Below are 227,945 nucleotides of genomic sequence, written 5' to 3' on the forward strand. Positions count from 1 at the left end.
GCGATCCGCGCCGTGTTCTGAAAACTCTGCAGCGGAAGACCGACCTGGATCATCTTGGCGAGCTTTAAAGGCATGCCGACTTCCAGCGTGATGGCCTTCGCAAAATCGTCCTGACGCTCTTCAAGCATCGCCCCAACCTTGGCAAGGACAGCCGCGCGCTCGGCGACTGACGTCGCCATCCAGCCGGCCAAAGCGGCCTTTGCCGCGGCAACGGCCGCATTGACTTCGGTGGTCGTGCCTGCAGAGATTGTTGCGACCGTTGATCGGTCGGCGGGGTTTTCGACGGATGTACCACCCATGGCGCCGGTCCAGACACCATTGATGAAATGGCCTTTATCGTTCCAGATGTTCATAATTGCCTCTTCCGCTTTTCTGCATTCGAAGCTTCATAGCGGATACACGCTTTCGCGTGAGCACGCGGCAGTCTCTGATCACATATGAGCTTTGAGCGGGGGCCGAACCGATTTACCAATGACTTCGGCGCCGGCGGCGGCAAGAAATGAGATGCATTATCATCTCGAGGCAAGACATGACATTTCAGACGTTCCGGCCGGATCCCCGGCTCGACAAGCTCCTCAATCCGCGTTCCGTCGCCGTCGTTGGTGCATCCGATGATCCGGTGCGGATTTCCGGCCGGCCGCTTGCCTATCTGAAGAAACATGGTTTTGCCGGGGCGATCTATCCGATCAATCCGAACCGCGAGACCGTTCAGGGCGTCAAGGCCTATCCGTCCCTGATGGACCTGCCGGAAGCGCCGGATGTGGCCATCATTGCGATCCCGTCGCAACATGTTCTCGCGGCCGTCGCCGACGCGGGCCGAAAAGGCGTGGCGTCCGCCATCATCATGTCCTCCGGATTTGCGGAAGCAGGCGGCGACGGTACCGCCGCGCAGCAGGAGCTGGCTCGGCTCGGTCGGGAAGGCGGCGTCCGGCTACTTGGACCGAACTGTGTCGGCCTGTTCAATGCCACAAGCCGCTTCTATGGAACGTTCACCCAGTCGCTCGATGGCGGTGTGCCGCCTGCGGGTGGCGTTGCGGTCGTCTCGCAAAGCGGTGCCTATGGCGGCTATATTGCCTATCTCGCCCGTGAACGCGGCCTTGGGGTCAACTACTGGATCACCACGGGCAACGAGGTGGACGTCGATGCAGCCGATGCGATCGGCTGGCTGGCCCTGCGCGACGACGTGAAGGTCATTGCGGTCTATCTGGAGGGTGTCCGCAACGGGCCAGCCTTCATTCAGGCATTGGCAACCGCACGCGCCGCGAAAAAGCCGGTTGTCGTGATGAAGGTCGGCCGGTCCGAGGCCGGCGCCATTGCCGCATCGTCCCACACAGCCTCCTTGGCGGGCACCGATGCGGTATATGATGCCGTGTTCCGCGAATATGGCGCATTCCGTGCCCGCACGACGGAAGAGCAACTGGATATTGCCGAGGCCTGCCTTGCCGGCAAGTTCCCGGCTGGCAACCGGCTGGGCATTGTCACGCTCTCCGGTGGCGTTGGCGTGCAGATGTGCGATGCGGCGGAAACCTACGGGCTCGATGTCGCGCCGATGCCCAAACCGGCGCAGGAGAAACTTCGCGCGCTGCTGCCTTATGCAGCGGTTGCCAATCCCATCGACACGACGGCGCAGGTCATGAATGACATGTCGCTCGTGTCGAAGAACCTGGAGATCGTGCTGCGGGATGGGGGCTACGATTCACTGATCAGCTTCCTCACCACGGTGCCGGCGGCACAGGCCTATGGAACCAAGCTTCGCGACGCGATCCTGGCGGGCGTGGCAGCCGGCGGTGGCGACAGGCTGGCCGTCTTGTGCATGGCTGCGCCCCAGAATGTGGTGAAGTCCTATCAGGAGGCCGGCTTCCTCGTTTATCAGGATGCCGACCGTGCGGTTCAGGTCGCAGGTGCACTGACCCATTTCGGCCGGTCTTTTGAGGTCGAGCAGAAGCACATCGATGTCGCGGCGGCGCCGCGCTTCCAAACGGAAGCCGATGCGCTGTCGGAACATGAGGCCAAGGCGGTGCTTGCCAAGGCTGGAATTCCCTTCCTGCCGGAGCGGCTTGCGGCAACGCGCGATGCCGCGGTTGCGGCTGCCCGCGAGGTGGGGTTTCCGCTCGCGATGAAGATCGTGTCCGGCGACATTCAGCACAAGTCGGATATCGGGGGTGTCGTTCTGAACATCGCCGATCCCGAAGCTGCAGCGGTTGCCTTCGAGACGATCATGGCCAATGCGCGCAGGCATATGCCGGACGCTCAAATCGACGGCGTGCTTGTCGCGCCCATGGCGCCGCAGGGAATAGAAACGATCATCGGGGTGATGCGCGATCCGGTCTTCGGTCCGGTTGTCATGTTCGGACTTGGCGGGGTGCTGGTCGAGGTCCTCAAGGACGTGACCTTCAGTGTCGCGCCCTTCGATGAGGTTGAAGCCCTGGCCATGATCCGCCGGATCAAGAGCTATCCGTTGCTGGAAGGCGTGCGAGGCGCCGGTCGCTCCGACATCGAGGCGCTGGCAAAGGTTCTTTCGGCAGTTTCGCATTTCGCGGCCAGAAATAGCGACACGATCGAAAGTCTCGATCTGAACCCCCTGCGGGTCTTGCCCGGCACGCAAGGGACCGTCGCGCTTGACGCGGTCATCGTGCCGAGGAAGTCGGTATAGAGAGCAAGTTAAAGCGAAGGCGACGCCTGGAATGCGTCGCCTTCGCCAAAAGAGAGTTTGCCTCTTCAGGGTTTCGGCTGCTTGCGCCGTTGCTTTGCAATGAACTCGGAGGCGATGGCGTGATGTTCCTCGCTGAGCGTGGCGGCCAGCTGGCGTCCGAGTGTTGCGTCCAGCATCTCGGCGGCGTTTCGGTGCAGATAGAGGTTCATCAGCTTCTTCGTCTCGCGCAGCGCATTGGCCGGCTGAGCCAGCATCTTGTCTGCGAGAGCCCGCGCCTCTTCCATCAGGAGCTCCGGCTTCACCACCCGGTTGGCCAGGCCGAACTCGACGGCCTGTTGCGGCGTGATCCGATCCCCCGTGAAGATCAGCTCCTTCGCTTTCAGGAGACTCGTATAGAGCGGCCAGGAGATGGAGATCCCGTCGCCGACTACCAGTCCGATATTGATATGCGGTTCCGCCATGAACGCGTTTTCAGACATGAGGACGATATCGCTGAGTGTTGCCAGCGTCGCGCCCCAGCCGACAGCCGGCCCGTTGACCGCTGCGATGATCGGGATGGGCACGTCGATAAAGCTATGGATCGTCCGGCGGGCGTTTTCCTGGACACGGCGTGCAAAGCCTTCGTCTTCCAGCGTCTTGACGAAATGCCCCATGTCCCCGCCGGCGCTGAAGGCCCGGCCGGCTCCGGTCATGATGGCGACGCGGGCGTCCGTGTCTTCCGCCAGGGTTTGAAACAGCCTGGGAAAGGCAAACAGCATCTCCGTCGTGGATGCGTTCATATCGGCCGGACGATCGAGCGTGATCAGGCGCAACGGCCCTTCAATCTCCACTTTGAGCCCGTCCGGCAGGTCATAGGCGTTTTCCATTCTTCCTCTCCATCAAACCAAAACCGCGGCCGCATTTTCACGAGCAGTTCGATCAGCCGGAAAGGGATGATTGCAGCAGCATCCGGTAGTCTTCGGCAGACGGTCTGATGGGGTTGGTCAGCGTCGAGACGTCGTCCACGGCATAAGCCACCATCTCTTCGACATCGTCGGCGGAGACGCCCATGGCGCCCAGATTTGCGGGAATCCCCAGCCGTTGGTTCAGCGCGACAATCGCATCGGCGATGTCGGCGCCGGATTTCAATCCCATCGCCGAAGCGAGCACGTCCAGCTTAGCCGTCACATGCGGTGCGTTGAACCGGAGGACCGGCGGCAGGAGCACGGCATTCAACGTGCCGTGATGAAGCTTTAGCCGCTCGATACGGCCGGCGGCGTGGCTCATGGAATGGACGGCGCCAAGGCCCTTGGTAAAGGCCAGCGCACCCTCGATCGCGGCCATCATCATGTCGCCACGCGCTGCCAGGTCGCTGCCGTCGGCAACCGCTCGCTCCAATGCGCCATCGCCGATGGCCCGCTTGAGGCCGTCGAGACCGATCGCATCGGCGATCGGGTTGAAGAGCGGGGAGAGGTAGGCCTCGATGCAGTGGGTGACGGCATCCATCCCTGTCGCGGCGGTCAAGGACCGGGGCAGTTTGAGTGTCAGCTCGGGGTCGCAGATCGCCACATCGGGGATAAGGTAGGGACTGGCAATCGTGGATTTCCGACCGTCCGCTGTCACGATGACCGTGCCGACGCTGACTTCCGTTCCCGTCCCTGCCGTCGTCGGGATCGCGATCAGCGGTCCAACCTTGCCGATCTTGCCCTGACCCTTGCGTGCCGTTTCGTACTGGGCGAGTGGTTCGGGATGGCTCGCCAGAAGATTGACGGCCTTGCCGAGATCGATCGGCGACCCGCCGCCGATGGCAACAATGCCGTCGCAGCTCTCCGCGCGATAGGTCTCCAGCGCCGCCTTCACAGCGGCTTCGGTCGGGTTGGGCGGCGTGCCGTCATAGACGATCCAGGCCAGGCCCTCCGGCCAATGCGCCTTAACCTGATCGAGAATCCCCGCGGCGGCAATGCCCTGATCCGTGCAGATCAGCGGACGCTTCACGCCCAGTTTCTGCAGTTCTGCGCCTATTCTTTTGATGGCGCCGGCCTCGTACCACACTCGATTGACGAACTGGAGCAGCGGCATGGTGATCCTCGCATGTAGATTGATTGGGGGGCATCGACTTGGCCCGTAGCCCAAATTAAGGGGCCGATCAGCGTTCTGGATAGAAAAGAGTGCGCCTGCCTTTGCGGCAACGCATATATGCTTTCGGCAGCGACCGGACTCCCCAGGGAGACCGCTTTCAGACATTGAAAAGCGAGAGCAATCAGAACCGTGGACGTCATGGACCAGATCAGACCAGAACGCGACTACGAAGCCTTCCTCGCCGAGGGGCGCTTCATGATCCAACGCAGCCGCTCGAGCGGTGCCTATGTGTTTTATCCGCGGGTAGCCGAGCCGCGCACGGGTGCCAGAGACCTGGAATGGGTCGAAGCCAGTGGCGACGGCATCGTCTATTCCGTGACCGTCGTGCGCAAACGCCCCCCGGAGCAGGATTACAATGTCGTCCTCATCGATCTTGCCGAAGGGCCGCGCATGATGTCGCGCGTGGTTGATATCGAGCCTTCCGCCGTCAAGATCGGCATGAAGGTGAAGGCGAAAATAGCCTCGGAAGACGGCAAGCCGCTCGTCGTCTTCGCACCCGTGGGAGATCAGGCATGAGCAGTGGTGCATTTCCGCGCGGTGGTACCGCGTTCGTCGCCGGTGCGACCTATGGCATGGGCGAAGCCCCCGGCTATGATTCGCTGGACCTTGCCGTTCATGCCAGCCTGAAGGCGCTGGACATGGCGGGCATGACGCCTGCCGATGTTGACGGTCTTTTCGTTGCACTTCCATCCGACATGATGTCCCAGCTGTCGATGGCGCAATATCTCGGCATCCAGCCCCGGGTCATGAGCAACAATCGGGTCGGCGGATCGTCATTCCAGACCTACGCGCATATGGCCGCTCTGGCGCTTGAGGCCGGTGAGTGTGACGTCGCGCTGATCGCCTATGGCAGCAACCAGCGCACGGCTTCCGGCAAGCTGGTTGCCAGCACAAGGCCCTCCATCTATCAGGGCCCCTACAAACCGCTGTTGCCGATCTCGGCCTATGCGCTTGCCGCCTCCCGGCACATGCACGAATACGGCACGACGCGGGAGCAACTGGCGGAAGTCGCTGTTGCCGCACGCAAATGGGCCAATCTCAATCCGGATGCCTTCATGCATGGTGATCTGACGATCGAGGATTGCCTGAATGCCCGCATGGTCTCGGATCCTTTCACCAAGAATGATTGCTGCCTTGTCACCGATGGTGCCGCGGCCGTCGTGATGACGCGCGCTGATCGCGCCAAGGATCACGCGGCCCGCCCGGCCTATCTGCTGGGCGCGGCATCGGCGACGACGCATATGGAGATTGCGTCCATGCCGGATCTGACCGTCACGGCTGCCGTCGAATCCGGCCGTCGTGCCTATGCCCATGCAGGCGTCGGGCCGAAGGATATCGATGTGGCGGAGGTCTACGACGCGTTTACGATCAATACGATCCTGTTTCTCGAAGACCTCGGTTTCTGCCCGAAGGGCGAGGGGGGACGGTTCGTTGAAGGTGGTGCGATTGCGCCGGGCGGAAAGCTTGCCGTCAACACCAATGGCGGTGGTCTGTCCTGTGTCCATCCCGGCATGTATGGCCTCTTCACCATGGTCGAGGCGATGGAACAGGTCATGGGGATTGCCGGCGATCGTCAGGTCAAGGATGTCAACCTTGCCTTGTCGCATGGCAATGGTGGAACATTGTCGAGCCAGGCCACGCTTATTCTCGGATCGGAGGCAACATTGTGAGTGAAGATACCGACGCGCCCGTCAGGATAGAGTTCAAAGGTCCCATCGCGATCGTGACGATGGACAATGCAAAGACGAAGAATGCACTGTCTCCGGAAATGATCCGCGATCTTGGCGATCGGTTCGAGCAGTTGATGGGCGACTGGAACTGCCGCGCCATCGTGCTCACCGGCGCCAATGGAGCCTTTTGCTCAGGCGGCGACGTCTCGCGCATGCAGCGGGACCGGCAGGTTCTCGACACGCGCACCTATATCGGCGGCGCGCATCGCATCTTGCGCGCCATGGTCAATGGGGCCAAGCCTGTGATTGCGGCCGTTGAAGGCGCGGCCATCGGGGCGGGCATGTCCTTGGTGGCAGCCTGCGATTATGCGGTAGCGTCACAGAGATCGAAGTTCTGCGCGGCCTTTGCCAAGGTAGGCCTTGCCCCCGATTCAGGGCTTTACTGGACATTGCCGCAGAGGGTCGGCCTCGGTCGCGCCAAGAAGCTGATCATGCTGGCAAACACCTTTGCCGCAGCAGAGGCGGAGCGCATTGGCCTGGTTGACGAAGCGGTCGACGACGGAACGGCGCTGACGCGCGCCATCGTAGTGGCGGAAGAATTTGCCGCTGCCGCGCCGTTGTCGATTGCCGTGACCAAGGCCGTTTACGCCGATGGCGTGCTGACGCTGGATGACGCGTTCCGTGCCGAGCGGGATCATCACCCCATGCTGGTGCGCAGTGCCGACCACCTGAACGCAATCGACGCATTCCGTGAAAAGCGCCAGCCGAAATTTGAAGGAAAATAGCCGGGCGACAGACCTCCCAAGACTTGACCGGCAGACCCCGGCGCCTCAGCTGCGCCGGGGTTTTTCATGTCTTAGCCGATCGCGCCCTTGGCAGCCCAATCCGTCGCCTGGCCGGCGATGGCCCAGCCGGAGAGCGCCTCGTCGATCGGGGTCGCAGTCGCAGCTTTCGCCGCAAACGGGTTTTCAGGGATGGTGCGACTGAAGCGCGGGGCGGGCGCTGGCTGCACGACGCCATCGATCTCGACATAGACGCCACGCGCTTTCATGTGCGGGTGCTCGGGCGCCTCGTCCATCGTCAGGACCGGTGCAAAGCAGACATCGGTTCCTTCCAGGAGGTCCGTCCATTCGTCTGCTGTCTTCTGCTTGAACCGTTCGGCGAAGCGTTCTCTCATGGCCGGCCACTGGCTGCGATCATTCTGAGGCGGCAGGTCCGCGAGCGAAAGCCCGATCTTTTCAACGAGCAGTTCGAAGAATTTCTCCTCGATCGGTGCGATCGAAATGTAGCGCCCATCGGCGCATTCGTAGACGTCGTAAAAGGGGGCGCCGGAATCCGAATAGTTGGTTCCGCGCTCGAGCGACATCAGTCCTGCCGCGCGCATGCCGTGGAAATTGGTCATGAGGTGCGCGGTGCCATCGGAAATAGCCGCATCGACGACCTGGCCCTTGCCGGAGCTGCGCGCTTCGATCATCGCGGCCAGCATCCCGAATGCCAGGTAGAGCGCGCCGCCGCCGAGGTCGCCGACAAGGCTCAAGGGCGGGGTCGGTGGCTGGTCCTTGCGGCCGATGGCAGCCAGCGCGCCGGTGATGGCGATATAGTTGAGATCGTGGGCAGCCGCCTGGGCCAGAGGTCCTGTCTGTCCCCAGCCTGTCATGCGGCCATAGACGAGGCGCGGGTTGCGGGCGAGGCATTCGTCAGGCCCCAGTCCCAGGCGCTCGGTGACGCCCGGGCGGAACCCCTCGATCAGGCCGTCGGCTTCCTCGATCAGCGAGAGCACGAAATCAACGCCCGCCTTGCTCTTCAGATCCACGGCGATCTGCTTGCGTCCGCGAAGCAGGAGATTGTACTTCAGCGGTCGGGCAATGCCGAGCCCGGACTCCACCTTCCGCTCCACGCGCAGGACGGTCGCGCCGAGATCGGCGAGCAGCATCGCACACATCGGACCCGGGCCGATGCCCGCGAGTTCAACGATTTTCACACCAGCAAGTGGCCCCATGACATTTCCTCAGCTCAGGATCATTGACGACCATGGTTTCCTGCCAAAATGAAATGGCCGCCGCCATCGGCGCCGGCCATACAACATGGTTCTGTGCTTTTCGGAAAATCAGGCCGTGTGCTCTTCTTTCCAGATCGAGGTATAGGCCCGCTTTTCCGCCGTCGTCTGCGATGACGTCACCGGCTTGAGGCCGCCGAACGCATTGCGATTGGCAGCTTTCGGCTCTTTCGGGTCATGCATGTATTCGCCGAAGAACCGCTTCATCTCCTCACGCATGATCTGAACCAGTTCTTCCTCGCGGGCGAGGATCGTCGAGGTCGGAGCGCCGATGCCGATGGCAAGCGGGCGGTCGGTGCATTCGGACGGCATCAGCATCGCGATGAGGCCGGAACCACTCACCACCTGGTCGATCGACACGAAATAGCCCTTGCGGCGGACTTCGCCGAGAGAGGCCAGCAGCTCCGGAATCCTGATCGCCTCTTCGCCCTCTTCGCGATAGGCGTTGATCCGGTGAAAGATCCGCTTGACCTCATTGTCGTCATGGGCGCTCAAGAGCGCCTTGCCGACGCCGGAGGTTGCCAGCGGGCGCTTTGTTCCGAGACGAATATGGTGATCGACCGCATGATTGGGGTCCATGACCTGGATGTATTGCGCGTGGTCACCGTTGCGGGCGCCCAGAAGCACCAGCTGACCGCTGCGCTCGACGATGGCGCGAAGCAGCCGCAAAAGCGAAGCCTCGGCAAAAAGGGTCGGATTGAGCCAGCTCCCGAGCAGGGGAACCCGGTCGGTCGGCATGTAGGTCCGCTGGGCGCGGTCGAATTTAAGATAACCCATGGCGACCATGCTGCGCAGAAGCGCGGATGTGCTTGATTGCGGATAACCAAGTGCCACGGATACCGAGATCACGTTTTGCGGCTGGCGGACTTCATCGAAGAATTCCAGAATTTCCAGCGTGCGTGCCACAGACTTTACAATATGCGCATCGTCTCCCGCCGACGCGCTCTTCTCTACAGAAGTCATGCAATCCTCCCGATCACATTCGCATATTTATTGAATAGCGTTCGGTATTCTGAACAGAGGGAACATTCGCTGTCAATCAAATTATGACGGCCTTACGATCCCGAAAAAGCAGATACGTGTGAAATCCGATGCGGCCGCAGGAGGTGTTTTGGAAACACGGCTGCTCGCGGTTACGAGCATTGCAGATCGTTTCGAAGGAGTGCAGCAATGCGAGGATTGAAGGACAGGCGCGTTATCATCACCGGCGGGGCGAGCGGCATCGGGCGGGCGACCGCGTTGCGGCTTGCTGAGGAAGGGTGTGTCGTCGGGATATTTGATCTCAACGGCAAGGCCGCTCAGGAATTGGCGGCGGAGGCAAAGTCAGCAGGCCGGACCGTATTCGGATATGCCGTCGACATTACCGACCGGGATGCGATCGAGCGTGCCGTCGATGCGTTCGAGGCTGAAGCGGGGCCGGTTGAACTTCTGGCAAACGTTGCCGGCTGGGACCTTCCCGTCCCGTTTCTCGATACGGACCGGGCCTTCTGGGACAAGGTCATCCAGATCAATCTCTATGGGCCGCTCAACATGCACCACGTCGTTGTGAAGCGCATGGCCGAGCGTCGTTTCGGCAGGGTGGTCAACATCGCGTCGGACGCCGGCCGTGTCGGCTCCTCGGGCGAGGCGGTCTATTCTGCCTGCAAGGGCGGCATCATCGCCTTCACCAAGACGGTGGCGCGTGAACTCGCACGCAGCGGCGTTGTCCTGAACGTCGTGGCACCCGGGCCGACCGACACGCCGCTCTTTGATGGTTTCAAGGCTGCCTCGCCAACGGGGGGCAAGATTGCCGAAGGTCTTGCCCGCGCCATTCCGCTCGGGCGGCTGGGTGACCCAAGTGACTATCCGGGCATGATCGCGTTTCTTCTCAGCGACGACGCCGCCTTCATCACCGGCCAGACCATCAGTGTCTCCGGTGGCCTGACAATGCACGGCTGAAAGAGGAGCAAGCAATGGGAATGGTTGAAGGAAAGGTCGCGATCGTGACCGGAGCAGGGCGCGGCATCGGCCGATCGGTCGCGCTGCAGCTTGCCGCCGAGGGCGCGCATGTCGTGGTCAACGATATCGGGGTCGCCCTTGATGGCTCCGGCGCGGACACGGGGCTTGCCGCCACGGTGGTGAAGGAAATCGAGGCTGCCGGCGGGAGTGCCGTTGCCAGTACGCTGTCGATCTCGGAACCGCAGAACGCGCAAGGGATCATCGACACGGCGCTGGACGCTTTCGGGCGCGTCGACATCGTCGTCAACAATGCCGGGATCATCCGGGACGCAATCTTCCACAAGATGTCATGGTCCGACTGGATGGATGTGATTCAAGTCCATCTTCACGGCAGCTTCGGCCTGAGCCGTGCGGCGGCCACCTGCTTCCGCGAGCAGAACAGCGGCAGTTTCGTTCACATGACATCCACCTCCGGCCTGATCGGGCAGGTGGGGCAGGCCAATTACATGGCGGCCAAGATGGCAATTGTCGGCCTGTCGCGCGGCATCGCACTCGACATGCGGCGCTATAACGTCCGCTCGAACTGCGTCGCGCCTTTCGCTTGGAGCCGCATGACCAGTTCCGTTCCGAGCGAGACCGAGGTGGAGAAGGCGCGTGTTGCGCGCTTTCAGCAAATGGATCCGGACAAGGTTGCGCCGCTCGTCGCCTTCCTGGGGTCGGATGAGGCAAAGGATATTTCCGGGCAGATTTTCTGCGTCCGGAAGAACGAGGTCATGCTGTTCAGCCAGCCGCGGCCGTTGCGCACCATTCACACGGCGGAAGGCTGGACGCCCTCGTCGCTCGGGCAGATGATCAATTCCGCCTTCAAAGGCTCTCTCGTTCCGCTCGAAGTCTCGGGCGATGTCATCATGTGGGATCCGGTCTGATCATGGCTATCATCTACGAAAAACTGATGAATCTCGAAATCCCGACCATCGAGCAGACCTATACCCAAAAGGACACGATGCTCTATGCGCTGGGCGTGGGTCTCGGGCAGGATCCGACGGATCGCGAGCAGCTGCGTTTCGTCTACGAGCAGAACCTGAAGGCGCTGCCGACCCAGGCCGTCGTGCTTGCCCATCCGGGTCTCTGGGTTCGCGATCTGGATACTGGCATTGACTATGTGAAGGTGGTTCACGGCGAGCAGGGCCTTGTCCTGCACAAGCCGCTTCCGCCTTCAGGCACCGTCCTTGGCATCTCCCGGGTGACGGGCGTGTTCGACAAGGGAGAAGGGAAGGGAGCTCTCGTTCTCTCCGAACGCAAGATCGTCGACAAATCGACCGGCGATCTGCTGGCGACCATCACCCAGAACACATTTTGCCGTGGCGACGGTGGCTTTGGCGGCCCGAGCGGACCGACGCCTGCCCCGCATGTCCTGCCTGAGCGTGAAGCGGATATGGTCTGCGATCTGGCGACAGTGCCGCAGGCGGCCCTGATCTACCGTCTGAACGCCGATATGAATCCGCTGCATGCCGATCCGGATATTGCGGCAAAGGCCGGCTTTGCGCAGCCCATTCTCCATGGGCTGGCGACATATGGCGTCTCCGGCCACGCGGTGCTGAAATCCGTCTGCGGCTATGATCCGGCGCGGTTGAAGTCGCTGAATTGCCGTTTCACCGCACCGGTCTATCCGGGCGAAACGTTCCGTACGGAAATCTGGATCGACGGCACGATCGTCAGCTTCAGAACACGGTCTCTGGAGCGTGATATCGTTGCAATATCAAACGGTCGGGCTGAAATCGCGGGCTGAGCCAAGACCGGAATACCCGAACCCAGGGGTGTGGATTTGCGCAAGCATCCACGCCCTTTTTCTTGGATGAAATATCGAACTCCCCGTCATTCGAAGGGGCTCAAACAGCGTTGGAAATCGCCTTTTCAACATATGCATGTTGAGGTTGGCCCTGGAGCCTCCCGGATCGGCCTCCGGAATTGACCCTCTCGCGCATTCGGCAATACGACTGAAGTCAAGAAGCGCGGCGCGGATGCCGCGCGTGTGAGGCAGATGGGGTTTGATCTTGGCGCTCGAACTGAACGAAGACCAATTGCAAATTCAGGATCTCGTGCGGCGCGTGGCGCGCGAGAAGGTGGCAGCGCGTGCGCAGGAAATCGACCTGACGGCAGAATACCCCCACGACATGTTCGAGCTGGTCAAGGAACTCGGATTGTTCACGCTGCCGTTTCCGCCGGAATATGGCGGTACGGGCAGCATGCTTTCGGCCTGTGTCGCGGTCGAGGAACTGGGGCGCGTCTGCTACAACACGGCCTATCTGCTTGTCGTGCAGTGGGTGCCGATCGGCGCAATCCTGGCCGGTGGCAGTCCCGAGCAGAAGCAGAAATATCTCCCCGGCCTTGCATCCGGCGACCTGCGCGGCGCGCTGTCGCTGACTGAGCCGCAAAGCGGCTCCGATGTGGCGGGCATCAAGACGCGTGCGCGGCGCGACGGCAACGGCTTCCGGCTCAACGGCTCGAAGATCTGGTGCACGAATGCCGGCATGGCGGACTTCGTTCTCGTCGCCGCCAAGACGGGCGAGGACGACGAACGCGGCAAGATCAACCTGTTCATCGTCGACAAGGGAACCCCCGGCTTCGTTGTCGGCCGCAAGGAAGACAAGATCGGCGCGCGGGGCGTACCGTCCCATTCGCTCTTCTTCGACAACGCCTATGTGCCTGCCGAAAATATGCTCGGTGACGAGCAGACCGGGTTCCGCGTTGCCATGGCGGCCCTCAACGATTCGCGCCCGATCATTGGCGCGCGCGGTGTCGGGCTTGCGCAAGGCGCGCTCGATCACGCCATCGAATTCATCAAGAGCCGGCGGGCCTTCGGCCAGGCGGTTTCGGATTTCCAGGGCGTGCGCTGGATGGTCGCCGACATGGCGATCCAGATCGAGGCGTCCCGCAGGCTGGTCTACCAGGCGGCTGCGGCCGTCGATGCGGGCATCAAGGGCAAGGAGCTGGCGCAGCTGGCAGCGATCGCCAAATGCCATGCGACCGATACCGCCATGTCCGTCGCCACGGACGCTGTGCAGCTTTTCGGGGCAGCCGGCATTTCCAATGAATACCCCATCAACCGCTATTTCCGCGACGCGAAGGTGCTCCAGATCATCGAGGGCACCAACCAGATCCAGCGGAACATCATCTCACGCAATCTTCTCGACTGATACCGGCATTGGAGGAAATGACTATGGACGTACTGGGACTTGGCCTTTTTTACGAAGATTTGCCGGTTGGCCGCTCCTTCAAGACGATTGGGCGCACCATCACCGAGACAGACATCATCAACTTCACGACCTGTACCGGCATGACCGAGGTCCTGTTCACCAATCATGAATTTCAGGATAGCGAGTCCGATATCCAGGGGCGGGTGTCGCCGGGCGCGCTGGTCTTCACCTTCTCGGAAGGTCTGCTTGTCCATGCCAGCATGCAGCATACCGGCTTTGCATTCCTCAGCATGGACCTCGAAATCAAGGGACCGACGGTGGCCGGCGATACGATCCATGTCGAGGTGGAAGTCATCGAATCGCGGCGCTCCGCCAGCCGGCCGACCCGCGGCCTTGTCCGCACGCGCAACAAGGTCGTGAACCAGAAGGGCGAAACGATCATGGTCTACACCCCGCTTCGCATGGTGAAGGCCCGCACCGACGGAAAGGCCGCCTGATGACCGAGCGTGCGCCACAGCCCGGAAATGCCGGGCCGCTGTCCGGATTTCGCATCATTGATCTGACGACCAATGTGCTCGGGCCCGTGGCCACGCAGATCCTCGGCGACATGGGCGCCGATGTGGTCAAGATAGAAGCGCCTGAGGGCGATCATACCCGCCATGTCGGTCCTTCGCGCAGCGAGGCCATGGGCGTCTTCTTTCTGAACATCAACCGGAACAAGCGCAGCGTTGTCCTCGATCTGAAGAAGCCCAAGGCGCGCGAGGCTCTTTCCCGGCTGATTGAAACGGCGGATGTCTTCGTCCACAGCATGCGCCCGGATGCGGCCAAGCGTCTCGGCATCGACTATCAAACGCTCACGCGGCTCAATCCGAAGCTCGTCTATGCCTCGGCGAGCGGTTATCGACCGGCGAGTTCGCGCCGGAACTGGCCGGCCTTTGACGACGTGATCCAGGGCTTGAGCGGTATCGCTTCCATGAACGGCCGCAACATCGGTGAGCCGCGCTACTTTCCGACGGTGATTGCCGACAAGCATTGTGGCTATGTGCTGTCTTCGGCCATTTCCATGGCGCTCCTCTGGCGCGAGCGCACGGGCGAGGGGCAGGAGGTTCATGTGCCGATGATGGAAAGCATGGTGACGTTCAACATGCTTGAGCATCTGTGGGGCGGGGTGCTGGACGAACCGGAGCTGGGTCTTGGCTACAGCCGCATGTTCACACCCCATCGCCGGCCTTACCGGACCATCGACGGATATATCTGCCTGCTCGCCAATACCGATGAACAATGGCACCGGCTTTTCAACGTCATCGGTTGCCCGGAGATGGGAAAAGACCCGCGCTATGCCAAGGTGAATGCGCGGTCCAGGAACATCGATGCTGTCTATGCGATCCTGGCCGACCGGATGGCGCAGGAAACGACGGACGAATGGCGCCGGCGGCTCGATGAGGCCGACATTCCGAACGGCCCCGTTCAGGATTTCGACGATCTCCTCAACGACCCCTATCTTGAGGAGACGCACTTCTTCCAGAAGGTGAGCCATCCGACGGAGGGACGGTACATGACGACCGCCATTCCTGTCGAATTTTCCAAATCCGGCGGGACGATCCGCCGGCTCGCCCCCAGGCTCGGCGAACACACGCAGGAAGTTCTGCGCGGTTGCGGCCTTTCAGACACGGAAATTGATGCTCTGACGCAAACGAGGTCGGCAGAGAAGGTCCTGGTGAACACGTGACAAACAACAATGACAATGCAGAGCGGCGAGCGCAGCAGCAACTCATTACCGATGCTGTAACCGCCTTCGCACGACGCGAGCTTTCTCCCGCCGCGATGCGACCCGGCACGATCAGTCGCAAGCGATGGCAGGGGCTGGCGGAACTGGGATTGATGGCGATGCTTCTCCCGGACGAGGCGGGTGGATTGGGCCTCAAGATCGGTGATCTTGTTCCCGCTCTCGAAGCGCTCGGCAAGCCCTTGCTCAGAGAGCCGCTGGTCGCATCTTCGGTGCTCGCCGGTTCGCTTCTCGTGGGTGTCGCGCGCAATGCCAAGGCGGCAGACCTGCTCGAGCAACTGGCCGCAGGCGCGCTCTTGGCCGGCGTTGCCTGGCAGGAGACCTATCGTCTGGAGGGTGACCATATCAAGACGACACTGGCGAGCGATGCTCACGGCCATGTCCTGAGCGGGCGCAAGGTTCTGGTGGTTCCGGGCTCCGAGGCAGACGGGCTGCTGGTGTCGGCCAATGCCGATGGCAAGACGGCACTTGTCTGGGTTTCTGTCGATGCGGAAGGGGTGCGGGCCGAAAACGGCAGGACTGCCGATGGCGGCGCTGTCGCGACCTTCCATTTCGACAATGTCAAAATCGACGCCGCAGACATTCTGTCGACCGATGCTGCCGATGTTCTCGCGCAAAGCCTGCAGGTTGCGACGATTGCTGCGAGTGCGGAGCTTCTCGGCCTTATTCGCGGTGCGATGGATATCACCATGGACTATCTGCGCACCCGCAAGCAGTTCAACAAGACCATTGGATCATTCCAGTCGCTCCAGCATCGCGCCGCCGACCTGTTCATCCAGCAGGAACTGTCGGCCGTCGCCATCAGCCGGGCGGCCGCCGATTTCGAAGCGGCAGCCACTGCGCAAGAGCGCGCGACGGCTGCGAGCCGGGCAAAGGCGCGGCTGTCGTCGGCCGCTCTGATCGTCACCAAGGAAGCGATCCAGATGCATGGCGGCATCGGCTATACCGATGAGCATGATATCGGACTTTATCTCAAGCGTACGCTGACCCTGTCCGCCTGGCTTGGCAATGCGGCGGAGCATCGTGCTCGGTTCGCCGAACTGACGATGGACGAAGCAGCATGACCGTCGAACACCAGAACTGGAACGCCATGTCGGACGACGCGTTTCGTGCGCTCGTTCGCAACTTCTTCGCCACGCATTATCCGGAGCACCTGCGCTATTCGCCGAGCCGGCGCCGTCTTTCGGAAATGCGCGGCTGGTACGACACGCTGTCGGAACATGGCTGGATCGCACCGGCATGGCCCGCGGAATATGGCGGCATGGGGCTTGATCCGGGCAAGCTGGTCATCTTCATCGAGGAACAGGAGGCCCACGGCGTGGCGCGTGTTCCCGACCACGGCATCATCATGGTGGGACCGCTGCTGATCCAGCAGGGCTCGCCGGAGCAGAAGAAGCGCTACCTGCCGAAGATATTGACCGGTGAGGAAATCTGGTGCCAGGGCTATTCCGAGCCCAACGCAGGCTCCGATCTCGCCAGCCTGCGCACGGAGGCCGTGCTCGATGGCGATCATTTCGTGGTCAACGGGCAGAAGACCTGGTCGACGCTGGCGCAGGACGGAACCCATATGTTCATGCTGGTGCGCACCAACAAGGAAGCGCGCAAGCAGGAGGGCATCAGCTTTCTCCTGGTCGACATGAAGACGCCGGGCATTACGGTGCGGCCGATGCGGACACTGTCGGGCCACGAGGAATTCTGCGAGGTCTTCTTCGATGATGTCCGCGTGCCGAAGGAGAATATCGTCGGCGAGATCGACAAGGGCTGGGGCGTTGCAAAGGCGCTTTTGAGCTTCGAACGGCTTTTTCTCGGCAGTCCGAAGCTTGCGCAAAGCGCGCTGGCGCGTCTGGCGACGCTCTCCGTGCTGACGGGTCGTGATCGCGATCCGATTTTCCGCGACCGCTTCGCCGCGCTGCAGATGGATGTCGATGATCTGAACGGTCTTTACCGGCGCTTCACCGCACAGGTGCGTGACGGCGAGCGACTGGGGCCGGATGTTTCGATCCTGAAAATCTGGGGCACCGAGACGTTTTCGCGGATCGGCGACCTGATCGTCGAGATCGCCGGCGGTGCTGGGATGATGGACGGGCCATCGGCCTTCGATGGCGGCAATTTCGACACTCTCTCGACCTTCTACAATGCACGCCCTTCGACCATTTACGGTGGCACGAACGAGATCCAGCGAAACATCATCTCGGGTAACGTTCTGAACCTGCCGTCTGCCTGACATGGAGTTTCCAATGGCCAACAGACCACTTTCCAATATCCGCGTGCTTGACCTGTCACGCATCCTGGCCGGGCCATGGGCGGCGCAATATCTCGCCGATCTCGGCGCCGAAGTCATCAAGGTCGAGCGGCCGGGCGTCGGTGACGACGCGCGGCATTACGGTGCACCCTATGTCAAGGATGCGGCCGGCAATCCGACCAGCGAGAATTTCTTCCATCTCTCCTGCAACCGCGGAAAGATGTCGATCACGGTCGATATGGCCAAGCCCGAAGGGCAGGAGATCATTCGCAAGATCGCCAGCGAAAGCGACGTGCTGGTCGAGAATTTCAAGGTCGGCGATCTGGCGCGCTACGGACTGGACTACGAGTCGCTGCGCAAGATCAATCCGAAGCTCATCTATTGCTCGATCACGGGCTTCGGCCAGACCGGCCCATACCGGAAGCGGCCGGGCTATGACGCCGTTTTCCAGGGCATGAGCGGTCTCATGAGCGTGACGGGTTATCCGGATAGCATTCCCGGTGGCGGACCGATGAAGGTCGGTCCCTCGATCGTGGACATCATCACAGGTCTCAACGCTGTCGTGGGTATCGTCTCGGCGCTTTACAACCGGGACCATAACGGAGGCCAGGGGCAGCATGTCGAACTGGCGCTGTTCGACTCGGCCGTCGCGGCGCTCTCTCATTACGTTCAGATCTACCTGTCGTCCGGCACGCCTCCGGGACGGCGCGGCACGCAGGGCAATGGTGGCGTTCCGTCCCAGATGTTCCTCTGCCGGGAAGGCGGCCTGATGCTGACGGCCGGCAATGACAAGCAGTTCCGCTGCCTTTGCGAAGCCATCGGACACCCGGAAATGATCACCGATCCGCGCTTCAAGGACGGCCCGACCCGCATCCAGCATCGCGATGCGCTTTCGGCCGAGCTGCAGGAGATCTTTCTTCAAAAACTGCCGGAGGAATGGCTGCCGGCGCTGGAGGCGGCGGGCGTTCCCTCAGGCCCGATCTACAATTTCGAACAGGTCTTCAACGATCCGCAGATCAAGGAACGCGGCATGAAGGTCACGGTGAAGCATCCGCATAACGATGCCGTCGATCTGGTCGGCAATCCGCTCAAGTTCTCGGAGACCCCGATCACCGACTATGTGGCGCCGCCGCTGCTGGGCGAGCACACGGAAGACATTCTTGCCCGCTTCGGGTTCGATGCGCAAAAGCAGGCGGAGCTCAGATCCAAGGGCGTTATCTGAGGTTGCAAAGGCGATAGCCCGAGGCGCGATGCCCGGGCTATCGCGTGCGTGCTCAGCCGAAGTTCGGCTGACGCTTTTCCTCGAAGGCCGCGATGCCTTCGCCGACCGGGCCGGAGCGCAGCGGCGCATTGACCTCTTCAATCTCGAATTTCAAGGCGTCATCCATCGTCTTGTCCAGCCCTTCGATGGCGAGCTTTTTCATGAGGGCGAGACCTTCCTGGCTGCGGGTCGCGAGCTTGCCGCAATAGGCGAGCGCTTCGGCTCGGAGCTCACTATCCGGCACGACATAATTGACGAGACCCCATTGTTCGGCTTTGGCGGCTTCGATCCAGCGGACGCTGAGGAACATGTCCATTGCCCGGCGCAGGCCGATTGCGCGCGGCAGGCGCTGTGAGGAGCCCCATCCTGGCACGAGTCCGAACTGGGCATGCTGGTCGCCGAACTTGGCGCCTTCGGCGGCAAAAACCACGTCGCAGGCGAGCATCAGTTCAAGGCCGCCGGCAAGGCACAGACCCTGGACAGCGCAAATCACGGGAAGACGGCTGGTTTCAAGCGCCCGCAACGTGTCGTGTCCACAGCGGAGAAATGCGTCGATACCGGCTTCGGTCTGACGTTTCGTCTTGACCTCACCCAATTCGGCACCGGTGCAGAAATGCTTGCCTTCGCCGCAGATCAGCACGGAGCGAATGGACGGATCGCTTTCGAAGTCCCGCAAGGCGCGAAGGATGCTTGCATGAACCTCCATCGACAGGCAATTGAAAACGGCGGGTCGCGCCAGTTCCAACACACCTGTGGGGCCGTCTTTCCACACGTTCAACAATTCCTTGATATCAGCCATGGTCCATTTCCTGCCCTCATTCGTTGCACTATGGTTTTTTGTGCGTTTGGTGTAGGACAAGATCAATGAAGGAGCCTTCGGCATCCCGCGATGAACACGGACGCGATTTCTTCGCTACAAAAAGTTGACCCGTCGGACGAGGTTTCGTCTCCCCGCTGGATGAACAGGCTGTTGGGGCTTTTCGAGGCTGTCGCGCATGAGCCCGACGGCATTTCCCTCGCTCGGCTCGCGGTGGTTCTGGCATCGCCGAAGAGCAGTCTCCTGACGCTGCTGCGGCCGCTCGTGGCGCAAGGGTATCTCACCCACAAGGCAGGCAAATACAGCCTCGGTTCGGAAACCTACAGGTTTGCAACCACGATCCTGATGACGCGCAAGTTCAGCAGCCTGATGCGACCCATCATGGAAGATCTGATGAAGGCCTCCGGGGAGACGGTCATTCTGGCCACCCTCGACAGGTCGGCCGGGGTCATCATTTATCAGGACGTCATCGAAAGTGTTCAATCCATTCGCTACGTGGTTCCCGCCGGAGAAGCGCGGGCGCTCTATGCGTCAGCCGGCGGACGCCTGATGCTGGCCTACCAGGATGAAGCCTGGCGAGAGGCCTATCTCACGCGAACCGAACTCGTGCCCCTGACCGATCGCACGCTCACGGACGTGGACGAATTGCGAAAGCTCGTCCTGGATATTCGAAAGACAGGGTACTCGTTCAGTGCCGGTCACGCGGTCTCGGGTGCCGCAGGGGTCGCCGCACCCATCTTTGACGCCGATGGAACGATTATTGCCGCGCTGTTGCTGGGCGCCCCGGAAGCCCGCGGTCAGGATAACAAGGACGAACTGATCAGGCTGACGACACTTGCGGCAGCGAGGGCGTCCCGATCGATGGGCTATTCCGAGGAGTTGACGGCGAAATAGCTGCACATGTGTAGCCGATGCCTTGCCTTCCGGCATGGCATCGGCGGTTCTCGATGATCAGATCGGCGACTGCGTCGGGAACTGAGGCCTGCGCTTCTCATTGAACGACGCCACGCCTTCACGAACTTCCGGTCCCGTGAATCCGAGGAATTCGAGCGCCAGGGACGCGTCGAAGATCGGGCCGGCCTGACGGAGCCAGTTGTTCAGCGAATACTTCGTCCAGCGGATCGCGCTGGGCGCCATGTTGGCAAGCTTGGTTGCCGTCTTCAGCGCCGTCTCGTCCAGCACTTCGTCGTCGACAGCAAGCGAGATCAGACCGATCCGTTCGGCCTCTTCGCCCGACAGCGGGTCGCACAAAAGCAGATAGTATTTTGCCTTGGCAAGGCCGCAAAGCAGCGGCCAGACGATCGCCGCGTGGTCGCCTGCGGCAACGCCGAGCTTGGTGTGCCCATCGATGATGCGGGCGGTCTTCGCCGCGATCGAGATATCCGCCAGCATGCCGCAGACGAGACCTGCGCCGACCGCCGGCCCGCGGATCGCGCTCACGACCGGCTTGGAGCAGTTGATGATATTGTAGACGATGTCGCGCGCTTCTTTCCAGTTCTGCGCCCGCACCTGAAAATCATTCATGATGCCGTCGATCATGCTCATTTCACCGCCTGCCGAAAATGCGTCGCCGGCACCGGTGATGATGACGGCGGACACATTGGGGTCGGTGTCCACATCGCGCCAGATTTCGCCCAGTTCGGCATGCATGAACTGATCGGCGGCATTGAGCTTGCCGGGATTGTTCATGCGGATGCGCAGCACTCTTTCAGCCGGCATGTCGAAAGTGAGCCTCTTGTAGCGGGAATAGCGTTCGTCGATCATTCCAATCCTCCGGTTCCGACGTGCAAGTTCATTCTGCAAACATTCTTTATCGCAAGCGGGCAGAACGCCCGTGCCCGTGCGACCCGAAACCGCATATGTGATGCTTGGCAAAACATTGCCTGCCGTTACTTTGCCAGAATGCGCCGCGGCGATATTGGCTGATAAGCGCAGAGACAGGGACGGAGCACCGATGGATCTTTCCTACACACCAGCCGAACTTGAATTCCGGGAGGAAGTCCGGGCGTTTATTCGCGACAACCTGCCCGAATCCATCCGCGCCAAGGCGGGCCTTTCGGCCAATTACCATGGGCAGGACGTGCGGACCTGGCACAGGATCTTGAACGACAGGGGATGGGCAGCCTCGCATTGGCCGGTCGAATATGGCGGACCGGGCTGGAGCGCCGTTCAGCGCTATATTTTCATGGAGGAGCTTCTTCAGGCTCCGGCGCCCGAGCCGCTGTCCTTCAACATCAACATGGTTGGCCCGGTGATCTACACATTCGGCTCCGCCGAGCAGAAGGCGCATTTCCTGCCGAAGATCCGCAGCCTCGACTACTGGTTCTGCCAGGGCTTTTCGGAGCCGGGCGCGGGGTCGGATCTCGCATCGCTCAGGACCGCCGCAGTGCGCGACGGCGACGACTATGTGATCAACGGCCAGAAGATCTGGACCTCGACGGCCCATGAGGCCGACTGGATGTTCTGCCTGGCACGTACCGACGCGACGGCGAAGAAGCAGGAAGGGATTTCCTTCATCCTCATCGACATGGCGACCCCCGGCATCACCGTGCGCCCGATCATCACCATTGATGGCGAGCATCATACGAACGAGGTGTTCTTCGACAACGTCCGCGTCCCCGTGACAAACCGCGTGGGCGAGGAAAACAAGGGCTGGGACTATGCCAAGTTTCTGCTCGGCAACGAGCGGACGGGGATTGCCCGCGTGGGGCTTTCCAAGGGACGCCTGCAGCGTGCGCGCCGGCTGGCCGAACTCTCCGAGGCTCTGGACGGCAAATTGTCCGACGATCCTTTTTTCCGTCGGCGCTGCATCGAACTGGAGATCGAACTGAAGGCCCTGGAGATCACGGCCCTACGGATCATCGACCGTCAGCGCAAGCGCAATGACGGCAAGCCTGATCCCGCGTCCTCCATCCTCAAGCTGCGCGGCGCTGAAACACAACAGTTCTCGGCGGAACTGGTTGCCGAAGTGGCCGGCCCGCTGGGGCTTGCCCAGACACACGGGGGACATGTCCCCTGGCAGGAATTTGACGAAGCGGATTTGACTGCCGTGCTCGGCGCGGTTCCGAACTATTTCTACTCGCGCGCGGCGACCATCTATGGCGGTGCCAGCGAGATCCAGAAAAACATCATCTCCAAAGCGATCCTCGGTCTCTGATATGGATTTTGAACTCTCATCCGAACAGTCGATGCTGAAGGACGGCGTCGATCGATTTATGGCCCAGCGCTACAGCCAGGACGCGCGGGGGCGGTTCATGGCCGAGCCGGAAGGCTGGAGCCGGGACAATTGGCGGCAATTTGCCGACATGGGGCTGCTCGGCGTCGGCTTCGACGAGGCGCTTGGCGGTTTCGGCGGCTCCATGGTCGACACGATGATCGTCACCGAAGCCTTCGGCCAAGGCCTCGTCGTCGAGCCCTATATCGGCAGTGCGGTTCTGGCCGGTGGCATTCTTCGCCATTCCGAGTTCGCCGGCCGCGAAGACATCGTGGCAGACTTCGTGCAAGGCGCGCGCATTCTGGCGCTGGCGCACGAGGAAGAGGGCGCGCGCTACCTGCTGTCGCATGTCTCGACGACGGCGCGTCAGGTCGGCGACCGCTATGTGCTGGACGGCCGCAAGGTGAACGTGATTGCCGGCGACAGCGCCGATATCCTGTTCGTGACGGCCCGCGTCTCCGGCAGTGTCCGCGACGAGAAGGGCATCTCGATCTTCGCCGTGCCGAAAGATCATCCGGGCGTGACGATCGAGCCCTATCTCGGTATCGACGGGTCTCGCCATGCGGCAATCACGTTTGCTGCAGCGGAGATCCCGGCAACAGCGGTGATTGGCCAGCCCGGTCACGGTTTCGCGATTGTCGAGCGGGCTATTGGCGATGGCATTGCCGCAGTCTGCGGCGAGGCCGTTGGTCTCATGGATGCCATGCTCAAGACAGTTGTCGAATATCTGAAGACCCGCAACCAGTTTGGCGGGCCGCTCGGACGGTTCCAGGCCTTGCAGCACAGGGCAGCGGACATGTATGTGGCGACAGAACAGGCGCGCAGCATGGCGATCTATGCGGCGATGATGACCTCGGATGCGAACGATCTCGAACGGCGCCGGGCCATGTCCTTCGCAAAGGTGCAGATCGGCAAATCGCTGCATTTCGTCGGCCAGCAGGCCGTCCAGCTCTCCGGTGGCATCGGCGTGACGGACGAATATATCGTCGGTCAACAATTCAAGCGATCGACCGCTCTTGAGCGGCAATTCGGCGATGTCGATCACCATCTCTCACTGATCGATCATCTCGATCGCCGCCGCTAAGCGCAGGAAATGAGGCATTCCATGTTTGATCCCAGCCTTCTCAAGGGCAAGAAAATTCTGATCACCGGCGGCGGTTCCGGGCTTGGCAAGAGCTTCGGCGGGCGCATGGCGGAGCTTGGTGCCGAAATTGCGATCTGCGGTCGACGCGCCGAGGTGCTGGAAGCAACGGCGGATGAGTTTCGCAAGGCGCATGGCGCGACGGTGACAACGCATATTTGCGACGTCAGGGATGCGGCAGCGGTTGACGCCATGTTCGATGCCATCTGGAAGGACGGGCCGCTGGATGGCCTGATCAACAATGCCGCCGGTAATTTTATCGCCCGGACGGAAACGCTTTCGCCACGGGCGATCGACTCCGTTCTGAACATCGTTCTGCACGGGACGTTCTACTGCACGGTTGCCGCCGGCAAGCGTTGGATCGCCGATAAGCGGCCGGGTACGGTTCTCAGCATCGTTTCGGCTGCGGCAAACGCGGGCCGGGCCTTCACCGTTCCGTCTGCCAGCGCCAAGGCCGGCGTTCTGGCCATGATGAAGAGCCTTGCGGTGGAATGGGGTCCGCACGGCATCCGCACGGTTGCCGTTTCGCCGGGGCTGTTCCCAACCAAGGGCGCCTGGGAAAACCTCTATCCCGAGGGCTCCAAGGCTGCGCCCGAGGAAATGGAAGTTCCTCTGCGTCGCGTCGGCGACCACATCGAAATCTCCAATCTTGTCTCCTACCTCATGTCGGACATGGGCGCTTATATCAACGGTGAATGCATCACCATCGATGGCGGCCGCGACCTGCAGAACGGCGGCGGGGCCGGCGTGATCGGTCTCTTCGACTGGACGCCAGAGCGTTGGGCCGAGTTCAAGTCGGGCAAGAAAAGCTAACATAGACAATCAGGATGCATGCCATGAAAATCCTCGTCCCCGTCAAACGTGTCGTCGATTACAACGTCAAGATTCGCGTCAAGGCCGATGGCAGCGGCGTTGAACTTGCCAATGTGAAGATGTCGATGAACCCGTTCGACGAAATTTCCGTTGAAGAGGCGCTTCGTCTGAAGGAAGCCGGCAAGGCCGATGAGGTGGTTGTCGTGTCGATCGGGCCGGCCAAGGCGGAGGAGACGCTGAGAACCGCGCTTGCCATGGGAGCTGACCGCGCGATCCTCGTCGAAACCGATGAAATTGTCGAGCCGCTGGCGGTCGCCAAAATCCTGAGAGCGATCGCCGCCGAGGAACAGCCGGGCCTCATCATTGTCGGCAAGCAGGCCATTGACGACGACAGCAACCAGACAGGCCAGATGCTGGCCGCTTTGCTCGGATCTGCCCAGGCGACGTTCGCTTCAAAGATCGAGCTGGACGGGACGTCTGCCAAGGTTACGCGCGAAGTTGATGGCGGTTTGCAGACGATCGAGATCAAGCTTCCGGCGGTGATTACCTCGGACCTGCGCCTCAACGAGCCGCGTTATGCCTCCCTGCCGAACATCATGAAGGCCAAGAAGAAGCCCCTCGACCGGAAGACCCCGGCGGATCTGGGTGTCGATACAGCCGGCCGCCTGAAGGTTCTGAAAACCGAAGAGCCCGGCGGACGCAAGGCCGGCATCAAGGTCAAGAGCGTTGAAGAACTGGTCGGCGCGCTGAAAAGCGCCGGCGTGCTTTGATTTTCAAGAGACAGGACGTTTCAAGATATGGCTATTCTTCTTCTCGCCGAACATGACAAGTCGGGCCTCAACGACCAGACAGCCAAGGCGTTGAGCGCCGCCAGCCAGATCGGCGGCGATGTTCATGTTCTCGTCGCGGGCTCGGGCGTCAAGGCTGCAGCGGATTCGGCGGCCAAACTCGCTGGCGTTTCCAAGGTTCTGGTCGCTGACGACGCATCGCTTGGCGCCAATCTCGCGGAACCTCTCGCGGCTCTCATCGTCTCGCTGGCTAGTGCCTATGATGTTGTCATTGCGCCTGCGACCGTTTCTGCCAAGAACGTGATGCCGCGCGTTGCGGCACTGCTCGATGTCGCGCAGATTTCGGAAATCATCGAAGTCCTGTCTGCAGATACGTTCAAACGGCCGATCTATGCCGGCAATGCCATCCAGACGGTCCAGTCGACGGATGCGAAGAAAGTGATCACCGTGCGCACCGCCTCGTTTGCCGCAGCGGGGCAGGGCGGTGTAGCGCATCTCGAAGACGTCTCGCCGGCAGCCGACCCGTTGCTCTCGTCTTTCGTTTCCGAGGCCCTTGCAGTGTCGGAACGCCCCGAACTCGCGTCTGCCAAGATCATCGTTTCCGGCGGGCGGGCTCTGGGCTCCTCGGAGAAGTTCAAGGAATTCATTCTCCCCGTGGCCGACAAGCTCGGTGCGGCCGTTGGCGCTTCGCGCGCGGCGGTCGATGCAGGCTATGCACCCAATGACTGGCAGGTCGGCCAGACGGGCAAGGTGGTGGCTCCGCAGCTTTATGTGGCCGTGGGCATCTCCGGTGCCATCCAGCATCTGGCGGGCATGAAGGACTCCAAGATCATCGTTGCCATCAACAAGGACGAGGAAGCGCCGATCTTCCAGGTTGCCGATTTCGGGCTTGTGGGAGACCTGTTTGACATCCTGCCGCAGCTGGAAAAGGCGCTTTAGGCCGGTTCGATGCAGAGCCCCGACCCACGCATCGCCGAGATAGACGCTCTCGCCCGCCACGCGGTTACGGAGACCGGTTCCGGACCCATGGTTTGGCGGATCTGGGGGAAGGGGCCTGCGGTCGTGCTGCTGCATGGCGGCCATGGATCCTGGATGCACTGGATCCGCAACATCCCGGAGCTTTCGAAACACCACACCGTCTATATTCCCAATCTCCCCGGCATGGGGGGATCGGTGGCCGTTGGCAGGACGATGGAGCAGATTGCCGCCGCCGTCATCGCGGGTGTCGAGCAATTGCGCATTCCCGCACCCTATGCGCTGGGCGGTTTTTCCTTCGGCTCGGTCGTGGCTGCCTATATGCTGGATGCGCATCGCGATCGCATCAATCATCTGGTTCTCGTCGGTACAGCCGGGCTTGGCAAAGTCGACCTGGTGACGAGTTCGCTGAAGCACTGGCGGGAGATATCCGACCCCGTGGAGCGGCGCGCGATCCACGCCTTCAATCTTTCAAAGCTGATGCTTTTCAAACCTGAAAGCATCGATGCGCTGGCGGTCGATATCCAGACGGACAATGCGGAGCAGACGATCGTCAACAACCGCAAGGCCGCGATGGAGGCGAATACCGCCGCCGTTCTCGACCGTCACCCGGCTCTGCCGATCACCGCGATCTGGGGACAGGAGGACGCGCTTGTGCGCCGTCATCTCGAAGAGAGAATTACCTTTCTCTCCGCCCGCCATCCGCCCGGTCAGACCCATGTCATCCCGGGCGTTGGCCATTGGGTCCAGTTCGAGGCGGCAGGCGCGGTCAATGCGATCCTGATCGACGCGTTGCGGCAGACAAGTGGTGCTCCGCACCCGACCGTCTAGGACTTCACGGATGTGGACGCGGAAAGCGACATCCCACCGCTCTTCTTGAACTGGCGCGATGTCTCTCTCCTGCGATCAATGGCGTTCAGCGCCCTTTGAAGGCAGGCTTTCGCTTCTCGGCAAAGGCTTTCAGGGCCTCCACATGGTCCTCGCTCGTCGCCAGACGGATCTGATGGAAGGCTTCGAGGTCGAGGACCTCATCCAGCGTGCCGGTTTCGGCGGCACGGAAATTGCGCTTGATATAGCCATGCGCCAGCAAGGCGCCATCTGCGAAGGTGCGCGCAAAAGCCAAGGTTTCGGCGCCAAGATCATCGTCTTCCACGATCTTCGAGACGAGGCCGAGGTCGTGCGCCCGTTCGGCGGTCAGCTTTTCGGAAGTCAGGTAGAGTTCCTTGGCCTTTGACGGTCCCAGAAGACGGGTGAGGAAATAGGTTCCGCCAAAGTCTCCCGCGAAGCCGACCGTCACGAAACTGGTCAGAAATTTGGAGGATCGGCCGGCGATGCGGAAGTCGCAGGCGAGCGCCAGCGCGAAACCGGCACCCGCTGCGGCGCCATTCACCATGGCAATGGTGATCTTGGGGAACTCGTAAAGTGTTTTGACAAGCTCGTGCCGCCGCCGCAGCAGCTCGACGCGCTCTTCATATCCGAGTTCGCTCTTGTTGCCCTTCATCCCCTTCACGTCGCCGCCGGAGCAGAACGCGCGGCCAGCACCTGTGATGATGACGGCCCCGACTTCCGGATCGGTCGCGATTCTCTTCAGATCGTCCGTCAGTCCGAAGATCATGTCGTCGCTCAGCGCGTTCAGGCTTTCGGGACGGTTCAGCGTGATGGTGGCGATGCCGTCCTTCTTCGCGACGGTGTAGTGGTCGGTCATGGTGTTCCTCCTGTTCGAGCCGCATTCTAGCGAAGTCGAAACATTGGCTCGAAGCCTCCCGCGGGAGCCAACATGTATGCGTCGTTGATCCGCCGGTGGATGGACAAGACGATAGCTGCGCGCCAGAAAAGCAGCAACGTTCCAGGCGGATTGTGCCGGGAATCAAAATTCGAGGAGAGCAGACATGACTATTCGCTTTGACGGCCGCGTTGCCATTGTGACAGGTGCCGGCGCAGGTCTGGGCCGTGCCCACGCTTTGCTTCTTGCGGCGCAGGGCGCGAAGGTCGTGGTCAACGATCCGGGCGGCAGCGTGGACGGGAAGGGCGGCAATGGTGCTGCAGCCGATACGGTCGTCTCCGAGATCAAGGCGGCAGGCGGCATTGCGGTGGCCAACTATGCCAGCGTTGCCGATCGCGAGGGCGCAGCCTCGATCGTGCAGACGGCCGTCGACAATTTCGGCAGGATCGACATCGTCGTCAACAATGCCGGCATCCTGCGTGACAAGAGCTTCGCCAAGATGACGCTCGAGGAGTTCGAGATCGTTCTCAACGTTCATCTGCTGGGCACCGTCTACGTCACCAAGGCTGCATGGCCGTACCTGCTGGAGCAGAAATACGGGCGCGTCGTCTTCACCAGCTCCGGGTCCGGCCTTGTCGGTTCCTACGGCCAGTCGAACTACGGTGCGGCCAAGACCGGCATGATGGGCCTGATGAACAATCTCAAGTTCGAGGGCGAGAAGTTCAACATCAAGGTCAACATGATTTCGCCGGTAGCCGGCACGCGCATGACCGAAGGCATTATCGAACAGAAGCTCTTCGATCTCTCCAAGCCGGAACAGGTTTCGCCGGCGGTTGCCTGGCTTTCCAGCGAGGAATGCGACGTCAACGGCGAGATTGTCGCGGCTGGAGCCGGTTATTTCACGGTGCTCAAGCTCATGAAGGGTGTCGGACATGTCGTCGATCCCTCGCATGTCGCGACGCTCGAGGACTTCGTCAACAATAAGGACAAGATCTTCGACCTGTCGGGCGCAAAGCCCTATACGAGCACGCTGGACACAGACACGAAGAAAAAGCTCGGATTGATTTGAGATGGAGCCGCCAATCACAAGTGGCCGCGCCATCGTCACCGGTGGCGCCACCGGCATCGGGCTCGGGATTGCCAAGCGATTGAGCGCCGACGGTTTTGCGGTGACGCTCGTCTCGCGTGACAGGGAAAGGCTCCAATCTGCGTGTTCAGAGGTGGGCGGCGGCGCTGATTTCATCGTTTGCGATGTCGGCAACCGGAACAGTGTCCAAGCCCTTGCTTCCGAAGTTCGCAGTCGCCATGGCGAAATTGCCGTGCTGGTGAACAACGCGGGCATCATGAAGACGACGCTGTTAAGCACGCCTGCCGATGAGATGGACCGGATCTGGGACGAGACCCTTGCCGTCAATCTCAAGGGGGCTATGATGGTTTCCCAGGAACTGGCACCCATCCTTCGGTCTCCCGGCGGACGGATCATCAACCTGTCTTCCACCGTCGCCTACAATGGCGGCAGCGTTCCCGGCCTCATCGCCTATAGCGCGTCGAAGGCCGGCATCACCGGGCTGACCATGGCGCTGGCGCGTGAACTTGCCGAACGGGACATCACCGTCAACGCGGTCGCGCCCGGTATGATCGAAGACACGGGGTTGACCGGCACCTTTGATGCGTCGCGCAAGGCACGTATCCAGCAAATTCTCCCCCTGAAACGCCCCGGCCAGCCGCACGAAGTCGCAGCCGCCGTCTCCTATCTGGCATCCCCGGACGCGGGCTATGTCACCGGAACCGTCATGTCCGTCAATGGCGGCTGGATATTCCGGTGACGTCATGTGGAATAGCCGCTTGGCTCGGAAAACCTAGCGTGACAACTCCCCTGCGGGAGATTGCGACCCGGTTCTGTGGCAATTCGAAGCCTGATGCCGGCGACGGCCAGGTCGGATCAGGAGGCCGGTCCGCGGGGCTTGCTGCAACGTGGGGTTCAACGCGCAGGCACTCCCTTGGTATTCGTGAGCTATCGCAATTGCGCCGGTCATGGCATTCCGCTCAGGCGACTTGGCTTGCGTCCCGTTCCAGAAACAGAACCTCGAAGCCGAGGGTCTTCGCCAGAGGCTTGCTGCGTACCTCACCGAGCACCATGAAGGCAGTCGCCCAGGCATCGGCCGCCATGCAGTTCGGTGCCAGAACCGTCACGGATGCGGGGCCTTCCAGCAGTGGGGCACCCCGGCGCGGGTCCATGGTGTGCGATAGCCGCCTGCCATTCACATCCACCCAGTGGCGATAGTCGCCGGATGTCGCAACGGCGGTATTTCGCAGTTCGAGGATGGAATGCGGGCTGCGAACACCATAGTCGGGCTTTTCGACTGCGACGGCCCAGTCTCCGCCATCGGGTCTCTGTCCGAGCGCGACCAGTTCGCCGTCTATGGCAAAGAGGCCGTGGTTCAAGCCAGCCTGTTGGGCGACCCGGGCCAGACGGTCGACGCCATAACCCTTGGCGATGCCGGAGAGGTCGATCTGCAGCGGACCGGATTTTCGTGCAAGGCCTCTGGCGCGGTCGATTTCCAGGACCGCATGAGCCGGCTGGCGATGCGTCTGGATCAGAGACTTGATCCTGGCGGTATCCGCATCCTGCGCGCCAAAACCCCATGCGGAGACCGCGTCGCCAAGGCCAATGTCGAAAGCGCCGCCGGACTGGCGGCCCACGTCGAGGCCATAGTCCAGAACCTCCAACAGCGGATCGGGCAGGGGAAGCCAGATATCCGCCGGCGCGGCATTGAAGCGCATGAGCGCGCTTTCCGGGTTCCATGTCGACATCAGGCCATCCACCTCATCGACCGCGGACTGCAAGGCATCGCGAAGAGCGGCAACCGCGCAGGTCGCTTCAGTGAAGACGATCGCAGACCAGCGCGTGCCCATCGTGGGACCGTTCAGCGCGTGACGGACAAGGTCAGTAGACGTCTTCGGCATAACGGCCCTCGGCTTTCAGCTTGGCGGTTGTCAGGTTCATGGGGGCAAGAATATCGCCAAGCGCTGCCTTGACGCCGGCTGCCATATCCGCCCCGCCGCAGACCATGATCTGCGCGCCGGAGGCAATCAGGCCGGCAAGGCGCTGCCCATCCCGACGCACGGCATCCTGAACGTAGCTGCGCGCTGCGGTGCGGGAGAAGGCGGTTTCGATCGAGGTCAATTTGCCTTCGTTGAGCCAGCGATCGATCTCCGGCGCATAGAACACGTCGCTGGACGGGTGGCGCGCGCCGAAGAACAGGTGCATCGGGCGCTTAGTGTCGTTGGCGCGGACAAATCCAGCCAGTGGGCCGATGCCGGTACCTGCGCCGATCAGCACGACCGGCTTCCGGTTTTTCGCCGGGCGGAAATCCGGGTTCGGTCGGAAGAAGACATGGATTTTGTCGCCCGGCATCAGATCGACCAGCCTGCTCGAGCAGAGGCCGCCCGGATGCTTGCGGACACAGATTTCCACGAAGCCATCACGCGAGGACGAGGCCAGCGAATAGAAACGCGGGGTGTTCGATCCATGCGGGACGATGCCGATGAGATCACCGGCGGAGAAGCGGGGTGCGTCGCCGGTCAGTCTCTGCCACAACGTCGTGCGCGGCAGGGCAAAGCGGAGAATGGCTGCCGGCGCCTGGACTGCCGCGCCAAAGTCACGACGCGATATCAAGGTCAGCCCGGTCAGTTGCGGCACGACGGTTGCGTGATGCAGATCGAGCGGAATGCCGATCTTTTCGCCCAAAGCCCGGCCCCAGCGGGCGAAGTCCTGCGGGGATTGCCGGTCAACGGTCTCAAGAGGAAGCAGTTTCGCCCATCCGGCCTTTTCCAGTTCGGCATCGACGTCTTGAGCAAAGCCACAGAAGTGGGGAAAGCTGCGGTCGCCAAAGCCAAGCACGCTGACGGGAATAGTGCGCAGGGGCCTGTTTGTTGCCAGTCGGCTGAGAAAATTCCGTGCCGAGGCGGGCGCGTCGCCGTCTCCGTAGGTGGCGGCCATGACGATAATGCGCTTTGCGGCGCTGTATCGCTGCGGCTCGAAGGCCGACATCGGCGCGACATGGACATGTTCGCCGGTTTTGGCGACGGCGGCGTGAAGCGTGGCCGCAAAGCCCCAGGTCGCGCCGCCTTCGCTGCCAACGAGGATGACAGTGCCTGCGCGGCCAGCACTTGCATTCCCGCGAATCCGTGGGCGTGCCTTCAGCGAGGCCCACCATTGTATTGCGCCCGTCACCGCCAAAGCAGGCACGGCCAGCGACATGAGACCGAGGATCAATCCCAGGAGAGCCGCGCCCCGGCCCGTGTGAAGCATCATCACAGTGTCGCCGATACTATCCCAGATGCTCGCGTCGCTCCAGGCGAGGAGCTTGCCATTGCCCTGATCGATATAGCCGGTCCCTTGTGTTGTCTTGAGCGTATAGACATCATTCACGTCGCCCTGCGCGGGAAAGGTCAGGTCGCGCAGCGCATCAATCGGCAGCTTGCTCAATGTGGGCATCTGGTCCAGTCCATAGCCTGTGCGGCCACTTGTGACGGCGGGCATGGCAGGACCATCAGCGCTTTCGGGAAGGATGCCGAAGGTCGAGGCGGTCATCCAGAGCGCCGTCAGCGATGACAGCAACAGGCCGGCAACGCTGACGCGGGCGAGTTCCACATGAACCCGTGCGCTTGACGCGCCTCTCAGAGGCGAGAAGAAGCGCTTCCATCCACCGGTACGCCGTGCCACCAGAAACAGCCCGGAGACGGAGAGGACCAGCATCAGAAGCGCACCAACCGCTGTGACAATCCGGCCATTCTCTCCCAGGAAGAGCGAACGATGCAGGTTCTTCAGCCAGCGTTCGGCCGCAGGCGTCTCTGCATTCGCAACGGCTTTTCCTGTTGCCGGGTCGATGACCGAGGCCTGAGACTGGTTGTTGGTATCGAACCAGAAGGCCGTGACGCGACCCGCCGGCGAGACCCGGATCTCCGAGACCGCCGGTTGGGCAGCCTGAATTCTGGCCGCGACCGTGCCCACGTCGAGAGTGCTATCCGTCTGTGCCGGCGTCGAGAGGCTTTCAAGCGCCGGGAAAACCGAAAGGGCAGCGCCGCTCAGCGACATGCAAATGACGAGAATGGCAGCCACAAGACCGGGCCAGCGGTGGACAAAGCGCAGCATGTCGAAGTCCGATCACATCTTGTATTGGAAATTGGCGATATAGCGCTGGCCGCGAACCGGCTTGCCGGCGCCTGCTGCCGTGAGCGGCACGGTGATTTCCGACGGGCTTTCGCGCATGTCTTCAACGGCGGAATCGATATGAAGCTGATAGCCGGCGTCAAACAGCGTATCGGCCAGATCGACCGTCACCTTCAGCTCGCGCCCGGAGCCGACACTGGCACCCGTGATGCCGGAGATTTCGGCCGTGTTGCCACCGGTTGCCCGATACCAGTCGCTCAGATGCCGGTAATATTTGGCGCGTCCACCCGCCATCCAGAGCGTCTTGGCATATTTGCCCTGGGCATTGGTGAGATAGACGACGACGAATGCGTTGTTGCCGCCGTAATTCGCCATGTTCGCCGTCAACGTGACCTGGCGGGCCATTGCGAGACCGGGAACAGTCAAGGCCGTCGTCATGGCGAGGGCGGTCAGCAATCTTTTCATTTCAAGCTCCTGCGTTTCCAAACATGAGCGGATTGTTGCATAGCCAAGCTGAGTTTTAGCTGACACGAGACGGGCGAGGCTCAAGCCAGGGATCGCCGCCAGGCGCGTGTCTATGAGTCTGATGCCAACTGAACCGGGGGCGTCGACAGCACCACGATTTGGTCTGGGTCGATCTACTGCCTGCTCTCGCGCTGACAACCGATATTCAGACGCAGCAGCTCGGCAAGCCTATCGTTTCCGTCGATCAGGTCCGACAGGAGAACCTTGTCGAGGGATCTGTAAAAGGCATCGACCGCGTTGCTGATGGCATCGCGGAGCCAGCAGACTTCGACCAGCGGACAGGTGTTGGAGGCACTGAAACATTCGGCGAAGGGCAGGTCGGCTTCAAAGATCCGGAAGACCGATCCGATATTGATGCCGGCCGCCGGCCGCATCAGCTGCAGACCGCCATTCCGCCCGCGCGTCGCATCGATAAAGCCATGATGGCCGAGCATGCGGATGACCTGGGCCAGATGGTGCTCCGAGGCATTACACGCAGCGGCGATATCGCTTTTGCGGACTGTAAGATGCGGGTTTACCGCGCAAAACATCAGCGTTCTGATCGCCAGATTGGTTCGCATCGTAATGCGCATTGTTGCCCGTCCCCCCGGATGGCCATCACTATGTGCCCTGAATACATAAGATTTCGGAGCAGCGATTGATCTATGTCAGGCGGGCGCGCTCCAGCCGCAGAAACTTGATCCATGTCATTTCCTGGAGGCGCATATGGAGTAAAGACGCATCAGAGATGCATGATTGTTTGAGATGTCTGTGGTGCGTGCCAAAACAAAATCCGAAGATCCCGGCGCGGCTCGGCTGACGGCCATCGAGACGGGCGCCATGAAGGGTCTGCGGCGCGCAGGCCTTCTGACGGTTGTCTCGGCTCTCATGGTCCTGCCGCAAAGCCTGCTCATCGGCGACAGTTTCGGCGCGCTCGTGACCGGGAAGACACCCATCCTGACACCTCTTTACGCAGCCCTGGCCTATCTGTGCCTCGGGGTCCTGCGGCACGGGCTGGATGCGTGGGGCGGACATATCGCTTTCCGCTCTGCGCAGGCAGTTGTCGCGAACGAACGGTCGGCGCTGGCGACGGTTCAAAGCCGCATTTCGCCCTTTTCCGAAGGGGCCGTTTCATCCGGCGAAGGCGCGGCGCTGATCGGCGAGAAGCTGGACATTCTTCTCGTCTATCTGACGCGCTACCACACCGCCGCGTTCAAAACGCGGGTTCTGCCCCTTGCGATCCTTTTCGCAACCGCCTCAATCTCCTGGGCAGCTGCCTTGATCCTTCTCGTTTCCGGCCCGCTGATCCCGGTCTTCATGGCGCTGATCGGCTTTGCGGCCCGCGATGCGAGCGCCCGGCATCTGAAGGAGACAGGCTCGCTCAACGCGCTTCTTCTGGAGCGGCTGAATGCGCTCGTCGATATCAAGGTGCTGGACGGGCGCGAAACCATGGTGCGGCAGTTCTTTGCCAGTGCCGACACGTTGAAAGAGCGCACGATGGCGGTGCTGCGCGTTGCCTTCCTCTCCTCGACCGTGCTCGAGCTGTTCTCTGCGCTGGGTGTCGCCATGGTCGCCGTCTATGTCGGCTTCAGCCTGCTCGGCACGTTCAGCTTCGGTACCTATGGCGCGGAACTGACGCTGGCGCATGGTATCGTGCTTCTGCTTCTGGCCCCGGAATTCTTTGCGCCGCTGCGCGAACTGGCCGGCGCGTGGCATGACCGCGCAGCCGCTCTGGCCGTTTCCGGCGAGCTGGCCGAGATCGACGCTCGCACGCCCATGACGATCCTCGGCGAAGGACGAACCGTGCCGGCACTGGCCGGACCGGTGCGCATTTCGACGCGCGGCTTGCACTTTGCGGCTGGCCCGGCGGTTTCCATTGCCTATCCGGATATCGATATTCGTGCCGGCGAAACGGTTGCCATCACGGGTCCGAGCGGCGTGGGAAAGAGCACGCTGCTGGCCCTGATCGCCGGACTTGCTCGTCCTCAGCAGGGCGGGGTCCATATCTGCGGCGTCAATCTCGATGATGCCTCGGCCGATGCCTGGCGGATGCGGCTTTCGTGGGTGTCGCAGGTGCCGCATTTCGCCAATGCCAGCCTTGTCTCCAATATCGCCGGACCTGACGGACGGCGCGAGGATTGCCGTGTGGCGGCGGCCATCAGCGCCGCCTCGCTTGATCCGGTCGTCGCTGCCCTGCCGCATGGCCTGCTGACCCGGCTTGGCGAAACCGGCAGCGGACTTTCCGGCGGAGAAGCGCGGCGCGTCATGCTGGCCAGCGCCTTCTACGCCCCGGCGGACATCGTGCTTGCCGACGAACCGACGGCGGATCTGGATCTGGCCAATGCGCAGTTCGTGACGGAAAGCCTGCTGGCGCTTGCCCGGCAGGGGAAAACGCTGATCGTCGCGACCCACGATCGCCGGCTCGCCGAGCGGCTGGGTCGAGAAATCCGGCTGGGAGATGCGGCATGAGGCGGCTTGCGCGCATTTTCGTCCGGGTCTGGCGGCCCCATGCGGGCAAGCTTGCCCTGGGCAGCCTGTTTTCCATTCTCGTCGTCTTTGCCGGAACGGCTTTGCTCGCCGTGTCGGGCTGGTTCATCACGGCGACCGGCATTGCGGGCCTCGCTGGGGCCGGCATCGCCTTCGATGTGTTCCGGCCCAGTGCGGCGATCCGGTTCCTGGCTCTCGGCCGGGCCGGCGCCCGCTATGGCGAGCGGCTGCTGACCCACGATGCGACGCTCGCGGGGCTGGCGGAGCTGCGTGGACAATTGCTGGCGGGCATGGCGCGCGCGCCGCTGCGCAAGCTCGCATCGCTCAACGGTTCGGAACGGTTGAACCATCTGACACTTGATGTGGATGCGCTGGACGGTCTGGCGCTGCGGCTGGTCATCCCGCTTCTTTCTGCCGTGGTGGTTCTTGCCGGCTTTCTTCTGGTCCTCTGGCAGATCGAGAGCGGCGCGGTTGCCGCATGGCAGGGCGCGAGCCTTGTCCTCGGCTTCCTCCTCTCCGCGGCGCTGATGCTGAAAATGGCGCAGCGGCCCTCCCGCCTTGCCCACAAGGCGCTGCAGGCGGTGCGGCTCAGGTTCATCGACCTGATGCGCGCAAGGCCGGAACTGACGGTCGCCGGGCGGCTGGCAGCACAGACATCGGCGGTCATGGACGCGCAGCGACGCTTGCAGCAGGAGCAGGTTCGCCTCGATCTTGCGGAGCGGTTCTCCGGTCTGCTGCTCGGCATCACAAGCACGCTTGCTGCCGCCGGCAGCCTCTATCTCGGCATCCGGCTGGCCGAAGCGAAGGCGATCGATCCGGCGCTCGCCGCGATGGGCTTTTTCGGCGCGCTCGGTGCCGCCGAAATCATGGCGCCGCTGCATCGCGGCCTTTCCGAACTCGGCCGCATTCTCGATGCCGCGCGCCGGGTCGATGCGCAGATGAGCGCCGATCACGATGTGCCGCGTCATTCCGGCATTGCGGATCACCAAGTCGCCGGAGAGCCGGTTCTTCGGATGGACGGTTTACGCTTCACGCAGACGGGTAGGACGATCCTGAGCGGCTTCGACCTCTCTGTCCGTGCTGGCGAAACGGTGGCGCTGACCGGGCCGAGCGGGATCGGCAAGTCGACCCTGCTGCTTCTGGCGATGGGCCAGCTTCAGCCGGACCAGGGGACGATAAAGATCGATGGCCGCGACATTCGCGCGCTGGATGAGCGCGCCCTGTTCCGTCTTGCCACCATTCTGCCACAGCGAAGCGCGTTGATGAGCGGATCGATCCTGGATGCACTCAGGCTGGCGCGGCCGGATGTCGATGCGGACGAGGCATGGCATGTGCTGAAAGCCGTCACGCTCGATGCGGTCATTGCCGCCAGAGGCGGGTTGGACTTTGCGCTCGGTGAAAGCGGAGCTGGTCTCTCCGGCGGGGAGCGGCGTCGTCTGGCGCTGGCGCGCGTCCTGCTTCGGAGGCCTCGCCTGCTGCTGCTAGACGAGCCGACAGAGGGATTGGACGAGGCAACCGCGAATGCGGTTCTGGCCGGCATCCGCGACTATCTGCCGGAGGCCGCGATCCTGATGGCCTCGCATCGGCGGGCTGAAACGGCCTTTGCCGATCGGGTCCTGCCCCTCGGGTGAGCTGCCCTCCGCATGCACTGCGACCAAACAGCGCAAATGTGTATTCCGAATACACCTTATTGACCTCGATCAAGTCGAGACCCTGCCGCGCGCGTTAGGCATGAGGGCATCACTCTATTTCGATAGGCGAGACCATCATGGATATCGACATTGTCGAGCTGTCACGACTGCAATTTGCAATGACAGCGCTCTATCACTTCCTCTTCGTTCCCCTCACGCTAGGTTTGTCGGTCATCGTTGCCATCATGGAGACGGTCTATGTCATGACCGATCGGCCGATCTGGCGGCAGATGACCAAGTTCTGGGGCACGCTGTTCGGCATCAACTTCGTTCTGGGGGTTGCCACCGGCATCACCATGGAATTCCAGTTCGGCATGAACTGGAGCTATTACAGCCACTATGTCGGCGATATCTTCGGTGCGCCGCTGGCCATCGAGGGCCTGATGGCCTTCTTCCTGGAAGCGACCTTTGTCGGCCTCTTCTTCTTCGGCTGGGACAGGCTCTCCAAGCGCGCGCATCTGATCGTCGCCTGGCTCGTCGCCATCGGCTCGAATTTCTCGGCGCTCTGGATCCTGATCGCCAATGGCTGGATGCAAAACCCGGTGGGCGCCTCGTTCAATCCGCTGACCATGCGCATGGAAATGAGCTCCTTCTTCGACGTCATGTTCAATGAGGTGGCGCAGGCGAAGTTCGTGCACACCGTCTCGGCCGGCTATGTCACGGCGTCCGTCTTCGTGCTCGGCGTCTCGGCCTGGTATCTGCTGAAGGGTCGCCACATCGATCTGGCACGCCGGTCGATCGCCATTGCTGCCTCGTTTGGTCTCGCTTCGGCCCTTTCGGTCGTCGTGCTCGGCGACGAGTCTGGCTATTCGGTCACGCTGTCGCAGAAGATGAAGCTCGCCGCCATTGAAGGCATGTGGGAAACGCAGCCGGCACCGGCCTCGTTCACGCTTCTCGGCTTCCCCGACCAGCAGGCGCGTGAGACGCATTATGCGATCCACATTCCCTATGCGATGGGCCTGATCGGCACGCGCTCGCTCACCCGCGAAATTCCCGGCATTGCCGATCTCGTCAAGCAGGCCGAAACCCGCGTCCGCTCCGGCATCGTCGCCTATAACGCGCTGATGGATTACCGCGCCAACAAGGGCAAGGTATCACCGGAGGTTGCCACGACTTTCGAAGAGCACAGCAAGGATCTGGGCTTTGCCCTGCTTCTGAAGCGCTATGTCGATGATCCGCGTCAGGCGACCGATGCGCAGATCGCGCAGGCTGCCAATGACACGGTCCCGACCGTCTGGCCGCTCTTCTGGGCCTTCCGCCTCATGGTGGCGCTCGGCTTCTCGTTCATCGCGCTCATGGTCTGGTTCTTCTGGATGTCTTCCTTCCGCAACATGCGCTTCCCGCGCGTGGCGCTGCGGCTCGCCGTCATCCTGATCCCGGCTCCGTGGATTGCCGCAGAACTTGGCTGGTTCGTCGCCGAATTCGGTCGCCAGCCCTGGACGGTGGACGGTGTCCTGCCAACGGCACTCTCGGCCTCCACCCTTTCGGTGACAGATCTGGCCATCACGCTTGCGGGCTTTGTTCTCTTCTACAGCGTGCTCTTCGTCATCGAGATGGGGCTGATGGTCAAATACATTCGCAAGGGCCCGTATATCGATGTTCCCGAGACCGATCGCTGGCAGTCCGACCATCGTGACAGGCTGACGGCCCCGTCGCCCTTTGCCCAGCAACCTGCGGAGTAACGATCATGATCCTCTTTGAACTTGTTCCCTTCGAAATCCTGCGGGTGGTCTGGTGGGTTCTGCTCGGCGTGCTCCTGACCGGATTTGCACTGACCGACGGCTTTGACCTCGGCGTCGGCACGCTGCTTCCCTTCGTCGGCAGGACCGATACCGAGCGACGCATCGCCATCAACACGATCGGCCCGGTCTGGGAAGGCAATCAGGTCTGGTTCATCCTGGGTGGCGGCGCCATCTTCGCCGCCTGGCCGCCGCTCTATGCCGTCAGCTTCTCGGGCTTCTATCTGGCGATGTTTGCGGTTCTTGCCGCCCTCATCCTGCGCCCGGTCGGCTTCAAGTATCGTTCGAAGCGCGAAAGTGCCGCCTGGCGCAATGGCTGGGACTGGGCGCTTTTCGTCGGCGGTGCGGTTCCCGCGCTGATCTTCGGTGTTGCCATGGGCAATGTGCTGCAAGGCGTGCCCTTCCGCTTCGACGACGACCTGAGGGTTTTTTACGACGGAACCTTCTTTGGCCTGCTCAACCCCTTTGCACTGCTGACGGGCGTCGTCTCGGTTGCCATGCTGGTCACGCATGGTGCGGCCTGGTTGCAGCTCAAGGCGGAAGGCCCGGTTCGGGATCGTGCCCGCGCCATCGGGTCGGTTGCCGCTCTCGTGACGGTCGTCAGCTATGTGCTGGCCGGCCTCTGGCTTGCCAAGGGCATTGGCGGCTATGCGCTGGTGGGTGATGTTGTCTCCAATGGCCCTTCAAACCCGCTGTTCAGCGAAACAACACGCTCGCCCAGCTGGTTCGGCGCCTTTGCCGAGCGGCCGTGGATTGCGGTTTCGCCGGTGCTGGGGCTCCTCGGCTCGCTGCTCGCCTTCTATGGCCTGCGCGCCGGCAAGGACCTGATGACCATGCTCTATTCGAAGCTCGCGATCATCGGCATCATCTCGTCGGTGGGCCTGACGATGTTCCCCTACATTCTGCCCTCGTCGATTGATGCCAGATCGTCGCTGACTGTCTGGAACGCCTCGTCGTCGCACCAGACGCTCTTCGTCATGCTGGTGGCAGCCGTGATCTTCGTGCCGATCATCCTTGCCTACACAGCCTGGGTCTATCACGTTCTGTGGGGCAAGGTGACGGAGGCAGAGATCAACGACAACCACGAAACCGTCTATTAAGAGGAGACCTCGAACATGTGGTATTTCGCCTGGCTTCTCGGCCTTCCGCTCGCCGCAATCTTTGCTGTCGTCAACGCCATGTGGCTGGAAATGCAGCAGGATCGGCAGATGATCAACGGTGCGGGAAAGGGGAACTCGCCCAAGCCTGTGTCCGTCAGCAAGACTTGAAAAACGGATCGCGCGCCATCTACCCAGTGGATCGGCGCGCGATCGATTCCGTTTCGGTGCTCAGATGACGCCGGGCGCGTGCTTTTGTGGCACGGGTTCAGGGTCTTGGCAGCGACCAAAGGAAATAGCGGTCCATGAGCGGGATCAGTGCCGCTCCCAGGATGGCGGGGTCACCGGCGATTTCGCTGACAAGGCGCGTCGGGAAGGGGGCTTCCACCCCGTAGCGCGTCAGCGATTTCGAGGGCGGCAACGCCAGCAGGCGTTCGCCGAGCGCGCGGGGAAGTTCGCCGCCGAAAACGATGGCCTCGGGATCGATCACGGCGCGCAGCATGTCGATTGCGCGGTTGAGCGCCGGCGCAATTTCCGCGATCCAGTCTTCGACACCCGGCCAGACGGGATCGAAACGCTGGCGCAACTCGCGGATATTGGAAATCTCAACGCCACGAGCGTTCAGCCGCTTGAGCAATTCACCCAGTGCCGGCCGCGATGGCCCTTCATCATGCGTGAAGACGCGGCTGATTTCGCCGGCATTCCCGAATGCCCCGAACAGCGGCCTGCCATCGAGCACGATCCCACCGCCGAAACCGTAGTTGAAGGAGAGATAGCCGAATGTCGGAAAGCGACGACCCGCGCCGACGGCAGACTCTCCGATGGCGCCCGTCGTGCCGTTGTTCTCGACCCAGATCGGCAGGTCGAACAGTGTTTCGAGCTCCGTCCTGATGTCGACCAGCGACCAGTCGCGCAGCGGTTCCGGCGCATTGAACCTGCGCGCGCGGTCGACAAAGAAACCCGCCATGGAAAACCCGACGCCGATCAGGCGGGAAGGGTCGATGGCGCGGCTTGCCAGAACGTCGCGGACCCGCTGCTTGAGCCGGAACAGGGTCTCACGCCGCTGATCGGGCCTGTCTTCCAGCATTTCTTCATAGATAACCTTGCAGGCGAAGTCGCAGATGCCGAAGGAGACGCAGTCGGTGTTGACGGAGATGCCGATCGTGTAGCCGGCCTCTCCGTTCAGCAGCAGCGCCGGGCTTGGCTTGCCGCGTCCATGCACGACGGTTTCGCCAAGCTTCAGGAGGCCAGCGTCGAGCAGCGTGTCGACGATGCGGTGAACGGAGGGCTGCGTCAGGTTGGTCTGCGGGGCGAGGGCTGAGCGCATGATGCCGCCGGGTGCGCGGCGCACGATTTCGAGAACCATGCGCTCGTTGCCCGACAAATCGGCCGCCTGTCTTTTCATTGCCGGCTCCCACCGTGCCCGTTCGCTCGGGCGTATCAAGCCGCTTCCCAGGCCATTTCATTCGATCGATTGTAAAATCATACATAATGTTTCAAATAATTGCGAGCAAGTGCAATTCACGGTGGAACCTGACGGTTTATCCTTAGATATCCAGATTTTTTGCGAAATTCTCTCGTCATAAATATTATACACAAAGAATGATAAAAGCCTTTCACGGGACGCAGAAACGCGAATGACCCGGAGAAAGGTTCATCAAATGGCCACTGAAGCCCCCGCCTTGACGGTTGCCGAAGCAAGCCTGCGCTACGACAGGTTCCAGGCTCTCAATGCTGTCAGTTTCAGCGCCCGCCGCGGCGAACTGGTGACGCTGCTGGGGCCATCCGGATGTGGAAAGACGACGCTTCTGCGTGCGATTGCCGGCTTCATCCCTCTGGATAGCGGGCGCATCGAGATTGATGGCCGCGACATGGCCGGCCTTTCGCCGGAACGGCGCGACACGGCCATGTGCTTCCAGTCCTATGCGCTTTTTCCGCATTTGACGGTCGCTGACAATATCGGTTTCGGCTTGCGTCAAAAGCGGCTCTCGTCTGCCGAGATCGCGGATCGTGTTTCCGCAGTGGCCGCTCAGGTGCGGCTTTCGGCCCAGCTTGAGCGGCTGCCGGCGCAGCTTTCCGGCGGCCAGCAGCAGCGCGTGGCGCTTGCCCGCGCGATGGCCGTTCGTCCCGGCGTCATGCTTTTCGATGAACCGCTGTCCAATCTCGACGCCAAGCTGCGCGACCAGGTGCGCGCGGAAATCCGCGCGCTTCAACGGGCGCAGGGGTTCACCGCCGTCTACGTGACCCACGATCAGGCCGAAGCACTGGCCATGTCCGATCTTGTCGTGGTGATGCGCGCCGGCGTGGTCGAGCAGATGGGGACGCCGGAGGATATCTACCGCCGTCCCGCAAATCGCTTCGTCGCCGATTTCATCGGCACGGCCAATATCCTGGCCGGCCGGGTGATGGATACGGACAAGGCCAACGGGCTCTACAGGGTGGAAACGCCGATGGGCATGGCGACGGTCCGCGCGGAAGCGCCGCCTGTTGCATCGCATGTCTATCTCTGCTGGCGGCCGGAAGATGCCCGCATCCTGTCATCGACTGAGGGCGAGGTTGCGGCGGAGAATGTCTATCGCCTGCAGGTCCGATCGCGCACCTATCTCGGCAATCTGGTCGATCTGGAAGTTGGCCGCATCGACGGCGAAGGCGAGACGTGGCGCATTCAGACCCACGGCACAAGCGCCGTCATGCAGGGTGAGACGGTGGCGATCGAAATCGCGCCGGAGCGGTTCCGTTTCCTGAGCGAGGCGGTGACATGAACGCCCGCCGGACCCTCACGCCCTATCTCCTGCTGATCCCCGGTCTGGCGCCCATTCTCGTGCTGATGACCCTTGTCATCGGCATGGCGCTGACGCGCTCGGTGACCTGGACGGATGTCTCGGGCAATGTCTCGCTGTCGCTGGAAGCCTGGCGCACCATTCTCGGGCAGGACCAGTTCTGGCGCGCCTTCTTCTATTCCGCGCGCATCGGCACGCTTGGCGCGCTGATCTCGGTGGTGCTCGCTTATCCGGTGGCGCTGTGGCTGCGCCGGCCGTTCCCGGGTTCCGGTCTCGTCAGTTCGCTGATCAAGGCGCCGATCCTCGTTCACGGGCTGGTCGCCGCCTTCCTCTATGTCAATTTCGTCTCCTTCCAGGGTTTTCTCAATGTCGCGCTGGTCGGGCTCGGCTTTGCGGCCCGGCCGATCCGCATGCAGAACGACCCGTATGCGATCGGCGTGGTGATCCTTCAGGTCTGGAAGAACATGCCGCTCGCCTACCTGATCCTCAGCGGCTCGGTGAGCGCGGTCAGCGACGATTTGCTCAATGCGGCGCGCGATCTTGGGGTGGGCACGCTCGGGAGGCTGCGGAGGGTGGTCCTGCCACTGACGCTCCGCTCGCTACAGGCAGCCCTCATTCTCATCTTCATCGGCGCGGCTGGCGACTACACGTTCCAGGCGGTTGCGGGTCCGACCAACATCAATTCCATGGCGCAGTTCATGGTGCGCATGGAAGTCGACAACGGTCTTCAGGGCTGGAGCCTTTCGGCAGTCGTTGCCGTCATGCTCATGGGGCTTTCGCTCTTCGGCGCGATTGCGCTCGCCGGTCTCGTCCAGGTTCTTGTCAAGCGGGTGGGGAGATAGATCATGGCAAGCCCGTTCCCGCGCGCCGAACGCTGGCGCAACCGCCTGCTGATCCTGCTGGCGCTTGTCGTTTTCTTCCTTGCTCTTGGCCTGCCGTTCGCCATGGCGGTGCTGTGGTCGCTGGTCGATCCTTCGCATCCCTGGGCCTACCCGAACGTCTTGCCGCCAGTTCTCTCGTTTCGCCGTTGGGTGGAAATCTGGACAACGAGCGGCCTGCAGCAGGCGCTGGTCAACAGCTACATGGTGGCGACGACGGTCGCCGTCTCGGCCATCCTTCTGGCGCTGCCGACGGCCTATGCCTTTGGGCGGCTGGAGTTTCGCGGCAAGGCGGTGGCGCAGATGCTCACGCTGCTGCCGCTTGCCATGCCGCTCTTCGTGCTGGCGATGTTCTATGTCGCGGTTCTGTCGAGGCTTGGCATCTATTCGCGCTTTCTCGGCATCGCGATCGGCCACACCTTCTATTTCCTGCCCTATGCGATCCGGCTGCTGACGGTGTCCTTCTCGGGCGTCCGGCAGGACCTCATCGATGCGGCGCGCGATCTCGGCGCCAGCCGACTGACCGTGTTCCGCCACGCCTACCTCCCGGTGCTGAAGCCGGGGTTGCTGGCTGCCCTCATCATCGTCTTCATCCTCTCGATCGAGGAATTCGCGATCTCCTATCTCGTCGGCGCGCCGGATTTCACCACCGTGCCGACAATCCTCTTCTCCTATCTGGGATACAATTTCATCCGGCCCAGCGCTGCGGCCGTTTCCCTGATCCTCGTCGTTCCCAATGTTCTCCTGATGCTGATTGCCGAGCGCCTGCTGAAAAGCACCGGTGCGTCCGCAGGGTCCGGGAAGGGATGACGACGGTGCTTCCGCCTTACCAAAAACCGCTTCCCCACCACCAAAGGATTTCAACCATGCTGAAGAAAGTCGCGCTTTTCGCCATTGCCGCAGCCCTGCCGCTGGCAATCGCCCAGGGACCCGTCGAAGCCAAGGAGCTCTCGCAGATGAGCTGGGACGAGATCGTCGCCCAGGCCAAGAAGGAGGGCGATATCACCTGGTTCCAGTGGTACTATCAGGACCGCTTCCGCGAAGACATCAAGGCCTTCGAGGCCGAGTATGGCATCAAGGTCACCATTTCGAACGGGGATTACAAGGCCAACCAGGACAAGCTGCTGGCTGAAAAGTCGCGCCCCGAGGGCGATATCGACGTCATGTCGCTCGGCGGCTCGGCGCTGAATACGTTCAAGCCGGAAGAGGTCTTCTTTGGCCCTCTGAAGCCGCTGCTGCCGGAAGGGAGCAAGCTGCGCTATTCGATCGAAGGCGTCGACAACAAGGGCTATGCGCCTGCCTTCTGGGGCAACCAGACGGGTATCGCCTATAACTCGGCACGCATTTCCGAGGCCGAGCTTCCCCACACGCTCGACGATTTTGTCGCCTTCATGAAGAAGAACCCCGGCGAATTCGGCTTCAATACCGAGAATGGCGGTTCCGGTCCTGCCTTCATCGAGTCCGTCGCGCGCAACGTCGCCAAGGACGTCAACTATGACGACGGCAAGACCACGCCGGAAAAACTCTCGAAGCTTGCCCCCGTCTGGGACTGGTTCAAGGCCAATCAGGCCAGCTATGTCATCACCGCATCCAACGCCGACAGCGTGACGCGCATCAACAGCGGCGAGTTCAAGCTGGTGGCATCCTGGGAAGACCTCATTGCCAGCCTGCAGCGCAAGGGTGAAGTTTCCAAGGACATCAAGCTCTATGTTCCGGATTTCGGCATGCCGGGCGGCGGCAATGTTCTCGCCATTCCTGCCAATTCCAAGCACAAGGCCGGAGCTCTCGTGCTCATCAACTGGCTGACCAGCGCCAAGATACAGACGCAGTTCGCGAAGACCTACGGGATTGCGCCGCAAAATCCGGATGCCGACTCCTCCGTTGGCCTTGTTCCGGCATCGCAGCGCAAGTTCTCGACCGTCTGGGCTGCCAAGCCCTTCGGCGACGACATCAAGAAGACCTTCATCAGCAAGGTTACGCTCAACTGATCACCTCCTGAGCTGAACAACTGTTGCCGTGGCGCCGGGTGCGCCACGGTTCTTGCCCCTTTATTCCCCCATCGAAAGACCGCATCCATGCCCTTCGCAGATCCGAGACCCCTGTCCACCCGGGAACGCCGCAACGCCGTCGTTCCCGATGCACTGATCGCGCATCGCGGCGCGCCGCTTCTGGCGCCCGAAAACACCTTGCCCGCCATGCGCGCCGCTGCCGAAAAGGGCGCGCGCTGGGTTGAGGTCGATGTCAAGCTGACGCGCGACATGAAGCCCGTGATCATCCACGACGACCGCCTCGACCGCACGACGAACGGCACGGGCTTTGTCGGCAACACGCTGTTCGAAGACATCCGGGCGCTCGACGCAGGCGCAAAATTCCACCCCGACTTTTCTGGCACGCGCGTGCCGACGCTGGAAGAACTGGTGGAAACCGTTCTCGAACTCGACCTCGGCCTGCAGCTTGAGCTGAAGCCGACCGCCGGCGACGATGTCGAAACGGCGGAAATCGCGCTGGCGGCAATGAAGACGCTCTGGCCTGCCAATCGCGGCAAGCTCTTCTTCACCAGCTTTTCAATCCGCTCTGTCCATGCCGCCGCGCGCCTGATGCCCGACGTGCCGCGCGCCTATGCCGTGGTTTCGCCGCCGCGCGACCCCAAGGCGTTGCTTGATGAAACGAAATGCCAGGTCCTTCATGTGCAGCACGAGTTCATGCCCGAGGACGCGCTCAAGCGGCTTGCCGATAGCGGCATCGAATATGCCGTTGCCACGATCAATGACCGCGAAACCGCCGAACGCTTCTTCGCGGCGGGCGCGCAGACAGTTCTGTCGGACCTGCCGGACCTGTTGTCGTAAGCTCAACGGCACCGAGGCCAAACCACAGTGCCAGCAGCGTTTGCCGGCACTTGTTCAAACGCGAAAGCGATGATCTTGCGTCGTTCCCCCTGTTCAAACGCGGCGCTGCTCTCAAGTCGCAAACGCTCAGGGCGAGATCGCAATCCAAAATTGGAGCGCGCGAATTTCTGTCGCGCGTGCTTTGCACCGAAGCTTGCTGCCATCCATCCGTGCCGATATCGGGGGCCACAGGAATTTCGGCGCGAAACGATTCCTGTCATCGCAATTATCCGCTAACATATCAGGCGATCCTTGGGTCCGTCGGATTCGGTGATCACGCCTTCCTTTCGTGTTTCAGCCTGTTGCCGCAAATTTGACGATCATTTTCTGCACGGCAGGCTTTGAAAAACACGGCCCGATATCTTGAAGAACAGTCCGGAAAACATGAGCCAGAATCAGTATTTCACCGCCTATGGTGGCCTGCCCCCGCAAACGCAATTGTTGTCCGGCAAGGCGGTTTTCAAAACCGCCTATGCTGTCATCCCCAAGGGGGTGATGAGCGATATCGTCACGAGCCTGCTTCCGCACTGGGAAAAGACCCGCGCGTGGATCATCGCGAGACCGATGACCGGCTTTTCCGAAACCTTCTCGCAATATGTGATGGAGGTCGCAGCCGGTGGTGGGAGCTCAAGACCCGAGCCCGACCCTAGGGCGCAGGGCGCAATCTTTGTGGTTGAAGGGGCTTTTACGATCACGCTCGATGGTGTCGAGCATGCTCTGCGGGCCGGCTCCTTTGCTTTCATTCCTGCCGGTTCGGCCTGGTCCGTTCACAACAACAGCGATGCCCTCGCGCGGTTTCACTGGGTCAGGAAAGCCTTCCAGCCCGTGGAAGGCCTCGAACCGCCACCGGCGATCTTCACCCATGAAGACGAACACGAGATCGCCATGATGCCGGATACCGGCGGGGCATGGGGAACCACGCGCTTCATCGATCCCAACGATATCCGCTATGACTTTCACCTCAACATCGTCACCTTTCAGCCGGGCGGCATCATTCCCTTCATGGAAACCCATGTGATGGAGCATGGGCTCTATGTGCTGGAGGGCAAGGCCGTCTACCGCCTGAACGACGACTGGGTCGAGGTCGAGGCTGGTGACTTCATGTGGCTGCGCGCCTTCTGCCCGCAGGCTTGCTATGCAGGCGGGCCGGGACGCTTCCGCTATCTGCTCTACAAGGATGTCAACCGTCACGCCCGCCTCTGGTAGGTCGGGCTCTGCACGAAAGGCTGAAGAAGAGCGGCCTTTCTTTGCGGTATTGAGTATCAACCTGCCGACGCGACGGGCGATCCCATCTGATGCTTGGGTCGATTGTTGACCGCGAGCCTATGGTGCAGCGCTCTGGGAAAATCTCCTCGCTCAGACGCTGGCCAAGCCACAATAATGGACAGTATCCGTTACACCGTCACGGCCAGTTGAAGTATTCCGCGTTCACGGCGCGCGTCACGCGGCTTTCCGGCCCCGTCGCGCGTCGTCTGTATTCGTGCGGCGATATGCCGGTCACGCGCTTGTAGGCGTGGCTGAAATAGGTCTGGTCGGGAAAGCCGAGCTGCCCGGCAATCTCCTGAATGGAACTCGCCGAGCGCTCCAGCCGAAGGTTCGCCTCCTGCATGATGCGCTGCTGGATCAGTGCCTTGGGGGTCCGCTCCAGGGTGCGGGTGCAGATGGCGTGCAGCCGATCGTGGCTGAGACCGAGCGCTTTGGCATAGAAGCCGATGGAACGGCGCTCGCGGAAATGCAGTTCGACCAGTTGGCGGAAGCGCTGCAGGATGGCGACGTCGAGGCCGTGCCCGGTCGCCGCCGGTTTCTCCCAATCTCCTGTCCGCCACAGCGTCATCATCAATAGCCGGGCATAGCCTGCGATGGCCATATCCGATCCGCGCCCCGGCAGCATCACCTCCTTCAGGAAGCCCCTTGCGAGATGGGTAAGATCGCCGAACGTCTCTGCCGAGGCGGCATCAAGGGTGACGATGGCCGGACGCTCGGCAAAGGTTCTCAACAGCACCGACTCGGCCTTGTTGCCGATGGCGTCGATCAGGAGCTGCGGCGACAGGCCGAGAAGCAGCGCTTCGGCGCCGGGCTCGATCGAGAGCGTCGGCGCGGTTGCGGCCGGAAATGTGAAGGCGGCATGTTCGGACAGTTCATGGCTCTCATCGGCGAAGACCGCCGTCGCGCGTCCATCGATCAGGACGAAGAAATGGAAGAACTGCTCATAAGGTGGCCGGGCCGGTTTGATGATGCGCCTGAACAGCGTCGAGTTGAATGCCTCGCCGCGAAATTGCTCAACGCCGATTCCGCTCTGACCGGTCATAAGCACACCTCCGGGTCATAATTATCCCAGAAAATATCAAATTAATACCAAAAAACAACATTCCTTAAGCTCAAGGCGGCCTCTACAGTCACGGAGCCTTATGGGAGGAGGTTGGTCTGCCTGCAACGCGCGTCAACAAGCGCGGCATGCGGACATGCGTTGTACGCCTTTGCGTACGACCGTCTTCCGGGCTGGGAGACTGGCGATGTTTGATGCGAAGCTGCTGATCAATGCCAAGGACGTCGAGGCGACGGGTTCCGCCGTGTTCGAGCGCCGTAGCCCCATCTCAGACAACGTTGTCACTGTTGCCTCCGCCGCAACCGTTGCAGACGCCCGTCATGCGGCCAATGTCGCCGCATCCGCCTTCCCGGCATGGTCGCAGGCAAGTCCCGCCTATCGCCGCGACATTCTGATGAAGGCCGCGGACATGCTCCTCGAGATGCAGCCGGAATTCCAGGACGCCATGTATGAGGAAATCGGCGCTACCCGCGCATGGATCGATTTCAATGTGGCGGTCGCACAGAACATCCTGATCGAGGCCGCGTCGATGACGACGGCAGTGACGGGCGAGGTGGTGCCGGCCTCGAAGCCGGGTTCGTTTTCCATGGCCTACAGGCAGCCGGCAGGGGTCTGTCTCGGCATCGCGCCGTGGAACGCGCCGCTCATCCTCGGTATCCGCGCGATCGCGATGCCGCTCGCCTGCGGCAATACGGTCCTCCTGAAGGCCTCGGAGCTTTGCCCGCGCACCCATCGGCTGATCGGCGAGGTCCTGCACCGGGCGGGCCTCCCTGCCGGTGTCCTCAACGTTATCCTGAACGCACCGGCCGAAGCGGAGCGGATCGTCCATGCCCTCATAGAGCATCCCGCCGTCCGTCGGATCAACTTCACAGGTTCGACACGCGTTGGCCGCCAGATCGCCGAAAAGGCGGCGCGGCATCTGAAGCGCTGCCTGCTGGAACTCGGCGGCAAGGCGCCGCTGATCGTGCTCGACGACGCCGATATCGACGAGGCGGTGAAGGCCGCCGCGTTCGGTGCCTTCATGAACCAGGGCCAAATCTGCATGTCGACCGAGCGGATCATCCTTCATGAGGCCATCGCGGACAGCTTTGTCGATAAATTCGTCAGGCATGCGCGCCAGATCATTGCTGGTGATACGCGCAGCCAGCAGTTTCGACTGGGTCCTGTCATCAACGAGTTCGCGGCGGCCCGCATCCGGGCTCTGATCAGCGACGCGGTGGGGAAGGGGGCGGATGTGATGTGCGGTGGCGACATGCATGGCAACTTCCTCGATGCGACCGTGCTGGACCGGGTGACACCCGCCATGCGGATTTACGAGGAGGAATCCTTCGGCCCGATCGTCGGCCTCCTGCGTGCCGGCTCGGACGACGAGGCCGTCACCATCGCCAACGCTTCCGAATACGGCCTGTCATCGGCCATTTTCAGCCGCGATGTGGGGCGCGCATTGTCACTTGCCAAGCGTATCGAGAGCGGCATCTGCCACATCAACGGCGCGACCGTCGCCGATGAGCCGCAAATGCCGTTCGGGGGCGTCAAGGCCTCCGGCTATGGCCGGTTCGGCGGCGTCTCCGCGCTGGACGAATTTACCGAACTTCGCTGGATCTCAATCGAAACGGGGCCATCCGCCTATCCGATCTGAGCCAGGCCATCTGCACCAAGCGTCATCAAACTGGGAGGAAACCATGACGACGAACATCCTGAACATCAGCCGGCGCGGCTTCGTGTCGGCATCCATTGCCGGCACTGCGGCGCTGGCACTCGGCGGTCGCGGCCTGGCGGCCGATGCCACCAAGCTCAAGGTCGGCTTCATCAGCCCCCGCACCGGCCCGCTTGCCGGCTTCGGCCAGACCGACGGCTATGTGCTTGAAAAGGTGCGCGAGACGCTTGCCAAGGGCGTGACGCTCGGCGGCAAGGCCTTTGCGGTGGAGATTCTCGACCGCGACACGCAGTCCGATCCGTCGCGCGCCGGTCAGCTCGCCAAGGATCTCATCAACAATGACGGCATCGACATGATGCTGGTCATCTCGACGCCGGAAGTCATCAACCCGGTCTCCGACGCCTGCGAGGCCGCCGGCGTTCCCTGCCTGTCGACGGTCATGCCGTGGGAGGCCTGGTATTTCGGACGCGGCGCCAAGCCCGGCCAGCCTTCGCCCTTCAAGTGGACCTACCACTTCGGCTTCGGCGTCGACGAGTTCTACAAGACCTACGTCTCGCAGTGGTCGCTGATCGAGACCAACAAGAAGGTCGGCGTCATGTATCCGAACGACGCCGACGGCAACGCGATCCGCGCGGCACTGGCGCCGAAGCTTGCCGCAGCCGGCTTCACCATCATCGATCCAGGCCCGTATGAGGACGGCACGACCGACTATTCCTCGCAGATCGCGCTGTTCAAGAAGGAGAAGGTCGAGATCTTCAACACCTTCCCGATCCCGCCGGACTTCGCCGCCTTCTGGCGTCAGGCCGCGCAGCAGGGCCTGCACAAGCAGGTAAAGATCGTCCAGGTCGCCAAGACCGGTCTCTTCCCGTCCGATGTCGAAGCCCTCGGCGCGCTTGGCAACAAGATCGCGGGTGCCTGCTACTGGCATAAGGCCTTCCCCTACAAGTCGCCCCTGACGGGCCTGAGCGGCACCGATCTCGCCGATGGTTACGAAGCCAAGACCGGCAAGGAATGGACGCAGCAGCTCGGCGCCACCATGTCGCTCTTCGATGCCGGCTTTGCGGCGCTGAACAAGGCAAGTGACGCCAAGGACAAGGCCTCCGTCGCCAAGTCGCTGGCTGGCCTCAACACCGAGACGATGATCGGCAAGGTGGATTTCACCAGCGGTCCGTTCCCGAACGTCTCGCCGGGTCCGATCATCGGCGGCCAGTGGGTGAAGTCGCAGAACACGAAGTTCAAGTACGACTTCGTGATCACCGAAAACGCGACCGACAAGAACGTGCCGATCGCAGCCAAGCTGCAGCCGTATAACGGTTAAGGAGCGGGACAGGGCGATGGCAGAGACGACGGGACCCATGCTTCTGGAGGCGAAAGGCGTTGCAAAACGCTTCGGCGCGCTCCAGGTGCTGAGCGGTGTCAATTTCACGATGGGGCAGGGCGAAGCGGTCGGCATTGTCGGTCCCAACGGGGCCGGCAAGACCACCTTCCTCAGCGTGCTGTCCGGCGCGCATGCGGCAAGCGAAGGCCGCATCGTCTTCTTCGGGAAGGACATTACCGCAACACCCGCCATGCAACGCTGCCATATGGGGCTGGTGCGCACGCACCAGATCCCCAGACCCTTCTCGGGCCTGACCGTCTTCGAAAACGTCCATGTCGCGGCCGTCCATAACGGTCGCCGCAACACGGAGGCGGCCTATCAGGCGACGCTGGAAGCGCTCGACCTTTGCGGCATGCTTCCCATCGCCAACCGGCAGGCCGACACGATCGGCCTGCTCGACCGCAAGCGGCTGGAGCTGGCCCGGGCGCTCGCCGCCGACCCGAAGCTTTTGCTGCTCGACGAGATTGGCGGCGGGCTGACCGAAAGCGAGGCGGAAGAGCTTGTCGAGGCCATTGCGAAACTCTCGGCCCGCGGCATCTCGATCATCTGGATCGAGCATATCGTCCATGTGCTTCTGAAGATTGCCCGCCGGCTCATCTGCATGGACGCCGGGCGGATCATTGCCGATGGCGATCCGCAGGCGGTGATGAGCCATCCTGAGGTGGTCAAGGCCTATCTCGGAGGATCGCCGGAATGACGCTTCTGTCTATCGAAAATCTCGACGTCCGCTACGGACAGTTCAAGGCCGTGCGCTCCGTCAGCCTCAAGGTTGGGGCAGGCGAGGTCGTGGCGATCATCGGCGCGAACGGCGCGGGCAAGACGACGCTTCTGCGCACGCTTGCCGGCGCGATCCGGCCGGCCGGCGGTCGCATCCTGTTCAAGGGAGAGGACGTGACGGCGATGTCCGCGTATGAGCGCGTGAAGTCCGGGATGGTTCTGGTTCCGGAAGGTCGTCGGCTCTTTGCCCGCATGACGGTCGAGGAAAACCTTGAGCTCGGCGGTCTCGTCAAGCGCGGCGGCGACTGGTCCGTCGAACGCATTTTCTCCATCTTCCCGAACCTCGTGAAACGCCGGCATGCGAGAACGGGCACGCTGTCGGGTGGTGAACAGCAGGCGACCGCGATCGGCCGCGCGCTGATGACCAATCCGGACGTCGTCTTCTTCGACGAGATTTCGCTTGGGCTTTCGCCGCTGGTGGTCGATCAGGTCTATGCCTCGCTCGCCGAACTTCTCAAATCCGGGGTCACGGTCGTCCTCGTCGAACAGGACCTGAAGCGCGCCATGGCCGTGGCCGGTCGAGCGGTCTGCATGCTGGAGGGACAGGTCGTGCTGGACCGGCCGATGCCGGAGACAACCCGCGACGAAATCACCGAGGCCTATTTCGGTCTCAAACGTGGCCAGAGCCTGGGGGGAGCGCACTGATGCTGAACCAGATCGCCCAAGCCATCGTCCTCGGCGGCTACTATGCGCTGATCGCCTGCGGGCTCTCCTTCATGCTGTCGGTGATGCGCGTCATCAATCTGGCGCATGGCAGCCTGCTCGTGCTCGGCGGCTACTTCCTCTGGTATCTCGGCGAACATTACGAGATATCGCCCTTCGTCGGCCTTCTCGCCCTTGTGCCGCTTCTGGCGCTGGTCGGCTGGGCGCTGCAGCGCTTCCTGCTGGAGCGCAGCGCCCGAGGCGGCGAGCTTCTGCCGATCCTGACCACGTTCGGCCTTTCCATCGTGCTCGACAATCTTCTCTTCGAGCAGTTCGGCGCGGACACCCGCTCGCTTGCTCCCTATATTGGCGATCTCGCCTGGGACAGTTTTGAACTGCCGGGCGACATCTTTGTCGGCAAGATCGGCGTACTGACACTGGTGGCCGCGATCGTCCTTCTCGGCGGGCTGCAGCTCTTCCTCAGCCGCACCGGGACAGGCAAGGCAATCCGGGCCACGGCCGAAGATCCGGATACGGCCGGCATCGTCGGCATTGACGCGCGCAAGGCGAGCGCGATCGCCTCGGCCATTGCCGTCGGTTCCATCGGCATTGCCAGTGCGGCCCTCGGCATGCGCGCCACCTTCGACGCCTATGCCGGCGGCGCCCAGCTGCTCTTCGCCTTCGAAGCGACGATCATCGGCGGCGCGGGTTCGCTCTGGGGCACGCTCATCGGCGGCATCGTACTGGCGCTGGCACAGACGGCGGGAGCGGCCATCCATCCGCAGGGCTTCCTGATCGGCGGGCACCTGGCCTTCATCTTCGTCCTCTTTGCCCGTTTCTTCTTCCTTCCGGGCGACTTCACCTATCGGCTGAGACGCATTGCGGGGCTCGCGAAATGACCACGACCAATCTCACGTCCATCCGCATCGAACGCTGGGCCACGGCCTCCATCGTTGCCGTCAGCCTCTGCGTCGCCGCCATCGTGGTGCTCGCCATCGCGCCGGTGGTGCTGGGGGCAGGGGCGGTGGATCGGCTCACCGCGCTCTTCATCTATGTCGTGCTGGCCGCCATGTGGAATGCGCTGGCCGGCTATGGCGGCCTTGTCTCCATCGGCCAGCAGCTCTTCTTCGGGCTCGGCGCCTATTTCACCATCCGCATCGCCGATCTCGGCGTGGATCCGTTCATTGCCATGGCGCTGGGCGCCGTCGTGACGACCGTGATTGCCTATCCGGTCGGCCGCTTCATGCTCAAGCTGAAGGGTGGCGAGTTCGCCATCGGCATGTGGGTTCTGGCCGAACTCGCGCATCTGCTGGTCAATCTCGACACCCTGATCCAGGGGGAAACCGGCACATCGCTGATTTCGCTGAACGCCTATGACATCGGCCTGCGCCGCAACCTGATTTACTGGCTGGCATTGGCCACGATGGCCGGGCTTCTCTCGGCGCTCTTCTTCCTGCTGCGCAGCCGCACCGGTGCTGCCATCCAGGCGATCCGCGACAGCGAGGAGGCGGCGGCATCGCTCGGGGTCGACGCCATCCGCACCAAGCGGCTGATCTTCGTCATCGCGGCCGGCGGCATTGCGGCGGCGGGCGCGCTGTGGCTGGCTTCCGCCACGTCCTTTCAGCCGAAGACCTATTTCTCGGTGCAGTGGACGGCCTACATGATCTTCATGGTGCTCGTCGGCGGGATCGGAAAGTTCGAGGGGGCGATCCTCGGTGCCATCCTGTTCTTCCTCATCGAGACATGGTTTGCCGCAGCCGGCGTCTGGTACCTCGTCGGGCTCGGTGCCGTTGCTCTCATCTTCTCCCTCGTCCTGCCCAAGGGGCTATGGGGCTATTTCGCGGACCGCACGGGGCTTCGGCTGCTGCCGGTCGGCTATGTCGTGCGCGAGTGATCGCGCAGGCGTCCAACACAAGAAAATCAAGGAGGATTGAAACATGCTTTTCGGCAAGAAGATCGTCATCACCGGCGTCGCCTCGGGGATCGGCAAGCGCACGGCGCAACTCGCCGCACAACTCGGTGCGGACGTCATCGGCATCGATGTGAGAAAGCCCGATGTCACCGTCGGCCATTTCATCGAGGGCGACATCGGCTCGGCGGCGGGAGTTGAGGCGATTGCCGCCGCGCTGCCGCGCGGGGTCGACGCGCTCTGCAACGTCGCCGGCATCTCGGGCAAGGCTGGGATCGTGCCGACCCTGGCGATCAACTTCTATGGCCTGCGCGAGCTTTCCTATGCCGTGGCCGGCAAGATCCGCGAAGGCGGCTCGATCGTGAACGTGGCCTCCATCGCCGGTTACGGCTGGCGGGCAAATCTCGATCGGGCGAAAAAGCTGGTCGCGGTGAAAGGCTTCCCCGACGTCGACGCGGTTCTGCGCGCCGAGGGGCTGCACAACGAATTCGGCTATCCGCTGTCGAAGGAACTGCTGCTGCTCTGGAACATGCAGGCCGCCCACGAGCCTGTCTTCAAGGATCGCGGCATCCGCGTGAACGCCGTCAGCCCGGGCCCGGTCGAAACGCCGATCCTCACCCAGTTCCGCGAAGTGCTCGGCAATCCCCGCGTCGACAGCGACATCGATCGTGTCGGCCGCGCCGGTACGGCCGAAGACATCGCCCCGCCTGTCCTCTTCCTCTGCTCGGATGCGGCGCGCTGGATCAACGGCGCCAACATTCCCTGCGACGGCGGACTTGAAGCATCCATCAACGCCGAAGTTCTCGGCTTCTGACAACCAGTAAACGGAGACCCCCAATGAACATCAATCTTCTCATCGATGGCGAGGCGAAGGCCGCGGCCAGCGGGCGGACCTTTGAACGGTATGATCCGGTGACCGGTGCCGTCGCCTCGACGTCGGCCGCCGCAGGCATCGAGGATGCCAACGCTGCCGTTGCCTCTGCCGCCGCCGCGTTCGAAAGCTGGTCGAAGACCGGCCCCGGCGAGCGTCGGGCGCTCCTGAACAAGGCGGCCGACATCATGGACGCCAAGGTGGGTGATTTTATCGCCGCCATGATCGCCGAGACGGGCGCAACCGGCGGATGGGCTGGCTTCAACGTCATGCTGGCCGCCGGCATCATCCGCGAGGCCGCTGCCATGACAACCCAGATCGGCGGAGAGATCATTCCGTCCAACAAGCCGAACACGCTGGCCATGGGTGTCTACAAGCCCAAGGGCGTCTGCCTCGGCATCGCGCCGTGGAACGCGCCGGTAATCCTGGGTACACGCGCTGTTGCCATGGCGGTTGCCTGCGGCAACACCGTGGTTCTCAAGGCGTCCGAGCTTTGCCCGGCTGTGCACCGCCTCATCGGCGAGTGCTTCAACGAGGCGGGTCTGCCGAAGGGAGTCGTCAACGTCGTCACCAACGCGCCGGAAGATGCTGCTGCCATCGTTGAGGCGCTGATTGCCAACCCAGCCGTGAAGCATGTGAACTTTACCGGCTCGTCGCGCGTCGGTCGCATCATCGGTCGCCTCGCGGGCGAGAACCTGAAGCCGGCGCTGCTGGAACTCGGTGGCAAGGCGCCGCTCATCGTCCTCGATGACGCGGATATCGACGGCGCGGTCAATGCCGCCATCTTCGGTGCCTTTATGAACCAGGGCCAGATCTGCATGTCGACCGAGCGCATCATCGTCGACGAGACGATCGCCGACGAATTCGTCGCCAAGCTCTCGGCCCGCGCGGCCGCGCTTCCGGCGGGCAATCCGCGCGAACATGTGGTGCTCGGCGCGCTCGTGACCCCGCAGGCAGCGGAAAAGATGGACCGGATCATGGCGGACGCGATCGCCAAGGGCGCGACGATCGTGACCGGCGGCAAGCGCAACGGGTCTATCGTCGAAGCGACCGTGGTCGACCATGTGAAGCCCGGCATGACCATCTATGAGGAAGAGTCCTTCGGCCCGGTCAAGCCGGTCATCCGCGTCAAGGGTGAGGAAGAGGCGATCCGCGTGGCCAACGACACGGAATACGGTCTCTCGGCGGCCGTCTTCAGCCGTGACGTCCAGCGCGCCATGCGGGTTGCCGACCGCATCGAGAGCGGCATTTGCCACATCAACGGCCCGACGCTCAACGACGAGCCTCAGATGCCCTTCGGCGGCGTCAAGGCGTCCGGCTATGGCCGTTTTGGCGGCAAGGCGGCCATTGCCGAGTTCACCGATCTGCGCTGGATCACCATCGAGGATTCGCAGCAGCATTATCCGTTCTGAGCTTGCGGAAGATCTGAAAACCAATCTGGCGGAGGAGTTTCACTCTTCCGCCAGAGACGACATCGAAGCAATTTCAGCAGGGGCGTTCGCCGAAAGCTGACCCGGGATCGGAGGCAAATCCTGCGGGTTTGACCTCGGGAAACGGACAACTGATCCCCTCTGCTGGCCCCGATGGTCGAAGGCCATGAAGTCCACGGGCCGCTATCGACGTCAAAAGCCTTTGATCGCGGCTCTATTTCGCCAGAGCTCCTAGCCGTGCCGACGCGGCCCCGAAGCCCTTCATGGATATCGAGAACGGCGTCTCTGCGCCGCCATCGGCAATGGCCTTGATCTTGAGCGCCGAGGCTTTCTCTAGAGCCGTCATATAGGCTGCATCAAAGGTCAAGGGCACCAGGCAACCGGCCGGCAGGCAGGTGCGGAAGCGGTTAGGTTGAGAGATCTGCCCTCCATCGATTTGCAAAGTCACGCCTTTGTCGAGGGACAGCCCGAACGGCAGGTACAGCGCCCCTTCGAAACCGCTGCCGACCTGCCTCAACTCCAGAGAAAGTACACGCTGTCCGCTTTGCTGGCTCACTTGCTGCTGGTTCATAGCGCAGCGCTTGATGGGAGGTTGCCCCTCGGCGCCAGCCTGTTGCGTACAAAGGACGACCCAATCCTGATAGTTTTCCTGAAGCGAGGATGCGCCGCCGGGGAGTGCGGCAGACTGCCGGCTGCCGGTCTGGGCACTCGCCTCGGCGATTTGAAACATGGAGGTCGATGCAGACGCCGACGGTTTGGGTGGCGTCTGGCTGGTTTCTCCGGGTTGTTTCGTGTTCGCTTCACATTGCAGGACGTTGAACATGAAGACAACGGCAGCCGCACCGATGAGGGCGGTGGCTAAAGTTCCGATTGCAATTTTTGCCATGAGATTCATGCCGCTCCCTGTTCGACTGTCTTGTTGATTTCGGCGTTGAGGAAAAGCAGCGCCTCCCAATTGTGCATGGAGGCGAGGTGAAGGTTGATGGCGGCCAGCCAGCCGCGTTGGTGCCAGTTAAGGAGGAGATCGCGATCGGAGATGGCACGGAACTTTTCCGCATCGACGATGCGGAAACCGTTCAGCATGTAGCGACTATTGTCGGAAAACTGCATTTCGGCGTGATGCTCTACGAGCAGGCCCTGGTCCTGCAATGCGGCCCCGAACCCCTGATCGCACAGATGATCCCGATGGAAGGCATGGCAGAAGGCCATGGCCTTGGCCGTCATGGGCGAGGGACCGCCCTGATCATCGAACAGTGGCTCCGCGTCATCGCTCGCACCGAGATCGATAAAGCGATCAGAGGCGGAATCGATTGCCAGAAGCTGTGCACCCTCATCCGCAACATGGGTTGCGATGAAGGGGTAGCGTCGAAGGTAGGCCGGGACATAAGTCCCGGCCCTCCAGAACCCGTCGGTGGCGGTAAACAGGTTCTGTCCCTCCTTCAGTCCGAGCACCGCGAGAGCATTTACATGTGCGGTGTCGTTGAAGACGATGGGGTAGTGTCGTGCCGCGTGGGCAAATTCCGCGGTCAACAGCGGCACGGCGTTGGCAGTCGCCGAGAAGCCGAACCCCACGGCGGGTTTGAGTGCCTTCTTGCGGTGTTCTTCAAAGCGCAGCACGACCGGCCTGCTGTAGAAGAGCGGCAGGTTGCTCTGCATGTCGGGTGCTGTGGTAGCAGACGTCGCCATGGTCAGAACTTCACGTTGAAGTTTGCCCGTACCCCCTGGCTCCGCGTTCCATCACCGAACTGGCCGGTATAGGAGACGCCGAGGGAGAGTGCGGAGTTGAGTTTGGTGGAAAGACCAAGATCAACGAGGGCCGAATCCTTTGCGCCAGGCGTACCGGCAATGCCGAACGGATTGGAACCGGCGAAGTTGAAACTGGTTGTCGGCGTCGTATTCCCGACGGCATGGCGCCATGCGACAGTGCCTGTAGCGGAAACCATCTGCTCCCCGATCGCGAGATCGGTCGAGCCGCGGAGGCCGAGCGTCGTGAAGGTGACGTCCGTATTGCCGCGGGTTGCCGTCAGTGCGGCCAGGCCGCCACGCTCGGAGAAGGCGTCTGTCTGGACACTGACATGTGCAAGGCCGGTGAAGGGCTCGAAGGATACCGAACCGACGTCGATGCGGTAGCCGACTTCTCCGAAGGCCTGGAAGATGCCGGCATTGTAGTGCCCGGACAGGGCATCCGAGAAGCCGGCAAAGCCAACGCCACGGCTGGTATCGACATTGCTCCATGTGTAGGCGGAGCCTAGGCGCAGCCCGAGATTGCCGAATTGGGACCCGCTATAGGCCCCGACCGTGTAGTTGTCCGAGGTTGCGGAGGAGCCGCGATCGATGACGCTGTAGGTGGAACGGGCATACCCGGCCAGCAGACCGAGGCGTGTCGTGTCGAACACGGCCGCATCCGCGCCCGCGACGAATCCACCGCCATGATGCGACATGCCCGCTGCATTCCCGTTGCTGTCGACATTGCTCCAGGCGCCGTAGCCGTTCGACCAGAAGGTTGCCCCGTCCACGCCATAGGTTGCCGTGGGCACCGCTGGTGCGCCGACAGCGTTGAAGGAAGCCCGAAGACGGTCGTTCGCTGCGTTGCGAACAAAGCGGCTGTCCTCGACCATGGCACCCTTGATGGAGGAGTGGATCTCCCCGGACAGACCGTTGAAGGCGGCCTGAGCCTCGGCATCGGTCTGGAGATAGCCGATGGCGCGCCGGAGACCGTTGTCAGACGGCAGGCTCTGCAGACCGCCGGCAACGGCGATCTGGTCCGGAGTGATCGCGGCGTTGGCAAAGGAGCGGGTCTGCTGGGCTTCCAGATAGGCGCGGTTGGGGTCGTAGCTGGCTCCGAGAGAATAGAAAGTCGAGACGGCGGTGTCTCCGACAACGGTGTAGGTGCCCATCACCTCGCCTGTTGCCGTAATCAGCGTATAGCGACTGTCGAGCGTGAAGCTGCCGCTGCCATATTTGGAGATGGAGATGACGGCACCCTTCGCGAGCGTGGCCTGGCCATTGACCACGATGAGGTCCGAGATCGTGCTGCCGGGGACCACCTCCGCCATGTAGATGGAGCCAGCGGCCTGATGGAAGTTGCCCGCGACAGCGAGCGTTCCAGGGCTGTTGCCAGGGGCGAGGATCGCACCGGCCTGTGCCACCACGCCACCGACGGTGCCCGTGCCGGAGAGTGTCCCGCCCGACTGAACGGTGACCACCGAGCCGGAGAGCGAGCCATTCACCTTGAGGCCGCCTGCGGCGACCGTCGTCCCGCCGGTGAAGTTGGACGAGTCTCCCGTCAGGATGGTCGTGCCGCTGCCCATCTGGACGATGCCACCGGCACCGCTGATGTTGGACGAGAGCGTGTATGCGGCGTCGGTGTGATTGAACACCAGCTTGCCGGTGCCGTCTCCGAACACGATCGCCGGCGTGTCGATGACACCGGCCGCAGCGGCCGCTTGCGTGCTTGCCGCTCCGATGGCCAGTTCGCCGTCTCCCATCTCGGCGTAGCCGATACGAACCTCGTTGTCGGCTTTCACCCTGCCTCCGGCAGACGCCACGACCTGCGCCGTGCCGTTGAAACCGACGTAGAAATTGCCCACCGTTGGCACACTGAGGGCGGTGTTCGCCTTGGCCCAGAGCTCTGAACCCGTTCCGGTGACAAGCACGGTGCCCTGTGAATGGGGGTCCATGCCGACCCCGACCGAACCGCCCCATGCCGTGGCGCCGCCGGAGATGGTGAGGCTGCCGCTGCCATTGATCGGGTCGACGTCCCGGCTGCCATTCTGGCCGCCGACATAGATACGCACCTCTGCTGCAAGGCTCGAGCCTGCGCCGTCCACCGTCACCGTCGAGAGCGCGCTGCCGCTAGCGCCGACATAGGTGCCGCTGGTATAGACGCTGGCGCTGTCGGAAATCGTTACCGTGCCGCCGCCGAGGCTCAGCCACGCCGGATCTGTAGGGCTGTTCGGATCTGCGGGATTGCCGATCTCGACCGTCGTGCCGGCTCCTGTGAAGGTGATCTGGGCTCCTTGATCGGTATAGACACCCGTGTTGACGATGTGGGCGGTTGCGCCGCCCGAAACCGTCAGCGATCCCGTGGAGCCTGCCGTACGTGCGATGTCGACGCCGCCGGTGTTCTCCCAGAGTGTCCCGGGGCCTGTGACGACCAGTGTGCCTGAGCCGCCCGTGCCCGGCTCCCAGGACCCGGTGCTGAGGGCAAGCCTTTTAGCGACGAAATGTCCGCCGCTCTCAACAGTGAGAGAACCCGTGCCGGCTCGACCGATCGTCAGTTCGCTCCCGCTGTTCAATTCCGCATTTGAACCGGAAACTGTGGCCGTGCTGGCGCCATCGGCATTGCCGATCACGCCATTGCCGAGAGTGACTGAGCCGCCAGCGACCACTTTCAGGTCGCCGCCTGCAGCCGTCAGTCCACTGTCTTTCGATCCGAGGGAACCCGACACCTGCAGCGTGCCGGCCGAGATCGTTGTGTCACCGAGGTTTGTATTGGTCCCGGTCAGGATGAGCGTGCCGAGGCCGGTCTTGTCGATGCCGCCCTGGCCGGTCAGGTTGCTGCCGATGGTAGCAGCCGTCGCCGCACCGTTCACGCCGTCGTCGACACTGATGCTATTCTTACCGCTTAGCAGCTCTATTGCGCCCCCCGTGATAGCATAACCGTCACTCGCGAACTGGAGGCCCGAGACCTGTACCTGGCCAGCGGTATTGTCGACGGTCACGGTGCCAGACGCGCCCTTGAACACGGCAGTAGTGCCGTTGGTAAAGGAAGCGTTGTTTGTGCCGTCCGCGTTAGTCCAGTTGGCGCCCTGCTGCCCGCTGTTGGCCACCGTCCATGTGCCTGAGCCACCTTCGACCTGGCCATTGTTCTTGGTGCCCGAGCTGCCGTCCCAGAAATCGCCGGCAAAGGCCGGTGTGGTGAGCGCGGTGGTCGATGCGAGCAGGAGTGGAAGCAGCATCGACGATCTTGAGAGTTTGGACGTCGGTCGCGTGATGATGGTCATGATTATCCCCCTAAGGAACTGTGTTTGGTGTCCGCCGAAGGCTTCGTGCGGACGTTAAAGCTGGATAGGCGGTCCCCCGCGCTTCACCTCCCCTGCGGCACGCCGCGCTGTTGACGGATCTCCGGAGCCAAGCTGCGGACACTGGCAAATGAGCTCGCGATGCCGAGCAGGCGCGCTTCGGTCGAAGACGCCGGATCGTGATCGATCGTCCCGAGAGAACGAGGAGGCCGGCGAGCCCGGGTCGCAGCCATCGAAGATGGAGGGACGCGAGGCTTCCGGTTGGTGGCTGTCGTCATGAAGCAGAATTTCAGGCTAAAGCTCTCCCCGGCCTTCCGATCCGTGGTCGAACCGAAGCGGCAGGAGACGTTTGTGATGATGGTGGAGAGGCCGGCCATCGATGATGGCGGTGACCTTGCGGACCTGGTGACCCGGCAGACGAGCAACATCCGTTAGGCGTGCTTCTGCTGGTCCTCCTCCGGCCTTTGGAAGCCGGAGGAGGGGCCTGACTTTGTCAGAATTTCAGGCTCAACCTGCCCTTGATCCCCTGATCCCTGACGCCGTTGCCGAACTGGCCGCTGTAGCTGACGCCAATCGTCGCGTTCTGGCTGATGGCTGCGGAAAGCCCCGCTTCGAACACCGCAACGTCGCGTGCAAGCGGTGCACCCGCGGCGCTAAATGCGGCCCCACCGGCGATGGCGTTGATGCTGGTCGGGGTGACCTGATTGAGGCTATGCCGCCATGCCGCCATGCCGCTTGCCGTCACCGAGACGCCCTCAAGATCGAAGCGGCTTTCAGCTCGCAGACCAATGGTGGTGAATGTGGCGTCGACAGAGTTGCCTCTGCTTGTCAGAGCCGCGAAGCCACCCTTCTCGGTAAAGCCATCGGTATTCAGGTTGACATAGGCGAGACCCGCAAAGGGTTCGAATGAAACGGACCCGAGATCCATGCGATAGCCGACATCACCATAGGCCTGGGTTGTACGCGCATGATAATCGGCCGAGAGGCTGTCGGTGAAACCGGAGAAGGAGAAGGAGCGGCTCGAAGAAAGCTGATGCCACGCTTCGTTAAGGCCCAGGTTGACGGTCAGCTTGTTCCATTCGCCACCGCCGTAGACACCGAGGCTGTAGGTGTCGACGGACACCGAACCGCGGCCGGCACCAGCCTGTATTGCCGAATGTCCGTACCCGCCAACGACACCAAGACGGAACGTGTCGAGCACTTCGCCGTCTGCGCCGATGAAGAAGCCGCCGGCATTGCGATCAAAGCCGGAGGCATTGCCGTCGCCCTTGAAACTTCCCCACGAGCCGTAGCCCTGCGCCCAGACAGAGGGTGTCTTCGCGCCGACAGCGGAGCGCACCTGATTGGCTGTGGCCTGACGCACGAAACGGCTGTCGTCGATCAATGCGGTCTTTGCGGAGGAATAGACCTCACCCGACAGCTGATCGTAAGCTGACCGGGCTTCTCCATCGGTCTGCACCGAAAGAACGGCGGTCCGCAGGGCGTTCGACGCACCGAGGGCATCCAGTCCACCGGCGACGGCCAGCTGATTGGTTGTCAGCGCCTTGTCTGCAAAGGTGCTGGTCTGGACGCTGTTCACGTAGACGTTGTTGTCGTCATAGGCCGCTTCCAGCGTATAGAAGGCGGACACTTTCGTGTCTCCGGTCAGGATGTAGGTGCCGGTCACGCCACCGGCTGCGGTCAACACGGTGTAGTGCGCGTCCAGAGCATAAGGACCGTTGCCATATCTGGAGACGTTCAGGATGGAGCCGTTGTCGATTGTGGCCGTGCCGGTCACGTTGATGAGATCGGAAGTCGAGCTGCCCGGCAGGAGTTCGGCAACATAGGTGGCCCCGGGCCCCTCGATCAGACTGAAGGAAGAGATGCCCGGTATCGAGGGGGGATTGAAGTTGACCGCGTAACCCTGGTTGTAGTTGCCGGCGACGGAGATGGTTCCAATGGAGTTGCCGGGCGCTATGGTTCCCGCATTCAGCAGGTTGCCCCCAATCGTCCAATTGCCACCGAGCGTGGAGGTCGCGTCAATTTCTACATTGCCGGCCACGTTGATATGATTGGCCTGCGACCCGCCCGTGGTGACGGATCCAGAGGCCAGTCGCACATCTCCACCGATCGAAGCGCCGGTTTCGCTGAAGGCAAATGTCGCCCCGGTTCCTTCGACTGAGCCGCTGATCGAAGCCAGCCCCTGAGAGTTTATTGTTGAGCCTGCAAGACCGGTGAGATTGCGGATCCCATTCATTCGGCCCGTATAGGAGGCGTTCTGCCCGATTTCGACATCGGTATGGCCGCCACCGATCCTGTCATCAACGTCGACAATATCGCCAACCGCGACAGCGCCGGTGCCGAGGCTGAGGTTGACCACTCCGTCAGCTGCGTCTTGGGAGCGCTGAACAAGCAAAAGTGTGCCATTGTTTTGATTGACCGTGGATCCGTCCCCGATAACGATGTCCTGCTGCTGCTCGTCTGACGTGAATTTGGCTTTGAACGTCTCCTGTGTTGTGGAGACGGAGGTGTCGGTGAGGCGCAAGGTGGCATTGTCTTGCAGATAGAACCCGGCACCGTTTGTTGCCGTCAAAGTTGACCCATTCGCCGTCAAGAGACTGCCGAAGACGACCGCGCCCAAACTTGAGCCTGCGCCCTCTACCCGGATATCGCTGTCCTCAAGCGTTATGGTGCCTGCGGAGTTGACTGGACCGACCGAGCCGCCTGCGCGCAGGGCGACGCTGTTCACCCCAAGCGTGACTGCAGAGATGCGTTTTGCGTTGATCGTGCCATTCCCGACGGTCGTCATGATACCTGATGGGTCGTAGGGAGCCGCGGGATTCGGGTCTCCGCTTACGGATATCTTTCCGCCATCAAAGTTGACGGTGCCACCGTTGTAGGCCCAGACCGCGTCGCCAACATGCCCGATCGTAGTAATGTCAACGTTCGTGGCGTTCAGGGTTGAGTTAGGCCCGGAGGCATAAACGCCGTAGGCCATGAAGCCTTCTGTCCGGACTGTGCTGTTCTTGATGTCAATTTGCGAGCCACTGGTCGCGTAAGCGCCGTATGCGCGCTGCCCAAGGGTCACGATCGTCACATCGCTGGCGTCGATGAACGAGGTGGCGTCGGCGGCCAACAGCGCATAGGAGCGCGTGCCGTCGCCGTTCTGGATAAATTGGCCAGTTGTGTTGTTGCTGGAGATCGACCCGCCGCTCAACTTGATGATGCCGCCAGATGCTGCAGACGCTCCGACTGATCTCATTCCTGTGGTTGTAATCGTCGCATTCGTCAGGTTCGCTCGACCCAGATTGCTCGCGGAGACAGCCGGGATGTTGTCCTTGGATTGAGAGATGACGGCATCGCTTTGCGAGATGACAGTCGCGTTCGCGTCCAACACAGCTGCGTCGGCGAACGCTGAACTCGCGGAACACGAGAGCGCTAAGACGCTCGCGCATGCAGATGTAAGCAAATGATTTTTAAGGCTATTTTTCATTCATGATCTCCATTCGGCCGCTGGCCAGTGACAAAACTCCGCGCGCCCGATGGCGGCGAACTCAAACTCAGTTCTCGATGTCGTTAGTCCTCCCGGTTCAGTCGGCTGACTGCGGTCGGAAACGCCGCGCCCGAGGGGAAGGGGATTTTCTGCTGGCGATCGGTTGAGGCCCGGCATTTCTCGGGTTCGCGAATTTCCGCAGCTGCTGATCCAGGGTTCGCTGCCGTCGGAGATGGAAAATGCGACCAGTAGGAGCGAAGTTTGGTGCGCAGCGTCCTCAGCGAGATGCCAAGCTGGCGCGCGGCAAAGGTTCGATTGCCATGGCAATGTCGAAGCGTTGCAAGGATCAGCCCGCGCTCAATTTCCGCGATGCTATGCCCTACACATCTGCTGACGATCGACAGGTGAAAACTGGGCTCAGCGGCATCTCGGGTCTTCGCCAGATAGGAGAGCACTGCCCCCATGATCCGGTCGGTGTCCGCTGAAATCAGCGTGCTGCTGCTCTCGCCGGACTCGTCGACGAACACGAACGCGCCGGTGCCATGATCAAGATAGAGCAAGGCCGAGGGCGCGAAGACGATTGTCGGATCGCCATCGTCCTCAAGGACAAACGGCAACGGCGCGATGGGGATGTCCGCATCGCCAAAGACCAGCTGCAGTTCGGAGGCGAATCCACGCAGGCGCTCCCTTTGAAGGGACACCTGATCCGCTGGCGTGTCGCCGCGCTTGCCGAATACAGGCTGGTCAGCTGGCCGGGCCACCGGCGGCGCATCGCCCCTGCGCCCGAAGACGTTCTGACGCGCACGGTCGGAGCCAAAGTGAAGATGATCCCCACGCATCAGCGGTCCTCCCGCGCCATATGGGCGGCGAGCAGCAGGGACGTGATGTTGGGCCCATGATGCCGGTCCCGGACCCCAAGGATCTCGGGATTTTTCCGTGGGATGTGCTGTTTCCGACAAGGCTCGAAGGGGCGTGGTGCGTGGCTCATGGGTTGGCACCCCCGAAAAGGGCTTCGATGGCAGCCGAGTAGGTTGACCACCATTGGCGGATAGCGCTGCCATGCCGCGATGCGATGGAAGCCACAGCAGCGTGATCGTCCCGCCGAACCGGGCCGAGCTTGCTGTCATCAATGAAGAAGATCAGGTCGTCCGTTGCCGCAATGAGCGCGGCCTCGAACGTGTTCATCAGGCAGCCGATCGCGTCCGCGGAGAGGCCGTATCGGGGATCCTCCATCAGTGCGCGGGCATTCTTGGCGCATGCATGAAGATGTTGCAGGGCGTGATCGGGACGTTCGCTGAGCGGCGTGAGGGACGCGAGCCGATCGAGCAACTGTTCGAAGGAGTGCTGTTCGCTGGAGGTGGCAAGGCTCGCAAGCGTGCGGCCGGAGCGCAACAATACCCCGTCCTGGATCAATCCCCAGCTGTGCCAGGCAGCATTGTGGTCCATCAATGCGGCCTCCCCGGATTCGAGATGACAATCCAGTCGAGAACGTGATGGGGAAGCTGCGGACGCTGGAAGTAAAAGCCCTGGAACCACTTGGCGCCGGTCTCGACGGCAAGTCGCAAATCCTCGGCGCTTTCAATCCCCTCGATGACGACCGTCGAACCGAGATTGCCGACAAGGTTGACAAGATGGTGAAGCAGATATCGACCGTCTGGCCCGGCGATGCGCTGGCGAACGTAGGACCCGTCAATCTTGACAATGTCGACGCGCGCGTTGCGCGCGAATGTTGGCGAGCTGTGCCCTGCGCCGAAGTCATCAAGTGCAACACGTGCGCCGGTCTGGCGAACGGCCGAGACAAATGCGACTGCCTCGTTGACATCAGGCAGTGCTGCGGTCTCGGTGATCTCGATCACCAGGCGCCCCGCGATATCAGGACGCTTTGAGAGCTCTTCGAACGTTGATTTCCACCAGAAGTCACGAACGGCAGACTGACCGGATATATTGCAACCGAGGACGACGTCCGGCCGCAGTCGGAGCTGGCGGATGACTTCACGCACGACATGACGATCGAACGCGCGCACGAGACCGAGGCGCTCCAGCGCTCCGAGATAGGTGCCCGGTACAATGACGGCCCCATCATCGCTCACAAGACGAGCGAGGCATTCAAAGTACAGGGGCTCGGCCTTTTCACCCGCAGCCACGACGGGCTGCTCTGCGAAATGAATCATCCCCGCATCGATCGCGCCGTAGGCGAGTGCTGCCGCACACATATCGAGACGATATTGCGAAGCTTCCACCCTGGCCGAACCGTCTGCCTGGATTGGGTGGCCAAAGTCGGCGCTGAGGCCCATGACGATGCGGTGAGGTCCGATGGCCACGGGGCGCCGCGCGGCAACCGTCACGGCGGCTTCGATGAATTCAATGACGGATGGTGCCGCCAGTCTCTCGTTGCCGCGGAATTCGAGGGCGACGCCCCAGGACTTTTCAGACACATGCCATGTGTCGGCGCCAAGGGTCGACGAAAGCCGCTGCCAGGTTTCGTAGAGGACACGCGCGGCAACGCCTTCCGAATACGCCGCGGCGATCTGCGGGAGATTGTCGATGGTCACGCTGAAGGTGGACGACGGCTTCTTCATCGCGTCGCCCCGTGCTCATCGGTCGGGATCAGGACGAGCGGAACATCCGGGCGCTTTTGCCAGGGAGCATGACCCTTCGATGCCGATCGGGTCGCAAGGCTCTGCCGAAGGGGCACCTTCGCACGCATCCGAGCTGAGTGTGGAGCCGGAGCCGAGGCGGGGGCAGAGCCAGTCAACAGCGAAGGAAACCGGACAAGTGCCGATTTGGCACGGCCCAGGCAAACCGGGCTGCCCGTTCCGCCAACGACCACGCCACTGATCGATCCGACGGGATGCCAACGATAGGTGGAAAGGCTGGGAGGCAAGGCTTTCATCGTGAAAGCCCCCGCGCCATCCAGCCCAGAATCGCGCCGGCAGAGACGGAAACAAATGCGATGCCGGCAAGGCTGAAGGCGCCGGACAGGAAGAAGCCGGCAATGGCGCCAGACACCGCTGCAGCACACGCGCCGAGGATATTCGGTGACGAATTGCGCCCGGAAGCCGATTCCAGGGGCTCCATCGCACAATAGACGCGGACAGTGTCGGTTTCCGTACCAAAAGTACGGTAACCCTTTGTTATCCCTGCCTCATTCCCCTGCATAAAAGGGTCCCTTGAGGTAGACAACACTCAAGGCCCGATCTTAGGGGTCGAAGGCGGAGAATACTGATGTTTTCGACACTATTAAGGCATCGAATCGGAACTGAAAAAAGGGACCCTTTTTTGTCAACATTTAGCTCTTAACTGAGCGAAAGATTGTCCAACGGATGGCGTGAATGCAGCTGAGATAGAATGGGGTTAACGCCATACGAGTGGAGAAAGAAGGCCAGAAATGCGATTAGGATATGCGCGTGTCTCCACAGAAGATCAAAAGCTTGATCTTCAGATGCAAGCGCTGGAGAGGGCGGGATGTGTAAGGATATTCACGGATCATGGGGCTTCAGGTGCTGGATTTGTTCGTCCGGGTCTCGACGAAGCTTTGTCGACACTCAGTCCGGGTGATACGCTCGTCGTGTGGCGTCTGGATAGGCTTGGACGTTCACTGATAAGACTTGTTCAACTTATGGATGAACTTGGGGATCGAGGTGTTGATTTCCATTCACTCACGGAGAACATCGATACCAGCTCATCAGGCGGGCGGCTTGTTTTCCACATGATAGCGGCCCTGTCGGAATTCGAGCGAACCATCATCAGCGAACGAACAAGGGCGGGGATGGCCGCAGCAAAGCAAAATGGCCGAACACTTGGGCGGCCACGACTTCTTTCCAAAGATAAACTGGAAGAGGCTATGGTCGCATTTCGGGTGCGTGGCGAACCAATCGTCGACTTGGCCAAACGATATGACCTTACTCCGAGGACCTTGCAGCGAATGATCTGTCGTGCGGAAGCCGCTAATCCGATGCACTAATCCCATCCACTGTTGAGAAGGTCTAGCGGGACATCCCAGGGGGCGGGAGGTGCAAGGAGGGGGAGAGGGATTCCCGGATCTCGTCGCAGCAGATCGCGACTGGACGCAACTGCTCGGGTTGCTTGGAGCATCCGTTTGATGCTGAAACTATGCCCACGGCCCAGACGTCGCAGGCCGTTGGTTTTTAGAATTTTCTTGGCGGAACGACCCCGCCTGTTTCTGTGGGTTTTGACCTCCGCGCGCAGAACGTCTGCGCCATATCCCAACTCTGCAACAGGCGGCCTCGATTGTTGAGCGCTTTGCAAGCAGCTCCGGAGCGGCATTGTAATTCGATGCGCTCGCTCCAAGTGACGACGGTTCCAATGGGCCGTTGCGACAGTCAAATTGGCGGGGGTATTCGTCGCAGGTCTGCACTGTGTTCGACCAAGGCCTGCAATGAGGTCCATCCTTGGCGTGCGAACACCGACTGATAGTCCCACGACGATCCGCAGTTGAATATCCGCCAGATCGCTGTGAATCAAGACCGTCCCCCGAGAAGGAGGTCTTGAAACACGTCTCTGTCGCTTTGTGTAAGCAACTCGTCCCCAAGATCTTGTACTAGCGCATAGGTGGCAATTGGAATTATACGAAAGATGGGGGTGTTTGTAACTATATAACAGGAGTTGGGTGGATGGGAGGCATTGGATCGTCGGCTCACCCGGCACCGATGTGTAAGGAATCGATAATGAAATTCGGTTACGCACGCGTTTCAACTGAAGAACAGAACCTGGACCTTCAGCTCGCTGCGCTCAATCATGCAGAATGCTCAAGAATTTTCACTGACCATGGACTTTCTGGCAAAAATTTCGAGCGACCTGGCCTTATGGAGGCTCTGGAGACGGTCAAGAATGGTGACAAGCTTGTCGTATGGCGCCTTGATCGCCTTGGTCGCTCGCTTCCCCACCTGATCGCATTTGTTGATGCGCTGGCCCGGAGGAATGCGGAGTTTCAGTCGCTTACCGAAAATATCGACACGAGTTCATCAGGTGGCCGGCTCATCTTCCATATCATGGGAGCATTGGCCGAATTTGAGCGTTCGTTGATCAGCGAACGCACAAGAGCTGGGATGGAGGCGGCACGGCGGCGCGGTAGCCAAATTGGAAGAAGATCGGCGTTAACTCCGACCCAGATCCACCAGGTCATCCACGCCGTTCACGAAGGGACAGAGGTCCAATACCTGGCAAACCAATACGGTGTGTCTCCCCGAACGATCCGCAATTATCTCAAGTTGAATTCGTTCAGTTGAGCCGTGACCGTGTCTTGATCGTATGAATGCTATGTGAGCAGGCTTGAGCCTGCTCACATGAACACTGAGAGTGGGCACTAGTCCCTGAACACCAGGGATTTTTAGCGGTTCCCGGCTTTGTACCCGGACCTTACTCAAAACCGGCCGCCATGCGACCGGCGGGGCTCAAGCAATCCCCGCGCGGTTGGCCTCGTGCGGTGACTTCCAGCGCAGCAGGTGTCTTTCGGCGACGGTCATGAGCGCGTTTGTCAGGTAGCCAAAGACACCCAGGATGAGAATGCCGGCGAACAGGTTTGCGGAGGAGAACTGCCGCGCCGAATAGAGAAGCCATTGTCCGAGCCCGGTATTGCCGCTGAGCATTTCGCAAACGGTTGCCAAAATGAGGGCGATGGTCAGGGACAGCCGCATTGCCGCAAGGATGTCCGGCACGGCGCTCGGCAGGCCGATTTTCGAGATGATCGTGGCCATGTTCATACGCAGGGCCCCGGCGACGTCGTAGAGCAGGGGTTCTACCGATTGCAGTCCGTGGATGGTTGCGAGCAGCATCGGCCAGAGCGCACCGAAGGCGATGACGGAAAGGATCATACCTTCCGAAAGCCCGACGATGGCAATCAGCACGGGAATGAGTGCTGAGGCCGGAATGGGGCGGAAGGCTTCGAGCGTCGGGCCGAGATAGCGCATGAGCACGGGCGAGGTGCCGACCAGCGCGCCGATACCAACGCCAGCCACGCAGGCGAGCAGCCAGCCGAGCAGCATCCGTTGCAATGTCGCCAGCGACGCTTTCAGCAACGGCCCGGACGCGAGGCCCTGGACCAGCGCATCATAGGTTTTCATGGGCGGCGGCAGGAAGACCGGCGGCACGAGCTTGTAGAGCGTGACGAGGTGCCAGAGAAAGATGAAGAGGATGGCAACGGCGAGGCTTGCGATGAAGCCGATGGTCCTAGCGAGCGTCATGGCTGACCTCCGATCCGGTGCCGAAGGCAAAAAGCCGCCGTTGAAGATAGAGCAGGGCGTGGTTGATGCCGTAGCCCAGCAGTCCGATCCAGATCAGGATTGCCAGCGTCAGCTCGGGATGAAAGGTCTGCTGTGCCAGGATCATGGCGGCCCCAAGACCTTGCGGATTGGAGGCGATTTCGACGGTGATGGCCACCACCAGCGCGACGCCGGCGGCAAGCCGCAGGGCGACGAAAACGCGGGGGGCAATCGCCGGCAGCATGATCTTCATGACCTTGTCCGAAAAGCTCATGCGCAATGCCTTCGCCACTTCCAGGAGGCGCGGCTCCAGATCGCGTATGGCCGTGCGCGTGAGGATCATCACCGGCCACATGGCGGTGAAGGCGATGATGGACATTTCCATCCGGTAGCCGAAGCCGTAGATCATCATGGCGAGCGGCACGAGCGCAATGGAGGGAACCGGGCGTATCGCCTCGATGCTCACTTCCAGCAGCATGTCGATAAGAGCGGAGAGGCCAAGGACGAGGCCGAGCACGAGACCGATCGCCACCGCTGCCGCCAATCCGCCCAACGCTGCGCCAAGCGTCTGGGCGGTTGCTGTCAGAAGCGTTCCGTCCGCGACTATTGTGAAGAAGCCGACCAGAACCGCATGCGGGGCGGCCAGCGTCTCGCTGGTCGTGGCCGGACCCAGCACCATGGCCAGCTCCCAGGCCGTGATCAGGGCCAGCGGCACGGCGAGAGGGCGCCAGTCGAATGGCCGTGTCGGGCCAGCGGGTGCGGTCATTGCTCGGCCCCCTTCACAAACTGATAAAGCTCGTGGCGCAGATGCAGGAATTCCGGGCTCTCGCGCGTTGTCAGCTGGTCGCGCGGACGCGGCAGGTTCACGTCGAAGATCCGGCCGACGCGCCCCGGATTGGGCAGCAGGCCGACGACGCGGTCGGACAGATAGACGGCTTCTTCCAGATCGTGGGTGACGAAGTAGATTGTCGCGCCGGTCTTGGTGCTCAGCGTCAGCAACTCGTCCTGAAGGGTCTGGCGGGTCATGGCGTCGAGCGCACCGAAGGGCTCGTCCATCAAGAGTACGGACGGTTCCTGGGCCAGCGCGCGGGCAATCTGCAGGCGCTGCTGCATGCCGCCCGACATCTGGGAGGGAAACTTGTCGGCATGATTGCCAAGCCCGATCAGCTTCAGCAGGGCATGGATGCGATCCGGCCGCTCCGACTTGTCGGTGCCCATGGTTTCAAGTGCCAGCGAAATGTTCTGATAGGCCGTGCGCCAGGGCAGGAGCGCCTTGCCATAGTCCTGGAAAACGATCGCGATGTCGCGCCGTGGCCCGGAAAGCGGCGTGCCTTCATAGACAATCCGCCCGCCGCTGGGGCTGACCAGACCGGCCAGCACGCGCAGCGAAGTGGTTTTGCCGCATCCCGAAGGACCGACGACCGAGACGATCTCGCCTCTGGCGATGTCGAGATTGATATCGCTGAGTACGAGTTTGGCGCCGTAAGAAAGGCTCACCCCTTCCAGGCGCATCTGAGCCGTTTGCCCAATCTGCGTCATTGCTCACTCCCAAGCCGTTACCGGCAAATGTCTTCCGATGTCAAGCGCGCTGGTTATGCCAGCGCGGAGGAGACGGCGCTCAAGGTGAGGCCGAGATGTTCCTTCAGCGCGGCGCAGGCCTCCTCCTCCTTGCCGCTGACAGCGAGATCCGCCAGTTTCTGGTGTTCGGTGATGGCGACCGATGGCACCATCCCCGTTTCGGCCAGCAGGCGCCGATAGCGGAACGCCTGATCATAAAGCGTCGACTGCATGTCGATCAGCCGGTTAAGGCCGCAGCCTGCAATCAGCGCACTGTGAAAGGCCTTGTGGGCCGCCTCATAGGCCGTGATGTTGTCCAGGATCGACCCCTCGAACTGGCGCACGATCCGGGTCAGTCTGTGAATGGCAAGGGCAATGCCGTCCTGCCATTCACCGGTGTTGCTCTGCATGGAGAGCCGCAAGGCGGCAAGCTCGATGATCGCGCGTGTCTCTGTCAGGTCGACAAGATCCTGTCGGCTGACGGCTGCCACGCGAAATCCCTTGTTGCCCTCGACCGTGACGAGCCCCCGGTTCACGAGGCGCGACAGCGCCTCGCGCATGGGGGTGAGACCGATGCCGATCCGTTTTCCCAGTGTCGGCAGGACAAGGCGCTCGCCGGGCGGCAGATGCCCGAAAACGATCTCGTCCTGCAACAGGGTCTCGGCCTGGTCCGTCAAGGTCAGGGATGGGCCTGGTCGCTCGCTCATGTCATGCAATCCGCTAGGTTGTTATTTGGCGATCAGCTGTTTTGTATCGATATCGCCAGAAATAATACCCTGCTTTTTCATGACGCCAGCCCACCAGTCGAGCTGCTTCGCCGTAATGCTGGCATCGGTTGCCGGCAGGGCGATGGTGGTGAGAACTGGTGCAGGCAGCTTCAGATACTTGCCGATGGCTTCCCGTGTCTTCGCCTCGTCCTTCTTGACGAACTCATTCGCCTCGGCGATCGCCGCGCGGAATTCCTTGATGGCGTTCGGGTTCTTGTCAGCCCATTCCTTGGAAACGCCGAAGAACTGGGCCGTCTGCCCGTCGTCCACGCCTTCCAGAAGGTCGCCGATCAGCACGCCGACACCCGTTCCCTCCATGCGCCCGATGAATGGGTCGACGGAGACGACCGCATCGACCGTGCCACCCTTGAGCAGGTCGCCCTGGGTCGGGAAAGTCGTTTCGGTGTAAGAAATGGTGGCGGGGTCGACGCCCTTGTCGATCAGGACGCGGCGCGCCATGATGTCGAGCACGGCACCAATCCCCGGAACGCCGATCTTCTTGCCCTTCAGATCCTCGACCTTGGTGATCTTTCCGCCCTTGGCCGCAACGAGCCCGACACGGGTCGCCTTGTGGGAAGTGACGGTCATGCCGGCAATGGCGCGAAGTTCAATTCCGTTGTTGCTCGCCTGAATGAAGGTCGTGGGCGTGAATGTTGCGATGGTCACGCTGCCCGACATGATCGCTGCCGGCAGAGCGGAATTCAGCGGCACGGCGACAAGCTCGGCGTCGAGGCCATGCTTGGCGAAGATGCCCTGTTCGGCACCGACATAGATGGGCGCGGATTCGGCGTTCGGCGTGTAGGCGATCGTGATCTTGTCGTTGGCATAGGCGGCCTGCGTTGCGAGTGCTGCGCAGGCACCGATCGCGACTTTCAGAAATATGTTCATGGTTTCTCCTCCTCCAAATCTCTCGCAGGCGGCTCTTCCCATTTGCCGGGCCTGCAACAGTGAACTCAATCTACGACAAATTTCACAAAGCGCAATATATGATGTTTAAAATCGTATACGATTACGCTAAGCATATGTGAATTAGTTGACGTGACGGGTCGGAGGAGGAACTCACATGAAGCTCGTAACCTTTGAATTTCAAGGCAAAACTGCAATCGGCGTGCTCAATGCCGAGACGGGTAGCATCGTCAATCTGACCGCTGCCGAGCCGAACAATCCGGCCTTCCGCTCCATGCTGGACCTGATCGAGAGCGGTGCCGCCGGTTCGGTGCGGGCGCGCCAGCTGGATATCGAGACGCCCGTCATCGCGCGCATCGCGCTCGCCGACGTCCGGCTTCTGGCCCCCATTCCGGTGCCGCCGCAGATACGCGACTGCTCGGTCTTCGAAGGTCACATCAAGCGCGCGCCAGCCGGCATGGCGAAGATTGCGATGCGCCGCACGGGCGATCTGGAGGGGCTGGCCAAGGTGAAGCCGCTGGACGACATCCCGCAGGTCTACAAGGATCGCCCGATCTACTATTTCACCAACCGGTTTTCCGTGGCGGGCCCGAACGATGTGGTCGTCTGGCCGGCCTATTCGAGCATCATGGATTTCGAGCTGGAATGCGCGATTGTCATCGGCCGCAAGGGCCGCGATCTGAGCAGCGAGGACGCTCTCAGCCATGTCTTCGGCTACATGATCTATAACGACTTTTCCGCCCGCGACATGCAGAACCTTGAAATGGCGGGCATGCTCGGGCCGACCAAGGGCAAGAGTTTCGACGGCGGCAACGTGATGGGGCCGTGGCTGGTGACGGCCGACGAAGTCGCCGATCCGCAGGCACTGGAAATGTCCGTCGCGGTGAACGGCACGACCTGGGCCACAGGCAGCACGAAGGAAATGGTACACGGCTTTGCCGACATTCTCGCCTATATCACCCAGCACGAAACCATCTATCCCGGCGAGGTCATCGGCTCGGGCACGATGGGCTATGGATGCGGCCTGGAGGTTGACCGTTTCCTCAACGACGGCGATGAAGTGACGTTGAAAGTGGCAGGGCTCGGCGAGCTGACCAATCGTGTGGTGATTGCCAAAAGCTGATAAGACAAGCGCGAATACGGGGAGGAGAACCCATGAGCAGGACATTGATCGATATTTCAGTCGCCATCGACAATCACACGATGGCAGACCCGCCGATGATGAAGCCCGAAATCAACTATATCGGCCACGAGCGTGGAGCCGAAGACATCGTGGCGATGTTTCCGGGACTGAAGGTCGAGGATCTGCCCGACGGGCAGGGCTGGGCCGTCGAGGAGATGAAGATCACCACGCATAATGGCACGCATCTGGACGCGCCCTGGCACTACCATCCCACCATGGACGGTGGCGCGCGCGCGATCACCATCGACGAGGTGCCGCTCGAATGGTGTTACAATCCCGGCGTGAAGCTCGATTTCCGCCACCTGCCGGACGGCTATGTGGCGACCGCGGCCGATGTCGAGGCCGAGCTGAAGCGCATCGGGCACGAACTGCGCCCGCTGGACATCGTGGTCGTCAACACCTCGGCCGGGGCGGCCTACGGCCAACCTTACTTCCTCGGAAAAGGCTGTGGTGTCGGGCGCGAGGCGACGCTTTATCTGCTGGAGCGCGGTGTGCGCGTCACGGGAACGGATGCCTGGAGCTGGGATGCTCCGTTTCCGCATACGGCGAAGAAGTTCGCCGAGACCGGAGACGCCAGCCTGATCTGGGAAGGTCACAAGGCGGGTCGCGAGATCGGCTATTGCCATCTCGAAAAGCTGAGCAATCTGGAGCAATTGCCCGCCACCGGCTTCCTGATCTCCTGTTTCCCGGTCAAGATCAAGGGTGCCTCGGCCGGCTGGACGCGGGCCGTGGCCATCCTTTAGCGCCAGGCAGCTCGCGCAGAACCACCGCTGTGGTCGGGATGAGAGTAGTTCGGATCGAAACCCCAGAGGTGCGGACACGAAAAGACCCCGGTGCGGATGCGCCGGGGTCTTTTCGTGTCGTGGAAAGCGGCTGGCGTTCGGGACCGGTCAGACGGTCGCGTCTTCCGCAATCTTCTTGCCGCCCGCCATCCAGGTCGTCAGCTCGTCGAGTGTCTTTTCGCCGCGGCTGAAGCTCGCCGCGACGCGGCCCTGCAGCAGAACCGTATAGCGATCACCCACGGCGAAGGCATGCGGGGCATTGTGCGTGATGAAGACGAGGGCCACGCCTTGCGCGCGGGCCTTGCGAATGGCGTCGATGACGACGGAGGATTCGCGAACACCCAGCGCTGCGGTCGGCTCATCAAGGATCAGCACCTTGGCGCCGAGATAGAGCGCGCGCGCAATGGCGAGTGCCTGTCGCTCGCCACCCGACATCGTGCCGACCAGCTGGTCGGGATCGGTGACCCGGCTGATGCCCATGGCGCGGATATGCTCGATGGCGATTTCGCCCGCCTTGTCGAAATCAATCCGCTTGAACGGACCCCATCCCTTGGTCGGCTCGACGCCGAGGAAGAAGTTTCGCGCGACGCCCAGCAGCGGAATGGAGCCGACATCCTGATGCACGGTCGCAATTCCATAGGCCATGGCCTCGCGCGGCGAAGCGAGGTTCACGGGCTTGCCGTCGAACAGGATTTGGCCGGTTGACGGCGGCACGACGCCCGACATCATCTTGATCAGCGTCGACTTGCCCGCGCCATTGTCGCCCAGAAGGCAGTGGACCTCGCCCGGATAGACGCTGATATTGATGCCGGACAGCGCGGTGTTGTTGCCGTAGCTCTTGGAGATGTCGCGCAATTCGATAATGGGTGTTATGCCGGTCATTTCCGGTTTGCTCCCTGCGTCAACGCCTTCTGGCGGACCACGTTATTGGTGATGACGGCGATGACGAGAAGCGCGCCGACGAATGTACTGAGCCAGTCGGTCGACCAGCCGGTATAGAAGAGGCCGAGGCTGACGACGCCATAGATCATCGTGCCGAAGACGATGCCGAGCACGGAGCCGAAACCGCCAGTGATCAGCACACCGCCAATGACGGCAGCAATTGCGCCCTGAAAGACATAGCCCTGTCCGGTCGTCGCATTGCCCTGGTTGAACTCGAATGTCGTCATCACGCCGACAAAGGCCGAGCTGACGGCGGTCCAGATGAAGAGGACCAGCTTGACGCGGCCGACCGGAACGCCGGCGCGGCGCGCGCCATCAAGATTGCCGCCCGTGGCGAGAACCCAGTTGCCGAACGGCGTGCGCCTGAGAACCCAGGCGGCCAGCACGGCGGCGAAAATCCACCAGCCGATCGAAATATTGAAATCGCCAAATTTCGTGGCAAAGGCGTCCTTCGCCCAGCCGTCGTCCTTCATGGAAATCGTGCTCGTGCCGGCAAGCAGGCGTGACAGGCCGAGAGCCGTTCCCATCAGCACCATGTTGGAGGCAAGCGTCACGATGAAGGAGGGAAGCTTGGTGCGCTCCACCAGCGTCGCGTTGAATGTGCCCACCAGGATCGCAAGCACCAGCGCGAGGGCAATCGCAGCTTCGGAGGAAATGCCGTAATAGCTCTTGCCGACGGCCACGATGATGGAGGCAGCCCCCACCATGGAGCCGGTCGACAGGTCGAACTCGCCCGACATCATCAGGAGGCCGACGGGGATGGCGATGATGCCGAGTTCGGCGGCAATGTTCAGCCAGCCGGCGGTCCCGCTCGATGTCAGGAAGCCGTTTTCGCCGCCGACGATTGCGAAGAAGGCAAAGATGACGAGCCAGGCGATGGCCGGCCCCAGCCATATCAGGTTGACAATCCTGAGGGTCTTTTTCGGTGCAGCGCTCACTCTGGCTCTCCTGCTGATATTCACGGCCCGGGTCGCGTGGGGCGATCCGGGCCGCTTCCAGTCTTAACTCAGTTTGCGCCGCGGATACCCGGATAGGTCTTGCTGACGGCCAGGATCGCATCGACATTCGAGGCGTCGATCATGAAGGGACCCGTGTTGACTTCCGTCACCGGTGCCACCTTGTACTTGTTGTACTGCGCGGCGATCTGCAGGCCGTAATAGCCCTGCAGGAAGGGCTGCTGGTCGAGTGCGAAGAGCAGCGTGCCGGCCTTGACGGCTTCCAGTGCCGGTGTCGACAGGTCCGTCGTGCCGACGGTGATCTTGCGGCCGGTCTGCTTGACGGCGGCAATGGCGTTCATGGCGACGCTCGGGCCGAGGGTGAAGACACCGTCGATGGTCTTGTCGGAAAGAAGAGCGCCGCCGATGGCCTGCTGGAGCTTCTGGTCGTTGGTCGTGTCCTCATAGGGCACGGTGATCATCTTGGCCTTGCCGCCGGCGGCGGTGACGGCATCGATATAGCCCTTGCAGCGCTGTTCCAGAACCGGATTGGCGGCAACGTGGTCGACGCAGATGCCGTTCTTTACGCCGGCCTTGGCCTGTGCCTCGCCGCCCGCCTTGCCCATCAGCGTCGGATCTTCGCCGACAAAGCCGATGGCGCCGAGTTCCTTCCACTTGGTGCGGCCGGAATTGAAGACGACCGTCGGAATGCCGGCGGCCACGGCCTTCTTGATCAGCGGCTCGACGCTGTCGGGGAAGAAGTCACCGATGACGAGCGCCTGCGGCTTGCGGGCAATGGCCGCCTCGCCAAGACGGGTATAGAGCGCCACGATGTCGTTGAAGTCCGGCGTGGTCGAATACTGATACTTGACGCCGAGTTCCTTGGCGGCCGCATCGGAGCCTGCCTTCATGGCGCCGAAGAAGGGATCGGTGAGCGGGCCGGACAGGAAGATGATGTTGTCATCGGCAGCGGCCGGGGCGACAGCGGCCCCCATCGCGCCGATGGCGAATACGGCAGACATCAGCAGTTTGCTAAGCGTTTTCATGTGTTTCCTCCACTTTGAAAAATTGGTTCTGGCTCAGAGCGCTTCGCGCAGGGCTGCGAGAAGCCGCCACAGGCGTGTATGCGGGCTCGGCTCATGATTGAGGCGATTGCCGACATAGGCAAAGGCGATACCCGATTCCGGATCGGCAAATGCCAGCGAACCGCCACGGCCATTATGGCCGAAGGAGTTCAGCGACAGCATGGGATCACGCGGGCAGGGAAGCATGAAGCCGGCCCCGAAACGGGTCGGCTGTTCGGTCAGAACGAGGTCGTCTCCGAACACGCATTCGCGCCGGAAGTCGTTGACCGTCTCCGCCGAGATCTGCCGCAGTGGCCCATCAATGGCGGTCGAATAAAGGGCCGCGAGGCTTATAGCCGAACCGATGCCATTCGCGCCGGGCAGTTCCATTGCCCAGACGGCCGGGTCGTTGAAAATTTCAGTATCGATCGGCGGATTGGCAAACGCGCCATGTGTCAACGAGCGCGGGTTCATCGCCGCATCTGCCAGCGCGCGGCCCAATGCGGGATTGGCCGGGGCATCGAACAGACGTTGAACCCTGTCATGGAGATGTGGGGGCAGGCCGATGAACAGGTCCAGCCCCATCGGTTGCGCGAACACGTCCTGTAGATAGGTTCCAACCGACTTGCCCGAGATGCGGCGCACCAGTTCACCGGCGAGAAAGCCGAATGTAAGCGCGTGATAGCCATGCGCTGTGCCCGGCGTCCAATAGGGGCGTTGGGCTGCCAGAAGAGACGTGACGCGGTCCCAATTGGAGAGGTCGGCCATGGTGACCGGTTCGGCAATGGAGCAAAGGCCCGCCTGATGCGAGAGCATCTGGCGAACGGTGACGGCATCCTTGCCGGCCTCGCCGAAGTCCGGCCAATAGCGGGTGACCAGCGCGTCAAGCTCGAGCTTGCCCTGCGTGGCAAGATGCATGAGGCAGAAGGTGGTGACCCCCTTTGTCACGGAATAGAAAAGCTGCAGGGCGTCATGCGGGTAGGGCGCGCCCTTCGCAGTCTCGCCGCCGGTCAGATCGACAACGCATCGGCCGTGCTGAAACACGGCGACGGAGGCTCCGAGATCGTCGCCGACCGCCAGATTTGTGGCAAACGCGTCCCGCACACGTGCAAAAACCGGATCCACGGATCCATGGACGTTCGCCACCAAGGCTGCCGGAGCCCGTTCATTCATGCTGATAATCCTCCCGGAACGCCATCGCGATCATGATCGACGATTTTGTTCAATTTCCTCGATTTTGAGGCTATCGAAGCTTTATTTTGTTCGTCAACAAAATTAAATTGCATTCGAGCCGTTCCCGGAATTGGCGGCAATCGCCTTCCAAATGATTGAAGCTGAAAGCCTTTCAGCGAGAGAGCACCATGCAGCCATCCTATCGCAGCAGGAATATCAGGCACGAGATCATCACGCTGCTTCAGCAGTCGGGACCGCTCAGCCGCGCCGATCTGGCGCGCCGGATTGGCATCGCCCGCTCAACGATCACGGGCGCGGTGGGCGCCCTGATCGATGAGGGGCTGGTCGAAGAGATGGAGACGGTTCCTGTCGCCGGGCGCGGCCGGCCGGCCACCACGATCGCGCTGGCGCAAGGGGCCGGGGCTGCCGTCGGCATCGATTTCGGCTTTCGGCATGTGCGCGGGGTCGTCGCCGACCTGCAGCACAATATCCTTGCCATCGAGGAGCGGGAACTCGGGGCCGACTATGAATTCGACGCCGGTATCGAGGCCGCCTTTGACATTATCGACCGTCTCTCTCAGCGCGCCAACATGTCGACGGAGCGCCTGCTGGGTGTCGGCATCGGGCTTCCTTGTCCGACCAGCAATGAGGGCGTGACGACGCGCTCCGCGATGATCCCCAAATGGAGCGGCCGCAATGTGCTGCAACTCTTCTCCGAGCGCCTGCCGATGCCCTTCGTCGTGGAAAACGAGTCGCGACTGGCCGCGCGCGGCGAATCCGTCTGGGGGGCGGCCAAGGGCGTCGAGAATTTCATCTATCTAAAGCTCCACTCGGGCGTCGGCGGTGCGGTGGTCGCGGGCGGTCACTTCATCAGCGGGCAGAATGGCGGGGCGGGTGAACTGGGCCACATCAGTCTCGACCCGCAGGGGCCGATCTGTCGCTGCGGCAATCGCGGTTGCCTGGAAGTCTATGCCGGCATTCCCGCCGTCCTTGCCCAGGCGCGACCCGTGCATGCGGATATCACACTGGCGCGGCTGATGACGCTATATGGCCAGGGCGATCCAGCGGTAACGCGGATCATGGCCGATACGGCGAGACGCGTCGCTCAGGCGTTGAGCATGCTGTGCAACACGCTGAACCCGGAACTGGTGCTGATCGGGGGCAGCCTTGCCGGAGCCGGCGAGCGGTTTATCGGCATCGTCCAGGACGAAATGAAGACGATGGCGCTCGAACTGAACCGCGCGCCCCGGATGGAACGCGGCGCGCTCGGCCGCAACGCTTCCGCGCTGGGCGGGGTTGCGCGGGTATTCGAACTCTTCGCCGGCCGTTCGTGAACGCACCGCCGGTTTTGGTGCTTCCTGCCGTATTTTGATTTGCCGATGACGACCCCACGCGCGATCGTCCTTTGAACGCTTTGCTGATCGGGATGAGCCCCCGCCGCCCACCTGGGCATCATCTGGGATGAGATGATGCCCGTAGCCCGAAGCCCGACACGCTGACGCCCCTGTTGAAAAATCCTCGAAATTCTCGGTTGACATTATTTGGATCGTTCCATATCCATATTGGAACGATCCAAATAATAAGCATTTCGGGAGGAAAGCATGCGGTGGGCGTTGGTGGGCGCGAGTACGATCGCGTCACAGCACATGATCCGGGCCATCCGCGCACAGGCGGGCAGCGCCGTCGCGCGTGTCGTCAGCGGCTCTCCGGATCGCGCCGAGGCCTATGCCCGCGAGCATGGTATCCCGGCCTTCGGCACTGACCTCAACGAGGCGCTGGCCGATCCGGCGATCGATGCGGTCTACATTTCCACCACGAACGAGAAGCATCTCATGCAGGCGGTTGCGGCCATTGCCGCCGGCAAGCATGTGCTCTGCGAAAAGCCGCTGGCCATGACCGTTCATGATGCGGCCGCCATGGTGCGTGCGGCAGATGAGGCGGGCGTCACCTTTGCCACCAACCATCATCTGCGCTGCTCGGGTAGTCACCGCACGGTCAGGGCGCTGATCCGTGACGGGCGTGTGGGTAAGGTTCTGTCGGTGCGCGTCTTCCATGCGGTGCATCTGCCGGAAAGCCTGCAAGGCTGGCGCATCAATTCGGCGGCGGAAGGTGGTGGCGTCATTCCGGATATCACCGTCCATGATGCCGATGTCGTCCGCTTCCTGCTGGACGAAGACCCGGTCTCCGTCGTCGCGCAGGCGACGAGTTCGGGCATGGGGCAGGGCGTTGAGGATTCCGCGATGTCGGTCTGGGCCATGCCCTCCGGCGCGATGGTGATGAGCCATGAAAGCTTCACCCATCCCTTTGCCGGCAGCGGGCTTGAAGTTCACGGCACTGAGGGCTCGATCTTCGCGCGCGGCGTGATGACCCAGAAGCCGGTCGGCGAGATCGAACTGGTCGATGCCGCGGGCCGCCATGCGATCCCCTTCGATGCGCATGATCTCTACGTCACCGGCGTGGCCGAGTTCGAAGCCGCCGTGCGTGGCGAAGGTTCGCCTGCCGCAACCGGCATCGATGGCGTCAAGTCGCTCGCTGTCGCCGCAGCCGTACACGAGGCCGCCGAGACCGGCGCGCGCGTGACAATCAATTATGGAGGCATGAAGTGAGCAAGGTCGTCAGCGCTGCAGAAGCGGTTGCGCGCATTCCCGATGGCGCGGTGGTCACCGTCTCATCCTCCTCCGCACTCGGCTGTCCCGATTGGGTGCTGAAGGCGCTCGGCGAACGCTTCGATGCCGAAGGCCATCCGCGCAATCTCACGACGCTGCATCCGATTGCCGCTGGCGACATGTATGGCGTCAAGGGCATGGATCATATTGCCAAGGACGGTTTGCTTTCCCGTGTGCTCGCCGGCTCCTACCCCTCCGGCCCTTCGAACCTGCCGATGCCGAAGATCTGGAAGATGATCGTCGAGGATCGCGTTGCGGCCTATAATGTGCCGTCCGGCGTGATGTTCGACATGCATCGCGAAGCCGCCGCCCGCCGTCCTGGCGTGCTGACCCGCGTCGGCCTCGAAACCTTTGTCGATCCAATCCGCGAAGGCTGCGCGATGAATGCCAAGGGCGCGGCGCAGCCCATCGTGTCGCGTGTCGAATTTGCAGGCGAAACCTGGCTGCATTTCCCCAATATCATTCCGAATGTCTGCATTCTCCGCGCCACCACGGCGGACGAGCGCGGCAACCTGACCTATGAGCACGAAGGCGCCTATCTCGGCGGGCTGGAACAGGCGATCACCGTGCGCAACCATGGCGGCCTCGTCATCGCGCAGGTCAGCCGGACGACGGCGGCCGGCAGCCTGCGCCCGCATGATGTGCGTGTGCCTGGCCATCTGGTCGATCTCGTCGTTGTCGATCCACACCAGAAACAGACCTGCGAAACGCCCTACGATCCGGCGATTTCCGGGCAGATCATGCAGCCCTGGTCGAGCTTCAAACTCGCCGAACATGGCGTCGAAAAGGTCATTGCGCGGCGTGCCGCCATGGAGCTGAAGGGCGGGATGACGGCCAATCTCGGCTTCGGCATCAGCGCGCAGGTGCCGCGCATCCTGCTTGAGGAAGGCCATCCCGACGCTGTCACATGGGCGATCGAGCAAGGCGCGGTCGGCGGCATGCCGCTCACCGATTTCGCCTTCGGATGCGCCTCTAATGCGGATGCCTATGTGCCGTCGCCGCAACAGTTCATCTACTTCCAGGGCGCCGGCTTCGATGTCTCGTTCCTCTCCTTCCTCGAGGTCGATATCGAGGGCAATGTGAATGTCTCCAAGCTCGGCAAGAAGCCGTACCTCACGGCCGGCTGCGGCGGGTTCGTGGATATCACGGCGCATGCGAAGAAGATCGTCTTCTCCGGCTGGTTCGAGGCGGGTGCGGATATCGCATTGAGCGACAGCGGCATCCGCGTTGCCAAGCCCGGCAAGTTCACCAAGATGGTGGAGCGCGTCGAGCATGTGACCTTCTCCGGCAACCGGGCGCGGGCGCAGGGGCAGGACGTGCTCTACATCACCGAGCGCTGCGTCATGCGGCTGGGTGAGGGCGGGCTGGTCGCAACAGAGATCATGCCGGGCATCGATGCGCAGGCCGATATCATCGGCGCATCGCAGGGCCGGGTTCGGGTTGCCGAAAATGCCACGACCATGCCGGCGAGCCTCTTTGCTGCCCAGCCGATGGGGTGGACGCCATGAGCGACGTTCATCTCGACATCCGTGGCCGCATCGCCGAAATCCGCCTCGACAATCCGACCAAGCTCAACGCCTTCACGGTGGATATGCTGGCGCGCCTTGCCGCCCATCTCGACGTGATCGAGCGGGATACGCAGATTGCCTGCGTTCTCGTCACCGCCGAGGGCGAGAAGGCCTTTTGCTCGGGCGCGGACATCAATGGCTGGGGCGACCTGACGCCGGCGGAATTCGCCCGCCACTGGGTTCGCGGCGGCCACCGCATTTTCGACCGGCTGGCGCGGCTTTCCAAGCCGACGATTGCCGTTCTCAACGGCCACGCCTTCGGCGGCGGGCTGGAACTGGCTTCGGCCTGCGACATTCGCGTAATGACGCCACGGGCGACGATCGCGCTGCCTGAGGCTGCCGTCGGCATCGTGCCGGGCTGGTCTGGCACGCAGCGCCTCGCGCGCCTGCTGCCTGAGCCGGTGCTGAAGGAAATGGCGCTGTTCGGCCGCCGTATCAGCGCCGAGCGGGCGCTGCAATTCGGCTTCGCGGCCGAGGTTGGCGAGGATGTTCGCGCGCTGGCCGAAACGATTGCCGCGCGCGTCACCGAGCTTTCGCCTCGCGCCGTCGAGATCGCCAAATCCATGATCCATGCTGCCCGCGGCGAAGATGCCGGCGCGATGATCGAAGCGCTGGGCAGTGCCGCCATTTCCGCCAGCGCCGACCGCAATGAAGGCGTTTCCGCCTTCAGGGAAAAGCGCAAACCCACATTTTCCGGACAATGACCATGAATGACCTGACCGTGATCACCACCGCCGCTATCGCACTTCCGCAGGCCCCGTTTGAAGGCCGCCATTTCATCGACGGCGTATGGTGCGACAGTGCCAATGCCGAAACCTTCGAGCGCGTCTCCCCCTCGCATGGCGTCGTCGTCAGCCGCTCGGCCAAGGGTGGCCGCGACGATGCGGAACGCGCCATTGCCGCCGCCCGCAAGGCTTTTGACGCCGGCATCTGGAGCCGCATTTCCGGCAAGGAACGCGCCACCGTGCTGCTCAAGGTCGCGGACCTGATCGAGGCCAATGCCGAGCGCATGGCGATCCTCGAAACGCTGGAAAGCGGCAAGCCGATCAGCCAGGCACGCGGCGAGGTCTCAGGTGCTGCCGATCTCTGGCGCTATGCCGCGTCGCTTGCCCGGACGCTCCATGGCGACAGCCACAATTCGCTCGGCGAACAGATGCTTGGCGTTGTGCTGAAGGAGCCGATTGGCGTCGTCTCGATCATCACGCCGTGGAATTTCCCCTTCTGGATCTTGAGCCAGAAGCTGCCCTTCGCGCTGGCCGCCGGCTGCACCTGCGTCGTCAAGCCGTCGGAAATGACGCCCTCGACAACCGTCATGCTGGCCGATCTCCTCACCGAGGCGGGCCTTCCCGCCGGCGTCGTCAACATCGTGCTTGGCTTCGGCCAGCCGGTCGGTCAGGTCATGTCTGAACATGCGGATGTTGACATGGTGACGTTCACCGGCTCGACGGCGGTCGGCAAGGCGATCATGGCGGCGGCCTCCGGCACGCTGAAGAAAGTGGCGCTGGAGCTCGGTGGCAAGAACCCGCAGGTGATTTTCCCGGATGCCGATCTCGATTCCGCCGCCGATGCCGTCACCTTCGGCGTCTATTTCAATGCCGGCGAATGCTGCAATTCCGGCAGCCGCATCATCGTCCATGAGGATATTGCCGAGGCCTTCGTGTCCCGCGTCGTCGCACTTTCGAAGAAGGTCGCCTTTGGCGATCCGCTGAACCCGGAAACGCAGGTCGGGGCGATCATCTCGACGGCGCATCAGGACAAGATCGACGGCTATGTCCGCGCTGCCGTCGCAGCAGGCGCCAAGGTCGAGCTCGGCGGCGCGACGCTGCCGATCGCCGAACTGCCGGGCCGCTTCTACCAGCCGACCGTCGTCACGGGTGTGACGCCCGACATGCCGATTGCGCGTGAGGAGGTCTTCGGCCCGGTTCTCTCCGTGCTCACCTTCCGCACGCTCGATGAGGCCATCGATGTCGTCAACGACGCATCTTACGGCCTCTCGGCCGGCGTCTGGAGCGAGAATGTCCACACATGTCTCGAATTTTCCCGCCGCGTGCAGGCCGGAACCGTCTGGACCAATACCTGGATGGACGGTTTCCCGGAACTCACCTTCGGCGGGTTCAAGCAAAGCGGCCAGGGCCGCGAAATCGGCCCCTATGGCCTCGACGAATTCCTGGAAGTCAAAACCGTCGTCATGCGGGTTGGCCGGACACGGCCGAACTGGGTGAGGAGCTGACGGACGTTCAGGACGCATCAAGTCACGCAAACGCTAAATCTAGGAGGAGTACATGCGTAGCTTTATCAAGACGGCATTGGCCACTGCGGCCGTGCTCGCAGCCACCACCACGCTTTCTCACGCAACCGACGTCGAAGTCCTGCATTGGTGGACGTCCGGCGGCGAGGCGGCAGCGCTCAACGTTCTGAAGGACGACCTCAAGGCCAAGGGCATCGGCTGGGTCGACATGCCGGTTGCCGGCGGCGGCGGCGAGGCCGCCATGACGGCGCTGCGCGCCCGCGTGACGGCCGGCAATCCGCCGACCGCCGTGCAGATGCTCGGTTTCGACATTCTCGACTGGGCCCAGCAGGGCGCACTCGGCAATCTCGATCCCGTTGCCACCAAGGAAGGCTGGGACAAGGTCATTCCGGCAGCACTGCAGAAGTTCTCCAAATATGACGGTCACTGGATTGCAGCCCCCGTCAACGTGCATTCGACCAACTGGATCTGGATCAGCAAGGCAGCTCTCGACAAGACCGGCCTGAAGGCGCCCGAAAACTGGGATCAGCTGATCGCGGTTCTCGACAAGATGAAGGCCGATGGCATCACGCCGCTGGCGCATGGCGGCCAGCCCTGGCAGGAAGCCACGATCTTCGACGGCGTCGTGCTCTCCGAAGGCACGGATTTCTACAAGAAGGCCTTCATCGATCTCGACCCGGCCACGCTCGGCGGCGATAAGATGGCCGATGCCTTCACCCGCCTGATGAAGCTGCGCACCTATGTGGACGACAACTTCTCCGGCCGCGACTGGAACCTCGCCTCAGCCATGGTCATCAACGGCAAGGCCGGCATGCAGATCATGGGCGACTGGGCCAAGGGCGAATTCCTGAAGGCCGGCCAGAAGCCGGGCAAGGACTTTGTCTGCATCCGCTTCCCCGGCACGCAAGGGTCCGTCACCTTCAACTCCGACCAGTTCGCGATGTTCAACGTGAAGGGCGACGACAAGATCAAGGCGCAGACGGAAATGGCGTCCTCCATCGAAAGCCCGAAGTTCCAGTCGGCCTTCAACGTGGTCAAGGGCTCCGTTCCGGCCCGCACCGACGTTCCGGACACCGCCTTTGACGATTGCGGCAAGAAGGGCATCAAGGATCTGGCCGAAGCCAGCGCGAAGGGCACGCTGTTCGGCTCCATGGCGCACGGCCATGCGGCGCCGGCCTCCGTCAAGAGCGCCGTCTATGACGTCGTGACCAAGGCCTTCAACGGTGGCTTCAAGACCGGTGCCGAAGCCGCCAAGGCGCTCGCCGCCGCGGTTGCCGCCGCCAAGTAAGCCCCTGAGCACAGGTGAGGGCGGCACCCTGCCGCCCTCCATCTCCGCCGCTTGCCGCGGAGAATTCCGGCTTTGCCCGGCACAATGACAATCGATGGGAGAAACGACATGGCCAGCTCAGCAGAGGCCGATTTCCGCACGCGCATACAGGACTGGCTGCCCAAGATCGTGCTGGCGCCGTCCTTCGCGGTGACGCTGCTTTTCGTCTACGGCTTCATTCTCTTCACCGTCTTCCTGTCGTTCACCGGCTCCAAGATGCTGCCGAACTATACGCTCGTCGGCTGGGAGAATTACAGCAAGCTCTGGGCGCTGGAAAACTGGCACATCGCCATCGTCAATATCGGCATCTTTGCCAGCCTCTATATCGTCATCTGCACGGTTCTCGGCCTGATGCTGGCGATCTTTCTCGACCAGAAGATACGGGGCGAGGGGGTGTTGCGGCCGATCTATCTCTACCCGATGGCGCTGTCCTTCATCGTGACGGGGACGGCCTGGAAATGGTTCCTCGATCCGGGCATCGGGCTTGAACATGTCATGCATCTGTGGGGCTGGGAGAGCTTTTCCTTCACCTGGATCAAGGACAACAACATGGCGATCTACACGATCGTGCTCGCCGCCGTCTGGCAGACCAGCGGCTTCGTCATGGCCATGTTTCTTGCCGGGCTGCGCGGCATCGACAACGAAATCCTCAAAGCCGCGCAGATCGATGGCGCATCGAGCTTCCAGCTCTATCGCCGCATCGTCATCCCGATGCTGCGTCCGGCATTCCTGTCGTCCTTCGTCATCCTCAGCCACCTCGCCATCAAGTCCTACGACCTCGTGATCGCGCTGACGGGCGGTGGGCCGGGGCGCGCAACCGAAATGCCGGCGACCTTCATGTATTCCTACACATTCACCCGCAACCAGATGGGCATCGGGGCAGCATCCGCCGTGATCATGCTGATGACGATTGCCGCCATCATGGTTCCCTATCTCTATGCAGAGCTGAAGGAGAAGCAATAATGTCCGCCGTCAGCCAGGATACCGCCGTCAATACCGGCCGGATCACCCGCGCCTTCATCTATCTCCTGCTTCTGCTCTTCGCACTGTTCTACCTCCTGCCGCTTTACGTCATGGTGGTGAACTCGCTGAAGCCGCTTTCCGAAGTCACCGGCGGCAACATGATGGCGTTGCCGCAGACCTGGACGCTGGAGGCCTGGAAATCGGCCTGGTCCACCGCCCAGATCGGTGTCTCGCCGACGGGTCTTGAGCCTTACTTCCTCAACTCCATCCTCATGGTCGTCCCGGCCGTGGCGCTCTCGACCGTCATTGGCGCGCTGAATGGCTATGTGCTGACCAAATGGCGCTTCCGCTTCGACACGATAGTCTTCGGGCTGATGCTGTTTTCCTGCTTCATCCCGTTCCAGATCGTGCTGATCCCGATGGCCATGGTTCTCGGCAAGCTCGGGCTTGCCGGCACCGTGCCGGGCCTCGTGCTTGTCCACGTCGTCTACGGCATCGGGTTTACGACGCTCTACTATCGCAACTACTACGCCACGTTCCCGACCGAACTGGTGCGGGCGGCCCAGATCGATGGCGCCGGTTTCTTCCGCATCTTCTGGCGCATTCTGCTGCCGATTTCCGGGCCGATCACCGTCGTCTCCGTCATCTGGCAGTTCACCAATATCTGGAACGACTTCCTGTTCGGCGTCTCCTTCGGCGGCACCAGCCAGCCGATGACGGCGGCGCTCAACAATCTCGTTCAGTCCTCCACGGGCGTGAAGGAATATAATGTCCACTTCGCGGGCGCGATCATCGCCGCCCTTCCCACTCTCTTCGTCTACATCGTCGCCGGGCGCTATTTCGTACGCGGCCTGATGGCGGGCTCTGTCAAAGGATAAGATCATGGGCTTTCTCGACATCGCAAACGTCACCAAGTCCTACGGCAAGCTGGAAGTGCTCCATCGAGTCGACATTTCCATCGAGGAGGGCGAATTCCTCGTTCTGGTCGGCCCGTCCGGCTGCGGGAAATCGACGCTGCTCGGCATGATCGCCGGCCTTGAGGGGATTTCCTCCGGCGACATCTCGATCAAGGGCCGCGTCATCAATGGCGTGCATCCCTCCAAGCGCAACATTGCCATGGTGTTCCAGAGCTATGCGCTCTATCCCAACATGACAGTGGCGCAAAACATCACCTTCGGGCTCGAAATGCATGGCGTGCCGAAGCCGGAGCGGGACAAGTCGCTCGCCGACGTCGCCAAGCTCCTGCAGATCGACCATCTGCTCGACCGCAAGCCCGGCCAGCTTTCCGGCGGCCAGCGCCAGCGCGTCGCCATGGGCCGGGCGCTGGTGCGCGATCCCGACGTCTTCCTCTTCGACGAGCCGCTGTCGAACCTCGATGCGAAGCTGCGCGTCGACATGCGCACCGAGATCAAGAAGCTGCATGAAAAGCTGAAGACGACCATCGTCTATGTGACGCATGACCAGATCGAGGCGATGACGCTCTCGACCCGGATTGCCGTCATGTACAAGGGCTATATCCAGCAGCTCGGCACGCCGAAGGAAATCTACGACACGCCGGCCAATGTCTTCGTCGCCACCTTCATGGGCAGCCCGGCGATGAATGTCATCTCGGCGAAAGTCGTCGTGAAGGACGGCATGCCTTATGCCGAGGTGAAGGATGCCAAGGGCGCGGCGCAGCATCTGCGTTTCAGCCAGCAGAACCTCACCGCCTGGGACGGCCGCGAGATCCTGCTCGGCATCCGCCCCGAGGCGATCACCGATCCCGAAGGGGCGGACCGCAAGTCCAACAATATCGTGCCGCTGACCAACGATGTCATCGTGACCGAGCCGGCGGGCTCCGATACGTTCGTCACAATGTCGCTCTCCGGCAAGGATGTGATCTCGCGCATGCGCGCCGATACCGATGTCCGTGCCGGCCAGCGTTTCGATTTCGCCGTCAACATGGACAAGGCAGTGGCCTTCGATCCCGCATCCGAGGAACGGATCAAGCCGTGAGCGAGCACGACATCATCATTATCGGTTCCGGAATGGGGGGCGCGACGCTGGCCGCAGCGCTTGCCCCTTCCTTGGCTTCCTCCCGGCGCCGCATCCTGATCCTCGAAAAGGGAGAGCGGCTGCAACCCTCTCCCGCCGATCGGGATGCGGCTTCGATTTTCGCCCGCGGCCATTTCCGCCCCAAGGAGGAATGGCTGGACGGCGAGGGCAGGGCCTTCAATCCCGGCAACTACTACAATGTCGGCGGCAATTCGAAATTCTATGGCGCGGTGCTCATCCGCTACCGCAAGGAAGATTTCAGCCCCATGCGCCACATGGGCGGCACGACGCCCGGCTGGCCGCTTTCCTATGACGAGATCGAGCCCTTCTACCAGCAGGCGGAAACGCTTTATCGCGTGCGCGGTGAACTCGGCGATGATCTGACCGAGCCGCGCCATTCCGGCAGCTATCCCTATTCGCCAGTCCGTGACGAAGCCCCGATTGCCGACCTGCGCCAGCGCTTGAAGCGCGTCGGCCTGCATCCGGCTTCGCTTCCGCTCGGCGTCGATATCGACCGCTGGCTGAAGGGCGGCCAGACGACCTGGGATGCCTATCCCAATACCTGCGGCGGCAAGATGGATGCCGAGACGGTGGGGCTTGAAGAGGCCTTGAAACATCCGAACGTGACGCTTCGGACCGGTTGCGAAGTGACGCGGCTGATTGCCGGCGCGGATGGCCGCATCACCGGCGTTGAGGTCACGGAAGCGGGGCAGCGGCAAGTTCTGGAAGCACCCGTGATCGTGCTGGCGGCAGGTGCCGTCCGCTCGGCCTCGATCCTGCTCGCCTCGGCCAATGAGCGTCACCCGAACGGGCTTGCCAACAGCTCCGATCAGGTGGGTCGCAATTTCATGAACCACAATTGCTCGGCCGTTCTGGCGCTGCATCCGTTCCGCAAGAACAATTCGGTCTATCAGAAGACCTTGATGGTCAACGACTTCTACCTGACCGGCGGGCCGAATGGCGAGCCGCTGGGCAATATCCAGTTGCTGGGCAAGATCACCGGCAGGATCCTGAAGGCGAATTCACCGCTGCCGGGGCCGCTCGCCGACTGGATCGCCGCGCGCGCGGTCGATCTCTATGCGATGTCGGAAGACCTGCCGAACCCGCAAAGCCGCGTGACGCTGCGCAGCGGGCAGATCATGCTCGACTGGAAGCGCTCCAACTGGGAGGCGCATCTGCGACTGGTCGAGAAGTTGAAGGCATTGCTGCGCAAGGCGGGCTATCCCGTCGTCCTATCGCGCCCCTTCGATCGCCGCACGCCGTCGCATCAATGCGGCACGGCGCGAATGGGCCGCGACCCGGCATCAAGCGTCGTCAATTCCTTTGGCCGCAGCCATGACCACCGCAATCTCTTCATCGCGGATGCTTCCGTCCTGCCGACCTCGGCGGCGGTCAATCCGGCGCTGACGATTGCAGCACTCTCGCTGCGCATGGCGAAACATATTCTCGAAACGGAGGCGATGCCATGAGCCCGCTTGCTCTCATCACCGGCGGCCAGCAGGGCATCGGCTTCGGCATCGCGCAGGCGCTTGTCGCGGCCGGCTTCCGAGTGGCGCTCGTCGCCGAGATGTCGCCGGAGGCCGATGTCGTCGGCGAGGCGTTGTCCACGCTTGGGCCGGCCGCCCGCTATTTCCAGCATGATCTGCGCGACATTGCGCATGCGGAATCCTGCATTGCCGATGTCGAGCGCGCGCTGGGGCCGATCGACACCTTCGTGTCCAATGCAGGCGTACCGGCGAAAGTGCGCGGCGACATGCTGGATATGCTGCCCGAGAGCTTCGATTTCGTCTTCGACATCAACCTGCGCGGGGCCTTTTTCCTCGCTCAGGCGGCCGCCAGGCGGATGCTCTCAACGACCAGCGAACACTATCGCTCCATGCTCTTCGTCACCTCCGTCAGCGCCGACATGATCTCCATCGAGCGCGCCGAATATTGCATGTCGAAATCGGCGGCCTCGATGATGGCGCAGCTGTTTGCGGTGCGCATGGCACCGCACGGCATCGGCGTCTTCGAGCTTCGCCCCGGCATTATCGAAACCGGCATGACGGCGGGCGTGAAGGACAAATATACCGCCCGGATCGAGGGCGGCCTCGTGCCGGCCGCGCGCTGGGGGCAGCCGGGCGATATCGGCGCGGCGGTCGTGCCACTTGCCACCGGGAAATTCAGTTTTTCGACCGGTGCCGTGATCCCGGTCGATGGTGGCCTCTCGCTGCCGCGCTTGTAGGAGCTAAAGACAAAAATGCAGACGTCTTACGATTTCATCATCTGCGGTGGCGGCTCGGCCGGTTCGGTTCTGGCGGCGCGGCTTTCGGAAAACCCGAAGGCGCGCGTGCTGCTGCTGGAGGCTGGCGGGCGCGACTGGCATCCGTTCTACCACATGCCGGCAGGCTTTGCGAAAATGACCAAGGGCATTGGCAGCTGGGGCTGGCACAGCGTGCCGCAAAAGCACATGAACAACATGGTCATCCGCTACACCCAGGCCAAGGTTCTGGGCGGCGGCTCGACCATCAATGCGCAGATCTACACGCGCGGCAATGCGCTCGACTATGACGACTGGCGGCAGATGGGCTGCGAGGGCTGGTCCTACGAGGACGTCCTGCCCTATTTCCGCAAGGCGGAAGACAACGATACCTATGACAACCGCTATCACGGCAAGGGCGGCCCGCTCGGCGTCAGCAAGCCGGCAGCCCCGCTGCCGATCTGCGAGGCCTATTTCAAGGCTGCCGGCCAGCTCGGCATTCCGACCAACCACGACATGACCGGCGAAAAGCAGGATGGCGTCGGTTATTACCAGCTGACCCAGCGCAACGTGCGCCGCTCGTCTGCCTCCGTCGCCTATCTGAACCCGGCGCGCAACCGGCCGAACCTGACGATCAAGACCGGCGCGCAGATCCTGCGTGTCATCGTCGAGAACGGCAAGGCGGTCGGTGTCGAGGTGGCGGGCGAGGGGATCATCCGCGCGGATGTCGAGGTCATCATGTCGTCGGGCGCCATCGGCAGTCCGCGCCTGTTGATGCTGTCCGGCATCGGACCGGCCGATCATCTGCGCTCCGTTGGCCTGCCGGTTGTCCACGACCAGCCGGGCATTGGCTCGAACTTGCAGGACCATGTCGATCTTTTCGTCATTGCCGAATGCACCGGCCCGCATACCTATGACCGCTATGCCAAGCCGCATCTCTCGGTCCTCGCCGGCCTGCAATATCTCATCCAGAAAAAGGGGCCTGTCGCCTCCAGCCTCTTCGAGACGGGCGGCTTCTGGTATGCCGATCCGGAGGCCCGCTCGCCGGACATCCAGTTCCATCTCGGCCTCGGCTCCGGCATCGAGGCCGGCGTGACCGCGATGGAAAATGGCGGCGTGACGCTGAATTCGGCCTATCTGCGCCCACGCTCGCGCGGCACCGTTCGGCTTGCCTCATCCGATCCGCTGGCCGCACCCCTGATCGATCCGAATTACTGGGCCGACCCCTATGACCGCGAAATGTCGATCAAGGGCCTGAAGCTCGCGCAGGAGATCATGCGGCAGGATGCACTGAAGCCCTATGTGAAGGCCGAGCGGCTACCGGGGCCGGATGTGCGCACCGAAGACGATTACTTCAACTACGCCTGCCGCCACGCCAAGACCGACCACCACCCCGCCGGCACCTGCCGCATGGGGGCCGATCCAGCCGCCGTCGTCGATCCGCAATTGCGCTTCAACGGGATCGAACGCCTCCGCGTCGTCGATGCCTCGATCATGCCGACGCTGGTCTCTTCCAACACGAATGCGCCGACGATCATGATTGCGGAAAAAGCCGCCGACATGATCCGCGCCGCCCATGGCCTCTGAGAGGAATATGCCCATGATGATCCGCCATATCGTTCTCATCCGCTTTCGCGCTGACGTCACCGAGGCTCAGGTCGCGGCCATGTTCGAAGAACTGGAAGCCATCCGCTCGAAAATCTCCGGCGTGCTCTCCATCACCTCGGGCCGCAGCGAAAGCCCCGAAAAGATCGAACGCGGCTACATGCACGGTTTCGTCGTCGATTTCGATGGCTGGGACGCGCTGGACGCCTATCAGACCCATCCCGATCACAAGGCGCTCGGCGCGAAGCTCGTCGCCCATGCTGAAGGCGGGCTCGACGGCATCCTCGTCTTCGATCTGCCGGTTCATGAATAGGAGACCTGCCATGCTGAAACTGCCGAAGGCCGATCACACGCTCGAAGCCTATTCGCTCACCGGAACGCCGCTGATCCCGCGCGCCCCGCGCATACCGCTCACCCGCACCGCCTTCGCGGCAGCTCATGTCGTCTCCGATCCCTTGCGTGAGCGCAGTCCCTGGGACACGCGTCCGGCGGTCGATTGGGACGCGACGCTCGCCTTTCGCCAAGGTCTCTGGGACCAGGGCTTGGGCCTTGCCGAGGCGATGGACACGGCGCAACGCGGCATGGGTGTCGACTGGCTGACGGCGAAGGAACTGATCGAGCGGACCATGATTGCCGCCAAGGCGCATGCGCTGAAGCCGCGCGTGGCCTGCGGGGCGGGGACCGATCATGTCGCGCTTGCCGATCTAAAGGATGCCGACGCGATTCTCGCGGCTTACGAGACTCAGGCCTCGGCCATCGAGGCGGCCGGCGGGCAGCTCATCCTCATGGCCTCGCGCGCCTTCACGGCCATCGGCGCAGGCCGCGACACTTATCGCAAGGTCTATCGCCGGCTGATCGACGGCGCGGCCGAGCCTGTGATCCTGCATTGGCTGGGCGACATGTTCGATCCAGCACTGGCTGGCTATTGGGGCACGAGTGATGTTGCGGAAGCGAGCGATTTCGTGCTGGCACTGATTGCGGAAAATCCGGCAAAGGTCGATGGCATCAAGATCTCGCTGCTCGATCAGGCGCATGAAGAGGCTTTCCGCAGGGGTCTGCCGGCCGGTGTCCGGCTCTATACGGGTGATGACTTCAACTATGCGGAGCTGATTGCCGGCGACGGCGAGCACTATTCGCATGCGCTGCTTGGCATTTTCGCGGCGATTGCGCCGGTAGCCGCCCAAGCGCTGGAAGCGCTGGCTGAGGGCGACATGGCGACCTATCACCGGCTGTTTGCCCCGACCGTGCCGCTCAGCCGCGAGATTTTCCGCGCGCCGACGCGCTTCTACAAGGCGGGCATTGCGTTTCTCGCCTGGGTTAACGGATATCAGACGCATTTCATCATGCCGGCCGGTTTCCAGTCGAGCCGCGACATCACGCATTATTCGGAGGTTTTCCGGCTGGCGGATCAGGCAGGGCTTCTGGCCAAGCCCGATCTTGCCGTCCACAGGATGCGAACCTTGCTTGCGCTCCACGGAATCGAATAGGTTCCGCTGATGGAGCGCAGACCGACCATTGTCGACGTGGCGCGCGAGGCAGGGGTGTCGAAATCCACCGTCAGCCTCGTGTTGCAGCAAAGCCCGCTGGTGCGGGAGGAAAAGCGCGTTCTGGTCCGCGAGGCGATGGACAAGCTCGGCTATGTCTACAATCGCTCGGCGGCCAATCTGCGCTCGGCCAATGTCGGTCTCATCGGTCTCGTCATCAACGACTTAAGAAACCCGTTCTTCACGGAATTCGCAACCTCGGTGCAAATGGCGCTCTCGGCGCGCGGCTATGCGACCGTGGTCGCCAATACTGATGAAGACTCCGCCATTCAGGCGCAGGTCGTCTCGGCGATCATCGAGCATGGCGTTTCGGCGCTCATCATTTCGCCGGCCTATGGCGAGGAGGCGGCGACCTTCGACGCGATTGCGCGCGCGAACATTCCGACCATGCAGGTGCTGCGCAAGGTCGATCCGCGCGTCGAACTCTTTCCCTTCGCAGCACCCGATTATCTCTCTGGCAGCCGGCTTGCAGCGGAACATCTGGTCAAGGGCGGCGCACGGCGCGTTGCCTTTGTCGGCGGCCTTGAGGGACGGGCGGTGGCGCAGGAGCGCATGTCCGGCTATTTCGAGGTGATGGCGGAAGCCGGCATCGAGCCCTTCGTTCTGCCCGGCCGCGCCAGCCGTGCTTTTGGCCACGAGGCGGCGGCGATCCTGACGCGTGACCATCCCGATATCGATGCGGCCATCTGTTTCTCCGACCTTGTGGCGTTGGGCCTCTTGTCCGGCTGCGCCCGCATCGGCCGCAAGGTGGGGGAGGATTTCCGCATCGTCGGCTTCGACGATATCGAGGAATGTGCGCAGGTCTATCCGCCGCTCACCTCGGTGCGCTGCGACATCGCCGGCTTCGGCAAGGACGTCGCCTCGACCGTGCTCAACTGGCTGGAAGACAGCCAGGCACCGATCACCGAACACAGGACACCGGTGGAACTGATCGTCCGGGACTCCAGCAGCGGCTTGCACTCATGACCTCGACCGAAACCTTTCTGCGGGAGCTCTTCGACAAGGCGGTGGAGGTGGCCGACCCCATGCGTTCGCTCGCCCGCTTCCTGCCCGAGCGGCCGGCGGGTCGGGTCATCGTTGTGGGTGCCGGCAAGGCCAGTGCGCGGATGGCTGAGGCCGTCGAGGCCGAATGGGGGCCTTGCGAAGGCCTCGTCATCACGCGCTACGGCTATGGCCGGCCCTGCCGGGGCATCGAGATTGTCGAGGCCGCCCATCCCGTGCCGGATGAAAAAGGCCTAGCGGCAACGGCGCGCATGCTCGACCTGCTGAGGACTGCCGGCGAAGACGATTTCGTTCTGGCGCTGATCTCCGGTGGCGCGTCCGCCCTGCTCGTCGCACCCGCCGAAGGCGTCAGCCTTACCGAGAAGCAGGCGGTCAATGCGGCCCTTCTCGCCTCCGGTGCGCCGATCGACAAGATGAATACGGTACGCAAGCATCTCAGCCGCGTGAAGGGCGCGCAGCTTGCCGCAGCCGCCGATCCGGCGCGCATGCTCTCGCTTCTGATTTCCGATGTGCCGGGCGACGATCCGGCCTTTATCGGCTCGGGACCGACCGTGGGCGATGCCTCGACGCCTGAGGATGCGCTGGCGATCCTGAAGCATTGGAAGATCGAAATTCCGCCAAGTGTGCGGGCGGCACTGTCTCGCCCGACCGGCGTGCTGGCGCCCGGTGACGCGCGCCTTTCGCGCGTCGAGAATGTCATCTATGCCGCACCCAAACAGTCGCTCGCGGCCGCTGCCGAACTGGCGGAGAGGGCGGGCTACGACGCGCGGCTGCTTGGCGATGCGCTGGAGGGGGAGGCGCGAGATGTGGCGAGAGCGCAGGCCGAGCAGGCCTTGAACATCCGCGCATCGCTCGGCCCGGGAGATCGTCCCGTCCTCCTGCTGTCTGGCGGCGAGCTTACCGTCACGCGGCGCGGCAATGGCGTTGGCGGCCCGAATGCGGAATTCTGCCTGGCGCTCGCCCTTGCGCTAAAGGGAGCGCCGGGCATCCATGCGATTGCCTGCGACACCGACGGGGTCGATGGTGCCGCGGAAGTCGCCGGCGCCGTCATCGGACCGGAGACGCTTCAGGCGGCAGCCACTGCCGGCGTCGATCCGCAGGCAGCCCTGGAGACCAATGATGCGCATCGCTTCTTCGGGGCAATCGGCGCCCAGGTCGTGACCGGCCCGACGCTGACCAATGTCAACGACTTCCGCGCCATCGCGATCGGTTGATGCCCCGCGCTTTTGCCAAGACGCATTCGCGCCAGTTGAAAGGTTGCTTGCAGGGCGTGCTGTGCTGGCTCCGGCGATCAAGGCGCAGATTCACGAGTTGCTGTCTTGAGGCAGTGTGATATGCAAAATTTCCAATGGCGCTGTTCCAGCTCAGCGGGATGGCAGGCCGGATATTCAAGACGCTTCCTCAAATTTCGGGATAACAACCTTTGACCAAGACCCCGCGCAGACCTTTGAACGCGATGGACGCCGCCGAGGCTCTGTTCAAGCCCGCAAAGAAAGAAGCCGCTCCGGCGGTGGAACGACCCGCGATTCCGAACAGCAAGGAAACGGTTTCGATCCGGCTCGACAGCGAGGTTCTCGCCTTTTTTCAGGAGGATGGCCCCGGCTGGCAGGATCGGATCAACGATGCGTTGCGGCAGGTCATGACGAGCAGCCGGTCGCTCTAGCGACACCCCTGACATTCGCGACTGTCGGAAGATTTTGGTGATCGCATTCTTCCGAATGCGAGGCCTAGCCGTCGCGCCGGGTCGGTGAAACGCCTGCGGCCTTCAGGGCTCCGGCCAGTTCGACAGCGTTGCGCGCGCCCATCTTTTCAAGCACCCGGGCGCGGTGGACTTCGACGGTGCGCATGGAAATCGACAGGTCGTCGGCGATCTGCTTGTTGAGGCGCCCCTCCAGCATTCGGTTCATGACGTCGATCTCGCGCGCCGAGAGGCCTTTCAGCCGGCCGGAAAGTTCGTCGCGCACGGCTGCCTCGCGCTGTTCGACGCTGCAGCGTTCCAGGCAATCGAGCACGGTGTCGACAAGCTGGTTGTCGTTGAAGGGTTTTTCGACAAAATCGGCCGCTCCCTTCTTCAGGGCCTCGACGGCGACCGGCACGTCGCCGTGGCCTGTCAGGAATATCACCGGCAGCGCAGTTCCGGCCGCCTTCAGGCGGTCGAAGGTTTCGAGGCCGGAGAGGCCGTCCATTCGCATGTCCATGACGATGCAGCCCAGCGGCTGCAGGGGCAGGGCCGCCAGAAGAGCCTCGCCGCTGTCGAACTCTTTCACCGCAAGCCTGCGCGAGCGAAACAGGAAGCCGAGCGAATCGCGGATGGCTTCGTCGTCATCGACCAGATAGACCAGTGCGTTTGGTTGCGCCGCCTCTGTCATGCTGCGCGCTCCGTGGCTGCCTGGCCAATGGGCAGCCGCAGCGAGAAGACCGCACCGCCATCCTCGTGATGCCTGTGCGAGAGGTGACCCTGATGCAGCTCGACGATCGTGCGGCAGATGTTGAGCCCCATGCCCATGCCATCACCTTTGCTGGTGACGAAGGGCTCGAAGATCCGGTACGCGATGTCTTCTTGAATGCCCGGACCGTGATCCTTCACCTCGATGACCTCCCAGCCGTCGCGCCCGGTGACGCTGATATGCAGGGTCTTCTTCTCCGGCGCCACGGACTGCATCGCCTCGATGCCGTTGCGCATCAGGTTGAGCAGGACCTGTTCCAGAAGAATGCGGTCGGCGCGGATCGAGGGTAGGCCGGTCTCGATTTCGGTTTCGATCGTTGCGTGATGGCTGCGCGCATCGGCCGCCAGGAACTGCGTGGTGTCGCGCACCACCGAGGCGAGATCGACAGTTTCGAACTTGGGATCGCGCTTGCGAACGAAATCCTGGATGCGGCGGATGATCTCGCCGGCTCTCGCCGCCTGGACCGCAAGCTTCTCCAGCGCGCCTACGACCATTTCCTTCGGCGCATTGGCATCCTTCAGGATGTTGAGCGAGCCGGCGGCATAGCTTGCGATGGCCGCGAGCGGCTGGTTCAGTTCATGGGCAAGCGAGGAGGCCATTTCGCCGAGAGCCACGAGCCGGCCGGTTCTCTGCAGGCTTTCCTCCTGCAGGCGGGCGTTCTGCGCCGCCTTCTTCTGCTCGGTGATATCGATGATGGAGCCCATCCAGCCCTGATGCTTGCCGGCGGCGTCGATCAGCGGCGCCTCGAAGACCTGGATGTCCAATTCCGTCCCGTCCTTCCGGCAGAAGCGGGTCTCGAAGCTCTGGTTCCTGGGGCCACCGGCATTCAGCGCAGCGTGCCGGCTCAGTGTTTCTTCCACCCGGTCCCTGGGCCAGTAAGGCATTGGCGGCAGGCGGCCGATCAGCTCGTCGGGAGCAAACCCTGTCATCCGGCAAAACGCATTGTTGACATAGAGCACGCGCCCCTCATGGTCGCGGGCCCGCAGGCCCACGGTCAGGCTTTCTTCCATTGATCGCCGAAAGGCCATTTCGGCGCTCAGGCGGGCCTCTGCCAGCCGCCTGCGGCGCGCATGGCGATAGAGGATCAGCAGGGAAAGCATGACGAAGATCGAGAGTGCGAGAATGGCACCGATCAGCAGCCGGTAGGTGAATTCGCTGCCGACCCGGTAGCTCGCGATGGAAAGCCATGTTCCGGCAAGCGGCGGATCGAAGGCCACCTTGTAGACGAGATCCTCATCGACCGGTTCAACCCGGGTCTTTTCAGACAGGACGGTGTTGCCGGCATCGACCAGCTGCACGGCATATTTCTGCGTGATCCACCAGGGGATCTGACGGGCGATCAGCGTCTTGACCGAGATGGTGGCGACGAGCGTGCCGCGCGTTCCGGCATGGATCGACATGTCAGTCAAAAGCTCGCCACTGATGGTGTAGAGGGGGCTGTAGACCGGCTTCAGCGTGCGCGCCGCGATCTTCGGCAGCATGGCCGGCACGCTCTCCGATCCGCTGGGGACGGAAACGACCTGCGAACCGTCCTGGGCAACGAAGGTCATGCGCAGGACTTCCGGGTTGTTCTGCAGGTGGATGCGCATGCGTTGCCGCAGACTTTCGTCGGTCACGTCGGTCTGTTCGGCTTCCAGCGCGAGCCGCTGAACAGCGTCTTCATCGGTAGAAAGCTGGAAGCGCAGCGTCTGCTCCACCCAAAGCGCGTCCGAGATCAACGTCGAACGTGTGCTCTCCGTTGCATTGCGGTTGATGAACCACAGCAGCGCCGTCACCAGGGCGACAAGAATGAACATGGTTATGAGCGGCACGACCTGTAGCAGGTCATAGCCTCCAGCCTCGTTCGAATTGTCAGTTGTCCCAAATCCCCGGTTCAACACTTTTCCCTCGCCCCGCACCAAAAGTGACGTGATCGGGCAGCAAAGGCAAGCCCGGGAGACGGGTCTGGCAAGGCCATGTGGAAATCCACAATGGAAAATCAGAAGGGGGCGCCGTATCAAACCAGCATACCGGAGCAGCGAGGGAGAGGACCTGGATCGCTGCGCCGGACTGATTGAAGGAGGACAAATCAATGATCAATCGCCGCAATCTCATGAAGTCCACGACCATCGCCGCGGGCATTCTTGCTTTTGGCCTTTCGGCCGGCATGGCGCTCGCCGCCGATCCGATCGTCATCAAGTTCAGCCACGTCGTGGCTCCCAACACGCCGAAGGGCAAGGGCGCGGACAAGTTCAAGGAACTGGCCGAAAAATACACGAACGGCGCCGTAAAGGTCGAAATCTACCCGAACTCGCAGCTGCTGAAAGACAAGGAAGAGCTGGAGGCCCTGCAGCTTGGCGCCGTCCAGATGCTCGCGCCGTCGCTCGCCAAGTTCGGCCCGCTCGGCATCAAGGAATTCGAAGTCTTCGATCTTCCCTACATCTTCCCGGACTATGACGCTCTCCACAAGGTGACGAAGGGCGCAGTCGGCAAGGAACTCCTCGACAAGCTCGCCGACAAGGGCATCCAGGGCCTGGCCTATTGGGACAACGGCTTCAAGATCATGAGCGCCAATTCCAAGATCAACAAGCCCGAAGACTTCCTTGGCCTGAAGATGCGCATCCAGTCGTCCAAGGTTCTCGAAGCCGAGATGAATGCGCTCGGTGCCGTTCCGCAGGTCATGGCCTTCTCGGAAGTCTACCAGGCGCTGCAGACCGGCGTTGTCGATGGCACGGAAAACCCGCCGTCGAACATGTATACCCAGAAGATGCATGAAGTGCAGAAGTTCGCCACGAACTCCAACCACGGCTATCTCGGCTATGCGGTGATCGTGAACAAGAAGTTCTGGGACGGACTGCCGCAGGATGTCCGCACCTCGCTCGACAAGGCGATGGACGAGTCGACCGACTATGCCAACGGCATCGCGAAGGAAGAAAACGAAAAGGCGATGACCGCCATGAAGGCCGCCGGCACGACCCAGTTCCACGATCTGACTGAGGACGAGCTGAAACTCTGGCGCACCACGCTTGCCCCGGTTCGCAAGCAGATGGCGGATCGCATCGGCGCAGACCTCGTCAAGCGCACCGAGGCGGCAGCGGGAACGAAGTAACCCGCAAGACCTGACCGGGCCTGTCGGAAACGGCGGGCCCGATTGCCAGTTTCAACGTCAGTTTCCGGGACAACGTATCATGCTGCGCCTATTGGACCGGCTTGAGGAAATCCTCATCGCCTCGTTGATTGCGGCTGCCACCGTGATCATTTTCGCCTCTGTCACGCATCGCTATGCGCTGAGCGGGCTCGCATCGCTCATCACCTACGCACGCGTGCACGACTACACCCTGCTGTTCGGCATCGCCAAGAGCTCCTATTTCGGGCTGAAGGCGGTCAATCTCATCTGGGCGCAGGAACTCTGCATCATCATGTTCGTCTGGATGGCGAAGTTCGGCGCCGCCTATGGCGTGCGCACGGGCATCCATGTCGGCATCGATGTCGTGATCAACCGGCTGAGCCCGGAGCGACGCTTTGCCTTCATCCTCTTCGGCCTTTGTGCAGGTGCCTTCTTCACCGGCACGATCGCGGCGCTGGGCGCCAATTTCGTCTGGCACATGTATAGCGTCTCGTCGATCTCGCCCGATCTCGAACTGCCGATGTGGATTGTCTATCTCGCCATCCCGCTCGGGTCATCGCTGATGTGCTTCCGCTTCCTGCAGGTGGCCTATGGCTATCTGCGCACCGGCGAACTGCCGCATCACGACCACGGCCATGTCGACGGCATGGACGAGATCGAAGATGCCATTGCTCACAGCCCGCTGACACCAAAGGATCGCTGACATGACCGCAGCCATTATTTTCGGCGGTCTGATCGCCCTCATGCTCACCGGCATGCCGATCTCGATCGCACTCGGCCTCACCGTTCTGGCCTTCATGTATCTCATGACCTCCGTGCCGGTGGACACGGTGGCGCTGAAACTCTTCACCGGCATCGAGAAGTTCGAGATCATGGCGATCCCGTTCTTTATTCTCGCCGGCAACTTCCTGACCCATGGCGGGGTCGCAAGGCGCATGATCAACTTCGCCTCGTCCATGGTCGGGCACTGGCATGGCGGTCTGGGCCTTGCCGGCGTCATGGCCTGCGCGCTCTTTGCCGCCGTCTCCGGCTCCTCGCCGGCAACGGTCGTCGCCATCGGTTCGGTCATCCTGCCAGCCATGGTGAAGCAGGGCTTCCCGACACGCTTCGGGGCCGGCGTCATCACCACGTCGGGTGCGCTTGGCATCCTGATCCCGCCGTCCATTGTCATGGTCATGTATTCGGTGGCGACATCGGGCATCACGGCGACCGGGCCGGATGGCAAGGTCGTATCCGCTGCCTCCGTGGGCCAGCTCTTCATCGCGGGTGTCATTCCGGGCCTCATCCTCGCAGGCGTCCTGGCCGCCGTGACGTGGTGGATCGCCTGGCGCAATGACTATCCGCGCCTGCCGAAGGCAAGCTGGACCCAGCGTCTCGGAACGTTCCGCAAGGCGGCCTGGGGGCTGCTGCTGATCGTCATCGTCATCGGTGGCATCTATACCGGCGCCTTCACGCCGACCGAAGCCGCCGCCATGAGCGCCGTCTATGCCTTCGTCATCTCGGTCTTCGTCTACAAGGACCTGAAGCTCTCGGATGTGCCGCGCGTGCTTCTTTCGTCCGCCAACATGTCGGCGATGCTGCTCTACATCATCACCAATGCCGTGCTCTTCTCCTACCTCATGACCAGCGAGAACATCCCGCAGGCGCTGGGCGAATGGATGGTGAATTCCGGCCTGAACTGGTGGATGTTCCTCATCGCCGTCAACCTGCTGCTGCTGGCCGCCGGCAACTTCATGGAACCGTCCTCCATCGTCCTCATCATGGCGCCGATCCTCTTCCCGGTGGCGATCAAGCTCGGCATCGACCCGGTCCATTTCGGCATTATGATCGTGGTCAACATGGAAGTCGGCATGTGCCACCCTCCGGTGGGGCTGAACCTCTACGTTGCCTCCGGCATCACCCGAATGGGGATCACGGAACTGACGGTCGCGGTCATGCCATGGCTACTCGCCATGCTCGTCTTCCTGCTGTTCATCACCTACGTCCCGGCGATCTCGACCTTCCTGCCGCGCATGCTCGGCATGATGTAGCCGGACACGGGTGAACCAAGAAAAATGGACCGGCACCGGGGCTGCCACCCCGGTGCCGGTCCTTGTTTATGCACCATTTGGCGGAGTGGCTACCCTGTCCCGGTAAAGAACCTCTACGTCATCGCCAACGTGACCGGCGAGGGGACTGGCAGAGTGGCCCTGACCTTGGCCGTTCAATAGCCCGCCTTCAGGATCGAGCGTTCGCCGCGCAGGTGCCGTTCGGCGGCGTCCTTCTGGTCCTTTTTCAGGCGGCCATTGGCGATGAACTTGATGAGCCACGGGATGCGCCGCACCTTGAGGCCGGCGCCGGCGGCGAGAACGAAGCTTTCTGCGGATTTCTCAAGGATTTCGATGTTCAGCAGCAACCGTTCCAGCCCCATGCCCAGACAGATCGAAATGTCATCGAGGCAATAGGCGTTCGCGCCGTTCTGCAGGGCCGGAAAGGCGCTGCGGTCGGCGGCCCGCCGGGCAACCCGGCGTCCTTCGACGCCCAGCTGGCGGATCTGCTCGTCGAAGATCGGCGGCAGCGAGAGGTCGAGGCGAGACAGCATGCTCGTCCAGGTGAACTGGCCAGCCGCAATTGCCCCGACATCGGGGCGGGCGCCGTAGATCATGTGGTGCAGATCCATGGGCGTCCCGCCGAGGTCAGACCACACGAAAGCTTCCGGCACGTCCTGACCTGCCGTGACATGGGTCAGGACCACGGCATTCTGTTCCGGGATGCGCTGCGAGAGCGTATCGCCGGGCTTGAGGAGCCCCTTGCCGGCAAGGCGTGCGGCGGCGAGGCCGAGGGTTTCCTCTATGGCGGTGCGGGATGCGTCCATGTCCGTCACACCAGCTTGAAGACGTCTTCGAAACGGTTGAGCGCGTCATCGATCACCTCATCCGTATCGGCCATGCTCGTATAGATGCGGCTGCCGGCAAGCGTCAGGATGCCGCGCGAGAGATAGGCCGCCCCCATTTCCTCCATCAGATGCTTGCGGGCATCCGCCTCGCGCATCAGCTTGATCGGATTGCGCATGCTCATCAGCAGCACGGCCGAGGTCTGGAGATGGACGATGGAGCCCATGTTGTAGACGACGTAAGGAAGGTCGAGGCGGTTCATGATCTCCTTGAGGCCGGCAGTCAGTCGGTCGCCCGCGCGGCCGGCGAGAACCGGTGCACCGGTGCGGGCCATTTCCTCGATCGCGTAGTAGCCGGCCACACAAGAGAGCGGGTTGGCCGAGAGCGTGCCGCCGACAAAGGCGCGCTTGCCGCCCTTGCCGCCGATGCCGCCGGCAAGCGTCATCATGATGTCTTTCGGCCCACCGATGCCGCCGGCCATCGGATAGCCGCCGGTGATCGCCTTGCCGAAGACGGTGATATCGGGCTTGACGTTGAAATAGCCCTGACCGCCGCCCATGCCGACGCGGAAGCCGGTGACGACTTCATCGAAGATCAGCAGCGCGCCGAACTCGTCGCAGAGCTTGCGGACTTCGCGGTTATATTCGGGCGTGACGGGACGCGTGCCGCTTTCCGGGCCAAGCGGCTCGACGATGACGGCAGCGGTGCCGCCCCGGATCTTGTTGAGCATCAGCTTGCGGCGGAGCGAGCCAAGTTCGTTGGGGAAGACTTCCTGCGTGTAGGCGGTAGAGCCCTTCGGGATGCCGACAGCCTCGCGGCGGCCGGTGCCCGGAACGCGCATGCCATAGACCATCTGATCCGACCAGCCATGATAATCGCCGCCGACCTTGATGACCCATTTCTTGCCCGTATGGGCGCGGGCGAGGCGGATTGCGCCCATCACGGCTTCCGTGCCGGAGCCCAGCATGCGGAACATTTCGATGTTCGGCATGTATTTGCGGATGATCTCGGCGAGCTTGATCTCATATTCGTGCAGCAGCCCGGTCACAGGGCCGCAGCTTTCGATGATCTCGTTCACCTTCTCGCGCACCGGCTGATAGTTGGAACCGAGGATGGTCGGACCGCCGGCCTGGAGGAAGTCGATATAGCGGTTGCCGTCCTCATCCCACATATAGGCGCCGTCCACCTTGGCGGCGGCAATGGCGAAGGGATAGTTGAAGGCGAGGTTGTGCTGCACGCCGCCGGGAATGACCTCCTTGGCGCGCTCGGCGAGCGCCTTCGAAGTCTTGCACTTCTGTTCGAAGTAATCGAGTACCTGCGGCATGTTCTGCCGCGCAATGCCGCGCACCGGCTGCTTCAGCAGGGCATTGAGACGGTCCATCAGGTCCGGGTAATCCGGCCAGGCGCTGATCGAATAGGCGTTGGTGGAAATATCTGCGCTCATGTTCATCTCAAGCTCCCATCAGTTCAATTTTGTTCAGCGTCTTCAGGAGGCTCGCCTGAAGCGGTTTGTCGAGGTTGGCGCGTTTCTGGATGCGCTCGCGGAGAAAGGCGGCGGCGGCGGCATCGATCTTGCGGATCACGGCAAGCCCCGCCTGCAGGTCAGGGGCCGAGCAGATCACGCCATGGCTTGCCATCAGGTAGGCGTGGATGTCGGGCCGAAGGTTCTTCCGGAAGGTCTTGGCCAGCATCCCGGTACCGGACGGGCGATAGGGGATGACGGCGATATGGGGCCCGAGCCCGGCGCTGTCGATCCCGGCGGGCCAGGGCAGGACCTCGTGGGCGAGCGCGACGGCACTCGCGACCGGCTGGTGCGTGTGCAGGCTCGCCTTGTGTTGCGGATGCATCTTCAGCATGGCCGCGTGGAGGCTCTTTTCCACGGTCGGCACCTTCTCGCCTTCGACCACTGCCAGCGTGTCGATATCGAGGATGACAACGTCTTCGGCGCGGACGAGATAGTAATCGGTCGCAGACGGCGTCACCGCCATCAGCTTGTCCGTGAGACGAAGGCCGAGATTGCCGCCGGTGCCGGCGAAATAGCCGGCATCCGCCAGTGTCCGGCACATGTCGGCGACGTCCTGTCTCTCCCTGGCGAAGTTGATCATCGCATCATCCTTTCGAGCCGTTGAGGCGGCGGTAAAGCGGCGCGAGGCGCTTGTGCAACTCGGTGAAAATCCCGAAGCGCTCGTCGTAAAGCTGGCGGTTGGCCGCCTGCGGTTCATAGACGCGCTCGATGACGACCGATTTGGTGGATTGTGCCATGTCCATGATGTTCAGCCCGTGAAGCGCAATGAAACTCGCTCCGCGCGCGTTGGCCTTGACCGGGTCGAGCGGCTTGCGGATGCGGACATTGAGGACATCGGCAAAGATCTGGCACCAGGAATTCGACATCGCGCCTCCGCCGATAATGGCCAGTTCTTCGATCTTGCGGCCGAGAAACTTGTTGACGGGACGCATCATCCAGCGCGTGTTGAGTGCAACGCCCTCGAAGACGGCCCTAACCAGCGTCTCGCGGTTATGCTCGATGCTCATGTTGAAGATGCCGGCGCGAAGCGAGGCGTCGTCGACCGGGCTGCGCTCCCCAAAAAGCCATGGCAGATAGACCATGCCTTGTGCGCCGGCGGGGGTTCTCGCCGAGATTTCGTCAAGCACGGCGTAAACATCCGGCGTCGGCTCGCCCTTGTAGAGCCCGTCGTCGTGATAGACGATGCGGTCCTTGAGAAACGCGATGTTCGCGGCACCGCTCGATTGCATTGCCATCATCAGATATTTCGACGGCGCCGGGCAGGGGACGGAGGCGATCTGGTCGAAGACGCTCGTCTTCTTGAAGGGTACATGGGCGCCCACCCAGGAGGACGAGCCCATATAGAGATGCGCCTCGTAATCCTCATAGGCTCCGGCACCGATGGCCGCGGCCGAATTGTCGATCGCACCGGCGACGACGGGGGTCCTGGGAGACAGGCCCAACTGATCGGCGACCTCAGGCCGCAGCGTGCCGATCACATCGGTGCAGCGCACGAGATCGGGGAACTTCGACCTGTCGATCCCGCTTGCCGCGATCAGGCCGTCGTCATAGCGAATGGCGTTGGCATTGCGATTGTCGGTGACCCAGGAGGTCAGGATCGAATCCTGCGTCGCACAGAACCGGCCGGTGAGCCGCAGGTTGAAGAAGTCGAGAACGTTGAGGAACTTGTAGGTCTTCTCGTAGATCTCCGGCTGCTCCTTGCGGATGAACAGCATATGTGCGGCCGGGTCCTTGCCGGACAGCGCCGGCGCGCCGCCACAGAGCCGCAGCCATTTCTGCAGCTTGATGGCGTCATAGCCCGCAACCTTCAGCGCGCCGCGCATGCTGTTCTTCAGATGCCTGGCGCCGCGCATGTCGAGCCAGGTAATGCCGTTGGTGAGGGGTCGTCCGTCCCGGTCCACCGCAATCGTGCCTTCGCCCTGCGTGGACGCGCAGATGCCAACAACCTGGTCGCGGGAGACCGCGCCCTTGGACAGAACCTCGCGGCTCGCCTCAAGAAATGCGTTCCACCAGTCTTCCGGTCGCTGTTCCGCGCCAATGCGATCGACGACCAGCAGTTCGACCGAGCGGAAGGCCCACGCGGCAACGTGACCCGTGCTCGAAACCAGGCCGACCTTGCAGCCGCTGGTCCCCAGATCGATCGCCAGAATATGTGGATCGGACTTTTCCATTGCTCGTTCCCGCGGGTCAGCACTTGGCCGTGCCATTTCACCCATTTGTCATGAAACTAGCGGCAAAGGCCCGGGTCATGAAGCGGCGGATATGTCCGATATGGGGTCTATTTCGGCCAAATCTTGGCGACGTCGGCCCGCATGGCGCCGGGCGTGGCCCCTGTCCAGCGGCGGAAGGCGCGGCGAAAGTTATGGGGGTCGGTGAAGCCGACCGCATGCGCGATCTGTTCGACCGTCATGGCCGGATTGGCCAGAAGCTCCAGAGCGCGGGCCTTGCGGATCCCGTCGAGCAGCTCCTGGAATGACACCGAGCTTTCGGCAAGCCGGCGTCGCAGCGAGCGCTCGCTCATGCCTAGTTCCCTTGCCACATCGGTGATGTGATTGCGCTCACTCAGCTTGTGTCTCAGCACGCGCTCGACGGCCTCGATGATTTCGACCGCGACGCGGCTGCGCTGGCGGCTATAGGCCAGAAACTCCAGCAATTGCCGGTGACTGAACGGGTCGGCGGTTGGAAGCGGCATGCGGTAGAAGCTGCGCTCGCAGACGAAGGCGTTTTCCAGTTGCCCGAAGCGGATCTCGCAGCCGAAGATGCGCCGATAGTCCGCGGCATGGGGCGGCGGCGGATAGGCGAGATCGACCCGCAGGGGCCTGAAGCCCTCGCCGGCAAGCTCGCGGCCGATGCCCATGAAACTCGCGAACGCCTCCTCCACCAGAAAGGCGTAGATCTCCGGATCATGAAAACGGCTTGCGGCTGTGTAGGCCAGGCCGTCGGCCATGTCCTTCGTATCGAATTCGAGCATGCTGCCCGTGTCCTTCTGAAGGTCGAGGCCGATCCGGACCGCATCTTCCACCGTCGCCGCCGTCAGCATCGCATAGCCGACGAGACCGACCGAGGTGATCTTCTCGCGAATTCCCGTCTCCAGCCCGAGTGCGCGGCCCTTCGCCATCGCAAGCGCCCTGACGACGATTTCGCGGCCCTGGCGGAAGGAAATGCGGCAGGCGGGATCGGCCAGATCCTCCATCGTCACCCCGAGACCAACCGTGAGCCGCGACGGGTTGAGGCCGAGGTCTTGGAGCGTGGCGATCAGGCTGCGGATGAGGAAGGCCGGAATATTTGCGGTAACATAGCGCGCATCCACCGATTTCATCTGACCCCTCCGTATCCTGCTTGAGATTCCCCAATCTTAGTTGGTGCGCAGCCGGGCTGCAAACGGGAAGCTTATCAAGATAAATGGCCGAATATGATCCCTCGCTGTCCCCTCCGGTCCCTTGCGAAGATTGTCCATGCTCCTCATCTAAATAAGATAGTCTAGACGCAGTTTTGCTGCAGCATCCGGCGGGACAATCAATCGGGGGGCACGATCTTGGACAATGTCTTGGATGACAGTTTGAAGGCGGCACTTGAGCGCCAGCGTTCCGCGTTCCAGGCCGAGCCATTCCCGTCTGCAGCCATACGGCGCGACCGGATCGATCGGTTGCGGCGCCTCGTCAAGGAACAGGCCGATGCGTTCTGCGATGCGGTGGCCGCAGATTTCGGCAACCGCTCGCGGCATGAGACGACGCTTCTCGAAATTGCACCGCTTCTGGCGGAGCTGCGCCACGCCCGCTCGCACCTCGCCCGCTGGATGCGGCCACGCCGGCGCGGCAGTTCGCTGGAATTCCTGCAGCTTTCCAACTGGGTTCAGTATCAGCCCCTTGGCGTTGTCGGCATCATGGTGCCGTGGAACTATCCGATCCTGCTGGCGCTCGGGCCCTTGGTCGACGTGCTCGCGGCGGGCAACCGCGCGATGATCAAGCCGTCGGAACTGTTGCCGAAGACCTCTGCACTGCTGGCGGAGGTCGTTCCAAACTATTTCAGCCCGGCGGAAGTGACCGTCGTCCAGGGCGGCGTCGAGGTGGCGCAGGCTTTCTCAGGCCTTCCTTTCGACCATCTGATCTTCACCGGCTCGACGGCCGTCGGCAAGCGCGTTATGGCGGCGGCGGCGCAACATCTGACACCGCTGACGCTGGAGCTTGGCGGCAAGTCGCCATGCGTGATTGCGCCGGATTATCCGATCGACGCGGCCGCCCGCGACATCGCCTTCGGCAAGATGATGAATGCCGGCCAGACCTGTATCGCGCCCGATTATGTGCTGGTTCCGCGGGAAAAGGTGCAACAGCTGACCGAGGCGCTGACCGCGCGGATCAGGTCCCTTTATCCGGCGGGCGCGCAGGCCGGCGACTATTCCAGTATCATTGCCGAGCGTTTCCAGGTTCGTCTGGAGAACGCGGTCGAAGAGGCGCGCAGCCGGGGCGCGAAGATCGTGACCTGCGAGATCGATCTTTCCGGCGGTGGCTTCCGGTTCCCGCCGACGCTGGTCATCGATCCGCCGGACGATTGCCTTCTGATGCAGGACGAGATTTTCGGGCCGGTCCTGCCGATCGTTCCCTATGACGACATTGCCCAGGCCGTCGATTTGATCAACCGGAAAGACCGTCCGCTGGCGCTCTACCTCTTCACCCATGACAACACGCTGGAGAAGCGGCTGCTTGCCGGCACGATTTCCGGCAATGTCACGATCAACGGGACGCTTCTGCATATCGTCCAGACCGATCTGCCATTCGGTGGGGTCGGGCCTTCGGGACAGGGCGCCTATCACGGGTTCGACGGCTTTGTCCGCTTTTCGCATGCCCGCGGCATTGCCAAGGTCAGGTTGTTCAACCCGACCATTTTTGCCACGCCGCCCTTTGGCACTATGGCAAAGTGGCTGGCGCGCTTCATGACCCGATAGGTGTGCGGCGCCCGGTCAGGCGTCCGGGATCACGAGCCGGTCGAGGATACCTCCGAAAAGCTGCCCGACCTGTTTGAAAAGCATGTCCTGCGGAATCCGGTCTTCCTCGATGGCCAGTTCGCCGACGATATAGGCGAACTCGACGACGATCCGCACCCGCATCCACAAGGTCTCGGCGGCCACTTCGGGTGCCAGCTGCCTTGCGGCCTCGAACACCTGATCGGCATAGACCCTTTGCCATTTGAGCCTCAGATGCGTGAGATTGGGGAGCGCGCGCAGCGCCCGGATCGTCCAGAGGCCGCTCGGTTCCTGCGCCGAAATCTGCACGGCCGCCTCGAACAGCTTTTCCAGCGCTTCGGCGGAGGGAAGGCGAAGCCCGTTTTCCGAGAATTCGGCAAGCCAGGCTGAGAAGCTCTCGTTCTGCTTGCGCATCAGACGGTCGGCGAGTTCTTCGAGAACTTCGTATTTGTTGTTGAAGTAGTGATAGAAGGCCGGCGGCGTGAGGCCGGCGCGGGCGCAGATCTCGTTCGATGTCAGCTTTTCGAAACCCGTATCGGCCAGCACGTCTGCCGCAGCCTGCAACAGCTTCTCAAAGCTGACGGCCGCGCGCGCATTGGTCGGGCGGCGGGTCTTGGTCGGGCGTTTGGACGTCTTGCCGTCTGTCGTCTTTGCCATGGCAAAAGGTTCCGAGACCCGGGCGGGGCGCCCGCGCAGAGTTGACGAATGAATCACCGGTGCGAGTCGAAATACTCAGATTATTCCTGATACTTATAGTGTCAGGCCTATATGGTCAAAATTTGCCAACGACATGGCCGGTTCCAGATGCGCCAATGACTGCCTTTTCCAGGCCTCACGTTTCGGCGCCTGCACCAATGGCCGTTGAGAAGCCTCAAAATGGAAACTGAACGGTGGAAAGGGTGATCGACTTGGGCTATCTAAAACATGAGTATAATAATCATGAAAAGGCATGGCTTCGATGAATCAACCCCGGCAAACTCCATCTGAAACGATCTCAACCTGGTATATCGACCCCAATGCGGAGGATGCGATGGCGGACGGTCATGCCCCGATCTGGCGGCATCTGATCGATCTGGTGCCGGAGAAGGACCTGTCGCGTTCGGCGGTGCTGGATTTCGGCTGCAATCAGGGTGGCTTCCTGCGCCATCTCCATGCCCTTCGCCCGTTTCACAAGGCGCTGGGGGTCGACATTGCCCGGCAATCCGTCGACAAGGCCAATGCGCTCAAGGGCAATCTGCCGATCCAGTATCAGACGGATACGCAGCTTCCCGGCTGGGACGGCGAATTCGACATCGCCTTCAGCCATGAGGTCATCTATCTCTTGGAAGATATCGCCGGCCATGCGGCCGACATGATGCGCGTGCTGAAGTCCGGTGGCGTCTATTATGCGGTGACGGGTTGCCACACCGACAATCCGCTCTGGCCGGCCTGGCGCAAGCTGGTCGCCGAGAGGACGAACACGGTGGTTCAGGACCGTTCGGTGACAGATTATGCCCGCATCTTTGCCGAGGCAGGCTTCCAGGTTTCTGCCCGCAAGCTCGAATTCGACGGGTTCATTCCCTATCATCCGGGCGGCTGGACGCCGGACTATGCCACCGCGCTCGACTATTACACCCAGACCAAGATCGTTTTCCGACTGGTCAAGGCGTGACAGAATTCCAGCGGAACCGGAGTGCGGTTTCGCCGGATTTGCAGATGACAGGAATTCAGGCGTTCAGGCGGAGAGGGCGACCGGCTCCGCCCAGCGCTTCAAATGCACGTCGAAATGCGGCGGGCCGTCGGGTGAAATCTGCACGAACCGCCCTTCGACGCGAAACACCCGCTCGATCAGGCCGCTGGCAGCGAGATCGGCAGCTGATCCGTCAAAGACCAGGCGGCCTTTCTCCAGAAGCGAAATGCGGTCTGCGATGGACATGGCCTGATTGAGGTCGTGGATTGCCATGACCACGGTGACGCCGCGCTCGCGGCTCAGGCGATGGACGAGATCCAGCACCTCGATCTGGTAGCCGATATCGAGAAACGATGTCGGCTCGTCGAGAAGCAGGATCTTTGCCTCCTGTGCCAGCGCGGCCGAAATCCAGGCGCGCTGGCGTTCGCCGCCGGAAAGCGCGCTGAGGCTACGCTGCGCCAATTCCGCCAGGCCTGTGCTTTCCAGCGCCCAGCCGATCGCATCCTCGTCCTGCTGGCGATAGCGGCGGAAGAGGCCGACATGGGCAAAGCGACCCTGTCGCACCAGCTGCTCCACGGTCATTTCGTCCGGCGCTGTTGGCTGTTGCGGCAGGAAGGAGAGGCGATGGGCGATCTCGCGGCGCGTCATCGCGGCAATCGATGCCCCGTCGATCAGCACCGTTCCCGCCTCCGGTTTGGCAAGGCCTGCCAGGGCCTGCAGCGCGGTGCTCTTGCCGGAGCCGTTCGGGCCGATGAGGGCGCGGATCTCGCCGGCGGCGAGCGCAATCTCGAAGCCGTCTAGCGCCTTGCGCTGCCCGTAGCAGATCGAAAGGTGGGAGGCGGAAAGCATGGCGGACCTCATGGGGTTTTGCGCAGCAGCGCGACGAGAAGCGGCACGCCGCAGATGGCGGTGACGACGCCAATGGGAATTTCTTCCGTGCCGCCAGCCAGCCGGCCGGCAAGGTCGGCAAGCGTCATGGTGATCGCCCCGAGCGCCACGGTCAGCGGCAGGACGATGCGGCTTTGCTGGCCGGCGAGAAACCGAGCCATATGCGGGACAATCAGCCCGACGAAGACGACGGGACCGACGACGCCGACCGCACTTGCGGCGAGCGCACAGGCAATCAGCAGCACGATCGAGAATTGCGCCCGATAGGCGAGCCCGAAGGAGCGGGCGACTGTTGCATCGAAGCGCAGTAGCTCCAGAGGCCGGCGGATGACGGGCAGAACCAGAAGCCCTGCGACCGTAAAGGGCAGGAGGAAAAGCGCATGCTGCCAGCCCCTCGCATAGAGGCTTCCCGAAAACCATTCCAGCAGCACTTCCAGACGTCCCGAGCCCCAGCCGGCCATGAGGCCGATGCCGATGGCATGCAGCACGGCGCCGACCGCAATGCCGCAGAGCGTGATGCGCAAGGGGCCGAGATCGCGGCGGAAGGCGATCAGGTAGATGAAGCCGCCGGCCGCCAGTCCGCCAAGCGTGCCGATCAGCGGGAGCCACTGGACAGGCAGTTCCTGCAAGGTGGTCGAGCCGGTGTCGTGGCTGTAGACGGCAAAGACCAGAAAGCCGCTGACGGCGAGCATCGCCCCCTGCGAGACGCCCATGAGCGAGGGATCGGCGAGCGGATTGCGGGTGATCGACTGCAGAAGCAGGCCCGCCAGCGCAAAATGGATGCCGGCCAGAATGCCGGTCAGGATGCGCGGCAGGCGGATATCGAGGATGATGGCGCGCGCTTCCGGCGAGCCATGGCCGGTGAGGGCTGCAAGTGTGTCAGCGGGGTCTAGATCGACGACGCCAAGCAGGATGGCGAGCGCCAGTGCGGCGAGCGCAAGGACCGCGAGCAGCGGCAGGAGATAGGCATGATGGCGGCGCCGGGCGGCAGGAGCGATGGTGTTCATGGGTCCCCCGCAATGTGCATCGTGCGGCGCTGCACGAGATAGACGAAGATCGGCCCGCCAATCAGGGCCGTGACAATGCCGACCGGGATTTCCTTCGGCAGGGCGATGCTGCGGGCGACAAGATCTGCGCTCACCGTCATCAGCCCGCCCATGGCGACATTCAGCAGGATCGACCAGGCGGGGCCTTCGGGCCGCAGGAGGCGGACGATATGCGGGGTCGCGAGGCCGACAAAGGCGACCGGGCCGGCCACCGGCGCGACGCCCGCCACGGGCAGGGCGGCGATGAGCAGCAGCAGCGGCTTCCAGAGCGCGAGGTTGAGACCCATGCCGGCGGCGGCCTGATCGCTGAGCGACAGGATCTGCAGGATGCGATGGCAGCAAAGTGCCAGCGCCGTGCCGCCGATCACCCAGGGCAGCATCTGGAGGAGTTGCGGCCAGCTGCGGCCCTGAAAGCCGCCGGATAGCCAGAAGAGAAGGGACGGGACCTGCGGGCCGCTCAGCAGCAGAATGTAGGTCGTGATTGCGCCGAGAAACAGCGACACGCTGATGCCGGCCAGCGCAAGATGCAGCGGCCGCGCATTGCCGCCACGGGCAATCCAGAAAGTGACGGCGGCAGCACCCAGTCCGCCAACAAGGCCAATCGGCGGATAGTAGACGGAGGACAGCGCGGGCAGGAAGACGAAACAGGCAACGATGGGTGCAACGGCCCCGGCGCTAACGCCGGTGAGGCCCGGCCCGGCAAGCGGATTGCGCGTCAGCGCCTGCAGGAGATAGCCGGAGACGGCCAGCCCGGCACCGCCGGCAAAGGCGGCGAGGCTGCGCGGCAGCCGCAGCGACCAGACGAGAATGGAATCAAGCTTGCCATCCGGGCGAAACAGCGCGGTGAGCGCCGCCGCCGGCGACAGCGGTTTCGTGCCGACCATGAGGCCGGCTGCGATCACGACGGCCGAAACGGCAAGGAGGACGAGAACCGTCCCTGCCGCGCGGCCGCTGCCGGCCCTGACAGGGCCGACGCTTGCCAGGGCTGTCATTTCTGCAGGCTGGCCGGAATGATCTTCGCCGCCTCGGCCTTGATGTCGACGGCCGGGAACGTGTCGGGATAGAGATAATGCGCGGCCTCGCGCAGCACGAGTTCGCGGGCGATCGGGCCGTTGGTTTCCACCCATTCGTCGCCGACATAGAACACGCGCTTGTTCTTCACCGCCGAGAGCTGGCTCCAGATCGGGTTGTTCTCATGTGGGCGGTCCGGGCCGCTATCCATGACGAAGATGACTTCCGGATCCTTTGTCAGCATGGTCTCGAGGCTGATTTCCTGACCGAACTTGCCGCCGGGCGTCATCGGCCCGGCAATGTTGTCGCCGCCGAGCGCCGCGACGATCGAAGCGGCGGTGTTTTCGGTGTGGAAGGAGAAGGGCGTGTCGCCGCCCCACATGATCTGGAAGCGGGGATGCTTGCCCTTCGGTGCCTTGGCTGCGAACTCCTCAAGATGCATCTTGAAGTCGGCGTTGAGTGCTGCGCCGCGCTCCGGCTTGCCGAGCATGTCGGAAAGCTGCGCGACTTCCGTGTAGCTCTCGCTCAGCAGTTCCATGTTGTAGGCGACATAAGGGGCGATCTTCTGCAGCGCATCGGCATTGCTGGCAGTGTAGCGCTTCATCGCGACGATCAGGTCAGGCTTGGCTTCCGAGAGGAGCTCCAGATTGGGCTTCGCGCGCTGGCCGATCTGCTTCACGTCCTTCGTCAGGCCGAGGAGATAATCCGGATAACGATTGGCGACCATGTAGGTGGTTGCGACCGGCTTGATGCCAAGCGCGAGCGCAACATCGGTGGCAAAAAAGGAAATCGAAGCAATGCGTTCCGGGTGTGCCGGGACCTGGACGGTGACGCCGCGCTCATCGGTAAATGTGCGGTTCTTGGCATCTTCGGCGTGGCCCATCGCTGCGCCTGTGAGGCAAAGCGTGAGGGTTAAACCGAGGGCAAGTTTGGAAAGTCCAGGCATGTGCAACGCTCCGTTGGTGTTCGTTGCGCGATGATTAGACAATAAACTTGAGTCTTTCAATCATGTATTTTTCCGAACGCGCATACGGCTTCGTCCGCCGCTTCCGGGGAAGCCGCGGGCCGCGCCGTTGGCGCTTCCGGTCACACGGTTCTGGTCTGCTGCTTGCCGTCGATCCAGGTTGCGATGTGGTCGAGGTCCGGGGAGAGCGCGACAAAGTCGGCCACGAATCCGGCTTTGATTCGCCCGTGCGAGCCGCTGATGCGGACCGCCTCGGCCGGATAGAGCGAGGCCATGCGCAGCACGTCTTCGATCGGCAGGCCGAGGAGGCGGTGGGCGGTGCGCACGCAGCCCAGCATGTCGATGTCGGCACCCGCGAGCGTTCCGTCCGCGAGCGTCAGCCGGCCGTCGCGGCGGAAGATCTGTCGCCCGTTGAGCATGAAGCCCGTCATGTCCGTCCCCAGCGGCGACATCGCGTCGGTCACGAGGAAGATCCGCCCGGGGGCTTTCTTGGCGCGCAGGGCAATACCCATGGCGATCGGGTCGACATGGTAGCCATCGGCAATCAATCCGGCAAAGACCTGCGGCGCATCAAGTGCTGCACCCACCAGGCCCGGCTCGCGGTGGGTCAGCGGGCTCATGGCGTTGAAGAGATGCGTGACCATGGCAGCGCCGGCGCCGAAATAGGCCTGCGCCGTCTTCGCATCCGTATCCGTATGGCCGAGGCTGATGAGGATGCCGGCGTCCGTGAGCGTGCTCACCTGCTGCAGCGACACGTTTTCCGGTGCGAGCGTCGTCAGCAGCACGCCGACTTCCGAGCGGAAACGCATCAGGCGCTCGACATCGCTCGTCTCCATCGGGCGGATCAGCGCCGGATCATGTGCGCCCTTGCGGGCGATCGACAGGTGCGGACCTTCCAGATGCAGGCCGAGATAGCCGGGAACCCGCGCCGCATGCGCGTCGCGTCCGGCTTCGAGCGCCAGTTCCGTCGTCTGAGGCGTGTCGGTAATCAGCGTCGGCAGCAGTTTTGTCGTGCCGAAGCGGGCATGGGCCGAGGTGATCGTGCGAATGGCCTCCACAGAGGTGGCATCGCCGAACTGGGCGCCACCACCGCCATTGACCTGTAAATCGATGAACCCCGGGACGATCCACTGGCCGTCGTAATCGACGTTTTGCGCCTCGGACGGCACGTCGCTCTCGGCGACGATGCCGGCGAAACGGTCGCCTTCGACAAGGAGCACCTTGCCTTCATGCCACTGGCCGCCATCGAAAATGCGGGCGCCACGGATCGCCGTTGTGGATGTCATTGTGTTTCCGTCACTTTCTTGAGGGCTACGGGCTGGTCCGGATTGAACCCCCGCCGCCGCGACAGTGCTTCCGCAAAGCCGTAGAAGGGAACGATGAGGGCAAGCGCATCGGTCAGCGGATGGCCGGTCTCGATGAAGGGCAGGCGATGGGCGCGCTGCGCCAGCGAGGACGTGACGAACACGCTTGCGCCCTTGGCCGCGAGCGCATCTGCCGCATCGACGACCGAGCGTTCGGCGGCATCGCGCGCGGCCAGAACCAGAACGGGGAAACCGGGGCTGACCAGCGCCACCGGACCATGCATCACTTCGGCCGAGGAATAGGCCTCGGCATGCATGTCGGAGGTCTCCTTGAACTTCAGCGCGGCCTCCGAGGCGATGGCAAGCGAAGGCCCGCGACCCAGCACGTAGAGAGACCCCGCCTGTTCCAGAACCGGCACCATGACATCCCAGTCGAGGGCGAGCGCCTTGCTCAGATGTTCGGGGAGCCCATTGACGGCGGCGAGCAGTGATGCGTCTTCCGCCCAGTGGGCCAGAACCGCAAGCCCCGCCACGGCGGAACTGACATAGGACTTGGTCGCGGCAACGGCGAGTTCCGGACCGGCGGCGATATCGATCTTGATGTCGGCGGCGTTCCAGAGCGGCGAGCCGGCCGCATTTGTCAGCGTGAGCGTCAGCGCACCGCCTTGAGTTGCGCCTTCCAGCATCGAGACGATATCCGGGCTGCGGCCGGACTGCGATACGGCGAAGACTGCCGCATGGTCGAGTCTCAGCCGTTTACCATAGATGGAGGCAAGCGACGGGCCAAGCGAAGCGACGGCGCGGCCGGCGACAAGTTCGGTCGCATATTTGAGAAACAGCGAGGCATGGTCCGAAGAACCGCGCGCAATCGTTGCCACAAAGGCGGGATCGGCCTTCGCAAGCGCCTTGCCGGCCTCAGCCAGAACGGCAGCGGAGCCCTGCAGCAGGCGTGCGATGGCTTCGGGGATTTCGTTGATTTCCTGGCGCATGTGCGTGGTGGTCATGCAGTCGTCCTTCTTGTCTGATTTCACCATCCGCCCATCAACCCAATGTCAGTTCTGCAACGAAGTCATAGGCATCGCCGCGATAAAGCGATCGCGTCAGTTCCACCACCTTGCCCGACGGCAGGTAGGAGATGCGCTGGATGGAAAGTCCGGCCGAGCCTTCCGAAACGCCCAGCAGCTCGGCATCCTGGCTCTTGATGTTGCAGGCCGATATGCGCTGGATGGCGCGCACAGGCCGGGCGCCGTGCTTTTCAAGCGCGGCATAGAGCGACGTCGTCACGGCATTCGGATCCGGCATGTATTCGGCGAGCACGCTCGCGCGTTCGATCGCCAGCGGATTGTCGTCGCCGAGGCGCAGACGCGAGAAGCGGGCGACGAGCGCGCCGGGGCCGAGGCCCAGCATCATCATCTCGTCGGGAGAGGGGGCAAAGAGGCCGCGCTCCAGCCATTCGGAGCGCGTGGAAAGGCCGCGCCGCGCCATGTCTTCCGTAAACGAGGTGAGCCGCGACAGAGGCTGTTCGACCTTGGAGACCGGCTTTGAGACGAATGTTCCAGACCCGTGGCGGCGCACAAGCAAACCGTCCTGAACCAGTTCATCCACGGCCTTGCGCACGGTCACGCGGCTGATGCTGGCGTAATCGGCAATGTCGCGTTCCGCCGGCAAGGCCTCGCCCTGCTGGAGCGCGCCGCTGCGAATCGCCTTCTCCAGCGACTGGCGGAGCTTCACGTAGAGAGGACCCGTGCCATTGCCCTGCAAGCCATCGAGCGGAAGAATTGTCGACAGGACTGCCATCACTGCGCCCCCTTGCTGAAGGACGATATGGCCAGCGACACGGCCCCGCCGAGCGCATCTTTTTGCGGTTCTATCAGTCTTTCTTGATGCCGTTTGGCAATCCAATTCGGATAAAGAGCCGAAAGGCCACCTAGAAGGCAGATTCCACAGTGGCTTTCGCGCGCCGCGGCATCCAGCGCCTCGTCGACCGCGCCGACGGCGCCCTTGACCAGCGCCATTCCCGCAACGTCTCCCTGGCCCGCTGCCTCGAAGATCGAGGGGGCAAAACGGCCGAAATCGCTGGGGCTCGCTTCATGGGCAAAGGTGACAAGACGGATCGGTTCGTTGTCGAAGCTCTTCATCGTCGCCTCGATCAGCGGCGAGTTCCGGCGCACGCCATCGTGAACCAGCAGGCATTCCTGCAGAAGTGCTCGTCCAATGCGGGCGCCGCCACCGAGATCGCCGAGCATGAACCCCCAGCCGCCGGTGTAGGACACCTTGCCCGAATGGCGCGTGATATAGACCGAGCCGGTCCCCAGGATCGCTACCACCCCGTCGTCGTTGCCAAAGGCGCCCTGCAGCGCAATCAGTCCGTCAGTGTCGATCTGCGCGGCCTTGAACGGCAGGCGCGCGGCAAGTTCGTGGACCTGTTCGGCAACATTGGCGCCCGCGAGGCCGAGAAAGGCTGGAATTTCGCCCAGATCGAGGTCGAGGCCGGCTGCGCGCACCGCGTCGCCTGCTGTCGAGGTGATGTTGGCGAGTGCGCCGTCGAGATTGGTGAGAATGTTGGCTGCGCCCCCGCGAGCGCGCCCGAGAATATTGCCGGATGCGTCCGCGATAGCGGCGCGGCAGCTGGTTCCTCCCCCGTCAATTCCGATGAAGTAATCTGGCATCTCGATCTCCTGCCAATACAATACCAAAAAAATACCATTTACCAAGGCCAATTTGTGCGCGGCTTCGAATATTCCGCTAAATGGCTGAGAAAAATGGAATTTTTGGAATGTATGTACCGAATGAGAGACGCGATTGCGGCAAATGGTAAATTTCTTCTGGACAATTGGTATTTTAATGGCATTAATACCTCAAAACAAGGGGAGCACGGCATGCCGGGCGCAACGGAAGCAAGGCACGGACACGCGGAGGGTCTCGACGGTCTGCCGTCGGAGGCGATTCTGGGCGTGATTCAGGATACGCAGCTGAAGGCTGCCGAAGCCGTGCGCGCCGCCATTCCCGCCATTTCCCGCGCTGGAGAGCTGGCTGCCGAACGCCTCAAGGCCGGCGGTCGCCTGATTTATGTCGGAGCGGGCAGTTCGGGCCTGATGGCGCTTGCCGATGGACTGGAGCTTCCTGGAACCTTTGGTCTTTCACGTGCAGATGTGAAAATCCTGCTTGCCGGAGGCGTTGCGAGCCTTTCCGACCTCGCGGGCGGCTACGAGGATGACGAGGCTCTGGCTCTCTCGGATCTCGATGCTGCGGGCGTTGCTGACGGCGATTGCGTTGTCTGCATTACCGCCAGCGGCTCCACGCCCTATACGCTTGCCATCGCTCGTGCGGCGCGTGATCGCGGCGCTGCCGTCATCGGCATCGCCAACAACCGCGACGCGGCGCTTCACGCGCTGAGCGACGTGGCCGTGCTTCTCGAAACGCCTGCGGAGGTCGTCGCGGGCTCCACGCGGATGGGGGCGGGGACCGCGCAGAAAATTGCGCTCAATATGCTTTCCACCCTCATGGCGATCCGGCTTGGCCACGTTCATGATGGCTATATGATCAATTTAAAGGCAGATAATGCCAAATTGCAGCGCAGAGCCTGCGGTATCGTATCCGAAATAGCCGGCGTGGACGTCGACCAGGCGGCCGGCTGCCTTCAGCGCGCCAGCGGTTCGGTGAAGGTCGCGACGCTGCTGGCGTCGGGTGCCGAGACGCCGGAAAGCGCCATCCGCCTGCTGGCAAGCTGCAACCAGAATTTCCGACAGGCGCTTGAGATGGCGCGGGCCGGACTGTGAGACTGCAACAATCCGATGCCGCAGTTGGCATTCGGCAAAGAGGGAGAACGAGAATGAACCGTCTCATCAAATCAAGTCTTCTCGCGGCGACGGTGCTTTCGGGCCTCGCGTCCGTCGTGCATGCCGAAGACGCGACCTTGACCATCGAAAGCTGGCGTAACGACGACCTCGCCATCTGGAAGGACAAGATCATCCCGGCATTCGAGGCCAAGCATCCGGGCATCAAGATCAACTTCACGCCGATGGCGCCGACGGAATACAATGCCGCGCTCAACGCCAAGCTGGCTTCCGGCACGGCAGGCGACCTGATTTCGTGCCGTCCGTTCGATGCCTCGCTGGAACTCTACAACAAGGGCTTCCTGACCGATCTCACGAGCCTCGACGGCATGGGCAATTTCTCGCCCGTCGCCAAGTCCGCCTGGCAGACCGACGATGCCAAGGCCACCTTCTGCGTGCCGATGGCCTCCGTTATCCATGGCTTCATCTACAACAAGGATGCCTTCGACAAGCTCGGCCTGAAGGCGCCGAAGACGCAGGACGAGTTCTACAAGGTTCTCGACGCGATCAAGAAGGACGGCACCTATATCCCGATGGCCATGGGCACGAAGGATCTCTGGGAAGCCGCCACCATGGGCTACCAGAATATCGGCCCGAACTACTGGCATGGCGAAGATGGCCGCAAGGCGCTGATCGCCGGCAAGGAAAAGCTGACCGACGCGCAGTGGGTTGCGCCGTTCAAGGAAATCGCCAAGTGGAAACCCTATCTGGGTGACGGTTTCGAGGCACAGTCCTATCCGGACAGCCAGAACCTCTTCACGCTCGGCCGCGCTGCTATCTATCCGGCCGGTTCGTGGGAAATCTCCGGCTTCAACACGCAGGCGCAGTTCAAGATGGGCGCGTTCCGTCCGCCGGTCGCCAAGGATGGCGATGCCTGCTACATTTCCGACCATACCGATATCGGCATGGGCATGAATGCCAAGACCAAGCATCCGGAAGCCGCCAAGGCCTTCCTGGCCTGGGTTGCCTCGCCGGAATTCGCCTCGATCTACGCCAACGCGCTGCCCGGCTTCTTCAGCCTGAACTCGACTGCGGTCGAGATGAAGGACCCGCTCGCCCAGGAATTCGTCTCCTGGCGCAAGGACTGCAAGTCGACGATCCGCTCGACCTACCAGATCCTGTCGCGTGGCACGCCGAACCTCGAAAACGAGACCTGGACGGAATCGGCCAACGTCATCAACGGGACTGATACGCCTGAAAAGGCAGCCGAAAAGCTGCAGAAGGGCCTCGACGGCTGGTATAAGCCGGCAAAGTGACACAATCGGGCTCCGCTCTCTCCTGAGGGTGGAGCCCTTTTTCTGATCATCTTGATTATCCGGCAAACGAATGGCGCCGGAGTTTGAGCAACCGTTTCGGGCGAGGATGTCATGCAGGTCGAGCAGATGGAGAGTGAGGTCGCGATCCCGCGCCGCCAGCCGATCCGCTGGCATATCGCGGTGTTTCTGGCGCCCGCCGTGCTCGTCTACACGGCCATCATGATCCTGCCGCTCGGCGGCACGCTGTTCCTTTCGTTCTACAAGGAAGTGCAGGGGACGGAGATCTTCGTCGGTTTCGACAATTTCCGCACGCTGTTCGGCAACGAACGCTGGGCTGCCGATTTCTGGAACGCGCTGAAGAATAACGTCATCTTCTTCATCATCCACATGCTGGTGCAGAACCCGATCGGCGTTGCGCTGGCGGCGCTGCTGTCTATCCCGAAGCTTCGTTTTGCCGGCTTCTACCGCACGGCCATCTTCCTGCCGACGCTGCTCTCCTTCGTCATCGTCGGCTTCATCTGGAAGCTGATCCTGTCGCCGATCTGGGGCGTCACGCCTTACCTGCTCAGCCTGGTGGATCTGAAATTCCTGTTCGCGCCCTGGCTCGGCAAGCCCGGCAGCGCGCTGATCGCGGTCTCTCTGATCTCCGTCTGGCAATATGTCGGCATTCCGATGATGCTGATCTATGCAGCACTTCTGAACATTCCCGACGAAGTGCTGGAGGCCGCCGAATGCGACGGCATTACCGGCTGGAGCCAGTTCTGGAAGATCAAGCTGCCGCTCATCCTGCCGTCGATCGGCATCATATCGATCCTGACCTTTGTCGGCAATTTCAACGCCTTCGATCTGGTCTACACCGTTCAGGGCGCGCTTGCCGGGCCCGACGGATCGACGGATATCCTGGGCACGCTGCTCTATCGCACCTTCTTCGGTTTCCAGCTGCAGCTGGGCGACCGGACGATGGGGGCGACGATCGCAACGGTCATGTTCCTGATCATTCTCGCCGGCGTCTCGCTCTATCTCTTTGGCATCCAGCGGCGGATGCGCCGCTATCAGTTCTGAAGGTGTCGCCATGGCCAATGCCCGCATCTCACGGACCCGTCTTGCCTTCGTTCACGTGGCGCTGATCGTTTACACGATCATCGCGCTGTTCCCGGTCGTCCTGACGATCATGAACTCGTTCAAGACGCGCAACGACATTTTCCGCTCGCCGCTGACCCCGCCGCTGCCGTCGACCTTCTCGCTGACCGGCTATTACACCGTGCTCGGGCAGGGCGACTTCTTCGGCTATTTCCAGAACTCGCTGATCGTCACCGTCGCCTCGATCTTCTGCGTACTCCTCTTCGGCGCCATGGCCGCCTTTGCGCTCTCCGAATATCGCTTCCGCGGCAACCTGCTGATGGGGCTCTATCTGGCGCTCGGCATCATGATCCCGATCCGCCTCGGCACGATCGGCATCCTGCAGGAAATGGTGGCGCTGCATCTCGTCAACACGCTGGTTTCGCTGGTCCTCGTCTACACGGCGCAAGGCCTGCCGCTTGCCGTCTTCATCCTCTCGGAATTCATGCGCACGGTGTCGGATGACCTGAAGAGCGCCGGGCGCATCGACGGCCTGTCGGAATACGCGATCTTCTTCCGCCTTGTCCTGCCGCTCGTCCGCCCCGCGATGGCGACGGTTGCCGTCTTCACGATGATCCCGATCTGGAACGATCTCTGGTTCCCGCTGATCCTGGCGCCGGGCGAGAAGACGAAGACGGTGACACTCGGCGCGCAGACCTTCATCGGCCAGTTCGTGACCGACTGGAACGCGGTTCTGTCCGCGCTCTCGCTCGCGATCTTCCCCGTGCTTGTTCTCTATGTCCTCTTCTCGCGCCAGCTGATCAGGGGCATCACCGCAGGAGCCGTGAAATGACCGCCGAACCGATCCGCGTCCTCGTCGCCGGCCTCGGGAACATGGGTCTGTCCCATGCGCTGGCCTATGTCGCCAATCCGGGCTTCGAGATTGCCGGTCTCGTCAATCGTTCTGCGGTGCCGCTGCCGGAGGCGCTTGCCGGCCACGCGATCCTGCCGTCCTTCCCGGACGCGCTGAAAGAGCTGAAGCCGGAGCTTTGCTCGATCAACACCTATTCCGACAGCCACGCGGATTTCGCCGTGATGGCCATGGAGGCGGGCGCGCATGTCTTTGTCGAAAAGCCGCTTGCCACGACGGTGGCGGATGCCGAACGCGTGGTCGCCTGTGCGCGTGCCAACGGCCGCAAGCTCGTCATCGGCTATATCCTCCGCCATCATCCGAGCTGGCAGAAGCTGATCGCCCTGTCGCGCGATCTCGGCGGGCCTTACGTCTTCCGCATGAACCTCAACCAGCAATCCTCCGGCAAGACCTGGGAGACACACAAGGCTCTGATGAACACGACCTCGCCGATCGTCGACTGCGGCGTGCATTATGTCGATGTCATGTGCCAGATCACGGATGCCAAGCCGGTTTCCGTGCGGGGCATGGGCCTGAGGTTGTCGGACGAAATCGCGCCGGACATGTACAATTACGGCCATCTGCAGGTGATGTTCGAGGATGGTTCGGTCGGCTGGTATGAGGCGGGCTGGGGGCCGATGATGTCGGAAACGGCCTTCTTCGTGAAGGACGTCATCTCGCCCAAGGGCTGCGTCTCGATCGTCATGGACCCGAATGCCAAGTCGGACGATATCGACACCCATACGAAGACCTCCGTCATCCGCCTGCACAAGGCGGCGACGGGTGCGAATGGCGCCTTCGCCACGCCGGACGAGCTGCTGCGCATGGATGACGAGCCGGGTCACCAGCAGCTCTGCGATCTGGAGCAGGCCTATGTGCTGAAGGCCATCCGCGAGGATATCGACCTCAATCGCCACATGGACGATGCCGTCCAGTCGCTTCGCATCTGCCTGGCCGCCGACGAAAGCGTGCGGACCGGCAGAATGATCCAACTTTGACGCCCGGAGAACACCGTGGGAAATCTCCAACTGAAATCGATCCGCAAGGCTTACGGCACCCATGAAGTGCTGAAGGGCATCGACCTCGACGTCAAGGACGGCGAGTTCGTAATTTTCGTCGGGCCGTCGGGCTGCGGAAAATCGACGCTGCTGCGCACCATTGCCGGCCTTGAGGACATCACCTCCGGCGCCGTCGTCATCGACGGGCAGGATGTCTCGGTGACGCCGCCGGCCAAGCGCGGCATTGCCATGGTCTTCCAGTCCTATGCGCTTTATCCGCACCTGACGGTGCGCGACAATATGGGCCTTGGACTGAAACAGGCGGGCAACCCAAAGTCGCTGATCGACGAACGCGTCAAGGTCGCCTCCGGCCTGCTTTCCCTCGATCCCTATCTGGAACGTCGCCCGGCCGAGCTTTCCGGTGGTCAGCGCCAGCGTGTTGCGATCGGGCGCGCCATCGTGCGTGAGCCGAAGCTCTTCCTCTTCGACGAGCCGTTGTCGAACCTCGATGCGGCGCTGCGCGTACAGACCCGTCTGGAGATTGCCGCCCTCCATCGCCGTCTCAAGGCGACGATGATCTATGTGACGCATGACCAGGTCGAGGCGATGACATTGGCCGACAAGATCGTCGTGCTGAATGCCGGCCAGATCGAGCAGGTCGGCTCGCCGATGGAGCTCTACAACAAGCCCGCCAACCTCTTCGTTGCCGGCTTCATCGGTTCGCCGCAGATGAACCTGATTGATGCGGACAGACTGGGGCTCTCCGGGGCCAAGACGATTGGCATCCGGCCTGAACATGTGGGCCTGTCACGCACTGAAGGCGAATGGCGCGGTGTCATCACCCATGTCGAACATCTGGGTGCGGACACGATCGTCTATCTCGATACCGAGAAGGCAGGTTTCATCACCGTCCGCCTCTTCGGCGAGCATGACTTCAAGCCGGACGAAGCCGTTTTCGCGACGCCCGACCACGGCCGCGAGCATCGCTTTTCCAGCGACGGAAAGGCTCTGTCAGTGACGCCTTGACCTGAAGCGCTCGCTTGCAGATGGCGACCGCCCAGGCGGTCACTATCACGTCGAAAGGGCAGCGCTTGCGAGCGCTTTGAGATCGTGGTCGGCCGCGAAGCCGAGCGAGAGAGCCTGGCCCGCATCGAGCGGCGGCATGCTGCCGAAGATTTTCCGCAGACCTTCATCGTTACCCCAGCTGATCTGCGCGGGACGACCCGTGACGTCGGCCGTTGCCGCAGCGACTTCCTTCAGGCTCGCATGCAGCACGGGCGGCTGGATGATGGTTGCGTTCGGCTGTTCGAGCGCGGCGGCCGTCAGCAGCGTCTCGACGGCGGCCTGTCGCGACATCCACCAGCAGCTGCTTTCTGCCGGAACCGGGCAGGCATAGGGCGTCCCGGCCGCGATGGCGTGGAAGATCTGGCTCATGAAGGCTGACCCATGCCCGCTTTCGCTCGGCGGACGCGCGACAATGCCGGGGAAGCGCAGACTGATCGCAGAAAGAGCGCCGCGCCGGGTCATGTCGGCCAGCAGCATTTCGGTCATGCGCTTGTGCGCGCCATAGGTAATGTCGGGGTGTGTCGCGGTCTCCGCGGTGACGACGCTGTCGCTCAATGTGCCATAGACGGCGATGGAGGAGGCGAAGACGAAGCGTGCGCCCGGTTGGCGGGCAGCCACCTCGTCGGCCAGCGCAATCGGGGCCAGAAGGTTGACCCGCAGGCCTGCCTCCTGCTGCCGCTCGGCAAGGCCGCCCGGCATGCTCGCGAGGTGGAAGACGAGGTCGAAGCCGGGTTCGAGCAGGTCGGCTCTGAACTCGGCATCAGCGAGGTCGCCCGGCAGGACCTGCGTTCCCGGAGCGGCGAGACCGTCCACCGACCTGTCCGTCAGGACGACGCGTGCATTGGCGGGCGCCCAGGTGGAGAGCCGTGCAACAAGTCCGCGACCGAGAAAACCGTTTGCTCCGGTGACCAGAACGCGCATCAGGCCTTCTCCGCCGCTGCGCTCGTCGACGGATGTGACGGCTCCAGTTTGAGGCTTGCGGCGATTGCCGGATCATAGACGCCCGAAACGAGAATGAAGAGCATGCGGCAGGGCCTGCCCGAACGGTTCGCCCAGGCATGGTTGGTGCCGCGCTGGATGACGACGGAGCCCGGTTTCAGCAGCACTTCGCCATCGTCGACGACCAGCGTCATCTCGCCGTCGATGACGATGCCGTAGTCGACCGATTCCGTGCGGTGCATGAGCGGATGCGGCGAGGTTTCGCGCACGGTGGAGGCGGCGGCGTCGCCGATCTCGGTAAAGGCCTCGTCCATGCGGCTGGCGCCGTCCTTGAGGAAGTCTTCGGTGTCCGGCGGAATATCGACGAAGCGGATGCGTGTGCCGCCGGGCGGCGGCGGCAGGGTGAGCGGCCCGAGCGTCGGATCGACGCCGTTGTCAACCGGAGCCGGGCTCTGCGATGTCGCCCATACCTCGTGAAAGACGGTGCCCGGAATGGCGGCGATATCCACCACGGTCGGAAGCGGGCCGACCTCGGTCAGGATGGCTGTGCCGTCGGGGCGGTGGCCGGTAACAATGCGGGTGATGGGCGGGAATGATGTCATGCGGTTTTTGCCTTGGTAAAGAAGCCGATGGAGACGGCGGCCACGAAGATGGCCGCGATGCCGAGGGCGCCGAAGCCGAAATTCTCGCCCAGTGCACCGCCGACGATCGGGCCGAGTGCTGCGCCGATCATCAGCGTCGCCGGCGTCGCCGCGACCGCGCGCCCCGAAGGATCGAGCCTCGCCAGAAGGCCGAAGGCGAAGGTGTGGGTGAAGATCTGGACGGCGACGAAGATGGCCGCAGCGGGTGCCCAGACGACGAAGGTCGTTGCTCCCGTGACGATCAGCGCGAGCAGGGCCTGCACGGCCGGGCCGATCTGCACCACCACATTTGCCCGCACCCGGTTCTGGAGCAGGGCGGCAAGCGGCGAGGGAAACAGGAAGTTGACGATGCCGAGTGCAATCAGCACGGCGAGCACATGTGAAGGCTCGAACCCGCGCGACTTGCCGATCACCTCGACGAAGGAAAAGACCATGGCCTGGTTGAAGGTCATGATGCTGACGCCGAAAATGGTGAACCATGTCGCCCGGCTGAACGGGGTGACCGTGTCGGGCTCGATCGAGGACGGATTGCGGAAGAGCAGTGCGCATGCCAATGCTGCGAGCGCCATGACGGCACCGAAGACCTGAAACATGGCCGCGCCGCCATGGCTGATCAGCAATTGCGGAATGGCGCCCAGCATGACGATCCCGAACAGGCCGATCGCGATGCCGGCCGTGGCAAAGAGGCGATGCGGATTGGCGGCATGCCCCATGGTTCCGTGCACCATGGAGAGCGCCACGCCCACCGACACGCCGGCCAGAAGATGCAGAGCCGCAAGCGGTGCGAAGGCGGTCTGTGTCGATGCGATCAGAAAGGACAGTGCCGCAACCGCAAACCCGGACGCCGCAATGACGCGCTGGTTGACCCGGTTGAAGCGGTGGGCGGCAAAGGCGCTCGCGACCACGGCGCCCAGCAGGAAGAGCGTGGCAAGTCCGCCCGCCTGTTGCGGGCTGAAGCCGAAACGCTCGACCAGAGCGCCGACCCAGACGGGCAGCGCGATGAGATCGAGCATCCCCGCACAATGGGCAATCACGAGGGCGACGACGGCGCCCTTCCCGAAAGTCTGTCCTGACATGATCTCTCCTCTGCTCTGTCAGCGCGCCCGGATGCGCGCGACCTCCTCAATCGCAGCGCAAGCGCTTTTTATCTTTTTGTTTGTACTTATGTTTTGGTGGAAGGGCCCTAGATGGCCCCTGCCAGTGTCCGCATGGAATCCTGCATGATCGAGGCGTGCTCCTCGCGGCTGCCGCCATGGATTTCGATATCGGCGAGCCGGCCGGAATTTTCGACAACCATCCGACAGCGGTCGTAGCGGCGTTCCTCGAACGCGGCGAGCGCGGCCTTCAGATCGGTCCCGACCGCCAGTTCCTCGGCCAGAACCATCGCGTCCTCGATGCCAATGCAGGCACCGGCTGCGAGATGCGGCGTCGTGGCGTGAACGGCGTCGCCAATCAGCACGACCCGGCCGGAAGACCAGGGGCGCGGCATGAGCATCTGTTCGAGCGGGCGATAAACGATCTGGTGTTCGGATGAGAGTTCGGACGCGACCTTGCGGATGATCGGGGAGGGGAAACTCTCCAGCAGGGCGCGCAGTCTCGGCACAAAGGTCTCGGGCGCGACGAAATCATTGGTGGCGCGGTCTTCGGTCAGGAACAGATAGACCGTATCTTCCGTGACGCGGTTCATGCCGACCTTCAGCTTCGGTCCCATCCACATCGAGACCGTATCGACGCCTTCCGGCTTTGGCAGCACGGCGCGCCAGACGGACTGGCCGATGAAGCGCGGCTTCGGGGCGTCGGGGAAGACCTTCGCCCGGACCGCCGAATAAAGCCCGTCGGCGCCGACGACCGCATCGTAGCGCCCTTCGCTGCCGTTGGAGAAGGTGACGGACACGCCGTCCGCATCCTCCCGGAGGTCGGTAAAGGTCAGGCCGAGGCGGACATTGGTGCTGGAGGCGCGCACGGCTTCTGAGAGGATTTTGGCGAGAGCCGGGCGCATGATCGCGCCGCCGCCCGGCAATTCCGGTCCGGCCACGCGCGGCGTCGGCAGATTGACGATGACGCTGTCGTCCGGTCCGCGCATCTGGACGCCATCGGTCGCATAGCCTTCTTCCAGGAAGCGTTCGATGAGGCCGAGTTGCTTGAGAACCCGAAGCGTCGAGCCGTGCAGGCTGATGCCGGCACCATAGGAGCGCCATTGCGGATCGATCTCGACCAGATCGACGGAAAGGTCATTGCGGGAAAGCTGCAGGGCAGCGGTCATGCCGGCGAAGCCGCCACCGATAACCAGAACCTTCTGAATACCCGAATTCATGCTCGTTTCTCCTCCTGCGCTGCGGTGACGAAGATCTCCCCTTCGTCGCTCATCGTCAGCGCGATGCGTGTCAGTTGTTGTCCCAGGCACGGGCCAAGGACGCATTCGCCCGTTTCCATATCGAACAGCGCGCCATGCGAATGGCAGGCAATGTGGGTCTTCTCGCCATTGAGATAGGCGTCTGTCTTCCAGGCCATCGGTGTGCCGCCGGGATAGTGCGGACAGGCGTCGAGCCAGGCGTGCAGCGTACCGTTGTGGCGCAGGACCACGATCTTGCGCCGGTATCCTTCAAGCGGACCGAAGCCCCGCGCTTCGCCTTCGGCGATCTCGTCGGCGTGGCAAAGCGGCTGTGCGGATGTCATCCTCCCAGCCTCCGCCATGTCAGGGCTTCGCGCCGGGCGGCGGGCCGCCGGGGGCCCATTTCTCACGCATCTCGAAGAGCACGATCTGGGAGGCTTCCGCGCCCATGGGAGCCTCGCGGGCGATCCACTCGTCGTCGTGCTTGTCCATGTCGGCGTCATATTCGAAGTGACAGCCGAGCGGGCTGTTGAAGTACCAGAACCAGTTCGAGCCGAACTTGTGGCGGCCGGGACCCCAGAAGCTCTGGTAGCCCTTCTTGACGAAGCGGGTGCCGGCCACCATCAGTTCCGTCGGGCCGCCCATGTGGAAGGCCAGATGCTCGCAACCCTTCATGTATTCCGGCGTGCGGATGAAGAAGAGCGTGTGGTGATCGTCATTGGCCTTGGGCCGCAGGAAGGGACCTGCACCCTTGAGGACGTCTGTGATGACGAAGCCGAGGCGACCGCAATAGAAATTTGTCGCGATTTCGATATCGGGAACGAAGAGAACGACATGGCTGAGCGAGCGGGGCGCTGCGGGCATTTCTTCCCAGACGCCGATCTCGTTCGGCTTGCGCTGCGCCGGGGCGCCCGGTGCATTGATCTTTTCGGCCGGCATGTTGAGTTCGCGGCGCTTGGACACCTGGAACTTCAGCTCGAAGCCGTGATCGTCCTTGGTTTCTACGGAGCCGTCCGCCAGACGCGTGACGCGGCGGTCCTTCGACAGTTCCGCCTCGATGGCGTCGAGGTCTTCATTGGCGCGCACGCCATAGACCTGCTGGCGCAGCATGTTGGAGGTCGGGAGCGGCGGCGGCAGCGTCGGGTCGGACTTGTGGCGGATGATGATGCCGGTTCCGTCCAGCGCCTCGAAAAGCCCACCCTTGTCCGTCACGTCGACGGGCTTGAGGCCAAAGGCGGTGAGATATTCGATGGAGGCGGCGACATCGTCGACGCCGAAGACGAGATAATCAGGACCGATAATGTTCATGGTCTGCAATCCTTGAAGTCGTCGCCGGATCAACCGGCGTTCAGAACGTGTTCGTTGGCGATGGCGATGGAGAAATTGTCGTGCTCCGCAGGCAGGCGATCCCGAATGGCATCGCGGCAGGCCTGGGCAAAGCCGATGCCCGCCGCCGCGTCGGCGAGAGCGAATATGTCGATGGCCTTCACCGGCGATGGCACGGCCGGCGTGCAGCGGCTGTGGCCGAGTGCTGCATCAGCGGTGACACCCAAGGCCGCGATCAGTGCGGGGATAGCTGGCGCCGTCGCATGCCAGAAGACGAAGACTTTCACGCGGGACGCGCCGGTTTCATCGGGTGCGCGGACAATCTCTTCGTTGACCGGAATGCCGACAACCTGCTCGGGATCGACCATGCGCGGCTCGTCGGGCAGGAGATGCGTCTGATAGAACGGCGTCTCGCGCGAGGCCTTCAGCGATGCAAGGTCGGGAACCCAGATTTCGGTGACGAAATCGACACCGCGAACGAAGGGTTCCGGCTTGCCTTCGCCACCGGGGAAAATCCCGTCGAAGACATGGTTCTGGACGTAGCGGCGCGGGGCGTTGTCTGGCTCCGCGGCGATGTAGTCCAGCACCAGCCTGCCGTGGACATCCTTCATGTGATGGCGATGTTCGGCAAGCGTCTGGCCCCGCCTGCGGCGGCCGGCCATCAGGACCTTGAAGCTCATGCGACACCTTCGGGGGCAGTGTGGCCGCCCAGGTTTTCGGCCACCCAGTCGGCGATGTAGGCGCCGGCATTGGCCGAATTGTCGAAGCTGGAATGCTGGACGCCGCCGGTGCGGGCGTCGAAGATCTTCAGTTCGCGCTTCGGGCTGTTGACGAGCTGCTCATAGGTCGCATGCGCCCACTGCAGCGGGATCTGGCTGTCCTTTTCGCCATGGGTGACGAGGAACGGCACCTTGATGCGGTCGAGCACGCCGTCGAGATGAACATTTTCTGCAATGCGCATGAAATCGTCGATGTCCTTCGCGCCCCAGACCCACATGACATGGCTCCAGTAATGCGGGACGGGGAAATCGCCTTCCTTGGCGAGGCGCTTCTTCTGCACGTCGCGCCAGTCGTGGTTTGCACCCCAGACCACGCCGCAGGCAAAGCGCGGCTCGAAAGCAACGGCGCGCGGGCAGTAGTAGCCGCCGAGCGAGACGCCTTCCATGCCGATGCGCTTGGGGTCGACATCCGGTTGCGTTTCCAGCCAGTCGACGACGCGGCTTGCCCAATGTTCACTGTCGAAACGGGCCTTCAGATCGTGGAGGCGCAGCGCCTCGCCGGTGCCGGGCTGGTCGACGATCAGCGAGGCGATGCCGCGCTTGGCAAGCCAGCGGGGCAGGCCGACGAGGAATTTCATTTCCTTGGTGCTGTCGAGACCGTTCACCTGAACGAGGAGAGGCTGGGGACCGGAAACGCCTTCGGCCGGCACGTAAAGCGCCGAAAGATGCTTGCCTTCATAGGGAATTTCGACGCGGCGGCAGGTCGACCCGGAGAGCTTCAGGCCCTTTTCGAAGGTGGCGAGGACCCGGTTGTAGAGTGCCACGCGGCCATCCGAACCGTGGGCCAGCATGCGTTCTGCTGTCAGCATGTAGTTGGCGGCGCGGATCAGCTTGTCGCCGGCAGACACCAGGCGCCCGCGCGCCGCGTCCTCGTCCGCGAGACTGACCAGCTTGTCGGCCATGTCGATCCAGGTCTGGCGGAAGGCTTGTGTGCCGGCGGCGTCCGGGGCCTTGGCGGCCTCCAGCAACGGCGCGCACATCTCCTCGATTTCACCCATGCGAGCGCCCATCTCGATCGACAGATTGACCGAAAGGTTCCAGACATAGTTGGTGGGAAAATACTTGAACATGGCGTCTCCTCGGGGGTCCCAGCCTTTCGGCTTTGGTCGTCGGGAGATCGCAATGCGACACGACCGCGCTGATCGCGTGCCTCAAACCTCCCGAACGCAGATTTAACGAACATCAAGCTGTTTACAAAATTGCTTCGATGAATGATTTGTATTGATATCGTAAATACCAAGGCGGGCCGCGAACATGCGCTTCAAGAATCTCGATCTCAACCTGCTCGTCGCCCTCGACACGCTGATCCGGGTTCGGAATGTCAGCCGGGCGGCGGACGAAATGTTCATCACGCAATCGGCCATGAGCAATGCGCTGGGGCGGCTCCGCGACTATTTCGACGATCCGCTGCTGATCCAGGTCGGGCGGACGATGGAACTGTCGCCGCTGGCGGCATCGCTGGAGCCGTCGCTGCGCGAGATCATCGTCCGCATCGAGGCTGCGATTGTCTCGACGCCCTCCTTTGTCCCGGAAGAGGCGACACGCACGATCAGCCTGATCGTCTCCGACTACACGCTGCACACCATCATGCCGACGTTCCTCGACATGGTGACGAGGCAGGCGCCACGGCTGCAGATCGACTTCAAGCCGCAGCAGAACCTGCCGCATCTGCTCCTGGAGCGTGGCGAGGCGGATCTTCTGATTGCGCCGACGGTCTTCTCGTCGCCCAATCATCCCTCGGAGGTCCTGTTTCACGACCCGATCTGCTGCGTCGTGGCCGAAAACGCGCCCTTCGCCAGGACGCGTCTGACGGAACAGGAGTTTCTGTCAGCCGGGCACATCGTCATGCAGCCGCCCAATGGCGGCGAGAGTTTCGCCCAGCGGATCTGCGATCAGCTGGGTCTCAATATCCGGGTCGAGGTCTCGACCTATTCCTTCACGTCGCTTGCGCTCTTCGTCCGCAATTCACGTCGCATTGCGCTCGTGCAGCGGAGCCTCGCAAAGAGCATGGTGGATCTCGGTGGCGTCCGCATCGTCCAGCCGCCGGTTGCCATGCCGTCGCTTGTGCAATCCATGCAATGGCACAGCTACCGCACTCGCGACCCCGCGCTGACCTGGATCCGCGAGCAGGTTCGCGCCGCGTCAAATGTCGTTCACCAATTGAGTTCTGGTGCCGAGGAAGCCGGTTCGAGCTGATCGGCGAGAGGGGCGGGGTCTTCAAGAGGGCCGCACCGCGCGTCGGCTCTGTCACAACGGCAAGCCAGCCGGCGGCATCGGCGCGCGCAGGCGGGCGATCAGCCCGTCTTCGGCAAACCGCATCTCGACCTTGCCTTCGATCTGTGAAGACAGGATGCGCTCGATCATCAGGCTGCCAAATCCGCTCTTGTCGGGCGCGGTCACTGGCGGGCCGCCCGTTTCCTGCCAGGTGAGATCCAGAATCGGATGATCGACGGTTTCTTCCAGGTGCCAGGTGATGCGAACCAGACCCGCGTCGGAACCGAGCGCGCCATACTTGACCGCATTGGTGCAAAGTTCGTGCAGCGCCATCCCGAGCGCCAGCGCTGCCCGGGAATTCAGAACCAGATCCGGGCCTTCAATGACAAAGCGCGAAGGCTTCGCAATGTCGAACGGCTTGACGGTCACGGTAACAAGCTCGGTGAGCGAGGCCGATTGCTCGACACCGCGCATGAGCAGGCCGTGTGCCTCTGCAATTGCGGCCAGGCGGCGGTTGAATGTGTCGATCACTGCCGGATCGGTGCCAGTGGAGCGGAAGGTCTGCCGGGCGACCGACTGGACGGTTGCAAGAAGGTTCTTCACCCGATGATCCAGTTCCCCCATCAGCAGTTTCTGCCGCTCCTCGTCGCGGCGGCGTTGCCGCCGCGCGCCGACCAGTTCGTCCATATAGGCATCAATGGCGTGCCCCAGTTGGCCGAATTCGCCGTCCTCCGCCTTCATTCCGGTGCGGGCGCTTTCCTCATTGTCGCGCCAGGCCTGCACGGTTTCCAGCAGGCGGGTGACCGGCAGCTGGATCGAGCGTCGCGCCGTGAGTGCTGCGGCGAGAAACACCGAGAGGCAGGTGAACAGAATGACGGCAACGCCCACATAGGTCGCGCGATTGACCGCACGGAACTCTTCGTCGGTCGAAAGGCCGGCGCTGACATAGAGATCATATGTCTTGTTCCCCGGCGGGAAGAAAGCAAGGATGCGCCGCGTTCCGTCCTGGCTGGTCAGTTCCAGCGTTCCCGGCTGGCTTGCACGGACGAGATATTGATACTCGTCCGGGATGCGGGTGCCGACAAAGCGGGCGGGGTCGGGATATCGGGCGAGGATGACGCCGTTTCGATCGGCGATCGTGAGATTGCCGCCCGGCGCGAAATTGCGATTACTCAGCCTGCCCTGCAGCCAATCCAGATTGAGAGAACCCGCAACGACGCCCTGAACGGCACCCGTGGCACCGATGATCGGGACGGCGATCGGCAGGATCTTTGCATCGCTCAGGCGACCGACGGCGTAGGTGCCGACCGCGCGCCGGCCTGCGAGCGCCTCCCGGATATAGGGACGGTCCCCGAGCGACATGCCTTCCGCCCCCGGCTTCTGCCGGCACCGCACATTTCCCTGGGTGTCGAGAACCGCGATCCCGGCAAATTGCGGCATCTGGCGGCTCAACCGCGAAAGATAATCGCCGCAGAGCGAGAGATTGTCGCTGTCCAATGCAGACGCGGCGGAGATCGCCGCGAGCGTATCCTCAAGGCCGATCATGAGGCGGCTGATCTCAAGGGCGGCAAGCTCGCCGGTGCGAAAGGCCTCCGCATGGATCTGCTTGATCCGCGCCGTCTTCATTGAGATGGGGACGACAACCAGTGCGCCTGCAAGCGGTATGATCGCCACGAGCAAAAGCAGGAACAGGCGAAGTTTCAGAGAAGATCTTGATATGATTCATTCCCCCCGCATCGGGCGGAGATTGAAGCCTAATTCTCTAAAACACAAGGACCTGAAATAACGACGTCCGCGACGCGCGGCGTCTATTGCTTGCGTCTGCCGTCACCGATCGTGATGGTCAGATCCCCGAACCGTCGAGTTCGTCCATGTCGTCGCCTTCCCACGGTGCGGGTGCAAGGCTGCGGTCGAGGCTGGCGGACGGCATGGGCATCCAGCATTTCAGCTCGGTTTCGGAATATTCGATAACTCTGCCGGGGACGGAGTCCGACGCGCGCCAGCCTTCGATCCCGAACCGGTCACCGGGGGACCAGAAGACGACATCGACTTCCGCCGATCCCTGTTCCGAGGGGCGTATGGTCACCAGGATACGGCTGCCATCCTTCGGCGCGCTGTTCATGTGCCGCCACGTGTTCGGGTCCTGCATGACTTCCTCCCTGCCTGGGCCGGCTTTCCCGGCCATCCTCTTTTTCGTGAGCCAAAGGGACTCAAAGATCAGTCCGGGCCAGCCTATCCCAAATCTGCCGTTGCGGCCACGCGTCGGGAGCGCAAGGCGCCCGGCGACTGCCCGAAGACCTTCTTGAAGGTTTTCGCAAAATAGGAGGCGTCGGTGAAGCCAACTTCCACGGCGATCTCCACCAGCGGCGCCTTGGTCTTCAGCACGAGCTGTCTTGCCCGCTCCATGCGGACCTTCTGGTAGACGACAGCCGGCGTGCTTCCGGTGTTTTCGATGAAGATGCGTTCCAGTTGCCGCCGGGAGAGGCCCACGATCTTGGCGATTTCCGGAATGGAGATCTTCTTCTCGACATGGCTTTCCATGAGGATCAGGGCGGCGCGAAGACGATCGTCGCCGCTTTCGATCTCGAGCGGACGGCGGGGCTGGATGTCGAATGCGGTGCGGGCCTTGTCGATCTGCAGAACTTCGAGCGCGTTGCGCTCGGCCGCAGGTCCCACGTGGCGGCGGACGATGGATGCCGCGAGGTCTGCTGCGCTGCTTCCGCCAGCGCAGGAGCCACGTTCGTGATCCAGATTGTAGAGCCGGTCGGCCCGGACGGGATGATCGGGAAAACGTTCCCGAAAGGTCTGGTAATGCAGCCAGCTCACGCAGGTCTCGTGCTGCCGCATGAGCCCCGCTTCGGCGAGAATGAACGTCCCGGTGCAGATACCGATGAGCGGAACGTTGCGCGTTGCGGTCATCTTCAGGAAGGAGAGCGTCTCGTCATCCACGGCGAGATCGTTTCGCAGCAGCCCGCCGACCACCGCAACATAATCGAATTCCGATGGATCGACGAAATCCGATGTTGGCGCGACCTGAACACCGCAACTCGACGTGATCAGATGCCGGGTGCTGCCGAGCACCTTCCAGTCCGCCAGGATTCTGCCCGACTTGTCGGCCTCGTCGCTCGCAAGCCGCAGAGTGTCGACAAACAGGGCAAAGGCGGAGAGCGTGAAGGAACGCGCCAGCACGAAGCCCACCTGCAGGCGCTTGCCCGTAGCCCCTTCGCGTCCCTCTTTGCGCGGCAATTTCAAGATAAAGCCTCCATGCAATGATGCGACAGTCCGGCGCGCGGCCTGCGAAGTCAACTCCAAGCTCTGTCGCAGGATCGGACCGATCGCTGTTTTCAGACCGACCATCTCCGGCGCGAGCCGACGCGTCGTGGTGCGGCTGAAACGGTCACTTGCCTAAATCAAAGGCAAATATTCCACATCTTTCAGGGAACCACGAAAAACCTTCGCCGTTAGTGCAGTAAATTGAAGTCCTGTACGCAGCCCTGCGCGCCCACCCATGCGATAGTTGCTCACATCGGGAAATCACCCCGCAATAACAAGTCTGGATACACTCATGAAACTGATCCGCACCCTTCTTGCCGCCGCCGCCCTTGCCCAGGTCGCCCTTGCCGGCGCTGCCTATGCAGGTTCCAACCTCGACGAGATCAAGAAGGCGAACACGCTGAAAATCGGCACGGAAGGCACCTACGCGCCCTTCACCTTCCACGATGCCTCCGGCAAGCTGGTCGGCTTCGACGTCGAAATCGGCGAGGCGATTGCCAAGAAGATCGGCGTCAAGTCCGAGTTTGTCGAAGGCAAGTGGGATGGCCTGATCGCCGGTCTCGATGCCAAGCGCTACGATACCGTGATCAACCAGGTCGGCATCACCGAGGCGCGCAAGAAGAAGTATGACTTCTCCGAACCCTACATTGCCTCCAAGGCCGTTCTGATCGTCAAGCAGAACAACGATGCGATCAAGACCTTCGCCGACCTCAAGGGCAAGAAGGCCGCGCAGTCGCTGACCAGCAATTTCGGCAAGATCGCCGAAACCAATGGTGCCGAACTGGTGGGCACGGATGGTTTCGACCAGTCGATCCAGCTCGTGCTGACGGGTCGTGCGGATGCGACCATCAATGACAGTCTGTCCTTCCTCGACTTCAAGAAGCACAAGCCGGACGCGCCGGTGAAGGTGGTTGCCACCGAAGCCAATGCCGACTTTTCGGGCATCATCATCCGCAAGGGCGAGCCGGAACTGCTGGCCGCGATCAACAAGGCGCTGGCCGATATCAAGGCTGACGGCACCTATGACGCGATCTCGAAGAAGTATTTCGGCGAAGACGTCTCGAAGTAAGCCGAGCGGTTTCGCCACAGCTGACATGTCGTTATAGTCCGATCCGCTCCGGCCCGCCGGGGCGGATCGTTTTTCAGGGGTATCTGCCTTGCCTTCCTGGCTTCAACTCATGCTGGACTCGCTCCAGCCGCTTCTCTGGGCGGGCCTCATCTTCACGGTGCCGCTGACGCTTCTGTCCTTCGTGCTGGGCCTTTCGCTCGGGCTGGTGACGGCGATTGCCCGGCTGTTCGGTCCGAAGCCGGTGGCCGATATCGCCCGCTTTTACGTCTGGGTGATCCGCGGCACGCCGCTTCTGGTCCAGCTCTTCGTGATCTTTTACGGCCTGCCAAGCGTCGGCATCCTCTTGTCTGCGTTTCCGGCGGCCTTGATCGGTTTCACGCTCAATGTCGGCGCCTACACGTCCGAAATCATCCGCGCTGCGATCTCGTCGGTGCCGCGTGGGCAATGGGAGGCGGGCTATTCGATCGGCATGAGCTGGAGCCAGGCCATGCGCCGCACCATCTTGCCGCAGGCAACGCGTGTCGCCGTGCCGCCGCTTTCCAACACATTCATTTCGCTGGTCAAGGACACGTCGCTTGCCGCGGCCATCACCGTGCCGGAACTGTTCCAGACCGCACAGCGCATAGTCGCAACCACCTATGAGCCGCTGATCCTCTATATCGAGGCGGCGCTGCTCTATCTGGCCCTGAGCTCCGTTCTTTCGCTGCTGCAGACGCGGCTGGAGAAGCGTTTCGCCCGCTATGGCGGCTTCCTGGAGGCGCGCACATGATCGAAGTTTCCCACATCGAGAAGCGCTTCGGCGACAATGTCGTGCTCAAGGATGTCAGCGTCACGATTGCCGAGGGCACGGTGACCGCGCTGGTCGGCCCTTCGGGCGGCGGCAAGAGCACGCTGCTCCGCTGCATCAACCTGCTTGAAATTCCGACCGCCGGCACGATCCGCATCGGCGACAAGTCGCTGCAGTTCCAGCCCGGCAAGAAGGTCGGCTGGGATGCGATCCAGCCGCTGCGCCGGCAGACGGGCATGGTGTTCCAGAACTTCCAGCTGTTTCCGCACCAGACGGCGATCGAGAACGTGATGGAAGGTCTGGTGACCGTGCTGAAGTGGCCGAAGGAGAAGGCGCGTGCGCATGCGCTCGAGCTTCTGCAGAAGGTCGGCATGGAACACAAGGCGGATGCCTGGCCGGCAACGCTATCGGGCGGCCAGCAGCAGCGCGTGGCGATTGCCCGTGCGCTGGCGCCGTCGCCGAGGGTGCTGCTGTGCGACGAGCCGACCTCCGCGCTCGATCCGGAACTGGCCGAGGAAGTGGTCGAAGTGCTCAGCCGTCTGGCACGGGAAGGCACGACGATGATCATGGCAACGCATGATCTCAGGCTCGCCTCCCGCGTTGCCGATCAGGTGCTCTTCCTCGACGGCGGCTATATCGTGGAGCATGGCGCGCCAAGCGCCATTTTCCAGGCGCCGGAGCGCGAGCGGACGAAGAAGTTCATCGCCTCGCTCAATGCGGGCCACAGCTACGACATCTGAGGCCGGAGGTGCTGATCAGGCCCTCGGGGCTATCCGCGTGGAGATTTCGCCGAGGCCCTCGATCGTGACCACACAGGTATCGCCCGGGACGAGCGGCCCGACGCCGGCGGGCGTTCCTGTCATGATCAGGTCGCCGGGGGCGAGTGCAATCGAGTGCGACAGGTAGGAGATGACCTCCGGGATCGACCAGATCAGTTCGACAAGGTCGGCATCCTGCTTGACCACACCGTTGACCGTCAGGCGGATCGAGCCCTTCTCCGGATGACCGACCTCTGCGACCGTATGGACCGGACCGATAACGGCGGAGCGGTCGAAAGCCTTGCCGAAGTCCCAGGGGCGACCGAGATCCTTGGCCAACTGCTGCAGGTCGCGCCGCGTCAGGTCATTGCCCACCGCGTAGCCCCAGACGTGGCCGAGCGCGTCGGCCTCGGTGATGTTGCTGCCGCCCACTCCGATCGCGACAACCAGTTCGGCTTCGTAATGCAGGTTTTCCGTCTGCGGCGGGTAGGGGATCGTCTCTCCTGAATCAACCACGGCATCGGCGGGCTTGCTGAAGAAGAACGGCGGCTCGCGATCCGGATCCTTGCCCATTTCGCGCGCATGGGCGGCATAGTTGCGCCCGACGCAGAAGATGCGGCGGACCGGAAAGCGCGCATCCGTACCATGGACGGCAACGGTCGGCGTCGCCGGAGCGGGGAGAACGAGAGTCATGATTGCATCCTTCTGACGAGGCTTTTCGGCATGGTGCGAGCCCTTTTCTGGAGAACCGGACGTCGCTTGGGATGAAGTGATGGCAGCCTTCCCCTCCGGGTGTCAAGGCGGTCGCGGTGCCGTCAGAAGCCCCGATGGCCTTGTCGTGGTGGATCAGCACGACGGGTGTCCCATGTTTGGACCCGCTGCTGTTCGCCCATTCACGGAAAAGTAGCAGTTGGTGATTAGGAACGGCATGAAGCCCCCTGTCTTTCCGGTTTACCATGGACGTTGCTACAGTTCTCCTTCTGCACAAATCCTCCTTCATCGTCGGGGCGATTTGTTTCTGCTACGTCCGCTGGCGTTCGGGTGAGCCCGGTTTGAACTATCTTGCCGCCGGTTACGCACTCATGGCGGTTGCCTCCACGCTTGCCGGGGTGGGAGAGCAGGGCTATTTCCCGCTTTCTTACTGGAAGCTCGCAAGCTTCGTGATTGGAGTGATGGGCTATGGCCTGCTAGGCATGGGGCTGCTTCAGCTCAGCCGTCGCAAATATGACGTCACCCAATGGGCCTTGCCTGTCGCCGCCCTGGTCCTCTCGGTCGTGGTCATGTGGGCGCGCCTCTACGAAGCCAGCCAGACGCGTGCAGCCATCTTCAATTTCGCCACGGCTGTCGCTCTTCTCGTGCCCGGCATCCAGATTCTCAGAGACTTCTTCAAAGATCGGATATCTGCAAGGTTCGGCCTTCTGGCCTCCCTGGTGTCTGCGGCCACCTTTTCCCTGCTGGTGATCGTCGGGATTGTCTATCCCGGGTTTCTGCTGATCACGCCCGCCTATGCCTTCTTCCTGATGATCATATGCCATTTCTCGATGACGCTGTTCGTGGTTGTGCTGGTTCAGGAGAGGGCCGAGGTGCGCCTGAGGCATTACGCCGACACCGACGCTCTGACCGGCATTCCAAACCGCCAGCATTTCCTCGGCTCGCTGCCCCGCGCGCTGCAGGCGGGCGACACGTGCATCCTGCTCGATGTCGACTACTTCAAGGTGATCAACGACCGTTACGGCCATGAGACAGGCGATGCCGTTCTGGTCGGCATCGCTCAGGCCATCGCCGATGTTGCCGGTGGCGAAGCGTCCTTCGGCCGGATCGGGGGCGAAGAGTTTGCAATCTTCCTGCGGCACCAGACGGTCGAGAGCGCCAGTCAGTTTGCCGAGCGGGTCCGTCAGGCGGTGAAGACCCTCTCGTTCCAGAAGGGCGAGGCGACCATCAAGACCAGCATCAGCGCCGGCATTTCCGAATGGGACGGGATCGCCACGGCGGAGGCGCTGCGCGATCAGGCAGATCAGGCGCTCTATGCCGCCAAGCGAGACGGGCGCGACTGTGTGCGGGTGTATGAGCATGTTGGGAAGGATGCGGCCAACATGGATACGGCCCAGTCCATCAGTTCCGGAAGGCATCCTGCACCGCGCCGCAGACGCGTAAGCATCATCAGGCGCGTGGCGGCAGTCTAGCAATCAGCTCTGAACCTCTGCGGCCTTGGCTTGGAAGCGGCCTGGGCGCAGCTCAGCCAGCCATCCGCACGTCAGAACTTTCGCGCATCACCGGCTTGGTCGTGTAGGGGAGAATGCGCCGCAGCACTTCCAGTCCCAGCGCCTGTGCATTTTCCTGCGCCTTGTCGAGATTGGAAATGCGCTCGGGATCGGCCGTGTAGAGAGTCTCGCCGGACGTGAAGACGTCGCGATAGGCGGCGCGCTCGATGATTGGCGTGGCGAAGACATGGACGCGGCGCTTGGAGAGCAGATCCTTGACCGTCTGGAGCGAGCGCGTCGTCACCATCGGGTTGATGCGCGTCAGCACGACGGAATGGGGGATGCGGATATTGGCGCGGTCGGCGAGATACTGGATGAGTTCGATGACATTCGCGCCGCCCTCGGCATCCATGGCCGAGCCCTGGATCGGGATGATGACATATTGCGACTGGCCGATCGCCTGCGCCAGCAGCGGGCTGCGCGCGCCGGGCAGGTCGAGGAGGACGAAGTCCGCGCTCTCCTTGGCACGCTCGATATGGCCGTTGAGGCTGGCTGCGGTGACATAGGAGACGGCAGACAGCCGCTTTGGCGCGTTTGCGCCCAGCTTCTCGAACCATTTGCTGAACCAGAGCTGCGGATCGGCATCAAGAACCGTCACGGAGAAGCCCATGCGGATCAGCTCACAGGCCACGATGGCGACCGCCGTCGTCTTGCCGGCTCCGCCCTTGGTATTCGCGAACGCGATGATCGACATGATTGCCCCCGATATGCGGCTTTGAAATGCGCCGCCGAAACGATTGAAATCAGCTGCGTCGTGCATGTCCAAGTGTTGCGCAATTTATGGTTAACACAGGGTAAAATCGGCGCGCGAAAGCTGCCCACAAACGGGAATTTTAACAGAATCCGGAAGCAAGCGATCGAGATCGCTGCGGCGCTATTCCACGAAGACGCGAACGCTTGCCGCGCGGCCGGCGGCATCGATGACAGTCAGCGTCGAATAGCCAGCCCCCTCCGGCACCCATTGCATGGTGCGGCGGCGCGACAGCTCGGGAAGCGGCTTGCCGTTTGCGAGCCAATGGAAGGGCGCTCGGCCGCCCTGGAGTTTCAGCGACAGCGCTTCCGGCTGGGTGGCCGCATCGTTGATGCCAAGATCGACGCGCGCGCCTTCCGGCGGAAAGACGATCTGCGGGGCGGGCTCGCGCCCAGACATGGCCAAAAGGCCGGTTGCCGTCATGGAAAAACGCTTCTGGCTCATCGGCAGGTCGGCGGCGGCGATATGGGCGGCACCCTGCGGCGCAGGCGGGAAGGGAGCAATCGCCAGGCCGGATTTCACGAAGGCATCGAAGAGAATGGGGGCGGCGGAGAGATAGCCGGTCAGGCCCGGAACTGCGCCATTGTCCGGCCGCCCGACCCAGACGCCGACGACATGGGCACCGTCAAAGCCGATCGACCAGGCATCGCGATTGCCGTAGCTCGTGCCGGTCTTGTAGGCGATGCCGAGCTGGCGGCTGCCGCGCGGGGCGAGCACGTCTGAGAGAATATCGGTGATGTTCCAGGCGGCCACCGGCTCCATCAGCGGCTCGCCTTCCAGTTTCTCCGGCTGATCGTTGATGCCGTCGCCGATCTGGACAAGCTGGCCGCGGCTGGCAAGCCCGGCGTAAAGCTGCACGAGGTCCTTCAGCGTCAGGCCGATGCCGCCGAGAGCAATCGCAAGCCCAGGCGCTTCATTGGGCGGCAGCACGGGCTTTACGCCGGCGCGGCGGAAGCGAACCAGAAGCCGCGTCGGGCCAACAGCATCAAGCAGCCGCACGGCGGGCACGTTGAGGGAAAGCTGCAAGGCTTCCCGCACGCTGACGTCTCCCTGATAGGACATGTCAAAATTGCGCGGGCGATAGCCGAAGAAGTCCGCCGGGCGGTCCTCGATGATCGTCTGCTGTGCCACATAGCCCTGCTCGAAGGCGAGACCGTAGATGAAGGGCTTGAGCGTCGAGCCGGGCGAGCGGAGCACGCGCGTCATGTCCACCCAGCCGGCGCGGGTGGAATCGAAATAGCCGGCCGAGCCGACCTCGCCGACGATTGCGCCGGTGCGAATATCGGCCATGACGATGGCGACCGAGACCTTGGGGCCGAGGCGCTGCGCGGCACTCGCGGCGGCAGCTTCCAGCCCCGCCTGGACATCGCGCTTCAGCGTCGTCTTGTGCTGCATCACCAGCGGCTGCTTGCGCACTGCGAGTTCGGCAAGATGGGCGGCATAGGCGGGGAGTTGCCGGCGCGTCGTGGGGACGGGGAGAAGGCTCGCGCGCTCGGCCTCGCCTTCGCCGACGACCGCAGCGACGGCGGCACGGTTCAGTACCCGCGCTCGCACCTTGGCGGCAGCCTCCGCATTGCGGTCCGGACGGCGCTTTTCCGGCAATTGCGGCAGTGCGACGAGAAGGGCGGCCTGCGCGACATCGAGACGGGCCGGCTCGCGGCCGAAATAGGCGAGGCTTGCCGCCCGCACGCCTTCGAGATTGCCGCCATAGGGCGCGTGGGTCAGATAGAGGTTCAGGATCTCCGTCTTGCTCAGCCGCCGTTCGATCTGGAAGGCGCGGAACATCTGAAGCAGTTTCGCCGGCACGGAGCGCTCCGCGCGCGGCTCGATCAGGCGCGCAACCTGCATGGTCAGCGTCGAGCCGCCCGAGACGATGCGGCCATGGGTGACGAGCTGGACAAAGGCGCGGCCGAAGGCCAGCGGGTCGATGCCTCTGTGTTCGTAGAACCGCCGGTCCTCATAGGCGATCAGCATGCGGACGAATTGCGGATCGACATCGGCAACGGTCGTCTTCAACCGCCAGCGGCCCTCCGGCGTGGCAAAGGCACGCAGCAATTCGTTGTCCGCATCGCGCACCTCCCGCGAGACGACCTGCGCGCCCTCAAGCGGCGGCGGGAAGGCGCGGTCGGCGGCGAAAAGGCCGAGCACTGCGGCTCCGGCCAGGCTGAGAGCCAGGCCGAACCCGATGCCGATTTTCGCGCGCGTCCTCATGACGGTCTCAGCGCGCCACTTCCATGCGGCCCATCGCCGTGCGGGCCGAGAATTGCGGGCGATACATGTCCTCGACGCTTGCCGCCGGCTGGTCGTAGACGCCAGGCGTCACCGCGCGCACGACATAGGCGAAGGTGAGGTCGCGGTCGCTGCCGCTCGGCAGATCGAAGGCCGAGACGAAGCGGTCGTAGCGGAATTCGACATGGGCCGGCTGGATATCGGTCAGCCAATCGAAATTCGCCAGCTGGGCGCTGCTGACCATGCTCGGATTGTCGATCTCGAAGCCGGCGGGCAGAAGGTCGGTCACGAGAATGCGCTGTGCCCAGTCATTGTTCGCCACGACATGGAGAACGACGACATAGCGCTCATTCTGCTTCGCCTGCGCGACATTCGCCTCCTCACCGGCCAGCGTGTAGTAGTGGCGCTCGATGGTGAAGCCCTCGCCACCGGCGGGCAGCGGCTGGGCGGGGGCGGCAACGGTGGTGACATTGGCGGACAGCGCGTCCTTGCTTGTATTCGTCACCGTGACCGGATGTGCTTCCAGCGCCTCGCCCGTTGTCGTGGCCATATAGGCGCCCTTATGGGCCGCGCCGTTGACATCGAGCGTCAGTCCGTCGTCGCCGTTCTGGAGCGCTCGGGCGGCGAGCAGCATCCAGGCCTGTTCCTGCGTGCTCGTGTAGCGCCGCGTCTGCCAGTCCTTCGAGACGATGGCGGCAAGTTCCGGCACGATGGGCGGCACCGGATTGCTTTCTGCGGCCAGAGCGAGAATGGCGGCGCCATCGCGCAGGCTCGAGCCATAGTCGCTGCGGGCGAAGCTGACAGGCTTGCTGGCCTGCTGCTGGGCGTCCTGCAAGGCGTCAACGAAGGCATTGCGCGAACGCTGGGCATCACCATAGAGCGCGAGCGAGGCGGCGATCTGCGCCTTGGCAAGCGGCGTCGTGAAGGCATCCAGCATCGTGTCGGCATAGTAGCGCAGATCGCTGATCGAGGCCCGCTTGTTGCGCGCCAGAACATAGAGCGTATAGGCGATCTCGCTGCCATTCTCCTTCACGTTGGTATTGGCGCTCAGCGAATTCTGGAGGTTTTCCAGCGCCTGCACCATGGCCTGATCCGGCACGTCGAATTTCATTTCACGCGCCCGGGTCAGGAAGTCTGTGACATAGGCGTCAAGCCACATGTCGCCCGAACCCGGACCCCAGAGGCCGAAACTGCCGGTCGAGGACTGGTAGGAGAGTTCGCGATAGATCGCGTCCTGTACCCGCTTGTGCAGCTCGGCATCATTGGCAACGCCGTTGCTGGCCGCCATTTCGCTGAAATAGAGAAGCGGCAGTGCCCCGGAGGCGGTCTGTTCGGCGCAGCCATACGGATAGCGGCTGAGGCTCATCAGCAGGGCCGGCACATCAAACGCGCTGGAGCGGCTGACATTGATGCTGACGGAGGCACCGGGCAATATGCTGTCGGCGAGCAGAGCGGCATTGACCGTCAGCTTCGCGCCAGCCGCGAGCGGGATCAGACGCCGCTCGGTGACGGGCAGCTGGGCCGGGCGAACCGGGACATCGACGGACTGGTCGAGCGAAAGCCCGCCGGCGCCCGCTAGCCGGATCGCGACTGTGCCGCTGCCGGGCGTGCCGCCAGTCAGCGGCACGGTGATGTTGTATTTGCCACCGGGATCGAGATGCACCGTCTTGTTGGCGGAAGCCTCATCGAGCTTGGCGGATGTGTTTCCGGTGACGGAGAGCGTGTAATCGCCGGCGGGGGCATCCGTGTTGGCAAGATCAAGTCGCAGATCGGCCTTGTCTCCGGGGGCGAGGAATTTCGGCAGGCTCGCCGTCACCACGACCGGATCGCGAATGACCGTATCCTGGGTGGCATGTCCAACGCCCGTCTTTGACCAGGCGACGGCCATGATGCGCGCCGTGCCGTTGAATTGCGGAATGTCGAAGCTGACATGCGCCTTGCCCTCGGCATCGAGCTTCAGCGGGCCGGAGAAGAAGGCGACCAGTTTCTGTGTCGGCGGGCTTGCCTGCAAATGCGCCTCGCCACCATCGCCGCCGGTGCGCAGCGCGCCCATGGCGCCCAGCGATCCATCGATCAGGCGGCCATAGATGTCGCGGATTTCGAGACCCAGCATGCGCTGGCCGTAGTACCAGCCATCCGGCGAGGGCGGCTGGTAGCGGGTGAGGTTGAGAATGCCGACATCGACGGTGGCAATCGTCACATAGGCCTCTTCCTTCGCACCAGCCCCGTCCACCTGCACGGTGATATCGAGCGGCTTGCGCGGCAGGGTCTTCTGCACGGCATCGAACTTGATCGACAGCTTGCGTTCTGCCGGATCGACGGCGGCCCATTTCACGCCGATGGCGCGCATCGGCATATGGCTGTCCTGTGCATCGCCGGGGCGGAAGAGCGTGGCGGTGAGATAGGTGCCCGCACCCCAGTCGGCCGTGACGGGAATGGAGACTTCGCCGCCGCCGGCCGCGATGTCGGCCTCGCTGACGGAGAGCAGGGTTTCGGAACCCGCCATGACCATGACATGGCCGCCATAGCGCGAGGTGAGCTTCAGCTTCGCCGTCTCGCCGACCGTGTAGCTCGGCTTGTCGAGCGCAATGTCCAGCGCGTCTGGCGTCTCGGTCGACTTTGCCGCGACATACCAGCCGGCATTGAATTCGACACTCGATTCCGGCCCGTTCGGGTCAGCGGAGCTGACTTCGAGGCGATAACGGCCAAAGGTGACGGGGGCGGAAATGACGCCGCCCTCCGGCGTCGCATCCAGATTGCCGGCCGCCACCTGCTTGGTGGACATGACAGGCTCGAACTTCCAGGCATTGCCGTCGCGATACCATTGATAGTTCCGCTCGACGCTGAGCAACTTCCAGGTCAGACCCTTCATCGGCTGCTTCTGGCCGTTGGCGTCAATGGCGATGACACGGAAACCGGCCATCGCGTTTTCGCCGACGCTGCCGTCGAAATCGGGCTTGATGCCGATGCGCGGCCCGTCCGACTTGACGGGAAGGGTCAGTGAGCGCTCGACCGCGCGGCCACCGGCTTCCACCATACGCAGCGTGATATTGGCGTTGATGAGCTGGGTGGTCGAGGGCGTCTCGGAAAGCGTCACATCGAAGGCGGACTTGCCCTGATCGTCTAGCGGATCGAGGTTCTCGAGCGTCAGCTTGGCGCTTTCGGCATTGCTATCGCCGGCATTGTCGAGAGCCTCGCCGTCGCTGACCGTGTCTTCCTTGCCATTGCCTTCGTCGGCAAGGCCGAAGAAATAGCCCTTGTAAGCGTCGCTGAGGCGCGTCGGCTTCAGCACGACTTCGCCTTCCAGCGTGAGACCGGCGGCGGGCGCGCCGTAAAGATAGCGGCCATCGACCTCCACATGGGCGGGCGTATCAATGCCAATTTCCTTCGAGGTCGATTTCATGTCGAATTCGATGCGGTCCGGCACGAAATCATCGACGATGAAGGTCTGCGAGCCGATCGATGCGCCCTTGGGATCGACATAGATATTCATCGTCCACGTGCCGCGCATGGCATTTGTGAGGATCGGCAGATCGACCGTATAGCCGCCAAGCTTGCCGCCATCGGTGACGATGCGACGATCCTCGACGCCATCGGGGCGTAGGAAAATGAAGGTGAGGGGCAGGTTGTCGAGGGCCTTGGCCGAGATGTCTCGGGCAAGCGCTGCTGCATGGACGGTCTCGCCGGGGCGGTAGACGCCGCGCTCGGTCCAGGCATAGAGGTCGATGGCGCCCGGCGCGGTGCGGCCCGACACGCCACGATCGGAGAGATCGAAGCCGGCGCGGGTCATGTCGAGGAAGACATAGTCCTTGCCACTCTGCTGGGCAGTCAGAACAGCGGGTGTCATGCCGGCCGTGCCGCGCATCAGGCCGGCACTGAACGTGGCGCGGCCATTGGCGTCGGTTTTCACGGAGCCCAGGATTTCATTGTTCTTGGCAAGAAGTTGCAGATCCACGCCGGCCAGCGGCTTGGCGCTGCCGAGCGCGCGGGCAAAGACGTTGAGGCCGTCCGTGCCGGCATAGGTCGTGAGACCGATATCCGAGACGACGAACCATTGGGTTGCCTGCGGCTCCCATTCCTGGCCACCGCTGTTCGGCACCACGGCTGTCAGCACATAGACGCCGGGCTTGCGTTCGGGAACGACTTCATCGACGGGGAAGCTGGTGATGACATCCTTGTTGAGGGTCTGCTTGATGTCGATCGAGCCCTGCCAGACCTGTTCGCCATTGGTGTCCTTGATCGTGTCGGCGCTATATTTGTCGACCTGGGTCAGGAATTGCGAATTGTTGAGCAGCTGGGCAATGTTGCGGTCGCCGATGCGATAGAGCTTCAGATTGGCTGTCGTCGCGTTGACGGAGACGAGGGGAATGCCGCGCCGCGCCGTGGAGGGCAGGACGAAGTTGTCGCCGGTGAAGTGAACCGAGGCGGTGCGGTCCTTCACATAGACATCGACATTGACCTGCGAAAGCAGGCTTTCGTCGACGGAGGAGGGCAGGCCGGCGCGCAGCGATATGCGGTAATGCTGGCCGAATTCCAGACCCTCGACGCAAATCTGGTTGTCCTTGGCATCCACGCCCTTGGCGGCGGCATTGTTGACGGTGACGAAGGTTGCGTAATCGACGCCGCTCTTCAGCAGCTTTTCGGAAAACTGCACGCAGGCGCGCGGCTGGGCATTGTCATTGTCGAGCCTGTTGCCGGTCACGCGGAAGCCCTTGCGGGCGCGAAGGTCTGCATAGGCGGCCTGCACGGCGGCCGAGGAGACGAGATTGACGCTCGCCTTATAGGCGTCCAGCGCCTGCCGGTAGTTCTCCGCGTTTTCCAGCGCCTTGGCGAACACCGCCAGCGCATCGGCGCGGGCCGACGTGGTGCGGGTCAGCTGGTAGCCGTTGAGCGCGATATAAGCGGCGCGGGTCGCAAGCGACCTGTCATTGGTCACGGTGTTGGCGGCGCGCGCGGCCTCTATCCAGACATCGGCCGCGTCCGGCTCCAGCGAGAGTGCGGCCTCGAAAGCGGCGAGCGCATTGGGAATATTGTTGGAGCTTGCATCGAGCCGCGCCAGTGCCAGAAGGCTTTCCAGCCCCTGATCCTTCATCGTTTCGGGAAGAGCAAGAGCGTTGCGAAGATCGGCCGCGGATTGGACGAACGCGTCGGAGAGGAAGGGAAGCGCCGGCGCCGCACCGATATCGGGTTCCTTGGCAGCCGCCACTTCGACGATCTTGCCGGCAATGGCACCGGCGACGGTGTTGAGATGGTTGAAATCGGATTTCAGGAAGCACCATTTCACCTTGGGATTATAGGTGAAGGCGCGGCAGGACTTGTCGCCGATGCAGGCAGCGCTGCACTGATCCAGCGTCACGTTCTGCACGGTGCGCAGATCGAATCCGTAATAGTCGCTATCCTTGTTGGTCACGACCTGCCGCTTGGCGTCAGCGGCCTGCGCAAGGCCGGTGCTGCCAACCAACGTCATGAAAAGAATAGCGAAAATTCCCAAGAAAGCGCGCTTGTGCATGATTTTCCCCCTCACGCAGCCCGTCTGCGGGGGCACTCTTGAGCGTCGTGCAATGTTTGTCAACACAACGAATTATGGCAGTGCCGGGGGCCGCCCTCAAAGCCCGCAGCGGATAAAGCTGCGGCTTTGAATTTGAGAATAATTTTTCTCTTGCCGAGCTTGCCGCACAATCCGCTTCCTTAAGTCTACCGGAGAAGTGGATTATAAATGGTGCATCGCTTGAGGAAAGATGACGCCATGACGACCGAGACACGAGATACGGCCTATTTCGCCAGAAAGCCTTTCGTTTCGATCACGCTGCCGCAGCGGATTGCTGAACTGGCAGCGATCGCCGCAGCCTTCGGCTTCGTGATTTTCATGCTGGCCGGCGGCCACGTTTCCTAAAGTCGGCAATACACGAAGGGCAGGGTGGTTCGGATGGAAAAGATACTCATCGTCCCCGGCCTGTTCGGTTCCGGCGAGGGGCATTGGCAGCGCAATTGGCTTGACGATGTGGCGGGTAGCCGCCTGGTCGAGCAATCCGACTGGAACAGGCCCTGTTTCGACGAATGGGTGGATCGGCTTGAGGCGGAGCTCTCGGAAGGACCGGCTTTCATCGTCGCCCATAGTCTGGGTTGCCATGTCACGGCGGCGCTGGCGCGCCGTTCGTCTGCCGGTCAGGTTCGTGGCGCGATGCTGGTGGCGCCTTGCGATCTTTCGATTACGCGAAAGCTTCATGCGGAAAACTTCGCCGCCGTTCATGCCCCCGAGACAAGAACACTTCCTTTCCCCTCGGTGGTTGTCGGCAGCCTCAACGATATCTACATGCCGTTTGAAAATCTGACGGAAATAACCGCCGAATGGGGAGCTGATGTTCACATTCTTGGACAGGCGGGTCATATCAATATCGAAAGCGGCTATGGCCGCTGGACCGGTGGTTACGGAATTTTCCGGCAGCTGCAGGCAAAGGTGCAACATCAGGACAAGATCCCCGCGCGGCGCGAGATCGCTGCTCGATCCTATGATGCACTCCGGGACTATACGGCGTTTCGCATCGCCCAAAGCAACGGCGACTGCACTGAAAAGAGGAGTACACCATGAGCCTTCGCATTAACGACATCGCACCCGACTTCACGGCAGAGACGACCCAGGGCACCATTCATTTCCACGACTGGATCGGCGACGGCTGGGCGGTCCTCTTCTCGCATCCCAAGAATTTCACGCCGGTCTGCACGACCGAGCTTGGCGCGATGGCCGGGCTTGAAGGCGAATTCCGTAAGCGCGGCGTCAAGGTGATCGGCATTTCGGTCGATCCGGTCGAAAGCCACGCCAAGTGGAAGAGCGACATTCGCGTCGCCACCGGCTTCGACGTCGACTATCCGCTGATCGGCGACAAGGACCTCAAGGTCGCCAAGCTCTATGACATGCTGCCGGCAGGTGCCGGCGAGAGCTCGGAAGGCCGCACGCCCGCCGACAACGCCACCGTGCGTTCGGTCTTCGTCATCGGTCCGGACAAGAAGATCAAGCTGATCCTCACCTATCCGATGACGACGGGCCGCAATTTCGCGGAAATCCTCCGCGCCATCGATTCCATCCAGCTGACCGCCAAGCATCAGGTCGCAACGCCCGCCAACTGGAACCAGGGCGACGACGTCATCATCACGGCAGCCGTGTCCAACGAGGACGCGCTCGCCCGCTTCGGCTCCTTCGATACCGTCCTGCCCTACCTGCGCAAGACCAAGCAGCCGGCCGCCTGAGTTCAGCGTCTCCAGAATCAAAGCGCCCGCCGGATTTCCAGGCGGGCGTTCTTGTTTGAGGTTCGCGCTCAGCCACGCCTTTTGCAGGACATCGCGCGTTTGAGGGCCTGTTTGACTTTCCCCGCGATGATCGATGGTGGAGCGGTGTTTGCGGCACCGCGCCAGGCGACGCCCTCAGGCGGCGAGCTCCTCGAGCTCGCTGTAAAGCGCCTCCGCAAAGCTGCGGAGCACCGTCAGCTCGAATTCCGTCTCACCGGTTCGTGAAAGATGAACCGAGATATGACCGAAGAGGGTCGTGGCTGTGTGTCCCACAGAGAATGCAGAATCATGCAGATCGACTGCGGTACCTTTTGACAGAAGCTCCGTTGCGCGCGTGCCGGAGAGGCGTATGCGAACGCGTCCATGGCTCTGGTCGGACAGGTAGGTGCCCGGCGGCAGCGCTGTGACAATGGCTTGCAGCGCCTGGGCGTCAAGCGGCGTATCGCCGACAGCATACCACTGGCGATAGCCGGCGGGGCGCAGGGCGCTGCCGGTAAGGCCGGCGGAATCGAGAAGCGCCCGAAGGTCCGCCGAAGTCGTTGCCCCCATCACCTGCAGGACATGGCCTTCCGGCAGGGCTTCCAGCGTGATGCCCTTGCCGTGGCGCGCGGATTTTCCGGCGAGAACCGGCCTTGATGTCGGGAAATCAGGCATGGAGCTTCTCGTTTTCAGGATCGATGAAGACGGGGCTGCAGATGACCCCTTCGGTGAATTCATTGCGCAGGCCATTCCAGATCATGACCTTTTCGCCCAGTCGTTCCGGGCCGTTGTTGATCAGCGCAAGCCCGATCGTGTGACCGAGATTGGGCGAGAAGCAGCTTGAGGTGACATAGCCCTGATCGTTTTCCAGTGTCGCGGCTGCGCCATCGGCCAGAATATGCGAGCCGGTGCGGAAACTGGTCTCAGGATTGATCGGCTTCACGCCGACAAGACGGGGGCGGTCTGCTGCCTGCATGCCTTCGCGCGTGAGCATGGCCTTGCCGATGAAATCGGGCTTTGTTGTCGACACCATCCGGCCGAAACCGAGATCGCCGGGCGTGACCGTGCCGTTGATCTCGGCATGGGTGACATGGCCCTTCTCGATGCGCAGGACGCCGAGCGCTTCCGCACCATAGGCGCAGATATCGTGCTTTGCGCCGGCCTGCATGATCGCGTCGGCGACGGATTCGGCGTAGCCGGCGGGGACGCCCAGTTCATAGGCCAGTTCGCCGGAGAAGGAGATGCGGAAGAGCCGGCCTTCGAGGTTGCCGCCGAAGAGCGAGACGGTCCGCGCGCTCATGAACGGGAAGGCGGCGTCCGAGATATCCTCATCGACAATCTCGGAAAGAATGGCGCGGGACTTCGGTCCGGCAATGGCCATCTGCGCCCACTGGTCGGTGGAGGAGGCGAAATGGACCTCCAGTTCCGGCCAGAGCGTCTGGGCGCAGAATTCCAGATGCGTCAGCACGCCGGCGGCAAGCGCCGTCGTGGTGGTCATGAAGAAATGGTCTTCGCTCAAGCGGCTCGTCGTGCCGTCGTCATAGATCAGGCCGTCTTCTCGCAGCATGATCCCGTAGCGCGCCCTGCCGACAGGCAGCTTGGCGAAGCCGTTGCAATAGACACGGTCGAGGAAGGTGGCGGCGTCCTTGCCGAAGATCTCGATCTTGCCGAGTGTCGAGGCATCGCAGAGGCCGGCATTCTTGCGAATGTTCAGCACTTCGCGGTCGACGCTCTCGCGCCATGTCGTCTCGCCTGCGCGGGGGAACCAGGCGGAGCGATACCAGAGCCCGGTTTCCACGAAGACCGCGCCGTTCTTCTTGGCCCATTCATGCAAGGGTGATTTGCGGGCGGGCTGGAAGTGCTTGGCCCGCGAGGTGCCGGTCAGCGCCCCGAATGAGACCGGCGTGTAGAAGGGGCGGAAGGTCGTGGTGCCGACCTCTGCCGGCGACACGCCTCTGGCTTCGGCCAGAATGCCGATGGCATTGATATTGGAGAGCTTGCCCTGATCGGTCGCCATGCCGTTGGTCGTGTAGCGCTTGGCCAGTTCGACATCGCCATAGCCTTCGCGCACGGCAAGGCCGAGGTCCTTCAGATGCACGTCGTTCTGATAGTCCACGAAGGCCTTGCCCTTGCTGCCCTTGACATACCAGAACGGGGTGGCGGCAGCCTGTGTATCGTCAGCACTCAAGAAGGTCGGCTCGACTCTGGCAAAGCCGATGGCGGCAAGCGCCTCAGCGGCCTTGCGCGCGCCATCGCCGAGGCAGGCACTTGTCGAGGCATGTCCTGAGGCGGCGCCGGCAATGGTCAATCCCTCCTGCCGCTCCGGTGCGAGGAAGGCGGCGTGTCTCTCCGACCATACCGGCTTTGCGCCGCGATGGCAGGCGAGATGAATGATCGGGCTCCAGCCGCCGGACATGGCGAGCGCGTCGGCCTCGATCGTCTGCGTTCCGGAAGCGCCGGCGATATGGACGCTGCGGAGCGCCTTGCCGCCCGCCGCATCGACGATGCAGGAGTTGGCGAGCACCTTGGCCTTGCCCTGCCAGCCGGCATCGCTGCGGGCGCGCGGATCGACAATGGCGGCGACGTCCACGCCTGCGGCTTCCAGATCGGCGGCGGCTCGGTAGCCAGCGTCGTTGGTGGTGAAGACGACGGTGCGCTTGCCGGGCGCGACGGCCTGCCGGTTCAGATAGCTGCGCATGGCGCTGGCCATCATCACGCCCGGAATATCATTGCCGCCGAAGACGAGGGGGCGTTCCTCCGCACCCGTGGCGAGGATCGCCTGCTTGGCGATGATACGCCAGAAGCGTTCGACCGGCTGGTGCGGATCGGGCAGGGCCACATGCTTCTGCACGCGTTCGACCGCGCCGAAGACATTGTCGTCATACCAGCCGATGACGGTGGTGCGCGGCAGGCATTGCACATTCGGCAGGGCGTCGAGTTCGGCGAGTATCGTAGTAAGCGTCGCGTCACCGTCGGTCAGCAGAGAGCCGCCAAGTGCGAAGCCTTCGTCGGCGAGGAGGACGCGCGCGCCGGCGCGGCCGGCCGTGAGTGCTGCGGCGAGCCCTGCAGGTCCGGCGCCGATGACCAGCAGGTCGCAATGCGCCCAGCATTTCTCGTAAGCGTCAGGATCGGCCTCATAGGTGGCCTTGCCAAGGCCGGCGGCATTGCGGATCAGCGGTTCATAGACCTTTTCCCAGAAGCCGGCCGGCCACATGAAGGTCTTGTAGTAGAAGCCGGCGCTGAGGAAGGGCGACAGCAGCCCGTTGGCGGCGCCGATGTCGAAGGCGAGCGAGGGCCAGCGGTTCTGGCTGCGCGCAATGAGCCCGTCATGGAGCTCGATCATGGTGGCGCGAGTATTGGCTTCGGTGCGCCCGCCGGCTCCGGTCGTCACCAATGCGTTGGGCTCGGCGGCCCCTGCCGTCAGGATGCCGCGCGGGCGGTGATATTTGAAGCTGCGGCCGACAAGCTGGATGCCGTTGGCGAGAAGTGCCGAGGCCAGCGTATCGCCCGGATGGCCGGTCAGCGCCTTGCCGTCGAAGCTGAACTTGATCGTGCGGGTGCGGTCGATCCGCCCGCCGGTGGAGAGGCGATGATTGCTCATGCCGCACCTCCGAGCTTGGTCAGGGCAGCGTCGGTGACGCTGTGGACCTTGTGCGTCACGGTATCGCGCTCGACGATCAGCCAGCGGCGGCAGCCGGAGGAATGATGCCAATATTCCTTGTGCAGCCCCTTGGGGTTGCTGCGCAGATAGACATAGTCATACCAGACGTCGGGGCCGGCGTCGGGTGCCGGGCGGGTGAGGCTTGCATCACCCTTGATGGTGAATTCTTCCTTCGGGCGCTGGCCGCAGTGAGGGCAGGTGATCAGGCTTGCCATGGGTTCTCGTCCTCAATGCAGGTTCGGCTGGGCGCCGACGCCTTTTTCATCCATCTGATAGCCGCGCTGGAAGCGGTCGAGGCGCATCTGCCGTGCCGTTTCATGTGGCTCGTTGCGCGCGATGAGATGCGCGTAGCAATAGCCCGAGGCGGGTGTCGCCTTGAAGCCGCCATAGCACCAGCCGGCGTTCAGATAGAGATTGTCGATATGGGTGCGGTCGATGATGGGCGAGCCGTCCATGCTCATGTCCATGATGCCGCCCCAGGTGCGCAGATATCGCACCCGCGTCAGCGACGGGATCATGGCGACGCCGGCTTCGGCCACATGCTCGACAGTCGCCAGATTGCCGCGCTGCGCATAGGAATTATAGCCATCGATATCGCCGCCGAAGACGAGGCCGCCCTTGTCGGATTGCGAGACATAGAAATGGCCGGCGCCAAAGGTGACGACGCAATCGATGAAGGGCTTCAGCCCCTCTGACACGAAGGCCTGGAGAACATGGCTTTCGATCGGCAGGCGCAGGCCCGCCATATCGGCGACCACGGTGGAGTTGCCGGCAGCCGCGAGCGCCAGCTTGCCGCAACCGATGAAGCCCTTGGTCGTTTCGACGCCGACAACGCGGCCCTCCTCGCGGCGGATGCCGGTCACTTCGCAATGGGTGATGATATCGACGCCGTGGCTGTCGGCGCCGCGCGCATAGCCCCAGGCCACCGCATCATGGCGCACCGTGCCGCCGCGCGGCTGCAACAGGCCGCCCATGATCGGGAAGCGGGCATTGTTGAAATCGAGGAAAGGCAGTTTCGCCTGCACGGCCTGCCGGTCGAGCAGTTCGGCATCGACGCCATGCAGGCGCATGGCATTGCCGCGCCGCGTATAGGCGTCGCGCTGGGCGTCCGAATGGAAGAGATTGAGAACGCCGCGCTGCGACACCATGGCGTTGAAATTGAAGTCCTGTTCCAGCCCTTCCCAGAGCTTCATCGAAAGCTCGTAGAAGGGGTTGTTGCCGGGCAGCAGATAGTTCGAACGGATGATCGTCGTGTTGCGGCCGATATTGCCGGAGCCGAGATAGCCCTTTTCCAACACGGCGACATTGGTGATGCCGAAGGTCTTGGCGAGATAATAGGCCGTCGAAAGCCCATGGCCGCCACCCCCGACGATGATGACGTCGTAATGCGGTTTCGGCTGCGGCTGGCGCCAGGCGGGTGCCCAGCCGCTATTGCCGCGAAGACCGTTGAGAAAGACTGAGAGGGCTGAATAGCGCATGGATCGATCCGCTGTGAACTGATGCAATCATGACAGAAAGACGAATCCTGACTTGCGGAAATAGGACTAGTTTCGGTAAAAACGGGACATGGCTTCGATCGATACGCGAAACGTCCAAACTGTCGGCTTCATCCTGCTTCCGGGATTTGCGCTGATGTCCTTTGCCTCGGCGACGGAGCCGTTGCGCGCCGCCAATCTGCTGGCGGGCCGCGAGATCTACCGGCTGGCAGTGTTTTCACCCGATGGCGGCCCGGCGCTGTCATCGGGCGGCGTGCCGGTGCCGGCGGGGCCGCTTCCCGGTCGTGGCGCAGGGCTCGGCACGGTTTTCGTCTGTGCCGGCGGATCGCCGATGGACTGGCATTATCCGGCAGTGCTTGCCTGCCTGCGCCAGCTTGCGCGCGAGGGCGTGCGCATTGGCGGCATTTCCGGCGGTCCTTATCTGCTCGCTGCCGCCGGGCTTCTGGCCGAGCGTGACTTCACCATCCACTGGGAACATGCGCCGGCGCTTCTGGAGGCCTATCCAACGCTGAACCCGCGACAGGCGCGCTTTGTCATCGATGGCAATCGCATCACCTGCGGCGGTGGCATCGCGCCGCTCGACATGATGCATGTGCTGATTGCCGAGCGCATGGGTGCCGATTTCGCACGGCGCGTCAGCGACTGGTATCTGCATGCCGAGGTCAGCGAGCCGACCGCGCCGCAGCGCGGGTCGCTGGCCGAGCGCTATGGCGTGCATCATCCGGGCCTGCTGAGCGTGCTGGAGAAAATGGAAGAGACGATTGAAATGCCGCTCGACCGCGCCGCCATGGCGCGCATTGCCGGTGTCACGCCGCGTCATCTCGACCGGCTTTTCGCCACCCATCTCGGCGCGACATTCCTGGAGCAATATCGGCTAATCCGGCTGCAGCATGCCCGGCGGCTTCTGGAACAGAGCCCGCTTTCGATCTCCGAAATCGCTGTCGCCACCGGGTTTTCCAGCGGCGCGCATTTCTCCCGCGCCTATCGCACGCAGTATGGCATGACGCCCGGTCAAACCCGCCGCACTTGAGTTTCGCGGCAGTTGAGAAATTTTCACTCTCACGATAGAGTTTTGCCGAGCCGTTGAGAAGGATGCTGAATGAAAACCAAGGCCGATAAGAAAACGACAAAAGACGAGGAAGCCCACGCTGCGAAGGCGGCATTTTCGCAAGATCCCCATGCGGTTCGCGAGCCCAAGGAAAACAATCTCGAAATGGCGATCGGCCATGAGGTTCGCGCCTACCGCAAGAAGCTCGGCATCACCGTGACCGACCTGGCGGCTGCGACCGGCATTTCGCTCGGCATGCTGTCGAAGATCGAGAATGGCAATATCTCTCCCTCGCTGACGACGCTGCAATCGCTGTCGCGCGCACTCGGCGTGCCGCTGACGGCCTTCTTCCGGGGCTATGAAGAGCCGCGCAATGCGGTCTTCGTCAAGGCGGGGCAGGGTGTCGAGCTGGAGCGCCGCGGCACGCGTGCCGGCCACCAGTATAATCTGCTCGGCCATATCGACAACAATTCGAGCGGCGTCATCGTCGAACCCTATCTCATCAGCCTGACGGCCGATTCCGATGTCTTCCCGACATTCCAGCATGAAGGCATGGAGTTCCTCTACATGCTGGAAGGCGAGGTGGTTTATCGTCACAGCGACCAGCTTTTCCCCATGCAGCCCGGCGACAGCCTGTTCTTCGATGCGGATGCACCGCATGGGCCGGAAAAGCTTGTGAAACTGCCGGCGAAATACCTGTCGATCATCTGTTATCCGCAGCGCGGCAAGATCGACTGAATTGCCTTAGAAGAAAAAATTATTCTTTTGGGTTGAAATCCGAAACTGAACCTGATAGCCATTTTTGCAGACGCGAAAACGGAGGTTTGGTCCATGTGCGGGATTGTCGGTCTCTTCTTGAAGGATAAGGCGCTTGAGCCTCAGCTGGGCGCGCTTCTGTCATCCATGCTGATCACGATGACGGATCGTGGTCCGGACAGCGCCGGCATTGCCATCTACGGCAATGACAACGGCAAGACGGCGAAGATCACGCTTCAGTCGGCCAAGCCGGCGAAGGATTTTGCCGGGTTGGAAGCCGAGCTTCAGAGCGCGCTCGGCGCGCCTGTCGCCATCGAGGTGAAGAGCACCCACGCGGTCGTCACACTCGCAAAGGACAAGCTCGACGAGGGCCGTGCGGCCCTTGCGACGCTCCGCCCGGATGCCCGGGTGATGAGCAGCGGCGACGCGATTGAAATCTACAAGGAAATCGGCCTGCCGAAGGATGTCGTGTCGCGCTTTGCGGTGAGCGGCATGTCCGGCACGCATGGCATCGGCCATACCCGCATGGCAACGGAATCCGCGGTCACGACGCTCGGCGCGCATCCCTTCTCGACCGGTTCGGACCAGTGCCTCGTTCACAACGGCTCGCTGTCGAACCACAACAACCTGCGCCGCGAGCTGAAGCGCCAGGGCATGACCTTCGAGACGGAAAACGACAGCGAAGTGGCTGCCGCCTATCTCACCGCCGAAATGGCCAAGGGCAAGGATCTGGGGGCTGCGCTGACAAGTGCCGTCGATGATCTCGATGGCTTCTTCACCTTCGTTGTCGGCACGAAATCCGGTTTCGGCGTGCTGCGCGATCCCATCGCCTGCAAGCCCGCCGTCATGGCCGAGACCGACCAATATGTCGCCTTCGGCTCCGAATACCGCGCTCTGGTCAATCTTCCGGGCATCGAGACCGCCCGCATCTGGGAGCCGGAGCCGGCCACCGTCTATTTCTGGGATCACGAGAAGGCCGCCTGACAGGCGCAAACACAATCGAGAGAGTTCTTCATGCCTGTTTTTGACCTTTCCACTACCCCCTTGCGGGACCTCAACAGCGCGCTGCACGGACTTCCCGCCGGCGCGAACGATACCGTCTTCGAAGTCATCAATCCGCGCGGGCACCATGCCGTGGCCGTCGGCATCGATGCGCCCGTTACCGTCGAGATCAAGGGTTCGGTCGGCTATTACTGTGCCGGCATGAACGATGGCGGCAATGTCACCGTTCACGGCTCGGCCGGACCGGGTGTGGCCGAAAACATGATGTCCGGCTCGGTCGTCATCGAAGGTGACGCCAGCCAATATGCGGGTGCCACCGGGCGCGGCGGTCTGCTGGTCATCAAGGGCAATGCGGCGTCCCGCTGCGGCATTTCGATGAAGGGCATCGATATCGTCGTTCACGGCAATATCGGCCACATGTCGGCCTTCATGGGCCAGTCCGGCCATCTCGTCGTGCTGGGCGATGCCGGCGATGCGCTCGGCGACAGTCTCTACGAGGCCAAGCTCTTCGTACGCGGTTCGGTCAAGAGCCTCGGTGCCGACTGCATCGAGAAGGAGCTGCGGCCGGAGCATATCGAAAAGCTGTCCGAGCTTCTGGAACTGGCTGGCATCAGCGATGTCCGGCCGGAGGAGTTCAAGCGCTACGGATCGGCGCGCAAGCTCTACAATTTCAACATCGACAATGCCGACGCATATTGAGGCGAAGGGGACATCATGAGCTATCACAATCCACCGACCCCACCGCGCAAGTCAGCCACGTTCGATGACCAGACGCTCGCGGAAATCCGCCGCGCGGCGGCAACCGGCATCTATGACATTCGTGGCGGCGGCACCAAGCGCAAGGTCCCGCATTTCGACGACCTGCTGTTCCTCGGCGCTTCGATCTCCCGCTATCCGCTCGAAGGCTATCGCGAGAAATGCGACACGACTGTCGTTCTCGGCAGCCGCTTTGCCAAGAAGCCCATCACGCTCAAGACGCCGATCACCATTGCCGGCATGAGCTTCGGCGCGCTGTCGGGCAATGCCAAGGAAGCGCTTGGCCGCGGCGCGACACTTGCGGGCACGTCCACGACGACCGGCGACGGCGGCATGACGGATGAAGAGCGCGGCCATTCGCAGATGCTGGTCTATCAGTATCTGCCGTCGCGCTACGGCATGAACCCGAAGGATCTGCGCCGCGCCGACGCCATTGAAATCGTGATTGGCCAGGGCGCCAAGCCCGGCGGCGGCGGCATGCTGCTCGGCCAGAAGATTTCCGATCGCGTTGCCAATATGCGCAACCTGCCTAAGGGGATCGACCAGCGTTCCGCCTGCCGTCACCCGGACTGGACCGGCCCGGACGATCTTGAAATCAAGATCATGGAGCTGCGCGAAATCACCGACTGGGAAAAGCCGATCTATGTGAAGGTTGGCGGCGCGCGTCCCTACTACGACACCGCGCTGGCCGTGAAGGCTGGGGCCGATGTCGTCGTGCTTGACGGCATGCAGGGCGGAACGGCGGCGACGCAGGACGTCTTCATCGAGAATGTCGGCATGCCGACGCTTGCCTGTATCCGCCCCGCCGTTCAGGCGCTGCAGGATCTCGGCATGCATCGCAAGGTGCAGCTGATCATTTCCGGCGGCATTCGCTCCGGCGCAGACGTCGCCAAGGCGCTCGCACTCGGTGCGGATGCGGTTGCCATCGGCACGGCGGCGCTGGTTGCCATCGGCGACAACGATCCGCGCTGGGAAGAGGAATATCAGAAGCTCGGCACGACGGCTGGCGCCTATGATGACTGGCACGAAGGCAAGGACCCGGCGGGTATCACGACGCAGGACCCGGAACTTGCCGCGCGCCTTGATCCGGTCACGGCCGGCCGGCGTCTCGCCAACTATCTCAAGGTCATGACGCTGGAGGCGCAGACGATTGCCCGCGCCTGCGGCAAGAACCACCTCCACAACCTCGAGCCGGAAGACCTCTGCGCGCTGACGATGGAGGCCGCCGCCATGGCGCAGGTCCCGCTCGCCGGCACCAGCTGGTATCCGGGCAAGGGAGGTTTTTGAACGGCACCCGGGCCGAGAAGGCCCGGGACTTGCATGCATTATCGAAGTGTCTCGAATAATCCAAAGGGGAACGAGAATGACACTGGATCTTGCTGCCTTTGCAAAAGACAAAGGCATCAAATATTTCATGATTTCCTACACCGATCTCTTCGGTGGGCAGCGTGCCAAGCTGGTGCCGGCTCAGGCGATCGCAGGCATGCAGGAGGAAGGTGCGGGCTTTGCCGGCTTTGCGACCTGGCTCGACATGACGCCGGCGCATCCCGACCTGTTCGCGGTGCCGGACCCGGAGACTGTCATCCAGCTCCCATGGAAGAAGGACGTCGCCTGGGTCGCCGCCGATTGCATGATGGAAGGCAAGCTTGTGGAGCAAGCGCCCCGCAACGTGCTGAAGAAGCTCGTGGCCGAAGCCGCAGCCGAAGGCAAGCGCGTCAAGACCGGCGTTGAGGCCGAGTTCTTCCTGATCACTGCCGATGGCGCCAAGATTTCGGACGAATACGACACCGCCGAAAAGCCCTGCTACGACCAGCAGGCCGTCATGCGCCGCTATGACGTCATCGCCGAGATCTGCGATTACATGCTGGAACTTGGATGGGGCGCCTATCAGAACGACCATGAGGACGCCAACGGCCAGTTCGAGATGAACTGGGAATATGACGATGCGCTGAAGACGGCGGACAAGCATTCCTTCTTCAAGTTCATGGTCAAGTCGATTGCCGAGAAGCACGGGCTTCGGGCAACCTTCATGCCCAAGCCCTTCAAGGGCCTGACCGGCAATGGCTGCCACTGCCATATCTCGGTCTGGGACAATGACGGCAAGGTCAATGTCTTTGCCGACAAGCAGGCCGAATTCGGCCTGTCGGCCGAGGGCAAGCATTTCCTCGGCGGCATCATGAAGCACGCCTCGTCGCTAGCCGCGATCACCAATCCGACGGTGAACTCCTACAAGCGTATCAACGCGCCGCGCACGACCTCGGGCGCGACCTGGTCGCCCAACTCCGTCACCTGGACCGGCAATAACCGTACCCACATGGTGCGCGTGCCCGGCCCCGGCCGCTTCGAGCTTCGCCTGCCGGATGGTGCGGTCAATCCGTATCTTCTTCAGGCCGTGATCATTGCCGCCGGTCTTGATGGGTTGCGCAGCAAGGCCGATCCCGGTCCGCGCCACGACATCGACATGTATGCGGAAGGCCATCTCGTCAAGAACGCGCCGCGCCTGCCGCTCAACCTGCTCGATGCGCTGCGCGCCTATGATGAGGACGAGGGCTTGAAGCAGGCGATCGGTGTGGAATTTTCCGCGGCCTATCTCAAGCTCAAGCACCAGGAATGGAACGCCTACTGCTCGCATTTCACGCAGTGGGAACGCGACAGCACGCTCGATATCTGAGCATTCAGAACAGGTCTGTATCAAACCATGCGCCGAAGGCTCACCCTTCGGCGCAAAGGAGAACGTCTGGCCGCAAACGGCGGAGGAAGATCACCATGAAGAACTACGTACTGACAGTGACATGCAAATCGACGCGGGGCATTGTGGCCGCGATCACCGGCTTTCTGGCCGAAAAGGGTTGCTACATCGTCGACTCCTCGCAGTTCGACGACCTCGATACCGGCATGTTCTTCATGCGCCTGACCTTTACCAGTCAGGAAGGCGCGACCATTGAGGACATCACGGCCGGCTTCAAGGCGATCGAGAAGCAATATGGCATGACCGCCCGCTTCCAGGACGGGGCTGACAAGATGAAGGTCCTGCTGATGGTCTCCCGCTTCGGGCACTGCCTCAACGACCTTCTCTACCGCTGGAAGATCGGCGCGCTGCCGATCGAGATCGTCGGCGTCGTCTCCAACCATTTCGATTACCAGAAGGTCGTCGTCAACCACGACATTCCCTTCCACCATGTCAACGTCACGAAGGCCAACAAGCCGGAAGCAGAAGCCCGGCTGATGGATATCGTCAACGCCTCGGGCGCGGAACTGATCGTGCTGGCCCGCTACATGCAGGTTCTGTCCGACGATATCTGCAAGAAGATGTCGGGCCGCATCATCAATATCCACCATTCCTTCCTGCCGTCCTTCAAGGGCGCGAACCCCTACAAGCAGGCCTTCGAGCGCGGTGTGAAGCTGATCGGTGCGACGGCGCATTACGTGACGGCGGACCTCGACGAAGGCCCGATCATCGAACAGGACGTGGCGCGCGTCACCCATTCGCAATCGGCGGCCGACTATGTGTCGATCGGCCGTGACGTGGAAAGCCAGGTTCTGGCGCGTGCCATTCACGCCCATATCCACCATCGGGTGTTCATCAACGGCAATCGCACGGTCGTCTTCCCGGCAAGCCCCGGAAGCTACGCCTCGGAACGGATGGGCTGAGACCAATGGCACACGCGGCAATCATCGACGGAAAGAAGGCGGCGGCCTCGGTGATCGAGGCGGTGAAGGCCGCTGCCGCAGGTCTTGAGGCGGAGACCGGCGTGAAGACCGGGCTCGCCGTCATCATCGTCGGCGACGATCCGGCCAGCCACGCCTATGTCGGCGCCAAGGGGCGGATGGCGAAGGAATGCGGCTTCAACTCCATCCAGAATACGCTGCCGGCGGAGACGACACAGGAAGAGCTTGCCGCACTCGTTGCCACGCTGAACGAAGAGCGGACCATTCACGGCGTTCTCGTGCAATTGCCGCTGCCGAAACATCTGAATTCGGAGGCCATCGTCCAGTCCATCCGGCCGGAAAAGGATGTCGATGGCCTGCATGTCGTCAATGCCGGCAAGCTTGCAACCGGTGACCTCGAGACCGGCCTGATTTCCTGCACGCCTGCGGGTGCCATGCTCCTGGTGCGCTCCATTCATGGCGCGGATCTCTCAGGCCTCAACGCCGTGGTGATCGGCCGCTCGAACCTCTTCGGCAAGCCGATGGCGCAATTGCTGCTTCATGCCAACGCGACTGTCACGGTGGCGCATTCGCGCAGCAAGGATATCGCGGGCCTCTGCCGCCATGCCGACATTCTGGTGGCGGCTGTCGGGCGGCCGGAAATGGTGAAAGCCGATTGGGTGAAGCCGGGCGCCACCGTGATCGATGTGGGCATCAACCGGATCGCAGCGCCGGAAAAGGGCGAGGGCAAAAGCCGGCTGGTGGGCGATGTCGCCTATGCGGAGGCAGCCGAGGTCGCCGGTGCGATCACCCCGGTTCCGGGCGGCGTCGGGCCGATGACGATCGCCATGCTGATGGCCAATACGGTGATTGCGGCGCACCGCGCGCTCGGGAAAACGGCCCCGCAATTCTGAGCACAATATCTGATCCGGCAGCTTCTAAAATCCCGCCGGATCGACTTGCCAAGACGTGAAAGACGCATATACTCAGGAAATAAATATTCCACGCAGGAAAAGAGGGAACGAAATGGCATTATCGTGGCGCTTCTCCGCTCTGGCGGATCGACATCGTGCTCTCGGATCGAAACTCGAGGACTGGAGCGGCATGGGAACCGCCTGGACCTACGACAAGGACATGTCTGAAGAGCATGTGGCGATCCGCACCAAGGCCGGCTTGATGGATGTTTCGGGGCTGAAAAAGGTGCATCTGGTGGGACCGCATGCCATTGCGGTGCTCGACTACATTACCACGCGCGACATGAGCAAGATCTATCCCGGCCGTTCGGTCTATGCGGCCATGCTCAACGATCGCGGTCTTTTCACCGATGACTGCATCGTCTACCGCACCGGCCCGAATTCCTGGATGCTGGTGCATGGCTCTGGCTCCGGCCACGAGGAAATCGTCAAGCAGGCTGCGGGGCGCAACTGCGCCGTTCTCTTCGATGACGACCTGCACGATCTGTCGCTGCAGGGGCCTGTCGCGGTCGATTATCTGGCCAAATATGTCCCCGGCATCCGCGACCTCAAATATTTCCATCACATGCAGACGACGCTCTTCGGCGCGCCGGTGATGATCTCGCGCACCGGCTATACCGGCGAACGCGGCTACGAGATTTTCGTGCGCGGGCAGGATGCGCCCATGGTCTGGGATCGTATCGTTGCAGAGGGTGCGGAAATGGGGATCATTCCCTGCTGCTTCAGCGTGCTCGACATGCTGCGCGTCGAGAGCTACCTGCTGTTCTACCCCTACGACAATTCGCAGATGTATCCGTTTGCCGACCAGCCGCCGGGCGACAGCCTGTGGGAGCTCGGGCTCGATTTCACCGTCAGCCCCGGCAAGACCGGCTTCCGTGGTGCAGAAGAACATGCGCGGCTGAAGGGCAAGGAGCGCTTCAAGATTTTCGGCATGCTGCTCGATGCCGATGGCCCGGCCGATCTCGGCGACGAGGTCTTTGCCGATGGCAAAAAGGTCGGCGTCATTACCTGCCCCTGCTATTCGACGCTCACCGGCAAATCCATGGCGATTGCCCGTCTCGATGTCGACAAGGCAGTGCAGGGCGTGAAGCTTGAGGTGCGCGGCAAGGCGCTGAATGCAAGCGCAATCGCCCACACGCTCCCGTTTGATGATCCTGAGAAGAAAAAGCGGACCGCCATCGGTTAAGGAGGCGACCATGCTTGTCGAAGGCATCAAGAGCCGGCCGGTCTACAAGGGCCTCGTCCTCCAGCCATACGCCCGGCGGCATCTCTTCGTTCTGGAAGGCGAGGGGGCGAACGCCCTCCTCGACCAGGCGGACCAACTGGATGAAACCATCCTGTCGCGCAGCGAGGTTCTCTACGTTGCGCGGGGATCGCAGGGACAGGGCCATGACGAGGCGCTGCGCCGGCTCGGGGCCGACATGTTCTTCACCGCGCCGACCATCGCCACGCTGCTTTTCCGGCTCAAGGTCTCTCTCTCGAACGCGCATATGGGCACAAGGCTCTATATCGCCGGCACGGAAGGCTTCATCGGGCAGGCGATGACGGTGGCGCTGGATCTCGGCATGGCGGATGCCGCGATCCTCACCGAACATCGCGGCTCGCTCGCCCGACGCGTTCAATGCGTTCACTGCAAGGGCATGACCGAGGATGTGACGCAGAGCCCCTTTGCCTGCAGCCATTGCGGACTGCCGCTTCTGGTCCGCGACCACTATTCGCGCCGTCTCGGTGCGTTCCAGGGCGTCAATATCGATGCCGAGGAGCCCGGCAGCGCGCCTGAGCCTGAGGAGTTGTTCCTATGAGCGGTGGCATGGAAATCCCGGTCAGGGTCGCGAAAATCACGCCCGTTGCCAATGGCGTCAAGCGCTTCCGCTTCGAGCGGCTGGACGGACAGCCCATGCCGTCCTTTTCCGGCGGCGCGCATGTCATCGTCACCATGGACGATGACGGGCACCTGCGGCGTAACGCCTATTCGCTGATGTCGCCGCCGCATGACTGTTCGGCCTATGAGATCAGCGTGCTGCGTGTCGAGGATTCGCGCGGCGGCTCGGCCTTCATGCATGAGAAGCTGAATGAGGGCGATGAGATCCGGGTGAGCTACCCGGTCAATCTCTTCCAGCCGGACTGGCGCGGGCGCAAGCATCTGCTGATTGCCGGCGGCATCGGGATCACGCCCTTCATTGCCATGATGGAGCAGTTTGCCCGCGAGGGTGCGAATTTCGAGCTGCATTATGCCGTGCGCTCACTGGATCGCGGTGCCTATTGCCAGGAACTGGTCGCGCGTTACGGGCCGCATCGGGTCAAGATCTACGCGGATGCGGATGGCAGTTTCATTCCGCTTTCCCGTCTCCTCGACAGCCAGCCGCTTGGAACGCATCTCTATGTCTGCGGTCCGTCCGGCATGATCGACGGCGTGCTGAAGGCAGGGATCGAGGCCGGCTGGCCGGAGCAGACCCTGCATTCGGAGCGGTTCCTCTCTGCCCAATCCGGCAAGCCGTTTTCGATCGAGCTCACCCGCTCGGGCAAGACGGTCCATGTCGGCCATCACGAAAGCATGCTGGAGGCGATCGAGGCCGCCGGCGTCGATCCGCCCTTCCTGTGCCGTGGCGGCGCCTGCGGCCAATGCGAGACCGGCGTTGCGCTCTGCGAGGGCATGCTTCTGCATCACGACGTCTATCTCACCGATGAAGAAAAGGCCTCCGGCCGGAAGGTCATGATCTGCGTGTCCCGCTTCGAGGGAAACGCGCTGCATCTCGACCTCTAGTTCTTACGACCGACACCCAGGAGAACGATCATGTCACTCGCCTTCAAGCAGGAAACGTTCCGGGACGATTTCACCTATCGCAACAGCCCGGAAAATATCCGGCGCTTTCCCTTTCCCTTCGACCGGGACGAATACATGTATTCGGTCAACATGGAGCCGCATGTGAAGGGCCGGGCCGGCACGGTCTACGAAAACCTCATCGATGTCGATGAGCATTATGTTTCGGAGATGCGCGACCGGGCTCTGGTGCTGAAGGAAGATCCGCTGCGCTATCAGGCGCTGCCGCATATGATGTCGGCGCAGTGGGATACGCTGGAACTGCTGATGGAACAGCAGGCCGCCGGATACCCCGAACACTTCACCCTGATCCGCAATGGCGACCAGTGGCGCTGGATCAACCGGCCTCTCGGCATCGACGACACGTTCACCTTCGGCGACGCCGCGACGCTGCCTTACGAGCCGCTGGAATATATCAGCCGGCAGACGCAGGGCGATATCTGCATCGTGGACCAGCGCGACGGCAATCTCTGGATGGATGCCGGCATGGTGACGACGCAGGCCGACTGGTCGCTCGATTTCGACATCGGCATGAACTTCATGGAATGGCACGGCCCGGTGCCTCTCGCCCACCAGATCGGCGTCTTCGAACGCGCGCTGAAATTCCTCCTGAACCTGCAGCTGGGCAAGCCGGTGCGCCGGTTCAACTGGACGATGACGATCAATCCCCGGCTCGACACCAGCCCGGAAAACTATCCCAAATGGGGACCGGATCGCACCACCGTCACGCCGGAGAATGTCGGCGAGAAGGTGCATCTGCGCGTCGAATTGCAGACGCTGTGGCGGCTGCCGCGCTCCAACGCCATTCTCTTCGTCATCCGCTGCTATCTGATGAATATGGAAGAGCTGGTGAGCGTGCCGAAATGGGCGCGCCGCTTTCCGCGCGTGCTGAAAACGCTGCCGCCGGAACTCGTCGATTACAAGGGTCTCACCCGCTATCGCCAGACGACGATCGACTGGCTCTCGACACATGACGACGGTGCGCCGACCAGCCCGGGCTTCTGGCCCGACTGAGCCCCCGCAGCGCCAATCATCTGAGTAATCAAGAATTTCCATAAAAATCTGGAAGGGGAATGCGACATGACACGAGTTGCCGTTATCGGTGCGGGCCCTTCGGGCCTTGCCCAGCTGAGAGCGTTTCAATCCGCCGCCAAGAAGGGCGCGGATATCCCGGAAGTGGTCTGCTTCGAGAAGCAGTCGAACTGGGGTGGGCTCTGGAACTACAGCTGGCGAACGGGCGTCGATGAGAACGGCGAGCCGATCCATAATTCGATGTATCGCTACCTCTGGACCAATGGTCCGAAGGAAGGGCTCGAATTTGCGGACTATTCCTTCGAGGAGCATTTCGGCAAGCAGATCGCCTCCTATCCGCCGCGCGCCGTGATGATGGATTACATCGAGGGCCGGGTGAAGAAGGCGGATGTCCGCAAGTGGATCCGCTTCTCCTCCGTCATCCGCTGGGTGGAATATAATCAGGACAGCGGCGACTTCACCGTGACCGTCCACGACATGGTCAAGGACACGGTCTACAAGGAGCGCTTCGACTATGTCGTCTGCGCCTCCGGCCACTTCTCATCCCCGAACGTGCCGGAATATCCGGGCTTCGAGCACTTCTATGGCCGTATCGTCCATGCGCATGATTTCCGCGACGCGCGCGAATTCACCGATCAGAATGTGCTGGTCGTCGGCTCGTCCTATTCGGCCGAAGACATCGGCTCGCAATGCTGGAAATATGGTGCCAAGACCGTGACCTCCTGCTACCGCTCGGCGCCGATGGGCTTCAACTGGCCGGACAATTGGGAAGAAAAGCCGGCACTCGTCAGGGTCGAGGGCAAGACAGCCTTCTTCAAGGACGGTTCCAGCAAGGAGGTCGACGCGATCATCCTCTGCACCGGCTACAAGCACTATTTCCCGTTCCTGCCCGACGAGTTGCGCCTGAAGACCAAGAACCGGCTCGCCACGGCCGATCTCTACAAGGGCGTGGTCTATGTGCATAACCCGAAGCTCTTCTATCTCGGCATGCAGGACCAGTGGTTCACCTTCAACATGTTCGATGCCCAGGCCTGGTATGTCCGCGACATCATCATGGGCCGCATCAAGGTTCCGGAAGACAAAGCGGTTCTGCTGGCGGATGTGGCCGAGCGCGAGGCGCGCGAAGAGGCCTCCGACGACGTCAAATATGCGATCAAATACCAGGGCGCCTATATCAAGGAGCTGATCGCCGATACGGACTATCCGAGCTTCGATGTCGACGGGATGTGCAAGGCCTTCTTCGAATGGAAGCAGCACAAGGTCGATGACATCATGGCCTTCCGCAACAATTCCTACAAGTCGCTGATGACGGGCACGATGGCGCCGAAGCACCATACGCCCTGGGCCGAGGCGCTGGATGACTCTATGGAGGCCTATCTGCGCAATTGACCGGCGACCGGATCCCCGACTGACCGGCATGGGACGCCTTTGGCGGCCTGTGCCGGCTTTTTGCGTTGTAAAGAAACAGGTTCCCCCTCTTTTTCGAGCTTCAAATCCATGGATTTTCTGACAAGCGTTCTGGGCCGCATGGCCGGCTTCCTCTACCGCTGCCGCGCGGATGAAAACTACACAATGCTGGAGATGACCAACGGCATCGAGCGCATTTTCGGCTATCCGGCCGACGAGATTATCGGCAATCGCGTGCGCACCTTCACCTCGATCATGCATGACGAGGATATTCCCGTCATGGACGCGCTGGTCGGCAGGGCGCTAGAAACCCGCACCGACTGGACGCTGGAATACCGCATCCGCCATCGTGACGGGCATCTGGTGTGGGTGACGGAGACGGGCGGCGGGGTCTGGGATGAGACGGGCGAGCTGCTTTATCTCGAGGGCAGCATTCTCAACATCGAGTCCCTCTATCAGCGGATGGATGAGCAGACCGCAGGCATGCGGGTGACGGCGTCGAAGACCAACGAGATCCTGCAATCGCTGCGCTATCTCAAGCTGCTCGCCGTCAATGCCGGGATCGAAGCGGCAAGGGCGGGCACGGCGGGATCAGGCTTTGCCGTGCTGGCGGCGGAGATGCGGGCGCTTGCCAACTCTTCCGAAGAGGCCGCACGCGCGATCTCGACCGCGCAAGGCAGACAAGGCTAAGACCGCGGCCGCGTCTTTTGCGGATCGTAATGCGAGAGCGGCACGATCACGGCGGGAAGCCGCTTCTGCTGGCCATCGAGCTTGCCGATCTCGACCTGCGTGCCGACGGCCGCATGGGTGACATCCACACGCGCCAGCGCAATCGTCTTGCCGAGAATGGGGGATCGGGTCGCGCTGGTGATGACACCGATCTGGGCGCGGCCGATATGGATGCAATCGCCATGGCCGACTGCGTCATTGGCCTCAATATCCAGCCCGACCATCAGGTGCCGCGGATTGGCCTTGCGCCGCGTGAGGGCTTCGCGGCCGATGAAATCATCCTGTTTGGACTTCAGCGGCACGGCAAAGCCTATACCGGCCTCGAAGGGATCGGTCTGGTCGTCAAATTCGTGGTGGGCGAAGATCAGGCCCGCCTCGATGCGCACCATGTCCAGCGCCTCAAGCCCCATCGGCTTCAGCCCATAGGGCTCGCCAGCTTTCCAGACCGCATCGAAAACCGCTGTCGCATCCTTCGGATGACAGAAGATTTCATAGCCGAGCTCGCCGGTATAGCCGGTGCGCGAGACGACAACGGGGGCGCCCTCGAACGTGCCGATGCGGCCAACGGCGAAGCGGAACCATTCCAGCTCGCCGATGGCCGGCTGGCGCGGCGCGGTCCAGATGATCTCTTTCAGGATATCGCGGCTCGCCGGCCCCTGGAGTGCGATATTGTGCATCTGGTCGGTGGAGGAACGGACCCAGGCCTTGAAGCCCTTCTTCTCCGCCTGCTCGCGCAGCCAGATGCCGCTTACGTCATCGCCTCCGATCCAGCGGAAGTTCTTGTCGCCCAGACGGAACAGCGTGCCGTCGTCGATCATGCCGCCATGTTCGTAGCACATGGCCGAATAAACGACCTGGCCGGTCGAGAGCTTGCGCACGTCGCGCGTCAGGCAATATTGCAGCAGTTCCTCGGCATCCGGTCCCGTCACCTCGAATTTGCGTAAGGGCGAGAGGTCGATCAGGGCGGCGCGTTCGCGGCAGGCCCAATATTCCTCGATCGGCCCTTCGGAGCAGAAGCGGTTCGGCAGCCAGAAGCCGCGATATTCGGTGAAGTCGCGCGTCATGGCGGAAAGGCGCGGATGGAAGGCGGTTTCCCGCGTCAGTTCAGGTTCTGCGTCAGGGGTCATGCGATAGGCCACGGCTCGTGTGAATTTTTCCTTGCCGGAAAATGTCCGGACGTGAATGTCGGTCGGGTCCCAGCCATTGGCGGCGTCGATATCGTCGGGGCAGGAGGAGGAGACGCAGACGAGATCGGTCAGCGCCCGCATCAGGACGTAATCGCCCGGCCGCGACCAGGGCTCGTCCAGATAGAGCTGGTTATTGTGATCGATATTGGTGTTGTAGAAATAGTTGAGCGCTTCCCAGCCCTTGCGGCCGGCAATGCCGTAAGGCGCCAGCGCCGCATTGAAATTGTCCGTGCAGTTCGCATGGCCCGGATAGCCCATGTCGTCGTAGTAGCGCGAATTGCAGGCTGTCGCGAAGGCATCATGGCGGCCGACGGTGTCCTGCACGATCTCCACCAGCGGTTCGAAATCGCGGTCGAAGGCCTTGGAGGGAAGGCCGGGTGTCGGATAGCTGCGGCCGAGCAGCGTGCGTGTCACGGTGGAATCGAGCGCGAGATCCAGCCCCTTGTCGACCTTGCGGGCGGAAAAGGCCTGAAAGTCGGTGCATTGCCGGCCATAGACATCGATGATCTGGATGAATTCGCCGGCCCGCACGAAATAGGCCGAGGCGGTGGCGGCCCGGATGCGGATATCCTCGATCGGGTCGGCCAGCGGCTCGGGCAGGGCGGAGGCGTAGTCGCGCAGGATTGTCGTGCGGCGAATGCGGACTTCGAGAGGTGTGGCAGTGTCCTGCGCCTCTGGCGACATGGCCGCACCCGGTGCGCAGACAATGAGGAGGCCTTTCAGGGCGATGGTGAATTCCGCCGTATTCCCGGCGGGTGAGGAGCCGCCGAAGAGGCGGAACGCTGCGGCGGATGCGATGTCCGCGCCGCGCCGGGACAGCGCTGTCTTCACGCGCTCAATGCTTTCGTCACCGGAGGACAGCAGGGCTTTCAGGCCGGTGGCCTCGCCGCTGAAGGACACGCCAAGACCAGCGGACTGAAAACGGCCGGTCTCATCCAGAAATGTCAGCTCGCAGGCCTGCCCGCCTTCGCTATCCGTCAGCGTGACGGTATCGCCGGGTTCAACCCGAACGGTGAGCGATCCGCCGCCCTTGCAGCGATAGCGCTCCGTGCCCGCAGGCAGGGTCGCAATGCCCGGATAGCGGATGATGCTCGCCGTGACGGGTCTGATGCCAGCGGCCAGCGTGTGTGTGTCGCGCATGGTTCTGTCTCTTGAGATGAAGGGCGTCGTTGCACCGGGATCATGTTGACAAAATGCAATGGGCAAGTAAAGGCCGTATTGACTAAAAAGAAAAAATCTTCACTATGCATAAAGGGCATGCATCTGGAACCCGCGCACAGACACGGCTCATGACAATCTCCGGCAAGCCCCGCAATGCCATGGGAGGCACGTTCAGGGAGACGTTCGAAGAGACGTCCGGAACAACGAAGGGGAATATCACCAATGACGGATATCGTGAACGCCGGCGTCTCCGCCGGCAGTGAAGGAAAGCTGATACGCGCGCTCGACTGGAAGGGCGCGTTCTGGGTCGCGGCCGGCGTGCCGCCGCTCGTTCTCTTCTCCATCGGCGGCATCGCCGGCACGACGGGCAAGCTTGCCTTTCTCGTGTGGATCATTTCGATGGTCATGGGGTTCCTGCAATCCTTTACCTATGCAGAAATCGCCGGCATGTTCGGCAACAAGTCCGGCGGCGCCTCGGTCTATGGCGCCACCGCCTGGCTTCGCTATTCGAAATTCATCGCGCCGCTGTCGGTCTGGTGCAACTGGTTTGCATGGTCGCCGGTGCTCTCTCTTGGCTGCGCGATTGCGGCCGGGTACATTCTGAATGCCTTCTATCCCATCCCCGCAGCCGATTCTCAGGCTGTGCTGAGCTGGATCAGCGCGCACGCCTCGTCAGTCACCATCGATAGTCCCCGTGTCGCCGAATACATTGCCGCACATGCCGGCACCTCGCCGCAGGACGCCGTCACTGCGCTTCTGAGCGCTGATGGCGTCGCCGCGCTCACGCCCGCCATCCGCAACTGGTCGCTCGTCAGCTTCAGCATTCCGTTCCTCGCCACCGCCAACATCAATGCCACCTTCTTCATCGGCGGCATCCTGATGCTGATCATCTTTGCGATCCAGCATCGCGGCATTTCCGAGACGGCGAGCGTGCAGAAGTGGCTGGCGATCATCGTCCTCGTGCCGCTGTTGATCATCGGCATCTATCCGATCGTCAGCGGCCAGATCGTCGCCTCCAACGTCACCGGCCTTGTGCCGCCGACCGCAGCCTATGCCGCAACAGACGGAACATGGAGCATCGGCGGCTGGACGCTTTTCCTTGGCGGTCTCTACATCGCCGCATGGTCGACCTACGGATTCGAAACCGCCGTCTGCTATACGCGGGAACTGAAGAACCCGAAGACGGATACATACAAGGCCATCTTCTATTCGGGCCTTGCCTGCTGCGTCTTCTTCTTCCTCGTGCCCTTCGCCTTCCAGGGCGTGCTCGGGCATGAAGGCATGCTGGCACCTGGGATTGTGGATGGCACGGGCGTTGGCGAAGCGCTTGGCGGCCTGATCGGCGCCGGTCGCGTCGTCACCCAGCTGCTCGTCGTGCTGATGATCATGGCGCTGTTCCTGGCCATCATGACCGCCATGGCCGGCTCGTCGCGCACGCTCTATCAGGGCTCCAAGGATGGCTGGCTGCCGAAATATCTCGACCACGTGAACGAGAACGGTGCGCCGACCCGGGCCATGTGGACGGACTTCGTCTTCAACCTGATGCTGCTTGCCATCGCATCGGACACCAGCGGCTATTTCTTCGTGCTCGCCGTCTCCAACGTCGGCTATATCATCTTCAACTTCCTCAACCTCAACTCCGGCTGGATCCACCGCATGGATTCCGGCCATGTCGAGCGTCCGTGGAAAGCACCGACCTGGCTGATCGGCGTCAATACCGTGCTGGCCTTCGTCAATGCGCTCTTCCTCGGGGCAGGCGCCAAGGTCTGGGGCTATTCCAATGCACTGTGGATCGGTTTTGCCTTCGCCGCGCTGATCCTGCCGGTCTTCGCCTACCGTCACTATGTGCGCGATGGCGGCCAGTTCCCGGCAGGCGCGATGGAAGATCTCGGTCTGGTCGGACAGGACCTCGGCGTGAAGAAGGCAGGCATCCTGCCCTATTTGGCACTGCTACTTGGTCTCGCCATCGTTCTGGTCGCCAACTGGTTCTTCCAGCTGCCGGCCTGACGAGCGAAACGTCCAAAACCATTCCGCCCCGGCTTGCCGGGGCGGTTCATGTCTTGGCGACGCGCCAGTACCTATTCGCAGAAGACGCACCGCCCGCTGCAATTGTTGCGCTGTCGCGGTTTCAACGCTTCAATCGATCGAATCGTCGTCTGCGCCCCTCGCAACCGCAATCAAAGCCGGCCTTTTGCGAATTGCGGCATTCCCGATCAGTGACGCTTGTCGGCTGCGAGGATTTCGCGGGCGATCTGTTCAAGCGGCACGATGCGGTCGACACCGCCCTTGGCGACGGCTTCCTTCGGCATGCCGTAAACGACGGAGGTCGCTTCGTCCTGGGCGACCGTGAAGGCACCGGCCTGGTGCATTTCGAGCATGCCGCGCGCGCCGTCGTCGCCCATGCCGGTCATGATGACGCCCATGGCGTTGGAGCCGGCCGAGCGGGCTGCCGAACGGAAGAGCACATCCACTGACGGGCGATGGCGTGAGACGAGGGGGCCGTCGCGAACGGAGACGACGTAGCGGGCGCCCTGACGCTCCAGCAGCATATGCTTGTCGCCGGGAGCAATCAGCACATGGCCGCGCAGCACGGGGTCGCCATTCTCGGCTTCCTTGACCTCCACCTCGCAAAGCCCGTTGAGGCGCTTGGCGAAGGCGGCGGTGAACTTTTCCGGCATGTGCTGGACGATGACCATGCCGGGTGTATTGGCGGGCAGGGCTTCCAGCAGTTCGCGCAGCGCTTCCGTGCCGCCGGTGGATGCGCCGACGCAGACGACCATTTCCGTGGTCTTGGCCATGGCGCGGCCGGTCGGCGGAGGGAGCACGGCGTCGGCCGTCAGCTTCGCGGCGGGGCCGGCAGACGACGATCCGGTGCCGGAGCGCTTGCGCATGGCGCCAAGGCGCGCCTGGGCGGCGGCGCGCACCGTCTGGCGGATGCGGGCGCCGGATTCGGCCAGGAAGTCGGCCGCTGCAATCTTCGGCTTCAGGATGACATCGACTGCGCCGGCTTCCATCGCCTGCATCAGCGTTTCGGAGCCCGTTTCCGTCAGCGACGAGCACATGACGACGGGGATCGGATGCTGCGACATCAGCTTCCTGAGGAAGGTGATGCCGTCCATCTTGGGCATTTCGACATCGAGCGTGATGACGTCCGGGACGTCCTCCTGCAGCTTCTTGGCTGCCATGAAGGGATCAGCGGCGGCCCCGATGATTTCGATATCGCCTTCCTCGGTCAGCACCTTTGCGAGAGCCTGCCGGACGCTGGCGGAGTCATCGACGATGAGGACGCGGATTTTTTTCTCGGCCATGGCGGTCAAATCCTCCTGAAGACCGTGTTTGCAACTTGCTTCACCGGGAGATCAAGGCCGGTGATCGTTTCGGAGTGCCCGACATAGAGAAAGCCGCCGGAGATAAGATTGTCGCAGAGGCGCCGGAGCACTTTCTGCTGCGTCGGCTTGTCGAAATAGATCAGGACATTGCGGCAGAAGACGATGTGGGTCTTTTCCCCGACCTCGTATTTCTCGTCCATGAGGTTCAGCCGCGCAAAGCCGACCTTGGCGCGCAGCTTCGGATGGATGCGCACCTCGTCGCGTTCCGGGTCGCGCGCTTCCATGACATAGCGCTTGCGCATCGTTGCATCGACGGGCGAAATCATGCTTCGCGGATAGACGCCGCGGCGGGCAATCTTGAGCACCTCGGTCGACAGGTCCGTGGCGAGCACGCTGTAGTCGAGGCTGCTGTTGGTCCTGAGGAAGTCCTCCATGACCATGGCAATCGTGTAGGCTTCCGCGCCGATCGAGGCGGCGGCACTCCAGATACGCAGGCGCCGGAAGCCATCCGAGAGAAGCGTCGGCAGCGCCTTGTCCACCATGTGCTCGAAATGTTTCGGCTCGCGGAAAAAGTCGGTCTTGTTGGTCGTCACGGCGTCCATCAGGTGGATCGCTTCGCGTTCCAGTCCGCCGTGCTTGAAGAGATATTCGCAATACTCGTCGAAGGTCTCGATGTCGGTGGCGCGCAGGCGGCGGCGCAGGCGTCCCTCCAGCATGGTCTTCTTCGAGGGCGGCATCTTGATGCCGCTATAGTCGTAGATGTAGCGAGCAAGCCGCTCGAAATTCTTCGAACTGATCCCCGCATCATATTGAAGTCTGGCTTCTGCTACTGACACGCTAGAACTCTTTCAGTTTCAGGGCGCGGGTCCCCCGTGTGCTCATCACACATCCGCGCTTCCAACAGGGTCTTTGCAGCGGCGGTGTCGCATTGACGCCGCCGCCGCTATTATCTTGATCAGGCGGATTTCGCCTTCGGCCCGGCAACCAGGGCCGTCACATCGGCGCCGGTGAAGAGGCGGCCGAGATCAATGATCACCACGAAGCCGCCATTGCGACGGACCACGCCGGAGATATATTCCGACGACCAGCGCACCCCGATATCGGGGGCGCCTTCGACGGCGTCGTTCTGGAACGAGGCAACCTCGAAGACGCGGTCGGCGACGAGGCCAAGCGTCAGCAGACGCCCGGCGATCGGCACGTCGATGACGAGAACGCGCGTATGCGTCGTTTGCGCCATGCCGGACATGCCGAGCCGCAGACGGAGGTCGATGACCGGAACGCCCTGACCGCGCACGTCACGCAGACCCAGGAGATAGTCAGGACCATGCGGGATGCGGAACACATCCTCGTAGTCAAGGATTTCCCTGACCACCTCGACGGGCACCGCAAAGCACTCGTCATCAAGGCCGAAGGTCACGTATTGCGATTCAGAGGCGTTCGTAGCCATTTATGCACTCTCCTTGAAGTCGTGGTCGTCGCTGTCTGGTCCGCCCATCGACATGTCGAGCGCGAAGCCCTTGGCGCGTGCCTGCTGGGCAGCGACGCTGTGGTCGGCGGTTGTTTTCTTGGCGGCCGGCTTGGAGACGGTCTTTGCCTTGAGGGCAGGGGCCGGCTTTTGCGGGGCGGCATGTGCCATCGAATGGCGGATGACGCTTTTCTGTCCGCCGGCGGCATCGACCTTGAAGAAGGCGATGGAGGCCTGGAGTTCTTCCGCCTGGGCGGCGAGTTCTTCAGACGTTGCGGACATCTCTTCCGATGCGCCGGCATTCTGCTGCGTCACCTTGTCGAGCTGCTGGATCGCTTCGTTGATCTGCGAGGCGCCGATATCCTGTTCACGGCAGGCTGCAGAGATTTCCGCAACCAGTTCGGCCGTCTTGCGGATATCCGGAACCAGCTTCGAGAGCATGTCGCCGGCTTCGGTCGCGACCTTCACGGTTTCACCCGAGAGACCGGAGATTTCGGCGGCAGCCAGCTGGCTGCGTTCAGCGAGCTTGCGGACTTCCGAAGCCACGACCGCGAAGCCGCGACCATGTTCGCCGGCGCGCGCTGCTTCGACAGCGGCGTTGAGGGCAAGAAGGTCGGTCTGGCGGGCGATTTCCTGGACGATCGAGATCTTCTCGGCAATCGTGCGCATGGCGTTGACGGCCTTGTTGACCGCCTCGCCGGAGGCTTCGGCGTCCTTCGACGACTGACGGGCGATCTTTTCCGTCTGGGCGGCGTTGTCAGCGTTCTGCTTGATGTTGGCGGCCATTTCTTCCATCGAAGCGGAGGCTTCTTCGGCAGAGGAGGCCTGTTCGGTTGCGCCCTGCGAGAGCTGTTCAGAGCCCGAAGAAAGCTGCTGGCTGCCCGAGGAGACGTTGTCGGCTGCGGCGAGGGCATCGCCAACCACGCCGCGCAGACGCTCGACCATCGACTGCAGCGACATGCCGAGCGTATCCTTGTCGGACATCGGCTTCGGCGTCACGGTCAGGTCGCCATTGGCGATCTGGTCGGCGACGTTTGCCGTGTTGCGCAGGTTGCCGGTCATGACGTTGATCGTGTCGACCAGATCCTTGATTTCGTCATTGGTCTTGATCTGGACGTCCTGGTTCAGGTCGCCGATCGCGACGGCTTCTGCAACAGCCTGGATCTTCTTCAGGCCGGAATTGATGCCCATGGCGATCCAGAGTGCGATGCTGACGGACAAGAGCAGCATTGCTACCACCGACCCGATGAGAATGTTGCGCGATGTGGCGTATTCCTGGTCCGTCGCGGTGTTGGTCTCGTTCAAATCTGCAATAATAGCGTCATTGGCAGCCGAAAGCGCCTTCAGCATGTCGTTCGAAACCTTGCGGGCTTCACCCATCGACATTTCGCCGGCAAGGCGATTGCTCTCACTGGTGTTTTCAATACCCCACTTGAGAATCTGGTCGTCAAGCGGAGCCCATTTCTGATAGGCGTCGCCGAATTCCTTCATGCGGTCGGTAACAAGTTGATTTTTCGTAACCTTGGTGATCTGCGTCGCGATTTGAACAGCCTTTTCCCTGTTCAATTTCACCTGCTCAACAAAGCCGGAGATGGCTTGCTGCTCGGTGCTTATTACGACGTTCTTTTCCATGCGTATGGCGTTGAGCACTGCGGTCGCCAGATCGCCTGAGTTCCTGAGATTGGCGGCCGGGCCGTCGACAATAACGCTGATGGCCGAATTCAGCGACGACAGTTTAACGATGGCGAGTGCTGACATGCCCGCCGAAAGAATGATCATCAGCCCGAATGCGAGGGCAAGTTTGAATTTGATAGTGAAGCGCATATTAGCCACCCCCGTGAGTGCTGTGCTCGTTTGAAAACCGGTCTCTACAGACCATTTTGCTAATATTGTCCGCGAAGACCGATACACTCACTCGTTCGCAATCCGGTTGCCCGTCTCGTGGCATCGGGGGTCCCCAACCTCCGGTGCCGGCGGCGCGCCGTCATGGCGCGCCGTTTGGCCTCTGCTTTCAGCCGGCCTGATGGAAGTGATCGTCGTCGCCGTCAGGCCCGCCGATCTCCATGTCCAGCTTGAAACCCTTTTGCTTGACCGGAGCCGCGGGCGCGCGCATCGCGTGCTTGGCGGCCGGCTTCGTCGTCCTGGCTGCCATCTTGGCGGCCGTCGCCTGCAGCGTCTTCACCGGATTGGATTCAACGAATGCATCCACGCGGAAGAAGGCGATGGAGGCCTGGAGTTCTTCCGCCTGGGCGGCGAGCTCCTCCGATGTCGATGACATTTCGTCCGAAGCGCTGGCATTCTGCTGCGTTACCTTGTCGAGTTGCAGGATCGCCTCGTTGATCTGGCTGGCGCCGATGTCCTGTTCGCGGCAGGCGGCCGAAATTTCAGCCACGAGCTCCGCGGTCTTGCGGATGTCGGGAACCAGCTTGGACAGCATGTCGCCGGCTTCGGTCGCGACCTTCACGGTTTCACCCGAGAGACCGGAGATTTCGGCAGCGGCCAGCTGGCTGCGTTCGGCCAGCTTGCGGACTTCCGAAGCGACGACCGCGAAGCCACGCCCATGTTCGCCGGCGCGGGCTGCTTCCACAGCGGCGTTCAGAGCAAGAAGGTCGGTCTGGCGGGCGATTTCCTGGACGATCGAGATCTTCTCGGCAATCGTGCGCATGGCGTTGACGGCCTTGTTGACCGCCTCTCCGGAGGCTTCGGCGTCCTTCGACGACTGACGGGCGATCTTTTCCGTCTGCGCGGCGTTGTCGGCGTTCTGCTTGATGTTGGCGGCCATCTCTTCCATCGAAGCCGAGGCTTCTTCGCCGGAGGCCGCCTGTTCGCTGACACCCTGCGACAGTTGCTCGGCAGCGGACGAAAGCTGCTGGCTGCCGTCTGCAACCTGGTCGGCGGCGCTGGCGATGCCGGTCGCGACGTTCGAGAGGTTCTGGACGAGCAGGTTGATCGCGTCCTTCATCTTCTCGTGATCGCCCTCGCAGTCGATCGTCACATACTGCCGCAGGTCACCGGTGCTGACGAGTTCGAGGATGCGATTGCCTTCCGCGATCGGCAGGATGATGGCGTCGAGCATGCCGTTGATGCCGGCGACGAGCTTTGAAAAGTCGCCGACGAAATGTTCGGCCGCGCCGCGTTCGCTGAGCTTGCCTTCGGTGGATGCGGCGATCAGGCGCTGCAACTCGCCGATGATGGCGCGGAAGTTGCCGCGAAGCGTCTCGATTGTCTCGTTGATGAAGGCCTTCTTGCCGGGGAACTGTTCCAGCGGGGCGTCAAAGTTGCCGGCGCCGAACTCCTTGATGCAGGCCATGGCCTTCTTCTTGACGGCGATATGGCCGGCGACCATGTCGTTGATGCCCTTGGCCATGGTGCCGAAGCTGCCCTTGAAGCGCTCGACCGGGACGAAGACGTCGATGTCGCCCTTGTCGTGCTCGCTGGACATGGTGTTCATCTCGGTGATCAGGCCGCGCATGTTGCCGCGGAGCCCCTCGATCGTCTCGTTGATGAAGGCCTTCTTGCCGGGGAACTGTTCCAGCGGTGCGTCGAAATTGCCCTCGGCGAATTCCTTGACGCAGGCCATGGCCTTCTTCTTGACGGCGATGTGGCTGGCGACCATGTCATTGATGCCTCGGGCCACGACGGCGAAGGTGCCCTTGAACGTCTCTGCGGGAACCGTCACGTCGATATCGCCACGATCATGTTCGGCCGACATGTGGGCGATCGATTGCTCGAGATTGCTGACCGGGCGGGTGGCTGCTTCCAGCAAAGCGTTGAGGGCTTCGAGTACATCCCGCGCGCCTCCCGTGGCACCGGTCAGATTTGCGCGACCCGATACATCGCCGTCATTGAAGGCAGCTGTCAGCCGCCTGATTTCTTCGATGGCGGTCGGAGCCTGCGATGACTTCTTCATCTGCGTTAGAATGGACATTTCAAAACCCCCAAGTTTTATCTCGATCCCTGTTTATGCGGCTGGCCGGACCCGTTCCGTTCAGTCCCATGTCTTCTTTTCATTCTTTCTTCGTCCGATACCGGCGACGGTGCCGCCGGTATCCGTTTTGTCACGTCAGAGCGATCAGGCGCTCTGGCGGAAATCGTCGTCGTCGCTGTCCGGTCCGCCCATGTTCATGTCGAGATTGAAGCCCTTGGTCTTCAAAGGGGCCTTCGGCGCGGCGGCCTTCTGGACCGGGCGCTTGCCGGCGGGAGCTGCCATCTTGGCGGCAGTTGCCTGCAAATGCTGGACTGCATGGACGGTGCGCGACTGACCGGCCAGATCGACCTTGAAGAAGGCGATGGAGGCCTGGAGTTCTTCTGCCTGGGCAGCGAGCTCTTCAGATGTGGCCGACATCTCTTCCGATGCGCCGGCGTTCTGCTGCGTCACCTTGTCGAGCTGCTGGATGGCTTCGTTGATCTGCGAAGCGCCGATGTCCTGTTCGCGGCAGGCGGCCGAGATCTCGGCGACCAGTTCCGCCGTCTTGCGGATATCCGGAACCAGCTTCGAGAGCATGTCACCAGCTTCGGTCGCGACCTTTACGGTTTCACCGGACAGGCCCGAGATTTCGGCGGCGGCCTGCTGGCTGCGTTCGGCAAGCTTGCGGACTTCGGAAGCGACGACCGCGAAGCCACGGCCATGTTCGCCTGCACGGGCTGCTTCGACAGCGGCGTTGAGGGCGAGCAGGTCGGTCTGGCGGGCGATTTCCTGGACGATGGAGATCTTCTCAGCAATCGTGCGCATGGCGTTGACCGCGCGGTTGACGGCTTCACCCGATGCTTCGGCGTCCTTCGACGACTGGCGGGCGATCTTTTCCGTCTGGGCGGCATTGTCGGCGTTCTGCTTGATGTTGGCGGCCATTTCTTCCATCGAAGCGGAGGCTTCTTCGGCAGAGGAGGCCTGTTCGGTGGCGCCCTGCGAGAGCTGTTCCGAACCAGACGAGAGCTGCTGGCTGCCCGAGGAGACGTTGTCAGCGGCAGAGAGCGCGTTTCCGACGACGCCGCGCAGACGCTCGACCATCGACTGAAGCGCGATTCCAAGCGTGTCCTTGTCGGACAGCGGCTTCGGCGTGATGGTCAGGTCGCCATTGGCGATCAGGTCGGCGACGCGGGCCGTGTTGCGCAGGTTGCCGACCATGTCGGTCAGGTTGCTGCTGACTTCGCTGCTCAGCGCGCCGTAGTCGCGTTCCAGTTCGCGGCTGAGATCGCCGGTCGAAACGGTCTTCAGGACGGAGGAGATATCGCGGAAGGCCGCTTCGACGGCCTGGGCTGCGCCCTGCATCTGGCCGATTTCGTCGCGGCGGCCGGTTTCCAGCGGGATTGCCAGCTTGGAAAGCGCTTCGTTGACCTCGCCGATCGGCTTGGCGATCGTCTTCGTCATCAGGAAGCCGGAGGCGAGCGCGATGACAAGGCTGATGATGATGCCGGCAATGATGATCTCGTTGACCAGGTCGAGCGCATTCGTCTGAGCCTGCTGGCGCTGTGCGAGAAGGGCCGCTTCGGCATTGATGATTTCGGCAACCTTCTTGCGCAGGCCGTCCATCGATTCCTTGCCGGCGCCGGAGATTTCGGTCTGACGGGCGGCTTCCCGCGTTTCCGGGTGCGCCATCTGTGCGATTGCATTCTCAGCGATCGAATTGTGCCACTTTTCGGCGAGCGCACGCACCTCATCGAGGCGCTGCTGCTGTGCCGGATTGTCCGAAGTCAGGCTCTTGGCGTCGCTCCATGCCTTGCCGAAGCCGTCCCAGCCGTTCTTGTAGGGCTCAAGAAATTTCTGTTCGCCGGAGAGCAGGAAGCCGCGGAAACCTGTCTCCTGGTTGACCATGTTGGCAACAATGTCATTCGAGGCGGCGATCACCTTCAGGGTGTGATCATTCCAGAACGTGGTCTGACGAACTTCGCCGGACTTCATGTAGATCACCGTGTTGACGGAGAGAATCGTCAGGATGATCAGGCCGAGCGCCAGCATCAGCTTCTTGGGAATGGACAGGTTGTTCAACATACAAAATTCCTTCAAAGGGGTCGCTAAAACTTGATTGTCAGCATTGTTCTTGTTCGCCTCTGTCTTGGTCTTCTGCAGTCATACGGAAGGCGATCCGTCGCTGGTTTGCTCTCCTTCGGGCACCTCTTGCGAGCTGCCCGCATGTCATCGTCTGGCGTCAGGCCGGTGGGCTTCGGGTTGTTCGGCGAAGCCCACCGGTATTTTCAGTGTCAGGCGCTCTGGCGGAAATCCGCGTCGTCGCTATCCGGGCCACCCATGTCCATGTCGAGCATGAAGCCCTTGGAGGTCGCGCGGGCCGGAGCCTTCGTCATCGCCGGCTTTGCTGCCGGTCGCTTTGCAGGCGGTGCGGACATTTTTGCCGCAACCGTCTTCAGCTTCTTCACGTTGCTCATGTCCTGCGCCGGGCCTGAGGCATCGACCTTGAAGAAGGCGATGGAGGCCTGGAGTTCTTCCGCCTGGGCGGCGAGTTCTTCGGACGTTGCCGACATTTCTTCCGATGCGCCGGCGTTCTGCTGCGTCACCTTGTCGAGCTGCTGGATCGCCTCGTTGATCTGCGAGGCGCCGATATCCTGTTCACGGCAGGCTGCAGAGATTTCCGCAACCAGTTCCGCCGTCTTGCGGATATCCGGAACCAGCTTCGAGAGCATTTCGCCGGCTTCCGTCGCAACCTTCACGGTTTCTCCCGAGAGACCGGAGATTTCGGCAGCGGCCAGCTGGCTGCGTTCAGCAAGCTTGCGGACTTCGGAAGCGACGACCGCGAAGCCGCGCCCATGTTCGCCGGCGCGGGCTGCTTCCACAGCGGCGTTGAGGGCGAGAAGGTCGGTCTGGCGGGCGATTTCCTGGACAATCGAGATCTTCTCGGCAATCGTGCGCATGGCGTTGACGGCCTTGTTGACCGCCTCGCCAGAGGCTTCGGCGTCCTTCGACGACTGACGGGCGATCTTTTCCGTCTGGGCGGCGTTGTCGGCGTTCTGCTTGATGTTGGCGGCCATTTCTTCCATCGAAGCGGAGGCTTCTTCGGCAGAGGAGGCCTGTTCGGTTGCGCCCTGCGAGAGCTGTTCAGAGCCCGAAGAAAGCTGCTGGCTGCCCGAGGAAACGTTGTCGGCGGCCGAAAGCGCATCGCCGACGACGCCGCGCAGGCGCTCGACCATCGAGTTGACATGACCAAGCAGGTCGCCAACTTCGTCATGCGTCGTGATCTCGGCCATCTTGGTAAGATCGCCTTCCGCAACGTCACGGACCGAGACGATAGCCCGGTTGAGGCCGCGCCCGATGGTCAACGAAATCCAGATGGCTGCGATAACAGCGATCAGTGTTGCGCCGATGGCCGTTCCGATCATGATGTGCTTGGTGCTGTCATAGACCACATCGGTTTCGGCATTGGCGGCGGTCAGCTGATCCTTGGAGAGATCGACCAGCGCGTTGACGGCGTCGTCAAGCTGGTTGATGACGTCACGCGCTTCCGAAGTCGAAACGCGCATGGCCTGGTTCATGTCGCCGTTGCTGATGAACGCGCGGATCTTGTCGTCTGCAGCATTGTTGGCTGCGACAAGTTCCTGCACCTTCAGCCAGCGCGGACGGCCTTCTGCGGTGGAGATCGAAAGTGCGTTGTCGATGGATTTTGCGAGAGCAACTCTCGCGGCGTCGCCCTTGGCTTTGGCGGCGTCGATTTCGGCCTGACCGGCGGCCAGCAAAACGTTCTTCTGCTGACGAATGGTCTGGAGCGCCTCGACCTTGATCCGCAGTATCAATTCGAGCCGCGTCACAGGGCCATTGGTCATGGCCGTCATTGCATCGTTGATGTTGCCGAGGCTCTTGATGCTGTAGACCGCGCTGCCAATCAGAAGGGCAATCATGATCAAAAAGGAAATGGCAAGCTTTGACTTAATTGTAAATCGCATGTGGGGCTCCAGTATGTTTGCTTCAACCCGTCGCCTGCAGCGCGTTGTTCTGCTGCGACGAGAAGATTGCCTGTAGGTTCGGAAGAATGATGAATTCGCCTTCGCGCTTGACGAGGGCGTGGATGTAATCCGGCCTCCAGCGCATGCCGACGATGGGTGGCGGCTCGCTGGCTGTGACCGGCAGGCTGGTGACTTCGAAAACCTTGTCCGTACGCATCCCCACAAGCGTGGTCTGGCCTTCGAGATCGAGTTCCGTCACGACAATCCGGCTGTCGATCGTGACGTTTCCAGCTTCCATTCCGAAGGCGACGCGAATGTCGGCCAGCGGAATGACCTTTCCGCGGAAATTGATGACGCTGCCGACGAAGGGCAAGCTGCCCGGAACACTTGTCTCCGGAAGCAGGTCAAGAATTTCCTGGACGATGACTGCCTCTATGGCGAAGGTTTCGCCGTTGAGGCAGAATGTGAGAACCGAGAGTTCGTCCGCGCCATTCCAGATTGCGCGGTGATCTGCTTTTTGTGTTGCTTCGCTCATCCTGCTGCCCGCAATTGCGCCTCCTGGTGCTGGCCGGCGGCAATGAGATGCGCAACATCGAGGATGAGCGCCACATTGCCGTCGCCAAGGATCGTCGCGCCCGAAAAGGCCGAGACGTGATCATGAAGTTTCGACATGTTCTTGATGACTGTCTGATGGTCGCCGATGATCTGGTCGACCACGAGCCCGACGCGTTCCGTACCGGTCGAAACAACGACGACCTTCTGGAAGGGATCGGGCTGGGTGCCTGTGCGGAAGAGTTCGCGCAGGCGCAGGAACGGTACGAGATCGTCCCTGAGCGAGATGAAACTGCGGCCGCGCGACTTGAGATCTTCCTCGATCGACAGTTCGAGGCATTCCTCGACCGCCGAAAGCGGCAGGACGTAGCGGCCGCTGCCGACGCGGACGAGAAGTCCGTCGATGATGGCGAGCGTCAGCGGAATGCGCAGCGCGATTTCCGAACCTTCGCCCGGATTGCTCTTGACGTCGATGGCGCCGCGCAGCGTTTCGATCGTCTTCTTGACGACGTCCATGCCAACGCCGCGACCGGAGAGGTTGGTGACCTTTTCCGCCGTTGAAAAGCCCGGCTGGAAAATCAGCTGCAGGAGTTCCTGGTCGCTGAGCTGCGTGCCCGGCTGGATCAGGCCATTGGCTTCGGCCTTCGCCCGAACCCGGGCGCGATCGATGCCGCGGCCGTCGTCCCGGATGGTGATGACCACTTCGCTGCCCGTCTGGTGGGCGGAGAGATGGACCCGCCCGACTGGCGACTTGCCGACGGCAATGCGGTCTTCGGGCGTTTCAAGCCCATGGTCGACCGAGTTGCGGACCAGATGGACCAGCGGATCGGCGAGGCGGTCGATGACCGTCTTGTCGACTTCCGTCATTTCACCTTCGGTGATCAGCTCGATGTCCTTGCCCGTTTCGCGGGCGAGATCGTGAACCAGTCGGCGGAAGCGGCTGAAGAGGCTGGCGACCGGCATCATGCGCAGCACCATCATCGTGTCGCGCAACTCGCCGGCCAGGCGTTCGATTTCTTCCGAAACCGACCGCAGGCCGAGGTCGGCGGCAGAGCCCGCCATCTGGCTGAGGCGGGACTGTGCGATGACGAGCTCGCCGACGCGGTCCATCATTTCATCAAGGCGAAGGGCCGGGACGCGAACGTTGTCGGCCTGCTTCTGCGCCTTGGCGTCGACGGGCTGCTGTGCCTTGTTGGCGTCCGTTGCGGCGGCGGCGTGTTTGGCCGCGTCCGTGTCGCTGTCGATCGCCGAGGCTGCGGCCGTCTTCGCGGCCGGTGCCGCAGGGGCCTCCGTCTGCTTGAGGTCCATCACCATGTCGTCCATCACGAAGATGAAGACGTCCTCGATGTCGCCCTTCGGCTTGTCGGTCTTGAGCGTGACGCGCCAGGCGAGATGAACCTCGCGCGGATCGATCTCTTCCAGCCCCGGGATATTGTCGGTCAGAGCTTCGACGCGGGCGTCGCCAAGTTCGCGAAGTTCGTCGAGGAGGCCGAGCGGGTTGGTGCCGTTGATCATGGCGTTCAGCGGCAGGCTGAACGTGAGCTCCCAGGTCGATAGCCCCGCAGCGACCGGAGCCGAGGCGGCGGCCTGTTCGGCGACGGCATGCTGCGTTGCAGCCTTTGCGCTGCCGCCGACGGCGCGCTGGAGATTGTCCAGGAGCTTGGCGCTCATCGCTTCATGATCGCCGTTCGGCGTCTGCAGGAGAGCCAGCATGTGGCCCTGCGCATCAAGAACGGCGCTGACGAGGTCGATCGTTGCCGGAGCCTCGCCCTTGCGAACCCGGTCGAACGCAGTCTCGCAATGATGCGTGAAGGCTGCGAGCTGGTCGAAGCCGAACATGGAGCCGGAGCCCTTGAGCGTGTGAAGGCCGCGGAACACCGCGTCGATCTGCGCCTTGTCGTCAAGGTCGCGCGTGAGGTCGAGAAGGCCGGCTTCAATCAGCTCAAGCTGCTCGAGCGCCTCCGTTTTGAACACTGCAATCGGATCGGGATTGTTCATCTTCCAAGGACCTTCTTGGTGATCTTGACCAGCATGTCGGGTTCGAAGGGCTTGGTCAGCCAGCCGGTCGCGCCTGCGTCCTTGGCCTGCTGCTTCAGTTCGCCGTCGGATTCCGTCGTCAGGAAGATGACAGGGGTGCCCATGTAGGCCGGCAGCTTGCGCAGGCTGCGGATCATCGTCAGGCCGTCCATGTTCGGCATGTTCAGATCGGTAACGATCAGGTCAAAGGTGCCCGACTTCATCTTGGCAAGCCCATCGGCTCCGTCCACGGCCTCGGTCACCTTGTAACCGGCGCTCGTCAGCGCAAGGCGCGTCGTCAGCCGGATGCTCGCGGAATCGTCTACGGTCAAAATGTTTGCGCTCATATTGCTTTTCCTTCCAGCCAGAAGCCGTCCTGTTTCTTGTCACCGGTCAAAAGACCCATGCGCTCGATCACTGCCAGGAAATTGCCGGCAGCCGGTTTTGCGAGCTTTAGTTTTGCGCCGTGTGCGGCGACCGATTTCTGTGCCGAGATGACGAGCTGCGCCACCGTCAGATCGCATTCCCCGGCGTCGTCGATGTCGATCGTCAGGGTCTTGCCGCGCTGCGCATTCTCACCGATGAACGCCTGCAGGATGTCGCGTGCGCCGGTGATGGTCTTGATGGTGAGCGGTCCGTTGAGGGACAGGGCTGCGGTTTCGGTTTTCATGCTGTTTTCCCAACGTTGAATTCAGTGACGTTGTCGACATCGGCTTTCTGCGATGTGCTAAATGTCTGCCGGATCTCCGGCCAGCGGCGGCAGAAGGCTGCGACACAGACGGGATCGAAGTGTTTGCCGCTGGCATTGAGGACTTCCGCGAAGGCGGCATCCAGCGGCCATGCATTCTTGTAGGGGCGGTCCGAGCAAAGGGCGTCGAGCACGTCGGCGATGGCGACAATCCGCGCTTCGATCGGAATGTCGTTTCCCTTCAGGCCTTTCGGGTAGCCGGTGCCGTCCCACTTTTCGTGATGGTTGGCGGCAATGGTCTCGGCAACTTGGATCAGCTTGCTGCTGCTGCCGCCGAGGATCTGTGCGCCGAGTTCGGTGTGCTGCTGCATCACGCCGAATTCCTCGGCCGTCAGCTTGCCGGGCTTGAGCAGGATGCTGTCCGGCACGCCAAGCTTGCCGACGTCGTGAAGGGGGCTTGCCAGAAAGATCATCCGGCAGACTTCCTGGTCGAGGCCCAGTTCTTCTGCAATCATACCTGCAATATAGGAGACGCGATCGATGTGGTTCCCAGTATCTCCGTCGCGAATGCCGATTGCCTTGGACAGGCGCCAGATGATCTCTTCTTCACGCCGGTTGATGCGCGCCATCGCGTCTTCGTATTTGCGGTTCAGATCGGCTGCCTGTTCGGTGAGTTCGAGCTGGGCCGAGCGGATGTTCAGAAGGTTCTGGACGCGGATGCGCAGCTCGGTATCGTCGAACGGCTTGTGCAGGAACTCCGTGGCACCCGCTTCGATTGCAGTAAGCTTGATGCTCTTGTCGGTGGTCGACGTGATCATGATCACCGGAACCGTCGCCGTTCCCTCATTGGCACGGATCGACTTGATGACCTCAATGCCGTTCATGGTCGGCATTTCGTAGTCGACGAGCACAAGATCGGGGGCCATGCTCTCAAGCTTTTCTAGCGCCTTTAGAGGCTCCTGGAACGAATAAATTTGGCAGTCGGCAATCGAATTGATTGCTCTCTCAAATGCGAAGATCATAGAGATGCTGTCGTCTATCAAGAATATATTCATGTTCCGCTCAAATTCTTTCCAAGTCGGGTACTCTTGAAAATTTTCAATTCCCCTGGCCCCCGCCTTTCGGAATTTTTACTGTAATCGAGGTTATTCAACCTGACGCTTAAAGCAGACCATGAAATGCCTAACAGCTTCTTAATGTATACCTACTAGAAACCATCCCTCTTAATTCGCGGTCAGTACCCAAATACCGTCAGTTTTGGGGGACTTTAGAAGTTTCGCAGATAAGCATCACTTTTCTGAAAAACTGAAAAAGTATAGTTTATTTTTTATTTAGTTAAGCTGAATCTAATTCTTGACATATGTTAAGTGCGGAGGTCTTCTCGCTAGAAGTAGCGATGTTCCTGGCCAATTTTGTAAAGGCTTATTGGCCGTTAACCCGATGTTGTGGGGTTTGGCTTAGGTTCGATTCAAACAAGAGCTAAACGAGGCCATAATGAGTTTGGGAACCGCTTCCTTCCGGCAGGTTGAAGAGCGCTTTTCGGAAACCGCTCTCCTGGAGCGGCTGGAGAGTGCGCGTGGGCAATTGGAGGAGCGTTTCCTCGACGGCGGCTCGGTGCTTGTCACGGTCCTTGATACACTTTCCAAACTCGTGGAGCTTCTGGATCAGGTCGGGACATCGCTGAAGGACGAAGAGGCCAAGGAGGCCAAGCGCAAGCTGGTGCTGACGGCCGAGTTGCTGAAGGCGGTGCCGGAGAACCATGCCACGCGGCAGGCAAGCCTTGCCGCCGTCAAGCAGATCAGCGGAGAGTTTTCCCGCAACATCGATTCCATGAACGAGGCTCTCCGCTATCTGCGGACGTTCGCGATGACCGCGAAGATTGCCGGTGCGAACGTCGCCGATTTCTCGGATTTCGTGTCCGAGATCATGGAGCGCATCCAGTTCGCGACCCAGGAGGTCAAGACGCTTGCGTCGCGCGTAGACGCCTTGTCTGCCCAGATTGACGGCGCAGACCTGAAGAGCGGCGGACCTCTCGAAAACCATTTCGACGATCTGCCCAACATCGTCTCGCGTCTCCTGAAGAACGGCGCTGAAATCGACGCCCAAAAGCAGAATCTTTCGGCCATGGCCCTGAAGGTCGCCGACCTCGCCCGCAAGGCGCAGGCCAAGGTCGGCCAGGTTCTCTCCGCCATGCAGATTGGCGACATCACCCGTCAGCGCATCGAACATTGCCAGACCGCCTTCGACATCGCGCGCGAGGCATTGGAGTCGAATGAGGGACAGCGTGTCGGCGCCGACGAGCGTGACCTGATAATGGCAACGGTCACCCGGCTGGTGGCGGAGCTTCTGGCGGAGTCCACCGCCGACTTCCATCGCGATTCAGGCCGGGTTGTCGAGACGATACATAGTCTGGGCGGCGACGTTTCGGCTCTCATGAAGCTTTACGAAGCCATGATCCTCGCGCAGCATCCCGAACGTGGAAATCCCATTTCGGTCCTGCATGGCGACCTGGTCGCTGCGCGCGGCATGGTGGCCAAGATCGGCCATGCCGCATCTGTTGCGGCATCTCTCAGTCAGAACACAGCCGTTCTGGTCGGCGAACTGACCACCAGCGTCGAGACCATCCAGCTGGTGCGTCGCGACATTCAGTATATGGCGCTCAACACGACGCTGCGCTGTGGCCGTCTGGGCGAGGAGGGGCGTCCGATCAATGTCGTGACCGGCGAACTGCGCGTCTTCGCGTCCGTTCTCGACGATGATGCCGCGCAGATCCTCACGACGCTCAAGCAATTGCAGCAGCATGCTGCCGGCCTCAGCACGGCGGATGCGGGCGAAAGCGATGGCGAGACGGAAAGCCTCGAAGGCTTGCTGGATTCTGCCGTTCCGATGCTGGCTGAAGCGGCCAAAACGATGGAAGACAACCTGCAGGCCCTGCGCCTGACCGCAGAGGATATGTCCGCCAAGGTGATGAGAGCGATCAGCCGCCTCGACTTCAAGGCCGGCATTGGCGAGATCATGGCGTCCTGCACGGACGAGGCGGTTGCTGCAAGCCAGCAGCATGATGCCGATTTCGGCATGACCCCAACGCTCGCCGCAATCGGCGAAAGGATCGGCAAGACCTACACGATGGTGGCGGAACGCAACATCCACGCCAGCGTCTTTGGCGTCACGTCTGCCGTCGAAGAAGCTCCGGCCGCGTCCGACGATGATCTGCTGGAAGACGCCCTGTTCTAGAGCCGGTGCAGTCACCTCCCTCTTTCATCTCCGCGGGTTCGTGTGCATGATGTGGACCGCTGCGGTTGACCGCCGTGGCGAGGCGCCATGACCTATTGGTTGTGGATGCAGTTGCGATGGATATTTAGTACATGAAGCTCTTCGCGATAGCCCCCGCGCTTCTCATCCTGACGGCAGCTCCGGGTGATCCGTTGCCGGAAGAACGCGATGTCCCGGCGCGGGTTGATACGGCGCTTGCCCGGCGCCTTGGCGCTGAACTTGCGGCAGTCGAGGTCGAGAAGATCGCGCCCAGCACCGATTTGCCAGGATTTGTCGCCTGTGGGCGGGTTTCAGAGGATGAGCAGGGGCAGGGCCGCAGAACCGAGCGCTTTTTCGCGGTGGTTCCCGGCAACTTCGCCATTCTCGATCGGGATGGTGGCAGTCTCGTTGACGTCTACTGGAAACGTTACGGCTGCTGAGCGGCGGTGGACGAGAGTGCTGCGACCTTGTCGAGGTTCCTGACGTCGTTGCTGAAGGACAGCCACGTATCCGGGTCGTCGCCAGCCTGGCGTTTCAGGAAGGTGTAGCCGGTTTGATACCAGAGCAGCACCTTGTCTTCGAGATTGTCCAGGATGAGGTCGCCGCGATCCGTGCGGGCCATCAGGATGAGATGTCCCTCGTTGTGATGGTCAAGAACGACGGTGAGAAAGAGTGACGAACTCGGCCATCCCGCTTCGACCAGCAGTCGCTTCTTGAGAATTGCGTAGTCATTGCAATTGCCCATCCCGTCGTCCGGATAGGTCCACCAGTTGGCAATGCCCTTGGCGCGGATGTGATAGTGATCTTCATCCGAAATGCCGGCGATGTTCTGGTTCACCAGCCTGTCGATCTCGATCAGCGTTTTCCAGTTTTGCTCCGTCAGCGTCACATTCTGTGCGCTGCCCGAGGCTTGGTGGCATTCGACCGTGTGCTCCTTGCAGAAGAGGTGCCAGCCGATCGGCACCGATGTCGCGCCGGTGGTTTCGGCATAGGCGCGCGGCTCGAAGCCGGCCTTCGCATGTGGGCTGGCGCTGGCGCCCTGCGCGATAAGAGCCAGGGAAAGTGTTGCGAGTGCGGCGGCGATGGTGCGGAACATTGTGTTGCCCTCTTCTTTTGAGGGCATTCAACGTCCGCAGCCTGAAATTTTCTGCCTCCCGAATTGATCGCATTTTATCAATCGGGGCACGTCGGCTTCATATGGTTACCGAAGATTAGCTGCCGAGTGGCGGCGTTGGGGATCCCAAGACGACTTCCGCGTGGAATATTTCGCGTTTTAGTAAAGCTGTATACATTAAGGTTAATCAGTCGCAAATGGCGCCATCTCTTGTGTTTAATTTCCGGATAGAACAGTATTATTTATATGAATAGATGTTTATATGTCGAAGATGCCCATTATATTTTGAGATACTAATTGAATTTTCGGTTCTTTGGGGGCTGCGGGAGACAGCGGCGAAAGCCGTTGGTCCCTTTTGCCGCCGGAACTGGCGTCGAAACTGATGAGACTAACCTTCCGGGAGACCGCTTTCCTGACCGGGGAGGCTCGCCCGTCCATTTCGGGGCTTGTTGCGAGCCTCTTTTGTGAGCCGGGCTCCAGGTCACGAACTGCAATCGTTCCTCGGAATGTCTGCGGTGCAAGGCCGGCGGTGAGCTCAGGCAGTGTTTGGAGTTCTGGTATGAGCCAATCGACCTTCGCCCGTGTTGCCGACTATATCGCAAAGCAGACCGGTAAGGACGCATCGACCATCTCCGCGGAGACGTCGCTTGAAGACGCCGGGATCGACTCCTTCGATTTCATCGAGCTCGTCTTCCAGGTCGAGGAAGAGTTCGGCATCCATATCGACCATAATCAGAATGACGTGGCCGGCCGGCTGAAGACGGTGGGCGATATCGCCGGCCTGATCGACGAGCTGGTCGCGGCCAAGGCGAAGCGCGCTGCGGGTAACCCGAACGAGGCTGCGTGATGCGCGACGTCGTTGCCACGGGCCTTGGCATCATCGCACCGGGGGCCAGCGATGTCTCCGCCTTCTGGCATCTGCTGAGAAACGGGCAAGCCGTCACCGCGCCACCAAAAGCGCTTCCCGAGGGCAAGATCCGGGCGGCCGAGGTGACGGACGACACGATCGCGGACAGGCTGCCGGTCAAGGCCGCCGCGCTGGACCGCAGTGCGCAGCTTGCAGTGCTGGCGGCCGGCGAGGCGCTGGCCATGGCCGGAATAACCGCCGAGAACACCGATCTCAGCCGCGTCGCAGTGATCATCGGTAACGGCGGGGCAGGCCTGACCTCGCTCGACGAACAGTTCTACCGTCTCTATCACGACGGCCAGCCGCGCCCCCATCCTATGGCCGTATCGAAATCCATGTCGAGTTCCTCGGCAAGCTGGGTGTCGATCGCCTATGGGCTGAAAGGCCCCACATTCGTCATCGCCAGCGCCTGCGCGTCGGGGACCCATGCCATCGGAATTGGTGCGGAACTGATAAAATCCGGCCTGGCGGATGTGGCTGTGGTGGGAGGTGCCGAGGCGCCGCTAAGCCGCGGCACGCTGCTCGCCTGGGACAGCATGCGCATTCTGGCGCCCGATGTCTGCCGTCCCTTTTCCAAGGGACGTCTCGGCCTGCTGCTGGGCGAGGGCGCGGGCGTGCTGGTGCTGGAAAGTGCCGCGCATGCGCAGGGGCGCCGGGCAACGGTTCTTGTGAAGTGCGCGGGTTTTGCCTGCTCGGCGGATGCCGGCGACATGTTCAATCCGTCCGAGGAGGGGATGGCGCTCGTCATGAACGCGTCTCTCAAGGCAGCAGGACTTGAGCCCGGGGATGTCGACTACATCAACGCCCACGGAACGGGAACACTTGCCAATGACCGCGCCGAGACGGCGGCGATCAAGGCGGTTTTCGGGACCGGCGCTCCGCCGATCAGCGCCAGCAAGAGCGTGACGGGGCATGGTCTGGGTGCAGCTGGCGGGATCGAGGCCGTGGCAACGATCCTGGCGCTGCAGAAGGCCGAAATTCCACCGACGGCCAACTATCTCGAAGCCGATCCCGAATGCGATCTGGACTATGTGCCGAATGTCGCGCGGCAGGCACCGCTGCGCGCCGCGCTGTCGAACTCCTTCGCTTTCGGGGGGCTCAACGCCACTCTGGTCTTCACGGTCTGACCCATGGAGACGAAGCGCACAATCCAGCACGTCGCGGGGAGATATCTGGCATCGCTGCCGCTGCCGTATCGAAGGCGGTTGCTGCGGTTGGGCTGGAAGCTGAGCCTCCCGTTTCGCCGCGATGTCGGTTTCGGGCTCGAGGCCATCCTTGAGCAGAGATTGCGGGTTGGGCGTGCAGGTGCCCGCGCGATTGCGGTCGAGCACGATTTTCAAGATTACCTGCAGCAGATCGAATGGCTGGCGAGCACGATACGCCCCATCGACGCGATGGTCGCCGAGAGCGATCGCGTGCGGGTGAGCGACCATCATCTGGCCCAGCGCATCGCCGACAGCGGCCAGTCCGTGATCCTCGCGCCCATGCATATGGGCATCTTCCCCCTCGGGGTCAGTCACATGCTGTGGCGCTATTTCAAGGGGCGACGCCTGCTGATCTTGAGAGCGCGTGAAGATCACGCCATCAACAATCTGGCGATGGACCGGCTGAAGGCGGTGGCGGGCGAAATCCGCATTCTGAACACCCGCAATCCGGCGGATTTCATGGATGCCATGCGCTACGCCCGTGAGGGCGCGGTCGTGGTGTCCCTCATCGACCTGCCGCGGACCTATGGCGTTCCGGCCTCCGTTTCGCTTTTCGGCATGCCGGCGGCCATCGCGCTCGGTCTGGATTCGATGGCGCGCATGCTGAAGGCCGTCGTGATGCCCATGGCCGTTCATTCGCATCTCGATGGTGACGAAATCGTTCTGGGCCAGCCTTTCGAGGTGGCCGAGACCAATCCTGCCGCGCGCGCCGAGCTTGCGGCCGATCTTGCCCGGCAGATCGAGGCCTTCATCCGCCCCGCGCCGGCGCAGTGGCACATGTGGACACGCATAGACGAATTTTATCTGGACCCCGCCGAGGGGGACGAAGGGGAGGGCGAGCGCGATGCAACTGCCTGATGTCATCAAGAGACTGTTCCGTCTGGGCGGGACCAGGCGGCCGCAGACGGCGCTTGGCAATTTCGAGGTCACGGGCCTGCATGATCTCGGCTCCTCCATCGAGTTTCGCCGCGACACCGCCGCCAGCCTGATGGTCGTCTTCTTTTCCGCGCTTGCCATCGTCATCATCGGCGGCCTGTGGATCGGCACGTTCTCCAAGCAGGAAACGATGCGCGGCGTCGTCCTGGGGGCCAAGGGCAGCCAGCGCGTGAACTCCACGGTCGCCGGCACCGTTTCGGCCATCTGGGTCAGGCAGGGGGACACGGTCAAGCCGGGGCAGAAGCTCCTGACGATCACGCCGCAGCAGTCAGGCGCGGGCAACAAGTCGCTGTCGGAGGTTGAACTTGCTGCACTAAGGAGCCAGACCGACAGCATCGACCGGCGCATTGCCGAGATCAAGGATCTGATGACGCGCGATGCCGGGGACCTCAGGACCTATGAAGACAGCTCGAAGAAGCTCGCTGCCAATCTGGAGCAGCAGGAAGTCGACATGAAGCGCGCGGTGGACCAGCAGGCCGCCGCCGTCGAGAAGCTTCGCGGATATCTGAAGCGTGGTCTTGCGACACGCGATCTCGTCTCCGTCCAGGAGCGCGCGTTGCAGGACTACAAGCGCCAGCTAGCCGACATTCGCCTGCAGATCACGCAGCTGACGTCCACGCGCATCGACCGCCGCCGCACGGTCGAACAGAACAACAATGGCAGCAACAGCCAGCTCGCCGATCTTGAGCGTGCCAGGGCAGGCCTCATCTCGCAGATCGAGCAGGCGAAATCGGCGATTGCGACCGACATCCTGGCCGTGACCGCAGGTCAGATTGCTGCGGTCAATGTGCGCGAGGGCTCGCAGGTCGCAACCGGCGATACCGTTGTTGCCATCGGCGATCCGACCGCGCCCTTCACTGTCGCACTCGAAGCGCCGTCGAAGACGATGGGTCTCCTGACGATCGGGCAGCGCGTCGTGCTGAAATACGACGCCTTCCCCTACAAGACCTTCGGCGTCAAATACGGCAAGGTGATTTCCATTGGCGAGCAGCCGGTGAGCCTGCCGAAGGCTGTTGCCGACGACAAGCCTTTCGTGGACCCGAAGCTCGGCGATGCCGGCCCCGCGCCGCCACCGCAGTCGCGCTATCTCGTCGAAGTCGAGCCTGACGATCGCACCATCAATGCCTATGGCATCGATCGCCCTATTCTTGTCGGCTCTTCCCTGTCCGCCGATGTCGTGGTTGAGCGCCGCCGGCTGATCAACTGGGTCATCGATCCCATTCTGGCCATGAGGGGGCGCCTGTGAGACTTCCATTCTTCTCCGGTAAACCGACCGTTCAGACGGTGCTGCAAAACGAAAGCCAGGAATGCGGGCTCGCCTGCATGGCGATGATCGCCAACGCCTATGGTCACAATGTCAACATGCCCTACATGCGCTCGGTCCATCAGGTCACCGGCGGCGGCATGTCGCTGGCTGAGCTCTATAACCTTGCCGGTGTGTTCGGCTTCGATGCGCGCGGCCTTGCCGTCCAGAACACGGACGAGATGGACGCGCTGAAGCTCCCCGCGATCCTTCACTGGGAAGGCCAGCACTATGTCGTGCTGGAGCGCATCAGCGGTGGCCGCTTCCACATCCAGGACCCGTCCATCGGTCCGCGCACCTTCGACAGGGCCGATTTCGAACGGTACTTCTCAGGCGTCGTGCTGGAACTCGAGCCGCGCCTTGCCATGGACAAGATCGCTGCGCAGGACGGGCTGACATTCTGGGATGTCGTGAAGTCCACCAACGGGTTCCGCGAGGCAACCCGCCGCATCCTCATCGTCTCGACTGCGGTGGGTGTTCTGGCTCTCGCAACGCCGATCCTGCTGCAGATTTCTCTCGACTTCGTGCTGCCGCAGTCCGACGTCGATCTCCTCGGCATCCTGACGATCGGCCTCTGTGCCCTGCTGCTTTTCGAAGCCGTCGGGCGCTGGCTTCGCGACGTGATCATTCTGCGGACATCCGTGGGCATGCAGGTGCAGTTCACGCGATCCGTGGTCGGCCATGGCTTGCGCCTGCCGCTGCGTTATTTCGAGGCCCGGCATCCGGGTGATTTCGTGACGCGACTGGAATCGATCGATCAGGTGAAAGCCTTTGCCTCTGATGGGCTGGTGCGCTCGATTGCCGATGCGCTGGTGTCGATCCTCTCGGTCGCGCTGATGTTCTACTACTCGACCTCCATGACCTTCATGGTGCTGGCGACGCTCGCATTGGCGATCGGCGCCCGTGCGCTCTATCTGGCTCGCACCCGGGATGCGACGAACGAGTCGCTTGCCGCCCGCACCGTGGAGGTCAGCACGCTTCTGGATGGTCTCGACCGGATTTCGACGATCAAGGCGCATAATGTCAGCGGTCGTTTCGAGCAGCGCTGGTTCGAGAAGATGGCGCGTTTTGCGAGCCGCGATTTCCTGTCGCGCAAACTGCAGATCGATGCCCAGCTGCTTATCCACGTCGTCGTCATGGTTGGCACGGTTGCGACCCTTTATGCTGGTGTGGCCGCCGTTCTGACCAACAAGATGACCATCGGCATGCTCTATGCCTTCTTCGCGCTGCGCGGCTCCTTCTTCCTGATGGCCGATACGCTGACTGTGAACCTCATGCATCTCACCGTGATCGGCTCGCATGTGCGCCGGCTTGAGGATGTCATCCAGGCGGCACCCGAGGTCGCCTCCGGCGCCAAAGCCATCCGCAAGACGATCCGCAAGGATCTGGCGGTCAAGGATGTGTCGATTTCCTTTGGCGAGGACCGCCGTCCGGTGGTCGTCAATGCGGAACTCTCCATCGATGTCGATCGCTATGAGCGGATCGCGATCATTGGCGAGTCGGGCTCGGGCAAGTCATCGCTTTTGAAGGTCATTGCCAGCGTCGCCGAACCGACCTCCGGCTCCGTTCTGGTCGATGGCCAGCCACTGTCACGTTTCGGCTTGATCGAGTATCGCAACAATATCGGCGCGGTCTTCGCGGAAGACGGCCTGTTCCAGGCGACCATTGTCGAAAACGTTTCGATGTTCGATCCGGACATTTCGCTCGACCGGGTGCAGGAGGCGCTCGACCTCGTCGGGCTGACCTCCGAGATCGAATCCCTGCCGCAGGGGCTGGCGACGATCGTCGCCAACAACAACACGTTGCTTTCGACCGGTCAGCGTCGCCGGCTGCTCGCCGCGCGTGTGATCTGCCGGCGCCCCAGGCTGATGCTGTTCGACGAGATCACCGCCAATCTCGATGCCGGCACCGAGAAGGCGCTTCTTGAGGCGATCTGCCCGCTGCCGGGCGCCAAGATCTTCGTGACGCACAGCGAGCGGCTGCTGGACTATGTCGATCGCGCCTATCGCCTGCAGGGTGGCAGGCTTGAGCCGGTCGTGGTGGAGCCGCCGGTCAACAGGCGTGCCGCGAAGAAGTGACGCAGGCCCTCAGGCACAAAGCTGCTCTGTCTGCTCCTCAGCCTCGACGTGTTGGATGATGTCGAGGCTCATGATCTCACCCAGTTCCTTTGAGGCGACAATTCCCTGCACGAAGGGACGATTGTGCATGAGGAACGGGATCGCTCCGAAATAGAGATTTCCCGCAAATGGTTCGGGGGCGCGCAGAGCGAAGCTCTTGTGCAGGCGAGGGATGGTCTGCCCGTCCTCTTGCAGCGCGCGGCGCAGGCTTGGAAACCGGATGTCCTCGACGGTCTGGGGCTTTTGCCCCGTTGCGTCGATGAAGACATCGAATTCATCGCTCCCCTCCGGCGAGGAAATCATCGTCGTTTCACTCCCCTTCACAATCTCGTAGTCCTCGGAGAGCGTCTGAACCTTCAGGATCCCCGCATCCCGCAGGGCCAGCAGGCGTCGAATGGATTCAGGTGGGACGGCGGCGTAATTGTCGACGAAGACGCGCTTCAGGCCGCGGTCGAACCGCACGCGATCTTCCTCCGACAGTTGCGCCACGATCGTCTCGACAGGCTCATGCATCCGCAGGATCGCATAGCGCCACGGCACCGTGATCCGGTGCTCCTTGTTGCGCACCACTTCATTCAGGTTCTTCCGCGCCCAGCGGAAGGGATCAGACTCCGCGCGCTCGGCAAAATAGGCATCCGCGAAACTGTCCGCGCTCAGGTGGTGAAGGTCGGTCTTGGCCGCATAGGCGGGGTCGGCCAGCGCGAGTTCATCGCGGAAGAGGGAAAAGACGGCATCCAGTGCTTCCGTCTGTTGCACGCAATCTTCGAGAGCGGGCTCCGTCATGCGTTCGAGGGGAAGATACGGTATTGGGCAGTAAAAGTCGGCTTCCGGCAGCAGGCCGTTGCGGGACATCATGGTGATCGTGAGGCCGGGATTTTCGAGCGTGAACCGGAGGTCCTCCTTGTCCCATTCAAACTGACCGTGCTGACAGACGACGGCCAGTGCCGCATCAATGGCGCTGAGCGAGGTTCCGAGAATGCCGATCTTGCAGGCAGGGACTTCCGTTCCGATCAAGCCCGTCCACGGGTTGGCGAAATAGTGGTCGTCGTCCTGCGTGGGCTCGAAGTCGTGGCCCGTTGCCAGGATCAGCTTGTCAAAGCGCTGGGCGTGACGGCCTTCGGCTGTGTCGACCCGGAAACGCGTGCCTTCCGCCACGATGTCCACGACTTCAAGCCGCTCAACCAGGCGAATTGTGTGACCCTGTTCACGCCCGATGCGGATCAGCTCCAGCAACTCATCGTGAAGATAGCAGCCGAGGAGCAGTCTCGGAGCAAACAGGCGATCGTTCAGCATGTCCTGTGTGATGCCGTAGCTCTCAAGGATGCGCGGCTCGCAGCCCTGCATCCATTGCAGAAATGTCTGGGTCAGGGGCGGTATTTCGATACTGGCGATATTGGCCAGCATCAGCCTATTGGCGCCGTCGCGGGAATAGGGCGTTCCGGCGCCTGCCCATTCGCCCTTGTCGAAGATCGTTATCGTCAGGGGCTGCGGGCAGCGGATCAATTCGGCAAGGGTGTAGAGCCCGGTCGGGCCGCAGCCGACAATCCCGATTTCGCAGTTCATGTGATTGCTCCCAAAAACACGAAACGGCCGGTGAACCCGTTGGTTCCGTGTGTCGCCGGTCGGCAGGCGCTGGACGACGGCGACTGTGTGCAATGGGCTGTGCGGTGCGCCGTCATGGATGAATTCACTTTACAAATGTGCTAAATGTTGTGAAGTATGAGGCCTGAAGATCACAACGAGGTCAAAGTTCTTGTCCGCGCTCCGTTTTGCCACACGCCTGAATTCCTTTGCCTCCAATCCTGGCGCCGAATGGCCTGACCTGAAGGGTAAGCCGACAGTTCTCCAGATGGCGGCACGCGCTGCCAAGGTTGATGGATTGACGGATCTCGATCTGAACTATCCCGACCATGTCGGCGAAAAACCCGGCGATCTGGCCCGAAAGATTGGTGATCTTGGCTTGTCGATCAACGGCTTTGCCATGCGCTACTATACCAACCCTGCTTTCAAGCTCGGGGCGTTCACCCATCCTGATGCGAAGGTTCGGCGCGAGGCTATCGATCTGACCAAGGCCGGCATTGATGCGGCGCGCGAGGCGGGCTCCAGCCTGATGACGATCTGGCTCGGGCAGGACGGGTTCGACTATGCCTTCCAGGCAGATTACGATCGCCTTTGGCAATACGAAATCGACGGAATTCGTGAAGTCTGCGCCCATGATCCGGACTGCATGATCTCCATCGAATACAAGCCCAACGAGCCGCGCTCCTACAGCCTGATGCCGGACTGCGCGACAACGCTGCTCGCGATCCGCGATGTTGCTGCTGCCAATCTTGGCGTGACGCTCGATTTCGCGCATGTGCTTTACGCCGATGAGCAGCCTGCCTTTGCCGCCGCGCTGATCGCCCGCCACAGCAAGCTTTTGGGCGTGCATCTGAACGACGGCTATTCGAAGCGGGACGACGGCCTGATGGTGGGCGCGGTGCACTCCGTGCAGACGATCGAACTGCTCCGCCAGATCCGGCGCGACGGCTATCAGGGTGCGATCTATTTCGATACGTTCCCCGACATGACGGGGCTTGATCCCGCACATGAATGCGAGGTCAATATCAGGACAGTCAGGCGCATGCTGCAGGTGGCTGATCGTCTCGATGGCAACAATCTGCTGGCGGCCGCAACCGAGCGGCAGGACGCCGTCTCGGCACAGGCAATCGTGCAGGAGGCGATGCTGGGGCCGCTGGCATAGCGATGCGGGCCACACATGGAGGCGAACCTGCGATGATGGCTGACAATCTCGATCCAAAGGCGGTCGGCGCTCATATCCGCATGCGGTTGCCGCTGCTGACGCCGCTTGAGGCGAAAGTGGTCGAGACCGTCTACGCCTTCCGCAATTTCGGTCCGGAAACTTCGCTGAAGAAGGTCGCCACCGAGGCGGGGGTGTCGGAGGCGATGGTCGTCAAGATATCCAAGAAGCTCGGCTTTTCCGGCTACCGGCAGTTTCGAGCGGCCCTTGTCGGCTACAATGCGCTTCCGACCGCCGAGATGCATCACGAGCTGTCTCCGGATGATACCTCCCGGGACATCGTCCAGAAGGTATTCCGCGCCTCCATCCAGGCACTTGAAGAGACGCTGGCCATCCTGGACATCGCAGCCTTCGACCGGGCGGCGGATCTGATCCATGCTGCGCGCCAGCTGGATTTCTATGGCGTGGGCGGTTCGGCGCAGATTGCGCGTGATGTATCGCACAAGTTTCTTCGGATCGGCGTGCGCGCCGGCGTCTTCGATGATGCGCACATGATGCTGATGTCTGCGGCGCTGCTGGGTGCCGAGGACACGGCCATCGGCTTTTCCCATTCGGGCAACACGATGGCGGTGATCGAGGCGCTTCAGCTTGCGCGGCGCAATGGTGCGCGCACGATTGCCATCACCAATTACGACAGTTCGCCGCTCGCGAGGTTGGCGGACGTCGTGCTCTGCTCGACCGCGCAAGGCTCGCCGCTCATTGGCGAAAACGCCGCCGCGCGGATCGCCCAGCTCAACATTCTCGACGCGCTCTTTGTTGCCGTGGCCCAGCGCGATTATCGCGCCGCCGGCTCGAACCTGGAAAAGACCATGGCCGCCGTGACGTCCAAGCGCAAGGAGAGGTTCCTGTGATGATAAACGCCCCCGCCATCGTGGTCTTCGGCAGCCTGCATTATGACATCATCGTCAAAGGACCGGCGCGACCGCGCAAGGGAGAGACCCTGATCGGCGAGGCGTGGAACCCCGCCTGTGGTGGGAAGGGCGGCAACCAGGCGGTTTCCGCCGCCCGAAAGGGCGTGCGGTCTGCGATGATCGGGGCCGTCGCCGACGACGCGTTTGGAGGGGCGCTGCTCGCGCATCTCGATCAGCACGGTGTCGAGAGGCAACATGTTCGTGTGCTTGAAGGGGCGGGCACCGGCATGAGCGTCGCGCTCTTCGATGCCGAGGGCGACTACGGCGCCGTTGTCGTCTCTGGCAGCAATCTCAGACTGGGGCGCGAGGATGTCGAGGCCGCCGCCGCGCTGTTTGCGCCCGGAAACATTCTTCTCCTTCAGAACGAGGTTCCTGAGGCCGGCAATATCCTTGCCGCGTCTGCCATGAAGCGGGCCGGAGGCAGGGTGATCCTGAATGCGGCGCCGGCGAAGCCGCTTTCTCCGGAGCTTGCCGCGCTGGTGGATATCCTGGTCGTCAACGCGCTGGAGGCTGAGGCATTGGCGGGTTGTGCTGCAATCGAGGGCCTGCAGGACGCGCTGGTCGCCGCAAGGATGCTGTCACGCGACTTCGGGACTGCCGTGGTAACCGCGGGTGGCGAAGGGGTGGCCTATGCGGTGAGGGACGGTCGCGAAGGCTGCATCCCCGCCATCAAGGTCAAGCTTGTGAGTACGCATGGGGCGGGAGACGAGTTCATTGGCGCCCTGGCATCCGAACTTCTGTTGGGGCGGGACATCGGGCAGGCGCTGGAGGTTGCGAACCGGGCTGCCGCGGCGCTGGTCAGCCGGGAGCGATAGGTCGGAGGAGGCGCTTCGTATCTCCACGACGAGGACCCCATGCTTCCGGCGGAGGTATAGTCAGGCGATCCTCAGACCGGACATCAGATATATTTCGAACTCCGCAGAAAATATTTGAAGGATGTTGATCAAATCAGTTTTCGCACACAAAAAAGCTGACCTGACGACTGTCAGGCCAGCTTCGCAAGTTCGTCTTCCGCTCGAAAACGAGTGGCGGAACGAGAACTTAGCTGCACTTGCTGGAGCAAGCCGGAGCCGGCTTGCAAACCGGCTTCGGGGCGCAATGCGTGCCGCCAACAACAGTCTTCATCTCTGCGAGGTTCAGGGTCTTCATTTGATTTTCTCCACTGGTTTCCGGCTTCATCGGTCGACCGGCAAATTTATATTCCATTAATCATATCTTGAATCAACAAGTTTTTTCGTAATTAAACCAAAGCCTTGAAAGAAAATATCTATAGTCCGCTATGGAGTTTAACGTAGCGTTAACCATTGCCGGGTGCGGCCCAATGGGAAGGTGGCGCCCGGCCCGCCAGGGTTTCATGCGCTTTAGCAAGTTTGTCATCGCAGTTGAGGTCAGTGTGGGGCGCACTTGTCCTCCCAAAATCTGGCGTTGTGGATGTTTCTTCATTCACCCGCCCGGTCGAGCCGCGCCCGCTGGTTGAGGTGTCCGTGCTAGCCCAATATTCCATTTATTATATATTAACTGCAAATATGGATATTTACTCGATCTAAAAAGCGGAAAAGCATTGTTTTAGAATATACTCAAGAAAAGGTTTGAGTTATGGCGCGTGCGTGTCAGTTGCCGGAACGTCGTGGGAGGAAGCGGATGTTTCGTCTCGCCCTGACGCTCGGACTGGTTGTCACCGCTGCCTTTGCCGCGGCCGAAGAGATGGAATGGGTCAACGTCTCCGATTTCAAGTTGAGACTCGGCCAGGACAAGGTCTTGCAGGATCTGGCGCGAACCGAATTGCGGCTGACGCAGGCCCAACTCTTTCCCAAGGTGACGGCGGGCACGGATTGGGTGATCGATGGGAAGACGGAATATTCTCCCGACATCACGCAGGTTCCGAACAGCAGCTATGCGACGAAAGACCCGTCTTCGGTCGGCCTTGAGGTCTCCTGGCGGCTCTTTGACGGGCTGAAAAACCTGAATGACATCAATGCGGCGCGGGAGAAGGTGGCGGCCACCGTGGAAGCCTCGCTCGATACCAGGCAGAAGCTGCTTGTGGAGCGGGCGGAAAAGATGCTGGCGCTGACGCGCGACCGCACGATCCTCGCCTCCAGCAAACGCGCGGTGGTGCGCCAGCAGGACGCTCTCAATATTTCCAGACAGATGCTGACCGATGGTCTGATGACTCAATCGGACGTCGCCATTGCCGCGTCCGAGCTGGAGAACCTGCGCGCGCTCAACGAGCAGGCGTCGCGGCAGCTGGCAAACAGCGAGCTCGCCTTCGAGAAGTTCAATGGCTTTCGGGCGCCTGCCAAGCTCGACGTCGCAGCTGCGAAGCTGAAGCTGCCGGCGTCCGCGACGGATGCCGCCGACCGTGCCATGGCCAATTCCCCGCTGCCGAAAATGGCGGCGCACCTGCAGACGGCGGCGGACTTCAGCGTCGAGTCCGCCCGTGGTGCCTTCTTCCCGACCATCGATCTCGTCGGGAAATACACGCGCACCTTCGATCCCACGCCAGCGGTCAAGACCGTCAACAACTATGCGCTTCTCCTCAGGATGAGGCTGCCGATCTTTGATGCGACCCTGCAGCCCAATCTGGATCGTGCCCGCGCCGAGGCGCTTCAGAAATCCTATGACCGGCAGGACACGGTCCTGAGCGTGACGACGGGCGCGCGCAAATACTTCAATGACTACAAGTCGCTCAGATCCCAGGTTGGTCGGCTCGAGGCGCGCGTGAAGGAAGCGGCGAAGGCGCAGACGGCCATGCAGGAGGAGATGAAGGCGGGGCTGCATACCGTTCTCGATCTCATCCAGACCCAGCGCAATCTGATCTCGGCCGAACAGAGCCTCGCGGATGCCAGATATCTGCGTGACATGTCGGCCTTCAATCTTCTCGGAACGATGGGCGATCTCGACGATGGATCGTTCGACGGCGGGACGCAGAAGATGTTCTGATCGGGACGTGTCCTTACGCGCTCCGTGACGGCGAATGCCGCCGCCTTTCTACCAGCAGGGCAAAACAAAACCGCCGACCCGGATGCGCTCAATTCGGCAGCAGTCACGGTTCGGCGGCGTTGTTGCGAGCGCCATTCATTGGGCGCTATCATTTTAAGTCCCCTCTGGACCTGCCAGAATAGAAGCACGAACCGTGCCAAGTCCGAAACCGTAGTAATTCCGGGCATTTTGACAGGTTGCCAGCGCCAATTGCGGACGATCTGCTTACAGGCTGTGCCGCATCTTTGCCCAATGCCCATCTTTTGATCATCGCTTCGGGGTTCGGCACTGCGGGTCGACAGTGTCCGCGCTGGAAGACAGGACGGAGCATTGCGGAATTCTTGCTGAAACTCGTTCATTTCCGCTTGCCGCACGGAGCTCGCCCGCGTTACCAGCATGGGACAGGACTTAAGGGTTGGGATCAGGGCGCTTGAAAGCGAGCATAAAGGACATTGCCGCACGGGCAGGGACATCGGTCTCGACCGTCTCGCGTGCGCTGAACAAGTCCGGCTACGTCTCGCCCGACGTCCGAGCACGCGTCGAAGAGGCCGTGCGCGACCTCAATTACACGCCGAGCAAGGACGCGCGCATGATGCGCGGTGCGCCGAGCCGTGTTGTGGGGCTGATGCTGCCGGCGGTCGACGTTCCCTTCTTCGGTATTCTGGCACAGGCCATCGAGCAGGCGCTTTTCCAGAAAGGGTATCAGACCCTCATCTGCTGCACCTCCGAAAATCTGGATCACGAGATGCGCTATGTCTCCATGCTGCTGTCGCAGCGGGTGGATGGCGTCATCGTGGCGAGCGCATTTGGCGACGACGCGCATTTCGAGGCCTTTGTCGAGGCGGGCGTTCCGCTTGTCGCGATCGACCGTGATCTTGGCCGCTTTGCCGACCACGTCGTCACCGCCGATCATGAGGCGGGCGGGCGGTTGATGGTGCGGCACCTTGCTGCCCTGGGGCATCGCCGGATCGGCGTCATTGGCGCACCGGCGCATAGCCAGTCGATCAAGGTGCGATTGCAGTCGATCAGGGATGAAATGGTGGCCCTGGGTCTGGAGCCTGCGGCCGTTGCGCTCGGCGAGGAGCATACGTTTGCCGCTGCCTATGACAGGGCGCGCTCCATCATGGAGAAGGATCCGGACGTCACCGCCATCATCGGCATGACGGACATCGCCGCCATTGCCGCCATCCATGCCGTTCACGACTGCGGGCGTTCGGTCCCGGGTGACATCTCGGTCATCGGTTTCGACGATCTGCCGGAAGCCGCCTATGTCATTCCCAGCCTGACGACTGTTTCACAGCCGATCCGGGAGATCGGCGAGCAGGCAGCCCAGGTCATCGAGGCGGCGATCAGCCAGCGCCGGGGCGGCGAGGGGGAAACGGGCGACGTGGTCACCCGCCTGCCTGTGAGGCTGGTGGAGCGGCAATCGACCGGGCCGGTGCGTGGCTCGGTCTGACCGGGCCTTCATGGCCTGACGATCACCTTGATCTCGCCACGCTCCGGCTGGCTGCCAACGACGCTGGCCACGTCTTCAAGGCCGATCGTGCGTGTCACCAGCCTGTCGAGATCCAGAGCGCCGCTGGCGACGAGTGCGGCGGCACGCTCATGCGTGAATGGGTTGAGATAGGCCGGACGCAGTTCGACCTCGCTGACGAGCAGATCGAAAGGCGTCACTGCCACCTCCATGCCTGCCGGCGCTACGCCGAACAGTACGAACGTCCCGCCGCGCCGGGTCATCCTGAGCCCGGTCTGGAAGGTTTCTGCGACGCCGGCGCATTCGATGGTGACATCCACGCCACCCTGCGTCAGCGCCTTGACCTCGGCCACCGTATCGGTCGCGGACGGATCGAGCGCATCCGTTGCGCCGAGCTGCAGCGCGGTCTCGCGCCGCGAGGCTTGCCGGGTGATCAGGATGATACGGCTGGCACCTTCAAGACGTGCCAGTTGCACCATCAGCAGCCCGATGACCCCGCCGCCGAGGATGGCGACGCTGTCACCCGTCCTGATCCTTGCCTTGTCGATGGCATGCAGGCAGCAGGCAAGCGGCTCGGAGAAGGCGCCGTGGACCGGATCGAGGTTTGCGGGCAGTAGAAATGCCTGCGCCTCGGGCACGGCGGCATATTCGGCAAAGCCGCCGTCACGCGTCACGCCGATTGCGGTCAGCCTCTCGCAGAGATTGGGCCGCGCATTGCGGCAGGCGCTGCAGGTGCCGCAGGCGATGTTGGGATCGATGGTGACGAGTTCGCCACCCGAAAAGCGGGTGACGCCGGCGCCGATGGCCTCGACAGTGCCGGAAAATTCGTGACCGAGTGTCACCGGAATGGCGGTCGGGTACTCGCCCTTGAACATGTGGCGGTCGGACCCGCAAATGCCTGCCGCGAGGACCTTCACGAGGATTTCCCCAGGTCCTGCGGTTGGCTTGTCGACCATTCGAAGCGCCATCGAGCCGGTAGCCTCGAGCCGCGCAGCCTTCATTGTCATTTTATCTCTCCTCCCAGAACCTCTCCTTGAGGTGAAATTCAGCTCATCACGTTGCCGCCGTCGACATTGTAGCATTGCGCCACGATATAGGCCGCGTCCGGCCCGGCGAGGAATGCTGCCATGGCCGCCTGTTCCGACGGATAGCCGAAGCGTCCTGCCGGCACGGCCGCTGCGACCCGCTTCTTGACGTCACCGGGCTGCAGACCCTCGCGCGCGCCGAGCTTGGCATCGACGACATCCCACATGGGCGTATCGACCACACCGGGCGCAATCGCATTCACATTGATGCCATGGCGGATGAGATCGAGCCCCATGCTCTGCGTGATCGAAATGACTGCTGCCTTGGAGGCGCAATAGGCGACCGCCGGACCCTCGCCACGCCGTCCCGCCTGCGAGGAGAAATTGATGATGCGCCCGCCCTGGCCACGTTCGGCCATGTGCCGGGCAACCGCTTGGCTCATAAAGATGGTGCCTTCGATATTGACCTGAAAGACGCGGGATGTCCGCTCGCGGGTCATTTCGAGGATGGACTGGACATCGTAGATGCCCGCCGCATTGACGAGAATGTCGATGCCGCCCGTGGCTTCGACAGCGTGCCGGACGACGTTCTCGATGCTTTCCTGCCGCGTCACGTCCAGGCTGAGACCCAGCGCACCACCGCCGATTTCGGCGGCGACCGCCTCGCAGCGTGCCGCGTCCAGATCGGCGGCGACGACGCGTGCGCCGTCTTCGGCAAACCGCTGGCAGACGGCCTTGCCGATGCCGCTCGCGCCGCCGGTGACGATGGCCACCTTGCCGGTGAGTTTTCCTGTTGTCATGTTCGCTCCTCCCTGGCGTTTGTCATGCGTTCTCTTCGCGTTCCTTCAGCAACACGTCCATCGTCGGGATGCCGTCCGTTGCGGTTGCTCCCGTCAGGCAATGGGCTGCGGCGCGGTGCGCGATCGCGGCGGTCTTCTCGCGGCTCCAGCCCTCGTGCAGCCCAAAGAGGGTGGTGGCGCAGAAGGCGTCGCCGGCACCTACGGGGCTGACGATCTTTTCCGGTGGTACGCGCAGCGACCGCGTGATCAGCGGCGCGTCGTTCACCGACTGCCAGAGCGACAGTTCCGGTGCATGGATGACGACGTTCTTCCGAACGCCGAGTTCGATCAGCGTTTCGGCGGCATGCTGCATCAGTTGGAGATCGAGATGGCCGTTCACTTTGCGCAAGGGCAATTGGGCAACGCGGCCGGCCTCCACCTCATTGATAATGGCGTGATCGCACCAGGGCAGGCTGGCGCTCACTTCGGCCGCAAAATCCGGGTTCTCGCTGGAGACGAAATCCACCGCCGTTTCGAGGCCGGAAGCCTTGGCCCGTTCGAGCAGGCGGCTCGCGCCGGTGCGTCCCGTTCCATCCAGCCGGTCAAGGCCCGGCAGCAGCATGAGGTAGCCGAGATAGAAGAGCCGGTAGCCGGCGCCTGCGAACTGTGCGGGATCAATCGTATCCGCATTGAGCCTGGCGCTTGCACCGCCATGATAGAAGAAGGTGCGGCTGCGGCCCGGTAGGCTCATGACATGGGTATGGCTGGTGGCCGCTTCGCTCGTCCGCTGAACCGCGGCGATGTTGACGCCCGCTGCTGCAACACGCTGGGCCAGAAGATCGCCGTCTGCGTCGGCGCCCGTCAGGCCGGCAAGCGCCACGCGGGCGGGCAGGCCAAGCGAGGCCAGATCGCAGGCGACATTGACGGCACCGCCGCCAACGCCCACGTCCTGATGCAGGATCTCGGCAAGATTGCCTTCCTCCGGCCAGTAAGAGAGCGTGTGGACGCGATCAACGATCAGGTTGCCGGCGCAGACGATGCCGCCTCTTTCTGCCTTTTTCGTTTCCTCCCCAAACGACATCAGGCAACTCCTTCGTTCCACAAGGGTCTGAGAGGCGGCTCGTCCTCCTCGATCTCCGAGAAGCGGCCGACAGGCTCCAGAAAGAAATTGTCGGTGCGGTCGTCATTGACCTGACTGACTTCGCCGACCAGAACCGGCCCGTCGCCGGGCCTGCCATAGAAGCGGTGGTAGAGGCCGGGCATGATGGTGACGCTTTCGCCGGGGCGAAGCTCCAGCGGTTGCCATTGGGTCAATCTGCGATGGATCCCGTCGACCGGAACGATGATGTCGGCGTCGCTGAGATCGCCGTCGGCATTCGTTGCCGAGAACTCGATGACCAGCGTGCCGCCCGCCCGGTTGATGATGTCTTCCATCTTGGCCTTGTGGCGATGTGTGGGAGTGAGTTGCCCTTCTTCCACGAAAAGCAGCTTTTCTGCGTAGCTGCGCTCGCCTTCGGTGCCGGCAATGCCATTGCGGAGACAGAAGAGCGTCAAGCCGCATTCGGAGAAGCGCCCCAGACCGAAATCGGTCACATCCCAGCCGAGCTGGCGGCTGCGGAGATAGGCCGCTACCTCCGGCTCCGCCGCGAAGTCTTTGGCTACCCAGCCGCCCCAGACGGGAAGCGACCAGGAGAAGCGGTCGAGCATCGCCTGCGCGGTCCTCAGTGCCTCGTTGATCTCCGAGCGTTTCATGCGGCAAGCCCGGCTGCGTAATCGACCGTGACGACGCGGTTTTCGCTGCCGGAAACGAGCGCCGCCGTCAGCACCGCGTGATGGGCTGCCGCCTCGTCCGGAGTTGCACAGTGGAAGCCGTTGGCCTTGTTGCCGGCCAGCTCGTCGACAAAGGCCGCCCACATCTGCTGGATCGCATCGATGAAACCGAACTCGAAGATCTTGCCGGTAATGGTGGGGAAGAGCGAGTCATATCCCAGATCTTCCGTATTCCACGACTGGCGGCCACCTTCATAATCCATCCACTGCCACTGACGCGGCTGCTTGGTGGAGAAGAAGGCGCTCTTGTTCATGCCGAGTACGCGAATGTACCAGGTGTTGGACTCGCCGGGGGCGATGCGGCAGGTTTTGAGCAGCATCGGGAAGTCCTGGCTGCCTGTCTGGACCCGCGTGCTGATTGCCGCATTGTCCCAGGTGGTGCAGGGCGCCATGCCGCCCTTGCCATCGGGGCGTTCCGTGACGCGCTTCACAAGCTGCGCATGAACGGTTTGCGGCATCCAGCCGAGACGCAGCGGCACATGCAGGACATGCATGCCGAGATCGCCCATGCAGCCATAGTCGCCGTTGATATGCTCCATGCGCTTCCAGTTGATCGGCTTCTTGCGATCGAGGTCGGAGGAATGCAGGAAACCGGCTTCCACTTCGATGATATCGCCGAAAGCGCCCGCATTGGCCATCTGGATGACCTTCTGCGCGCCGGGGAAGAAGGGCATTTCCGACGAGCAGCGGACGATGAGATCCGGCCGCCTGGCGAGTGCTGCCATGATCGCCCGGTTCTGCATGAGATCCATGCCGAAGGGCTTTTCGCCCAGCAGATGTTTGCCGGCTTCGAGGATCGCGATGTAGAATTCCTGATGAAGCACATGCGGGACGGCGCAATAGATCGCGTCGACATCCGGATTGGCGAGCAGCTCGTGATAGTTCGTCGTGCGCTGCTTGACGGTCGGCACGTTGTCGGCGAACCAGTCCATCAGGCTGGCATTCGTGTCGCATACGGCGACGATTTCCGGCCGGGCGGCCGGATTGGAAAGATGCAGCCAGCGGGCTGCGGCACTGGCAAATTCACGCCCCATCAGCCCGCAGCCGATGACGCCGAAGCGGAAAACCTTGGTCATGATCTTGCTTCCTTGTCTTCCGCGTCAGCCGATATGCTTGGCTGCGGCCTCAGCCGACGCACCATCATGCACGATGGCCATCAGCGCCTTGGTCATGCCGTTCGGGTTGGGATGCTGGATGACGTTGCGGCCATAGACGATGCCGCGCGCACCCTGCTTCATCAGCAATTCCGTTCGGGCGAGAAGTTCAGCATCGCTGACGCGACCGCCGCCGCGCACGAGGAGGGGAAGGCCCTGCGCGATCTCGATGACGCGGTGGTATTCCTCGACATTCTCGCAGGGGTCGGCCTTGATGATGTCGGCGCCGAGTTCGACGGCCTGACGCACCAGCGGCATGATCTTGTCGATCTGGCCGTCGACCATATAGGCGCCGTGGGAATTGTCCTTCATGACCAGCGGCTCGACCATCAGCGGCATGCCGTAGATTTCGCATTCGCGCTTCAAGGCATTCACGTTGCGAATGCAGGCGCGGTAAACTTCCGGCTGGTTCGGCAGCATGAGGATGTTGACGACCACGCAGGCCGCATCCAGCACGACGCCCTGTTCGACCGCGCGGTCGATGACTTCGGAGAAGAGAAGCTCGGGCAGGGGATTGCCATAGACATTGGCAATATCCGTGCGCATGACGAGCGCCGGGCGGTCCTTGCCGGGAATGGCCTGAAGGATCGGGGCAGTGCCCGGCGGCAGCTGGATGGCATCCGGCTTGGCTTCGGCAATCACGTGGATAGCTTTACGCATATCCTCGATGCCCGGAAGAAATGTCTTCTCGTTGAACATGCCGTGGTCGATCGCCACGTCAAAGCAATTTCCAGATACGCCAAAAAGGCGGTTGATCCGCGCCTGTTTCATCGATGTCCTCCCAATGTGGTATCGTTTTCACATTCATCTCACCCGAAGACCTGGCGGATGTCAATAGGAATGTGGAAACGATACCACATCGATTTTGAATGGGAAGGGTTCAGACGCCAGGGCGAAGGGCTCTGCTTCCAAACACTCTAGGCGGCGCTTTTGTCTCAGATGTGCAACGAACGACCCCATGCACCGATCGCGATATCTCGACGAATATAACGGTATTGGTGAATATGGGGGCCTGCCGGTTGGAGTGAGCCCGGCCCAAAGGAGGAAACCATGCTTCATCAGAAGATCATCGAGACGCCGTTCAAGGTCCGTTATGGCAATTTCATTGGCGGCGAATGGCGCGAGCCGGTGTCCGGCCGCTATTTTGAAAACACGACGCCGGTCAATGGCGGTCTGCTGTGCGAAGTCGCACGCTCCGACGAAAAGGACATCGAGGCAGCGCTCGACGCAGCCCATGCCGCCAAGGATAAATGGGGCCGCACCTCGACCACAGAGCGCGCCAATATCCTGAACAAGATTGCCGACCGCATGGAAGCCAATCTCAAGACGCTGGCCGAAGCCGAGACCTGGGACAATGGCAAGCCGCTGCGCGAAACCATGGCTGCCGACATTCCGCTGGCGATCGACCATTTCCGTTATTTCGCGGCCGCCATCCGCGCGCAGGAAGGCTCGATCGGCGAAGTCGATCACGACACGATCGCCTATCACTTCCATGAGCCGCTGGGCGTTGTCGGCCAGATCATTCCGTGGAACTTCCCGATCCTGATGGCCGCCTGGAAGGTGGCACCGGCTCTTGCCGCCGGCAATTGCGTGGTGCTGAAGCCTGCCGAGCAGACACCGGCCTCAATCCTCGTGCTTGCCGACATCATCGGCGACCTTCTGCCGCCGGGCGTGTTCAACATCGTCAACGGCTTCGGTCTTGAAGCCGGCAAGCCGCTCGCATCCAGCCCGCGCATTTCCAAGATTGCTTTCACCGGCGAGACTTCGACGGGCCGGCTGATCATGCAATATGCCTCGCAGAACCTGATCCCGGTGACGCTCGAACTCGGCGGCAAGTCGCCGAACATCTTCTTCGCCGACGTTATGGCGGAAGACGACGACTATCTCGACAAGGCGCTGGAAGGCTTTGCGATGTTCGCGCTGAACCAGGGCGAGGTTTGCACCTGCCCGAGCCGCGCGCTCGTGCATGAATCCATCTATGAACGCTTCATGGAAAAGGCGATTGCCCGCGTGAACAAGATCGTGCAGGGCAACCCGCTCGACATGTCGACCATGATCGGCGCGCAGGCCTCCTCCGAACAACTCCACAAGATCCTCTCCTATATCGAAATCGGCAAGGGCGAGGGCGCTGAACTGCTGACCGGCGGCGAGCGCAATGTGCTTGGCGGCGATCTGGCGGAAGGCTTCTATGTCAAGCCGACCGTGTTCCGCGGCAACAACAAGATGCGCATCTTCCAGGAAGAAATCTTCGGGCCGGTTCTCTCGGTCACGACCTTCAAGACCGACGAGGAAGCGCTCTCGATTGCCAATGACACGCTCTATGGCCTCGGTGCCGGCGTGTGGAGCCGCGATGCAAACCGCTGCTACAATTTCGGCCGGGGCATCCAGGCCGGTCGCGTCTGGATCAACAACTACCACGCCTATCCGGCGCATGCCGCCTTTGGTGGCTACAAGCAGTCGGGCATCGGTCGCGAAACGCACAAGATGATGCTCGATCACTATCAGCAGACCAAGAACATGCTGGTCTCCTACTCTCCCAAGGCGCTCGGTTTCTTCTGAGAACCGGGTTATGACACGGCGGGCTTCCGGGAAACCGGAGGCCCGTTTGGCATTTGGGGAGGGGAGACATGGTTCAGGAACTTGAAGGCCAGCATGTCCGCGCGACAGAGGCGGCACTTGATCTCATCGCGGAAATCCGCCGCGATCATCCCGATATTCTGTTTCACCAATCGGGCGGATGCTGCGATGGCTCGTCGCCCATGTGCTATCCGGCGGGTGAATTTCTGATCGGCGATAATGATGTTCTGCTCGGCCAGATCGGCGGCGCGCCGTTCTACATGTCGGCGGCGCAATACGCGGCCTGGCAATCGCCGGACCTGATTGTGGATGCCATTCCCGGTCGCGGCGGCATGTTCTCGCTGGACAATGGGCGCGAGCGCCGCTTCCTGCTTGTGTCCGGTATTTGCATGACGGAAGCGGCAAAATAGATGCCGTATGGCATTTATTCATGTCATAATGGCCAAAAAGACATGAAATATGAGCTGTATTCGCTCAGATCACGCTGCAAACCGTCTTCGTCTCCAGGTAATTGTCGAGCCCTTGCGCGCCATTCTCATAGCCCCAACCGGACTGCTTGTGTCCACCCTTGGGCAGTTCCGGCGAGAAGTATGAGTGGCAGTTGATCCACACCGTCCCTGACCTGATCCGCCCGGCCAGTCGATGCGCCGATGACAGGTCCTGCGTCCACACGCTGCCGGCGAGGCCATAGTCCGTATCATTGGCGAAGGCGATCGCTTCTTCGACATCATCGAAGGGCGTGACGGCGACGACGGGGCCGAAAATTTCCTCCCGCATCATCCGCATGTCGGGCCTGACGCCCGTGACGACGGTCGGCTCGAAGAACGTTCCGAACTCTCCGGCCTGCGCACCGCCCGAGGCGATCTCCGCGCCCTCGCTACGGCCTTCGGCAATGAAGCCCGCAACGCGGTCCGCCTGCTTGCGATTGACGAGCGGGCCGAGGTCCGTCTTCTCGTCCAGTCCGTGGCCGAGCACCAGCTTGCCCGCCGAGTTCGCCAGACCCTCGACCAGCTGGTCGCAGATGCTGCGATGCGCGTAGACGCGCGAGCCGGCGACGCAGACCTGACCCGAGTTTGAAAAGATGCCGCGCGCAATGCCCGGAACCGCGAGCGCCATATCCGCATCGGGCATGACGATGGCCGGCGACTTGCCGCCCAGCTCCAGCGTCAGCTTCTTGAGATTGCCGGCTGCGGCTTTCACGATCAGCTTGCCGACCTCGGTCGAGCCGGTAAAGCCGATCTTGTCCACATCCGGATGGGCGGTCAGCGCCGCGCCCACGGTTTCACCGAAGCCGGTGACGATGTTGACGACACCCGCCGGCAGGCCTGCCTCCAGCATCAATTCGCCGAGGCGAAGGGCGGTGAGAGAGGTTTCTTCGGCCGGCTTCAGCACGAGTGTGCAGCCAGCGGCGAGCGCCGGTGCCAGCTTCATCGCTGCCATCAGCATGGGCGAGTTCCACGGCGTGATGGCGGCCACCACGCCGATTGGTTCGCGCACCGTGTAAGCGAAAATCTGTTTGCCCTCAGGCTGATAGGCAATCGACGTGGGAATGGTCGTGCCGAGAATTTTCGTGCAATAGCCGGCGTAATAGCGGAACTGTTCGGCCGATGCCGGGATTTCGCCGAAACGGCCGGTGCGGTAGCTCTTGCCCTGATCGAGCGTTTCCAGTTCGGCCAGTTCCTCGACATGGGCGTCGATCAGGTCTGCGATCTTCCAGAGCAGCTTGCCACGCGCCGAGGGTGTCAGCCCGAGCCAGGCAGCGCCTGTCAGTGCCTTGCGGGCGCTCGCCACGGCCTCATCAACATCGGCGGCCGTCGCTTCGGCCAGATCGGCCAGCTTTCGGCCGGAGGCGGGGTCGAAGGTTTCGAAACGGGCACCGCCTGACGCATCGCGCCAGCGTCCGTCGATCAGGATTTGTTTGGCGGCGCGCGCCAGAAACGCCTTGGCACCGTCCGTACGAGGCTCGATCGTGTTGATGGCTATGGTCATTTCAAGGTCTCCTGCACCATCCGGGCGGCACTTAGCGCGCCACGGATGATGGAATGATAGCCGGTGCACCGGCAGATATTGCCTTCAAGGCCCTTGCGGATGTCGTCTTCGCTCGGGCTCGGATTTTCCTTCAGAAGCGCGACCAGCGCCATGACGAAGCCGGGCGCACAGTAGCCGCATTGGAACGCATTTTCGGCGGCCAGCGCCTTGCGGATGGTCGCGGCCAGCGGGTCCGCATCAAGCCCCTCGGTGGTGATCACCGTGGCACCCTCAAGCTGGAATGCCATGGTGAGGCAGGCATTGGCCGTCTTGCCGTCGATCAGCACCAGACAGGCGCCGCAACGGCCGATGGAACAGGCCTCCTTCGTCGCGGTCATCGCCATGTTGTCACGCAGCAGCGTGACGAGCGGCGTTTCCGGCGGGCAGGTGATTGCGCGCGCTTCGCCATTGAGCGTGAAACCGATCGTCATTGCCCCTCCTCCAATGCTGCAAGGATTGTCTCGGTCGGGAAGGGGGTGACTGTCGGCATATGTCCGATCGCCGCGAAGACCGCGTTTGCAATGGCCGGTGTGACCGCGCCGATGCCAAGCTCGCCGACGCCGCGCGGACCATAGATGTCGCCCTCGGCAAGGCTTTCGAGCGCGAAGGACTGCATGTGCTTCGGGGCGTCCTGAATGCCGGGCAGCATATAGGTGTCGAGATTGGCCGAGAGATATAGCCCCTCCCGCATCGGACTGTCTTCCGTCAGCGTGAAGCCAAGACCCTGCACGGCACCGCCTTCGATCTGGCCGAGATAGGCGGCGAGATCCATCACGGGGCCGGCTGCCGTGTGCTGATGAAGATCAAGCACGCGGACTTCGCCGGTCACACGGCTGATGGCGACGCGGGCAAGGGCTGCGCCGAACGCGAAGATCAGACGGGCATTGCTTGCGGTGTAGTCATTCTTCGGAAATTCATAAGTGACTGTAACGCTGGGCAAATCCTCTTCGTCGAGCTGATCGGCAAGTTGCTTGTAGGTCAGCAGGATGTCGCCACTGTTCGTCCCCCGCTCGATGAACCCGCCTGGGGCAAGCGCCAGCATATTCGGCTCGCGGCCGAGCACGCGGCCTGCGGCGCTGCGCATCTGGCCGGCAAAGTCGGGTGCGGCAAGGCGCGTCGAGGCCCAGACAACATAGGTGCCGCGCGACGCCGTGGTCGAGCCGGATTCGGGAGCTCTCGCGGTGTCGCCAATGACGGCCGCCACATCGTCCCGTGCGCAGCCGAGTTCCGCCGCGACCGTTGCCTTGACCAGTGTCATCAACCCTTGTCCGAGTTCATCCAGACCGAATCCGCCTTCGATCATGCCGGGCCTGGAGAGCGAAAGCCGACCACCGGACGGGTCTGGAACAACGGAGCCGAGGCCATTGCCCTGATAGTTCAGGGCCATCCCCGTGCCGATGATCCATTCTTCGTCAGCCGCCAAACCCAGCGGCCGGGTCCATAGTTCGGAATTTACAGCCGCTGCCAGCATCTCGTCGGCGCGCTCAGTTGGTGCCACTAACTGCCCGAGATAGCCGGCCATGCCGGGCTTCCGGAGGTTTCTGCGACGAATTTCCGCTGCCGTCAGGCCGCATGCGGCCGCCAGTTTGTCCATTTGGCATTCGACGGCATAGGTCATCTGATTTGCGCCGAAGCCGCGGAAGGCGCCGCACACGCCGTTATTCGTATAGGCAAGCCGGCCATGTGTTCGCACATTGTCGATGACGTAGGGGCCGGCCGCGTGTTCCAATGCCGTTTCGAGAACGCCCGGTCCCAGGGAGGCGTAAGCGCCAGCCTCCGCCAGCACCTCGACCTTCTGGGCGACAAGCCTGCCTTCGCTATCGATAGCCGTTTTCATGCGAATCGACATCGGATTCCGCTTCTGCCCGGCCAGGACGGATTCCGCGCGGGAGAGGTGAAGCCGGACCGGCTTGCGGCTTTTCAGGGCCAGCAGTGCCAAAGCTGGCTGCACCGTCAGTTCGTCCTTGCCTCCAAAGGCCCCTCCGGTTGGCGATGTCACGACGCGGATCTTGTCCTCCGCCATGCCAAGGATGCGGGAAAGCTGCATCCGGTCGCGTCCGCCGTGCTGACCGCCTGCCAACATGTGCAGTGTGCCTTCGTCATCGACATAGGCGTGGCCGCCTTCGGTTTCCATGAAGCCATGCATCTGGCGCGGGGTGACATAGGTCGTTTCGACGATATGCGCCGCGCCGGCAAAGCCGGCCGCTATGTCACCTCTGGCAAAATGCAGTTCGCGTTGCAGGTTGCCGCCGGCATGGATAGACGGTGCATCGGGTCGAAGGGCTTCTTCCGGGTCGGTCACGATCGGCAGCGGCTGATAATCGACCTTGATCAGCGCCAGCGCCCGCTCAGCCGTTTCGCTATCGATAGCTGCGACGGCCGCGACTGCGTCGCCGGCATAGCGAACCGTGTCGAAGCAGAGCGCGGGCTGATCCTGCACGACAATGCCGAAGGCGTTGAGGCCGTTGATGTCGCGGTGGGTGACGACGGCGGCAACGCCCGGCAGCGCTTCGGCCGCCGACGTGTCGATGGAGAGGATGCGCGCATGTGGCACACCGGCGCGCAAGATGCGCCCAACCAGCATGTCGGAGCGTCTCGAATCTGTCAGATAGAGAAGATTGCCTGATATTTTGGCATCAATATCCGGCCTCTGATGCCAAACGGCAGTCGCATTCTCGCGCGCAAGCCGAATTTCACCTTCCTGTGCCGGCATTGAGGCTAGGGCGCTCTGCACCGGGAAGGTCTTGCGTCCGGGCAGGTCGCCGCCGAGGCCGTGCACGATGGCATTGGCTGCGATCCTCTTTCGATAGTCTGCGGAGCGGAATGCATCCGTTGGTGCGGAAATCGTCTCCATCAGGCAATCATGCAGCGCGCGCCAATTGATGGCCTTCAGGTTGCTCCCATTGAGAAGCGCTTCGGCCTGTCTTAGCCGCGTGGGTGGAACGATGCCGCCGCCGACCGTGAGGCGGGCATCGAGAATATCGCCCTCCGCGCTAGTCGAAAGACGTGCGGCCGCGTTGATCACACTGGGCGTAAAGGCGGCGCGGAGGCCGATCTTGCGGAACAGCCATCGTTCATTCTGGCCCTGCAGTGGGAGGAGGATCCGGGTGAGGATTCCATCCTTCGGATGCATGGCGAGCCATTGGGCGATGTCCATCTCCGTGGGGCCATCGAGTGTGAGCCATTCAAGCCGGGCGTCCAGTGCAATCAGCGCCGGCAGAAGACACCCGGTCATGCCGGCAATATTCCCGCCGAGCGTCGCCCGGTTGCGGATCGACGGGCCGGCGACCTTGCTGAGCGCGTCGTGAAGCAGGGGGACATGGCCTGAGATTGCGGGGTCGCGCAGAAGTTCAGAAAGCGTTGCCAGCGGACCGATGAGGATGGCCTCCGCGCTTTCGGTGACAGCTTTCAGCTCGGAAATCCGGGCGAGATTGATGAGTCTGGCCGGTTTAGCTAAGCCCTTTGCCCAGTCCAGTTGCAGCGCTGTTCCCCCGGCGCAGAAGCGGCTTTCACATTCGGTGTGAAGCGCCAGTGCCTGGGACAGCGATGCGGGGGAGACGACCTCCATCAGGCGCTGCCTGCCGTCGTGCCGAAGCGAATGCCTTTCTCCTTTAGCCAGCGACGATAGGCGATGGACGAGGAGTCGGCGCGGGTCGGAATTTCCGCGCGCGGCTCCAGCGGCATCAGAAGCGGGCGCTGGTTTTCGACGATGATCCGGTCCTGCATGAAGATCACCTGCTCGAACTTCAGCAATGCATTGTCCGAGGAAATCGGATCGACCAGATACATGACCGGCTGTGCCCGGCAGAGCCCGTCTTCCATCGGCTGGATGAACAGCGCGATGGCGTCGAGCCGGTTCGGGGAGGTCGGGCAGACGCGATAGAGCATGACGACGAAGGGCGAGGGGACGCGATAGGTCAGATGCACGAAGTCGCCCTTGTCCTCGGTCGCGGCAATACGCGGCTGGAAGAAGGTGCAGTTCGTCGCCCAGACCTCATCCACGTCGCGGCGGATTTCGCTCGCATAGCCCGGAACTTCCGTATGCGGCTCGGAGCCGAGAATATCGGTGTGCACGAAGGGGAAATGCGCCATGTCGAGAAAGTTCTCGACCACGCGCAGGCCAGACGCCCGCATCGTCACCCAGCCGCAGAGTACGAAGCGGCGGTCGTCTTCGTCGGCTTCGGCGATGTGGACGATATCCTTCGTCGGGTTGCCCAGCGTGGTGAACAGGCAGCCATAGCGAACCTTCACGGGAAGCGCTGGCCCCCGCGCGCCGTCATCGAGAACTTCACGCACCAGCGGCTCGCGGTCGGGTCCGATGCCATACTCGATGGCCTGACCGAGAAGCTTTGTCGTTACCATCGGCTGCGTCAGGTCGCCGGCCGTTGCGATGGCATACCAGTCGTCGAGTGCGATCCTGTCGGTGGTTCTTGCCATGGTCACACCTTCAGCCTTCCGTCCATTGCTTGGTGCCGCCGCCATTCGCTGCCAGCCATTCGGCGCGGCGGGCGAAATGGTCGGGTGCCATCCTGCGGACATTTCCAATGATGTAGTCG

The 227,945-nt window shown here is 62.2% G+C and carries 203 protein-coding genes (2 of these 203 cut by a window edge); 111 read left to right on the forward strand and 92 right to left on the reverse strand.

What is annotated here, in order from left to right:
* A protein-coding gene (locus LQK84_RS04660) for an aldehyde dehydrogenase family protein (protein WP_230827485.1) crosses the window boundary here: on the reverse strand, positions 1-353 show its 5' portion. The gene continues 1,066 nt to the left of window position 1, outside the view; only the first 353 of its 1,419 coding nucleotides appear in the window; its start codon is at positions 351-353; its stop codon lies off the left edge, out of view.
* 176 nt (positions 354-529) lie between these two features.
* On the opposite strand from LQK84_RS04660, the gene LQK84_RS04665 reads away from it, so the two are divergent.
* Entirely contained in the window at positions 530-2,653 is a 2,124-nt protein-coding gene (locus tag LQK84_RS04665) for an acetate--CoA ligase family protein (protein ID WP_230827486.1), read from the forward strand.
* A gap of 65 nt (positions 2,654-2,718) precedes the next feature.
* Here LQK84_RS04665 and LQK84_RS04670 read toward each other — a convergent pair whose 3' ends face one another.
* Both LQK84_RS04670 and LQK84_RS04675 read right to left on the reverse strand, forming a co-directional pair.
* A complete protein-coding gene (locus LQK84_RS04670; protein ID WP_230827487.1) occupies positions 2,719-3,519 on the reverse strand; it encodes an enoyl-CoA hydratase/isomerase family protein in 801 nt (266 codons plus the stop codon).
* 52 nt (positions 3,520-3,571) lie between these two features.
* A complete protein-coding gene (locus LQK84_RS04675) occupies positions 3,572-4,711 on the reverse strand; it encodes an iron-containing alcohol dehydrogenase (RefSeq protein WP_230827488.1) in 1,140 nt (379 codons plus the stop codon).
* A gap of 198 nt (positions 4,712-4,909) precedes the next feature.
* Between LQK84_RS04675 and LQK84_RS04680 the strand changes: the two genes are divergently transcribed.
* The 3 genes from LQK84_RS04680 to LQK84_RS04690 are packed head-to-tail and all read left to right on the forward strand — an operon-like array spanning position 4,910 to position 7,226.
* Positions 4,910-5,287 (forward strand): Zn-ribbon domain-containing OB-fold protein, encoded by a 378-nt coding sequence (locus LQK84_RS04680; RefSeq protein ID WP_230827489.1) that lies wholly within the window; start codon positions 4,910-4,912, stop codon positions 5,285-5,287.
* Positions 5,284-6,441, forward strand: a complete 1,158-nt coding sequence (locus LQK84_RS04685; RefSeq protein ID WP_230827490.1) for a thiolase — start codon at positions 5,284-5,286, stop codon at positions 6,439-6,441. Before LQK84_RS04680 ends, LQK84_RS04685 begins: the two co-directional genes overlap by 4 nt.
* Positions 6,438-7,226 carry an enoyl-CoA hydratase/isomerase family protein gene (locus LQK84_RS04690; RefSeq protein ID WP_230827491.1) on the forward strand — a complete coding sequence of 263 codons (789 nt, stop codon included), beginning with the start codon at positions 6,438-6,440 and terminating at the stop codon, positions 7,224-7,226. The genes LQK84_RS04685 and LQK84_RS04690 overlap by 4 nt, the downstream gene beginning before the upstream one ends.
* A 71-nt stretch (positions 7,227-7,297) precedes the next feature.
* On the opposite strand, the gene LQK84_RS04695 is transcribed toward LQK84_RS04690, so the two are convergent.
* Both LQK84_RS04695 and LQK84_RS04700 read right to left on the reverse strand, forming a co-directional pair.
* Positions 7,298-8,440: a CaiB/BaiF CoA transferase family protein gene (locus LQK84_RS04695; protein WP_230827492.1), complete on the reverse strand. Its 1,143-nt coding sequence runs from the start codon at positions 8,438-8,440 to the stop codon at positions 7,298-7,300.
* Positions 8,441-8,548: 108 nt separating this feature from the next.
* A complete protein-coding gene (locus tag LQK84_RS04700; protein ID WP_230827493.1) occupies positions 8,549-9,460 on the reverse strand; it encodes an IclR family transcriptional regulator in 912 nt (303 codons plus the stop codon).
* A 207-nt stretch (positions 9,461-9,667) separates the two neighbouring features.
* Between LQK84_RS04700 and LQK84_RS04705 the strand changes: the two genes are divergently transcribed.
* The 9 genes from LQK84_RS04705 to LQK84_RS04745 all read left to right on the forward strand — a co-directional run bounded on the left by LQK84_RS04705 (position 9,668) and on the right by LQK84_RS04745 (position 18,882).
* On the forward strand, positions 9,668-10,435 hold the full coding sequence (locus tag LQK84_RS04705; protein WP_230827494.1) for an SDR family oxidoreductase: 768 nt from the start codon (positions 9,668-9,670) through the stop codon (positions 10,433-10,435).
* Positions 10,436-10,449: 14 nt separating this feature from the next.
* Positions 10,450-11,361 (forward strand): SDR family oxidoreductase, encoded by a 912-nt coding sequence (locus tag LQK84_RS04710; RefSeq protein WP_230827495.1) that lies wholly within the window; start codon positions 10,450-10,452, stop codon positions 11,359-11,361.
* A 2-nt stretch (positions 11,362-11,363) separates the two neighbouring features.
* Positions 11,364-12,224 carry a MaoC/PaaZ C-terminal domain-containing protein gene (locus LQK84_RS04715; RefSeq protein ID WP_230827496.1) on the forward strand — a complete coding sequence of 287 codons (861 nt, stop codon included), beginning with the start codon at positions 11,364-11,366 and terminating at the stop codon, positions 12,222-12,224.
* 265 nt (positions 12,225-12,489) lie between these two features.
* Positions 12,490-13,632 carry an acyl-CoA dehydrogenase family protein gene (locus LQK84_RS04720; RefSeq protein WP_230827497.1) on the forward strand — a complete coding sequence of 381 codons (1,143 nt, stop codon included), beginning with the start codon at positions 12,490-12,492 and terminating at the stop codon, positions 13,630-13,632.
* Between the two features lie 23 nt (positions 13,633-13,655).
* Positions 13,656-14,129, forward strand: a complete 474-nt coding sequence (locus LQK84_RS04725) for a MaoC family dehydratase (protein WP_230827498.1) — start codon at positions 13,656-13,658, stop codon at positions 14,127-14,129.
* Positions 14,129-15,361, forward strand: coding sequence for a CaiB/BaiF CoA transferase family protein (locus LQK84_RS04730; protein WP_230827499.1), 1,233 nt, complete (start codon positions 14,129-14,131; stop codon positions 15,359-15,361). The genes LQK84_RS04725 and LQK84_RS04730 overlap by 1 nt, the downstream gene beginning before the upstream one ends.
* A complete protein-coding gene (locus LQK84_RS04735) occupies positions 15,358-16,482 on the forward strand; it encodes an acyl-CoA dehydrogenase family protein (RefSeq protein WP_230827500.1) in 1,125 nt (374 codons plus the stop codon). Before LQK84_RS04730 ends, LQK84_RS04735 begins: the two co-directional genes overlap by 4 nt.
* Entirely contained in the window at positions 16,479-17,642 is a 1,164-nt protein-coding gene (locus tag LQK84_RS04740; RefSeq protein ID WP_230827501.1) for an acyl-CoA dehydrogenase family protein, read from the forward strand. Before LQK84_RS04735 ends, LQK84_RS04740 begins: the two co-directional genes overlap by 4 nt.
* Positions 17,643-17,655: 13 nt before the next feature.
* Positions 17,656-18,882: a CaiB/BaiF CoA transferase family protein gene (locus LQK84_RS04745; RefSeq protein ID WP_230827502.1), complete on the forward strand. Its 1,227-nt coding sequence runs from the start codon at positions 17,656-17,658 to the stop codon at positions 18,880-18,882.
* A gap of 52 nt (positions 18,883-18,934) precedes the next feature.
* Here the strand turns inward: LQK84_RS04745 and LQK84_RS04750 are convergent, their stop codons facing one another.
* Positions 18,935-19,720: an enoyl-CoA hydratase/isomerase family protein gene (locus LQK84_RS04750; protein WP_230827503.1), complete on the reverse strand. Its 786-nt coding sequence runs from the start codon at positions 19,718-19,720 to the stop codon at positions 18,935-18,937.
* A gap of 159 nt (positions 19,721-19,879) precedes the next feature.
* Between LQK84_RS04750 and LQK84_RS04755 the strand changes: the two genes are divergently transcribed.
* Complete coding sequence (locus LQK84_RS04755; RefSeq protein WP_230827504.1) at positions 19,880-20,632, forward strand: IclR family transcriptional regulator; 753 nt, start codon at positions 19,880-19,882, stop codon at positions 20,630-20,632.
* A 57-nt stretch (positions 20,633-20,689) separates the two neighbouring features.
* Here LQK84_RS04755 and LQK84_RS04760 read toward each other — a convergent pair whose 3' ends face one another.
* Entirely contained in the window at positions 20,690-21,502 is an 813-nt protein-coding gene (locus LQK84_RS04760) for an enoyl-CoA hydratase/isomerase family protein (RefSeq protein ID WP_230827505.1), read from the reverse strand.
* A 190-nt stretch (positions 21,503-21,692) separates the two neighbouring features.
* Between LQK84_RS04760 and LQK84_RS04765 the strand changes: the two genes are divergently transcribed.
* From LQK84_RS04765 to LQK84_RS04790, 6 genes are all read left to right on the forward strand, one after another.
* A complete protein-coding gene (locus LQK84_RS04765) occupies positions 21,693-22,895 on the forward strand; it encodes an acyl-CoA dehydrogenase family protein (protein ID WP_230827506.1) in 1,203 nt (400 codons plus the stop codon).
* A gap of 1 nt (position 22,896) precedes the next feature.
* The gene (locus LQK84_RS04770) at positions 22,897-24,036 is read left to right on the forward strand and encodes an acyl-CoA dehydrogenase family protein (RefSeq protein ID WP_230827507.1); all 1,140 of its coding nucleotides are present in this window, start codon (positions 22,897-22,899) and stop codon (positions 24,034-24,036) included.
* Between the two features lie 21 nt (positions 24,037-24,057).
* Positions 24,058-24,906 (forward strand): SDR family oxidoreductase, encoded by an 849-nt coding sequence (locus LQK84_RS04775; RefSeq protein WP_230827508.1) that lies wholly within the window; start codon positions 24,058-24,060, stop codon positions 24,904-24,906.
* 23 nt (positions 24,907-24,929) lie between these two features.
* On the forward strand, positions 24,930-25,676 hold the full coding sequence (locus LQK84_RS04780; RefSeq protein WP_230827509.1) for an electron transfer flavoprotein subunit beta/FixA family protein: 747 nt from the start codon (positions 24,930-24,932) through the stop codon (positions 25,674-25,676).
* Between the two features lie 27 nt (positions 25,677-25,703).
* The gene (locus LQK84_RS04785; protein ID WP_230827510.1) at positions 25,704-26,633 is read left to right on the forward strand and encodes an electron transfer flavoprotein subunit alpha/FixB family protein; all 930 of its coding nucleotides are present in this window, start codon (positions 25,704-25,706) and stop codon (positions 26,631-26,633) included.
* Between the two features lie 87 nt (positions 26,634-26,720).
* Entirely contained in the window at positions 26,721-27,500 is a 780-nt protein-coding gene (locus LQK84_RS04790) for an alpha/beta fold hydrolase (protein ID WP_230827511.1), read from the forward strand.
* Between the two features lie 85 nt (positions 27,501-27,585).
* On the opposite strand, the gene LQK84_RS04795 is transcribed toward LQK84_RS04790, so the two are convergent.
* Positions 27,586-28,374, reverse strand: a complete 789-nt coding sequence (locus LQK84_RS04795; RefSeq protein WP_230827512.1) for an enoyl-CoA hydratase — start codon at positions 28,372-28,374, stop codon at positions 27,586-27,588.
* Between the two features lie 184 nt (positions 28,375-28,558).
* Here LQK84_RS04795 and LQK84_RS04800 point away from each other — a divergent pair, with 184 nt between their 5' ends.
* Positions 28,559-29,461: an SDR family oxidoreductase gene (locus LQK84_RS04800; RefSeq protein ID WP_230827513.1), complete on the forward strand. Its 903-nt coding sequence runs from the start codon at positions 28,559-28,561 to the stop codon at positions 29,459-29,461.
* A 1-nt stretch (position 29,462) separates the two neighbouring features.
* Complete coding sequence (locus LQK84_RS04805) at positions 29,463-30,218, forward strand: SDR family NAD(P)-dependent oxidoreductase (protein WP_230827514.1); 756 nt, start codon at positions 29,463-29,465, stop codon at positions 30,216-30,218.
* A gap of 220 nt (positions 30,219-30,438) precedes the next feature.
* On the opposite strand, the gene LQK84_RS04810 is transcribed toward LQK84_RS04805, so the two are convergent.
* The 4 genes from LQK84_RS04810 to LQK84_RS04825 form a co-directional block, all read right to left on the reverse strand.
* Positions 30,439-31,359, reverse strand: a complete 921-nt coding sequence (locus LQK84_RS04810; RefSeq protein WP_230827515.1) for an FAD:protein FMN transferase — start codon at positions 31,357-31,359, stop codon at positions 30,439-30,441.
* On the reverse strand, positions 31,340-33,550 hold the full coding sequence (locus LQK84_RS04815) for a PepSY domain-containing protein (protein WP_230827516.1): 2,211 nt from the start codon (positions 33,548-33,550) through the stop codon (positions 31,340-31,342). The genes LQK84_RS04810 and LQK84_RS04815 overlap by 20 nt, the downstream gene beginning before the upstream one ends.
* 12 nt (positions 33,551-33,562) lie before the next feature.
* Positions 33,563-34,033 (reverse strand): DUF2271 domain-containing protein, encoded by a 471-nt coding sequence (locus LQK84_RS04820; protein WP_230827517.1) that lies wholly within the window; start codon positions 34,031-34,033, stop codon positions 33,563-33,565.
* Positions 34,034-34,206: 173 nt separating this feature from the next.
* Positions 34,207-34,665: an RrF2 family transcriptional regulator gene (locus LQK84_RS04825; RefSeq protein WP_230827518.1), complete on the reverse strand. Its 459-nt coding sequence runs from the start codon at positions 34,663-34,665 to the stop codon at positions 34,207-34,209.
* Positions 34,666-34,846: 181 nt separating this feature from the next.
* Here LQK84_RS04825 and cydD point away from each other — a divergent pair, with 181 nt between their 5' ends.
* From cydD to cydX, 5 genes are all read left to right on the forward strand, one after another.
* Positions 34,847-36,541 carry a thiol reductant ABC exporter subunit CydD gene (cydD, locus tag LQK84_RS04830; RefSeq protein ID WP_230827519.1) on the forward strand — a complete coding sequence of 565 codons (1,695 nt, stop codon included), beginning with the start codon at positions 34,847-34,849 and terminating at the stop codon, positions 36,539-36,541.
* The gene (locus LQK84_RS04835; RefSeq protein ID WP_230827520.1) at positions 36,538-38,190 is read left to right on the forward strand and encodes an amino acid ABC transporter ATP-binding/permease protein; all 1,653 of its coding nucleotides are present in this window, start codon (positions 36,538-36,540) and stop codon (positions 38,188-38,190) included. The genes cydD and LQK84_RS04835 overlap by 4 nt, the downstream gene beginning before the upstream one ends.
* A gap of 137 nt (positions 38,191-38,327) precedes the next feature.
* Positions 38,328-39,932, forward strand: coding sequence for a cytochrome ubiquinol oxidase subunit I (locus tag LQK84_RS04840; protein ID WP_230827521.1), 1,605 nt, complete (start codon positions 38,328-38,330; stop codon positions 39,930-39,932).
* 5 nt (positions 39,933-39,937) lie between these two features.
* A complete protein-coding gene (gene cydB / locus LQK84_RS04845; protein WP_230827523.1) occupies positions 39,938-41,089 on the forward strand; it encodes a cytochrome d ubiquinol oxidase subunit II in 1,152 nt (383 codons plus the stop codon).
* Positions 41,090-41,104: 15 nt separating this feature from the next.
* Positions 41,105-41,257 (forward strand): cytochrome bd-I oxidase subunit CydX, encoded by a 153-nt coding sequence (cydX, locus tag LQK84_RS04850; RefSeq protein ID WP_230827524.1) that lies wholly within the window; start codon positions 41,105-41,107, stop codon positions 41,255-41,257.
* A gap of 97 nt (positions 41,258-41,354) precedes the next feature.
* Here the strand turns inward: cydX and LQK84_RS04855 are convergent, their stop codons facing one another.
* On the reverse strand, positions 41,355-42,491 hold the full coding sequence (locus LQK84_RS04855; RefSeq protein ID WP_230827525.1) for an ROK family transcriptional regulator: 1,137 nt from the start codon (positions 42,489-42,491) through the stop codon (positions 41,355-41,357).
* A gap of 256 nt (positions 42,492-42,747) precedes the next feature.
* On the opposite strand from LQK84_RS04855, the gene LQK84_RS04860 reads away from it, so the two are divergent.
* The 6 genes from LQK84_RS04860 to LQK84_RS04885 all read left to right on the forward strand — a co-directional run bounded on the left by LQK84_RS04860 (position 42,748) and on the right by LQK84_RS04885 (position 48,835).
* Entirely contained in the window at positions 42,748-43,848 is a 1,101-nt protein-coding gene (locus LQK84_RS04860) for an ABC transporter ATP-binding protein (protein ID WP_230827526.1), read from the forward strand.
* Entirely contained in the window at positions 43,845-44,708 is an 864-nt protein-coding gene (locus LQK84_RS04865) for an ABC transporter permease (RefSeq protein ID WP_230827527.1), read from the forward strand. Before LQK84_RS04860 ends, LQK84_RS04865 begins: the two co-directional genes overlap by 4 nt.
* Before the next feature lie 3 nt (positions 44,709-44,711).
* Positions 44,712-45,554: an ABC transporter permease gene (locus tag LQK84_RS04870; RefSeq protein WP_230827528.1), complete on the forward strand. Its 843-nt coding sequence runs from the start codon at positions 44,712-44,714 to the stop codon at positions 45,552-45,554.
* A 56-nt stretch (positions 45,555-45,610) separates the two neighbouring features.
* Positions 45,611-46,732, forward strand: coding sequence for an extracellular solute-binding protein (locus LQK84_RS04875; protein ID WP_230827529.1), 1,122 nt, complete (start codon positions 45,611-45,613; stop codon positions 46,730-46,732).
* 87 nt (positions 46,733-46,819) lie between these two features.
* Complete coding sequence (locus LQK84_RS04880; protein ID WP_230827530.1) at positions 46,820-47,590, forward strand: glycerophosphodiester phosphodiesterase family protein; 771 nt, start codon at positions 46,820-46,822, stop codon at positions 47,588-47,590.
* 423 nt (positions 47,591-48,013) lie between these two features.
* Positions 48,014-48,835: a bifunctional allantoicase/(S)-ureidoglycine aminohydrolase gene (locus LQK84_RS04885; RefSeq protein WP_230827531.1), complete on the forward strand. Its 822-nt coding sequence runs from the start codon at positions 48,014-48,016 to the stop codon at positions 48,833-48,835.
* Positions 48,836-49,031: 196 nt separating this feature from the next.
* Here LQK84_RS04885 and LQK84_RS04890 read toward each other — a convergent pair whose 3' ends face one another.
* On the reverse strand, positions 49,032-49,937 hold the full coding sequence (locus LQK84_RS04890; protein ID WP_230827532.1) for a helix-turn-helix domain-containing protein: 906 nt from the start codon (positions 49,935-49,937) through the stop codon (positions 49,032-49,034).
* Between the two features lie 205 nt (positions 49,938-50,142).
* Here LQK84_RS04890 and LQK84_RS04895 point away from each other — a divergent pair, with 205 nt between their 5' ends.
* The 8 genes from LQK84_RS04895 to LQK84_RS04930 are packed head-to-tail and all read left to right on the forward strand — an operon-like array spanning position 50,143 to position 58,601.
* Positions 50,143-51,594, forward strand: a complete 1,452-nt coding sequence (locus LQK84_RS04895) for an aldehyde dehydrogenase (protein ID WP_230827533.1) — start codon at positions 50,143-50,145, stop codon at positions 51,592-51,594.
* A 43-nt stretch (positions 51,595-51,637) separates the two neighbouring features.
* Positions 51,638-52,930, forward strand: a complete 1,293-nt coding sequence (locus tag LQK84_RS04900; protein WP_230827535.1) for an ABC transporter substrate-binding protein — start codon at positions 51,638-51,640, stop codon at positions 52,928-52,930.
* Between the two features lie 16 nt (positions 52,931-52,946).
* Complete coding sequence (locus LQK84_RS04905; RefSeq protein WP_230827537.1) at positions 52,947-53,687, forward strand: ABC transporter ATP-binding protein; 741 nt, start codon at positions 52,947-52,949, stop codon at positions 53,685-53,687.
* Complete coding sequence (locus LQK84_RS04910; RefSeq protein WP_230827538.1) at positions 53,684-54,412, forward strand: ABC transporter ATP-binding protein; 729 nt, start codon at positions 53,684-53,686, stop codon at positions 54,410-54,412. Before LQK84_RS04905 ends, LQK84_RS04910 begins: the two co-directional genes overlap by 4 nt.
* The gene (locus LQK84_RS04915; protein ID WP_230827539.1) at positions 54,412-55,308 is read left to right on the forward strand and encodes a branched-chain amino acid ABC transporter permease; all 897 of its coding nucleotides are present in this window, start codon (positions 54,412-54,414) and stop codon (positions 55,306-55,308) included. Before LQK84_RS04910 ends, LQK84_RS04915 begins: the two co-directional genes overlap by 1 nt.
* Positions 55,305-56,303, forward strand: coding sequence for a branched-chain amino acid ABC transporter permease (locus LQK84_RS04920; RefSeq protein ID WP_230827540.1), 999 nt, complete (start codon positions 55,305-55,307; stop codon positions 56,301-56,303). The genes LQK84_RS04915 and LQK84_RS04920 overlap by 4 nt, the downstream gene beginning before the upstream one ends.
* Positions 56,304-56,346: 43 nt before the next feature.
* Complete coding sequence (locus tag LQK84_RS04925) at positions 56,347-57,132, forward strand: coniferyl-alcohol dehydrogenase (protein ID WP_230827541.1); 786 nt, start codon at positions 56,347-56,349, stop codon at positions 57,130-57,132.
* 23 nt (positions 57,133-57,155) lie between these two features.
* On the forward strand, positions 57,156-58,601 hold the full coding sequence (locus LQK84_RS04930; RefSeq protein ID WP_230827542.1) for an aldehyde dehydrogenase: 1,446 nt from the start codon (positions 57,156-57,158) through the stop codon (positions 58,599-58,601).
* 232 nt (positions 58,602-58,833) lie between these two features.
* Here LQK84_RS04930 and LQK84_RS04935 read toward each other — a convergent pair whose 3' ends face one another.
* Genes LQK84_RS04935 through LQK84_RS04945 form a run of 3 tightly spaced genes read right to left on the reverse strand, consistent with a single transcriptional unit; the run spans position 58,834 to position 63,625 of the window.
* Complete coding sequence (locus LQK84_RS04935) at positions 58,834-59,514, reverse strand: invasion associated locus B family protein (RefSeq protein WP_230827543.1); 681 nt, start codon at positions 59,512-59,514, stop codon at positions 58,834-58,836.
* On the reverse strand, positions 59,511-60,305 hold the full coding sequence (locus LQK84_RS04940; protein WP_230827544.1) for a SapC family protein: 795 nt from the start codon (positions 60,303-60,305) through the stop codon (positions 59,511-59,513). The genes LQK84_RS04935 and LQK84_RS04940 overlap by 4 nt, the downstream gene beginning before the upstream one ends.
* Before the next feature lie 2 nt (positions 60,306-60,307).
* On the reverse strand, positions 60,308-63,625 hold the full coding sequence (locus LQK84_RS04945) for an autotransporter outer membrane beta-barrel domain-containing protein (protein ID WP_230827545.1): 3,318 nt from the start codon (positions 63,623-63,625) through the stop codon (positions 60,308-60,310).
* A 294-nt stretch (positions 63,626-63,919) separates the two neighbouring features.
* On the opposite strand from LQK84_RS04945, the gene LQK84_RS04950 reads away from it, so the two are divergent.
* Positions 63,920-64,078: a hypothetical protein gene (locus LQK84_RS04950; protein ID WP_230827547.1), complete on the forward strand. Its 159-nt coding sequence runs from the start codon at positions 63,920-63,922 to the stop codon at positions 64,076-64,078.
* Between the two features lie 58 nt (positions 64,079-64,136).
* Here LQK84_RS04950 and LQK84_RS04955 read toward each other — a convergent pair whose 3' ends face one another.
* The 5 genes from LQK84_RS04955 to LQK84_RS04975 form a co-directional block, all read right to left on the reverse strand.
* Entirely contained in the window at positions 64,137-67,115 is a 2,979-nt protein-coding gene (locus LQK84_RS04955) for an autotransporter outer membrane beta-barrel domain-containing protein (RefSeq protein ID WP_230827548.1), read from the reverse strand.
* Between the two features lie 83 nt (positions 67,116-67,198).
* The gene (locus LQK84_RS25315; protein ID WP_442966885.1) at positions 67,199-67,954 is read right to left on the reverse strand and encodes a helix-turn-helix domain-containing protein; all 756 of its coding nucleotides are present in this window, start codon (positions 67,952-67,954) and stop codon (positions 67,199-67,201) included.
* 145 nt (positions 67,955-68,099) lie between these two features.
* Complete coding sequence (locus tag LQK84_RS04965) at positions 68,100-68,561, reverse strand: hypothetical protein (protein WP_230827549.1); 462 nt, start codon at positions 68,559-68,561, stop codon at positions 68,100-68,102.
* Entirely contained in the window at positions 68,561-69,694 is a 1,134-nt protein-coding gene (locus LQK84_RS04970) for an EAL domain-containing protein (RefSeq protein WP_230827550.1), read from the reverse strand. The genes LQK84_RS04965 and LQK84_RS04970 overlap by 1 nt, the downstream gene beginning before the upstream one ends.
* Positions 69,695-70,004: 310 nt before the next feature.
* Positions 70,005-70,274, reverse strand: a complete 270-nt coding sequence (locus LQK84_RS04975; RefSeq protein WP_230827551.1) for a hypothetical protein — start codon at positions 70,272-70,274, stop codon at positions 70,005-70,007.
* Between the two features lie 229 nt (positions 70,275-70,503).
* Between LQK84_RS04975 and LQK84_RS04980 the strand changes: the two genes are divergently transcribed.
* Together LQK84_RS04980 and LQK84_RS04985 are read left to right on the forward strand one after the other, a co-directional pair.
* On the forward strand, positions 70,504-71,079 hold the full coding sequence (locus LQK84_RS04980) for a recombinase family protein (protein ID WP_230827552.1): 576 nt from the start codon (positions 70,504-70,506) through the stop codon (positions 71,077-71,079).
* Positions 71,080-71,803: 724 nt separating this feature from the next.
* Entirely contained in the window at positions 71,804-72,364 is a 561-nt protein-coding gene (locus LQK84_RS04985; protein ID WP_230827553.1) for a recombinase family protein, read from the forward strand.
* Between the two features lie 165 nt (positions 72,365-72,529).
* Here LQK84_RS04985 and LQK84_RS04990 read toward each other — a convergent pair whose 3' ends face one another.
* From LQK84_RS04990 to LQK84_RS05010, 5 genes are read right to left on the reverse strand one after another with little or no spacing between them, the layout of a single operon-like run.
* Entirely contained in the window at positions 72,530-73,318 is a 789-nt protein-coding gene (locus LQK84_RS04990) for an ABC transporter permease (protein WP_230827554.1), read from the reverse strand.
* Positions 73,305-74,102, reverse strand: a complete 798-nt coding sequence (locus tag LQK84_RS04995) for an ABC transporter permease (protein WP_230827555.1) — start codon at positions 74,100-74,102, stop codon at positions 73,305-73,307. The genes LQK84_RS04990 and LQK84_RS04995 overlap by 14 nt, the downstream gene beginning before the upstream one ends.
* Positions 74,099-74,875 carry an ABC transporter ATP-binding protein gene (locus LQK84_RS05000; RefSeq protein WP_230827557.1) on the reverse strand — a complete coding sequence of 259 codons (777 nt, stop codon included), beginning with the start codon at positions 74,873-74,875 and terminating at the stop codon, positions 74,099-74,101. Before LQK84_RS05000 ends, LQK84_RS04995 begins: the two co-directional genes overlap by 4 nt.
* A 53-nt stretch (positions 74,876-74,928) precedes the next feature.
* Positions 74,929-75,600: a GntR family transcriptional regulator gene (locus LQK84_RS05005; RefSeq protein ID WP_230827558.1), complete on the reverse strand. Its 672-nt coding sequence runs from the start codon at positions 75,598-75,600 to the stop codon at positions 74,929-74,931.
* Between the two features lie 21 nt (positions 75,601-75,621).
* Positions 75,622-76,548, reverse strand: coding sequence for an ABC transporter substrate-binding protein (locus LQK84_RS05010; protein ID WP_230827559.1), 927 nt, complete (start codon positions 76,546-76,548; stop codon positions 75,622-75,624).
* Positions 76,549-76,723: 175 nt separating this feature from the next.
* Between LQK84_RS05010 and LQK84_RS05015 the strand changes: the two genes are divergently transcribed.
* Positions 76,724-77,689: a fumarylacetoacetate hydrolase family protein gene (locus LQK84_RS05015; protein WP_230827560.1), complete on the forward strand. Its 966-nt coding sequence runs from the start codon at positions 76,724-76,726 to the stop codon at positions 77,687-77,689.
* Positions 77,690-77,721: 32 nt separating this feature from the next.
* Positions 77,722-78,492 carry a cyclase family protein gene (locus tag LQK84_RS05020; protein ID WP_230827561.1) on the forward strand — a complete coding sequence of 257 codons (771 nt, stop codon included), beginning with the start codon at positions 77,722-77,724 and terminating at the stop codon, positions 78,490-78,492.
* A gap of 147 nt (positions 78,493-78,639) precedes the next feature.
* On the opposite strand, the gene LQK84_RS05025 is transcribed toward LQK84_RS05020, so the two are convergent.
* The 4 genes from LQK84_RS05025 to LQK84_RS05040 all read right to left on the reverse strand — a co-directional run bounded on the left by LQK84_RS05025 (position 78,640) and on the right by LQK84_RS05040 (position 82,645).
* Positions 78,640-79,413 carry an ATP-binding cassette domain-containing protein gene (locus LQK84_RS05025; protein WP_230827562.1) on the reverse strand — a complete coding sequence of 258 codons (774 nt, stop codon included), beginning with the start codon at positions 79,411-79,413 and terminating at the stop codon, positions 78,640-78,642.
* A complete protein-coding gene (locus LQK84_RS05030) occupies positions 79,410-80,411 on the reverse strand; it encodes an ABC transporter permease (protein WP_230827563.1) in 1,002 nt (333 codons plus the stop codon). Before LQK84_RS05030 ends, LQK84_RS05025 begins: the two co-directional genes overlap by 4 nt.
* A gap of 68 nt (positions 80,412-80,479) precedes the next feature.
* Positions 80,480-81,454, reverse strand: coding sequence for a sugar ABC transporter substrate-binding protein (locus LQK84_RS05035; protein ID WP_230827564.1), 975 nt, complete (start codon positions 81,452-81,454; stop codon positions 80,480-80,482).
* Between the two features lie 33 nt (positions 81,455-81,487).
* On the reverse strand, positions 81,488-82,645 hold the full coding sequence (locus tag LQK84_RS05040) for a serine hydrolase domain-containing protein (protein WP_230827565.1): 1,158 nt from the start codon (positions 82,643-82,645) through the stop codon (positions 81,488-81,490).
* Positions 82,646-82,833: 188 nt separating this feature from the next.
* On the opposite strand from LQK84_RS05040, the gene LQK84_RS05045 reads away from it, so the two are divergent.
* From LQK84_RS05045 to LQK84_RS05125, 17 genes are all read left to right on the forward strand, one after another.
* Complete coding sequence (locus LQK84_RS05045) at positions 82,834-83,979, forward strand: ROK family transcriptional regulator (protein WP_230827566.1); 1,146 nt, start codon at positions 82,834-82,836, stop codon at positions 83,977-83,979.
* A gap of 267 nt (positions 83,980-84,246) precedes the next feature.
* On the forward strand, positions 84,247-85,251 hold the full coding sequence (locus LQK84_RS05050) for a Gfo/Idh/MocA family protein (RefSeq protein ID WP_230827567.1): 1,005 nt from the start codon (positions 84,247-84,249) through the stop codon (positions 85,249-85,251).
* Complete coding sequence (locus LQK84_RS05055; protein ID WP_230827568.1) at positions 85,248-86,819, forward strand: acyl CoA:acetate/3-ketoacid CoA transferase; 1,572 nt, start codon at positions 85,248-85,250, stop codon at positions 86,817-86,819. The genes LQK84_RS05050 and LQK84_RS05055 overlap by 4 nt, the downstream gene beginning before the upstream one ends.
* On the forward strand, positions 86,816-87,583 hold the full coding sequence (locus LQK84_RS05060) for an enoyl-CoA hydratase/isomerase family protein (protein WP_230827569.1): 768 nt from the start codon (positions 86,816-86,818) through the stop codon (positions 87,581-87,583). Before LQK84_RS05055 ends, LQK84_RS05060 begins: the two co-directional genes overlap by 4 nt.
* Positions 87,584-87,585: 2 nt before the next feature.
* Complete coding sequence (locus tag LQK84_RS05065) at positions 87,586-89,109, forward strand: aldehyde dehydrogenase family protein (RefSeq protein ID WP_230827570.1); 1,524 nt, start codon at positions 87,586-87,588, stop codon at positions 89,107-89,109.
* A gap of 52 nt (positions 89,110-89,161) precedes the next feature.
* Positions 89,162-90,415, forward strand: coding sequence for an ABC transporter substrate-binding protein (locus tag LQK84_RS05070; protein ID WP_230827571.1), 1,254 nt, complete (start codon positions 89,162-89,164; stop codon positions 90,413-90,415).
* A gap of 108 nt (positions 90,416-90,523) precedes the next feature.
* Positions 90,524-91,417, forward strand: a complete 894-nt coding sequence (locus tag LQK84_RS05075; protein WP_230827573.1) for a carbohydrate ABC transporter permease — start codon at positions 90,524-90,526, stop codon at positions 91,415-91,417.
* Entirely contained in the window at positions 91,417-92,295 is an 879-nt protein-coding gene (locus LQK84_RS05080) for a carbohydrate ABC transporter permease (RefSeq protein ID WP_230827574.1), read from the forward strand. The genes LQK84_RS05075 and LQK84_RS05080 overlap by 1 nt, the downstream gene beginning before the upstream one ends.
* 4 nt (positions 92,296-92,299) lie before the next feature.
* Positions 92,300-93,412: an ABC transporter ATP-binding protein gene (locus LQK84_RS05085; RefSeq protein ID WP_230827575.1), complete on the forward strand. Its 1,113-nt coding sequence runs from the start codon at positions 92,300-92,302 to the stop codon at positions 93,410-93,412.
* Complete coding sequence (locus LQK84_RS05090; RefSeq protein WP_442966886.1) at positions 93,409-94,920, forward strand: FAD-dependent oxidoreductase; 1,512 nt, start codon at positions 93,409-93,411, stop codon at positions 94,918-94,920. Before LQK84_RS05085 ends, LQK84_RS05090 begins: the two co-directional genes overlap by 4 nt.
* Positions 94,917-95,675 (forward strand): 3-ketoacyl-ACP reductase, encoded by a 759-nt coding sequence (locus tag LQK84_RS05095; protein ID WP_230827577.1) that lies wholly within the window; start codon positions 94,917-94,919, stop codon positions 95,673-95,675. Before LQK84_RS05090 ends, LQK84_RS05095 begins: the two co-directional genes overlap by 4 nt.
* 15 nt (positions 95,676-95,690) lie before the next feature.
* A complete protein-coding gene (locus LQK84_RS05100; protein ID WP_230827578.1) occupies positions 95,691-97,277 on the forward strand; it encodes a GMC family oxidoreductase in 1,587 nt (528 codons plus the stop codon).
* A gap of 13 nt (positions 97,278-97,290) precedes the next feature.
* Positions 97,291-97,608 (forward strand): Dabb family protein, encoded by a 318-nt coding sequence (locus LQK84_RS05105; protein ID WP_230827579.1) that lies wholly within the window; start codon positions 97,291-97,293, stop codon positions 97,606-97,608.
* A 10-nt stretch (positions 97,609-97,618) separates the two neighbouring features.
* A complete protein-coding gene (locus LQK84_RS05110; RefSeq protein ID WP_230827580.1) occupies positions 97,619-98,782 on the forward strand; it encodes a dihydrodipicolinate synthase family protein in 1,164 nt (387 codons plus the stop codon).
* 9 nt (positions 98,783-98,791) lie between these two features.
* Positions 98,792-99,805 carry a LacI family DNA-binding transcriptional regulator gene (locus tag LQK84_RS05115; RefSeq protein ID WP_230827581.1) on the forward strand — a complete coding sequence of 338 codons (1,014 nt, stop codon included), beginning with the start codon at positions 98,792-98,794 and terminating at the stop codon, positions 99,803-99,805.
* On the forward strand, positions 99,802-101,055 hold the full coding sequence (locus tag LQK84_RS05120; protein WP_230827583.1) for a glycerate kinase type-2 family protein: 1,254 nt from the start codon (positions 99,802-99,804) through the stop codon (positions 101,053-101,055). The genes LQK84_RS05115 and LQK84_RS05120 overlap by 4 nt, the downstream gene beginning before the upstream one ends.
* Positions 101,056-101,264: 209 nt before the next feature.
* Positions 101,265-101,504: a BrnA antitoxin family protein gene (locus LQK84_RS05125; protein ID WP_230827584.1), complete on the forward strand. Its 240-nt coding sequence runs from the start codon at positions 101,265-101,267 to the stop codon at positions 101,502-101,504.
* 64 nt (positions 101,505-101,568) lie between these two features.
* On the opposite strand, the gene LQK84_RS05130 is transcribed toward LQK84_RS05125, so the two are convergent.
* Positions 101,569-102,210: a response regulator transcription factor gene (locus LQK84_RS05130; RefSeq protein WP_230827585.1), complete on the reverse strand. Its 642-nt coding sequence runs from the start codon at positions 102,208-102,210 to the stop codon at positions 101,569-101,571.
* Positions 102,207-104,165, reverse strand: a complete 1,959-nt coding sequence (locus tag LQK84_RS05135; RefSeq protein WP_230827586.1) for a sensor histidine kinase — start codon at positions 104,163-104,165, stop codon at positions 102,207-102,209. The genes LQK84_RS05130 and LQK84_RS05135 overlap by 4 nt, the downstream gene beginning before the upstream one ends.
* Before the next feature lie 215 nt (positions 104,166-104,380).
* Here LQK84_RS05135 and LQK84_RS05140 point away from each other — a divergent pair, with 215 nt between their 5' ends.
* From LQK84_RS05140 to LQK84_RS05150, 3 genes are all read left to right on the forward strand, one after another.
* The gene (locus tag LQK84_RS05140; RefSeq protein ID WP_230827847.1) at positions 104,381-105,376 is read left to right on the forward strand and encodes a TRAP transporter substrate-binding protein; all 996 of its coding nucleotides are present in this window, start codon (positions 104,381-104,383) and stop codon (positions 105,374-105,376) included.
* A 79-nt stretch (positions 105,377-105,455) separates the two neighbouring features.
* Positions 105,456-106,097, forward strand: coding sequence for a TRAP transporter small permease (locus LQK84_RS05145; protein WP_230827587.1), 642 nt, complete (start codon positions 105,456-105,458; stop codon positions 106,095-106,097).
* A gap of 1 nt (position 106,098) precedes the next feature.
* On the forward strand, positions 106,099-107,424 hold the full coding sequence (locus LQK84_RS05150; RefSeq protein WP_230827588.1) for a TRAP transporter large permease: 1,326 nt from the start codon (positions 106,099-106,101) through the stop codon (positions 107,422-107,424).
* A 173-nt stretch (positions 107,425-107,597) separates the two neighbouring features.
* Here the strand turns inward: LQK84_RS05150 and LQK84_RS05155 are convergent, their stop codons facing one another.
* From LQK84_RS05155 to LQK84_RS05175, 5 genes are all read right to left on the reverse strand, one after another.
* The gene (locus LQK84_RS05155) at positions 107,598-108,248 is read right to left on the reverse strand and encodes a hypothetical protein (protein ID WP_230827589.1); all 651 of its coding nucleotides are present in this window, start codon (positions 108,246-108,248) and stop codon (positions 107,598-107,600) included.
* Positions 108,249-108,253: 5 nt separating this feature from the next.
* On the reverse strand, positions 108,254-109,711 hold the full coding sequence (locus LQK84_RS05160; protein ID WP_230827590.1) for an aspartate aminotransferase family protein: 1,458 nt from the start codon (positions 109,709-109,711) through the stop codon (positions 108,254-108,256).
* 7 nt (positions 109,712-109,718) lie between these two features.
* Positions 109,719-110,372: a class II aldolase/adducin family protein gene (locus tag LQK84_RS05165; RefSeq protein WP_230827591.1), complete on the reverse strand. Its 654-nt coding sequence runs from the start codon at positions 110,370-110,372 to the stop codon at positions 109,719-109,721.
* Positions 110,373-110,376: 4 nt separating this feature from the next.
* Positions 110,377-111,963: a xylulokinase gene (locus LQK84_RS05170; protein ID WP_230827592.1), complete on the reverse strand. Its 1,587-nt coding sequence runs from the start codon at positions 111,961-111,963 to the stop codon at positions 110,377-110,379.
* Positions 111,964-112,070: 107 nt separating this feature from the next.
* On the reverse strand, positions 112,071-113,111 hold the full coding sequence (locus LQK84_RS05175) for an AraC family transcriptional regulator (RefSeq protein ID WP_230827594.1): 1,041 nt from the start codon (positions 113,109-113,111) through the stop codon (positions 112,071-112,073).
* Positions 113,112-113,327: 216 nt separating this feature from the next.
* Here LQK84_RS05175 and LQK84_RS05180 point away from each other — a divergent pair, with 216 nt between their 5' ends.
* Entirely contained in the window at positions 113,328-114,734 is a 1,407-nt protein-coding gene (locus LQK84_RS05180; protein WP_230827595.1) for a coniferyl aldehyde dehydrogenase, read from the forward strand.
* Positions 114,735-114,749: 15 nt separating this feature from the next.
* Here the strand turns inward: LQK84_RS05180 and LQK84_RS05185 are convergent, their stop codons facing one another.
* Entirely contained in the window at positions 114,750-115,409 is a 660-nt protein-coding gene (locus LQK84_RS05185) for a TetR/AcrR family transcriptional regulator (RefSeq protein WP_230827596.1), read from the reverse strand.
* Between the two features lie 301 nt (positions 115,410-115,710).
* On the opposite strand from LQK84_RS05185, the gene LQK84_RS05190 reads away from it, so the two are divergent.
* Complete coding sequence (locus LQK84_RS05190) at positions 115,711-116,403, forward strand: class I SAM-dependent methyltransferase (protein ID WP_442966894.1); 693 nt, start codon at positions 115,711-115,713, stop codon at positions 116,401-116,403.
* Between the two features lie 63 nt (positions 116,404-116,466).
* Here LQK84_RS05190 and LQK84_RS05195 read toward each other — a convergent pair whose 3' ends face one another.
* From LQK84_RS05195 to LQK84_RS05230, 8 genes are all read right to left on the reverse strand, one after another.
* Positions 116,467-117,270 carry an ABC transporter ATP-binding protein gene (locus tag LQK84_RS05195; RefSeq protein WP_230827598.1) on the reverse strand — a complete coding sequence of 268 codons (804 nt, stop codon included), beginning with the start codon at positions 117,268-117,270 and terminating at the stop codon, positions 116,467-116,469.
* 8 nt (positions 117,271-117,278) lie between these two features.
* On the reverse strand, positions 117,279-118,316 hold the full coding sequence (locus LQK84_RS05200) for a FecCD family ABC transporter permease (protein WP_230827599.1): 1,038 nt from the start codon (positions 118,314-118,316) through the stop codon (positions 117,279-117,281).
* Complete coding sequence (locus LQK84_RS05205) at positions 118,313-119,347, reverse strand: FecCD family ABC transporter permease (protein WP_230827601.1); 1,035 nt, start codon at positions 119,345-119,347, stop codon at positions 118,313-118,315. The genes LQK84_RS05200 and LQK84_RS05205 overlap by 4 nt, the downstream gene beginning before the upstream one ends.
* The gene (locus tag LQK84_RS05210) at positions 119,344-120,249 is read right to left on the reverse strand and encodes an ABC transporter substrate-binding protein (RefSeq protein WP_230827602.1); all 906 of its coding nucleotides are present in this window, start codon (positions 120,247-120,249) and stop codon (positions 119,344-119,346) included. Before LQK84_RS05210 ends, LQK84_RS05205 begins: the two co-directional genes overlap by 4 nt.
* Before the next feature lie 203 nt (positions 120,250-120,452).
* On the reverse strand, positions 120,453-121,616 hold the full coding sequence (gene nagA / locus LQK84_RS05215) for an N-acetylglucosamine-6-phosphate deacetylase (protein WP_230827603.1): 1,164 nt from the start codon (positions 121,614-121,616) through the stop codon (positions 120,453-120,455).
* Entirely contained in the window at positions 121,613-122,638 is a 1,026-nt protein-coding gene (locus LQK84_RS05220; RefSeq protein WP_230827604.1) for an SIS domain-containing protein, read from the reverse strand. The genes nagA and LQK84_RS05220 overlap by 4 nt, the downstream gene beginning before the upstream one ends.
* A gap of 37 nt (positions 122,639-122,675) precedes the next feature.
* Positions 122,676-123,431 carry a GntR family transcriptional regulator gene (locus LQK84_RS05225; RefSeq protein WP_269071815.1) on the reverse strand — a complete coding sequence of 252 codons (756 nt, stop codon included), beginning with the start codon at positions 123,429-123,431 and terminating at the stop codon, positions 122,676-122,678.
* The gene (locus LQK84_RS05230) at positions 123,431-124,303 is read right to left on the reverse strand and encodes an N-acetylglucosamine kinase (RefSeq protein ID WP_230827606.1); all 873 of its coding nucleotides are present in this window, start codon (positions 124,301-124,303) and stop codon (positions 123,431-123,433) included. The genes LQK84_RS05225 and LQK84_RS05230 overlap by 1 nt, the downstream gene beginning before the upstream one ends.
* 210 nt (positions 124,304-124,513) lie before the next feature.
* Here LQK84_RS05230 and LQK84_RS05235 point away from each other — a divergent pair, with 210 nt between their 5' ends.
* The 6 genes from LQK84_RS05235 (at position 124,514) to LQK84_RS05260 (ending at position 130,719) form a co-directional block, all read left to right on the forward strand.
* A complete protein-coding gene (locus LQK84_RS05235; protein ID WP_269071842.1) occupies positions 124,514-125,413 on the forward strand; it encodes an N-acetylmuramic acid 6-phosphate etherase in 900 nt (299 codons plus the stop codon).
* A gap of 53 nt (positions 125,414-125,466) precedes the next feature.
* A complete protein-coding gene (locus LQK84_RS05240) occupies positions 125,467-126,726 on the forward strand; it encodes an ABC transporter substrate-binding protein (protein WP_230827608.1) in 1,260 nt (419 codons plus the stop codon).
* Positions 126,727-126,837: 111 nt separating this feature from the next.
* Entirely contained in the window at positions 126,838-127,788 is a 951-nt protein-coding gene (locus LQK84_RS05245) for a carbohydrate ABC transporter permease (protein ID WP_230827609.1), read from the forward strand.
* A gap of 10 nt (positions 127,789-127,798) precedes the next feature.
* Positions 127,799-128,638, forward strand: a complete 840-nt coding sequence (locus LQK84_RS05250) for a carbohydrate ABC transporter permease (protein ID WP_230827610.1) — start codon at positions 127,799-127,801, stop codon at positions 128,636-128,638.
* Positions 128,635-129,693 carry a Gfo/Idh/MocA family protein gene (locus LQK84_RS05255; RefSeq protein WP_230827612.1) on the forward strand — a complete coding sequence of 353 codons (1,059 nt, stop codon included), beginning with the start codon at positions 128,635-128,637 and terminating at the stop codon, positions 129,691-129,693. Before LQK84_RS05250 ends, LQK84_RS05255 begins: the two co-directional genes overlap by 4 nt.
* A 15-nt stretch (positions 129,694-129,708) precedes the next feature.
* Complete coding sequence (locus LQK84_RS05260) at positions 129,709-130,719, forward strand: ABC transporter ATP-binding protein (protein WP_230827613.1); 1,011 nt, start codon at positions 129,709-129,711, stop codon at positions 130,717-130,719.
* 45 nt (positions 130,720-130,764) lie between these two features.
* Here LQK84_RS05260 and LQK84_RS05265 read toward each other — a convergent pair whose 3' ends face one another.
* The 8 genes from LQK84_RS05265 to LQK84_RS05300 form a co-directional block, all read right to left on the reverse strand.
* A complete protein-coding gene (locus LQK84_RS05265) occupies positions 130,765-131,679 on the reverse strand; it encodes an NAD-dependent epimerase/dehydratase family protein (protein ID WP_230827614.1) in 915 nt (304 codons plus the stop codon).
* Positions 131,679-132,299, reverse strand: coding sequence for a cupin domain-containing protein (locus tag LQK84_RS05270; RefSeq protein WP_230827615.1), 621 nt, complete (start codon positions 132,297-132,299; stop codon positions 131,679-131,681). Before LQK84_RS05270 ends, LQK84_RS05265 begins: the two co-directional genes overlap by 1 nt.
* On the reverse strand, positions 132,296-133,414 hold the full coding sequence (locus LQK84_RS05275; protein WP_230827616.1) for an MFS transporter: 1,119 nt from the start codon (positions 133,412-133,414) through the stop codon (positions 132,296-132,298). Before LQK84_RS05275 ends, LQK84_RS05270 begins: the two co-directional genes overlap by 4 nt.
* A 107-nt stretch (positions 133,415-133,521) precedes the next feature.
* Positions 133,522-134,652, reverse strand: a complete 1,131-nt coding sequence (locus tag LQK84_RS05280; RefSeq protein ID WP_230827617.1) for an FAD-dependent oxidoreductase — start codon at positions 134,650-134,652, stop codon at positions 133,522-133,524.
* Positions 134,649-135,014: a Rieske (2Fe-2S) protein gene (locus LQK84_RS05285; RefSeq protein WP_230827618.1), complete on the reverse strand. Its 366-nt coding sequence runs from the start codon at positions 135,012-135,014 to the stop codon at positions 134,649-134,651. Before LQK84_RS05285 ends, LQK84_RS05280 begins: the two co-directional genes overlap by 4 nt.
* A 19-nt stretch (positions 135,015-135,033) precedes the next feature.
* Complete coding sequence (locus tag LQK84_RS05290) at positions 135,034-135,978, reverse strand: VOC family protein (protein ID WP_230827619.1); 945 nt, start codon at positions 135,976-135,978, stop codon at positions 135,034-135,036.
* Between the two features lie 29 nt (positions 135,979-136,007).
* Positions 136,008-136,676, reverse strand: a complete 669-nt coding sequence (locus LQK84_RS05295; RefSeq protein WP_230827620.1) for an EthD domain-containing protein — start codon at positions 136,674-136,676, stop codon at positions 136,008-136,010.
* Positions 136,673-137,845, reverse strand: a complete 1,173-nt coding sequence (locus LQK84_RS05300; protein WP_230827621.1) for an alpha/beta hydrolase family protein — start codon at positions 137,843-137,845, stop codon at positions 136,673-136,675. Before LQK84_RS05300 ends, LQK84_RS05295 begins: the two co-directional genes overlap by 4 nt.
* 184 nt (positions 137,846-138,029) lie before the next feature.
* Between LQK84_RS05300 and LQK84_RS05305 the strand changes: the two genes are divergently transcribed.
* Entirely contained in the window at positions 138,030-138,971 is a 942-nt protein-coding gene (locus tag LQK84_RS05305) for a LysR substrate-binding domain-containing protein (protein ID WP_230827622.1), read from the forward strand.
* 51 nt (positions 138,972-139,022) lie between these two features.
* Here LQK84_RS05305 and LQK84_RS05310 read toward each other — a convergent pair whose 3' ends face one another.
* The 3 genes from LQK84_RS05310 to LQK84_RS05320 form a co-directional block, all read right to left on the reverse strand.
* Positions 139,023-140,663, reverse strand: a complete 1,641-nt coding sequence (locus tag LQK84_RS05310; protein ID WP_230827624.1) for an HWE histidine kinase domain-containing protein — start codon at positions 140,661-140,663, stop codon at positions 139,023-139,025.
* A 169-nt stretch (positions 140,664-140,832) separates the two neighbouring features.
* Positions 140,833-141,138, reverse strand: a complete 306-nt coding sequence (locus LQK84_RS05315; RefSeq protein WP_230827626.1) for a hypothetical protein — start codon at positions 141,136-141,138, stop codon at positions 140,833-140,835.
* 83 nt (positions 141,139-141,221) lie between these two features.
* Positions 141,222-142,241 carry a GlxA family transcriptional regulator gene (locus LQK84_RS05320; protein WP_442966887.1) on the reverse strand — a complete coding sequence of 340 codons (1,020 nt, stop codon included), beginning with the start codon at positions 142,239-142,241 and terminating at the stop codon, positions 141,222-141,224.
* Positions 142,242-142,554: 313 nt separating this feature from the next.
* Between LQK84_RS05320 and LQK84_RS05325 the strand changes: the two genes are divergently transcribed.
* The 3 genes from LQK84_RS05325 to LQK84_RS05335 all read left to right on the forward strand — a co-directional run bounded on the left by LQK84_RS05325 (position 142,555) and on the right by LQK84_RS05335 (position 144,858).
* A complete protein-coding gene (locus tag LQK84_RS05325) occupies positions 142,555-143,331 on the forward strand; it encodes an amino acid ABC transporter substrate-binding protein (protein WP_230827628.1) in 777 nt (258 codons plus the stop codon).
* A gap of 88 nt (positions 143,332-143,419) precedes the next feature.
* Positions 143,420-144,100 carry an amino acid ABC transporter permease gene (locus tag LQK84_RS05330; protein ID WP_230827629.1) on the forward strand — a complete coding sequence of 227 codons (681 nt, stop codon included), beginning with the start codon at positions 143,420-143,422 and terminating at the stop codon, positions 144,098-144,100.
* Positions 144,097-144,858, forward strand: a complete 762-nt coding sequence (locus LQK84_RS05335) for an amino acid ABC transporter ATP-binding protein (protein WP_230827631.1) — start codon at positions 144,097-144,099, stop codon at positions 144,856-144,858. Before LQK84_RS05330 ends, LQK84_RS05335 begins: the two co-directional genes overlap by 4 nt.
* Before the next feature lie 15 nt (positions 144,859-144,873).
* Here the strand turns inward: LQK84_RS05335 and LQK84_RS05340 are convergent, their stop codons facing one another.
* Entirely contained in the window at positions 144,874-145,569 is a 696-nt protein-coding gene (locus tag LQK84_RS05340) for a fumarylacetoacetate hydrolase family protein (RefSeq protein WP_230827632.1), read from the reverse strand.
* Positions 145,570-145,832: 263 nt separating this feature from the next.
* Here LQK84_RS05340 and LQK84_RS05345 point away from each other — a divergent pair, with 263 nt between their 5' ends.
* Positions 145,833-147,059, forward strand: a complete 1,227-nt coding sequence (locus tag LQK84_RS05345; protein WP_230827633.1) for a GGDEF domain-containing protein — start codon at positions 145,833-145,835, stop codon at positions 147,057-147,059.
* Positions 147,060-147,111: 52 nt separating this feature from the next.
* On the opposite strand, the gene LQK84_RS05350 is transcribed toward LQK84_RS05345, so the two are convergent.
* From LQK84_RS05350 to LQK84_RS05360, 3 genes are all read right to left on the reverse strand, one after another.
* Positions 147,112-147,831: a ParA family protein gene (locus LQK84_RS05350; RefSeq protein ID WP_230827634.1), complete on the reverse strand. Its 720-nt coding sequence runs from the start codon at positions 147,829-147,831 to the stop codon at positions 147,112-147,114.
* Positions 147,832-148,011: 180 nt separating this feature from the next.
* The gene (gene pbpC, locus LQK84_RS05355; RefSeq protein ID WP_230827635.1) at positions 148,012-150,099 is read right to left on the reverse strand and encodes a penicillin-binding protein 1C; all 2,088 of its coding nucleotides are present in this window, start codon (positions 150,097-150,099) and stop codon (positions 148,012-148,014) included.
* Positions 150,100-150,106: 7 nt separating this feature from the next.
* Positions 150,107-155,626, reverse strand: a complete 5,520-nt coding sequence (locus LQK84_RS05360; protein WP_230827636.1) for an alpha-2-macroglobulin family protein — start codon at positions 155,624-155,626, stop codon at positions 150,107-150,109.
* Between the two features lie 237 nt (positions 155,627-155,863).
* Here LQK84_RS05360 and LQK84_RS05365 point away from each other — a divergent pair, with 237 nt between their 5' ends.
* The 3 genes from LQK84_RS05365 to LQK84_RS05375 are packed head-to-tail and all read left to right on the forward strand — an operon-like array spanning position 155,864 to position 157,362.
* The gene (locus LQK84_RS05365; protein WP_230827637.1) at positions 155,864-156,010 is read left to right on the forward strand and encodes a hypothetical protein; all 147 of its coding nucleotides are present in this window, start codon (positions 155,864-155,866) and stop codon (positions 156,008-156,010) included.
* A 33-nt stretch (positions 156,011-156,043) separates the two neighbouring features.
* Positions 156,044-156,706, forward strand: coding sequence for an RBBP9/YdeN family alpha/beta hydrolase (locus LQK84_RS05370; RefSeq protein WP_230827639.1), 663 nt, complete (start codon positions 156,044-156,046; stop codon positions 156,704-156,706).
* Positions 156,703-157,362, forward strand: coding sequence for a peroxiredoxin (locus LQK84_RS05375; RefSeq protein ID WP_230827641.1), 660 nt, complete (start codon positions 156,703-156,705; stop codon positions 157,360-157,362). The genes LQK84_RS05370 and LQK84_RS05375 overlap by 4 nt, the downstream gene beginning before the upstream one ends.
* Positions 157,363-157,536: 174 nt before the next feature.
* Here LQK84_RS05375 and LQK84_RS05380 read toward each other — a convergent pair whose 3' ends face one another.
* The 4 genes from LQK84_RS05380 to LQK84_RS05395 are packed head-to-tail and all read right to left on the reverse strand — an operon-like array spanning position 157,537 to position 162,519.
* On the reverse strand, positions 157,537-158,055 hold the full coding sequence (locus LQK84_RS05380) for a sarcosine oxidase subunit gamma (protein ID WP_230827642.1): 519 nt from the start codon (positions 158,053-158,055) through the stop codon (positions 157,537-157,539).
* Positions 158,048-160,981, reverse strand: a complete 2,934-nt coding sequence (locus tag LQK84_RS05385; RefSeq protein WP_230827643.1) for a sarcosine oxidase subunit alpha family protein — start codon at positions 160,979-160,981, stop codon at positions 158,048-158,050. The genes LQK84_RS05380 and LQK84_RS05385 overlap by 8 nt, the downstream gene beginning before the upstream one ends.
* Positions 160,978-161,256 carry a sarcosine oxidase subunit delta gene (locus LQK84_RS05390; RefSeq protein ID WP_230827644.1) on the reverse strand — a complete coding sequence of 93 codons (279 nt, stop codon included), beginning with the start codon at positions 161,254-161,256 and terminating at the stop codon, positions 160,978-160,980. Before LQK84_RS05390 ends, LQK84_RS05385 begins: the two co-directional genes overlap by 4 nt.
* Before the next feature lie 12 nt (positions 161,257-161,268).
* Positions 161,269-162,519, reverse strand: a complete 1,251-nt coding sequence (locus LQK84_RS05395; RefSeq protein ID WP_230827645.1) for a sarcosine oxidase subunit beta family protein — start codon at positions 162,517-162,519, stop codon at positions 161,269-161,271.
* Between the two features lie 88 nt (positions 162,520-162,607).
* Between LQK84_RS05395 and LQK84_RS05400 the strand changes: the two genes are divergently transcribed.
* The 14 genes from LQK84_RS05400 to LQK84_RS25075 all read left to right on the forward strand — a co-directional run bounded on the left by LQK84_RS05400 (position 162,608) and on the right by LQK84_RS25075 (position 176,671).
* Positions 162,608-163,567 carry a GlxA family transcriptional regulator gene (locus LQK84_RS05400; protein WP_230827647.1) on the forward strand — a complete coding sequence of 320 codons (960 nt, stop codon included), beginning with the start codon at positions 162,608-162,610 and terminating at the stop codon, positions 163,565-163,567.
* Between the two features lie 69 nt (positions 163,568-163,636).
* Complete coding sequence (locus tag LQK84_RS05405) at positions 163,637-164,323, forward strand: helix-turn-helix domain-containing protein (RefSeq protein WP_230827649.1); 687 nt, start codon at positions 163,637-163,639, stop codon at positions 164,321-164,323.
* Positions 164,324-164,416: 93 nt separating this feature from the next.
* Positions 164,417-165,325 carry a class II glutamine amidotransferase gene (locus tag LQK84_RS05410; protein ID WP_230827650.1) on the forward strand — a complete coding sequence of 303 codons (909 nt, stop codon included), beginning with the start codon at positions 164,417-164,419 and terminating at the stop codon, positions 165,323-165,325.
* Between the two features lie 30 nt (positions 165,326-165,355).
* Positions 165,356-166,042, forward strand: coding sequence for a GXGXG domain-containing protein (locus LQK84_RS05415; protein ID WP_230827651.1), 687 nt, complete (start codon positions 165,356-165,358; stop codon positions 166,040-166,042).
* 15 nt (positions 166,043-166,057) lie between these two features.
* On the forward strand, positions 166,058-167,386 hold the full coding sequence (locus tag LQK84_RS05420) for an FMN-binding glutamate synthase family protein (protein ID WP_230827652.1): 1,329 nt from the start codon (positions 166,058-166,060) through the stop codon (positions 167,384-167,386).
* Between the two features lie 76 nt (positions 167,387-167,462).
* Positions 167,463-168,770, forward strand: coding sequence for a type III glutamate--ammonia ligase (gene glnT, locus LQK84_RS05425; RefSeq protein ID WP_230827653.1), 1,308 nt, complete (start codon positions 167,463-167,465; stop codon positions 168,768-168,770).
* Positions 168,771-168,865: 95 nt separating this feature from the next.
* Complete coding sequence (gene purU / locus LQK84_RS05430; protein ID WP_230827654.1) at positions 168,866-169,750, forward strand: formyltetrahydrofolate deformylase; 885 nt, start codon at positions 168,866-168,868, stop codon at positions 169,748-169,750.
* A gap of 5 nt (positions 169,751-169,755) precedes the next feature.
* Positions 169,756-170,661: a bifunctional methylenetetrahydrofolate dehydrogenase/methenyltetrahydrofolate cyclohydrolase FolD gene (folD, locus tag LQK84_RS05435; protein WP_230827655.1), complete on the forward strand. Its 906-nt coding sequence runs from the start codon at positions 169,756-169,758 to the stop codon at positions 170,659-170,661.
* A 112-nt stretch (positions 170,662-170,773) separates the two neighbouring features.
* Complete coding sequence (locus tag LQK84_RS05440; RefSeq protein ID WP_230827656.1) at positions 170,774-171,907, forward strand: aminomethyltransferase family protein; 1,134 nt, start codon at positions 170,774-170,776, stop codon at positions 171,905-171,907.
* A gap of 10 nt (positions 171,908-171,917) precedes the next feature.
* The gene (locus LQK84_RS05445) at positions 171,918-172,523 is read left to right on the forward strand and encodes a dimethylamine monooxygenase subunit DmmA family protein (protein ID WP_230827658.1); all 606 of its coding nucleotides are present in this window, start codon (positions 171,918-171,920) and stop codon (positions 172,521-172,523) included.
* Complete coding sequence (locus LQK84_RS05450) at positions 172,520-173,485, forward strand: PDR/VanB family oxidoreductase (protein WP_230827659.1); 966 nt, start codon at positions 172,520-172,522, stop codon at positions 173,483-173,485. Before LQK84_RS05445 ends, LQK84_RS05450 begins: the two co-directional genes overlap by 4 nt.
* 30 nt (positions 173,486-173,515) lie before the next feature.
* Positions 173,516-174,556, forward strand: a complete 1,041-nt coding sequence (locus tag LQK84_RS05455) for a heme-dependent oxidative N-demethylase family protein (RefSeq protein ID WP_230827660.1) — start codon at positions 173,516-173,518, stop codon at positions 174,554-174,556.
* A gap of 66 nt (positions 174,557-174,622) precedes the next feature.
* Positions 174,623-175,963: an NAD(P)-binding domain-containing protein gene (locus LQK84_RS05460; RefSeq protein WP_230827661.1), complete on the forward strand. Its 1,341-nt coding sequence runs from the start codon at positions 174,623-174,625 to the stop codon at positions 175,961-175,963.
* Positions 175,964-176,071: 108 nt separating this feature from the next.
* Positions 176,072-176,671 carry a methyl-accepting chemotaxis protein gene (locus LQK84_RS25075; RefSeq protein WP_269071819.1) on the forward strand — a complete coding sequence of 200 codons (600 nt, stop codon included), beginning with the start codon at positions 176,072-176,074 and terminating at the stop codon, positions 176,669-176,671.
* On the opposite strand, the gene LQK84_RS05475 is transcribed toward LQK84_RS25075, so the two are convergent.
* Entirely contained in the window at positions 176,668-179,037 is a 2,370-nt protein-coding gene (locus LQK84_RS05475) for a DUF1989 domain-containing protein (protein ID WP_230827662.1), read from the reverse strand. The two genes, LQK84_RS25075 and LQK84_RS05475, sit on opposite strands and share 4 nt — an antisense overlap.
* A gap of 243 nt (positions 179,038-179,280) precedes the next feature.
* Here LQK84_RS05475 and LQK84_RS05480 point away from each other — a divergent pair, with 243 nt between their 5' ends.
* On the forward strand, positions 179,281-181,065 hold the full coding sequence (locus LQK84_RS05480; protein ID WP_230827663.1) for an APC family permease: 1,785 nt from the start codon (positions 179,281-179,283) through the stop codon (positions 181,063-181,065).
* Between the two features lie 206 nt (positions 181,066-181,271).
* Here LQK84_RS05480 and LQK84_RS05485 read toward each other — a convergent pair whose 3' ends face one another.
* From LQK84_RS05485 to LQK84_RS05540, 12 genes are all read right to left on the reverse strand, one after another.
* Entirely contained in the window at positions 181,272-182,366 is a 1,095-nt protein-coding gene (locus LQK84_RS05485; protein WP_230827664.1) for a protein-glutamate methylesterase/protein-glutamine glutaminase, read from the reverse strand.
* Between the two features lie 5 nt (positions 182,367-182,371).
* Positions 182,372-183,223 carry a CheR family methyltransferase gene (locus tag LQK84_RS05490; RefSeq protein WP_230827665.1) on the reverse strand — a complete coding sequence of 284 codons (852 nt, stop codon included), beginning with the start codon at positions 183,221-183,223 and terminating at the stop codon, positions 182,372-182,374.
* 119 nt (positions 183,224-183,342) lie between these two features.
* Positions 183,343-183,834 carry a chemotaxis protein CheW gene (locus tag LQK84_RS05495; protein WP_230827667.1) on the reverse strand — a complete coding sequence of 164 codons (492 nt, stop codon included), beginning with the start codon at positions 183,832-183,834 and terminating at the stop codon, positions 183,343-183,345.
* Entirely contained in the window at positions 183,835-185,676 is a 1,842-nt protein-coding gene (locus tag LQK84_RS05500) for a methyl-accepting chemotaxis protein (protein ID WP_230827668.1), read from the reverse strand.
* 187 nt (positions 185,677-185,863) lie between these two features.
* On the reverse strand, positions 185,864-187,780 hold the full coding sequence (locus LQK84_RS05505; RefSeq protein ID WP_230827669.1) for a methyl-accepting chemotaxis protein: 1,917 nt from the start codon (positions 187,778-187,780) through the stop codon (positions 185,864-185,866).
* A 144-nt stretch (positions 187,781-187,924) separates the two neighbouring features.
* Positions 187,925-189,841 carry a CHASE3 domain-containing protein gene (locus LQK84_RS05510; protein ID WP_230827670.1) on the reverse strand — a complete coding sequence of 639 codons (1,917 nt, stop codon included), beginning with the start codon at positions 189,839-189,841 and terminating at the stop codon, positions 187,925-187,927.
* 209 nt (positions 189,842-190,050) lie between these two features.
* The gene (locus tag LQK84_RS05515) at positions 190,051-191,742 is read right to left on the reverse strand and encodes a methyl-accepting chemotaxis protein (RefSeq protein WP_230827671.1); all 1,692 of its coding nucleotides are present in this window, start codon (positions 191,740-191,742) and stop codon (positions 190,051-190,053) included.
* A gap of 22 nt (positions 191,743-191,764) precedes the next feature.
* A complete protein-coding gene (locus LQK84_RS05520) occupies positions 191,765-192,277 on the reverse strand; it encodes a chemotaxis protein CheW (RefSeq protein WP_230827673.1) in 513 nt (170 codons plus the stop codon).
* Positions 192,274-194,292 (reverse strand): chemotaxis protein CheA, encoded by a 2,019-nt coding sequence (locus tag LQK84_RS05525; RefSeq protein WP_230827674.1) that lies wholly within the window; start codon positions 194,290-194,292, stop codon positions 192,274-192,276. Before LQK84_RS05525 ends, LQK84_RS05520 begins: the two co-directional genes overlap by 4 nt.
* The gene (locus LQK84_RS05530) at positions 194,289-194,657 is read right to left on the reverse strand and encodes a response regulator (RefSeq protein WP_230827675.1); all 369 of its coding nucleotides are present in this window, start codon (positions 194,655-194,657) and stop codon (positions 194,289-194,291) included. The genes LQK84_RS05525 and LQK84_RS05530 overlap by 4 nt, the downstream gene beginning before the upstream one ends.
* Entirely contained in the window at positions 194,654-194,980 is a 327-nt protein-coding gene (locus LQK84_RS05535) for an STAS domain-containing protein (protein WP_230827676.1), read from the reverse strand. Before LQK84_RS05535 ends, LQK84_RS05530 begins: the two co-directional genes overlap by 4 nt.
* Entirely contained in the window at positions 194,977-196,053 is a 1,077-nt protein-coding gene (locus LQK84_RS05540) for an HD-GYP domain-containing protein (RefSeq protein ID WP_230827677.1), read from the reverse strand. The genes LQK84_RS05535 and LQK84_RS05540 overlap by 4 nt, the downstream gene beginning before the upstream one ends.
* A gap of 439 nt (positions 196,054-196,492) precedes the next feature.
* On the opposite strand from LQK84_RS05540, the gene LQK84_RS05545 reads away from it, so the two are divergent.
* Positions 196,493-198,232, forward strand: coding sequence for a hypothetical protein (locus LQK84_RS05545; RefSeq protein WP_230827678.1), 1,740 nt, complete (start codon positions 196,493-196,495; stop codon positions 198,230-198,232).
* 131 nt (positions 198,233-198,363) lie between these two features.
* Complete coding sequence (locus LQK84_RS05550; RefSeq protein WP_230827679.1) at positions 198,364-198,690, forward strand: hypothetical protein; 327 nt, start codon at positions 198,364-198,366, stop codon at positions 198,688-198,690.
* On the opposite strand, the gene LQK84_RS05555 is transcribed toward LQK84_RS05550, so the two are convergent.
* Positions 198,678-199,346, reverse strand: coding sequence for a transglutaminase-like cysteine peptidase (locus tag LQK84_RS05555; protein ID WP_230827680.1), 669 nt, complete (start codon positions 199,344-199,346; stop codon positions 198,678-198,680). The genes LQK84_RS05550 and LQK84_RS05555 overlap by 13 nt on opposite strands.
* Before the next feature lie 577 nt (positions 199,347-199,923).
* Between LQK84_RS05555 and LQK84_RS05560 the strand changes: the two genes are divergently transcribed.
* From LQK84_RS05560 to LQK84_RS05580, 5 genes are read left to right on the forward strand one after another with little or no spacing between them, the layout of a single operon-like run.
* Complete coding sequence (locus LQK84_RS05560; protein ID WP_230827681.1) at positions 199,924-200,211, forward strand: acyl carrier protein; 288 nt, start codon at positions 199,924-199,926, stop codon at positions 200,209-200,211.
* Positions 200,211-201,398: a beta-ketoacyl-[acyl-carrier-protein] synthase family protein gene (locus LQK84_RS05565; protein ID WP_230827682.1), complete on the forward strand. Its 1,188-nt coding sequence runs from the start codon at positions 200,211-200,213 to the stop codon at positions 201,396-201,398. The genes LQK84_RS05560 and LQK84_RS05565 overlap by 1 nt, the downstream gene beginning before the upstream one ends.
* A gap of 3 nt (positions 201,399-201,401) precedes the next feature.
* Positions 201,402-202,334, forward strand: a complete 933-nt coding sequence (locus LQK84_RS05570) for an LpxL/LpxP family acyltransferase (RefSeq protein WP_230827683.1) — start codon at positions 201,402-201,404, stop codon at positions 202,332-202,334.
* Positions 202,321-203,658, forward strand: a complete 1,338-nt coding sequence (locus LQK84_RS05575; RefSeq protein ID WP_230827684.1) for an HlyD family secretion protein — start codon at positions 202,321-202,323, stop codon at positions 203,656-203,658. The genes LQK84_RS05570 and LQK84_RS05575 overlap by 14 nt, the downstream gene beginning before the upstream one ends.
* Positions 203,655-205,793, forward strand: coding sequence for a peptidase domain-containing ABC transporter (locus LQK84_RS05580; RefSeq protein WP_230827686.1), 2,139 nt, complete (start codon positions 203,655-203,657; stop codon positions 205,791-205,793). Before LQK84_RS05575 ends, LQK84_RS05580 begins: the two co-directional genes overlap by 4 nt.
* A 9-nt stretch (positions 205,794-205,802) precedes the next feature.
* Here LQK84_RS05580 and LQK84_RS05585 read toward each other — a convergent pair whose 3' ends face one another.
* Positions 205,803-207,395 (reverse strand): FAD/NAD(P)-binding protein, encoded by a 1,593-nt coding sequence (locus LQK84_RS05585; protein WP_230827688.1) that lies wholly within the window; start codon positions 207,393-207,395, stop codon positions 205,803-205,805.
* A 190-nt stretch (positions 207,396-207,585) separates the two neighbouring features.
* On the opposite strand from LQK84_RS05585, the gene LQK84_RS05590 reads away from it, so the two are divergent.
* The 5 genes from LQK84_RS05590 to LQK84_RS05610 all read left to right on the forward strand — a co-directional run bounded on the left by LQK84_RS05590 (position 207,586) and on the right by LQK84_RS05610 (position 213,978).
* A complete protein-coding gene (locus LQK84_RS05590; RefSeq protein ID WP_230827690.1) occupies positions 207,586-208,575 on the forward strand; it encodes a TIM barrel protein in 990 nt (329 codons plus the stop codon).
* Positions 208,576-208,607: 32 nt separating this feature from the next.
* Positions 208,608-209,483, forward strand: coding sequence for a MurR/RpiR family transcriptional regulator (locus tag LQK84_RS05595; RefSeq protein WP_230827692.1), 876 nt, complete (start codon positions 208,608-208,610; stop codon positions 209,481-209,483).
* Positions 209,483-210,358, forward strand: coding sequence for a ribokinase (locus tag LQK84_RS05600; RefSeq protein ID WP_230827693.1), 876 nt, complete (start codon positions 209,483-209,485; stop codon positions 210,356-210,358). The genes LQK84_RS05595 and LQK84_RS05600 overlap by 1 nt, the downstream gene beginning before the upstream one ends.
* Positions 210,359-211,184: 826 nt before the next feature.
* Entirely contained in the window at positions 211,185-212,483 is a 1,299-nt protein-coding gene (locus LQK84_RS05605; protein WP_230827695.1) for a TolC family protein, read from the forward strand.
* A 469-nt stretch (positions 212,484-212,952) separates the two neighbouring features.
* Positions 212,953-213,978, forward strand: a complete 1,026-nt coding sequence (locus LQK84_RS05610; protein WP_230827696.1) for a LacI family DNA-binding transcriptional regulator — start codon at positions 212,953-212,955, stop codon at positions 213,976-213,978.
* 8 nt (positions 213,979-213,986) lie between these two features.
* Here LQK84_RS05610 and LQK84_RS05615 read toward each other — a convergent pair whose 3' ends face one another.
* From LQK84_RS05615 to LQK84_RS05640, 6 genes are read right to left on the reverse strand one after another with little or no spacing between them, the layout of a single operon-like run.
* Positions 213,987-214,997 (reverse strand): zinc-dependent alcohol dehydrogenase family protein, encoded by a 1,011-nt coding sequence (locus LQK84_RS05615; protein WP_230827849.1) that lies wholly within the window; start codon positions 214,995-214,997, stop codon positions 213,987-213,989.
* Between the two features lie 44 nt (positions 214,998-215,041).
* The gene (locus LQK84_RS05620) at positions 215,042-215,821 is read right to left on the reverse strand and encodes an L-iditol 2-dehydrogenase (RefSeq protein ID WP_230827698.1); all 780 of its coding nucleotides are present in this window, start codon (positions 215,819-215,821) and stop codon (positions 215,042-215,044) included.
* A 22-nt stretch (positions 215,822-215,843) separates the two neighbouring features.
* Positions 215,844-216,881, reverse strand: a complete 1,038-nt coding sequence (locus LQK84_RS05625; protein WP_230827700.1) for a carbohydrate kinase family protein — start codon at positions 216,879-216,881, stop codon at positions 215,844-215,846.
* Positions 216,881-217,552 (reverse strand): D-lyxose/D-mannose family sugar isomerase, encoded by a 672-nt coding sequence (locus LQK84_RS05630; protein ID WP_230827702.1) that lies wholly within the window; start codon positions 217,550-217,552, stop codon positions 216,881-216,883. The genes LQK84_RS05625 and LQK84_RS05630 overlap by 1 nt, the downstream gene beginning before the upstream one ends.
* Positions 217,549-218,706, reverse strand: a complete 1,158-nt coding sequence (locus LQK84_RS05635) for a Gfo/Idh/MocA family protein (protein ID WP_230827703.1) — start codon at positions 218,704-218,706, stop codon at positions 217,549-217,551. Before LQK84_RS05635 ends, LQK84_RS05630 begins: the two co-directional genes overlap by 4 nt.
* 24 nt (positions 218,707-218,730) lie before the next feature.
* Positions 218,731-219,555, reverse strand: coding sequence for a class I fructose-bisphosphate aldolase (locus LQK84_RS05640; protein ID WP_230827704.1), 825 nt, complete (start codon positions 219,553-219,555; stop codon positions 218,731-218,733).
* A gap of 279 nt (positions 219,556-219,834) precedes the next feature.
* On the opposite strand from LQK84_RS05640, the gene adh reads away from it, so the two are divergent.
* A complete protein-coding gene (gene adh / locus LQK84_RS05645) occupies positions 219,835-221,343 on the forward strand; it encodes an aldehyde dehydrogenase (protein ID WP_230827705.1) in 1,509 nt (502 codons plus the stop codon).
* Positions 221,344-221,411: 68 nt separating this feature from the next.
* Entirely contained in the window at positions 221,412-221,771 is a 360-nt protein-coding gene (locus LQK84_RS05650) for a DUF779 domain-containing protein (protein WP_230827706.1), read from the forward strand.
* Between the two features lie 64 nt (positions 221,772-221,835).
* On the opposite strand, the gene LQK84_RS05655 is transcribed toward LQK84_RS05650, so the two are convergent.
* The 5 genes in view from LQK84_RS05655 to LQK84_RS05675 are tightly spaced (at most 10 nt apart) and all read right to left on the reverse strand, a layout consistent with a single transcriptional unit that may run on beyond the window.
* Positions 221,836-223,350: an aldehyde dehydrogenase family protein gene (locus tag LQK84_RS05655; protein ID WP_230827707.1), complete on the reverse strand. Its 1,515-nt coding sequence runs from the start codon at positions 223,348-223,350 to the stop codon at positions 221,836-221,838.
* Positions 223,347-223,820: a (2Fe-2S)-binding protein gene (locus LQK84_RS05660; RefSeq protein ID WP_230827709.1), complete on the reverse strand. Its 474-nt coding sequence runs from the start codon at positions 223,818-223,820 to the stop codon at positions 223,347-223,349. Before LQK84_RS05660 ends, LQK84_RS05655 begins: the two co-directional genes overlap by 4 nt.
* Positions 223,817-226,957 (reverse strand): molybdopterin cofactor-binding domain-containing protein, encoded by a 3,141-nt coding sequence (locus LQK84_RS05665; protein WP_230827711.1) that lies wholly within the window; start codon positions 226,955-226,957, stop codon positions 223,817-223,819. Before LQK84_RS05665 ends, LQK84_RS05660 begins: the two co-directional genes overlap by 4 nt.
* Positions 226,957-227,826, reverse strand: a complete 870-nt coding sequence (locus tag LQK84_RS05670; RefSeq protein WP_230827713.1) for an aromatic ring-hydroxylating oxygenase subunit alpha — start codon at positions 227,824-227,826, stop codon at positions 226,957-226,959. Before LQK84_RS05670 ends, LQK84_RS05665 begins: the two co-directional genes overlap by 1 nt.
* A gap of 10 nt (positions 227,827-227,836) precedes the next feature.
* On the reverse strand, positions 227,837-227,945 hold the final stretch of the coding sequence (locus LQK84_RS05675; RefSeq protein WP_230827714.1) for an amidohydrolase family protein. The gene runs 1,268 nt beyond the window's last position; 109 of the gene's 1,377 nt are visible here — the last part of the coding sequence; its start codon lies beyond the right edge, outside the window; it ends in the stop codon at positions 227,837-227,839.

The sequence above is a fragment of the Rhizobium sp. C4 genome (assembly GCF_021026315.1).
In the GTDB taxonomy this organism is placed as follows: domain Bacteria; phylum Pseudomonadota; class Alphaproteobacteria; order Rhizobiales; family Rhizobiaceae; genus Ensifer_A.

Excerpts from the sequence above, each read along its gene's own strand:
- LQK84_RS04665 (WP_230827486.1), top strand. The coding sequence starts at position 530 with ATGACATTTCAGACGTTCCGGCCGGATCCCCGGCTCGACAAGCTCCTC.
- LQK84_RS04670 (WP_230827487.1), bottom strand. The coding sequence starts at position 3,519 with ATGGAAAACGCCTATGACCTGCCGGACGGGCTCAAAGTGGAGATTGAA.
- LQK84_RS04675 (WP_230827488.1), bottom strand. The coding sequence starts at position 4,711 with ATGCCGCTGCTCCAGTTCGTCAATCGAGTGTGGTACGAGGCCGGCGCC.
- LQK84_RS04680 (WP_230827489.1), top strand. The coding sequence starts at position 4,910 with ATGGACCAGATCAGACCAGAACGCGACTACGAAGCCTTCCTCGCCGAG.
- LQK84_RS04685 (WP_230827490.1), top strand. The coding sequence starts at position 5,284 with ATGAGCAGTGGTGCATTTCCGCGCGGTGGTACCGCGTTCGTCGCCGGT.
- LQK84_RS04695 (WP_230827492.1), bottom strand. The coding sequence starts at position 8,440 with ATGGGGCCACTTGCTGGTGTGAAAATCGTTGAACTCGCGGGCATCGGC.
- LQK84_RS04700 (WP_230827493.1), bottom strand. The coding sequence starts at position 9,460 with ATGACTTCTGTAGAGAAGAGCGCGTCGGCGGGAGACGATGCGCATATT.
- LQK84_RS04705 (WP_230827494.1), top strand. The coding sequence starts at position 9,668 with ATGCGAGGATTGAAGGACAGGCGCGTTATCATCACCGGCGGGGCGAGC.
- LQK84_RS04710 (WP_230827495.1), top strand. The coding sequence starts at position 10,450 with ATGGGAATGGTTGAAGGAAAGGTCGCGATCGTGACCGGAGCAGGGCGC.
- LQK84_RS04715 (WP_230827496.1), top strand. The coding sequence starts at position 11,364 with ATGGCTATCATCTACGAAAAACTGATGAATCTCGAAATCCCGACCATC.
- LQK84_RS04725 (WP_230827498.1), top strand. The coding sequence starts at position 13,656 with ATGGACGTACTGGGACTTGGCCTTTTTTACGAAGATTTGCCGGTTGGC.
- LQK84_RS04730 (WP_230827499.1), top strand. The coding sequence starts at position 14,129 with ATGACCGAGCGTGCGCCACAGCCCGGAAATGCCGGGCCGCTGTCCGGA.
- LQK84_RS04740 (WP_230827501.1), top strand. The coding sequence starts at position 16,479 with ATGACCGTCGAACACCAGAACTGGAACGCCATGTCGGACGACGCGTTT.
- LQK84_RS04745 (WP_230827502.1), top strand. The coding sequence starts at position 17,656 with ATGGCCAACAGACCACTTTCCAATATCCGCGTGCTTGACCTGTCACGC.
- LQK84_RS04750 (WP_230827503.1), bottom strand. The coding sequence starts at position 19,720 with ATGGCTGATATCAAGGAATTGTTGAACGTGTGGAAAGACGGCCCCACA.
- LQK84_RS04755 (WP_230827504.1), top strand. The coding sequence starts at position 19,880 with ATGAACAGGCTGTTGGGGCTTTTCGAGGCTGTCGCGCATGAGCCCGAC.
- LQK84_RS04760 (WP_230827505.1), bottom strand. The coding sequence starts at position 21,502 with ATGATCGACGAACGCTATTCCCGCTACAAGAGGCTCACTTTCGACATG.
- LQK84_RS04765 (WP_230827506.1), top strand. The coding sequence starts at position 21,693 with ATGGATCTTTCCTACACACCAGCCGAACTTGAATTCCGGGAGGAAGTC.
- LQK84_RS04770 (WP_230827507.1), top strand. The coding sequence starts at position 22,897 with ATGGATTTTGAACTCTCATCCGAACAGTCGATGCTGAAGGACGGCGTC.
- LQK84_RS04775 (WP_230827508.1), top strand. The coding sequence starts at position 24,058 with ATGTTTGATCCCAGCCTTCTCAAGGGCAAGAAAATTCTGATCACCGGC.
- LQK84_RS04780 (WP_230827509.1), top strand. The coding sequence starts at position 24,930 with ATGAAAATCCTCGTCCCCGTCAAACGTGTCGTCGATTACAACGTCAAG.
- LQK84_RS04785 (WP_230827510.1), top strand. The coding sequence starts at position 25,704 with ATGGCTATTCTTCTTCTCGCCGAACATGACAAGTCGGGCCTCAACGAC.
- LQK84_RS04790 (WP_230827511.1), top strand. The coding sequence starts at position 26,721 with ATGGTTTGGCGGATCTGGGGGAAGGGGCCTGCGGTCGTGCTGCTGCAT.
- LQK84_RS04795 (WP_230827512.1), bottom strand. The coding sequence starts at position 28,374 with ATGACCGACCACTACACCGTCGCGAAGAAGGACGGCATCGCCACCATC.
- LQK84_RS04800 (WP_230827513.1), top strand. The coding sequence starts at position 28,559 with ATGACTATTCGCTTTGACGGCCGCGTTGCCATTGTGACAGGTGCCGGC.
- LQK84_RS04805 (WP_230827514.1), top strand. The coding sequence starts at position 29,463 with ATGGAGCCGCCAATCACAAGTGGCCGCGCCATCGTCACCGGTGGCGCC.
- LQK84_RS04810 (WP_230827515.1), bottom strand. The coding sequence starts at position 31,359 with ATGCCGAAGACGTCTACTGACCTTGTCCGTCACGCGCTGAACGGTCCC.
- LQK84_RS04815 (WP_230827516.1), bottom strand. The coding sequence starts at position 33,550 with ATGCTGCGCTTTGTCCACCGCTGGCCCGGTCTTGTGGCTGCCATTCTC.
- LQK84_RS04820 (WP_230827517.1), bottom strand. The coding sequence starts at position 34,033 with ATGAAAAGATTGCTGACCGCCCTCGCCATGACGACGGCCTTGACTGTT.
- LQK84_RS04825 (WP_230827518.1), bottom strand. The coding sequence starts at position 34,665 with ATGCGCATTACGATGCGAACCAATCTGGCGATCAGAACGCTGATGTTT.
- LQK84_RS04835 (WP_230827520.1), top strand. The coding sequence starts at position 36,538 with ATGAGGCGGCTTGCGCGCATTTTCGTCCGGGTCTGGCGGCCCCATGCG.
- LQK84_RS04840 (WP_230827521.1), top strand. The coding sequence starts at position 38,328 with ATGGATATCGACATTGTCGAGCTGTCACGACTGCAATTTGCAATGACA.
- cydB (WP_230827523.1), top strand. The coding sequence starts at position 39,938 with ATGATCCTCTTTGAACTTGTTCCCTTCGAAATCCTGCGGGTGGTCTGG.
- cydX (WP_230827524.1), top strand. The coding sequence starts at position 41,105 with ATGTGGTATTTCGCCTGGCTTCTCGGCCTTCCGCTCGCCGCAATCTTT.
- LQK84_RS04855 (WP_230827525.1), bottom strand. The coding sequence starts at position 42,491 with ATGAAAAGACAGGCGGCCGATTTGTCGGGCAACGAGCGCATGGTTCTC.
- LQK84_RS04860 (WP_230827526.1), top strand. The coding sequence starts at position 42,748 with ATGGCCACTGAAGCCCCCGCCTTGACGGTTGCCGAAGCAAGCCTGCGC.
- LQK84_RS04865 (WP_230827527.1), top strand. The coding sequence starts at position 43,845 with ATGAACGCCCGCCGGACCCTCACGCCCTATCTCCTGCTGATCCCCGGT.
- LQK84_RS04870 (WP_230827528.1), top strand. The coding sequence starts at position 44,712 with ATGGCAAGCCCGTTCCCGCGCGCCGAACGCTGGCGCAACCGCCTGCTG.
- LQK84_RS04875 (WP_230827529.1), top strand. The coding sequence starts at position 45,611 with ATGCTGAAGAAAGTCGCGCTTTTCGCCATTGCCGCAGCCCTGCCGCTG.
- LQK84_RS04880 (WP_230827530.1), top strand. The coding sequence starts at position 46,820 with ATGCCCTTCGCAGATCCGAGACCCCTGTCCACCCGGGAACGCCGCAAC.
- LQK84_RS04885 (WP_230827531.1), top strand. The coding sequence starts at position 48,014 with ATGAGCCAGAATCAGTATTTCACCGCCTATGGTGGCCTGCCCCCGCAA.
- LQK84_RS04890 (WP_230827532.1), bottom strand. The coding sequence starts at position 49,937 with ATGACCGGTCAGAGCGGAATCGGCGTTGAGCAATTTCGCGGCGAGGCA.
- LQK84_RS04895 (WP_230827533.1), top strand. The coding sequence starts at position 50,143 with ATGTTTGATGCGAAGCTGCTGATCAATGCCAAGGACGTCGAGGCGACG.
- LQK84_RS04900 (WP_230827535.1), top strand. The coding sequence starts at position 51,638 with ATGACGACGAACATCCTGAACATCAGCCGGCGCGGCTTCGTGTCGGCA.
- LQK84_RS04905 (WP_230827537.1), top strand. The coding sequence starts at position 52,947 with ATGGCAGAGACGACGGGACCCATGCTTCTGGAGGCGAAAGGCGTTGCA.
- LQK84_RS04910 (WP_230827538.1), top strand. The coding sequence starts at position 53,684 with ATGACGCTTCTGTCTATCGAAAATCTCGACGTCCGCTACGGACAGTTC.
- LQK84_RS04915 (WP_230827539.1), top strand. The coding sequence starts at position 54,412 with ATGCTGAACCAGATCGCCCAAGCCATCGTCCTCGGCGGCTACTATGCG.
- LQK84_RS04920 (WP_230827540.1), top strand. The coding sequence starts at position 55,305 with ATGACCACGACCAATCTCACGTCCATCCGCATCGAACGCTGGGCCACG.
- LQK84_RS04925 (WP_230827541.1), top strand. The coding sequence starts at position 56,347 with ATGCTTTTCGGCAAGAAGATCGTCATCACCGGCGTCGCCTCGGGGATC.
- LQK84_RS04930 (WP_230827542.1), top strand. The coding sequence starts at position 57,156 with ATGAACATCAATCTTCTCATCGATGGCGAGGCGAAGGCCGCGGCCAGC.
- LQK84_RS04935 (WP_230827543.1), bottom strand. The coding sequence starts at position 59,514 with ATGAATCTCATGGCAAAAATTGCAATCGGAACTTTAGCCACCGCCCTC.
- LQK84_RS04940 (WP_230827544.1), bottom strand. The coding sequence starts at position 60,305 with ATGGCGACGTCTGCTACCACAGCACCCGACATGCAGAGCAACCTGCCG.
- LQK84_RS04945 (WP_230827545.1), bottom strand. The coding sequence starts at position 63,625 with ATGACCATCATCACGCGACCGACGTCCAAACTCTCAAGATCGTCGATG.
- LQK84_RS04950 (WP_230827547.1), top strand. The coding sequence starts at position 63,920 with ATGAAGCAGAATTTCAGGCTAAAGCTCTCCCCGGCCTTCCGATCCGTG.
- LQK84_RS04955 (WP_230827548.1), bottom strand. The coding sequence starts at position 67,115 with ATGAAAAATAGCCTTAAAAATCATTTGCTTACATCTGCATGCGCGAGC.
- LQK84_RS25315 (WP_442966885.1), bottom strand. The coding sequence starts at position 67,954 with ATGCGTGGGGATCATCTTCACTTTGGCTCCGACCGTGCGCGTCAGAAC.
- LQK84_RS04965 (WP_230827549.1), bottom strand. The coding sequence starts at position 68,561 with ATGGACCACAATGCTGCCTGGCACAGCTGGGGATTGATCCAGGACGGG.
- LQK84_RS04970 (WP_230827550.1), bottom strand. The coding sequence starts at position 69,694 with ATGAAGAAGCCGTCGTCCACCTTCAGCGTGACCATCGACAATCTCCCG.
- LQK84_RS04975 (WP_230827551.1), bottom strand. The coding sequence starts at position 70,274 with ATGCAGGGGAATGAGGCAGGGATAACAAAGGGTTACCGTACTTTTGGT.
- LQK84_RS04980 (WP_230827552.1), top strand. The coding sequence starts at position 70,504 with ATGCGATTAGGATATGCGCGTGTCTCCACAGAAGATCAAAAGCTTGAT.
- LQK84_RS04985 (WP_230827553.1), top strand. The coding sequence starts at position 71,804 with ATGAAATTCGGTTACGCACGCGTTTCAACTGAAGAACAGAACCTGGAC.
- LQK84_RS04990 (WP_230827554.1), bottom strand. The coding sequence starts at position 73,318 with ATGACGCTCGCTAGGACCATCGGCTTCATCGCAAGCCTCGCCGTTGCC.
- LQK84_RS04995 (WP_230827555.1), bottom strand. The coding sequence starts at position 74,102 with ATGACCGCACCCGCTGGCCCGACACGGCCATTCGACTGGCGCCCTCTC.
- LQK84_RS05000 (WP_230827557.1), bottom strand. The coding sequence starts at position 74,875 with ATGACGCAGATTGGGCAAACGGCTCAGATGCGCCTGGAAGGGGTGAGC.
- LQK84_RS05005 (WP_230827558.1), bottom strand. The coding sequence starts at position 75,600 with ATGAGCGAGCGACCAGGCCCATCCCTGACCTTGACGGACCAGGCCGAG.
- LQK84_RS05010 (WP_230827559.1), bottom strand. The coding sequence starts at position 76,548 with ATGAACATATTTCTGAAAGTCGCGATCGGTGCCTGCGCAGCACTCGCA.
- LQK84_RS05015 (WP_230827560.1), top strand. The coding sequence starts at position 76,724 with ATGAAGCTCGTAACCTTTGAATTTCAAGGCAAAACTGCAATCGGCGTG.
- LQK84_RS05020 (WP_230827561.1), top strand. The coding sequence starts at position 77,722 with ATGAGCAGGACATTGATCGATATTTCAGTCGCCATCGACAATCACACG.
- LQK84_RS05025 (WP_230827562.1), bottom strand. The coding sequence starts at position 79,413 with ATGACCGGCATAACACCCATTATCGAATTGCGCGACATCTCCAAGAGC.
- LQK84_RS05035 (WP_230827564.1), bottom strand. The coding sequence starts at position 81,454 with ATGAAAACGCTTAGCAAACTGCTGATGTCTGCCGTATTCGCCATCGGC.
- LQK84_RS05040 (WP_230827565.1), bottom strand. The coding sequence starts at position 82,645 with ATGAATGAACGGGCTCCGGCAGCCTTGGTGGCGAACGTCCATGGATCC.
- LQK84_RS05045 (WP_230827566.1), top strand. The coding sequence starts at position 82,834 with ATGCAGCCATCCTATCGCAGCAGGAATATCAGGCACGAGATCATCACG.
- LQK84_RS05050 (WP_230827567.1), top strand. The coding sequence starts at position 84,247 with ATGCGGTGGGCGTTGGTGGGCGCGAGTACGATCGCGTCACAGCACATG.
- LQK84_RS05060 (WP_230827569.1), top strand. The coding sequence starts at position 86,816 with ATGAGCGACGTTCATCTCGACATCCGTGGCCGCATCGCCGAAATCCGC.
- LQK84_RS05065 (WP_230827570.1), top strand. The coding sequence starts at position 87,586 with ATGAATGACCTGACCGTGATCACCACCGCCGCTATCGCACTTCCGCAG.
- LQK84_RS05070 (WP_230827571.1), top strand. The coding sequence starts at position 89,162 with ATGCGTAGCTTTATCAAGACGGCATTGGCCACTGCGGCCGTGCTCGCA.
- LQK84_RS05075 (WP_230827573.1), top strand. The coding sequence starts at position 90,524 with ATGGCCAGCTCAGCAGAGGCCGATTTCCGCACGCGCATACAGGACTGG.
- LQK84_RS05080 (WP_230827574.1), top strand. The coding sequence starts at position 91,417 with ATGTCCGCCGTCAGCCAGGATACCGCCGTCAATACCGGCCGGATCACC.
- LQK84_RS05085 (WP_230827575.1), top strand. The coding sequence starts at position 92,300 with ATGGGCTTTCTCGACATCGCAAACGTCACCAAGTCCTACGGCAAGCTG.
- LQK84_RS05095 (WP_230827577.1), top strand. The coding sequence starts at position 94,917 with ATGAGCCCGCTTGCTCTCATCACCGGCGGCCAGCAGGGCATCGGCTTC.
- LQK84_RS05100 (WP_230827578.1), top strand. The coding sequence starts at position 95,691 with ATGCAGACGTCTTACGATTTCATCATCTGCGGTGGCGGCTCGGCCGGT.
- LQK84_RS05105 (WP_230827579.1), top strand. The coding sequence starts at position 97,291 with ATGATGATCCGCCATATCGTTCTCATCCGCTTTCGCGCTGACGTCACC.
- LQK84_RS05110 (WP_230827580.1), top strand. The coding sequence starts at position 97,619 with ATGCTGAAACTGCCGAAGGCCGATCACACGCTCGAAGCCTATTCGCTC.
- LQK84_RS05115 (WP_230827581.1), top strand. The coding sequence starts at position 98,792 with ATGGAGCGCAGACCGACCATTGTCGACGTGGCGCGCGAGGCAGGGGTG.
- LQK84_RS05120 (WP_230827583.1), top strand. The coding sequence starts at position 99,802 with ATGACCTCGACCGAAACCTTTCTGCGGGAGCTCTTCGACAAGGCGGTG.
- LQK84_RS05130 (WP_230827585.1), bottom strand. The coding sequence starts at position 102,210 with ATGACAGAGGCGGCGCAACCAAACGCACTGGTCTATCTGGTCGATGAC.
- LQK84_RS05140 (WP_230827847.1), top strand. The coding sequence starts at position 104,381 with ATGAAGTCCACGACCATCGCCGCGGGCATTCTTGCTTTTGGCCTTTCG.
- LQK84_RS05145 (WP_230827587.1), top strand. The coding sequence starts at position 105,456 with ATGCTGCGCCTATTGGACCGGCTTGAGGAAATCCTCATCGCCTCGTTG.
- LQK84_RS05150 (WP_230827588.1), top strand. The coding sequence starts at position 106,099 with ATGACCGCAGCCATTATTTTCGGCGGTCTGATCGCCCTCATGCTCACC.
- LQK84_RS05155 (WP_230827589.1), bottom strand. The coding sequence starts at position 108,248 with ATGGACGCATCCCGCACCGCCATAGAGGAAACCCTCGGCCTCGCCGCC.
- LQK84_RS05160 (WP_230827590.1), bottom strand. The coding sequence starts at position 109,711 with ATGAGCGCAGATATTTCCACCAACGCCTATTCGATCAGCGCCTGGCCG.
- LQK84_RS05165 (WP_230827591.1), bottom strand. The coding sequence starts at position 110,372 with ATGATCAACTTCGCCAGGGAGAGACAGGACGTCGCCGACATGTGCCGG.
- LQK84_RS05170 (WP_230827592.1), bottom strand. The coding sequence starts at position 111,963 with ATGGAAAAGTCCGATCCACATATTCTGGCGATCGATCTGGGGACCAGC.
- LQK84_RS05175 (WP_230827594.1), bottom strand. The coding sequence starts at position 113,111 with ATGAAATCGGTGGATGCGCGCTATGTTACCGCAAATATTCCGGCCTTC.
- LQK84_RS05185 (WP_230827596.1), bottom strand. The coding sequence starts at position 115,409 with ATGGCAAAGACGACAGACGGCAAGACGTCCAAACGCCCGACCAAGACC.
- LQK84_RS05190 (WP_442966894.1), top strand. The coding sequence starts at position 115,711 with ATGAATCAACCCCGGCAAACTCCATCTGAAACGATCTCAACCTGGTAT.
- LQK84_RS05195 (WP_230827598.1), bottom strand. The coding sequence starts at position 117,270 with ATGCTTTCCGCCTCCCACCTTTCGATCTGCTACGGGCAGCGCAAGGCG.
- LQK84_RS05200 (WP_230827599.1), bottom strand. The coding sequence starts at position 118,316 with ATGAACACCATCGCTCCTGCCGCCCGGCGCCGCCATCATGCCTATCTC.
- LQK84_RS05205 (WP_230827601.1), bottom strand. The coding sequence starts at position 119,347 with ATGACAGCCCTGGCAAGCGTCGGCCCTGTCAGGGCCGGCAGCGGCCGC.
- LQK84_RS05210 (WP_230827602.1), bottom strand. The coding sequence starts at position 120,249 with ATGGGCCACGCCGAAGATGCCAAGAACCGCACATTTACCGATGAGCGC.
- nagA (WP_230827603.1), bottom strand. The coding sequence starts at position 121,616 with ATGACATCCACAACGGCGATCCGTGGCGCCCGCATTTTCGATGGCGGC.
- LQK84_RS05220 (WP_230827604.1), bottom strand. The coding sequence starts at position 122,638 with ATGACCACCACGCACATGCGCCAGGAAATCAACGAAATCCCCGAAGCC.
- LQK84_RS05225 (WP_269071815.1), bottom strand. The coding sequence starts at position 123,431 with ATGGCAGTCCTGTCGACAATTCTTCCGCTCGATGGCTTGCAGGGCAAT.
- LQK84_RS05230 (WP_230827606.1), bottom strand. The coding sequence starts at position 124,303 with ATGCCAGATTACTTCATCGGAATTGACGGGGGAGGAACCAGCTGCCGC.
- LQK84_RS05235 (WP_269071842.1), top strand. The coding sequence starts at position 124,514 with ATGCCGGGCGCAACGGAAGCAAGGCACGGACACGCGGAGGGTCTCGAC.
- LQK84_RS05240 (WP_230827608.1), top strand. The coding sequence starts at position 125,467 with ATGAACCGTCTCATCAAATCAAGTCTTCTCGCGGCGACGGTGCTTTCG.
- LQK84_RS05245 (WP_230827609.1), top strand. The coding sequence starts at position 126,838 with ATGCAGGTCGAGCAGATGGAGAGTGAGGTCGCGATCCCGCGCCGCCAG.
- LQK84_RS05250 (WP_230827610.1), top strand. The coding sequence starts at position 127,799 with ATGGCCAATGCCCGCATCTCACGGACCCGTCTTGCCTTCGTTCACGTG.
- LQK84_RS05255 (WP_230827612.1), top strand. The coding sequence starts at position 128,635 with ATGACCGCCGAACCGATCCGCGTCCTCGTCGCCGGCCTCGGGAACATG.
- LQK84_RS05265 (WP_230827614.1), bottom strand. The coding sequence starts at position 131,679 with ATGCGCGTTCTGGTCACCGGAGCAAACGGTTTTCTCGGTCGCGGACTT.
- LQK84_RS05270 (WP_230827615.1), bottom strand. The coding sequence starts at position 132,299 with ATGACATCATTCCCGCCCATCACCCGCATTGTTACCGGCCACCGCCCC.
- LQK84_RS05275 (WP_230827616.1), bottom strand. The coding sequence starts at position 133,414 with ATGTCAGGACAGACTTTCGGGAAGGGCGCCGTCGTCGCCCTCGTGATT.
- LQK84_RS05280 (WP_230827617.1), bottom strand. The coding sequence starts at position 134,652 with ATGAATTCGGGTATTCAGAAGGTTCTGGTTATCGGTGGCGGCTTCGCC.
- LQK84_RS05285 (WP_230827618.1), bottom strand. The coding sequence starts at position 135,014 with ATGACATCCGCACAGCCGCTTTGCCACGCCGACGAGATCGCCGAAGGC.
- LQK84_RS05290 (WP_230827619.1), bottom strand. The coding sequence starts at position 135,978 with ATGAACATTATCGGTCCTGATTATCTCGTCTTCGGCGTCGACGATGTC.
- LQK84_RS05295 (WP_230827620.1), bottom strand. The coding sequence starts at position 136,676 with ATGAGCTTCAAGGTCCTGATGGCCGGCCGCCGCAGGCGGGGCCAGACG.
- LQK84_RS05300 (WP_230827621.1), bottom strand. The coding sequence starts at position 137,845 with ATGTTCAAGTATTTTCCCACCAACTATGTCTGGAACCTTTCGGTCAAT.
- LQK84_RS05305 (WP_230827622.1), top strand. The coding sequence starts at position 138,030 with ATGCGCTTCAAGAATCTCGATCTCAACCTGCTCGTCGCCCTCGACACG.
- LQK84_RS05315 (WP_230827626.1), bottom strand. The coding sequence starts at position 141,138 with ATGCAGGACCCGAACACGTGGCGGCACATGAACAGCGCGCCGAAGGAT.
- LQK84_RS05325 (WP_230827628.1), top strand. The coding sequence starts at position 142,555 with ATGAAACTGATCCGCACCCTTCTTGCCGCCGCCGCCCTTGCCCAGGTC.
- LQK84_RS05335 (WP_230827631.1), top strand. The coding sequence starts at position 144,097 with ATGATCGAAGTTTCCCACATCGAGAAGCGCTTCGGCGACAATGTCGTG.
- LQK84_RS05340 (WP_230827632.1), bottom strand. The coding sequence starts at position 145,569 with ATGACTCTCGTTCTCCCCGCTCCGGCGACGCCGACCGTTGCCGTCCAT.
- LQK84_RS05345 (WP_230827633.1), top strand. The coding sequence starts at position 145,833 with ATGGACGTTGCTACAGTTCTCCTTCTGCACAAATCCTCCTTCATCGTC.
- LQK84_RS05350 (WP_230827634.1), bottom strand. The coding sequence starts at position 147,831 with ATGTCGATCATCGCGTTCGCGAATACCAAGGGCGGAGCCGGCAAGACG.
- pbpC (WP_230827635.1), bottom strand. The coding sequence starts at position 150,099 with ATGAGGACGCGCGCGAAAATCGGCATCGGGTTCGGCCTGGCTCTCAGC.
- LQK84_RS05360 (WP_230827636.1), bottom strand. The coding sequence starts at position 155,626 with ATGCACAAGCGCGCTTTCTTGGGAATTTTCGCTATTCTTTTCATGACG.
- LQK84_RS05365 (WP_230827637.1), top strand. The coding sequence starts at position 155,864 with ATGACGACCGAGACACGAGATACGGCCTATTTCGCCAGAAAGCCTTTC.
- LQK84_RS05370 (WP_230827639.1), top strand. The coding sequence starts at position 156,044 with ATGGAAAAGATACTCATCGTCCCCGGCCTGTTCGGTTCCGGCGAGGGG.
- LQK84_RS05375 (WP_230827641.1), top strand. The coding sequence starts at position 156,703 with ATGAGCCTTCGCATTAACGACATCGCACCCGACTTCACGGCAGAGACG.
- LQK84_RS05380 (WP_230827642.1), bottom strand. The coding sequence starts at position 158,055 with ATGCCTGATTTCCCGACATCAAGGCCGGTTCTCGCCGGAAAATCCGCG.
- LQK84_RS05385 (WP_230827643.1), bottom strand. The coding sequence starts at position 160,981 with ATGAGCAATCATCGCCTCTCCACCGGCGGGCGGATCGACCGCACCCGC.
- LQK84_RS05390 (WP_230827644.1), bottom strand. The coding sequence starts at position 161,256 with ATGGCAAGCCTGATCACCTGCCCTCACTGCGGCCAGCGCCCGAAGGAA.
- LQK84_RS05395 (WP_230827645.1), bottom strand. The coding sequence starts at position 162,519 with ATGCGCTATTCAGCCCTCTCAGTCTTTCTCAACGGTCTTCGCGGCAAT.
- LQK84_RS05400 (WP_230827647.1), top strand. The coding sequence starts at position 162,608 with ATGGCTTCGATCGATACGCGAAACGTCCAAACTGTCGGCTTCATCCTG.
- LQK84_RS05405 (WP_230827649.1), top strand. The coding sequence starts at position 163,637 with ATGAAAACCAAGGCCGATAAGAAAACGACAAAAGACGAGGAAGCCCAC.
- LQK84_RS05410 (WP_230827650.1), top strand. The coding sequence starts at position 164,417 with ATGTGCGGGATTGTCGGTCTCTTCTTGAAGGATAAGGCGCTTGAGCCT.
- LQK84_RS05415 (WP_230827651.1), top strand. The coding sequence starts at position 165,356 with ATGCCTGTTTTTGACCTTTCCACTACCCCCTTGCGGGACCTCAACAGC.
- LQK84_RS05420 (WP_230827652.1), top strand. The coding sequence starts at position 166,058 with ATGAGCTATCACAATCCACCGACCCCACCGCGCAAGTCAGCCACGTTC.
- glnT (WP_230827653.1), top strand. The coding sequence starts at position 167,463 with ATGACACTGGATCTTGCTGCCTTTGCAAAAGACAAAGGCATCAAATAT.
- purU (WP_230827654.1), top strand. The coding sequence starts at position 168,866 with ATGAAGAACTACGTACTGACAGTGACATGCAAATCGACGCGGGGCATT.
- folD (WP_230827655.1), top strand. The coding sequence starts at position 169,756 with ATGGCACACGCGGCAATCATCGACGGAAAGAAGGCGGCGGCCTCGGTG.
- LQK84_RS05440 (WP_230827656.1), top strand. The coding sequence starts at position 170,774 with ATGGCATTATCGTGGCGCTTCTCCGCTCTGGCGGATCGACATCGTGCT.
- LQK84_RS05445 (WP_230827658.1), top strand. The coding sequence starts at position 171,918 with ATGCTTGTCGAAGGCATCAAGAGCCGGCCGGTCTACAAGGGCCTCGTC.
- LQK84_RS05450 (WP_230827659.1), top strand. The coding sequence starts at position 172,520 with ATGAGCGGTGGCATGGAAATCCCGGTCAGGGTCGCGAAAATCACGCCC.
- LQK84_RS05455 (WP_230827660.1), top strand. The coding sequence starts at position 173,516 with ATGTCACTCGCCTTCAAGCAGGAAACGTTCCGGGACGATTTCACCTAT.
- LQK84_RS05460 (WP_230827661.1), top strand. The coding sequence starts at position 174,623 with ATGACACGAGTTGCCGTTATCGGTGCGGGCCCTTCGGGCCTTGCCCAG.
- LQK84_RS25075 (WP_269071819.1), top strand. The coding sequence starts at position 176,072 with ATGGATTTTCTGACAAGCGTTCTGGGCCGCATGGCCGGCTTCCTCTAC.
- LQK84_RS05475 (WP_230827662.1), bottom strand. The coding sequence starts at position 179,037 with ATGCGCGACACACACACGCTGGCCGCTGGCATCAGACCCGTCACGGCG.
- LQK84_RS05480 (WP_230827663.1), top strand. The coding sequence starts at position 179,281 with ATGACGGATATCGTGAACGCCGGCGTCTCCGCCGGCAGTGAAGGAAAG.
- LQK84_RS05485 (WP_230827664.1), bottom strand. The coding sequence starts at position 182,366 with ATGGCCGAGAAAAAAATCCGCGTCCTCATCGTCGATGACTCCGCCAGC.
- LQK84_RS05495 (WP_230827667.1), bottom strand. The coding sequence starts at position 183,834 with ATGGCTACGAACGCCTCTGAATCGCAATACGTGACCTTCGGCCTTGAT.
- LQK84_RS05500 (WP_230827668.1), bottom strand. The coding sequence starts at position 185,676 with ATGCGCTTCACTATCAAATTCAAACTTGCCCTCGCATTCGGGCTGATG.
- LQK84_RS05505 (WP_230827669.1), bottom strand. The coding sequence starts at position 187,780 with ATGTCCATTCTAACGCAGATGAAGAAGTCATCGCAGGCTCCGACCGCC.
- LQK84_RS05510 (WP_230827670.1), bottom strand. The coding sequence starts at position 189,841 with ATGTTGAACAACCTGTCCATTCCCAAGAAGCTGATGCTGGCGCTCGGC.
- LQK84_RS05515 (WP_230827671.1), bottom strand. The coding sequence starts at position 191,742 with ATGCGATTTACAATTAAGTCAAAGCTTGCCATTTCCTTTTTGATCATG.
- LQK84_RS05520 (WP_230827673.1), bottom strand. The coding sequence starts at position 192,277 with ATGAGCGAAGCAACACAAAAAGCAGATCACCGCGCAATCTGGAATGGC.
- LQK84_RS05525 (WP_230827674.1), bottom strand. The coding sequence starts at position 194,292 with ATGAACAATCCCGATCCGATTGCAGTGTTCAAAACGGAGGCGCTCGAG.
- LQK84_RS05530 (WP_230827675.1), bottom strand. The coding sequence starts at position 194,657 with ATGAGCGCAAACATTTTGACCGTAGACGATTCCGCGAGCATCCGGCTG.
- LQK84_RS05535 (WP_230827676.1), bottom strand. The coding sequence starts at position 194,980 with ATGAAAACCGAAACCGCAGCCCTGTCCCTCAACGGACCGCTCACCATC.
- LQK84_RS05540 (WP_230827677.1), bottom strand. The coding sequence starts at position 196,053 with ATGAATATATTCTTGATAGACGACAGCATCTCTATGATCTTCGCATTT.
- LQK84_RS05545 (WP_230827678.1), top strand. The coding sequence starts at position 196,493 with ATGAGTTTGGGAACCGCTTCCTTCCGGCAGGTTGAAGAGCGCTTTTCG.
- LQK84_RS05550 (WP_230827679.1), top strand. The coding sequence starts at position 198,364 with ATGAAGCTCTTCGCGATAGCCCCCGCGCTTCTCATCCTGACGGCAGCT.
- LQK84_RS05555 (WP_230827680.1), bottom strand. The coding sequence starts at position 199,346 with ATGTTCCGCACCATCGCCGCCGCACTCGCAACACTTTCCCTGGCTCTT.
- LQK84_RS05560 (WP_230827681.1), top strand. The coding sequence starts at position 199,924 with ATGAGCCAATCGACCTTCGCCCGTGTTGCCGACTATATCGCAAAGCAG.
- LQK84_RS05565 (WP_230827682.1), top strand. The coding sequence starts at position 200,211 with ATGCGCGACGTCGTTGCCACGGGCCTTGGCATCATCGCACCGGGGGCC.
- LQK84_RS05570 (WP_230827683.1), top strand. The coding sequence starts at position 201,402 with ATGGAGACGAAGCGCACAATCCAGCACGTCGCGGGGAGATATCTGGCA.
- LQK84_RS05575 (WP_230827684.1), top strand. The coding sequence starts at position 202,321 with ATGCAACTGCCTGATGTCATCAAGAGACTGTTCCGTCTGGGCGGGACC.
- LQK84_RS05585 (WP_230827688.1), bottom strand. The coding sequence starts at position 207,395 with ATGAACTGCGAAATCGGGATTGTCGGCTGCGGCCCGACCGGGCTCTAC.
- LQK84_RS05595 (WP_230827692.1), top strand. The coding sequence starts at position 208,608 with ATGATGGCTGACAATCTCGATCCAAAGGCGGTCGGCGCTCATATCCGC.
- LQK84_RS05600 (WP_230827693.1), top strand. The coding sequence starts at position 209,483 with ATGATAAACGCCCCCGCCATCGTGGTCTTCGGCAGCCTGCATTATGAC.
- LQK84_RS05605 (WP_230827695.1), top strand. The coding sequence starts at position 211,185 with ATGTTTCGTCTCGCCCTGACGCTCGGACTGGTTGTCACCGCTGCCTTT.
- LQK84_RS05615 (WP_230827849.1), bottom strand. The coding sequence starts at position 214,997 with ATGAAGGCTGCGCGGCTCGAGGCTACCGGCTCGATGGCGCTTCGAATG.
- LQK84_RS05620 (WP_230827698.1), bottom strand. The coding sequence starts at position 215,821 with ATGACAACAGGAAAACTCACCGGCAAGGTGGCCATCGTCACCGGCGGC.
- LQK84_RS05625 (WP_230827700.1), bottom strand. The coding sequence starts at position 216,881 with ATGTCGTTTGGGGAGGAAACGAAAAAGGCAGAAAGAGGCGGCATCGTC.
- LQK84_RS05630 (WP_230827702.1), bottom strand. The coding sequence starts at position 217,552 with ATGAAACGCTCGGAGATCAACGAGGCACTGAGGACCGCGCAGGCGATG.
- LQK84_RS05635 (WP_230827703.1), bottom strand. The coding sequence starts at position 218,706 with ATGACCAAGGTTTTCCGCTTCGGCGTCATCGGCTGCGGGCTGATGGGG.
- LQK84_RS05640 (WP_230827704.1), bottom strand. The coding sequence starts at position 219,555 with ATGAAACAGGCGCGGATCAACCGCCTTTTTGGCGTATCTGGAAATTGC.
- adh (WP_230827705.1), top strand. The coding sequence starts at position 219,835 with ATGCTTCATCAGAAGATCATCGAGACGCCGTTCAAGGTCCGTTATGGC.
- LQK84_RS05650 (WP_230827706.1), top strand. The coding sequence starts at position 221,412 with ATGGTTCAGGAACTTGAAGGCCAGCATGTCCGCGCGACAGAGGCGGCA.
- LQK84_RS05655 (WP_230827707.1), bottom strand. The coding sequence starts at position 223,350 with ATGACCATAGCCATCAACACGATCGAGCCTCGTACGGACGGTGCCAAG.
- LQK84_RS05660 (WP_230827709.1), bottom strand. The coding sequence starts at position 223,820 with ATGACGATCGGTTTCACGCTCAATGGCGAAGCGCGCGCAATCACCTGC.
- LQK84_RS05665 (WP_230827711.1), bottom strand. The coding sequence starts at position 226,957 with ATGGAGGTCGTCTCCCCCGCATCGCTGTCCCAGGCACTGGCGCTTCAC.
- LQK84_RS05670 (WP_230827713.1), bottom strand. The coding sequence starts at position 227,826 with ATGGCAAGAACCACCGACAGGATCGCACTCGACGACTGGTATGCCATC.